General features: G+C 68.9%; 224 protein-coding genes and 1 tRNA gene (2 of these 225 running past the window's edge). 130 read left to right on the forward strand and 95 right to left on the reverse strand.

Translation table 11 applies throughout. The features are described 5' to 3' along the window. On the forward strand, window positions 1-1111 hold the 3' portion of the coding sequence (locus BN977_RS24045; protein ID WP_036402065.1) for a UDP-glucose dehydrogenase family protein. The gene continues 182 nt to the left of window position 1, outside the view; the window shows 1111 of its 1293 coding nt (coding positions 183-1293); its start codon lies off the left edge, out of view; its stop codon occupies window positions 1109-1111. Here BN977_RS24045 and BN977_RS24050 read toward each other — a convergent pair. After that, on the reverse strand, window positions 1100-1456 hold the full coding sequence (locus tag BN977_RS24050) for a low affinity iron permease family protein (protein ID WP_227456359.1): 357 nt from the start codon (window positions 1454-1456) through the stop codon (window positions 1100-1102). The two genes, BN977_RS24045 and BN977_RS24050, sit on opposite strands and share 12 nt — an antisense overlap. A gap of 107 nt (window positions 1457-1563) precedes the next feature. Next, the gene (locus tag BN977_RS33535) at window positions 1564-1695 is read right to left on the reverse strand and encodes a hypothetical protein (RefSeq protein ID WP_268817595.1); all 132 of its coding nucleotides are present in this window, start codon (window positions 1693-1695) and stop codon (window positions 1564-1566) included. Between the two features lie 115 nt (window positions 1696-1810). On the opposite strand from BN977_RS33535, the gene BN977_RS33150 reads away from it, so the two are divergent. Both BN977_RS33150 and BN977_RS24060 read left to right on the forward strand, forming a co-directional pair. Next, on the forward strand, window positions 1811-2248 hold the full coding sequence (locus BN977_RS33150; RefSeq protein WP_046873103.1) for an ATP-binding protein: 438 nt from the start codon (window positions 1811-1813) through the stop codon (window positions 2246-2248). Window positions 2249-2274: 26 nt separating this feature from the next. Continuing rightward, complete coding sequence (locus BN977_RS24060) at window positions 2275-2997, forward strand: SigB/SigF/SigG family RNA polymerase sigma factor (protein WP_234709719.1); 723 nt, start codon at window positions 2275-2277, stop codon at window positions 2995-2997. Here BN977_RS24060 and BN977_RS24065 read toward each other — a convergent pair. The 7 genes from BN977_RS24065 to BN977_RS24095 all read right to left on the reverse strand — a co-directional run bounded on the left by BN977_RS24065 (window position 2968) and on the right by BN977_RS24095 (window position 8264). Then, a complete protein-coding gene (locus BN977_RS24065) occupies window positions 2968-3345 on the reverse strand; it encodes an STAS domain-containing protein (protein ID WP_046873104.1) in 378 nt (125 codons plus the stop codon). The two genes, BN977_RS24060 and BN977_RS24065, sit on opposite strands and share 30 nt — an antisense overlap. A gap of 457 nt (window positions 3346-3802) precedes the next feature. After that, window positions 3803-4225: a ChaB family protein gene (locus BN977_RS24070; RefSeq protein WP_024454750.1), complete on the reverse strand. Its 423-nt coding sequence runs from the start codon at window positions 4223-4225 to the stop codon at window positions 3803-3805. Between the two features lie 37 nt (window positions 4226-4262). Beyond that, window positions 4263-4574: a hypothetical protein gene (locus BN977_RS24075; protein ID WP_036402070.1), complete on the reverse strand. Its 312-nt coding sequence runs from the start codon at window positions 4572-4574 to the stop codon at window positions 4263-4265. Between the two features lie 43 nt (window positions 4575-4617). Then, complete coding sequence (gene pucL, locus BN977_RS24080; protein WP_024454752.1) at window positions 4618-5517, reverse strand: factor-independent urate hydroxylase; 900 nt, start codon at window positions 5515-5517, stop codon at window positions 4618-4620. 2 nt (window positions 5518-5519) lie between these two features. Continuing rightward, window positions 5520-5837 carry a hydroxyisourate hydrolase gene (uraH, locus tag BN977_RS24085; RefSeq protein ID WP_024454753.1) on the reverse strand — a complete coding sequence of 106 codons (318 nt, stop codon included), beginning with the start codon at window positions 5835-5837 and terminating at the stop codon, window positions 5520-5522. Window positions 5838-5856: 19 nt separating this feature from the next. Continuing rightward, complete coding sequence (gene uraD, locus BN977_RS24090; RefSeq protein WP_024454754.1) at window positions 5857-6354, reverse strand: 2-oxo-4-hydroxy-4-carboxy-5-ureidoimidazoline decarboxylase; 498 nt, start codon at window positions 6352-6354, stop codon at window positions 5857-5859. Beyond that, on the reverse strand, window positions 6351-8264 hold the full coding sequence (locus BN977_RS24095; RefSeq protein WP_036402073.1) for a PbuX/PucJ/PucK family nucleobase permease: 1914 nt from the start codon (window positions 8262-8264) through the stop codon (window positions 6351-6353). Before BN977_RS24095 ends, uraD begins: the two co-directional genes overlap by 4 nt. A 33-nt stretch (window positions 8265-8297) precedes the next feature. Here BN977_RS24095 and BN977_RS24100 point away from each other — a divergent pair, with 33 nt between their 5' ends. Beyond that, window positions 8298-8867, forward strand: a complete 570-nt coding sequence (locus BN977_RS24100; protein WP_036402076.1) for a nucleotidyltransferase family protein — start codon at window positions 8298-8300, stop codon at window positions 8865-8867. Here BN977_RS24100 and BN977_RS24105 read toward each other — a convergent pair. From BN977_RS24105 to BN977_RS24145, 9 genes are all read right to left on the reverse strand, one after another. After that, window positions 8864-9844: a malate dehydrogenase gene (locus tag BN977_RS24105; RefSeq protein WP_036402079.1), complete on the reverse strand. Its 981-nt coding sequence runs from the start codon at window positions 9842-9844 to the stop codon at window positions 8864-8866. The two genes, BN977_RS24100 and BN977_RS24105, sit on opposite strands and share 4 nt — an antisense overlap. Beyond that, window positions 9841-10173, reverse strand: coding sequence for a hypothetical protein (locus BN977_RS24110; RefSeq protein ID WP_024454758.1), 333 nt, complete (start codon window positions 10171-10173; stop codon window positions 9841-9843). Before BN977_RS24110 ends, BN977_RS24105 begins: the two co-directional genes overlap by 4 nt. Window positions 10174-10257: 84 nt before the next feature. After that, window positions 10258-12057: an acetyl/propionyl/methylcrotonyl-CoA carboxylase subunit alpha gene (locus BN977_RS24115; protein ID WP_036402083.1), complete on the reverse strand. Its 1800-nt coding sequence runs from the start codon at window positions 12055-12057 to the stop codon at window positions 10258-10260. Window positions 12058-12304: 247 nt separating this feature from the next. Beyond that, on the reverse strand, window positions 12305-13732 hold the full coding sequence (locus BN977_RS24120; RefSeq protein ID WP_131590199.1) for a hypothetical protein: 1428 nt from the start codon (window positions 13730-13732) through the stop codon (window positions 12305-12307). Between the two features lie 224 nt (window positions 13733-13956). Next, complete coding sequence (locus BN977_RS24125) at window positions 13957-14367, reverse strand: SufE family protein (RefSeq protein ID WP_036402086.1); 411 nt, start codon at window positions 14365-14367, stop codon at window positions 13957-13959. A 14-nt stretch (window positions 14368-14381) separates the two neighbouring features. Beyond that, window positions 14382-15266, reverse strand: a complete 885-nt coding sequence (locus BN977_RS24130; RefSeq protein WP_024454762.1) for a sulfurtransferase — start codon at window positions 15264-15266, stop codon at window positions 14382-14384. Window positions 15267-15306: 40 nt separating this feature from the next. Beyond that, window positions 15307-15945, reverse strand: coding sequence for a Maf family protein (locus BN977_RS24135; RefSeq protein WP_036402088.1), 639 nt, complete (start codon window positions 15943-15945; stop codon window positions 15307-15309). A gap of 4 nt (window positions 15946-15949) precedes the next feature. Further along, window positions 15950-16210: an acyl-CoA carboxylase subunit epsilon gene (locus tag BN977_RS24140; protein ID WP_024454764.1), complete on the reverse strand. Its 261-nt coding sequence runs from the start codon at window positions 16208-16210 to the stop codon at window positions 15950-15952. Next, window positions 16207-17835: an acyl-CoA carboxylase subunit beta gene (locus BN977_RS24145; protein ID WP_024454765.1), complete on the reverse strand. Its 1629-nt coding sequence runs from the start codon at window positions 17833-17835 to the stop codon at window positions 16207-16209. Before BN977_RS24145 ends, BN977_RS24140 begins: the two co-directional genes overlap by 4 nt. A gap of 83 nt (window positions 17836-17918) precedes the next feature. Here BN977_RS24145 and BN977_RS24150 point away from each other — a divergent pair, with 83 nt between their 5' ends. Further along, on the forward strand, window positions 17919-19592 hold the full coding sequence (locus BN977_RS24150) for a steroid-22-oyl-CoA synthetase (RefSeq protein ID WP_036402090.1): 1674 nt from the start codon (window positions 17919-17921) through the stop codon (window positions 19590-19592). On the opposite strand, the gene BN977_RS24155 is transcribed toward BN977_RS24150, so the two are convergent. Further along, a complete protein-coding gene (locus tag BN977_RS24155; RefSeq protein WP_109790278.1) occupies window positions 19583-20353 on the reverse strand; it encodes a class I SAM-dependent methyltransferase in 771 nt (256 codons plus the stop codon). The genes BN977_RS24150 and BN977_RS24155 overlap by 10 nt on opposite strands. Window positions 20354-20930: 577 nt before the next feature. Here BN977_RS24155 and BN977_RS24160 point away from each other — a divergent pair. The 5 genes from BN977_RS24160 (at window position 20931) to BN977_RS24180 (ending at window position 26322) form a co-directional block, all read left to right on the forward strand. Then, a complete protein-coding gene (locus tag BN977_RS24160; protein WP_051562151.1) occupies window positions 20931-22106 on the forward strand; it encodes a glycosyltransferase in 1176 nt (391 codons plus the stop codon). A gap of 83 nt (window positions 22107-22189) precedes the next feature. Beyond that, window positions 22190-22867 carry an acyltransferase gene (locus tag BN977_RS24165; RefSeq protein WP_036402092.1) on the forward strand — a complete coding sequence of 226 codons (678 nt, stop codon included), beginning with the start codon at window positions 22190-22192 and terminating at the stop codon, window positions 22865-22867. Beyond that, a complete protein-coding gene (locus BN977_RS24170) occupies window positions 22867-23982 on the forward strand; it encodes a glycosyltransferase (protein ID WP_036402095.1) in 1116 nt (371 codons plus the stop codon). Before BN977_RS24165 ends, BN977_RS24170 begins: the two co-directional genes overlap by 1 nt. Continuing rightward, complete coding sequence (locus BN977_RS24175) at window positions 23975-25159, forward strand: polysaccharide biosynthesis protein (protein WP_051561859.1); 1185 nt, start codon at window positions 23975-23977, stop codon at window positions 25157-25159. The genes BN977_RS24170 and BN977_RS24175 overlap by 8 nt, the downstream gene beginning before the upstream one ends. Next, window positions 25156-26322 carry a glycosyltransferase gene (locus BN977_RS24180; protein ID WP_051561861.1) on the forward strand — a complete coding sequence of 389 codons (1167 nt, stop codon included), beginning with the start codon at window positions 25156-25158 and terminating at the stop codon, window positions 26320-26322. The genes BN977_RS24175 and BN977_RS24180 overlap by 4 nt, the downstream gene beginning before the upstream one ends. 6 nt (window positions 26323-26328) lie before the next feature. On the opposite strand, the gene BN977_RS24185 is transcribed toward BN977_RS24180, so the two are convergent. After that, window positions 26329-27798: an O-antigen ligase family protein gene (locus tag BN977_RS24185; protein ID WP_024454773.1), complete on the reverse strand. Its 1470-nt coding sequence runs from the start codon at window positions 27796-27798 to the stop codon at window positions 26329-26331. A 183-nt stretch (window positions 27799-27981) separates the two neighbouring features. Here BN977_RS24185 and BN977_RS24190 point away from each other — a divergent pair, with 183 nt between their 5' ends. The 10 genes from BN977_RS24190 (at window position 27982) to BN977_RS24235 (ending at window position 39853) form a co-directional block, all read left to right on the forward strand. After that, window positions 27982-29427 (forward strand): tyrosine-protein kinase domain-containing protein, encoded by a 1446-nt coding sequence (locus BN977_RS24190; RefSeq protein ID WP_051561863.1) that lies wholly within the window; start codon window positions 27982-27984, stop codon window positions 29425-29427. A gap of 4 nt (window positions 29428-29431) precedes the next feature. Beyond that, entirely contained in the window at window positions 29432-30688 is a 1257-nt protein-coding gene (locus BN977_RS24195; RefSeq protein ID WP_024454775.1) for a lipase family protein, read from the forward strand. Then, entirely contained in the window at window positions 30685-31419 is a 735-nt protein-coding gene (locus BN977_RS24200) for a YveK family protein (RefSeq protein ID WP_036402099.1), read from the forward strand. Before BN977_RS24195 ends, BN977_RS24200 begins: the two co-directional genes overlap by 4 nt. A gap of 13 nt (window positions 31420-31432) precedes the next feature. Then, on the forward strand, window positions 31433-32686 hold the full coding sequence (locus tag BN977_RS24205; RefSeq protein ID WP_024454777.1) for a lipase family protein: 1254 nt from the start codon (window positions 31433-31435) through the stop codon (window positions 32684-32686). 27 nt (window positions 32687-32713) lie between these two features. Beyond that, a complete protein-coding gene (locus BN977_RS24210) occupies window positions 32714-33988 on the forward strand; it encodes an acyltransferase family protein (RefSeq protein ID WP_024454778.1) in 1275 nt (424 codons plus the stop codon). Next, window positions 33988-35208: a lipase family protein gene (locus tag BN977_RS24215; RefSeq protein ID WP_024454779.1), complete on the forward strand. Its 1221-nt coding sequence runs from the start codon at window positions 33988-33990 to the stop codon at window positions 35206-35208. The genes BN977_RS24210 and BN977_RS24215 overlap by 1 nt, the downstream gene beginning before the upstream one ends. A 483-nt stretch (window positions 35209-35691) precedes the next feature. Further along, window positions 35692-37188 (forward strand): sugar transferase, encoded by a 1497-nt coding sequence (locus tag BN977_RS24220; RefSeq protein ID WP_081664539.1) that lies wholly within the window; start codon window positions 35692-35694, stop codon window positions 37186-37188. A 36-nt stretch (window positions 37189-37224) separates the two neighbouring features. Next, a complete protein-coding gene (locus BN977_RS24225; RefSeq protein WP_234709662.1) occupies window positions 37225-38514 on the forward strand; it encodes a lipase family protein in 1290 nt (429 codons plus the stop codon). Beyond that, window positions 38504-39325, forward strand: coding sequence for a biotin--[acetyl-CoA-carboxylase] ligase (locus BN977_RS24230; RefSeq protein ID WP_036402105.1), 822 nt, complete (start codon window positions 38504-38506; stop codon window positions 39323-39325). Before BN977_RS24225 ends, BN977_RS24230 begins: the two co-directional genes overlap by 11 nt. A 9-nt stretch (window positions 39326-39334) precedes the next feature. Further along, window positions 39335-39853, forward strand: a complete 519-nt coding sequence (locus BN977_RS24235) for a PH domain-containing protein (RefSeq protein ID WP_024454783.1) — start codon at window positions 39335-39337, stop codon at window positions 39851-39853. Here BN977_RS24235 and BN977_RS24240 read toward each other — a convergent pair. Further along, window positions 39808-40461, reverse strand: a complete 654-nt coding sequence (locus BN977_RS24240) for a GtrA family protein (protein ID WP_024454784.1) — start codon at window positions 40459-40461, stop codon at window positions 39808-39810. The genes BN977_RS24235 and BN977_RS24240 overlap by 46 nt on opposite strands. Window positions 40462-40568: 107 nt before the next feature. Between BN977_RS24240 and BN977_RS24245 the strand changes: the two genes are divergently transcribed. The 3 genes from BN977_RS24245 to BN977_RS24255 are packed head-to-tail and all read left to right on the forward strand — an operon-like array spanning window position 40569 to window position 43523. After that, entirely contained in the window at window positions 40569-41795 is a 1227-nt protein-coding gene (locus tag BN977_RS24245) for a 5-(carboxyamino)imidazole ribonucleotide synthase (protein WP_268817594.1), read from the forward strand. 3 nt (window positions 41796-41798) lie between these two features. Beyond that, window positions 41799-42311 (forward strand): 5-(carboxyamino)imidazole ribonucleotide mutase, encoded by a 513-nt coding sequence (gene purE / locus BN977_RS24250; RefSeq protein ID WP_264021010.1) that lies wholly within the window; start codon window positions 41799-41801, stop codon window positions 42309-42311. 51 nt (window positions 42312-42362) lie between these two features. Further along, on the forward strand, window positions 42363-43523 hold the full coding sequence (locus tag BN977_RS24255; protein WP_024454787.1) for an acyl-CoA dehydrogenase: 1161 nt from the start codon (window positions 42363-42365) through the stop codon (window positions 43521-43523). Between the two features lie 21 nt (window positions 43524-43544). Here the strand turns inward: BN977_RS24255 and BN977_RS31565 are convergent, their stop codons facing one another. The 3 genes from BN977_RS31565 to BN977_RS24270 form a co-directional block, all read right to left on the reverse strand. Then, window positions 43545-44345 carry a class I SAM-dependent methyltransferase gene (locus tag BN977_RS31565; protein ID WP_234709663.1) on the reverse strand — a complete coding sequence of 267 codons (801 nt, stop codon included), beginning with the start codon at window positions 44343-44345 and terminating at the stop codon, window positions 43545-43547. Between the two features lie 90 nt (window positions 44346-44435). Next, window positions 44436-45173 (reverse strand): TIGR03089 family protein, encoded by a 738-nt coding sequence (locus tag BN977_RS24265; RefSeq protein WP_036402111.1) that lies wholly within the window; start codon window positions 45171-45173, stop codon window positions 44436-44438. Between the two features lies 1 nt (window position 45174). Then, window positions 45175-46647 (reverse strand): LCP family protein, encoded by a 1473-nt coding sequence (locus BN977_RS24270; protein WP_046873118.1) that lies wholly within the window; start codon window positions 46645-46647, stop codon window positions 45175-45177. 170 nt (window positions 46648-46817) lie between these two features. Here BN977_RS24270 and BN977_RS24275 point away from each other — a divergent pair, with 170 nt between their 5' ends. From BN977_RS24275 to manB, 3 genes are all read left to right on the forward strand, one after another. Next, window positions 46818-47873, forward strand: a complete 1056-nt coding sequence (locus BN977_RS24275) for a cellulase family glycosylhydrolase (protein WP_036402114.1) — start codon at window positions 46818-46820, stop codon at window positions 47871-47873. 66 nt (window positions 47874-47939) lie between these two features. Beyond that, window positions 47940-48815 carry a glycosyltransferase family 2 protein gene (locus BN977_RS24280; protein WP_024454792.1) on the forward strand — a complete coding sequence of 292 codons (876 nt, stop codon included), beginning with the start codon at window positions 47940-47942 and terminating at the stop codon, window positions 48813-48815. Between the two features lie 2 nt (window positions 48816-48817). Beyond that, on the forward strand, window positions 48818-49897 hold the full coding sequence (gene manB / locus BN977_RS24285; protein WP_036402116.1) for a mannose-1-phosphate guanylyltransferase ManB: 1080 nt from the start codon (window positions 48818-48820) through the stop codon (window positions 49895-49897). Here manB and BN977_RS24290 read toward each other — a convergent pair. Genes BN977_RS24290 through cofD form a run of 3 tightly spaced genes read right to left on the reverse strand, consistent with a single transcriptional unit; the run spans window position 49879 to window position 52798 of the window. Beyond that, a complete protein-coding gene (locus tag BN977_RS24290) occupies window positions 49879-50427 on the reverse strand; it encodes an NUDIX hydrolase (protein ID WP_024454794.1) in 549 nt (182 codons plus the stop codon). The genes manB and BN977_RS24290 overlap by 19 nt on opposite strands. Beyond that, window positions 50424-51794: a coenzyme F420-0:L-glutamate ligase gene (locus BN977_RS24295; protein ID WP_036402119.1), complete on the reverse strand. Its 1371-nt coding sequence runs from the start codon at window positions 51792-51794 to the stop codon at window positions 50424-50426. Before BN977_RS24295 ends, BN977_RS24290 begins: the two co-directional genes overlap by 4 nt. Beyond that, window positions 51791-52798 (reverse strand): 2-phospho-L-lactate transferase, encoded by a 1008-nt coding sequence (cofD, locus tag BN977_RS24300; RefSeq protein ID WP_036402123.1) that lies wholly within the window; start codon window positions 52796-52798, stop codon window positions 51791-51793. The genes BN977_RS24295 and cofD overlap by 4 nt, the downstream gene beginning before the upstream one ends. A 480-nt stretch (window positions 52799-53278) precedes the next feature. Between cofD and BN977_RS33155 the strand changes: the two genes are divergently transcribed. Continuing rightward, window positions 53279-53530, forward strand: coding sequence for a WhiB family transcriptional regulator (locus BN977_RS33155; RefSeq protein WP_191262512.1), 252 nt, complete (start codon window positions 53279-53281; stop codon window positions 53528-53530). Window positions 53531-53587: 57 nt separating this feature from the next. Here the strand turns inward: BN977_RS33155 and BN977_RS24310 are convergent, their stop codons facing one another. Further along, window positions 53588-54583 carry an IS481 family transposase gene (locus BN977_RS24310; RefSeq protein ID WP_036402126.1) on the reverse strand — a complete coding sequence of 332 codons (996 nt, stop codon included), beginning with the start codon at window positions 54581-54583 and terminating at the stop codon, window positions 53588-53590. A gap of 106 nt (window positions 54584-54689) precedes the next feature. Then, window positions 54690-55112: a metallopeptidase family protein gene (locus BN977_RS24315; protein WP_024454319.1), complete on the reverse strand. Its 423-nt coding sequence runs from the start codon at window positions 55110-55112 to the stop codon at window positions 54690-54692. A gap of 131 nt (window positions 55113-55243) precedes the next feature. Here BN977_RS24315 and BN977_RS24320 point away from each other — a divergent pair, with 131 nt between their 5' ends. From BN977_RS24320 to BN977_RS24365, 10 genes are all read left to right on the forward strand, one after another. After that, complete coding sequence (locus BN977_RS24320) at window positions 55244-55678, forward strand: DUF3499 domain-containing protein (protein WP_024454320.1); 435 nt, start codon at window positions 55244-55246, stop codon at window positions 55676-55678. 99 nt (window positions 55679-55777) lie between these two features. After that, on the forward strand, window positions 55778-57172 hold the full coding sequence (locus tag BN977_RS24325) for a phosphomannomutase/phosphoglucomutase (RefSeq protein ID WP_024454321.1): 1395 nt from the start codon (window positions 55778-55780) through the stop codon (window positions 57170-57172). Further along, a complete protein-coding gene (locus tag BN977_RS24330) occupies window positions 57169-58239 on the forward strand; it encodes a TobH protein (protein ID WP_024454322.1) in 1071 nt (356 codons plus the stop codon). The genes BN977_RS24325 and BN977_RS24330 overlap by 4 nt, the downstream gene beginning before the upstream one ends. A gap of 4 nt (window positions 58240-58243) precedes the next feature. Next, a complete protein-coding gene (gene manA, locus BN977_RS24335) occupies window positions 58244-59482 on the forward strand; it encodes a mannose-6-phosphate isomerase, class I (RefSeq protein WP_024454323.1) in 1239 nt (412 codons plus the stop codon). Window positions 59483-59663: 181 nt separating this feature from the next. After that, window positions 59664-60935, forward strand: a complete 1272-nt coding sequence (gene mdo, locus BN977_RS24340; RefSeq protein ID WP_024454324.1) for an NDMA-dependent methanol dehydrogenase — start codon at window positions 59664-59666, stop codon at window positions 60933-60935. A gap of 72 nt (window positions 60936-61007) precedes the next feature. Then, window positions 61008-62033 (forward strand): MadB family AAA-type ATPase, encoded by a 1026-nt coding sequence (locus BN977_RS24345; protein WP_024454325.1) that lies wholly within the window; start codon window positions 61008-61010, stop codon window positions 62031-62033. Continuing rightward, window positions 62030-63523, forward strand: a complete 1494-nt coding sequence (madC, locus tag BN977_RS24350) for a MadC family VWA domain-containing protein (protein ID WP_024454326.1) — start codon at window positions 62030-62032, stop codon at window positions 63521-63523. The genes BN977_RS24345 and madC overlap by 4 nt, the downstream gene beginning before the upstream one ends. A gap of 150 nt (window positions 63524-63673) precedes the next feature. Beyond that, window positions 63674-64852, forward strand: a complete 1179-nt coding sequence (locus tag BN977_RS24355; protein WP_036404310.1) for an iron-containing alcohol dehydrogenase — start codon at window positions 63674-63676, stop codon at window positions 64850-64852. Then, window positions 64849-66204: a MadS family sensor histidine kinase gene (locus BN977_RS24360; RefSeq protein ID WP_407661208.1), complete on the forward strand. Its 1356-nt coding sequence runs from the start codon at window positions 64849-64851 to the stop codon at window positions 66202-66204. The genes BN977_RS24355 and BN977_RS24360 overlap by 4 nt, the downstream gene beginning before the upstream one ends. After that, complete coding sequence (locus tag BN977_RS24365; protein ID WP_024454329.1) at window positions 66201-66857, forward strand: MadR family response regulator transcription factor; 657 nt, start codon at window positions 66201-66203, stop codon at window positions 66855-66857. Before BN977_RS24360 ends, BN977_RS24365 begins: the two co-directional genes overlap by 4 nt. On the opposite strand, the gene BN977_RS24370 is transcribed toward BN977_RS24365, so the two are convergent. From BN977_RS24370 to BN977_RS24385, 4 genes are read right to left on the reverse strand one after another with little or no spacing between them, the layout of a single operon-like run. Beyond that, a complete protein-coding gene (locus BN977_RS24370) occupies window positions 66854-67330 on the reverse strand; it encodes a DinB family protein (protein WP_036402128.1) in 477 nt (158 codons plus the stop codon). The two genes, BN977_RS24365 and BN977_RS24370, sit on opposite strands and share 4 nt — an antisense overlap. After that, a complete protein-coding gene (locus tag BN977_RS24375; RefSeq protein WP_051561866.1) occupies window positions 67327-67890 on the reverse strand; it encodes a cytochrome b in 564 nt (187 codons plus the stop codon). Before BN977_RS24375 ends, BN977_RS24370 begins: the two co-directional genes overlap by 4 nt. Next, on the reverse strand, window positions 67877-68959 hold the full coding sequence (locus BN977_RS24380; protein ID WP_109790280.1) for a catalase family peroxidase: 1083 nt from the start codon (window positions 68957-68959) through the stop codon (window positions 67877-67879). Before BN977_RS24380 ends, BN977_RS24375 begins: the two co-directional genes overlap by 14 nt. A 45-nt stretch (window positions 68960-69004) precedes the next feature. Further along, a complete protein-coding gene (locus BN977_RS24385) occupies window positions 69005-69226 on the reverse strand; it encodes a hypothetical protein (RefSeq protein ID WP_051561868.1) in 222 nt (73 codons plus the stop codon). Window positions 69227-69326: 100 nt separating this feature from the next. On the opposite strand from BN977_RS24385, the gene BN977_RS24390 reads away from it, so the two are divergent. Together BN977_RS24390 and BN977_RS24395 are read left to right on the forward strand one after the other, a co-directional pair. Beyond that, window positions 69327-70049 carry a response regulator transcription factor gene (locus BN977_RS24390; protein WP_024454334.1) on the forward strand — a complete coding sequence of 241 codons (723 nt, stop codon included), beginning with the start codon at window positions 69327-69329 and terminating at the stop codon, window positions 70047-70049. A 2-nt stretch (window positions 70050-70051) separates the two neighbouring features. Continuing rightward, a complete protein-coding gene (locus BN977_RS24395; protein ID WP_024454335.1) occupies window positions 70052-71155 on the forward strand; it encodes a HAMP domain-containing sensor histidine kinase in 1104 nt (367 codons plus the stop codon). On the opposite strand, the gene BN977_RS24400 is transcribed toward BN977_RS24395, so the two are convergent. Further along, window positions 71136-71921 (reverse strand): IclR family transcriptional regulator, encoded by a 786-nt coding sequence (locus BN977_RS24400; RefSeq protein WP_024454336.1) that lies wholly within the window; start codon window positions 71919-71921, stop codon window positions 71136-71138. The genes BN977_RS24395 and BN977_RS24400 overlap by 20 nt on opposite strands. Before the next feature lie 167 nt (window positions 71922-72088). On the opposite strand from BN977_RS24400, the gene BN977_RS24405 reads away from it, so the two are divergent. The 6 genes from BN977_RS24405 to BN977_RS24430 are packed head-to-tail and all read left to right on the forward strand — an operon-like array spanning window position 72089 to window position 78882. Continuing rightward, window positions 72089-73579, forward strand: a complete 1491-nt coding sequence (locus BN977_RS24405) for a mannitol dehydrogenase family protein (protein ID WP_024454337.1) — start codon at window positions 72089-72091, stop codon at window positions 73577-73579. Further along, window positions 73579-74583: a zinc-binding dehydrogenase gene (locus BN977_RS24410; RefSeq protein WP_024454338.1), complete on the forward strand. Its 1005-nt coding sequence runs from the start codon at window positions 73579-73581 to the stop codon at window positions 74581-74583. The genes BN977_RS24405 and BN977_RS24410 overlap by 1 nt, the downstream gene beginning before the upstream one ends. Window positions 74584-74618: 35 nt before the next feature. Then, window positions 74619-76013 carry an MFS transporter gene (locus BN977_RS24415; protein ID WP_024454339.1) on the forward strand — a complete coding sequence of 465 codons (1395 nt, stop codon included), beginning with the start codon at window positions 74619-74621 and terminating at the stop codon, window positions 76011-76013. Between the two features lie 37 nt (window positions 76014-76050). Next, a complete protein-coding gene (manD, locus tag BN977_RS24420; protein ID WP_036402133.1) occupies window positions 76051-77292 on the forward strand; it encodes a D-mannonate dehydratase ManD in 1242 nt (413 codons plus the stop codon). Further along, window positions 77282-77938 carry a bifunctional 4-hydroxy-2-oxoglutarate aldolase/2-dehydro-3-deoxy-phosphogluconate aldolase gene (locus tag BN977_RS24425; protein ID WP_036402136.1) on the forward strand — a complete coding sequence of 219 codons (657 nt, stop codon included), beginning with the start codon at window positions 77282-77284 and terminating at the stop codon, window positions 77936-77938. Before manD ends, BN977_RS24425 begins: the two co-directional genes overlap by 11 nt. Beyond that, window positions 77935-78882 carry a sugar kinase gene (locus tag BN977_RS24430; RefSeq protein WP_036404316.1) on the forward strand — a complete coding sequence of 316 codons (948 nt, stop codon included), beginning with the start codon at window positions 77935-77937 and terminating at the stop codon, window positions 78880-78882. Before BN977_RS24425 ends, BN977_RS24430 begins: the two co-directional genes overlap by 4 nt. A 3-nt stretch (window positions 78883-78885) precedes the next feature. Here the strand turns inward: BN977_RS24430 and mftM are convergent, their stop codons facing one another. Continuing rightward, window positions 78886-79752, reverse strand: a complete 867-nt coding sequence (gene mftM / locus BN977_RS24435) for a mycofactocin oligosaccharide methyltransferase MftM (protein WP_036402139.1) — start codon at window positions 79750-79752, stop codon at window positions 78886-78888. Between the two features lie 159 nt (window positions 79753-79911). On the opposite strand from mftM, the gene mftA reads away from it, so the two are divergent. The 12 genes from mftA (at window position 79912) to BN977_RS24490 (ending at window position 90066) form a co-directional block, all read left to right on the forward strand. Continuing rightward, window positions 79912-80016: a mycofactocin precursor MftA gene (gene mftA / locus BN977_RS33160; protein ID WP_191262503.1), complete on the forward strand. Its 105-nt coding sequence runs from the start codon at window positions 79912-79914 to the stop codon at window positions 80014-80016. A gap of 1 nt (window position 80017) precedes the next feature. After that, window positions 80018-80278, forward strand: coding sequence for a mycofactocin biosynthesis chaperone MftB (mftB, locus tag BN977_RS24440; RefSeq protein ID WP_024454344.1), 261 nt, complete (start codon window positions 80018-80020; stop codon window positions 80276-80278). Beyond that, window positions 80275-81441, forward strand: coding sequence for a mycofactocin radical SAM maturase (gene mftC, locus BN977_RS24445; protein WP_024454345.1), 1167 nt, complete (start codon window positions 80275-80277; stop codon window positions 81439-81441). Before mftB ends, mftC begins: the two co-directional genes overlap by 4 nt. A gap of 11 nt (window positions 81442-81452) precedes the next feature. Beyond that, window positions 81453-82619, forward strand: a complete 1167-nt coding sequence (gene mftD / locus BN977_RS24450) for a pre-mycofactocin synthase MftD (protein WP_024454346.1) — start codon at window positions 81453-81455, stop codon at window positions 82617-82619. 105 nt (window positions 82620-82724) lie between these two features. Further along, complete coding sequence (locus BN977_RS24455; protein WP_051561870.1) at window positions 82725-84008, forward strand: alkane 1-monooxygenase; 1284 nt, start codon at window positions 82725-82727, stop codon at window positions 84006-84008. A 2-nt stretch (window positions 84009-84010) separates the two neighbouring features. Further along, complete coding sequence (locus BN977_RS24460) at window positions 84011-84184, forward strand: rubredoxin (protein ID WP_024454348.1); 174 nt, start codon at window positions 84011-84013, stop codon at window positions 84182-84184. Next, complete coding sequence (locus tag BN977_RS24465; RefSeq protein WP_024454349.1) at window positions 84181-84363, forward strand: rubredoxin; 183 nt, start codon at window positions 84181-84183, stop codon at window positions 84361-84363. Before BN977_RS24460 ends, BN977_RS24465 begins: the two co-directional genes overlap by 4 nt. 50 nt (window positions 84364-84413) lie before the next feature. After that, entirely contained in the window at window positions 84414-85034 is a 621-nt protein-coding gene (gene alkX, locus BN977_RS24470) for a TetR family transcriptional regulator AlkX (RefSeq protein WP_024454350.1), read from the forward strand. A 110-nt stretch (window positions 85035-85144) separates the two neighbouring features. Continuing rightward, on the forward strand, window positions 85145-86605 hold the full coding sequence (gene ahcY, locus BN977_RS24475; RefSeq protein WP_024454351.1) for an adenosylhomocysteinase: 1461 nt from the start codon (window positions 85145-85147) through the stop codon (window positions 86603-86605). 5 nt (window positions 86606-86610) lie between these two features. Then, the gene (locus BN977_RS24480; protein ID WP_131590202.1) at window positions 86611-87084 is read left to right on the forward strand and encodes a hypothetical protein; all 474 of its coding nucleotides are present in this window, start codon (window positions 86611-86613) and stop codon (window positions 87082-87084) included. A gap of 111 nt (window positions 87085-87195) precedes the next feature. Further along, window positions 87196-88215, forward strand: coding sequence for a tetratricopeptide repeat protein (locus BN977_RS24485; protein WP_024454353.1), 1020 nt, complete (start codon window positions 87196-87198; stop codon window positions 88213-88215). Between the two features lie 24 nt (window positions 88216-88239). Further along, entirely contained in the window at window positions 88240-90066 is a 1827-nt protein-coding gene (locus BN977_RS24490) for a CocE/NonD family hydrolase (protein WP_036402143.1), read from the forward strand. Window positions 90067-90136: 70 nt separating this feature from the next. Here the strand turns inward: BN977_RS24490 and BN977_RS24495 are convergent, their stop codons facing one another. The 7 genes from BN977_RS24495 to BN977_RS33390 form a co-directional block, all read right to left on the reverse strand. Continuing rightward, the gene (locus BN977_RS24495) at window positions 90137-90748 is read right to left on the reverse strand and encodes an FMN-binding negative transcriptional regulator (RefSeq protein WP_036402146.1); all 612 of its coding nucleotides are present in this window, start codon (window positions 90746-90748) and stop codon (window positions 90137-90139) included. A gap of 71 nt (window positions 90749-90819) precedes the next feature. Further along, window positions 90820-91230 (reverse strand): hypothetical protein, encoded by a 411-nt coding sequence (locus tag BN977_RS32695; RefSeq protein WP_131590204.1) that lies wholly within the window; start codon window positions 91228-91230, stop codon window positions 90820-90822. Continuing rightward, complete coding sequence (locus BN977_RS24500) at window positions 91227-91739, reverse strand: hypothetical protein (RefSeq protein WP_036402149.1); 513 nt, start codon at window positions 91737-91739, stop codon at window positions 91227-91229. The genes BN977_RS32695 and BN977_RS24500 overlap by 4 nt, the downstream gene beginning before the upstream one ends. Then, window positions 91736-92191 (reverse strand): UCP033725 family protein, encoded by a 456-nt coding sequence (locus BN977_RS31570; RefSeq protein ID WP_051561872.1) that lies wholly within the window; start codon window positions 92189-92191, stop codon window positions 91736-91738. The genes BN977_RS24500 and BN977_RS31570 overlap by 4 nt, the downstream gene beginning before the upstream one ends. Further along, window positions 92184-97427, reverse strand: coding sequence for a toxin glutamine deamidase domain-containing protein (locus BN977_RS32700; RefSeq protein ID WP_131590206.1), 5244 nt, complete (start codon window positions 97425-97427; stop codon window positions 92184-92186). Before BN977_RS32700 ends, BN977_RS31570 begins: the two co-directional genes overlap by 8 nt. Next, the gene (locus tag BN977_RS24535; RefSeq protein ID WP_109761916.1) at window positions 97418-97705 is read right to left on the reverse strand and encodes a WXG100 family type VII secretion target; all 288 of its coding nucleotides are present in this window, start codon (window positions 97703-97705) and stop codon (window positions 97418-97420) included. The genes BN977_RS32700 and BN977_RS24535 overlap by 10 nt, the downstream gene beginning before the upstream one ends. Beyond that, on the reverse strand, window positions 97702-98400 hold the full coding sequence (locus BN977_RS33390) for a WXG100 family type VII secretion target (RefSeq protein WP_051561874.1): 699 nt from the start codon (window positions 98398-98400) through the stop codon (window positions 97702-97704). Before BN977_RS33390 ends, BN977_RS24535 begins: the two co-directional genes overlap by 4 nt. 87 nt (window positions 98401-98487) lie before the next feature. Between BN977_RS33390 and BN977_RS24545 the strand changes: the two genes are divergently transcribed. The 7 genes from BN977_RS24545 to secA all read left to right on the forward strand — a co-directional run bounded on the left by BN977_RS24545 (window position 98488) and on the right by secA (window position 107893). Further along, window positions 98488-99117: a dTMP kinase gene (locus tag BN977_RS24545; protein ID WP_036402161.1), complete on the forward strand. Its 630-nt coding sequence runs from the start codon at window positions 98488-98490 to the stop codon at window positions 99115-99117. 63 nt (window positions 99118-99180) lie between these two features. After that, on the forward strand, window positions 99181-99858 hold the full coding sequence (gene mtrA, locus BN977_RS24550; protein ID WP_036402163.1) for a two-component system response regulator MtrA: 678 nt from the start codon (window positions 99181-99183) through the stop codon (window positions 99856-99858). Window positions 99859-99874: 16 nt separating this feature from the next. After that, window positions 99875-101524, forward strand: coding sequence for an MtrAB system histidine kinase MtrB (mtrB, locus tag BN977_RS24555; protein WP_024454363.1), 1650 nt, complete (start codon window positions 99875-99877; stop codon window positions 101522-101524). Beyond that, on the forward strand, window positions 101521-103284 hold the full coding sequence (lpqB, locus tag BN977_RS24560; protein WP_024454364.1) for an MtrAB system accessory lipoprotein LpqB: 1764 nt from the start codon (window positions 101521-101523) through the stop codon (window positions 103282-103284). Before mtrB ends, lpqB begins: the two co-directional genes overlap by 4 nt. Window positions 103285-103317: 33 nt before the next feature. Continuing rightward, window positions 103318-103947 (forward strand): ComF family protein, encoded by a 630-nt coding sequence (locus BN977_RS24565; RefSeq protein ID WP_036404329.1) that lies wholly within the window; start codon window positions 103318-103320, stop codon window positions 103945-103947. A gap of 302 nt (window positions 103948-104249) precedes the next feature. After that, entirely contained in the window at window positions 104250-104921 is a 672-nt protein-coding gene (gene hpf / locus BN977_RS24570) for a ribosome hibernation-promoting factor, HPF/YfiA family (RefSeq protein ID WP_024454366.1), read from the forward strand. Between the two features lie 167 nt (window positions 104922-105088). Then, window positions 105089-107893, forward strand: a complete 2805-nt coding sequence (gene secA, locus BN977_RS24575) for a preprotein translocase subunit SecA (protein ID WP_036402165.1) — start codon at window positions 105089-105091, stop codon at window positions 107891-107893. Here the strand turns inward: secA and BN977_RS24580 are convergent. Continuing rightward, complete coding sequence (locus tag BN977_RS24580) at window positions 107890-108351, reverse strand: Rv3235 family protein (RefSeq protein WP_227456339.1); 462 nt, start codon at window positions 108349-108351, stop codon at window positions 107890-107892. The two genes, secA and BN977_RS24580, sit on opposite strands and share 4 nt — an antisense overlap. Window positions 108352-108601: 250 nt before the next feature. On the opposite strand from BN977_RS24580, the gene BN977_RS24585 reads away from it, so the two are divergent. The 4 genes from BN977_RS24585 (at window position 108602) to BN977_RS24600 (ending at window position 113039) form a co-directional block, all read left to right on the forward strand. Continuing rightward, a complete protein-coding gene (locus tag BN977_RS24585; protein ID WP_036402166.1) occupies window positions 108602-110011 on the forward strand; it encodes a WS/DGAT/MGAT family O-acyltransferase in 1410 nt (469 codons plus the stop codon). Continuing rightward, on the forward strand, window positions 110011-110505 hold the full coding sequence (locus BN977_RS24590) for a DUF6912 family protein (protein WP_024454370.1): 495 nt from the start codon (window positions 110011-110013) through the stop codon (window positions 110503-110505). Before BN977_RS24585 ends, BN977_RS24590 begins: the two co-directional genes overlap by 1 nt. A gap of 78 nt (window positions 110506-110583) precedes the next feature. After that, window positions 110584-111720: a ferredoxin reductase gene (locus BN977_RS24595; protein ID WP_024454371.1), complete on the forward strand. Its 1137-nt coding sequence runs from the start codon at window positions 110584-110586 to the stop codon at window positions 111718-111720. Between the two features lie 71 nt (window positions 111721-111791). After that, window positions 111792-113039 (forward strand): fatty acid desaturase family protein, encoded by a 1248-nt coding sequence (locus tag BN977_RS24600; protein ID WP_024454372.1) that lies wholly within the window; start codon window positions 111792-111794, stop codon window positions 113037-113039. Here the strand turns inward: BN977_RS24600 and rsgA are convergent. Both rsgA and aroA read right to left on the reverse strand, forming a co-directional pair. Further along, window positions 113036-114022: a ribosome small subunit-dependent GTPase A gene (gene rsgA / locus BN977_RS24605; protein ID WP_036402168.1), complete on the reverse strand. Its 987-nt coding sequence runs from the start codon at window positions 114020-114022 to the stop codon at window positions 113036-113038. The genes BN977_RS24600 and rsgA overlap by 4 nt on opposite strands. A gap of 5 nt (window positions 114023-114027) precedes the next feature. Continuing rightward, complete coding sequence (gene aroA, locus BN977_RS24610) at window positions 114028-115305, reverse strand: 3-phosphoshikimate 1-carboxyvinyltransferase (RefSeq protein ID WP_407661209.1); 1278 nt, start codon at window positions 115303-115305, stop codon at window positions 114028-114030. 19 nt (window positions 115306-115324) lie between these two features. Between aroA and BN977_RS24615 the strand changes: the two genes are divergently transcribed. Both BN977_RS24615 and BN977_RS24620 read left to right on the forward strand, forming a co-directional pair. Continuing rightward, the gene (locus BN977_RS24615; RefSeq protein WP_024454375.1) at window positions 115325-116095 is read left to right on the forward strand and encodes an SOS response-associated peptidase; all 771 of its coding nucleotides are present in this window, start codon (window positions 115325-115327) and stop codon (window positions 116093-116095) included. Then, window positions 116092-117546, forward strand: a complete 1455-nt coding sequence (locus BN977_RS24620; RefSeq protein WP_036402171.1) for a DUF7782 domain-containing protein — start codon at window positions 116092-116094, stop codon at window positions 117544-117546. Before BN977_RS24615 ends, BN977_RS24620 begins: the two co-directional genes overlap by 4 nt. A gap of 14 nt (window positions 117547-117560) precedes the next feature. Here BN977_RS24620 and BN977_RS24625 read toward each other — a convergent pair whose 3' ends face one another. From BN977_RS24625 to BN977_RS24645, 5 genes are read right to left on the reverse strand one after another with little or no spacing between them, the layout of a single operon-like run. Then, complete coding sequence (locus BN977_RS24625; RefSeq protein WP_024454377.1) at window positions 117561-118340, reverse strand: class I SAM-dependent methyltransferase; 780 nt, start codon at window positions 118338-118340, stop codon at window positions 117561-117563. 14 nt (window positions 118341-118354) lie between these two features. Beyond that, on the reverse strand, window positions 118355-119506 hold the full coding sequence (gene chrA / locus BN977_RS24630) for a chromate efflux transporter (protein ID WP_024454378.1): 1152 nt from the start codon (window positions 119504-119506) through the stop codon (window positions 118355-118357). A gap of 15 nt (window positions 119507-119521) precedes the next feature. Next, window positions 119522-119848: a GNAT family N-acetyltransferase gene (locus tag BN977_RS24635; protein ID WP_024454379.1), complete on the reverse strand. Its 327-nt coding sequence runs from the start codon at window positions 119846-119848 to the stop codon at window positions 119522-119524. After that, entirely contained in the window at window positions 119845-120699 is an 855-nt protein-coding gene (locus tag BN977_RS24640; protein WP_024454380.1) for an SDR family oxidoreductase, read from the reverse strand. The genes BN977_RS24635 and BN977_RS24640 overlap by 4 nt, the downstream gene beginning before the upstream one ends. Before the next feature lie 9 nt (window positions 120700-120708). Beyond that, window positions 120709-121200, reverse strand: a complete 492-nt coding sequence (locus BN977_RS24645; protein ID WP_036402175.1) for an aminoacyl-tRNA deacylase — start codon at window positions 121198-121200, stop codon at window positions 120709-120711. 209 nt (window positions 121201-121409) lie between these two features. On the opposite strand from BN977_RS24645, the gene BN977_RS24650 reads away from it, so the two are divergent. Both BN977_RS24650 and rsrA read left to right on the forward strand, forming a co-directional pair. Then, complete coding sequence (locus BN977_RS24650) at window positions 121410-122045, forward strand: sigma-70 family RNA polymerase sigma factor (RefSeq protein ID WP_036402177.1); 636 nt, start codon at window positions 121410-121412, stop codon at window positions 122043-122045. Next, window positions 122042-122353 carry a mycothiol system anti-sigma-R factor gene (gene rsrA, locus BN977_RS24655; protein ID WP_036402180.1) on the forward strand — a complete coding sequence of 104 codons (312 nt, stop codon included), beginning with the start codon at window positions 122042-122044 and terminating at the stop codon, window positions 122351-122353. Before BN977_RS24650 ends, rsrA begins: the two co-directional genes overlap by 4 nt. 76 nt (window positions 122354-122429) lie before the next feature. On the opposite strand, the gene BN977_RS33685 is transcribed toward rsrA, so the two are convergent. Further along, window positions 122430-122522 (reverse strand): 50S ribosomal protein bL37, encoded by a 93-nt coding sequence (locus BN977_RS33685; protein ID WP_003882799.1) that lies wholly within the window; start codon window positions 122520-122522, stop codon window positions 122430-122432. Window positions 122523-122660: 138 nt separating this feature from the next. On the opposite strand from BN977_RS33685, the gene BN977_RS24660 reads away from it, so the two are divergent. Further along, complete coding sequence (locus tag BN977_RS24660; protein ID WP_024454384.1) at window positions 122661-122876, forward strand: biotin/lipoyl-binding carrier protein; 216 nt, start codon at window positions 122661-122663, stop codon at window positions 122874-122876. 6 nt (window positions 122877-122882) lie between these two features. After that, window positions 122883-124391, forward strand: coding sequence for a two-component system sensor histidine kinase PdtaS (locus BN977_RS24665; protein ID WP_024454385.1), 1509 nt, complete (start codon window positions 122883-122885; stop codon window positions 124389-124391). A gap of 72 nt (window positions 124392-124463) precedes the next feature. On the opposite strand, the gene whiB1 is transcribed toward BN977_RS24665, so the two are convergent. The 3 genes from whiB1 to BN977_RS24680 all read right to left on the reverse strand — a co-directional run bounded on the left by whiB1 (window position 124464) and on the right by BN977_RS24680 (window position 126827). Next, window positions 124464-124718: a transcriptional regulator WhiB1 gene (gene whiB1, locus BN977_RS24670; protein ID WP_036402183.1), complete on the reverse strand. Its 255-nt coding sequence runs from the start codon at window positions 124716-124718 to the stop codon at window positions 124464-124466. A gap of 248 nt (window positions 124719-124966) precedes the next feature. Next, a complete protein-coding gene (locus tag BN977_RS24675) occupies window positions 124967-125914 on the reverse strand; it encodes a diacylglycerol/lipid kinase family protein (RefSeq protein WP_036402187.1) in 948 nt (315 codons plus the stop codon). A 25-nt stretch (window positions 125915-125939) separates the two neighbouring features. Continuing rightward, complete coding sequence (locus tag BN977_RS24680; protein WP_036402190.1) at window positions 125940-126827, reverse strand: LysR family transcriptional regulator; 888 nt, start codon at window positions 126825-126827, stop codon at window positions 125940-125942. 77 nt (window positions 126828-126904) lie between these two features. Between BN977_RS24680 and BN977_RS24685 the strand changes: the two genes are divergently transcribed. Genes BN977_RS24685 through BN977_RS24700 form a run of 4 tightly spaced genes read left to right on the forward strand, consistent with a single transcriptional unit; the run spans window position 126905 to window position 130264 of the window. After that, window positions 126905-128098, forward strand: coding sequence for an acetyl-CoA C-acetyltransferase (locus BN977_RS24685; RefSeq protein WP_036402192.1), 1194 nt, complete (start codon window positions 126905-126907; stop codon window positions 128096-128098). After that, a complete protein-coding gene (gene pcaD, locus BN977_RS24690; protein WP_036402195.1) occupies window positions 128095-128847 on the forward strand; it encodes a 3-oxoadipate enol-lactonase in 753 nt (250 codons plus the stop codon). The genes BN977_RS24685 and pcaD overlap by 4 nt, the downstream gene beginning before the upstream one ends. Next, window positions 128844-129620: a CoA transferase subunit A gene (locus BN977_RS24695; RefSeq protein ID WP_024454391.1), complete on the forward strand. Its 777-nt coding sequence runs from the start codon at window positions 128844-128846 to the stop codon at window positions 129618-129620. The genes pcaD and BN977_RS24695 overlap by 4 nt, the downstream gene beginning before the upstream one ends. Continuing rightward, on the forward strand, window positions 129617-130264 hold the full coding sequence (locus BN977_RS24700) for a CoA transferase subunit B (RefSeq protein ID WP_036402198.1): 648 nt from the start codon (window positions 129617-129619) through the stop codon (window positions 130262-130264). Before BN977_RS24695 ends, BN977_RS24700 begins: the two co-directional genes overlap by 4 nt. Before the next feature lie 4 nt (window positions 130265-130268). Here BN977_RS24700 and BN977_RS24705 read toward each other — a convergent pair whose 3' ends face one another. The 15 genes from BN977_RS24705 to BN977_RS24775 all read right to left on the reverse strand — a co-directional run bounded on the left by BN977_RS24705 (window position 130269) and on the right by BN977_RS24775 (window position 144406). Continuing rightward, complete coding sequence (locus tag BN977_RS24705) at window positions 130269-131693, reverse strand: HNH endonuclease signature motif containing protein (protein WP_036402200.1); 1425 nt, start codon at window positions 131691-131693, stop codon at window positions 130269-130271. Between the two features lie 134 nt (window positions 131694-131827). Continuing rightward, complete coding sequence (locus BN977_RS24710; protein WP_024454394.1) at window positions 131828-132190, reverse strand: Rv1352/Rv1906c domain-containing protein; 363 nt, start codon at window positions 132188-132190, stop codon at window positions 131828-131830. A gap of 14 nt (window positions 132191-132204) precedes the next feature. After that, window positions 132205-132711 carry a M15 family metallopeptidase gene (locus BN977_RS24715; protein ID WP_036402203.1) on the reverse strand — a complete coding sequence of 169 codons (507 nt, stop codon included), beginning with the start codon at window positions 132709-132711 and terminating at the stop codon, window positions 132205-132207. 5 nt (window positions 132712-132716) lie between these two features. Next, on the reverse strand, window positions 132717-133121 hold the full coding sequence (locus BN977_RS24720) for a YchJ family protein (RefSeq protein WP_036404335.1): 405 nt from the start codon (window positions 133119-133121) through the stop codon (window positions 132717-132719). Beyond that, entirely contained in the window at window positions 133108-134025 is a 918-nt protein-coding gene (locus tag BN977_RS24725; RefSeq protein WP_036402205.1) for a LysR family transcriptional regulator, read from the reverse strand. The genes BN977_RS24720 and BN977_RS24725 overlap by 14 nt, the downstream gene beginning before the upstream one ends. A gap of 23 nt (window positions 134026-134048) precedes the next feature. Beyond that, window positions 134049-136283 carry a CaiB/BaiF CoA-transferase family protein gene (locus tag BN977_RS24730; protein WP_036402208.1) on the reverse strand — a complete coding sequence of 745 codons (2235 nt, stop codon included), beginning with the start codon at window positions 136281-136283 and terminating at the stop codon, window positions 134049-134051. Beyond that, entirely contained in the window at window positions 136283-137455 is a 1173-nt protein-coding gene (locus BN977_RS24735; protein WP_036402211.1) for an acyl-CoA dehydrogenase family protein, read from the reverse strand. The genes BN977_RS24730 and BN977_RS24735 overlap by 1 nt, the downstream gene beginning before the upstream one ends. Window position 137456: 1 nt before the next feature. Continuing rightward, window positions 137457-138509, reverse strand: coding sequence for an acyl-CoA dehydrogenase family protein (locus BN977_RS24740; protein ID WP_036404338.1), 1053 nt, complete (start codon window positions 138507-138509; stop codon window positions 137457-137459). A 79-nt stretch (window positions 138510-138588) separates the two neighbouring features. Continuing rightward, entirely contained in the window at window positions 138589-138963 is a 375-nt protein-coding gene (gene pcaC / locus BN977_RS24745) for a 4-carboxymuconolactone decarboxylase (protein WP_024454401.1), read from the reverse strand. Continuing rightward, on the reverse strand, window positions 138960-140156 hold the full coding sequence (locus BN977_RS24750) for a lyase family protein (RefSeq protein ID WP_036402214.1): 1197 nt from the start codon (window positions 140154-140156) through the stop codon (window positions 138960-138962). The genes pcaC and BN977_RS24750 overlap by 4 nt, the downstream gene beginning before the upstream one ends. Next, complete coding sequence (gene pcaG / locus BN977_RS24755) at window positions 140153-140692, reverse strand: protocatechuate 3,4-dioxygenase subunit alpha (protein ID WP_036402217.1); 540 nt, start codon at window positions 140690-140692, stop codon at window positions 140153-140155. The genes BN977_RS24750 and pcaG overlap by 4 nt, the downstream gene beginning before the upstream one ends. Continuing rightward, window positions 140693-141457: a protocatechuate 3,4-dioxygenase subunit beta gene (pcaH, locus tag BN977_RS24760; RefSeq protein ID WP_036402219.1), complete on the reverse strand. Its 765-nt coding sequence runs from the start codon at window positions 141455-141457 to the stop codon at window positions 140693-140695. Beyond that, complete coding sequence (locus tag BN977_RS24765) at window positions 141454-142764, reverse strand: MFS transporter (protein WP_036402221.1); 1311 nt, start codon at window positions 142762-142764, stop codon at window positions 141454-141456. The genes pcaH and BN977_RS24765 overlap by 4 nt, the downstream gene beginning before the upstream one ends. Window positions 142765-142802: 38 nt before the next feature. Next, on the reverse strand, window positions 142803-143663 hold the full coding sequence (locus BN977_RS24770) for a shikimate dehydrogenase (RefSeq protein WP_036402222.1): 861 nt from the start codon (window positions 143661-143663) through the stop codon (window positions 142803-142805). A 98-nt stretch (window positions 143664-143761) separates the two neighbouring features. Then, the gene (locus BN977_RS24775; RefSeq protein WP_024454406.1) at window positions 143762-144406 is read right to left on the reverse strand and encodes a TetR/AcrR family transcriptional regulator; all 645 of its coding nucleotides are present in this window, start codon (window positions 144404-144406) and stop codon (window positions 143762-143764) included. Window positions 144407-144513: 107 nt separating this feature from the next. On the opposite strand from BN977_RS24775, the gene BN977_RS24780 reads away from it, so the two are divergent. The 3 genes from BN977_RS24780 to BN977_RS24790 are packed head-to-tail and all read left to right on the forward strand — an operon-like array spanning window position 144514 to window position 147118. Then, window positions 144514-146298 carry a sugar phosphate isomerase/epimerase and 4-hydroxyphenylpyruvate domain-containing protein gene (locus BN977_RS24780; protein ID WP_036404340.1) on the forward strand — a complete coding sequence of 595 codons (1785 nt, stop codon included), beginning with the start codon at window positions 144514-144516 and terminating at the stop codon, window positions 146296-146298. Beyond that, on the forward strand, window positions 146295-146735 hold the full coding sequence (gene aroQ / locus BN977_RS24785) for a type II 3-dehydroquinate dehydratase (protein WP_024454408.1): 441 nt from the start codon (window positions 146295-146297) through the stop codon (window positions 146733-146735). The genes BN977_RS24780 and aroQ overlap by 4 nt, the downstream gene beginning before the upstream one ends. Next, window positions 146732-147118, forward strand: coding sequence for a hypothetical protein (locus tag BN977_RS24790; protein WP_036402224.1), 387 nt, complete (start codon window positions 146732-146734; stop codon window positions 147116-147118). The genes aroQ and BN977_RS24790 overlap by 4 nt, the downstream gene beginning before the upstream one ends. Here the strand turns inward: BN977_RS24790 and BN977_RS24795 are convergent. The 3 genes from BN977_RS24795 to BN977_RS24805 are packed head-to-tail and all read right to left on the reverse strand — an operon-like array spanning window position 147115 to window position 149268. Further along, a complete protein-coding gene (locus BN977_RS24795) occupies window positions 147115-147597 on the reverse strand; it encodes a GNAT family N-acetyltransferase (RefSeq protein ID WP_036402226.1) in 483 nt (160 codons plus the stop codon). The two genes, BN977_RS24790 and BN977_RS24795, sit on opposite strands and share 4 nt — an antisense overlap. Beyond that, entirely contained in the window at window positions 147590-148660 is a 1071-nt protein-coding gene (locus BN977_RS24800; protein WP_036402229.1) for an isochorismate synthase, read from the reverse strand. Before BN977_RS24800 ends, BN977_RS24795 begins: the two co-directional genes overlap by 8 nt. After that, a complete protein-coding gene (locus BN977_RS24805) occupies window positions 148657-149268 on the reverse strand; it encodes an acid phosphatase (protein WP_036404343.1) in 612 nt (203 codons plus the stop codon). The genes BN977_RS24800 and BN977_RS24805 overlap by 4 nt, the downstream gene beginning before the upstream one ends. Before the next feature lie 50 nt (window positions 149269-149318). Between BN977_RS24805 and BN977_RS24810 the strand changes: the two genes are divergently transcribed. Continuing rightward, window positions 149319-150122 carry a ParA family protein gene (locus BN977_RS24810; protein WP_024454413.1) on the forward strand — a complete coding sequence of 268 codons (804 nt, stop codon included), beginning with the start codon at window positions 149319-149321 and terminating at the stop codon, window positions 150120-150122. A 7-nt stretch (window positions 150123-150129) separates the two neighbouring features. On the opposite strand, the gene BN977_RS24815 is transcribed toward BN977_RS24810, so the two are convergent. Continuing rightward, on the reverse strand, window positions 150130-151347 hold the full coding sequence (locus BN977_RS24815; protein WP_036402232.1) for an Rv3212 family protein: 1218 nt from the start codon (window positions 151345-151347) through the stop codon (window positions 150130-150132). Further along, entirely contained in the window at window positions 151348-152841 is a 1494-nt protein-coding gene (locus BN977_RS24820; protein ID WP_036402235.1) for a DEAD/DEAH box helicase, read from the reverse strand. Window positions 152842-153147: 306 nt separating this feature from the next. Here BN977_RS24820 and BN977_RS24825 point away from each other — a divergent pair, with 306 nt between their 5' ends. Beyond that, a complete protein-coding gene (locus BN977_RS24825) occupies window positions 153148-153840 on the forward strand; it encodes a ferritin-like fold-containing protein (RefSeq protein ID WP_024454416.1) in 693 nt (230 codons plus the stop codon). On the opposite strand, the gene BN977_RS24830 is transcribed toward BN977_RS24825, so the two are convergent. Continuing rightward, window positions 153841-154611: a hypothetical protein gene (locus tag BN977_RS24830; RefSeq protein ID WP_036402238.1), complete on the reverse strand. Its 771-nt coding sequence runs from the start codon at window positions 154609-154611 to the stop codon at window positions 153841-153843. It lies immediately after the preceding gene. 248 nt (window positions 154612-154859) lie between these two features. On the opposite strand from BN977_RS24830, the gene BN977_RS24835 reads away from it, so the two are divergent. Further along, window positions 154860-155108 carry a DUF3107 domain-containing protein gene (locus BN977_RS24835; protein WP_024454418.1) on the forward strand — a complete coding sequence of 83 codons (249 nt, stop codon included), beginning with the start codon at window positions 154860-154862 and terminating at the stop codon, window positions 155106-155108. On the opposite strand, the gene BN977_RS24840 is transcribed toward BN977_RS24835, so the two are convergent. Continuing rightward, window positions 155095-155754 carry an HTH-type transcriptional activator FasR gene (locus tag BN977_RS24840; RefSeq protein WP_024454419.1) on the reverse strand — a complete coding sequence of 220 codons (660 nt, stop codon included), beginning with the start codon at window positions 155752-155754 and terminating at the stop codon, window positions 155095-155097. The two genes, BN977_RS24835 and BN977_RS24840, sit on opposite strands and share 14 nt — an antisense overlap. Before the next feature lie 127 nt (window positions 155755-155881). Between BN977_RS24840 and BN977_RS24845 the strand changes: the two genes are divergently transcribed. The 11 genes from BN977_RS24845 to BN977_RS24895 all read left to right on the forward strand — a co-directional run bounded on the left by BN977_RS24845 (window position 155882) and on the right by BN977_RS24895 (window position 166649). Continuing rightward, window positions 155882-156952, forward strand: a complete 1071-nt coding sequence (locus BN977_RS24845) for a DUF3152 domain-containing protein (protein WP_036402241.1) — start codon at window positions 155882-155884, stop codon at window positions 156950-156952. Between the two features lie 99 nt (window positions 156953-157051). Continuing rightward, the gene (gene moeZ / locus BN977_RS24850) at window positions 157052-158227 is read left to right on the forward strand and encodes an adenylyltransferase/sulfurtransferase MoeZ (RefSeq protein WP_036402243.1); all 1176 of its coding nucleotides are present in this window, start codon (window positions 157052-157054) and stop codon (window positions 158225-158227) included. Between the two features lie 37 nt (window positions 158228-158264). Next, window positions 158265-159119 (forward strand): TIGR02569 family protein, encoded by an 855-nt coding sequence (locus BN977_RS24855; RefSeq protein WP_024454422.1) that lies wholly within the window; start codon window positions 158265-158267, stop codon window positions 159117-159119. Between the two features lie 216 nt (window positions 159120-159335). After that, entirely contained in the window at window positions 159336-159857 is a 522-nt protein-coding gene (locus BN977_RS24860) for an MSMEG_0572/Sll0783 family nitrogen starvation response protein (RefSeq protein WP_024454423.1), read from the forward strand. A gap of 8 nt (window positions 159858-159865) precedes the next feature. Beyond that, entirely contained in the window at window positions 159866-160735 is an 870-nt protein-coding gene (locus BN977_RS24865) for a carbon-nitrogen hydrolase family protein (protein ID WP_024454424.1), read from the forward strand. Continuing rightward, window positions 160728-161012, forward strand: coding sequence for an MSMEG_0570 family nitrogen starvation response protein (locus BN977_RS24870; RefSeq protein WP_024454425.1), 285 nt, complete (start codon window positions 160728-160730; stop codon window positions 161010-161012). Before BN977_RS24865 ends, BN977_RS24870 begins: the two co-directional genes overlap by 8 nt. Beyond that, window positions 161009-162277 (forward strand): MSMEG_0569 family flavin-dependent oxidoreductase, encoded by a 1269-nt coding sequence (locus BN977_RS24875; protein ID WP_036402246.1) that lies wholly within the window; start codon window positions 161009-161011, stop codon window positions 162275-162277. Before BN977_RS24870 ends, BN977_RS24875 begins: the two co-directional genes overlap by 4 nt. A 10-nt stretch (window positions 162278-162287) precedes the next feature. Further along, window positions 162288-163343 (forward strand): MSMEG_0568 family radical SAM protein, encoded by a 1056-nt coding sequence (locus BN977_RS24880; RefSeq protein ID WP_036402249.1) that lies wholly within the window; start codon window positions 162288-162290, stop codon window positions 163341-163343. Next, complete coding sequence (locus BN977_RS24885; RefSeq protein WP_036402252.1) at window positions 163343-164722, forward strand: MSMEG_0567/sll0787 family protein; 1380 nt, start codon at window positions 163343-163345, stop codon at window positions 164720-164722. The genes BN977_RS24880 and BN977_RS24885 overlap by 1 nt, the downstream gene beginning before the upstream one ends. A gap of 8 nt (window positions 164723-164730) precedes the next feature. Next, window positions 164731-165576, forward strand: coding sequence for a carbon-nitrogen hydrolase family protein (locus tag BN977_RS24890; RefSeq protein ID WP_036402254.1), 846 nt, complete (start codon window positions 164731-164733; stop codon window positions 165574-165576). A 2-nt stretch (window positions 165577-165578) separates the two neighbouring features. Further along, entirely contained in the window at window positions 165579-166649 is a 1071-nt protein-coding gene (locus BN977_RS24895; protein WP_036402256.1) for an MSMEG_0565 family glycosyltransferase, read from the forward strand. On the opposite strand, the gene BN977_RS24900 is transcribed toward BN977_RS24895, so the two are convergent. Next, the gene (locus BN977_RS24900; protein WP_036402258.1) at window positions 166634-166933 is read right to left on the reverse strand and encodes an MGMT family protein; all 300 of its coding nucleotides are present in this window, start codon (window positions 166931-166933) and stop codon (window positions 166634-166636) included. The genes BN977_RS24895 and BN977_RS24900 overlap by 16 nt on opposite strands. 1 nt (window position 166934) lies before the next feature. Further along, window positions 166935-167708 (reverse strand): alpha/beta fold hydrolase, encoded by a 774-nt coding sequence (locus tag BN977_RS24905; RefSeq protein ID WP_036402260.1) that lies wholly within the window; start codon window positions 167706-167708, stop codon window positions 166935-166937. Between the two features lie 42 nt (window positions 167709-167750). Here BN977_RS24905 and BN977_RS24910 point away from each other — a divergent pair, with 42 nt between their 5' ends. Both BN977_RS24910 and BN977_RS24915 read left to right on the forward strand, forming a co-directional pair. Further along, window positions 167751-170840 carry an ATP-dependent DNA helicase gene (locus tag BN977_RS24910; RefSeq protein ID WP_036402263.1) on the forward strand — a complete coding sequence of 1030 codons (3090 nt, stop codon included), beginning with the start codon at window positions 167751-167753 and terminating at the stop codon, window positions 170838-170840. Next, entirely contained in the window at window positions 170780-174070 is a 3291-nt protein-coding gene (locus tag BN977_RS24915) for an ATP-dependent helicase (protein WP_084172668.1), read from the forward strand. Before BN977_RS24910 ends, BN977_RS24915 begins: the two co-directional genes overlap by 61 nt. On the opposite strand, the gene BN977_RS24920 is transcribed toward BN977_RS24915, so the two are convergent. After that, complete coding sequence (locus BN977_RS24920; protein ID WP_024454435.1) at window positions 174055-174456, reverse strand: DoxX family protein; 402 nt, start codon at window positions 174454-174456, stop codon at window positions 174055-174057. The genes BN977_RS24915 and BN977_RS24920 overlap by 16 nt on opposite strands. A 42-nt stretch (window positions 174457-174498) precedes the next feature. On the opposite strand from BN977_RS24920, the gene BN977_RS24925 reads away from it, so the two are divergent. Both BN977_RS24925 and nudC read left to right on the forward strand, forming a co-directional pair. After that, complete coding sequence (locus BN977_RS24925) at window positions 174499-175584, forward strand: potassium channel family protein (protein WP_036402266.1); 1086 nt, start codon at window positions 174499-174501, stop codon at window positions 175582-175584. A gap of 13 nt (window positions 175585-175597) precedes the next feature. After that, the gene (nudC, locus tag BN977_RS24930; protein ID WP_036402268.1) at window positions 175598-176524 is read left to right on the forward strand and encodes an NAD(+) diphosphatase; all 927 of its coding nucleotides are present in this window, start codon (window positions 175598-175600) and stop codon (window positions 176522-176524) included. A 12-nt stretch (window positions 176525-176536) separates the two neighbouring features. Here the strand turns inward: nudC and mrx1 are convergent, their stop codons facing one another. Next, entirely contained in the window at window positions 176537-176779 is a 243-nt protein-coding gene (gene mrx1 / locus BN977_RS24935; protein ID WP_036402270.1) for a mycoredoxin Mrx1, read from the reverse strand. Between the two features lie 86 nt (window positions 176780-176865). Here mrx1 and BN977_RS24940 point away from each other — a divergent pair, with 86 nt between their 5' ends. From BN977_RS24940 to BN977_RS24950, 3 genes are all read left to right on the forward strand, one after another. Next, on the forward strand, window positions 176866-177609 hold the full coding sequence (locus tag BN977_RS24940) for an SDR family oxidoreductase (protein WP_036402272.1): 744 nt from the start codon (window positions 176866-176868) through the stop codon (window positions 177607-177609). Window positions 177610-177645: 36 nt separating this feature from the next. Next, window positions 177646-179739 carry an ATP-dependent DNA helicase UvrD2 gene (locus BN977_RS24945; protein ID WP_170203547.1) on the forward strand — a complete coding sequence of 698 codons (2094 nt, stop codon included), beginning with the start codon at window positions 177646-177648 and terminating at the stop codon, window positions 179737-179739. Window positions 179740-180206: 467 nt separating this feature from the next. Beyond that, window positions 180207-180485 carry a WhiB family transcriptional regulator gene (locus tag BN977_RS24950; RefSeq protein ID WP_024454440.1) on the forward strand — a complete coding sequence of 93 codons (279 nt, stop codon included), beginning with the start codon at window positions 180207-180209 and terminating at the stop codon, window positions 180483-180485. A gap of 43 nt (window positions 180486-180528) precedes the next feature. Here the strand turns inward: BN977_RS24950 and BN977_RS24955 are convergent, their stop codons facing one another. Genes BN977_RS24955 through BN977_RS24965 form a run of 3 tightly spaced genes read right to left on the reverse strand, consistent with a single transcriptional unit; the run spans window position 180529 to window position 184116 of the window. Beyond that, a complete protein-coding gene (locus tag BN977_RS24955; protein WP_036402275.1) occupies window positions 180529-181866 on the reverse strand; it encodes a macrolide-binding ATPase MABP-1 in 1338 nt (445 codons plus the stop codon). 16 nt (window positions 181867-181882) lie between these two features. Beyond that, window positions 181883-182725 carry a bacteriocin biosynthesis cyclodehydratase domain-containing protein gene (locus BN977_RS24960; protein WP_036402278.1) on the reverse strand — a complete coding sequence of 281 codons (843 nt, stop codon included), beginning with the start codon at window positions 182723-182725 and terminating at the stop codon, window positions 181883-181885. A 35-nt stretch (window positions 182726-182760) separates the two neighbouring features. After that, a complete protein-coding gene (locus BN977_RS24965) occupies window positions 182761-184116 on the reverse strand; it encodes a zinc-dependent metalloprotease (protein ID WP_036402281.1) in 1356 nt (451 codons plus the stop codon). Between the two features lie 81 nt (window positions 184117-184197). On the opposite strand from BN977_RS24965, the gene BN977_RS24970 reads away from it, so the two are divergent. From BN977_RS24970 to BN977_RS25005, 8 genes are all read left to right on the forward strand, one after another. Beyond that, window positions 184198-185238 (forward strand): YlbL family protein, encoded by a 1041-nt coding sequence (locus BN977_RS24970; protein ID WP_036402284.1) that lies wholly within the window; start codon window positions 184198-184200, stop codon window positions 185236-185238. 87 nt (window positions 185239-185325) lie between these two features. Next, window positions 185326-188322 carry a UPF0182 family protein gene (locus tag BN977_RS24975; RefSeq protein WP_036402287.1) on the forward strand — a complete coding sequence of 999 codons (2997 nt, stop codon included), beginning with the start codon at window positions 185326-185328 and terminating at the stop codon, window positions 188320-188322. Window positions 188323-188478: 156 nt separating this feature from the next. Further along, on the forward strand, window positions 188479-189873 hold the full coding sequence (locus BN977_RS24980; RefSeq protein ID WP_036402290.1) for an FAD-binding oxidoreductase: 1395 nt from the start codon (window positions 188479-188481) through the stop codon (window positions 189871-189873). 51 nt (window positions 189874-189924) lie between these two features. Then, window positions 189925-189998: transfer RNA gene (locus tag BN977_RS24985), tRNA-Met, on the forward strand. Window positions 189999-190292: 294 nt separating this feature from the next. Continuing rightward, a complete protein-coding gene (locus BN977_RS24990) occupies window positions 190293-190913 on the forward strand; it encodes a GntR family transcriptional regulator (protein ID WP_084172669.1) in 621 nt (206 codons plus the stop codon). A gap of 188 nt (window positions 190914-191101) precedes the next feature. Continuing rightward, window positions 191102-192580, forward strand: coding sequence for an MFS transporter (locus BN977_RS24995; protein ID WP_207384146.1), 1479 nt, complete (start codon window positions 191102-191104; stop codon window positions 192578-192580). A gap of 27 nt (window positions 192581-192607) precedes the next feature. Further along, complete coding sequence (locus tag BN977_RS25000; RefSeq protein ID WP_036402292.1) at window positions 192608-193534, forward strand: ABC transporter substrate-binding protein; 927 nt, start codon at window positions 192608-192610, stop codon at window positions 193532-193534. Next, window positions 193531-194508 carry an ornithine cyclodeaminase family protein gene (locus tag BN977_RS25005; RefSeq protein ID WP_036402294.1) on the forward strand — a complete coding sequence of 326 codons (978 nt, stop codon included), beginning with the start codon at window positions 193531-193533 and terminating at the stop codon, window positions 194506-194508. Before BN977_RS25000 ends, BN977_RS25005 begins: the two co-directional genes overlap by 4 nt. Window positions 194509-194776: 268 nt before the next feature. On the opposite strand, the gene BN977_RS25010 is transcribed toward BN977_RS25005, so the two are convergent. Next, the gene (locus BN977_RS25010) at window positions 194777-196156 is read right to left on the reverse strand and encodes a H(+)/Cl(-) exchange transporter ClcA (protein ID WP_234709664.1); all 1380 of its coding nucleotides are present in this window, start codon (window positions 196154-196156) and stop codon (window positions 194777-194779) included. 124 nt (window positions 196157-196280) lie between these two features. Here BN977_RS25010 and BN977_RS25015 point away from each other — a divergent pair, with 124 nt between their 5' ends. Continuing rightward, window positions 196281-197171, forward strand: a complete 891-nt coding sequence (locus BN977_RS25015; RefSeq protein ID WP_407661218.1) for a DUF389 domain-containing protein — start codon at window positions 196281-196283, stop codon at window positions 197169-197171. Here the strand turns inward: BN977_RS25015 and BN977_RS25020 are convergent. From BN977_RS25020 to BN977_RS25040, 5 genes are read right to left on the reverse strand one after another with little or no spacing between them, the layout of a single operon-like run. After that, window positions 197095-198111 (reverse strand): amidohydrolase family protein, encoded by a 1017-nt coding sequence (locus tag BN977_RS25020; RefSeq protein WP_165576354.1) that lies wholly within the window; start codon window positions 198109-198111, stop codon window positions 197095-197097. The two genes, BN977_RS25015 and BN977_RS25020, sit on opposite strands and share 77 nt — an antisense overlap. Then, window positions 198108-199637: a bifunctional 3-(3-hydroxy-phenyl)propionate/3-hydroxycinnamic acid hydroxylase MhpA gene (gene mhpA / locus BN977_RS25025; protein ID WP_036402299.1), complete on the reverse strand. Its 1530-nt coding sequence runs from the start codon at window positions 199635-199637 to the stop codon at window positions 198108-198110. The genes BN977_RS25020 and mhpA overlap by 4 nt, the downstream gene beginning before the upstream one ends. After that, on the reverse strand, window positions 199634-201514 hold the full coding sequence (locus tag BN977_RS25030) for an acyl-CoA synthetase (protein ID WP_036402302.1): 1881 nt from the start codon (window positions 201512-201514) through the stop codon (window positions 199634-199636). Before BN977_RS25030 ends, mhpA begins: the two co-directional genes overlap by 4 nt. Then, window positions 201511-202455, reverse strand: coding sequence for a fumarylacetoacetate hydrolase family protein (locus BN977_RS25035; protein WP_036402304.1), 945 nt, complete (start codon window positions 202453-202455; stop codon window positions 201511-201513). The genes BN977_RS25030 and BN977_RS25035 overlap by 4 nt, the downstream gene beginning before the upstream one ends. Then, window positions 202452-203576 carry a VOC family protein gene (locus BN977_RS25040; RefSeq protein WP_036402306.1) on the reverse strand — a complete coding sequence of 375 codons (1125 nt, stop codon included), beginning with the start codon at window positions 203574-203576 and terminating at the stop codon, window positions 202452-202454. Before BN977_RS25040 ends, BN977_RS25035 begins: the two co-directional genes overlap by 4 nt. 132 nt (window positions 203577-203708) lie before the next feature. Between BN977_RS25040 and BN977_RS25045 the strand changes: the two genes are divergently transcribed. Continuing rightward, complete coding sequence (locus BN977_RS25045) at window positions 203709-204374, forward strand: TetR/AcrR family transcriptional regulator (protein ID WP_036402309.1); 666 nt, start codon at window positions 203709-203711, stop codon at window positions 204372-204374. Here BN977_RS25045 and BN977_RS25050 read toward each other — a convergent pair. Then, entirely contained in the window at window positions 204355-205545 is a 1191-nt protein-coding gene (locus BN977_RS25050) for a cytochrome P450 (protein WP_234709665.1), read from the reverse strand. The genes BN977_RS25045 and BN977_RS25050 overlap by 20 nt on opposite strands. Window positions 205546-205743: 198 nt before the next feature. Here BN977_RS25050 and BN977_RS25055 point away from each other — a divergent pair, with 198 nt between their 5' ends. Together BN977_RS25055 and BN977_RS25060 are read left to right on the forward strand one after the other, a co-directional pair. Then, window positions 205744-206367, forward strand: coding sequence for a PAS and ANTAR domain-containing protein (locus tag BN977_RS25055; protein ID WP_036404360.1), 624 nt, complete (start codon window positions 205744-205746; stop codon window positions 206365-206367). Window positions 206368-206590: 223 nt separating this feature from the next. Next, complete coding sequence (locus BN977_RS25060; protein WP_036402312.1) at window positions 206591-206953, forward strand: histone-like nucleoid-structuring protein Lsr2; 363 nt, start codon at window positions 206591-206593, stop codon at window positions 206951-206953. Between the two features lie 53 nt (window positions 206954-207006). Here BN977_RS25060 and BN977_RS31575 read toward each other — a convergent pair whose 3' ends face one another. Continuing rightward, window positions 207007-208863 carry a cellulase family glycosylhydrolase gene (locus tag BN977_RS31575; RefSeq protein ID WP_165576368.1) on the reverse strand — a complete coding sequence of 619 codons (1857 nt, stop codon included), beginning with the start codon at window positions 208861-208863 and terminating at the stop codon, window positions 207007-207009. Between the two features lie 49 nt (window positions 208864-208912). Here BN977_RS31575 and BN977_RS32960 point away from each other — a divergent pair, with 49 nt between their 5' ends. The 3 genes from BN977_RS32960 to BN977_RS25075 all read left to right on the forward strand — a co-directional run bounded on the left by BN977_RS32960 (window position 208913) and on the right by BN977_RS25075 (window position 211668). Beyond that, entirely contained in the window at window positions 208913-209158 is a 246-nt protein-coding gene (locus BN977_RS32960; protein ID WP_165576369.1) for a hypothetical protein, read from the forward strand. A 471-nt stretch (window positions 209159-209629) separates the two neighbouring features. After that, window positions 209630-211039 (forward strand): FAD-dependent oxidoreductase, encoded by a 1410-nt coding sequence (locus BN977_RS25070; RefSeq protein ID WP_234709666.1) that lies wholly within the window; start codon window positions 209630-209632, stop codon window positions 211037-211039. Window positions 211040-211092: 53 nt separating this feature from the next. Then, window positions 211093-211668: a hypothetical protein gene (locus BN977_RS25075; protein ID WP_051561886.1), complete on the forward strand. Its 576-nt coding sequence runs from the start codon at window positions 211093-211095 to the stop codon at window positions 211666-211668. 33 nt (window positions 211669-211701) lie between these two features. On the opposite strand, the gene BN977_RS25080 is transcribed toward BN977_RS25075, so the two are convergent. Continuing rightward, complete coding sequence (locus tag BN977_RS25080; protein WP_131590208.1) at window positions 211702-211896, reverse strand: hypothetical protein; 195 nt, start codon at window positions 211894-211896, stop codon at window positions 211702-211704. 324 nt (window positions 211897-212220) lie between these two features. Here BN977_RS25080 and BN977_RS25085 point away from each other — a divergent pair, with 324 nt between their 5' ends. The 8 genes from BN977_RS25085 (at window position 212221) to BN977_RS25120 (ending at window position 220343) form a co-directional block, all read left to right on the forward strand. Continuing rightward, window positions 212221-213006, forward strand: coding sequence for a DeoR/GlpR family DNA-binding transcription regulator (locus BN977_RS25085; protein WP_036402315.1), 786 nt, complete (start codon window positions 212221-212223; stop codon window positions 213004-213006). After that, the gene (locus BN977_RS25090; RefSeq protein ID WP_036402317.1) at window positions 213003-214484 is read left to right on the forward strand and encodes an FGGY-family carbohydrate kinase; all 1482 of its coding nucleotides are present in this window, start codon (window positions 213003-213005) and stop codon (window positions 214482-214484) included. Before BN977_RS25085 ends, BN977_RS25090 begins: the two co-directional genes overlap by 4 nt. A 22-nt stretch (window positions 214485-214506) precedes the next feature. Continuing rightward, window positions 214507-215832 carry an ABC transporter substrate-binding protein gene (locus BN977_RS25095; protein WP_036402319.1) on the forward strand — a complete coding sequence of 442 codons (1326 nt, stop codon included), beginning with the start codon at window positions 214507-214509 and terminating at the stop codon, window positions 215830-215832. 73 nt (window positions 215833-215905) lie between these two features. Next, window positions 215906-216772 carry a carbohydrate ABC transporter permease gene (locus BN977_RS25100; protein WP_036404370.1) on the forward strand — a complete coding sequence of 289 codons (867 nt, stop codon included), beginning with the start codon at window positions 215906-215908 and terminating at the stop codon, window positions 216770-216772. Next, window positions 216769-217584, forward strand: coding sequence for a carbohydrate ABC transporter permease (locus BN977_RS25105; protein ID WP_036402320.1), 816 nt, complete (start codon window positions 216769-216771; stop codon window positions 217582-217584). Before BN977_RS25100 ends, BN977_RS25105 begins: the two co-directional genes overlap by 4 nt. Before the next feature lie 20 nt (window positions 217585-217604). Further along, on the forward strand, window positions 217605-218672 hold the full coding sequence (locus BN977_RS25110; RefSeq protein ID WP_036402322.1) for an ABC transporter ATP-binding protein: 1068 nt from the start codon (window positions 217605-217607) through the stop codon (window positions 218670-218672). Window positions 218673-218702: 30 nt separating this feature from the next. Continuing rightward, window positions 218703-219473, forward strand: coding sequence for an SDR family NAD(P)-dependent oxidoreductase (locus BN977_RS25115; protein WP_036402324.1), 771 nt, complete (start codon window positions 218703-218705; stop codon window positions 219471-219473). A gap of 48 nt (window positions 219474-219521) precedes the next feature. Further along, window positions 219522-220343 carry a BtpA/SgcQ family protein gene (locus tag BN977_RS25120; protein WP_024454828.1) on the forward strand — a complete coding sequence of 274 codons (822 nt, stop codon included), beginning with the start codon at window positions 219522-219524 and terminating at the stop codon, window positions 220341-220343. Here BN977_RS25120 and BN977_RS33690 read toward each other — a convergent pair. Continuing rightward, window positions 220249-220539: a DEAD/DEAH box helicase gene (locus tag BN977_RS33690; protein WP_407661210.1), complete on the reverse strand. Its 291-nt coding sequence runs from the start codon at window positions 220537-220539 to the stop codon at window positions 220249-220251. The two genes, BN977_RS25120 and BN977_RS33690, sit on opposite strands and share 95 nt — an antisense overlap. Before the next feature lie 151 nt (window positions 220540-220690). Between BN977_RS33690 and BN977_RS25125 the strand changes: the two genes are divergently transcribed. The 3 genes from BN977_RS25125 (at window position 220691) to BN977_RS25135 (ending at window position 224247) form a co-directional block, all read left to right on the forward strand. Continuing rightward, window positions 220691-220981, forward strand: a complete 291-nt coding sequence (locus BN977_RS25125; RefSeq protein ID WP_024454825.1) for a WhiB family transcriptional regulator — start codon at window positions 220691-220693, stop codon at window positions 220979-220981. A gap of 121 nt (window positions 220982-221102) precedes the next feature. Beyond that, a complete protein-coding gene (mbtM, locus tag BN977_RS25130; RefSeq protein WP_036404373.1) occupies window positions 221103-222629 on the forward strand; it encodes a long-chain-fatty acid--ACP ligase MbtM in 1527 nt (508 codons plus the stop codon). 16 nt (window positions 222630-222645) lie between these two features. Beyond that, window positions 222646-224247: a CocE/NonD family hydrolase gene (locus BN977_RS25135; RefSeq protein WP_036402325.1), complete on the forward strand. Its 1602-nt coding sequence runs from the start codon at window positions 222646-222648 to the stop codon at window positions 224245-224247. On the opposite strand, the gene BN977_RS25140 is transcribed toward BN977_RS25135, so the two are convergent. Then, on the reverse strand, window positions 224244-225212 hold the full coding sequence (locus BN977_RS25140; RefSeq protein ID WP_036402326.1) for an NADPH:quinone oxidoreductase family protein: 969 nt from the start codon (window positions 225210-225212) through the stop codon (window positions 224244-224246). The two genes, BN977_RS25135 and BN977_RS25140, sit on opposite strands and share 4 nt — an antisense overlap. Before the next feature lie 23 nt (window positions 225213-225235). On the opposite strand from BN977_RS25140, the gene BN977_RS25145 reads away from it, so the two are divergent. Further along, window positions 225236-226318, forward strand: coding sequence for an NAD(P)-dependent alcohol dehydrogenase (locus tag BN977_RS25145; protein ID WP_036402327.1), 1083 nt, complete (start codon window positions 225236-225238; stop codon window positions 226316-226318). Window positions 226319-226363: 45 nt separating this feature from the next. After that, window positions 226364-227287, forward strand: coding sequence for an alpha/beta fold hydrolase (locus BN977_RS25150; RefSeq protein WP_036404376.1), 924 nt, complete (start codon window positions 226364-226366; stop codon window positions 227285-227287). Here BN977_RS25150 and BN977_RS25155 read toward each other — a convergent pair. Further along, window positions 227277-228298: the 3' portion of a flavin monoamine oxidase family protein gene (locus BN977_RS25155; protein WP_165576370.1), read on the reverse strand. It continues 307 nt past the right edge of the window; 1022 of the gene's 1329 nt are visible here — the last part of the coding sequence; its start codon lies beyond the right edge, outside the window; the stop codon is at window positions 227277-227279. The genes BN977_RS25150 and BN977_RS25155 overlap by 11 nt on opposite strands.

Raw genomic sequence — 228298 nt, forward strand, 5'->3', positions numbered from 1 at the left:
CGGGACACTGGAATTCAGCACCGACTACCGCACCCTGACCGGCTGCGACGTGGTGTTCGTGTGCGTGCCGACGCCCAGCGGTGCCGAGGGCGCCGCGGATCTCGGCGCGGTGCACACCTGCCTGGCCGAGCTGAAGCGCGTGCTGACCGCCGGGGCCATCGTGGTGATCAAGTCGACCGTACCGGTCGGAACAACCCGCGCCGCCGCGGAATTCTTGTCCGACCGCGCAATTCACGCGGTGTCCAATCCCGAGTTCCTGCGCGAGGGGCACGCGGTCACTGACGCGATGCATCCGGACCGCATCGTCATCGGGACACCCGACCGTGAGGTGGCCACCCGGCTGAGCGCCCTGTACGGCACGGAGTCGGGAGAGGTGCTGTGGATGAGCCGGGAGAGCGCCGAGCTGGCCAAGTACGCGAGCAACGCGTTCCTGGCGGTGAAGCTGTCCTACACCAACGCCTTGGCTCAGTTGTGCACCGAGGTCGGCGCCGACGTCCGCGACGTGACGGGCTGTATGGGCGCCGATGACCGGATCGGCCCGCATTTCCTGCAGCCGGGCCCGGGGTGGGGCGGCTCCTGCCTGCCCAAGGACACTGCGGCGCTGTTGCACACCGGCCGGCGGCACGGCGTGGAGCTGCCCGAAGTCGCCGCCGCGCGGGCCACCAACGCCGCGCAGACCGATCGCATCCTGACCACGCTGACCCGGCATACCGGCCAACCGCTGGCCTCGATGCGGGTCACCGCCCTGGGACTGACGTTCAAGGCCGGCACCGGCGACGTGCGGGCCTCGCCCGCGCTGACGATCTGTGCGGCGCTGACCGCGGCGGGCACCGAGGTGGCCGGGCACGACCCGCGGCTCGACGTCATCGACACCGCGACGCTGCGCCGCAGCGCGATCACGGCGGTCACCGACCCCTACCTCGCGACGAAGGGCTCCGATGCCATCGTGGTACTCACCGAATGGCCGGAGTTCCGCGACCTGGATTGGGCGCGGATCGCCGAGAACGCGCCCGGTGCGGTGGTGGTCGACACCCGCAACCTGCTGGACGGCGCCGCGCTGGCGGGTACCGGCTTGACCTATCTGGGCAATGGCACCCCGTCAGGTTTCTGAGCGCCCGTCCCCGCCGGTGTGGTGCAGCCGCTCGTGCACCTTCTCCTGGTCCTCGACCTCGTTCTCTTCGATGTCCATGACGTCCTCGGTGGCCGCGGAGGTCGCGCTGATCAACTCGTCCAGCTTGATCAGGATCGCCCGGGTCTCCCTGTTGGTGGTGTGCTGCAGGATGAACAACATCGGCAGCGTCACCAGCGCCGCCGCGGTGTGGACGGCGATTTGCCAGTCGTGGCCGAAGCCGGTCACCGCGCCGACGACCAGATGGACCACGACGGCCGCGGCGACGATCAGCGCCGTCCACCGCGATCCCGCGATCCGGGACATCTGGGTGAGCAGCCTGGTCATCGGGTGGGGCTGCGGGGTACTCACTTGCATATCAGCCGTCCCAGGTCAAATCCCGCAACTGCGTTTGAACCCTGGCAACAGCAGGGTATGACACCGCCATGGCATGGTCAGGCCATCATCGGGCCGAGGATGATGAATACGGCGGCGTACACGCCGGCAACGATCAACAGCAGAGCGCCCACCGCGATGGCCACCGCCACGAGGATGCGGCGACGCGTCCCGGGCTCGATCTTGAACATGTCATCCGAGTACCCGCAGGGCTTTCGGAACACACGCGTGTCGGGTGGCCCAGTGCAATCAATTGATACGGCAACGACGTGGGGTAGCCTCCGTGCAGATACCCCGGGAGGTCAGATGACTGGGATTAACGGCGACGACGGCGTGCCGGCCTCCGGCGACCGGTCTGTCGAGATTCGGGTGGCCGCGCGGCTGGAGAACCTGGCGGTGCTGCGCACGTTGGTCGCGGCGGCCGCGACGTTCGAGGATCTCGACATCGATTCCGTCGCCGACCTGCGCCTGGCCGTCGACGAGGCGTGTACCCGGTTGATCCGGTCGGCCGCGCCGGACTCCGTCCTGGTGGTCCAGATCGACCCCGGCGACGACGCCGTGAAGGTCCACGCGTCGACGACCTGCCAGGGCGACGACGCCATCGTCGCGCCGGACAGCTTCAGCTGGCACGTGCTGCGTTCGCTGGTCTCCGACGTCCGGACCTTCGGGGATGGTCAGCATGCCGGCGCCGGGCGCCTGGTCGGGATCTCGTTGACCGCGAAGCGAGTGGGCCTGCTGCAGTGACCTCGGAATACACGGACGTCATCGACATGTTCCGTGAACTCCGCGCGCTACCTGAGGACTCCACTCAGTTCGCACGGCAACGTGAACGCATCGTCGAGCGCTGTCTCCCCCTGGCCGACCACATCGCGCGCCGCTTCGGTGGCCGCGGTGAATCCCACGAGGACCTGGTCCAGGTCGCGCGGATGGGTCTGGTGAATGCCGTCAACCGCTTCGACGACACGGCGGGATCGGATTTCGCGTCCTTCGCGGTTCCCACCGTGATGGGCGAGGTCCGCCGGCACTTCCGTGACAACGGCTGGTCGGTCAAGGTGCCGCGGCGGCTCAAAGAACTGCACGTCCGGATCGGCAGTGTCACCGCCGACATGTCCCAACGGCTGGGCCGCGCCCCGAACGCCACCGAACTGGCCGCCGAGCTGGAGATCGACCGTGAGGAAGTGGTCGAGGCGCTGGTCGCCGGCAGTTCGTACAACACCTTGTCGATCGACAGCGGGACCGGCGGCGACGACGAGGCGCCGTCCATCGGCGACACGCTGGGCAGTGACGACCTCGCGCTCGAGCAGGTCGAGAACAGGGAGTCGCTCCGTCCGCTGTTGGACGCCCTGCCCGAGCGGGAACGCACCGTGCTGGTGCTGCGGTTCTTCGAGAACATGACGCAGACCCAGATCGCCGAGCGCATCGGGGTGTCGCAGATGCACGTGTCGCGGCTGTTGGCGAAGTCCCTAGCGCGCCTTCGCGACGATCTGAAGTAGGTCCGACGGATCGCGTTGCAGCCGCAGCAGCGCCGATGCCACGGACTCTTCGATCGGCAGCACCGCATCGGGGTCGCAGATCCGGAGCAGGCGGCTGACCGCGCGGCTGGGCACCACCGTCCAGTCGATTCCCTCGTCGGCGGCCCGCGTGCTCACGTCGTGCACCGCGGAAAACGCCGCGGTGCCGAAGAACTCCACGCCCGTGAGGTCGAGCACCAGTTCCCGCACGTGCGGCAGGTGCAGGTAGACGTAGTCGGAGAATTCGCGCCAGTTGGCGGCGTCGATCTCGCCGAACACCGACAGCACGGCGCTGGACGGGGCGAGCCACTTGGTGCAGTAGGCCGCCATCTCGCATTCGGTGATATTCGAGGCGGAATTTCGCCTCGATTGGGGAAGAGTGAGGTTGTGCATTTTGTGACTCCATCAGTCGTAATACGGGATTCGTACTGTGGTCACGCCAAATAGTTCAAGACCGGTCGAAGGGTCCCAATGGTGCAGGACCGTGCTAATTGTCCCCCACGTCAATGACGCTCGCATCAGGCTGTGAACTCAACCTTCGTCTGACACTACGCCACCTGTCGCGGCCGGACAATCGATTCGGCCGGCCGCCTTCACCGAAGACGATGGCGCCTGCGGAATCCGTAGCATGTTGGTCAACATTGTCGCTTCGGGACCCCGCACCGGCCGCCGCACCGTCGTCTCCGCGACGCGCGCGTGCCTGCCAATGATGTTGCTCGCTACCGCCTTTGGTGTGTGGCACCGGGGTTCGTCTGGCCGCCGGCCGTAGCCGTGCGGATCCAGTGGCTCAGGACCGGGCGCTGCGGGTCTCGCGCCGGTTGGCCTTCTTGATGGCCTCGACCAATTCGTCCTTGGACATCGTCGACCGGCCGGCGACGTCGAGCCGGCGCGCGATCTCCATCAGGTGCTTCTTGGTCGCATTCGCGTCCACGCCCTCGGCGGTCTCGCCGCGCGCATTCGGGCCGCCGCTGCGGGCCCGGTCGTCGGACGGGCCGGGCGCGTCCTTGGCCTCCCAGTGGTCGCCCACCTTCTCGTAGCTGTGTTTGAGCGCCGCATACGCCACCCGGTGGGCGCGTTCGCCCTCGCCGTACTCCTCGGCGGCCGCGTCGTGCGCCTTGGCGAAGGTGCGCTGCGCCTTGGCGTCGGACTTCTGCAGCGTGCTCGGCAGTTCGTCGCGGCGGGCCTTGCCGCTCTTCGTGGTCTTGGGCATGGCTTTCGCCTCTCTCTCGGGTGCCGTTCTCTCGCGCCTACCGCACCACCGGGAAGAACGACGACCCGTCCTCGGGGGTGTCGTCCTCGGGCAGCTTCACGTCCGGCTTCTCCTGCGCGTCGGGGTCGCGCGCCGGTTGCTCCGGGCTGGTGTCCGCAACCTCGGCGGCCAGCTTGTCGTCCAGGGATTCGCCCTGGGCGGCCTCCTCGCTGGACATGCCGAACTTGTCCGAGCCCTGCCAGTCCTCGGGCGGGTCGACGACCTCGTCGCCGTCGGCGTTGCGGACGTCGTCGGAGTCGGTTGCCTCGTCGGGTGGCAGCGTGCCGTATTCCTCTTCCTGTGCGGCCATGCGGTCAGGGTGCCCGGCGCGCCGGGCGGTCAAACACCGCAGCTCAGGCCAGCCAGCCCTGCTGCAGATCCCAGGCCGGGCCGGCGGGCGGGGCGTCGTCACGGGTCACCGTCGCCTGGATCAGTCCGTACGGCCGGTCGTCGGCGTGGAACACCTCGTTGTTGTTCTCCAGGCCGAAGGGGGACAGGTCGTAGACGAAGTGGTGCTTGTTGGGGGCGGACAGCCGGACCTCGGCGATGTCCGGGTGGTCCTCCAGCACCGCACGGCCCATCTGGAAGAGGGTCTGCTGCAGCGCCAGCGACTGCACCACCGCGAACTGTTCGACCAGGGCCGCTCTCACCCGGCCGTACACCGTCTCCCAGTCGACATCGGTGCTGGTGAACCGCCACTGGGCCACCAGCGAGGTGGCCATCACCCGGTCGTGGGTGGGTTCCAGCACGGTGTAGGGATCGGTGAGAAAGCCCGCGAACTCCGATCCCGTGGACTTCAGGATGACCAGATCCTTGAGCCCGCCCACGACGTACTCGCCGTCGCCCTCGACGGTGACGGCGGCCGTCCGGACCTCCTGTCCCTTGCGGATCCAGGTGTGGTCGTGCTCGGCCCCGTCGACCACCGCACGTTCCCAGGCGTACTCCTCGATCTCGATGCGGGCGGCCTGTACCGGGGCGACGTCGTGCACGAAATGCCGGGCCAGGGCCAGGCCGTAGTCCTCGATGGAGCCGACGCCCTTCTCCTTGGCGTAGGCGTAGGCGGTCTGCTTCTGTGTGTCGGTGGGCAGCACGTCGGACTGATCGCCGGCCAGGTGCGCCGCGGCGAAATCGCCACGCAGGCAGGTGGATACGTTCATATCGCGGATCTCGTGGCGCGGCGTGTCCCGGTAGATCCGCACCACCCGGTTCTCGGCCTTGCCGTACTGGTTCTTGCCCAGGATGATCTGCGACATGGTCAACTTCCTCGGTAGGTGGAGTACGCGAACGGTGAAAGTAGCAGCGGGACATGGTATTTCCCGGATCCGCCGGTCACTTCGAAGGTGATGGTGACCTCCGGGTAGAACGTCGGTGTGGTCGTGAAGTAGGAGCCGGTGTCGAAGGTCAACCGGTACACCCCGGGCGCCAGGCCGTCGGCCAGGGCTGCGACGCGGCCGTCGTCGTCCGTGGCCGCCGACGCGAGCACGGCACCCCCGCGGTCGGTCAGCGTGACGGTGATCCCGGCCGCGGGCCTACCGCTCACGGCGTCCAGGACATGGGTGCTCAGGTGTGTCATGCCCACGATCCTGGCGCGGTCATGCCGGATCGCTCAAGAGGCGCTCCAGTCGCAGCCGGTTGATCTTGGCCAGCTCGCTGCGCATCACCCGGCGTTCGGTGTCGGGATCGTTGTCCAGCCGCTCGGTCAGGATGTCGAGCAACTCCTGTGCCTGCCGTCCGCTGGCGCACACCAGGTAGACATAACCGAACTTGTCCTCGTAGGCCCGGTTGCCTTCGGCCAGGGCCACTTTCACCTCGTCGTCGGCCGAGGTCACGCCGGCCTGCTCGCGGGCCGAGGCCGCGTTGTCCACCTTGCCGCCGATGCGCGGGTGCCCGTCCAGGGCCGCGTCGATCTCGGTGTCGGGCAGTTCGGCGAGCACCCGGTCGGCCCGGTCGAGCAGCGCCTGCGTGTCGGGGAACGGCGCGCCGGCGAGCACCCGGCGGGCCCAGATGGTCGAGCTGCACACCTCGAACAGGGCGTGCATGCGTTGCCGGTCGGTGAGCGCGTTGAAGCCGTGCAGGCCGATCGCTTTCACGACAGTTCGTTGAAACGGCTGAACCGGGCGGCGGCGATCGGATTGGCATCGGCCACCAGGTCGGTGAACCGGTAATTGGCGATCTTGGCCACCTCGATCAACGCGAACGCCTTCTCCGCGGAGTCGGAGTTGTCCATCCGGGACCAGCCGTTGCGCAGTACCCGGTCGAAATGCTCGGTCTCCCTGGCGCAGATGATCAACGGGAAACCGAAGTGCTCGCGGTACGCGGTGGCCAATTCCACCACGTCATTGTGGTCGGACTCGTCCAGGTTGGACAGCGCCACGTGGTCGACGGCCAGGGCGTGCCCGGTCTCGTCCTCGGCGCCCAGATCGTTGAAGGCGTTGAGCAGCACCAGTTGTTGCTCGGACGAGCCGGTCAGCACCGCGTCCTGGAACGCCTCGCGCAGCGCCCTGGTGTCGGCGAACGGTCGTTGGGCGTAGGCGCGCTCGACGGCCCACGGCACGTCCTGCACCACATGGCCGAACACCTCGGTGAAGCGTTCGGCGGTCATCGCGTTCACCTCGGCCAGGGTGATCGACCCGCCGCCGGCGACCCGCGGGCCCCGCGAACCGGTATGGAAGAACACGATATTGAGCACGATGGCGGCCACCGCACCGATGCTGATACCGCTGCCGAAGATGAGGTTGAGCCCGGTGGGCATGGCCTTGGCGATATCGGGATAGGAGGTCACCCACAGCGCCAGCGCCAGGCTGGTGGTGACGATGATCAGATTGCGGTGATCGGTGAAGTCGACCTTGCCCAACGTCTGGATGCCGACCACGGCCACCGTCGCGAACAGGGTCAGCGCTGCGCCGCCCAGCACCGGGTTGGGAATCGAGGCCACCACCGCGGCGACCTTGGGCAGGAAGCCGAGCAGGATCATGATCGCCCCGGCGGCGGCCACCACCCAGCGGCTCTTGACGCCGGTCAGCCGGACCAGCCCGACGTTCTCCGAGAACGCCGTGTACGGGAACGAGTTGAAGATGCCGCCGATGGCGGTGGCCAACCCGTCGGCGCGCAGCACGTTGCCGATATCGGCGGCCTTGATCCGCTTGCCGACGATCTCACCGGTCGCGATGGTCGAGCCCGTCGACTCCACCGCCGTGATGAGCAGCACGATGATCATGGTCAGGCAGGCGACGAAGTCGAATTTGGGCAGGCCGAACAGGAACGGGGGAGTGAAGCCCACGGCGGCGGCCTGACCGACCTTGTCGAAGTTCATGTCGCCCAACGCGAACGCCACCGCGCATCCGATGACCAGGCCGAGCAGCACGGCGATGGTGGCCATGAAACCGCGGAACAGCCGCTGGATCGCGACGATGATGGCGATGGTGCCCAGCGCGTACAGGAACCACCGGATGTTGGTGGGTTCGGTTTCGTGGGTGTGCGGGTTGGTCACGGCGTCCAGTGCGCCCACCGGCACCAGACACAGCCCGATGATGGTGATCAGCGTGCCGGTGACCACCGGCGGGAAGAACTTCAGCAGTTTGATGAAGACCGGCGCGATGAGGAAGGTGAACACCCCGGCGACGATCACCGCGCCGTAGACGTAGAGCAGGCTGGGTGCGCCGCCGCCGTGGGCCAGTCCGATGGCGATGATGGGGGACACGCCGGCGAAGGTGACCCCTTGCAGCAGCGGCAGCCGGACCCCGATCTTCCAGAACCCGACGGCCTGGATGATCGAGGCGATGCCGCAGGTGAACAGGTCGGCGGTGATCAGCTTGACCAGGTCTTCGGGGGGCAGGTTGATCGCACCGGCGATGATGATGGGTACCAATACCGCGCCGGCGTAGAACGCCACCACGTGCTGGAAGCCGTAGGTGGCCAGCTTGCCGATCGGCAGCACCTCGTCGACCGGGTGCGTGCGTTTGGTCTGCGCCGGTTTGAGCGACTCAGGCGGGGCCGTCATCGTTCAAGAATCGTTCACGTTCACACTGTTCGCATGTCGAGTGGGCATAAAGCCGCCGGGGTGGTGCTGGCCGCGGGCGCGGGAACGCGCTACGGGATGCCCAAAGTGTTGGCCGACCAAGGGAGTTGGCTGCGCGCCGCGGTCGCGGCGCTGCACGGCGGCGGCTGTGACGACATCGTGGTGGTGCTCGGCGCGGCGCAGGTGGACGTGCCCGCACCGGCCCGCGCGGTGCCGGCCGAGGACTGGGCGCAGGGATTGTCGGCGTCGCTGCGGGCGGGGATCGCGGCGATCGACGCCGAGCTGGCCGTCATCAGCCTGGTGGACACCCCGGACGTCGGCGCCGACGCGGTGCGGCGAGTGCTGACGACGGCGGCGTCGGCGACCGGGCTGGCCCGCGCGGTGTACGACGGCAGGCCCGGGCATCCGGTGGCGATCGCCCGGCGGTTCTGGCCGGCGCTGCTGGCCGCGCTGCACGGCGACACCGGCGCGGCACCCTTCCTGCGGGGGCGCACCGACGTGGTCGAGGTCGAGTGTGGGGACCTGGCCACCGGGCTTGATGTCGATGAGCGCTTGCGCGAAGAGCGTGATACGGATGAGCGCTAGAGCAACCCGAGCCGTTCGACGGCGGCCCGCTCGTCGAGCAGTTCGGCGACCGAGGCGTCGATCCGGGCCCGGGAGAACTCGTTGACGTCCAGCCCCTCGACGATCTGCCAGGCGCCGTCGACCGCACGCACCGGAAGCGAGGCCACCACCGTCTCGGGGATGCCGTACACACCGGGGGAGGGCAGCGCCACCGACGTCCAGTCGGCGGGGTCGGTGCCGTCCACCCAGTCGCGGACGTGGTCGATGGCGGCGTTCGCGGCCGACGCCGCCGAGGAGGTGCCGCGGGCCTCGATGATCGCGGTGCCGCGCTTGGCCACCGTCGGGATGAAATCCGTTGCCAGCCACTCGGTATCGGCCGCGAAGTCGGCGCCGGGCCGGCCGCCCACCTGGGCGTGGAAGATGTCCGGGTACATCGTCGGCGAATGATTGCCCCACACCGTCACCCTGGACACGTCACCGACGTGCACGCCGGCATGGGCGGCCAGCGCGGCGACCGCCCGGTTGTGGTCCAGCCGGGTCAGCGCGGTGAACCGGTCGGCCGGGATGTCCGGGGCGTGTGCCGAGGCCACCAGGGCGTTGGTGTTGGCCGGGTTACCCACCACGACCACCCGCACGTCGCTGCCGGCACCGACGTTCAGGGCCTTGCCGGCGTCGGCGAAGATCGCGGCGTTGGCGGCCAGCAGGTCGGCGCGCTCCATGCCCTTGCTGCGCGGCTTGGCGCCCACCAGCAGCGCCACGTCGACGCCGTCGAAGGCGCGGACCGGGTCGTCGTGGATCTCGATGTCGACCAGCAGGTCGAACGCGCTGTCCACCAGTTCCATCACCACGCCCTCGGCGGCCTTGATCGCCGCGGGCAGTTCCAGCAGGCGCAGCGTGATCGGCACGTCCCGGCCGAGCAACGCCCCGGCCCCGATCCGGAACAGGGCGGCATAGCCGATCTGGCCGGCGGCGCCGGTGACGGTGACGACCTTGCTCACGTGTGCACCTCCAGGCCGAGCACCGCCTGCGCGTACCGCCGCACGGTGTCCTCGGAGATCGCGGCGGCGTCCTCGAAGCCGGGGCGGCCGCGGCTGCTCAGGAATCCGGTGACGGGGTCGAGGACGACCTCGGCCAGCAGTTCACCGGTGGTGGGCTCGCAGACCGCCCAGGTGTAGCGGGTGTCGTCGGCCCAGCCGTCCTCGGCGTCGTGCACGTAGTCCAGATCGGTCTCACCCAGGTCGGCCAGCGCGGGCCGGTCGTCGATGCGGTCGTCGCACCGCAACCCGCGCAGGTACCACTGGCCGTTGTTGATCTCTACGGGTTCCATCAGCCCTCCCAGAATGCCGAATGGCCACCTATTGCACAGGATTCGCGAGAATCCGTGCCATAAGTGGCCACTCGACGTGAAAAGTTACTTGATCTCGGCGATCACGGTGCCCTGGGTGATGGCGGCACCGGCCTCGACGGACAGCCCGGTGATGACGCCGTCCTTGTGCGCGGTGACCGGGTTCTCCATCTTCATGGCCTCCAACACCACGACCAGGTCACCGGCGGCGACGGTCTGGCCCTCTTCGACGGCCACCTTCACCACGGTGCCCTGCATCGGCGCGGTGACCGAGTCGCCGGACGCGGCGGCGGCGCCGGAGGCACCACGCTTGCGCGGCTTGGGCTTCTTGCGAATGACCCCGGCACCGGCCGCGGAACCGCCGCCACCGCCGAGGGCCAGGTCACCGGGCAGCGAGACCTCCAGGCGACGGCCGCCGACCTCGACGACCACCTTCTGGCGCGGCAGGTTGTCCTCTTCGTCCAGCGGCTCGCCACCGGTGAACGGTTCGACGGTGTTGTTCCACTCCGTCTCGATCCAGCGGGTGTGCACGTCGAACTTCTCGCCGTCCCCGATGAACGCCGGGTCGGCCGTCACGGCGCGGTGGAACGGGATGACGGTCGCCAGGCCCTCCACGTTGAACTCGGCCAGGGCGCGGCGCGACCGGGCCAGGGCCTCTTCCCGGGTGGCGCCGGTGACGATCAGCTTGGCCAGCATCGAGTCGAACTGGCCACCGATCACCGAGCCGCTCTCGACGCCGGAGTCCATCCGGACACCGGGGCCGGTCGGGGGCTCGAACTTGGTGACGGGGCCGGGGGCGGGCAGGAAGCCGCGGCCGGCGTCCTCGCCGTTGATGCGGAACTCGAACGCGTGGCCGCGCGGCGTCGGATCCTCGGTGATGTCCAGCGCCTCGCCGTTGGCGATCTTGAACTGCTGCAGCACCAGGTCGATGCCGGAGGTCTCCTCGGTGACCGGGTGTTCCACCTGCAGGCGGGTGTTGACTTCGAGGAAGGAAATCAGGCCGTCCTGGCCGACCAGGTACTCGACGGTGCCGGCACCGTAGTAGCCGGCCTCCTTGCAGATGCGCTTGGCCGACTCGTGGATCTCCTTGCGCTGCGCATCGGTCAGGAAGGGTGCCGGCGCTTCCTCGACGAGCTTCTGGAAGCGGCGCTGCAGCGAGCAGTCGCGGGTACCGGCGACGACGACGTTGCCGTGGGTGTCGGCGATGACCTGCGCCTCGACGTGGCGCGGCTTGTCCAGGTAGCGCTCGACGAAGCACTCGCCGCGGCCGAAGGCGGCGATGGCCTCACGGGTGGCCGACTCGAACAGCTCGGGGATTTCCTCGATGGTGCGGGCGACCTTCATGCCGCGCCCACCTCCACCGAAGGCCGCCTTGATGGCCACCGGCACGCCGTACTCCTTGGCGAACGCGACGACCTCGTCGGCGTTCTTGACCGGATCCGGGGTGCCCGGCACCAGCGGAGCCTGGGCGCGCGCCGCGATGTGGCGGGCGGTGACCTTGTCGCCGAGGTCGCGGATGGACTGCGGGCTGGGGCCGATCCAGATCAGCCCCGCGTCGAGCACCGCCTGGGCGAAGTCGGCGTTCTCGCTGAGGAACCCGTAACCGGGGTGGATCGCGTTGGCGCCGGACTTCTCGGCGGCGTCGAGCAGCTTCTCGAACACCAGATAGGACTCGGCAGAGGTCTGGCCGCCGAGCGCGAACGCCTCGTCGGCGAGCCGCACGTGCGGGGCATCGGCGTCCGGCTCGGCATAGACGGCCACGCTGGCGAGCCCGGCGTCCTTGGCGGCACGGATCACACGGACAGCGATCTCACCGCGGTTGGCTACGAGCACCTTGGAGATCTTCGAGCTGGCGTGACTGGGCACTGCGCCTCCTGATGGCAGGTATCTCTAAGAAACGTCTTAAACAATCTATCGGGCGAAGTGTATGTGTCCAATTCCGGGGGTGGCGAGTCGGCACCCCAAAATTGTCAAGTCACCGTTGCGATTTCGGTAAACACATGTAACTACTGACGAGTACGGCAGCGGCGGCGCGGCGGCCCGGCACCCCGAAACGCCGGACCGGCGGCGCCCGGGTGGGCGCCGCCGGTCCGGATTTCGGCGTGAGCGGTGATCAGGCAAACAACGTCGGGATGCCCTGCATCGACGGTGCCGGTTCGACACCGAGGACATTGGCCAGCAGCGACGGCGTCACGTCCAGCACGTCGACCTCCTTGCGGGACGGATCCGACGGCACACCCGCACCCGCGGCCAGCAGGATGCCCTCCTCGATGTGGTAACCGGTGTTCACCCCACCGATGCGGTACTGCACCTCCAGCCCGATATCGGCCGGGCTGCCGGTGACCGGATCGGAACCGATCGGCTGGAACTCCAGCGTGGTGGCGTCACTGCCCTGCGAATAGTCGATGCCGAAGGTGACCGTCTTGCCCTCCACCCGGACGCGGGCGAACAGCGGCCCCTTGCCGGGCACCGTCACCGACGTCAGCGGTGCGGTGGCGGCCTGCGCCTGCTCTTCGGTGTCGAACACCAGCGAGACCATCGGGTACATCGCCAGGCCCAGTTCGGCCGGGGCCAGATTCAGCGTCGAGACCAGCTTGGTGTGGTCCTCGAGCACGAAACGGTTGTCGTCGACCTTGACCACCTCGACCGGGCCCTGGCCCATGCTGGCCGCGACGACGAGCATCGCCTGCGGATTCTTGGCCAGGTACTTGCGGATCCGGCCCAACTGGCGGTCGGTGATGTCCATCGCCGCCACGATGAAGCTGCCGTACACCTCGTCGGCGGTGTACTCGTACTTCTCGGTGTAGCCGGGCATCCCGTCGCCCCAGAACCGGTGCATCATGCCTGCGACGTGGTTGGTGAAGAACGCGCTGAGCCGCGGCTTGTGTTTGCGCTGCAGCTTCCAGTACAGGTCGAAGCTCAGCGGTGCCTGCATGGCCGACCGGAACGCCTTGTAGCGCGGGTCGGTGCGTTCCTTGACCAGGTGCGTGCCCAGGGTGGCCACCGAGCGCGGGGTCAGGCCCAGCCGGACCAGGTCCACCGCGGTGGCCGCCAGGGTCTTCGGGTTCAGCAGGGCGTCCGGGGAGAAGCCGTTCGCGCCGGTCATCGCGAGGTTGAAGGCCTGGAAGCGCTCCAGCGCGGCCGGATACGTCTTGGCGTCCTGGCTGAAGGTGTCCGGCACATAGAAGCCGCCGTGCCGGAATTGGCGGGCCGGCCAGCTCTGCATGGGCCCGAACAGGCCGACCGAGAGGCCGGCGTTCTCCGCCACATCCCAGATCGGGTCGCCACGGAACGTGGTCGGGTCCTGACCGAGATCGAACGAATTGTGGTCGTAGGTCGACGTGTGCAGCGTGGGCCAGGTGCGCCAGGGCTGCAGACCCTGCAGGTCTTCCCGGTCCTCGTGCACCGTCGTCAGGGATTGGCCTTCGCGCAGCAACGCGGCGACATTGGACTGCGGACGATGCTTGACGTAGATGTCGATGACATCCCACGGCACCTCGTTCAGCTCGTAGAGGATCACATCCCTGCGCTGACGGTTCATCGAGGCGGAACCCTTTCGTATCGCTTGCACTTTGTTTGCCGGGCTAATCGCCGCGACTGGTGAGCGCGAACGCCGCACCGGGTTTCCCCCGTCCCGCCATTGTTGCATGCGCATAGACAAAGCGCCGGTGCTGACCGCTTTCCGGGACTCGTCTAGCAGTGATTTTGCCCATAACGGGCCGCACATCGGGCGCAGTTGCGCCGATGTGTTGACGGATGTGTTACTTAGCTCGAGACCAGCCGGCGCTTGATCCGGGTGAGCATCGCCGACATGCCGCGCAACCGCAGCGGGCTGATCAGCTTGGCCAGACCCAGGTCGGTATAGAAATCGTCGGGCACGGCCAGGATGTCCGCCGCGGACTGGCCGTCCAGGCCGGCCGCCAGGATCGCCGCGAAACCGCGGGTGGTCGGGGCCTCGGCCGGTGCGCTGAAGTACAGGTGCACATGGTCGCGATCGGTCGCGTCGACGTCGAGGAACAGCGGCGACTGGCACTCCGGGACGGGCTCCATGGCCGCCTCTTCCAGGTGCGCGGGCAGCGGCGGCAACTCGTTGGCGAACTCCAGCAGCAGCGCCAGCTTGTCCTGGCCTGTGACTTCACCGAACTCGGCGACCACCTCCGCGAGCGCGGCCGGCATCCCCGAGGGGGCGGTCATACGGTGCCCGGCTCTTCTCCGGTGACCACCGGGACGCGCACCGCGTTACCCCATTCCGTCCAGGAGCCGTCGTAGTTGCGCACGCCGGGCAGGCCGAGCAGATGGGTCAGCACGAACCAGGTGTGGCTGGAGCGTTCCCCGATCCGGCAGTACACGATCGTCTTCTGATCGGCACCCAGGTGTCCGTAGAGCTTCTCCAGTTCGGCCCGGCTGCGGAACCGGCCGCTCTCGTCGGCGGCCTTGGCCCACGGGATCGACACCGCCGTGGGGATGTGGCCGCCGCGCAGCGCGCCCTCCTCGGGGTAGTCGGGCATGTGGGTGCGCTCGCCGGTGTACTCCTGTGGTGACCGGACGTCGATCAGCGGCTGGCTGCCCAACGCGGCCAGCACGTCCTCGCGGTAGGCCCGGATCGGGGCGTCGTCGCGGTCGACGACGGGGTAGCCGGTGCTCTGCCGGGTGGGCACGTCCAGAGTGGTCTCCCGGCCGTGCGACACCCACAGGTCGCGGCCACCGTCGAGCAGCCGCACGTCGGGGTGGCCGAACAAGGTGAACACCCACAGCGCGTAGGCCGCCCACCAGTTGCTCTTGTCGCCGTAGATCACCACCGTGTCGTCGCGCGAGATGCCCTTGCGGTTCATCAACTCGGCGAACTGGGCGCCGTCGATGTAGTCGCGGACGGTCGCGTCGTTGAGGTCGGTGTGCCAGTCGATCTTCACCGCGCCGGGGATGTGGCCGGTGTCGTAGAGCAGCACGTCCTCGTCGGATTCGACGATGGCCAGCCCGGGGCGGCCGAGGTTGGCCGACAGCCAGTCGGCGGTGACCAGGCGCTCGGGGTGGGCGTACGCGGCGAGGGCGGGATCGGGATCGGCGGCAAGAGGCACGAGATGAGCCTACCTAGCCCCGCGGCGGCGTCGTACCCGGTCAGCCGATCGGATTCGCCCGCCAGACCGCGCTCAGGGTCACCCCGACAGCGGGCAGCAGCCTGCGCAGCAGCGGCAGACTCAGCCCGATCACATTGGACGGGTCGCCCTCGATGCCGTCCACGAACCAACCGCCGAGGCCGTCGAGGGTGAATCCGCCTGCGACCCAGAGCGGTTCGCCACTGGCCAGGTACGCCTCCAGGTCGGCAGGTTCCGGCGTGCCGAAATGCACCGTGGTGTGCGCCGTTTCGCCGACACGGGCGACGACGGCGCCGTCGCGCAGCCGCAGCACGGTGTGCCCGGTGTGCAGGACGCCGGGGCGCCCGGCCATGGCGTGCCACTGCGCGCGGGCGGCGTCGACACTGCCCGGTTTGCCGCACAGCCGGCCGTCCACCTCGAGCATCGAATCACAGCCGATGACAACGCAATCGGCGCCGATACCGGCCGGCAGCGATCCGGCGACCCGGTCGGCCTTGGCCGCCGAGAGCGCCAGCACCACCTCGGCCGGGACAGCCCCGGCCAGCGAGGCGACGACGGCATCCTCGTCGACGTCGGAGACCACCACCAGCGGCTCGACCCCGGCCTGGCGCAGCACCGACAGCCGGCCCGCCGAGGCGGACCCCAGGACCAGCCGGGTCAAGCGCTCAGTGCCTCATGTGGGTGCGCTCCAGCAGCGTGACCCGCTGCCAGCTGTGCACCTGGTAACGCAGCTTGTCCACCGGGTGGCCCCACAGGTCCCGGGCCGGCGGGGTGGTGTCGACCGGCCCGCCGCCGGCCGCGGACAGCACACCGATCAGGGCGGCCAGTTCCTCGGCGGTCGGGTTGCCCTTGACCACCTGGATGTGCGGCTCGTGCGCCGCGGTTTCGTTCTCGGACACCGTCGTTGACTCCTCGGCCCCGCTCACAGTGGAATGTTCCCGTGCTTCTTCGGCGGCACCGAGCTGATCTTGCGCTCCAGCAGCCGCAGCGCGGTGGCCACGTAACCGCGGGTGTGCGACGGCGGGATGACCGCGTCGACGTATCCGCGCTCGGCCGCGACGTACGGGTTCACCAGCGTGTCCTCGTAGTCCTGCTGCAGTTCCAGGCGCAGCGCGTCGACGTCCTCGCCCTTGGCGGCGGCGTCCTTGAGCTGCTGGCGGTACACGAAACCGACCGCGCCGGAGGCACCCATGACGGCGATCTGCGCCGTCGGCCAGGCCACCACCACGTCGGCGCCCATGTCCTTGGAGCCCATCACGCAGTACGCCCCGCCGTAGGACTTGCGGGTGATGACGGTGACCTTGGCGACCGTCGCCTCACCGTAGGCGTAGAGCAGCTTGGCGCCGCGCCGGATGATGCCGTTGTACTCCTGGTCGGTGCCGGGCAGGAAGCCGGGCACGTCGACCAGCAACACGATCGGGATGTTGAAGCAGTCGCAGGTGCGGATGAACCGCGCCGCCTTCTCCGAGGCGTTGATGTCCAGGCAGCCGGCGAACTGGGTGGGCTGGTTGGCCACGATGCCGACGGTGCGGCCGTCGACCCGGCCGTAGCCGACGATGATGTTGCCCGCGTAACCGGCCTGCACTTCGAGGAACTCGTCGTCGTCGAGGATGCGCGAGATGACCTCGTGCATGTCGTAGGGCTGGTTGGGCGAGTCCGGGATCAAGGTGTCGAGCTCGAGGTCCTCCTCGGTGAGGTTGTCCTCGATGGCGCCCGGGTGCGGCGGCGCCGCGAACCGCGGCGGGTCGGCGTAGTTGTTCGACGGCAGGTAGCTCAGCAGGTCCCGGACGTAGTCGAAGGCGTCCTGCTCACCCGAGGCGACATAGTGCGCGGTGCCCGACTTGGCCATGTGGGTGTGCGCGCCTCCCAGTTCCTCCATGGTGACGTTCTCGCCGGTGACGGTCTTGATGACATCCGGACCGGTGATGAACATCTGGCTGGTCTGGTCGACCATGATGATGAAGTCGGTCAGCGCGGGGGAGTAGACGTGCCCGCCGGCCGCGGCTCCCATGATCAGCGAGATCTGCGGGATGACACCCGAGGCCAGGATGTTGTTGCGGAAGATCCGGCTGTACAGGCCGAGCGAGACCACGCCCTCCTGGATGCGGGCGCCGGCGCCGTCGTTGATGCCGATGAGCGGGCGGCCGGTCTTGATGGCCAGCTCCTGGACCTTGACGATCTTCTCGCCGTAGACCTCGCCGAGGCTGCCGCCGAAGACGGTGGCGTCCTGGCTGAAGATGCACACGTCGCGGCCGTCGATGGTGCCGTAACCGGTGACCACGCCGTCGCCGACGGGGCGGTTGTGCTCCAGGCCGAAGTTCGTGCTGCGGTGCTTGGCCAGCGCGTCGAGTTCGACGAACGACCCCTCGTCGAGCAGCGCCAGCACGCGCTCGCGTGCGGTCAGCTTGCCCTTGGCGTGCACCTTCTCCACGGCCGCTTCACCGACCGGGTGCTGCGCCTCCTCGGCGCGCTTGCGCAGATCAGCCAGCTTGCCGGCGGTGGTGTGGATGTCGACTACGTGCTCTGCCGCCGGTTCAGTAACGCTCGTCATGGGTGTCGATGCTAGCGGCACTTCTAAGAACTGCATAAGAGAGGTGCGAGTTTTGTCACTGTGTCGCCCCCGGAGGTGAAGCTGTGTCGGTGCCGCCCGCCGTCCGCGACTCCATCGCCGCCCTGCTGCTCGACCGGGTCGGTGACCACCGGCTCGGCCTGCGCACCCGCGAGCGGGACTGGACGTGGGACGAGGTGGTCGCCGAGTCCGCCGCGCGCGGCGCGCTGGCGCGGGCGTTGCGCCGCGAGGAACCGTTCCACGTCGGGGTGCTGCTGGCCAACGTCCCGGATTTCGTGTTCTGGCTCGGCGGGGCCGCGCTGGCCGGGGCCACCGTGGTCGGGATCAACCCGACCCGGGGTGAGCGCGAACTGGCCGCCGAGATCCGGCACGCCGACTGCCGGCTGATCGTCACCGACCGCGCGGGGGCCGGCCGGCTGCACGGATTGGACCTCGGCCTGGGGCCCGACCGGATCCTGGTGGTCGACACGCCGGAATACGCCGCACTCGTCGAGGCCCATCGCGTTGCGCCGGCCGCCGCGCCGGGCGTGGATGCCGACAGCCTGCTGCTGTTGCTGTTCACCTCCGGCACCACCGGCGCCTCCAAGGCCGTCAAATGCAGCCAGGGCCGGTTGGCCCGGATCGCCTACACCGCCGTGCAGAAGTTCGGGCACCACCGCGACGACGTGGACTACTGCTGCATGCCGCTGTTCCACGGCAACGCGATCATGGCGTTGTGGGCACCGGCGTTGGCTGTCGGCGCGACGGTGTGCCTGACGCCGGCGTTCTCGGCGTCCGGGTTCCTGCCCGACGTGCGGTATTTCGGGGCGACGTTCTTCACCTATGTCGGCAAGGCGCTCGGCTACCTGATGGCCACCCCCGAACGCGCCGACGACGCGGACAATCCGCTGCAGCGCGGTTTCGGGACCGAGGCCTCGCCCGACGACCAGGCCGAATTCCGGCGCCGGTTCGGTGCCGAGTTGTTCGAGGGGTACGGCTCCAGCGAGGGCGGCGGCGCCGTGGTCCTGGCGCCCGACGCCCCGGCCGGGGCGCTCGGCAGGCCCGCCCACGACGGTGTGGTGATCGTCGACCCGCAGACGTTGATGGAGTGTGCGCCTGCGGTTCTGGACGAGCACGGCCGGGTGCGCAACCCCGACGACGCCGTCGGCGAGATCGTCGACAAGTTCGGCACCCGCACCTTCGAGGGCTACTACCGCAACGACGACGCCGACGCCGAGCGCATCCGCAACGGGTGGTACTGGACCGGTGATCTGGGCTACCGCGACGCGGCGGGCTTCCTCTATTTCGCGGGCCGGCGCGGTGACTGGATCCGGGTGGACGGCGAGAACATCTCCGCGCTGACCATCGAGCATGTGCTGCGCCGGCATCCACTGGTGGTGGCCGCCGGGGTGTACGCGGTGCCGGATCCGCGGTCGGGTGATCAGGTGATGGCCGCGATCGAGGTGGCCGATCCCGACGGCTTCGATGTCGCGGCATTCGCCGAATTCCTGTGCCGGCAACGTGATCTGGGTTCCAAAGGGCTGCCGCGCCTGCTGCGGGTGTCCGCGCAGCTGCCCGTCACCGGTTCCAACAAGGTTCTCAAACGGGAACTGCGACAACAACGTTGGCGCACCGATGAGGCGGTGTACCGGTGGGTGGGCCGCGCCGGTGCGGGGCCCCGGTACCGGCTGATGGACGAGGCCGACAAGCGGTCATTGGATGCCGAATTCGCCGCCCACGGCCGGCAGCGTCACGTCTGACCGGGTCGGGCGGGCTTGCGCAGCACGATCACCGAGAAACTGGCCAGTCTCGGGATCGGGTGCCTGCGCAGGAAATTGCTCTTGGCGTTCTCCAGGGCGTGCAGCGGCGGGATGACCGAGTAGTAGGTATGCCCGAAGCTTGACTTCCACTGCTCGACTTCGAACCCGAACTCCTCGAACTTCCGGAAGGCCGTCTTGGTCGGGCCGGTGGTGCCGCGGTAGTAGGCCGGGAACTTCTCCAGATTGGGCATGTCCAGACGCCCGGGCTGCACCTTGTCCAGGATCCTGCGCGCGGTGTGCTCCGGGATCATCTTGTTGACCAGGAACGGGAATGTCCCCAACGCGGGGAAGAAGTGCACCGACAGTCCGCCCGGCCGCAACAGGTTGTAGCAATTCTGATGGAACACAACGGGATCGGGCAGGTGCTCGCAGAGCATCTTGGAGAACACCAGGTCGTAGGTGCCCAACTCGTCCTCGATCGGCTGGCACAGGTCGGCAACCCGGGTCCGGACGTCGACGGCGGCCTTGCCGAGTTCGACCTCGGAGATGTCCACCACCACCCGGTGTTCGGCGAATCCCCACTTCTGCGCGTCGCCCACGACGGGGTTGGCGCCACCGCCCAGTTCGGCGACCGCGCGTACCCCCTCCCGTCGCGCCAGTGCCAGGACCGACTCGTCATAGCCCTGCCACAGTTCGGTGAAGTCGCAGTATTCGACGGCGCCCGGTGTCCCGGGCGTCTCGGTGAGGTAATCCAGCGTCATCGGCTTGCCCCCGCAAAGTCGTCAGATGAAATTCGGACGCTACCGCCGGCCGTCATGCGGTGGGTGAGATTGGACGAAAATCCTCTCGATCGGTGCCCAGGGGCCGCTGCGCGTCAACAGATTTCGTGTCCGCGTCAATTTCCGCCGGGATGATCTCCGCCCTCCGGATGCGGCATTTCCCGAGCATCCGCGCGCCCGGTATGTGACGGGTGAGCAAAACTGCGGCATTCGCGGACCGCGATGTATTTGCTCGTTCAAGTACATGCGTGGGTCCCGGGGCCGCGGGTGGCGGGCCGCGCCGGCGTCGCGAGCGCGGAACGCGTTTGCGTGGTCAACTATCAGCAACCCCGGGAGTGACCGATCCGATGCCGATGACGGAGGACAGTGCCGGTGAAGCCGCTGAGCAGCGATCGAACCTACGGCCCGTCGGCTTTGCTGTCGGATATTAACGGGGTTGGTAACATACCGCTCGACAGGCTCGTGTGGGCCGGCCCGGCCGGTCCGTCGTGGGGATCGCCGATCCAGTGTCGAGGACATATGCACCAGCCAATGGGAGGCAGGATCGCTCGTGGAACCGATGGCTGAGGTGCGGCGCAGATTCGACGGTGTCGACGGTCCCAAGGTGGCGATCGCGCACGACTACCTGACGCAGCGTGGCGGCGCCGAGAAGGTCGTGCTCTCCATGAGCCGGGCGTTCCCGGACGCGCCGATCTACACCTTGCTGTACGACCCGGAGCACACCTATCCCGAATTCGCCGACCGCGATGTGCGGGTGTCCGGCGTCAACCGGATACCGCTGTTCCGCCGCAATCACCGGCTGTCGCTGCCGGTGCTGCCGGTCGCGGCGTCGTCGATGTTCGTCGACGCCGACGTCGTCGTCACCAGCAGCAGCGGCTGGGCGCACGGCTTCCGCACCAACGGGCGCAAGCTGGTGCACTGCCACACCCCGGCGCACTGGCTGTACGCGGCGGACTACTACTTCAAGCCCGACGGGGACCGGCTCAAGCGCGCGGTGCTCAAGACCGGCGCACCCTACCTGCGGTCCTGGGACCGCCGCGCCGCCCGGACCGTGGACCGCTACCTGGCCGTCTCGACCACCATCCGGGACCGGATCAGGGATGCCTACGGCATCAGTGCCGACGTGCTGCCCTCCCCGGTGGCCATCAAGGAGACCTCCACGCTGGAGGCGGTGCCCGAGGTGGAGCACTGGGCCGGTGCCGACGGCGACTCCTTCTATCTGTGCGTGTCCCGGCTGCTGCCGTACAAGAACGTCGAGGCCGTGATCCGGGCGTTCGCCGGGTCGCAACGTCGCCTCGTGGTGGTGGGTCACGGCCCCGAGGCCGCGCACCTCGAACGGATCAAGACTCCCAATGTGGCCATGCTGTCCGCGCTGACCGACGCCCAGATGGCCTGGCTGTACCGCTCGTGCAACGCGCTGATCGCGGCCAGCTACGAGGACTTCGGCCTGACCCCCATCGAGGCGGCGGTGTGTGGCCGACCCAGCGTGGTGCTGCGCTGGGGCGGCTTCCTGGACACCGTCGTCGAGGGCCGCACCGGGGTCTATTTCGACCGGCCGGAACCCGACGCGATCGCCGGCGCGCTGGACCGATTCGAGGCGGCCGACTTCGATCCGGACACGCTGCGCGCCCACGCCGACCGGTTCACCGAGGCGCGCTACGCCGAATCGCTCTACGCCGCGGTCGACGAGCTGGCCGCCGAACGCGACGGCGCCGGCCGGGATGCCGATCGGTGAGCGGACTGTAACGACTCGACGGGCGGCGCCGCTGCCTGGATGGCTATGGTTGTGACGCAAATCCTCGAAGGAGTTAACCGCCCATGACCCGTGAACCCGCGTCGGCCGATCCCGCGGATGTCGCCCGCAAGCAGGCGGCGGCCCCCGGCTTACGGACCCCGCCCGCTCCCGTCTGGGTGCTCAACGACGAGGGCCGGGTCATCGACTACAAGATGCAGGGCATGACCCGCGGCCGCAAGATCCGGAACCGGCTGGGCGAGTTGATCTTCAACAGCTTCATCACCTTCATCCCGTCGCACACCATCCGGCAGGGCTTCCTGCGCCTGATGGGTGCCAAGATCGGCAAGAACTCGTCCATCCTGCGCGGCACCACCGTGCTGGACATCGAGTTCCTCACCATCGGCGACGGCGTGGCCATCGGTTTCCGCTGCCTGCTGGATTCGCGCGCCGGCCTGTACATCGGCAACAACGTCACCGTCGCCAGCGATGTGCACTTCATCGGCGGCGGGCACGACATCAATCACCCCGACTTCCTGCCGGTGCCGATCCCCACCGTCGTCTGCGACTACGTGTGGATCGCGTCGCGGGCGATGGTGCTGCCCTCGCTCATCGGGCGCGGCGCCGTGGTGGCCGCCCACGCCCTGGTGAACAAGGACGTGGGTGAGCTGGAGATCGTCGGCGGCGTCCCGGCCAAGGTCATCGGGAAGCGCGACGCGGACGCGCTGAAGTACGAAAACAAGCATCGGCCGCTGTTCTACTGATGACCGCGTTCGCCGATCACCGGCTCGTCTTCGTCGCGCCGGCCGAGGGCCAGACGGCGGTGGGCGACTATGCCGAGGACCTCGTCACCGCGCTGCGCCCGCATTTCGGGGAGATCGCCGAGCACCGGACCCTGGGACCGGGCGGCGACAGCCTGGCCGACCTGCGCCGGCACCGCGCGCAGGTGCGCAGGCTGATCGCCGAGGGCCCGCCGGGCCGGACCCTGGTGCACGCCGAACTGTCCACCGGGGTGCTGCCGACGTTCTGGTCGGTGGCGGGGATCGACGGCGTTCCGGTGACCGCGACCGTGCACGACCCGCCGCAGGGGCTGTGGTTCCTGGCCCGCACCCGTTTCATCGCGAAATCCCGGCTGCTCACCCACGGCATCCACTACCCGCTGCGGCCGGTGTCGCGCGCCATCGAGGGCGTGGTGCACGGCGAGCGGACCCTGGTCGCGCTCACCGAGACCGGCCGGCAGTCCATCGAGCGCACCTATCCGCGCACCCGCACCGCGTTCATCCCGCACCTGGTGCGCGACCGGCCGGCCATCACGCCGGCGCAGGATCGTCCCAAGGCGGTCGGATTCTTCGGATTCGTCTACCGCGGAAAGGGATTCGAGGAAATCGCCCGTATCCGCGCGGAGCTGCCCGACGACATCTTGATCCGGGTGGCCGGCCGCGGCACCGAGTCGCTGCCGCGGGCCGACGGTATCGAGATCCTGGGCGGGGTGGACGGCCCCGCCGAGGACGCCTTCTTCGCGTCGGTGCGGGCCATCGCGCTGCCGTACGGCAAGCGGCACTTCTACGCCGAGACCTACCCGGCCTCCGGCGTGGTCGCCCACTCCATGGCCTACAGCACCCCCGTGGTGTGCACCGGGTACGGTTCGCTGGCCGAACTCGGCACCGCCGACGGGGTGGTCACCGTGCCGCCCGTCGAGGGTGAGGTGGCCGCCGGCCTGGCCCGCGAGATCACCGCGCTGCTGAACGACCGCGACCGGCTCACCGAACTGGGCCGCAACGCCGATGCTGCCCGGCACGCCCGCTCGGCCGCGCGCACCGCCGAGGCGTTCGTGCAGTTGTGGTCGCGCACCCTGGCCGGACAGCCGGAAGATGCCTGAACCGGCGCCCGAGCAGGTCTCCCGAGGGACGGACGAGCACGCCGGCACCTCCCGGCACCTGATCCAGACCCTGTGGGCGGTGTTCTGGTTGTACGGCGGCCGCGGTGTCGGGCTGCTGTGGACGGTCCTGCTGATCGGGCACCTCGGCGTCGCCGACTACGGCCGCTACGGCATGGCCTATGCGTGCTTCTCGCTGATCGGGCCGCCGCTGGACAACCCGTTCGCGGTCCGGTCGGTGCGCGAGTCGCAGGAACGTTTCCTCGCCGAACGCACCACCCGCTATCTGCTCGGGGTGTCGCTGATGCTGGTCGGCGCCGCTCTGGTCGAGGTCAACTACATCGCCTGGTTCGGGTTGTTCGTGGCCGGCGGCGAGATCGCGCTGAAATCCTGGCAGAGCCAGGCCGCCAGGGACGGCCAGCCGCAACGTGTCGCACAGATCGACACCTTCCGTCAGGTGGCCAGCGTGGTGATGGCCGCCGGCTACCTCTTCATCGCCGACGAACCGACGCTGCAGGCGGCCAGCTTGTGGTTGGTGTCGCCGTACGCCGTGGCTGCGGTGGGCATCGCCTTCGTCGTGCCGCGGCACCGGCCGGGACTGCCGGGTTCGCCCAAACTGATCGCCATCCTGGTCGGTGAAACCCTCGGGCTGGCCGCCTATCTGCAGGGCGACGTGCTGCTGCTGGGCTGGCTCACCAACGACACCATCGTCGGCTATTACGCCATCACCACCACTGCCACCATCGCCGTGGTCGCCGTCGGGCAGTCCTTCGGGATGTCCTACAACCACACGCTGCGGGCGGGGGAGGGCGACCTGTCGGCCGGCCCGCCGCTGAAGAGCACGCTGATCCTCGGCGCGGCGGCGGGATTGTTGATCCTGCTCGCGGGCATCGGTCTGCTCATCTCGCCGGCCCCCGAGCAACTCGCGGTGGCGATGATGGTCATGTCACTGTTCTGCGCCATGCGCACCATCAGCTCGGTGTTCCAGGCGGTGCTCTACAACCAGCGCCGGGACGGGATCCGGCTGGCCGCCAACCTCGGTCTGGTCCCGGTGAAGTTGGGCCTGGTCGCGCTGCTGGTCGGTGCGGGCGCGGTGGGCGCGGCCATCGCCACCGTGATCACCGACGCGATCCTGCTGGCCATCTACGCCCGCGTGCTCTACCGGAAAGTGGATCGGTGACGAGAACCAACCCCAGAACCGAGGTGGCGTTCCTGCTGTCCAAGGATCCCGTCGCCGAGCACGGCGGCGACCTGGAGCTGTCCCGGCTGGTGATGGGCCTGGCCTCGGATTCGTATGCGGTGTCGGCGATCTGCCTGTCGCACCAGCCGCCCGGCCGGTTGGACGCCGATATCGTCCCCGGGGGCCTGCCGCTGACCCGGGTGCCCAAGTCGGGCGTGCGGCCGGCGCGACTGCTGATCGATGCCGCCCGCACCCGGCGCAGCCTGGTGCACGTCCGGTTCGACAACGACGCGCTGGTCCGTGCCATCGACGCCTCGGCGGCCGACATCTTCGTCGCGGAGCACAGCTACATGGCCGAATCCTTCTTGCGCAGCCGGCATTCCGGCTCCGCCCGGTTCGTGGTCAACACCCACGTCAGCGAGTCACTGGTGTGGCGGGCGAGCCGCGGCCTGCTGGGCCGGCTGCAGGTCGGTCAGCTGCTGCGCGACGAGGTCCGGGTGGCCCGCGCCGCCGACGCGGTCGGCACGTTCGACGCCGAGGAGGCCGAGTTCTACCGCGGGCGCGGGGTGCGCGACGCCCGCTGGCTGGACCTGACGCTGCAACCGCTGGATCAGGTCGACGTGGCCGCCACGCCGCCCCGGCTGGTGCTGATGGGCACCCGGGACTGGCCGCCGAACCAGGAGGCCTTCCTGGAAGCCCTGCGGCTGTGGCCGCGGATCTGTGCCGGTATCCCCGGCGCGGAGCTGTGCGTGATCGGCGCGAAACACTCCAGTGCGCCGGATCCACACTACCCCAGCGGAGTTCGCGATCTGGGGTTCGTCGACGACCTGCCGGCGTTCCTGGCCACCTGCCGGTCGATGATCGCGCCGATCCGCACGGGTGGCGGTGTGCGGGTCAAGATCCTGGACGCCGCCAGGATGGGGCTGCCGGTCGTCGGCAGCAGCCCGGCCGTCGGGTCACTCGGGCAGCTGCTCGAGCTCGGGGTCCACGACGACGACGAGGCGTTCATCGCCGAATGCCGGCGCTACCTGCTCGACGCCGGTGCCGCCGCGGACGCCGGCGACCGGCTGTACCGGCTGAACCGTCAATATTGGGAGCAGCGGCGCCCGCACCGCACCGTCGAGGGACTGTTGTCGGGGACGGCACCGGCACAGGCCGGCTGACCGCGACTAACCCGGAGCGCGGGCCGGGGCCGCGGTGGCCGGTATCCGCGCCGCGCCCGGCGCGGTCTCGACCACCTGGGCCGTTTGCCGGAGTTCGTCGGCGTACGCCAGGAAGGTCAGGAAGATCGTGTACAGGAACACGATCTGCGGGATGACCACCACGGGGTGATCCAGATTCAACGCGACGACCGAGAAACCGATAAAGACACCGCCATACAGAGCGCGGGGTAACGAGTTTGCTCGCAGCAGCCGGAATCCGATCACGCACCCGATGATCACCATCGCGATGAACGCGATGCCGACAAAGATGCCGGCGCGGTGGATGGCGATCAGCGGAGCATTGGAGACGAAATTCTGGATAAATGCGTAGGCGCCGTCTTTGAATTCGCGCTGCGACCAACCCCAGCCGAACAACCAATGCCCGCTCATGCGGCCGGGGAATTCGCGGATCGAGTCCATGCGGTCGGTGGCGCCGGCGTCATTCGAGCCCAGAGTGCCCAATAGTCGGGTGCGCACCGAGGGCACCAGCATGGCCGTCGTGAACGCCACGATGAGCGCACCCACCAGCAACTGGCGATCCCGCGAGCGCATCTTGTGGAACAGGAACACCAGGGCCACGCCCACCAGGGTGGTGACGATCGCCGACCGGCTCAGGGTCAGGGCGATGGCCAGGCCGAGGATGGTCACCGCGACGGCCCGCTGCCAGCCCACCAGCAGGATCATCGCGATGACGAAGGCGATCACCAGGCCGATTCCGGCGGCGTTGGGATCCAGCCACAGGCCGCCGAGGCGGGTGAAGCTCTGGCTGCCCATACCCACGGCGAACCGGTCCGTGCGCGGCAGATTCGAGACACCGCCGGTGAAATAGAACCGCTCGGTGTTGGCCACCGCATAGCCGAACAGCCGAAATGGCTGCAGCAGCATCTGATTGGAGCCAATTGCCACCGACGCGATACCGAATGCGGCATTGAATGTCGCCGCGTAGACGAAGATGCGGCCGAATTTGGCGAGATGTTCGGCGGGCAGCGCGAGCAGGGCGAAGAACGCGGATGTCGCGATGGCCCATTTCGTGTAGTCCATGACATTCACGATCGAGGTGTAGGTGCACACCATCGCGATGCCGGAGACGATGACCAGAATCAGCACCGCCTTGGCCAGCGTCGGCCACCGCTTGGTCGCGGTCGGGTGCACCCACGCGGCGAGCAAAGCCCCGGCGGCGAACGGAAGGTACAGCGGCACGTGCACACCGGGGAAGTAGCCGAACGGCAGCGCGCCGATGGCAATCGCCATGCCCCAGTACAGCCACAGCGGATGACGCAGCCCGATGTACACACCGACGGCGAGCGCCAGCAGCGCGGCGACGCCCAAGATCGCGATTTTCCCGCCGACCGCGGCGGCGGCGCCGACGCCGGCGGCCAACACAATGATTACGGCGCCGATGAGCACATCGCGCCGGGATATCGCGCCCAGATTCATTTCGGACCCGCCCTCATCCGGCAATGATGTCCACTGCATTGTTGCACCCGCCACGCATTTAACTATCCTTGCATTGGTTTCGCTGGACGTGCCACCAGGGTGCGGCCGGCATCCGGTGTGCAACCTTGTCGCGGACGCTATCGTTGCACTGTTGTCTCGACTGAGAGCGAATGGGAGTGCTTCTTGGCCATCGGTGATTACCTGCGCATTTTCCGCAGGCTGTGGTGGGTGGTTGTGGGGGCACTGGCGATCGGAGCCGTGGTGGGGTACCTGACCACCTTGTTTGCCACACCGCAGTACGCATCGACCGTCCGACTGTTCGTCACGACCCAGAGCGGTACCTCGGTCGGTGACGCCTACCAGAACAACTTGTTCTCGCAAGAACGTGTCTTCTCCTACGCCGGCCTGGCCACCAGTGAGCAGGTGGCCGTGCGCGCCGTCGACCAGCTGAAGGCGCCCATCACCACCGACGAGCTGCGCGCGAAGATCACCGCGGTGCCCATGCCGCAGACCGTGCTGCTCGACGTGACCGTCAAGGACGCCGACCCGGCCGCGGCGCAGCGGTACGCCAACGCCGTCGCCGATCAGCTGGTCAAGGTGACCGCCGAGCTGGAGACGTCGCGGCGCGGGGGCGAGGCCGCGGCGGGTGCGGTGATCGTCGACGAGGCCAGCTACGGCACCTTGGTGCCGTCCATGGGCCTGGCCACCCGGATCGCGGCCGGTGCCGTGGGCGGTTTGCTGGTCGGCGTGCTCATCGCCCTGGCCATCGGGGCGTCGGACACCAAGCTGCGCCGCCGCGAGCGCGTCGAGGAAGTGTCCGGCGTGGCGCTGCTCGGCACCCTGATCGAGGACGACAGCCGCGACGGTGTCATCGACATCGCCGCGGGCGGGCCCGCCGTCGAACGGTTGCGGGAACTGCGCACCAACGTGCAGTTCGCCCGCACCCCGGGCGGGCAGCAGCCCCGGGTCATCGCGGTCACCAGCCCGTCCCCGCAGGACGGGCGGTCCTCCACCGCGGTCGACCTGGCCGTGGCGTTCGCCGAGGCCGGCCACTCCGTGCTGCTGGTCGACGGGGACCTGGTGAACCCGTCGCTGCCGGCGCTGCTGAAACTGGCCCCCGAGGACACCGCCCGGGCAGCAGCCAACGGCTTCACCACCCTGGTCGCCGGCCAGCACGACATCTCCGAGACCGTCATCGACGTCGCCGACCGCGGCTTCTCGCTGCTCGCGGCCGGACCGGTGCCGACGGTGCGCGGTGAGCTGTGGGGCGACGAGGCGGTGCCGCGCGTGCTCGAGGTGCTGCGCAGGCATTTCGACTACGTGATCATCGACACCCCGCCGCTGACCAAGTACTCCGACGGCGCGGTGGCCGCGGCGCTCGGCGACGGGGCCCTGGTGCTCGGCCGGATCGGCCACACCAAGTCCTCGGCGCTGCGCAAGGCCCTCAAGGTGCTCGACACCGCCCACGCGGGAGTGCTCGGTGTGGTGGCCACCTGCGAACCGGGCCATCGCCGGGAACTGACCGGACACCGCAAGCAGCAGAACGCCGCCGGTGACCAGGGTGCGTCACAGGACGGTCCGGATGAGGACGGCGCACGCCACCTCGCCAGGTCGCAGACCACGGGTTAAGTCGGTGTCCACGCTGGTATCGCGGACGGCCGCCCTGCTGGTGGCCGCCGCATCGGTGGTGTTCCTGGTGTCGGCATGTGCGCCGGCAGCCGCACCGCCACCGCCGGACGAGACGCCGGCGATCAAGACCCTCACGCCGCCGTTCAACGGCAAGCCGCGACTGTCCCCGCCCGATATGACCGACGACGGTCCGGGCTCGCTGATCTCGGTGGAGCCGCTCAAGGGTGCGGACCTGCTCGACCAGGACGACGCCACCTACATGCGGGTGGTCTACCGGTCCACGTCCGGGGTCGACGGTTCGCCGACCCAGGTGTCCGGTGCGATCGCCATCCCGCCGGGCAACCCGCCCAAGGGCGGCTGGCCCATCCTGGCGTTCGGTCAGGGCACCAAGGGCGTGCTGAACAAATGCGCCAGCAGTCTGTACGGCAGCCTGCCGCTGAACCAGTGGACCATGTCGGTGTTCGTGCAGGCGGGTTTCGCCGTCGCCGTCACCGATTTCCAGGGCGCCGGGGTCGAGGGCTTCCAGCATCCGTTCCTGGACGCAAAAACCTACGGCTTCAACGTGATCGACTCGGTGCGCGCGGCACGCCGGGTCGGCGCGGACCTCAGCGACAAGTGGCTGGCCTACGGGCACTCGGCCGGTGGCCTGGCGGTCTGGGCGGCCGCCGAGCAGGCGCCCAGCTACGGCAAGGGCCTGAACCTGCTGGGTACGGTGTCGATGGCGCCGGCCGCGGACATGTCCGGGCTGGCCGACGCCGCCTGGAACGAGACGCTCACCCCGGACCAGCGGATCACCATGGTGTTCGCGCTGCAGTCGCTCAAGTGGTTCCACCCGGAGATGGACCTGGACGCCTACCGGCGCGGTGCCACCGCGCAGAACTGGGACGAGCTGCTGGACTGCATCCCGCCGAACTTCGACGACATCGCCCGGGTGCGCTCGCTGATGACCAACGCCGACCTCAAACCGGCCACCTACGAGGACGTGGTGTGGCTGCGGGATCGGCTGCAGGAATTGGCCGTGCCGCAGGCGCGCATCGAGACGCCGATCATCGTCGGCTACGGCACGCAGGACACCTTGGTCAACGAGAAATGGTTCGAGCGGGCCCTGGACCGGGCCTGTGCGATGGGCAGCCCGATGGAGATCAGGAAGGGGCCGGGGAAGGGGCACGCCGATCTGGACAGCGGGTACACCCTGCCCTGGCTGATGGACCGGCTGGCCGGTATCGCCCCACCGCCGGATGACTGCGCGGGCCGAAGTTGAGAGCCCCGGTCGACGTCCCGCGGTTCCGCGACTACCTGAAGATCATGGCCGGCGGGTGGCTGGTCATCCTGCTCGCCACGCTGGCCTCGGCGGGTGCGGCGTACGGGGCGCAGCAGCTGCTGCGCGACCGCGACTACGAGGCGTCGGTGTTGCTGATGGCGCAGGTGGCCGGTGACCCGGCCACCTTCTCGGCCTACGCGGGCGGGATGGGCGCCAACGCCCGCATCGCCACCTATGTGGGGCTGGCGCAGTCGGATCTGGTGGCCCGGCGCACCATCGATCAGATCCCGGGTCTGGGGATGACGCCGGAACAGTTGATCGCCGAGACCTCGGCCACCTGGGAGCCCGGCGGGGTGAACCGGTTCGGCCGGCCCAACTCGGCCCTGCTGCGGGTGAAGGTCACCGATCCGGATCCGCGCCGCGCGGTCGGATTGGTCAACGCGGTGGCGGCCAACCTGATGGCCATCTCGCGGGAGCTGGAATGGACGCAGTCCCAGCCCACCGACCCGATCCAGTACACCGGCCCGATCGCCGAACTGGTGCCGGTGGACGCCGCGACGACGGCCACCAGGGTGCCCGCGCCGATGCTCAAGGGTGTCGCGGTGGGCGCCGGCGTGGGTTTCGCGCTCAGCCTGATCCTGGTGCTCGCGGTGGGCATCACCCGGGACAAGGTGCTGACCCCGGCACAGCTGAATCACATCGCCAAGCAGGCGATGTCCGGTAATGCGTAGGAGAGAGTTGCGGATGCGACGTTGGAAGTCCGCGGCGGCGGTCCTGGCTTCGGTGGCGCTGGCCTCCGGCCTGATCGCGGGCTGCTCGCAGGCCAAGCCCGCGCAACCGCCGGCGGGCTCGGGGGAGCCGTCGATCCAGCTGCCCGCCGACTACTCGGGTTCCGGGCCGGGCACGCTGATCAGCGCCACCAAGTTCGACACCATCGACCGCCGCATGCTGCGGGTCTCCTCGGTCGCGGCCCGGTTCACCTACACGTCCACCTCGGGGATCGACGGCAGCCCCCAGGTGGTCTCCGGCAGCGTGTTCGCGCCCAACGGTGCACCGCCGGACGGCGGCTGGCCCGTCATCGTCTTCGGGCACGGCACCACCGGCGTCGAGCCCGACTGCGCACCCTCGCTGTCGCCGACCCTGTTCGGGTTCTCCGATGCGGTCCGCGCCCTCATCCAGCTCGGCTATGTCATGGTGGTGCCGGATTACCAGGGCCTGGGCACCCATGACACCTATCACCCGTACCTGGACGCCGCGACCGTCGGGCACAACATGATCGACGCGGCCCGTGCGGTCCGCAAGCTGGTCCCCGACACGTCGGACAAGTGGGTGGCCTTCGGCGTCTCCCAGGGTGGCCAAGCCTCTTGGGCCGCAAACGAATTGGTCAACACCTACGGTGCCGGGGATACTCGGCTGGTCGGCTCGGTGAGCGTGTCGCCGGCCGCCGACGTGACGGGCCTGGCCGACGTCGCCGCCGAGGGCAGGTTGACACCGCAGCAGGCCGTCGCGCTGGCGCTGTTCCTGCGCGCCCTGAAGAACCAGGTTCCCGACCTGAATCTCGACGATTTCCGCCGGGGACTGGTCAAGGAGAACTGGGATCTGCTGACCGGTTGTTCGGATGTGGACGCGCAGAAGCGCCTGGAGATCGCCAACCAGGTGCAGCCCGACGACCTGCGCCCGGCCACCCCGCAGGCCACCGACGAACTGCGCGGCTACCTGAACCGGATGAGCGGGCTGCCGCGGTTCCAGGCCAGCGCGCCGATGCTGATCGTGCACGGTGACGCCGACGAGACGGTTCCGGTGCAGTGGACCGAGGAGGCCGTCAAGCGGGCCTGCGATCTCGGGGACACCCTGGCGTCGTTCATCGCGGCCGGCCGCCATCACGGCGATTTCGACCCCATCGTGGCGCTGGACTGGGTGCAGAAGCGGTTCGCCGACGCCCCGGCCGACAACACGTGCACCGTCGAAGGTGGACCCTCGATCCTGAAGACCACCTGACCCGGACGCGACGACCCGGAGAACGCCATGACAGATACCAACGCCGCCCGCGAGGACGCCCAGCCCGTCATCGAATCGCAGGTGCTGGCGACGTCGCCGACGCACCGGCGCATCATCGGCCTGGACGGGGTGCGCGGGCTGGGCTGCCTGGCCGTGGTCGCCGGTCACGTCGGGATCGCGTATTCGCCGATCGTGCATCACAAGGCGAAGTTGGACATCCTGGGCCTGGCGCTCATCCTGTTCTTCGTTCTCAGCGGATTCCTGCTGTTCCTGCCCTATATCCGCAAGCTGACCAAGCCGGCGGACAAGGCCACCATGCCCGACACCCGGCAGTACGCGCTGCACCGCGTGTTCCGGGTGTTCCCCGGCTATCTGGTCATCTTCTTGATCTGCAACTTCGTGCTGCAGGTGGCCTACATCCAGAACTCGGCGACCCAGCAGCTGGGCACCGATCAGGGCACCGGCATGATCACCGATCCGTGGGAGCTGCTGGCCAACCTGACGCTCACCCAGACCTACGTCCCGGAGTACGTGCAGACCGGCATCAGCCCGTCCTGGTCGTTGACGCTGGAGATCGCGTTCTACGCGTCGCTGCCGCTGCTCGGCATGCTGTTGTTCGGACTGCGTAAGCGCACCGGTGTCGCGCCGCTGACGCTGGCCTGCCTGGCCCCGGCCATCCTGCTGGTGCTCGGCGTCATCGGCCGGTTGTTCGCGCCGCTGGTGTTCCAGGCCACCGGGGAGACCAGCGTGGCCATGCAGAACTGGGGTCCGAACTGGGCCGCGGTGTTCATGCGCAGCTTCTTGACCAATGCCGATCTGTTCGCGTATGGCATGTTCGCCGCCATCCTGTTCGTCGCCATCGAGCAGGGCGTCGTCGGCCCCCGCGCCGCCAAGCGGATCTGGCTGCTGTCCATCCCCGGACTGTTCGTCGCGATGGTGGCCGCGCTGGCGATCACCATGACCGGAAGCGCCTTCGCGACGGCCGGAATCGGTTTCGTCTCAGCCGTTTTCATCATCCTGATCGTGCTGCCGCTGGCGTGGGGCGGGAATTCGAAACTGGCCAGCTTCCTGGATTACAAGCCGTTCCACTTCGTCGGCGTCATCTCGCTGTCGGTGTACCTGTGGCACTACCCGATCCTGCTGCTGCTGGGCCGCTACGGGCTGGCCGCCGGGGACACCTGGGGTGGCATGTTCCGCAATATCGCCGTCGTGGCGGCGGTGACCATCCTGCTCTCCACCGCCACCTACTACCTGGTCGAGAAACCCGGCCTGGGCCTGGTCAAGCGATTCCGGAAGAGTTGATGCGCCACAAGCTGTGGTGGGGCGGTTCGGCCCTGGCCGTCGTCGTGGTGGTCGTGATCGGCATCGTGCTGGTGATCCGGCGCGACGACGCCAAGCCGGTGGGTCAGGGCGCCGAGACGGGGGCGCAGCCCGTGGCGGGCGCCCAGCTGGGCGGACAGGATCCGGGTGCGCTGGTGAGCGCCAGCACCATGCCCGAGTTCAACAAGCGGGCGCAGGGCGCGGCGATCAACGCGGCCCGGGTGGTCTACCACTCCACCGAGGGCGACACCGGCGCGCCCACCGAGGTGTCGGCGTCGGTGTTCGTGCCGCCGGGCGACGCGCCGGCCGGTGGGTGGCCGGTCATCGCGCTCGGCCACGGCACCGTCGGCATCGACGAGCCCTGCGCGCCGTCGCTGTCGGCCTCGCTGTTGAGCATGGCCGAGGTGGTCGACAAATTCATCGCCTCCGGCTATGCGGTCACGCTGGCGGACTTCCAGGGCCTGGGCGCGCCCGGGGTGCACCCGTACCTGGATTCGCGGACGGCGGGCCGCAACATCATCGATTCGGTGCGCGCCCTGCGCAAGACCTTTCCGAACGTGTCCGACCGATGGGCGGCCTGGGGCGGTTCGCAGGGCGGTGGGGCGGTGTGGGCCGCCAGTGAGCTGGCCGGCGGCTACGCCCCGGACCTGAACCTGATCGCGACGGTGGCGCTGGCGCCGGCCGCCGACGTGGCCGGCCTGGTCGACAAGGCCGTCGACGGCACCCTGAGCAAGGAACAGTCGGCGGCCCTGGTCCTGGTCATCGAGTCGATTGCGCGGCTGGACCCGGCGATCAACCGCGACGACTACCGGCGCGGCATCGTCGCGGACAAATGGGACGTGCTCATCGCATGCGCCGGTGATGCGGTGCGCGACCGCGAGGCCGTCATCGACAAGATCCGGCCCGGCGACGTCGCCCCGCACGACGCGGCGGCGGCCGACCGGCTGCGTGACCACCTGCGTGCGTGGGCGCTGCCCCAGCAGCGCGCCACCGGCCCGCTGTCGGTGACCTACGGCGGCGAGGACGAGTACATCGACCCGGCGTGGACCGCCCACGCGATCGAGGCCGCCTGCGCCATGGGCACGCAGCTGATCTCCGAATTCCAGCCCGAGCACGGCCACGGCGACCTGGACGTCGGCGAGCAGTTCGGCTGGCTGCTCGACCGGATGCACGGCACCCCCGCCTCCGGCGGCTGTGCCTGAGTCTCCGGCGGCTGTGCCTGAGTCTCCGGCGGCTGTGCCTGAGTCTCCGGCGGCTGCCTGAGCCGCAGGTCAGTGCCCACGAGGTGCCCCGTTGGCTGCCTGTTAGCTGCATCGTGGCGGTACGCCCGGGATCGCGTTTGCGATATCAACAAGAGTTGGTACAACGCAAACGTCGTCACCACAGTTGACAGGATTCGACGGCAACGTAAATATTGTCCTCGGTTTATCCGGCCGCCGGGCGTGGTTCGTGGTTAGATCGCACTGTTCGCACGGCGCGGAACCAACCCCTTGGTTGGCTGGCGCGCAAAGTCGTTCTCGGCGGCGGGCAACGGTCGGAAAAGGGTGGGTGCGACATCGCTCACACAGCGAAAAATACGCGCTGGATGTTGCAACTTACGCGAAAGAAAGCGATAGTTTAGGCGAGCCGCGATAGTCTGCGAGCAACAACGCTCGACTGGCGCAGCAAAGAAGGTGGACCTCCAGGTGACTCTTGTGAGAGAGACGGCAGCGCCAGTCGCCGTAGAACGTGCCGAACCTGCCGTTGCTCGTATCGGTGGGTTGCACTGGCAGCGTCGTTACGTTCTGGCCCTGACCATCACCGACGTCTTCGTGGTCGGTGCCGCGATGGCCTGCGCCCAAATGGTCCGCCTCGGCCGGCCAGTTACCGATTTCGATCCGCTGACCAAGTACTTCGGCCTGCTCTCGGTCATCTTCGGTTTCATGTGGCTTGGTTTGCTGACGGCGTACCGGTCCCGGTCGCCACGAGTCGTGGGCGCCGGCATGGAGGAATACCGCCGCGTCCTGTCGGCCACCCTGTCCACGATCGGCGTCGTCGCGGTCACCCTGATGATCTTCCGGCCCGAGTACGCGCGCGGCTATCTCGCGCTGGCCTTCCCGCTGGGCCTGGTGTTCCTGATGCTCGGGCGCAGCGGCTGCCGCCGCGTGCTGAACTTCTACCGGCGCCGCGGACGGTGCGTCACCTCGGTGCTGGCCGTCGGTAACCCGGTGGCCGTCAAGAGCCTGGTCCAGTCGCTGGACCGGACCTGGTGGTACGGCTACTCGGTGGTCGGCGTGTGCCTGACCGGCCGGCCCGGCGGCGGCACCCTGGAGGTGCCCGGCGTGGGCGCGCTGCCGGTGCTCGGTGACGAGGGCCAGGTCGAGGAGGCCATCGCCCAGGTCGGTGCCGACACTGTCGCGCTGACCGCCACCGAACACCTCGGACCCGAAGGCGTGCGCGAGCTGTCCTGGGAACTGGACCGACTCGGCGTGGACCTCGTCGTCTCGCCCGGCATGGTGGACGTCGCGGGCCCCCGCCTGACCATGCGCCCGGTGGCCGGCCTGCCGTTGATCCACGTGGAGAAGCCGCAGTACAGCGGCACCAAGAAGCTGCAGAAGCGGGCCTTCGACGTGTGTGTGGCGGTGACCGTGCTGCTGATGGCCTTCCCGCTGCTGCTCGCCAGCGCGCTGGCCATCAAGCTCACCAGCCGCGGCCCGGTGTTCTACCTGTCGGAGCGGATCGGCCTGGACGGCAAGCCCTTCCGGATGATCAAGCTGCGCACCATGGTTGCCGACGCCGACAAGATGGTCGCCAGCCTGGCCGACAAGAACGAGATGGACGGCGGCGTGCTGTTCAAGATCCGGCAGGACCCCCGGGTCACCCCGATCGGCCGGATCCTGCGCCGCTACAGCGTCGACGAGCTGCCCCAGTTCATCAACGTGCTGAAGAAGGAGATGAGCGTGGTGGGCCCGCGCCCGCCGCTGCCGAGCGAGGCCGACTCCTACACCGATCAGGTGCGCCGCCGGCTGCTGGTGCTGCCCGGTATCACCGGCCTCTGGCAGGTCAGCGGCCGGTCGGACCTGTCCTGGGACGACTCGGTCCGCCTGGACCTGTCCTACGTGGAGAACTGGTCCATCAGCGGTGACCTCGTCATCGCCTTCAAGACCGTGCGGACCGTGCTGGGCGGGGTGGGCGCGTACTGACCAGGGCCGCCGCCGCGGCTTCGGTAGCGTGGATTCGTGCCGCGGTCCGTGTCTGAAACCCCTGGAATCCCCTCCGACACGCGGCGGCCGCGCCGCATCAGGCGCGCAATCGTCGCCGTCGCACTGATCGCCGTCGTCGTCGCCGAAATCGCGGCGGCCGTGGCACTTCTGCCGTTCGCCGTGCCGGTCGGGCTGGCCTATCTCAACCTCTTCCCGTCCTCCGGCGGCGCGCCGGCCCCCATCCAGAGCGCCGACCGCAGCGGTTCCGGCCCCGGGACGCTGGTGTCGGCCACCACGATGCCCGGGGTGACCCGCAGGATCGAGGCGCGGGGGCTGCGGGCCGCGCGGGTGTTGTACCGGTCCACCAACGGGGACACCGGCGAGCAGACCGTCGTGTCGGGGTCGGTGTTCGTCCCGACGGGAACCCCGCCGCCCGGTGGTTGGCGGGTGGTCGCGGTCGGGCACGGCACGCTCGGCATCGACGGGCCCTGCGCACCGTCGTTGTCCGACAACATGATGGGCCTGCTGCCGTTCGTCACCGCGTTCACCGGCCGCGGTTTCGCCGTCGCGGTCGCCGACTATGAAGGCTTGGGCACCAAGGGAAACCACCCGTATCTCGATGCCCGCACCGCAGGCCTGAACATCATCGACAGCGTACGGGCGTTGCGGCACACCTTCGGTGACGTGTCTTCGGCCTGGATGGCGTTCGGCCACTCGCAGGGCGGCGCGGCGACCTGGGCCGCCGACGAGCAGGCCGGCCGGTACGCGGCCGAACTGACCCTGATGGGGGCGGTGGCCGCCGCACCGGCCGCCGACGTGTCCGGGTTCGTGGACAAGGCGCTGGCGCACACCCTGACCCCCGACCAGCTGCTGGCCATGCCGGTCATCGTGGAGTCCCTGGCCCGCAGGCATCCCGACCTCAACCGCGACGACTACCGGTCCGGTGCGGCCACCAAGTACTGGCAGGTGCTCACCGCCTGCCAGGCGCCGGAGATCTATCAGCGCGGCGACGCCGGCGCGCAGCTGCGCCCCGAATTCGTCGCGCCCCGCGACGCCGCCGCGGCCGACCGGCTGCGCCGGCTGCTGCGTGACTGGGCGCTGCCGCAGCGTCCGCTGTCGGCGCCGCTGTCGGTCTGGTACGGCGGGGCCGATACGCTGGTCGACTCGGCCTGGACGGCCGCAGCGATCGCGAAGGCATGCGCCATGGGAGGAACGGTGACGGTGCAGTTCGAACCGGGGAAGGGGCATGGAGACGTGGACCTGGCTTCCCAATTGGATTGGATGGCAAAACGTTTCGCCGACCAGCCGGTGCGCGATGACTGCTGAACCGCGGGCCCTGGACGCCGCGGCGCTGCGCGCCGCACTCGACACGGAGGACACCGCGGCGCGACCGTGGCGCCGCCTGGACATCGTCGAGGTCACCGGATCCACCAACGCCGACCTCATCGCACGCTCCCGCGACGGTGACGACATAGCCGGGGCGGTGCTGCTGGCCGAGCATCAGACCGCCGGTCGTGGGCGCGGCGGGCGGTCCTGGGCGGGTGTCCGGCATGGGCAGATCATCATGTCGGTGGGTATCGCCACCGACGGCGTCGACGAGCAGCGCTGGGGTCTGGTGCCGCTGCTGGCCGGCGTCGCGGTCGTCGACACGCTGTCCGCGTCGGGCATCGACGCCGGGCTCAAGTGGCCCAACGACGTGCTCATCGGCACCGCCAAGATCGCCGGGATCCTGGCCGAGGTGGCCTCCCCGAAACCCGTCATCGTGCTGGGGATCGGGCTCAACGTCGCCGTCCGGCCCGAGGAGATCGGCCAGCCGCAGGCCACCTCGGTGTATCAGCTCGGGGTCGAGGCGGATCGCACCGATATCGTGCGGACGTTGTTGGCGCGGCTGGGGGAGCGGATCGGGCAATGGCGGACCGGTGACACCGACGCGCTGCTCGACGATTACCGCGCCCGCAGCGCGACGTTGGGGGCCCGGGTGCGTGCCCAGTTGCCGGGAGGCCGGGACATCGTCGGCACGGCCGAGGCCATCGACGGGCAGGGCCGGCTGCGCATCGGTACCGAGAGCGGCAGTGAAGTGGTTTCGGCGGCCGATATTGTGCATTTGCGGCCCGCGGGCGACGGGGCGGTTGAGTAAAGTCACACCGTGGGCTACCCGGAGAACGTGCTGGCCAAGGATGAGCGGGTGGTGCTGCACCGGCATCCGCACTGGAAGCGGTTGATCGGCGCGGTACTGGTGCTGCTGGTCGCCACCGCGCTGGCGGCCTTCGGCGCGGGCTGGGTGAACCAGACCGATTGGGACGGCAACGCCAAACGGATCCTGTTCGCGGTCATCGGCGTGATCTGGCTGATCCTGGTGGGGTGGCTGACGGTGTGGCCGTTCCTGAATTGGTGGACAACGCATTTCGTCATCACCGACCGCCGGGTGATGTTCCGCCACGGGCTGCTCACCCGCAGTGGGATCGATATCCCGCTGGCCCGGATCAACAGTGTGGAATTCCGGCACGGCCTGCTGGACCGCATGCTGCGCACCGGAACGCTGGTCATCGAATCAGCGGCGCAGGATCCCCTGGAATTCCACGACATCCCGCGGGTGGAGCAGGTGCACTCCCTGCTGTATCACGAAGTCTTCGACACCCTGGGTTCCGAGGAATCACCCAGCTGAGCCGCGCGGCGGGACCGCCGCAACGGGGTGACGGTGCCGCTGGCCTGCTCGTGATGGTCCTCGAACGCCTCGGCGATACCGCCGGCGGTGAGCGTGGATTCCAGCGCCTTGTCGGGGTTGCGCGCGAACTCGTCGGGGAAGACGAAGCGGCGGAACGCCCAGAATCGGAAGGCCATCTGCAGCAGGTTGCCGATGACGTACGCCGAGACGAAGTCGGCGATGTTCTCGACCGTGAGTGACACCTCGGGCACGCGCAGCCCCAGCATGTAGCTGGACACCCACAGCGGGGCCATGCTCAGCAGCACCCCGACGCCGCTGACCACGAAGAACAGCAGCGCCTCGTGGTGGCGTTCGCGGCCGCCGCGGTCCTTGAAGCTCCACTCCCGGTTCAGGATGTAGGAGGCGATCACCGCGACGATGCCGGCGATGATCTTGGCGGTCACCGGCTTGGGTTCCAGCACGGTGAGCTTGAGGGTGTAGAAGATCGCCGAGTCGATGACGAAGGTGGTGGCACCGACCAGTGCGAATTTGATCAGTTCATGGTGCCGCTCGGCGAACGGCCGGATCGGGCGAGGCAGCCGCGCGATCGTGGCATCAGCAAAGGACACGAAGAGACAGTCTACGGAAACTCACTGGCCAACGTGAACCTGCGCAGGTCGCGGTGGGTGTGGGCGGCCCCGGTACGCCATGGGAACCGCCATGAAAACATGGTGCCGTGCCACGTACTCCCAAGAGCTCCGCCGCGCCCGTCGTCGCCATGATCGGTGGCGGACAGCTGGCCAGGATGACCCACCAAGCGGCCATCGCCCTCGGTCAGACGCTGCGGGTGCTGGCGGCGGCCGCCGACGAGCCCGCCGCTCAGGTCAGTCCCGACGTGGTGCTCGGCGCGCACACCGATCTGGAGGCGCTGCGCCGGGCGGCCGCCGGAGCCGACGCCCTGACCTTCGACCACGAGCATGTGCCGACCGCCCATCTGGAGCGGTTGGTCGCCGAGGGGGTCAACGTGGCGCCGCCGCCGCAGGCGCTGATCCATGCCCAGGACAAACTGGTGATGCGGCGCAGGCTGGAGGCGCTCGGTGCGCCGATCCCGCGGTTCTCGGCGGTGGCGAGCGTCGACGACGTCGACGTGTTCGCCGCCCGGATCGGCGGTCCGGTGGTGATCAAGACCATCCGCGGCGGTTACGACGGCCGCGGTGTGGTGCTTGCCCGCGACCTGGCGCATGCCAGGGAGGCGGTCGCCGGCTATCTGGCCGACGGTGTCGAGGTGCTGTTGGAGGAGCGCGTCGCCATGCGCCGGGAGCTGTCCGCCCTGGTGGCGCGCTCGCCGTTCGGGCAGGGCGCGGCGTGGCCGGTGGTGCAGACCGTGCAGCGCGACGGGATCTGCGTGGAGGTCATCGCGCCCGCGCCGGGCCTGCCCGGGGAGGTTGCCGCCGAGGCGGAGGCGCTGGGCCTGCGACTGGCCGACGAGCTCGGTGTGGTCGGGGTGCTGGCCGTGGAGCTGTTCGACACCACCGACGGCGCGATCCTGGTCAACGAATTGGCCATGCGCCCCCACAATTCCGGGCACTGGACCATGGACGGCGCCCGCACCAGTCAGTTCGAGCAGCATCTGCGCGCGGTGCTGGACTACCCGCTCGGTGACACCGCGGCGCTGGCCCCGGTGACGGTGATGGGCAATGTGCTGGGCGCGGCGCAGACCCCGCAGATGTCGATGGACGAGCGGGTGCACCACCTGATGGGCCGGATGCCCGACGCGAAGGTGCACCTGTACGGCAAGGGAGAGCGGCCGGGCCGCAAGATCGGCCACGTCAACATCGTCGGCGGCGGGGGCCAGGGGTCCAGCGATGACTCGGAATACGTTGCGGCACTGAGGGAACGAGCGCAGCGGGCGGCGCACTGGTTGTCGCACGCCGAGTGGACCGATGGATGGGACGGGCATTAGACAGTGAGTGACAAGCGCAGCCCCCGCGTCGGGGTCATCATGGGCAGCGACAGCGACTGGTCGGTGATGGAGGCCGCGGTCACCGCGCTGGCCGAGTTCGACATCCCGTTCGAGATCGGGGTGGTGTCCGCGCATCGCACTCCGGGCCGGATGCTGGACTACGCCCAGACCGCGGCGGGCCGGGGCATCGAGGTCATCATCGCCGGCGCCGGCGGGGCGGCGCACCTGCCGGGCATGGTCGCGGCGGCCACCCCGCTGCCGGTGATCGGTGTGCCGGTGCCGCTGGCGCGCCTGGACGGGCTGGACTCGCTGCTGTCGATCGTGCAGATGCCGGCCGGGGTGCCGGTGGCGACGGTGTCGATCGGCGGGGCGCGCAACGCGGGCCTGCTGGCGGTGCGGATTCTCGGCGCGAGCGACGCCGCACTGCGCTCCCGAATGGAGGACTTCCAGGCGGGTCTGGAGCAGATGGTGCTGGAGAAAGACGCGGCGTTGCGCAGCCGACTGCTCGGCGATTGAGTGAATCGGGATTAACCGGCTATGGTTACTGGCGAGTAGCGAGGAGATCCGATGGTTGCCAACCCGTCCTTTGACCTGTTCCAGCTGTCCGACGAGCACAACGAGCTGCGCACCGTGCTGCGCGCCCTGTGCGAGAAGGAGATCGCGCCGTACGCCGCCGAGGTCGACGCGCAGGCGCGCTACACCGACGAGGCGCTGGCGGCGCTGGACGGCTCGGGTTTCTCGGCGGTGTTCATCCCCGAGCAGTACGGCGGCCAGGGTGCCGACGCCGTCGCGGCGTGCATCGTCATCGAGGAGGTGGCGCGGGTGTGCGCATCGTCCTCGCTGATCCCGATCTGCAACAAGCTGGGCACCACGGGTCTGCTGATGCGTGGCTCCGAGGAACTCAAGCAGAAGGTGCTGCCCTCGATCGCCGCGGGCGAGGCCACCGCGTCGTATGCACTGTCGGAGCGCGAGGCCGGTAGCGACGCGGGCGCCATGCGCACCAAGGCCGTGGCCGACGGCGACGACTGGATCCTCAACGGCACCAAGTGCTGGATCTCCAACGGCGGCAAGTCCACCTGGTACACCGTCATGGCGGTGACCGACCCGGACAAGGGTGCCAACGGCATCTCGGCGTTCATCGTGCACAAGGACGACGAGGGTTTCTCGGCCGGCCCCAAGGAACACAAGATGGGCATCAAGGGGTCGCCCACCACCGAGCTGTACTTCGAGAACTGCCGCATTCCCGGTGACCGGATCATCGGTGAGCCGGGCACCGGGTTCAAGACCGCGCTGGCCACCCTGGACCACACCCGCCCGACCATCGGTGCGCAGGCCGTGGGCATCGCCCAAGGCGCGCTGGACGCCGCGATCGCCTACACCAAGGAGCGCAAGCAGTTCGGCCGCTCGATCGCCGATTTCCAGAACACCCAGTTCATGCTGGCCGATATGGCGATGAAGATCGAGGCCGCCCGGCTGATGGTCTACACCGCCGCTGCCCGCGCCGAGCGCGGTGAGCCGAACCTGCAGTTCCTGGCCTCGGCGTCGAAGTGCTTCGCCTCCGATGTGGCCATGGAGGTCACCACGAACGCCGTGCAGCTGTTCGGCGGCTACGGCTACACCGTGGACTTCCCGGTGGAGCGGTTCATGCGCGACGCCAAGATCACCCAGATCTACGAGGGCACCAACCAGATTCAGCGCCTGGTGATGTCCCGCCAGCTGCTGCGCTGAACGCGCGGTCGCGGGGTCGCGTCAGCTCCAGAGTGACGCGACCTTGCGGTAGGCGGCGCGGGCGGTCTCGCTGCGGCGGGCGATATGGGCCGGGTGCTTGGGCACCGGCACCAGCACGCTCACCGGGTGGTTGACGAACACCGACTCGAACACCGCGGTCATGGTGCGGTCGGCGTAGGCCCGGTCCAGCGCGTGGCGGTACCGGTCGGCGTGCTCGGGCTGGGTGAACAGCACCTTGTTGTAGCCGATGTAGAACGGCACCAGGGCGCCACCCTGCTCCAGGTAGTGCACGGTGCCGACGCACACCCCGGGCCACTGCTGGTTGAACACGTCGTCGGCGATCACGACCCCGCCGTCGATCAGGCTCTTCTCGGCCAGCCGCATATCGCTGAGCACGATCTCCTCGGTATGGCCGCCGTCGACCGAGAACAGCCGCACCCCCGACAGCGCCGGGATGTCACCGGGCACGATCTGGGTGGAATCCCCTTGGTGCACGACGAGGTCGGTGCGGTCGGCCCAGCGGTCCAGGTTGCGCAGGAACTCACTGCGGTCGCCTTCGCCGGACTTGTCGATGTTAGCCGCCTGGTTCTCGAACAGGTCGATCGCGATGGCCTGCTCGCCCGGTTGCTGGAGCAACTTCATGGCGATGAAGAGCTGGCCGTGATGGACGCCGATCTCGGCGATCGGCCCACGGATACCGGCCGCCCGCTGCTGCTCGTCAACGGCCTGCAGCAACCCGATGGCCGCCGACTCCGTATAGCCCTGCACACGTCGATGCCCGAAGTGCCGATATGCAGCGAATTTCATCGCGATGCTTCCCACCTGTCACAGGGTACTCATGAGGCACCCATCTGGCATATAGCATCACATTATTGACGCAAAGGATATTTGGTGCGAGCGCAACCGCCCTGCTCAGCCCGTGGTGACCTTCTCCATCGCGCGCCTGCGCTCCAGTGCGCCGCTGTCCGAGTTTGCCACGAGGACCAGCGAGGCGCCCGCCGACAGCACGGCCAGCAGCTCGGCGATCAGGTCTTCGGCGGTGTCCCAGCCCGCGGTGGACAGCACCCGGTCGCTGTCGGTGAGGCCGCGCGCGCCGGCCGCGTCCGCGGCGGCGGCCAGCACCTCGCCGACGGTCCGGCCGTTGAGGGCGGGGCCCGGCACGCGCTCGGGGATGATCTGGTCGCCGTGCACCCGCACCGCGGTGGCGTAGTCGGTGACACCGACGGGCAGGCCGGGCGCCGGTTTCCCGAACGGGTCCAGCGACAGCACCACCACCTCGCCGGCCGCCGCGGCGGCGTCGGCCTCGTCGAGCCGGTCCGCGGTGCACAGCGCGATATCGGAGGGGGCTGTTTCTAAGGCTGTTTCTGAGGCCGGCTCCGGTCCGAACACCGCTTCCGCGCCGATCCACCAGATGCCCAGCAGCACCGCCGCGGTCTGCCAATGCGCGGGCAACAACACCGCCACCCGGCTGCCCGGGCCAGCGCCGAGTTCGTCGCGCAACAGGTTCGCGGTCTTGGCGGCCCAGTTGGCCAGCGTCACCGTCGACAGCTCGATGCGCTCACCGGTGGCGTCGTCGTAGTAGGTGATCCGCGGCCCGACGGGGTCGCGCCGCATCAGCGGATCCAGCAGCGCCGCGCTGATCGTCGCCATGTCAGTTCACGCACGCCGGGTCGTCGGAACCCGCGGTGAGGATCGGCGACGGCGGCGGGGGCGGCTCGGCCGAATCGCCGGTACCGCCCGAACTCTGCTCGATGACGGCGGAATCACCGGACAGCCCGGTGGGGCCGTCCAGGCCCGAGCCGGGCCCGGTGTAGTCCGAGGACAGCACCACGCGCACCGTGCCGGGCGCCAGCGTGGCGTCCTCGACGACCGGCAGGTTGCCGAGTTCCTTCGAAATCGCTTGCGCCCCAAGGTCGTCAGATTTCGCGGCCTGCACCTGGCTGTTGGTGACGTGCCCGCCCTCGTTGTTGCCCACCGCGCCCGCGGTGAAACCCTTGCCGGTCAGCACCTGCGACACCGATGCCGCCAGCCCGTTGATATCGGTGTCGTTGACCACGTCGGCGGTGGTCTTCTCCGGCGAATAACTGAGCTGCTCGGTCTTGCCCGCGGCCTGGTCGTTGAGCAGGCTCTCCACCCAGTCGTGCACCTGCGTCGGGTCGACCCGCACGACGCTCTGCATCCCGTCGTCGCTCCAGCCGTCCTCCTGCAGGATCGGGATGGTCGCGAACGCCACCGACCCGGCGGCCAGCTTCTGCAGCTGCTGGATGAAATCCATGATGTCCCAGCCGTCGGAGAGCACCACCGAACGCTGGACCGCGTCCTGCAGCCGATTCAGGGTGGACGGGCTGGACAGGGTCTTGCTGGAGATGACCTCGTGCGCCAGGGAGGCCATCACCGACTGCTGGCGGGTCACCCGGTCCAGGTCGCCGCGCGGCAGGTCGTGGCGCTGGCGGACGAAGCTCAACGCCTGCGGCCCGTTCAGCTTCTGCCAGCCGGCCGGGAAGTCGGCACCCGAAAGGGGTTCGTACACCGCGTTTTTCAGGCACACGTTGACGCCGCCGAGCGCATCGGTGATCAGCGAGAACCCGAGCAGCCCGATCTCGGCGTAATGGTCGACGGTCACCCCGGTGAGTTTGGCGACGGTCTTGATCAGCGCTTCGCGCCCGGCCTCGGTCGCCTTGGGCTCGGCCGTGGCGGGGTCCTCGCCCTGAACCTCGACCAACTGCTTCATCTTGTCGAGCTTCACCTCGCCGAAGACGCCGTTGATCTTCATCTTGCCCAGCCCGGGGGCATCCACATAGGAGTCGCGGGGGATCGAGATGGCCGTCGCCGAGCGCCCGTTGTTGGGGATGCGGACCAGGATGATGGTGTCGGTGTTGGTCGACACGTCGTCACCGGCGCGTAGCGTGGCCAGTTCCTCGGCGGACAGTGGGTTGCCGTGCGCATCGGTGCGGCTGTCCAGCCCGACCAACAGGATGTCGATGGCGCCGTCGTCACCGCCGCCGCCGAGCGCCGCCGAGTTGACGTGGTTGATGCCGTCCTCGAACGAGCGCACGGTGCTCCAGGCCACGCCGGTGCACACCACGATGGCGGCAGCGGCGATGACGGCGATGGTCCGGGTCACCTTCACGCGTGCTCCGCCTCCCGGCCCGGTTTCTGCATTGGCTCAGGCTACTGGCGCTGCCGTCGAAGTTGCGGGAGCGCGCACCGGCGTGCCAGCCCGCACCGCGCCGCCCGAACGCTCAGCAGATCCGCAGGTCCGGCCATCTGCGCAGGTCCGGTACATTGGCGGGCATGCACACGCCTCTGAGCAGGGTTGTCGGCCGGTTCGTGATGTTGGTCGTGTTGGTCGCGTCGATGGTGTCGATATCACCGGTGACGGCGCACGCCGCCGTGGTCGCGCCCGCCGACGGCTACGGGTTCGCCCAGGGCTACACCTGGGCCACCGGCAGCCAGGCCGATGCCAGCCGAGAGATCGCCGCCGTCGGTAAGACCGGCGCCTCCTGGGTGCGGGTGCCGGTCGACTGGGGTGTCATCGAGGGCAGCCGGGGCCAGTACAACTGGGGCTACCTGGACAACCTGGTGAACTCGGCGGGCGCGAACAACCTGCGGGTGATGGGCATCATCTCCAACACCCCGCTGTGGGCCCGGCTGGAAGGCGCGCAGCTGCTCTTCCCGTCGTCGCCGCCGCGCAATCCGTCCGATTACGGAGCCTTCGCCGCGGCCGCGGCCAAGCGCTACGCCGGCCGGATCAACGCGTGGGAGGTCTGGAACGAGCCGAACCTGCCGCTGTTCATGGGCTTCGCCGACAACAAGGCGGGCCGCTACACCGACATGCTGAAGTCGGCATACGGCGCCATCAAGTCGGTGCAGCCGGGGGCTACCGTGATCGCGGCCGGGCTGAGCCCGCTCGACGGACCGGACTCACCGCCCGGATTCCTGCAGCAGCTCTACGACGCCGGTGCCGGTGGCTTCTTCGACGCCGCCGCCGCGCACCCGTACGTCTTCCCCGGCGGTCTGGCCGCCGACAGCAACCACGGCTGGTCGGATGTGCTGCGCATGCGGGACGTGATGAACGCCCACGGTGACGGCGGCAAGAAGATCTGGCTGACCGAGCTGGGCGCGTCCACCAGTGACATCCCCGGCGACGGCGTGAGCCAGCAAGAGCAGGCCAAGCAGATCACCGACGTGCTGGCCGCGGCCGCCGCGGTGGGCTGGACCGGTCCGGCGTTCATCCACGCGGTGCGCGATCTGGACACCGCCAACCGCAACGACCGGGAGGCGAACTTCGGCGCGCTGCTGACCTCGGATTGGCAGCCGAAGTACACCGCCGGAGTGCTTGCCCGTTAAGCGTTTCGTGTCGCGGCGCCGGTGAGGTGCAGGACACAGCGTGGCACGCCGCTACCCTCTACGACCGTGAGTGACCACCTCTTCATCGTGACGGTGACGTACTCGCCGGGCCCGCATCTGGACCGTTTCCTGGCTTCGCTGGCGCATGCCACCGAGCGACCGGTGACGGTGGTGATGGCCGACAACGGGTCCACCGACGGTGCCCCCGAGGAGGCCGTGCAGCGCTACCCCAATGTGCGGTTGTTCCACACGGGGTCGAATCTGGGGTACGGCACCGCGGTCAACCGCGCGGTGGCCGAGTTCGTCACCGACGGTGACTGGCTGGTGGTGGCCAATCCCGATGTGCAGTGGGGGCCCGACAGCATCGACGAGCTGCTGGCCGCCGCGCAGCGCTGGCCGGCCGCCGGCTCGCTGGGGCCGCTGATCCGGGATCCCGACGGCACGGTGTATCCGTCGGCGCGGCATCAGCCCAGCCTGATCCGCGGCGGCATGCACGCCGTCGTCGGCCCGGTGTGGAAGAACAATCCGTGGACGGCGGCCTACCGGCAGGAGCGGCTCGCGCCGAGCGAGCGCCCGGTGGGCTGGCTGTCCGGGTCGTGCCTGTTGCTGCGGCGGGCGGCGTTCGACCAGATCGGCGGATTCGACGAGCGTTATTTCATGTACATGGAGGACGTCGACCTGGGGGATCGGCTGACCGCCGCCGGGTGGCAGAACGTGTACGTGCCGTCCGCCGAGATCGTGCACGACAAGGGTCACGCGGCCGGGCGTGATCCCGCGAAGAACTTGGCCGCGCATCATCGCAGCACCTACACTTTCCTCGCCGATCGGCATCCCGGCTGGTGGCGGGCACCGTTGCGGTGGACTATTAGGGGGGCCCTGGCTGCCCGGGCTGGACTCGTCGTCGGGAGCTCCCGGCGCAGACAGGCGAAAGGACGGCTCTAGGCATGGTCGATCCGGCGAAAGTCGATGCCGTCATCCTGGTCGGTGGGCAGGGCACCAGGTTGCGTCCGCTGACCCTGTCGGCGCCAAAGCCGATGTTGCCGACGGCCGGGCTGCCGTTTCTGACGCACATGCTCTCCCGCATCGCCGCCGCCGGGATCGAGCATGTCGTGCTGGGCACGTCCTATAAGGCCGAGGTGTTCGAGGCGGAATTCGGCGACGGTTCCAAACTGGGCCTGCACATCGAATACGTGGTGGAGGAGCAGGCGCTCGGCACCGGCGGCGGGATCGCCAACGTCGCGCCGAAGCTGCGCCACGACACCGTGCTGGTCTTCAACGGTGACGTGCTCTCCGGAGCCGACCTCGGTGCGCTGCTCTCCTGCCACGAAGAGCACCAGGCCGATGTGACGCTGCATCTGGTCCGGGTCAGTGACCCCAGGGCGTTCGGCTGTGTGCCCACCGACGCCGACGGGCGGGTCACCGCGTTCCTGGAGAAGACCGAGGACCCGCCGACCGACCAGATCAACGCGGGCTGCTACGTGTTCCGCCGTGAGCTCATCGACGAACTGCCCAAGGGCCGGGCCCTCTCGGTGGAGCGCGAGGTGTTCCCCGCGTTGCTGGCGCAGGGCCGCAAGGTGTGCGGGTATGTCGACAACACGTACTGGCGGGACATGGGCACACCCGACGATTTCGTGCGCGGTTCGGCCGACCTGGTGCGCGGGATCGCGCCGTCGCCGGCCCTCAACGGCCAGGGCGGTGAGCGGCTGGTGCACGACGGGGCCGCGGTCGCGCCCGGTGCGCTGCTGATCGGCGGGACCGTGGTGGGCCGCGGTGCCGAGATCGGCGCGGGAGCGCGGCTGGACGGTGCGGTGATCTTCGACGGGGTCCGGGTGGCCGCCGGTGCGGTGATCGAACGCTCCATCATCGGCTTCGGCGCCAGGATCGGGCCGCGCGCGCTCATCCGGGACGGCGTGATCGGCGACGGCGCGGATATCGGCGCGCGCTGCGAACTGTTGCGCGGCGCCCGGGTGTGGCCCGGGGTGACCATTCCCGACGGCGGGATCCGCTACTCCACCGACGTCTGACGGTGCCGCGCCGCCGCACCGAGGGCGGCCAGGGCCGGGTCGTCGGCGGGCAGCGCGTCCAGCGGCCACCACCGCAGGTCGAGTGATTCGTCGCTGCGCACGATGGCCGCGTTGGCCGGTGCACGGACGATGAACTGCAGATCCAGATGCCGGGTGGGCAGGCCGAGCGAGCAGGTCAGCGGGTGCACGTGCACCCGTGCCAGCCCGGAATCCAGGCGCAGCCCGGCGATCCCGGATTCCTCTGTTGCCTCGCGCAGCGCGGCCGCGGTGATGTCGGCGTCCCCGTCCTCGCAGTGCCCGCCCAGCTGCAGCCAGCGCCCGATCCGGGGGTGCAGGGTCAGCAGTGCCTGGGTGCCGGTGTCGTCGAGCACCAATGCCGACGCGGTGATGTGGCCGGGTTCGCACGCCCGCCGGCAGGCGTCCGGGCGGGCCAGTACGAAGGCCAGCACCGCGTGCCGCAGCGCGTCCTGCTCGGGATCCGGTGCCTCCCAACGGGTCAGCGCGTCGACGACGGAGGCGTGCAGGCTCATCGCACCACCAGCAGACCGTCGGTGCCCGCCGGATCACGCGGCACCGGCGGTTCGGGTGGATGACCGATCGCGATGGCGCCCAAGGGCTCCCAGTCGTCGGGCAACTCGAGCTCCCGGCGCACGGTGTCGGCGGCGAAGATGGTCGACCCGATCCAGCAGCTGCCCACCTCCCGGGTGGCCAGGGCCACCAGCAGGCCCTGCACCGCGGCGCCGGCGGCCACGGTGAACATGGTGTGTTCGGCCGCCGTGCGCGCCGGGTCCGGATAGGTGTGCGCACCGTCGGGAACCATGAACGGGATCACGACTTCCGGGGCGTCGTAGAGGATCTGGCCCCGGCGCACCCGCCGGGCGACATCGTCGGGGGAGCGCCCGTCACCGGCGAGGTCGGTCTCCCAGCGTCGCTTCATCGCGTCCAGAAGCCTTGTGCGGCGCGCCGGTTCGCGCAGCCAGACGAACCGGACCGGACGGGTGTGGTGGGGCGCGGGCGCGGTCAGCGCCTCGGCCACCGCCGCCTCGATCAGTGCCGGGTCGACGGGGTCGGGCGCGAATCGGCGGATGGAGCGGCGCAGCAGCTGGGCTTGGCTGCGGCCCAACGCGATCGCCTCGGCGGTGCCCAGCCAGAACAGGTCGTCCTCGCCGTTGCGCACCAGGGTGCGGCCGCCGGAGCCGTCGTCGTGCAGGGTCAGGCCGCGCACCACGGCCACCGGGATGCCGGTCAGCTTGCCCTTCACCAGATCGGCGGCGGCGGCCAGTTCGTCGGCGACCGCGATCTCGGTGACGATCAGTTCGTTGCCGAAAGCGTCGTGCGAGCCGCCGTATCCGTGCAGCACCCGCAGGCCGGCCGCGCCGATCGCGACATCGGTCTGGCCGTTGCGCCAGGCCCGGCCCATGGTGTCGGTGACCACCACGCCGACCCGGACGCCGAGCCGGCGCACCAGCCCGTCGCGCACCGCCGCGGCGCTGCGGTCCGGATCCACCGGCAGGAGCGCGAGTTCGGCGGCGTCGACATTGGATCCGTCCACGCCGGCGGCGGCCTGGATCAGCCCGAACGCGTTCTCGGTGATCAGGGTGCGGCCCTTGCGGGCCAGCACGCGGACCGCCTCGTCGTCGATGAGTTTGCGGCGCAGAGCGTCCCGCTGCTCGGGGTCCGCCGGTGCGGCGACGATGCGCCCTTCGGCCTTGGACAGCACCTTGCTGGTGACCACGACGACGTCGTCATCGCGCAGCCAGTCGGCGGCGGCGGCGATGGCCGCCGAAACGTCGTCGCCAGGCCGGAATTCACCGAGGCCGTGGACGGGGATGATCTCGATCGCCGCTGAGGTGCCGTGGTCGGTGCCGTGGTCGTTGCCGGTGTGCGCCGATGTCACAGCGTCAAGCCTGCCAAACGGATGCCGGCGCGCACCATCTCGGCGGTGGCGGCCGGATCGGTCATCAGCAGCGGCGCCTGCTGCACCTGCACGCCGTCGATGTCGGCGGTGTCACCCCGGTCGATCAGCCAGCCGTCCAGGATGCCGGTGCCGCTGCGGGCGCCGAAGTGCTCACCGACGCCCTGCGACGAGGATTCGACGCCGATCACCCGCAGGCATTCGTCGGCCATCCCGCGCAACGGTTTTCCGGCGACGATGGGGGAGTACCCGATCACCGGGGCCGGGGTGGACCGTAGCGCCCCCCGGATACCGGGGACGGCCAGGATGGTCCCGATGCTCACCACCGGGTTGGACGGCGCCAGCAGCACGACATCGGCCCCGGCGATGGCGTCGAGCACACCCGGTGCCGCGGTTGCCTTGTCGGACCCCACGAAGGCGAAGCTCTGGGTGGGGATCTGCGCGCGGTAGCGCACCCACCACTCCTGGAAGTGGATGGCCCGGCGTTCGCCCTCTGGATCGGTGACCACGACATGCGTTTCGCTGCGATCGTCGGTGACGGGCAGCAACCTGGCGCCGGGTTGCCACCGGTCGCACAACGCCTCGGTCACCTGGGACAGCGGATAACCGGCGCGCAGCATCTGGGTGCGCACCAGGTGGGTGGCCAGATCGCGGTCGCCCAGGCCGAACCAGTCGGGCTGTACGCCGTAGGCTGCGAGTTCCTCCTTGGCGTGCCAGGTTTCGTCGCGGTGGCCCCAGCCGCGTTCGGGGTCGATTCCGCCACCCAGGGTGTACATGCAGGTATCCAGGTCCGGGCAGATCCGCACACCGAACATCCACGCGTCGTCGCCGACGTTGACCACGGCGGTCAGCTCGTGCTCGGGCGTCTCATGGCCGGCCGGGGACGGCCCGCCGTGGCTGGCAAACTGGCCCAACCCGAGCAGATGCTGCACGCCGAGAAGGAACCGGGCGCCACCCACGCCGCCGACCAAAACGGTGACTTTCACGCCTTCAGACCCTAGGCCAGCGGCCCTGTGTGGCCGACATCGCGGCGGGTGTGGCGAACACGCCGGTGCATGGACACGCCGGATCTATGTCACGAGATGGTATGAAAATGCCTTCCACCGCTTGACCCTGGCAGCTAACAAGTGTCTAATCACATCAGTGTCATTTCGCGGTTGACCCCGGTTCCGGTGTCGCAGACCGAGATTCGATCACTTGTTCGAAGGTGTTCGACAGTGAGCGTATCGGGGATGGCCTTACACCACAATAGTGATGGCGGGAGTGGAGCTCCGTAGAGCTCCAATATGGGGACTATTAATCAGGTGAGGAGGCGGAACATGTCTTTTGAGCAGGTCAATTTCGACCGCGTGCTCCGGTTCGACGACCGGCAGCTCGGTTCAGTGGACAACGAACCGCACACCACTACCGGTTCGGTGCCGTTCGAGGTGACCGGACGCCCGCAATTGAGTTTGGTACCGGAACGGATGGACTTCGACGCGGTCGCGGCCGACGAAGAGGACGATCAGTGGCAGGAGCGTGCCCTGTGCGCGCAGACCGACCCTGAGGCCTTCTTCCCCGAAAAGGGCGGCTCCACCCGCGAGGCGAAGCGCATCTGCCAGGGATGCGAGGTTCGTGATCGCTGCCTGGAGTACGCGCTGGCCAACGATGAGCGATTCGGTATCTGGGGTGGGTTGTCCGAGAGGGAGAGACGCCGCCTCAAGCGCGGCATCATCTGACGCAAGAACGGCTCGGCCTCCCGGCCGAGCCGTTCTGCGTAGGTGGCCAGTAGGTGGCTAGTTGTACTGACCTGAGAGGTTAGGTACGCGGGTGGCGGGTGGTTGGCCGCCGAGCGCGGTGTGGCCGCGATGGTGATTGTAGGTGTGGAGCCAGCGGGGGAACTCTTCGCAGCGTTCTGCGTCGGTGGTGTAGAGCCGGGCGTAGGCCCATTCGTCGGCCAGGGTGCGGTGAAAGCGCTCGACCTTGCCGTTGGTCTGGGGTCGGTAGGGGCGAGTTCTGCGGTGGCTGATGTTGGTGACGGCGAGTGCATCCCGGAAAGGATGCGAGCGGTAACAGGATCCGTTGTCTGTCAGCACATTCCTGACATTGATACCGCACTCCATGAACCAGGCGTTTGCGCGGATCCAGAACTCGGCAGCGGTATCTTTGCGCTCATCGGCGAGCAGTTCGCTGTAAGCCAGCCGGGAGTGAGCATCGATTGCGGTGTGCAGGAAGTGATAGCCCCGCGCCGGGCGCCGGTACTTGTCGAGCAGGCCGGTGCTGCGATCAGCCCGCGAGTTCTTCTTGCCTGTCGTCAAGCCGAGCTTGCGCCAGCCCCCGCCAGCGGGGATCTTGCCAAGTTTCTTGACATCGATGTGAACCAGGTCGCCGGGAAAAGCCGACTCCATCCGACGGATGACTCGGCCGGTCGGACGGTCCAGCCACCGGAGTTTGGACAACCCGTAGCGGGTCAGAACACGGTGCACTGTGGAGACATTCAGACCCAGCAGATACGCGATCCGCGCCGGCCCCCACCGCCGGATGACACGCACCTTGACGATGCGCCGTTCGGTACGTGTGGGTGTTTGCGTCGGGCTGCGATGCGGTCGTGAGCTGCGATCACTCATACCGGCCTCGCCGAACTCACGGTAGCGTCCGGCCCACCGACTGGCGGTGGTGACAGCCACCTGGAACCGTTCAGCAGCACGTCGAAGGGGCCAACCCTCCTCAACGACACAACGAGCCAGTCGCAGCCGTCCAGTTTCGGACAGGGGCGCATTACGGTGGGACATGAAGACCTCCGAGATCGGTGAGCGTTCCTAGACAGCTCGCACTCCACTCGGAGGTCTTCTTGTTGTCACCTCACCACGCCGTTACCAACCTCTGTGGTCAGTACAGCTAGTCGTCTTCGATCGACGGGTCGATGACCGACGGTTCGACACCCAGATAGGTGGCCACCTGCGCCACCAATACCTCATGCAAAAGATCCGACAGATCGTCGGCGTCCTTGGCGCGGCGTTCGATCGGCTTGCGGAACAACACAATTCGCGCACGGGTGGAATTCCCGCGGACATCCACGCCGGCCGGGATCAGCCGGGCCAGGGCGATCGGACCGTCGGCGACCACCTCCGGTGGCCACTGCACGCTGTCGGGATCCTTGGGGGCGATCCGCGGGATCTCGTCGACCGCGACGTCGAGGGTGGCCACCCGGTCATGCCAGCGGCGCTCGATCGGTTCGTAGGCCTCCAGCACCGCCATGTCGAAACGCTCGGCCCGACTGCGCCAGCCCGGCACCGTCGGCGGCAGCAGCGGCCCGCGCATGTCGCGGCCGCGGCGTGATCCGCGATGGTTGCGCTGCGCCACGGATGAGATGGTAACGGTTGGAGATCGGCGCTCGACGCACTGCGCGTGTCCGGGTGCCCGCGACGTTTCCGCACGATAATCTTCGCAGCGTGAATGTTCCCCGTCGCTGCTGCCGGCCCGGGTGCCCGCACTACGCCGTGGCGACGCTGACCTTCGTCTATTCGGACTCGACAGCCGTCGTCGGACCCCTGGCGACCGTGTCCGAGCCGCACTCGTGGGATCTGTGCGTCGTCCACGCCGGACGGATCACCGCGCCGCGCGGCTGGGAGTTGGTGCGTCATGCCGGGCCGTTGCCCGCGCATCCCGACGAGGACGATCTGGTCGCGCTCGCCGACGCCGTGCGGGAACGCAACGACGGCCTGCCCTCGATGGTGAACGGCGTCACCGCGGGCTTCTCCGACCCGTCGACAGGTGTTCCCGGCGGCGCGTTGATCGCGCCGCCGATCCGCCGCCCGGAAACCAACGGACGCCGTCGCGGTCACCTGCGGGTGCTGCCCGACCCGCCGGAGACCGGCGCCGAATAGGACAGCGGCGGGACCTGCGGCGGTGGAATACCGGAGCCACTAGGCTGGCTGCCAAGTCACCATTCCCCAGCCCGGTCGATCCAGAGAGCGAGGACAGCCATGCCTCGGCCCGCCGCCGCCGTGAATGCTGTGATCAAGGCCTACGACGTACGCGGCCTGGTCGGAGAGCAGATCGACGAGGCATTCGTGCGCGATGTCGGCGCCGCCTTCGCCCGGCTGGTGCGTGCGGACCAGTCCCGAGCGACCCAGGTGGTCATCGGTCACGACATGCGCAGCAGTTCGCCCGCGCTGTCCGAGGCGTTCGCCGAGGGCGTCACCGCGCAGGGGCTGGACGTGGTGCGGATCGGGCTGGCCTCGACCGACCAGCTGTACTTCGCCTCCGGGTTGCTGGACTGCCCGGGTGCCATGTTCACCGCCAGCCACAACCCGGCCGCCTACAACGGCATCAAGCTGTGCCGGGCCGGCGCCAAGCCGGTCGGTCGCGAGACAGGTTTGGCCACGATCGCCGACGAGGTGATCGCCGGGGTGCCGGCCTACGACGGAGCGCCGGGTGCGGTGCAGGACCGGGACGTGCTCGACGACTACGGCGCCTTCCTGCGTTCCCTGGTCGACCTGACCGATCTGCGCCCGCTGCGGGTGGCCGTCGACGCGGGCAACGGGATGGGTGGGCACACCACGCCCGCCGTGCTGGGCGCGATCCCCGGGCTCACCGTCCTGCCGTTGTATTTCGAACTCGACGGCACCTTCCCCAACCACGAAGCCAACCCGCTGGATCCGGCCAATCTGGTGGATCTGCAGGCGCACGTCATCACCACCGGGGCCGATATCGGCCTGGCCTTCGACGGCGACGCCGACCGTTGTTTCGTCGTCGACGAGAAGGGCATCCCCGTCTCGCCGTCGGCGGTCACCGCGCTGGTGGCCGGCCGGGAACTGGGACGCGAGATCGGGGCCACGGTCATCTACAACCTGATCACCTCCCGCGCCGTGCCAGAGCTGATCGTCGAGCGCGGCGGCACCGCGGTGCGCTCCCGGGTGGGCCACTCCTACATCAAGGCGCTGATGGCCGACAGTGGGGCCATCTTCGGCGGCGAGCATTCCGCGCATTACTACTTCCGCGATTTCTGGGGTGCCGACTCCGGCATGTTGGCGGCCCTGCACGTGCTGGCGGCCCTGGGTGAGCAGCAGCGCCCGCTGTCGGAACTGATGGCCGACTACCACCGCTACGAGGCATCCGGGGAGATCAACTTCACCGTCGGCGACGCCCCCGCGGTGGTCGACTCGGTGCTCACCGCCTTCGGCACCCGGATCCATTCCATCGACCACCTCGACGGGGTGACCGTCGATCTCGGTGACGGTCGGTGGTTCAACCTGCGCAGCTCCAACACCGAGCCGCTGCTGCGGCTCAACGTGGAGGCGCGCACCGGCGAAGAGGTCGACGAGATCGTGCACGAAGTGGGCGAACTCATTGCCGGGGCAAGCGAGTCGGTGCCGTGACGTCGCGGGCCGCCACGATCGATCTGGACGACGTCGAGGGGCTACTCGCCGCCGATCGGGATGGTCTGTTGCGTGCCGCTGCGATGTCCGGAGCCCAGGTGCGGGCCGTCGCGGCCGCCGTCGACGAAGGCGCCCTCGACCCGGTGCGCTCCGATCTGCCGCCCCGCACCCTGATCTGGGTTGCCACCGGCGGCCCGGCCCTGGCGGCGGGAACGTTGTTGTCGGCGGCGCTGGGCGCCTCGACATCGGTGCCGATGGTGCCGGCCGCCGAGGTGCCGCCGTGGATCGGCGCCCTCGACGTGCTGGTGGTGGCCGGGGCCGACGCAGGGGACCCGGTCCTGGTCGCGGCGGCCGCCACCGGCGTGCGCCGGGGCGCGAGGGTGATCGTCGTCGCGCCGCACGAGGGCCCGCTGCGTGACGTCACGGCCGGTCGCGCCGCGCTGTTGCCGCCCCGCTTGCCGGTGCCCGAGGAGTTCGCGCTGTGCCGCTACCTGGCCGCCGGTGCCGCGGTCCTGGCCGTTCTGGATGCGGGCATGCGCGTCGATGTCGGCGCGCTGGCCGACGAGTTGGATGCCGAGGCGTTGCGCAACAGCGCTTCCCGCGAGCTGTTCACCAATCCGGCCAAGACGATCGCCGAACAGTTGACGGGCCGCGAGGTGGTGTTCGCCGGTGACACCGCCGCCTCGGTCGCGCTCGCGCACCATGCCAGCGCGGTGCTGCTGCGCACCGGTCAGCAGGTGGTCGCCGCCGCGGGCCTGGCCGACGTGTTGGTCGCGGCGGGCGAATTGAATTCCGGGCCCGCCGATTACGAGACGGCGCTGTTCCACGACGAGGAGATCGACGGGCCGCTGCCCGCGCGGGTCCGGGTGGTGGTGCTGACCTCCGACGAACAACGGCCGGCGGTGGTCGCGCGAACCGAAAGCCTGGCCGACATCATGGTGCTCAGCGCCGACGACGTGCCCGACATGGCGACGCCGCGGGCGGCCGGACGCCCCGAACAACAATTGGCCATGCTGGCCGTACGGCTGGAGATGACGGCCGTATACCTGAGACTGGCGCGAGGGTGAGATCGTGAATCTGCTGCACGGAGCGGTGCGCAAGTATGCCTGGGGGTCGCGGACCGCAATCGCCGAGTTCACCGGGCGGCCCAGTCCCACAGTGCATCCCGAGGCGGAGCTGTGGCTGGGCGCGCATCCGGGGGATCCGGCGCAATGCGAGACCGCCGATGGCGTGCGCTCGCTGCTGGAGATGATCAACGACGACCCCGAAGGCCAGCTCGGCGAACCGATCAGGGCCAGGTTCGGCAACGCGTTGCCGTTCTTGGCCAAGGTGCTGGCCGCCGACGAGCCGTTGTCGCTGCAGGCTCACCCGAGCGCCCGCCAGGCCGAGCAGGGCTTCGAACGGGAAGAGCGGCTTGGCATTCCGGTGTCGGCGCCCAACCGCAACTATCGCGACCGCAGCCACAAGCCGGAGCTGATCGTCGCGCTCGGGCCGTTCGAGGCGCTCACCGGATTCCGCTCGGCGGCACGCACCGTCGAGTTCATGCGAGCGCTGGCGCAGGCCAACCCCGCCGCCGATCTGGACCCGTACATCACCCTGCTCAAGGACCAGCCCGATGCCGACGGTCTGCGGGCGCTGTTCACCACCTGGATCACCGCGCCGCAGCCCGACCTCGACGTCCTGGTGCCCGCGGTGCTCGACGGAGCGGTCGGTTACCTGCGTTCCGGTGAGACGGATTTCCAGGCCGAGGCCAAGACCTTGCTGGAACTCGGGGAGCGCTACCCGGGGGATGCCGGTGTGCTGGCGGCGATGCTGCTCAACCGGATCACGCTGCAGGCCGGGGAGGCGGTCTACCTGTCGGCCGGTAACCTGCACGCCTACCTGCACGGTGTGGGCTTCGAGGTGATGGCCAACTCCGACAACGTGTTACGCGGCGGTCTCACCCCCAAGCACGTCGACGTGCCCGAGTTGCTCCGGGTACTGGATTTCACCCCGACGGGGGACGCCAAGATCGTCCCGCGCCCCGTCCGGGACGGCCTGGAGTGGGTATATGACACCCCGGCGCCGGAGTTCGCGGTCTCTGTGTTGTCGATCGAGGGCGAGCACCTCGGGCACGAGGTCGATGCGCCCGCCGAGCACGACGGGCCGCAGATCCTGCTGTGCACGCAGGGCTCGGTGGAGGTGTTCGCGAAATCGGAGACGGTGACCCTGGCGGGCGGCGCCGCGGCCTGGGTGGCCGCCGACGACGGCCCCATCCGGCTGCGCGCCGCCGAGCCGTCGAAACTCTTCCGGGTCACCGTCAACTTCTGACACCTGGCTTGTCGGTGCGCCGTGCGGCCTGCCTGATCGGGTAGTTCGGCGGGTCCGGTCGGCCGGTACTGCCCGCTTTCCATTGTGACGCGGGCCACGCGGGTCCACGGTAGGTGAGGGTCCCATTGTCGGCCCCGCCGACGTGCACAAGCCCGTCGCCAACCGCGAGGAGTTGAATCCAATGGCCATTGAGCTGAACCAGATTTGGGACTTCCCGATCAAGGAGTTCCATCCGTTCCCCCGCGCGCTGCTCGGCGTCGGCGCGCACGACATCATCGGTGTGGAAGCCAAGAACCTCGGCTTCAAGCGCACCTTGCTGATGACCACCGGCCTGCGCGGCTCGGGCATCATCGAGGAGCTCACCGGCAAGATCGAATACCAGGGCGTCGAGGTGGTGCTCTACGACAAGGTGGAGTCCAACCCCAAGGACTACAACGTCATGGAGGCCGCCGCGCTGTACCAGCAAGAGAAGTGCGACAGCATCATCTCCATCGGCGGTGGCTCCAGCCACGACGCCGCCAAGGGCGCCCGCGTCGTCATCGCCCACGACGGCCGCAACATCAACGAGTTCGAGGGCTTCGCCAAGTCGACCAACAAGCAGAACCCGCCGCACATCGCGGTATCCACCACGGCCGGAACGGGTTCGGAGACGTCCTGGGCCTACGTCATCACCGACACCTCCGACATGGAGCACCCGCACAAGTGGGTGGGCTTCGACGAGGCCACCATCGTCACCCTGGCGATCGACGACCCGCTGCTGTACTACACCTGCCCGCAGCATTTCACCGCCTACTGCGGATTCGATGTGCTGGCCCACGGCAGCGAGCCGTACGTGTCGCGGCTCGATTTCGCTCCGTCGCTCGGAAACGCCTTGTACTCGGTGGAATTGGTCGCCAAGCACCTGCGTGAGGCGGTGTTCGAACCGCGTAACCTCAAGGCCCGCGAGGGCATGATGAACGCGCAGTACATCGCGGGGCAGGCGTTCAACTCCGGCGGCCTGGGCATCGTGCACTCGATCAGCCATGCCGTCTCGGCGTTCTTCGACAGCCATCACGGACTGAACAACGCCATCGCGCTGCCGCGGGTGTGGGAGTACAACCTGCCGTCGCGCTACGAGCGCTACGCGCAGCTGGCCACCGCCATGGGGGTGGACACCCGGAACATGACCACCGTGCAGGCCGCCGACGCCGCGGTCGAGGCCGCCATCCGGCTGGCCCAAGACGTCGGCATCCCGGACAACTTCTCCCAGGTGCGCACCGACTCGTACGCGAAGAACCGGATGAACACCGGGAAGTACGCCGGGCGGGGTGATGTCATCAAGGGTGACGACAAGACGGTGCTGGCGATCTCCGAGCACATCCAGGACGACTGGTGCACGCCCGGCAATCCCCGCGAGGTCACCGTCGAGTCGATGATTCCCGTTGTGGGGCACGCGATCAACGAGTCCTACTAGGCAGTGATGCGGACCCGTTCAGCGGCAGCACGAGCCGCTGAACGGGCCCCATCCACACACCAGGAGATCGAGATGACCGCTGAGACGGTCCGCACGCTGGACGACCCCATCACCTTCGGCAGCGCGGCCGAACTCTCCACCGCGCTGCGCCAACAGGACTACATCGCCGACGACGACTTGGCCACGGTCGTGCACCTGGCGACCGCGCTGGACCGCCCGTTGCTGTTGGAGGGACCGGCCGGGGTGGGCAAGACCGAACTGGCCAAGGCGCTGGCCGCGGCCGGCGGCAGACGCCTGATCCGCCTGCAGTGCTACGAGGGTCTGGACGACAACCGCGTGCTCTACGAGTGGGACTACGCCAAGCAGCTGCTGCACGTACAGCTGCTGCGCGACCGGATCACCGCCGCCACCAACGGCATCGACGATATCGAGGAGGCGTCCCGGTATCTGGCCGAGCGGGACTTCGGGCTCTACTCGGAGGCCTTCCTCTCGGTGCGGCCCTTGCTGGAGTCGGTGCTGTCCGAGCAGCCGGTGGTGCTGCTCGTCGACGAGGTCGACCGCACCGAGGAGGCGATGGAGGCCCTGCTGCTCGAGGTGCTGGCCGAGCGTCAGGTCACCATCCCCGAGATCGGGACGTTCGTCGCGCGCTCGGTGCCGTGGGTGGTGCTGACGTCCAATGACACCAGGGAGCTGTCCGCGGCGCTGAAACGCCGGTGCCTGCACTACCACCTGGATTTCCCCACCCCGCAACGGGAACGGGCGATCGTCGGGGTCCGCGCCCCGCATGTCGAGCCGGCGGTGGTGGCCGGTGTGGTGGAACTTGCGCGCATGCTGCGCGAGCTGCCGCTGCGCAAGAGCCCGTCGATCTCCGAGGTGATCGACGCGGCCCGGGCGGCCGCCATCCTGGGCGCCACCGATGACGGGGTGCTGCTGTCGGCGCTGGTGAAGTTCAGCAGTGACCGCGATATCGCGGTGCGGCACCTGACCTCCACGCCCGAGCAGCCGGCTCCGACCGTTCCCGCCGAGCGCGCGACCGTGGCGTCGCGGCCGGCGAACACCACCACCGCGGCCTTCCGTGGGCGCGGTGGCCGGCGATGACACCGTCGCAACTGCTGGACGCCGTCGCCGCGGCGTTCGGTCAGTTGCTGCGCCGCGCCGGGGTGGCCACCTCACCGGCCGAGGTGATCGAGGTGCGCCGGGTGCTGGGCCTGCTGGGCGCCGCCGACCGCGAGGCGCTGCGTGCCGCGCTGCGGGCCACCTGCGCGAAATACGGTCGTGAACAACGAGGTTTCGACCGCGCGTTCGAGGCCATGTTCGGTGACGCGGTACCGGCACACCACGAACACGAGGCGGGCCCGAGCCGTGCCCACACCGGCTCGGGCCTGCCCGACCAGCTCGACATCGACGAGGATGCCGAGGTCGGTCGGTACGCCGAGTACAACGAGCGGGCCGCCGAGGTGGGGGAGCACTTCGATACTCCGGAGGCCGACAAGGGTTTCAACCCGCACAAGGACGACGACGACTACAGCGTGACGGGGGCCGACGACCACCTGAGCGTGTCCGCGGAAGCCGATGAGGGCCGGCGCGGCATGCGCTACACCGTGGAAGTGGATCGGGCTGCCGCCGCCGTGGCCGGCGATCTCGCGGACTCGGTGGCCCCGGTGGTGGCCGGGTCGCTGAGCTTCGACGATCCCGATTCCATCCTGGCCTGGCTGGACGCCTACGACCCGAGCCGCACCTACGGCGGTGAGGCCGGTGAGCCGTTGACGGCCGAGCAGTTGAGCCAGCTGACGCAGGCCGTCGAGGGGTTCGTCGCGGCGCTGGCCGAGCGCAGCGGGCTCACCGCCACGGCCGACACCCCGGACACCGCCGCCGACACCGGGTTGGCCGCCGATATCGACCTGGCCTGCCATGAGGTGCTGCGCCGGATGCGGGGCGCACCGCGACCGCGCCCCCGCGAACGCGGCAGGGGGCGCCTCGACATGCGCCGCACCAGCCGGGCCGCCCTGCGCACCGACGGGGTGCCGTTCCACCTGGTCATGCGCACCCCGCTGCCGGACCGGCTCCGATTGCTGGTCATCGCCGACGTGTCCCTGTCGGTGCGCCCGGTGACCGCCTTCACCCTGCGGCTGGCCCAGGCCCTGCACCGCCGTGCGCACCGCTGCCGGGTGATGGCCTTCGTCGACCGGCCCGTCGACGTCACCGAGATCCTGCTGCGCGCCGGGGGTGACGACGCGCTGGCCGCCGTGCTGGCCGAGGGCCAACTGGACCTGCAGGCCAGCAGCGATTACGGGCAGGTGTTCGGCGAGATGCTGCGCGGCCAGGCCGATGCCCTGGATTCCCGCACCGCGGTGCTGATCGTCGGGGACGGCCGCAGCGGCGGGCTGCCGCCCGGCGTGGACCGGCTGCGGGCGCTGCGCCGGCGGGTGCACCGGCTGGCCTGGGTGACGCCCGAGCCGCACCGCTACTGGCGTCAGGCCACCTGTGCGATGCCGGACTATGCCCAGGTGTGCGACAAGGTGGTGGTGGCCGGTGACGCCGACGCGTTGTTGGCCCGCGCCGCCGAACTGGCACACGCTCTGTCTTGAGTTACCTACCCGATCGGGTAGGTCCCCACCCTGTCCACCTGCACGTTGGTCAGACCCACCGACCGACGTAGGGTAGGTGTGTTACGTGGATCACACAGCAGGGAGTGGGCGGGCGAGGTGATAGCGCAAGCGGAGGTGGCACCCCTCTCGGTGCCGACGACCCGGGGCGACGGCCTGCCGAGTCGACTGCTGAAGTTCCACGCACCGGAGATCGTGTTCGGGCTCGACTCGATGGCCGAGGCCGCCCACGCCGCGCTGCGCCTGGGCGGGCTGCGGCCGCTGCTGGTCACCGATCCGGGGCTGATCGAAGCCGGCTGGGTCGATGAACTCGTCAGGCATCTGCGGGACCAGGGCGTCGCGGTCAAGGTGTGGAGTGCGCTGACACCCAACCCGAAGGACCACGAGATTACCGCGGGCCACGATTTCTATCGAGCACACGGATGCGACGTGCTGATCGCCCTCGGCGGTGGTTCGGTGATCGACGCGGCCAAGGGCATCGCCATCCTGTCCGCCAACGGCGGCGACATCCTGGACTACGCCGGTGTCGACAAGGCGACCATGCCGATCCCGCCGCTGGTGGTGTTGCCGTCGACTTCGGGCACCGGGGCCGACGTGTCCCAGTTCTGCATCGTCACCGACACCACCCGCAACACCAAGATCACCATCCTGGGCCGGGCCCTGGTGCCCGATATCACCGTCATCGACCCGCGGTTGCTCACCACCATGCCCGAATGGCTCAATGCCGCAACGGGTTTGGATGCCCTGACGCACGGTATCGAGGCGTTCGTCTCGCTCGGGCACAATCAGCTCACCGACCACCACGCACTGCGCTCGGTGGTGATGGTCACCGAGAACCTGGTCACCACCATCGAACGGCCGCAGGACATGTCGGCCCGGGTGCTGATGGCGCAGGCGGCGCTGGAGGCCGGCCTGGCCTTCACCAACGCCATCCTGGGGGCCGCGCACGCGATGAGCCACCAGGTCGGCGGGCTGCTGGACCTTCCGCACGGTGTCATCAACGGCGTGCTGTTACCGCATGTGGTGCGGTTCAACGCCGAAGCCGATCCGGCGCCGTTCGCCACCATCGCCGCCTGCCTCGGGATCGCCGACCAGCGGGCGCCCCAGCTGGAATCGGCGCTGGCGCTGGCCGATCGGCTGCAGGATCTGGCGCGGCGGGTGGGGGTGCCCCGCGGGCTGGCCGAACTCGGGGTGCGCGACGAGGACGTGCCGGTGCTGGCGCACAACGCCATGGCCGACGCCTGCATCACCACCAATCCGCGGGCCGCCGACGAGGCGCAATTGCGGGCCTTGTTCCGGGCCGCGCTGTGACTTCCGGTTCGCTGCGGCGCCCGGCGCCGGACCTGGAGCGGCTCACCGGGGTGCGCTCCGGAAAGGGCACGTTCTACCCAGAGTTCCGGGTGGCGGCGCTGCGCACCGAACGGGTCATCGCCGCGCTGGACGCCATCTCGCGGGCCCTGGTGCAGACGGTCAACGGGCCGGAGAACCTGGTCCGGGCCGTGGCGGAGGCGGCCCGTACCCATCTCGGCGCGCAATGGGTGCTCATCGCGCTCGCCGACGGTGCCCTGCCCGAGGCCCGCCCGCGCCACCTCATCCTGGATGCCGAAGGGCACGCCTATTCGTTCGAAGGGCTCTCCGGTGCAAAGCATCCCGTGCCGCACCTGCCCGACGCCGTGCTCAATCGGCTCAACGACATCCTGCGCGGCCAGCTCGCCCAGTTCCGGTTGCCGGTCATCGAACCACACCACGCACACGTGCCGATCGAACTCGACGGCGGGGTGATCGGCGCGTTCGCGGCCTGGACGCCGAGTGATCGCATGCTGGACGGCACCGACGAAACCGTGATGCGGATCCTGTCCAGCCAGACCGCCGTCGCCCTGCACAACTGCGAGCTGTTCCAGCGCGCCCAGACGCTGCTGGCGCAGTCAGAGGCGCGGAACGCCGAGCTGCTGGCCACGCAGCGCGAACTCGGTGCGGCCCAGCAACATCAAGTCCTCGATTCCGAGCGCCACCGGATCGCCCGCGAACTGCACGACAGCGTCGCCCAGACGGTGTTGTCGGCCGGCATGCAGATCGAGGTGTGCCGCAGCGAGATTCAGGCCCGTGCGGGGGACCTGGCCGGATCCGCCGACCTCCTCGACCGGCTGCACACGGCCAAGACACTCACCCGGTCGGCCACCGAACAGCTGCGCTCGGCGATCTACGCTCTCAACCAGCCCGGTGACGCCGGCCGGTCCACGCTGCCCGAGCTGATGGAGCAGCTGGCCACCGTGCACATGCCCGAGGATCTGCGCGTCAGCCTGAAAGTCGAAGGGGCCGTTGCCGAGTTGCCCGGCGAGGTGGAGCATGCGCTGCTGCGGGTGGCGGGGGAGGCGCTGTTCAACACCGCCATGCACGGCCACGCGACCCGCGCGATCGTGCGATTGCGGTACCGGCCGGCCGCGGTGACACTGTCGGTCTCCGACGACGGCACCGGCGACCCGGACAAACTCCGGCTGATGTTGCGGATGGCCGAGGCCCCCGACGTCGACGGACATCACCGCGGCCTGGCCAACATGCTGGCCCGTTGCCGGGAGCACGGCGGCACGTTCGCGGTCCAGCGCTCCCGCATCGGCGGGGTCCGCGTCGTCGCGACCATACCCAGGAAGGGGATTCCCTCATGACGGTGCACACACAAACCAAGGCCATCCGGTTGGCGCTGGTCGATGACCACCCGATCCTGCGGCAGGGGTTGCGGTCGGTGTTGGAGCGCGAGGACGACCTGGTGGTGGTCGGTGAGGCGTCCAGCGAGAACGAGGCGGCGGCGATGGTCGCGGCGGTACGTCCCGACGTCGTGCTGCTCGACCTGAAACTGTCGGCCGGCTCCGACTTCGAGGGATTGTCCCTGTGCGCCAAGCTGTCCGCCGCGCATCCGCAGATCGGTCTGCTGGTGCTCACCACATTCCTCGACGAGGATCTGGTGGTGCGGGCCGTGCACGCGGGCGCCCGCGGCTACGTCGTCAAGGATGTCGACACCACCGAACTGGTCCGCGCCATCCGGGCGATCTCGGTGGGGGAGAGCGCGTTCGACTCGCGCAGCGCCGCCGCGGTGGTGCGCTCCCTGAGCGGCCGCACCGAACCGCGGGAGCAGCTCACCGACCGGGAGATCGAAGTCCTACGTCTGCTGGCAACGGGACTGTCCAACAACAAGATCGGCGAGAAGTTGTTCATCTCGGCGACCACCGCGAAATTCCATGTCAGCAACATCATGCGCAAGTTGCAGGTCAGCCGCCGGGCCGAGGCGGTGTACGCGGCCAGCAAGCGCGGCCTGATCTAGCCCGCGAGGATCTGCTCGCGCAGGATGTCGGCGTGCCCGCAATGATGGGCCAGCTCGCGCAGCACCTGCAGATAGACCCAGCGCAGCGTGCGCGGGCCGGCGGCGTGGCCGGTGGCAACGGTGTCCAGGGGCAGGTCGGCAACGATGGTTCTGGCTTTCGCACAGGCGCTTTGGTGAGCCGCGATGACCGAGGCGATGGTGTCGTCGTCACCGAGCTGGAAGGTCTCGTCCACGTTCTGCACGCCGAGCGCACTGCGGGGCGTACCGCCGACGCACTGCTCGAACCACACCCGCTGCATCCACGTCACGTGCTTGAGCAGGCCGAGCAACGTGGTCGCCGACGGGACGAGCCGCCGGCGCGCCTGTTCCTCGGTGAGACCGTCCAGCGTCCGTTCGATCGCAGTCCGGTAGTCCTCGATGAACGCTTCCAACTGAACACGTTCCGGTTCCAGGGTGGCGTCGAAGGCGCTCATCGGGACCTACTCGGCCACAAGGACATTCGTCTCAGTAGTCCGTCCCGCAACCCCACCGTGTGGAAGGTAACGGCGCAGATGTGGGCGGTGAACGCGGCGAAGAGCAGGTAGGCGAGCACGGTGTGGGTGGTCCGCAGCGCCGCGTACAAGGCGATTCCGTGCGGTGCGATGCCCGGCAGGTGCAGCCCGGGGAACAGCGTGACGGGCGAATCCGCTGCGGACAGCATGGCCCAGCCCACCAGCGGTTGTGCCAGCAGCAGCGCGTAGAGCAGGTACTCCGAATAGGTGGCGATCTTGCGTTCGGCCTTACCCATGGTCGCCAGGAACGGCGGCGGCCGGTGCGTGAGCCGGTTGATCAGGCGGACGACGGCGAACACCAGGATGAGGATTCCCAGCGGCCGGTGGATGGCCAGCAGCAGTGGGTAATACGTGAGCGCGGCGACCATGGTGACGCCGAGGAAGAACTGGCCGATCACCATGACCGCCATCGCCCAGTGCAGCAGCCGGGACAGCAGGGTGAACCTCGGCATCGTGGCGGGCGGGGAGTCAGTGCTCGTCATGGATCACCTCTTCGACGTCGACTTCGCTGGGCGACTTGGGTTCTCGAGCTCGCCGGTTGAACGATTGGGCGTACACGGCAGAGCGTGCCCGCGGTAACGGGTCGTCGGATGCGGCCAGCCCGTCGGGGAGCACCAACGGATCGAAATTGATGTCGCGGGCGTTGCCGGGGGCCTCGGTGGCCAGCCGGTCGATGGTGAGCACACCGGCCTCCACCGTCCGGCGGTCGGCGGGCCATCCGAGGGTGGCGTCGCGGGTGGGATCACCGGGCTGGCCCAACGTCAGCACCAGCCGCCAGGAAACCGGGCCGCGCTGCACCTGCTCGATGAGGGCGTCGAACAGGAAATCGTCGCCTTGCGCGCTGGTGGTTGCCTGCTGCGCCGGGATGAGCGACCACCGGATGGGTGTGGTGTGCCCGTTCTCGGCGGTGGCCAGGAACGCGTTCAGCCCCCAGAACGTGCTGTCGGCGAAGCCGGCACTCGGCGGCGCGGCCTTGATCACCTTCATCGCCGCCGCGGTCTCCGGATGGGCAGCCAGGAACGCCGACATCGCCGCGGGATCGGGTTTGCCGGTCTTGGGATCCGGCTTGGACGCCAGCATCCGGTCGTAGAACCCTCGCGGTGTGCTGTCCGGGAACACCGGGATGTTGACCATCGCGGTGCGCCACTGTTGGCCGTCCGACGTCTGGAAGAGCACCCCCAGCCCACGCACGGTGGCGGGTTGGTCATTCTGGTCGGGCAGGGTGCCCGACAGGGAGAAACGGGCGATCACCGGAACGGTCCCGCTGCGGAAGACGGATGCTCTCGAGACTTCGGTTGCCGCACCGGTGCTGGTGAACGTGCCGGTGGCGGCGACGCCCTTGGCATGGTTGCGGCGGAAGCCGTCGTGGCGGCCGTAGAGCTGTTCGAACCGGTCGGTGAACCGTGCAGCGGTCAGCCGGGGCGGACCCAGCCAGTCCGAGGCGACCGCAAGCCCGCCGGCGCCGGTCGCCACCACACCCGTGACGGCGGCCAGCCCGACCAGGGCATCACGACGATTGAGGCCGAAGCCCCGCTGGTTGTCCTGGGTCATGCTGTCCAGCTTGCCTTCTCCTTGCGTGCTCGTCCTGCGATGTCCTCAGAAAGGCAGGTCGAGCCGGCCGTTGGTGGTGTCCAGCTCGTCGTGGTTCGAACTGTGCAGCCCGATGGAGTAGGGCACCTGGGGGTTGGTGCCGTAGGGCACCAGCGGGTCGCTGTCGGCGGCGGCGACGGGCGCCAGGGCGATCGCAAGGCCGGCCCCGGCGGCCAGCACGCAGGCCAGGGTGCGGGTGAGGGCGTTGGTGAGCGTGGGAATCTTCATGACCCTGACCTTGCCGGGCCTCGGCGATGATTGATTGATCGAATTCTGAAGATTTGATGTAGGTCCGGGCCGGTGGCACCGGCCGGGGCATCATGGAGAAATGCCGGATACTGCGGGCGTGCCGACGCTGCGCGCCTTGATCGTCGACGACGAGGTGCCGTTGACGACGGTGGTGGCCAGCTACCTCGTCAAGAACGGCTTCGAGGTGCACACGGCCCACGACGGTCCCGCCGGGCTGGCGCAGGCCCGCACCGTCGACCCCGACGTGGTGGTGCTCGACGTCGGGCTTCCGGGAATGGACGGGTTCGAGGTGTGCCGCCGGCTACGGATGTTCTCGGACGCCTACCTGGTGATGCTCACCGCCCGGGACACCGAGGTGGACACCGTGGTCGGATTGTCGGTCGGCGCCGACGACTACGTCACCAAACCGTTCAGTCCGCGCGAACTGGTGGCCCGGATCCACGCGATGCTGCGCCGTCCGCGCCGCGCCACCAGCGATCACGATCCCGGTGCGCCGCACCCGCCGCGCTCGATCGGTGCGCTGCGGGTCGACGTCGGCGCCCGTGAGGTGCACCTCGACGAGCAGGAAATCCTTTTGACCAGAACGGAATTCGACATCCTCGCCGCGCTGTCGGCGCGGCCCGGCCAGGTGCTGGGACGCCGGCAACTGATCGAGGCGGTGTGGGGGGACAACTGGGTGGGCAACGACAACATCGTCGACGTGCACATCGGGCATCTACGCCGCAAGCTCGGTGACGATCCGGCGCAGCCCCGCTTCGTCACCACCGTGCGCGGGGTCGGCTACCGGATGGGCAGGGGATAGGGGTGAGGGGCGACGCCGCGCGGTTCGGTATTCGTACCCGGCTGCTCGCGGCCAATGCCGTTGTCGTCGTGGCCAGTATCGCGACGACGATCGTGGTCGCCATGCTGGTGGGTCCACCGATGTTCCAGCGGCTGATGGATGCGGCCGTGCAGCCGGGCAGTGCGACCGACCATCCCTATCAGCGGGCCTTCGAACGCGCGACGACGATGTCGGTGGGCACCGCACTCGCGGTGTCGGCGGTGGCGGCGCTGGGGCTCAGCTGGTACCTGAGTCGCCGGGTGTACCGATCGGCCTCCGAACTGGCATGCGCGGCAACGGCAATCGCCGAGGGTCGCTACGACGTCCGGGTGTCACCCACGGGGCTCGGCAAGGAGTTCGACGAGATCGCCGCGGCGTTCACCACGATGGCGCAGCGGCTCGGTGACGTCGACCGGACCCGGCGGCAGATGCTGGCGGATCTGGCCCACGAGATCCGCACGCCGGTGGCGGTCCTGGAGGCCTATTTCGAAGCGTTGGAGGACGGGGTGCAGACCCTGGACGCGGAGACGATCGGCGTGCTGCGGGATCAGACGCGCCGGCTCACCCGGTTCAGCGCCGACGTCGGCGCCCTGTTCAGCGCGGAGCAGCGCCCGGATGCGATCGAGGCGCGCCCCGTCGAGGTCGGCGACTTGATCACCACCGCGGTGGCCTCGTTCGAACCGCAGTATCGCGCAAAGGGTGTCGGGCTGGACTCCGAGATCCACCCCGGTCTCCCGTCGGTCGTCGGGGACCCGGAACGCATCGGGCAGGTATTGACCAACCTGCTCAACAATGCCTTACGGCACACCCACGGTGGTGATCGTGTCCGGATCGGTGCCCGTGCGGCGGGTGCTGCCGTCGAGGTCTCGGTGTCCGACACCGGCGATGGCATCTCGGCCGAACACCTCGGCCGGGTCTTCGAGCGGTTCTATCGCGTCGACACCGCGCGTGACCGTGGGCACGGCGGTGCCGGTATCGGCCTGGCGATCGCCAAGGCGTTCGTCGAGGCGCAGGGTGGTCGCATCGTCGCCACCAGTGCCGGGGCCGGCCGGGGAAGCACCTTCACGTTCACGATCCCGGTGCGCTAGCCGCGGTGCCACACGGCGCCAGTGAGAATCCCGGCGGAGCCGAGACACTCAACACGTCGCGCAGTTGGTTGCCCAGCGCTTCGAGGCGGTCGGCACCCATGCGATGGCTGGGCCCGGTGACGCTGACGGCCACCGGTCGGCCCGTGGGACGTCGCAAAGCCACACCCACACAGCAGATTCCGGCTTCGTTTTCTTCGCGCTCGGTGGCATAGCCGACCACCTTGGCTTCGGCGACCGATCGGGTGAAGCGTTCGGCGGCAATGGGATCGGCATCGCTGGTGTAGGCGGCCAACAGGGTGTCACCGCCACCTTCGGCGGCGATCATGGCCCGCCCCAGCGCGGTGGTCACGACGCTGACCTGTCGACCCACCCGTGACCACACCCGGATGGTGCGGTCCGGTTCCACCTTGTCCAGGTAGAGCACGTTGTGTCCGTCCAGGATGCCCAGGTGCACCAATTCCTGGGCCTGTTGGCAGATGGCCAACAGCGTGGGGCGGAAGAGCGCGGGCAAGTTCTCCTCCCGGAGGAACTGCTCGACCAACATCGCCGGCCGAGACCCGAGCCGGTAGCGCTGGTGGGCGTCCTGCTCGGCGAAACCCCGGTGCTGCAGCGCTTGCAGGGTGCGGTGGGCGGAGGCCTTGTTCAGGCCACTGGCCTCCACGACCTCCCGCAGGGCCAGCCCGTCCGGACCGGCAGCGGCGAGCAGCTCGATGAGCGCGAGTGCCTTGTCGACACTGCCGACCGGGGCCGCACCCTTGTCGTCCATGCTGCGTCTCCCTTCTGAGTCGCTGTATCCGAGAGCTTGGCACATTTGCCGTGGTGACCCTTGACACAGCTTGGCCCAGCATGTCACCGTAATTTCGCAATGCGATACGCACGGTTCATAATACGGAACGCACCGCGATGGTGTGAAACATCTGGGGGAGCGCAACGATGCGTCGGCTGACCCGCCCGACCACCCCCGACGGCGCCGTGATCGGCGCCTCGGCAAGCCCCGGTACGGGCATGGTGCACCTGGGACTGGGCAACTTCCACCGCGCCCACGCCGCGGTGTACACCGCCCAGGCGCTGGCGGCCGAGACCGGCGATTGGGGGATCTACGGGTTCGCCAACCGCTCACCCGAGGTGGTCGCGGCGATGCGCGCCCAAGACGGCCGATACGCCGTGCTCGAGTATTCCGATCACGGCCGGCGCGCGGGTGTTGTCGACGTGCATCGGGCCCTCGGGGTGCTGGCCGACGAGCCGGACTCTTTCGTCGCGGCCGTCGCGGATCCCCGGCACCGGATTCTCACCCTCACCGTCAGCGAGGTCGGGTACTGCCGGTCACCGCGGACCGGTGCCCTCGACGTCAACCTCGACGAGGTCCGCCACGATATCGCCGACCCCACCCATCCCCGCAGCACCATCGGGCTGATCGCCCGGGGCCTCGCGGTCCGGGCCGCCGGTGGCGCGCCGATCACCGTGCTGTCCTGTGACAACCTGCAGTCCAACGGACACGCCACCCGCGCCGTGGTGACCGAATTCCTGCATGCCAGTTCGGCGTCCGAGGATGTGCTGGCGTTCGTCGCCGACCACGTCAGCTTTCCGAACTCCATGGTGGACCGCATCGTGCCGGCGACCACCGACGAGACGAGAACGGCGGTGGCCGAGCTGCTCGGGGTCGACGATCGCTGTCCGGTGCCGGCCGAGGACTTCACCATGTGGGTATTGGAGGACGCGTTCACGGCCGGCAGGCCGGCCTGGGAACGGGCGGGCGCGGTGCTTAGCGACGAGGTACACGCCTACGAGCTCGTCAAGCTGCGGCTGCTCAACGGATCACATTCGCTGATCGCGTATCTCGGCCTGCTCGACGGTCGGGCCACCATCGCCGAGGCCTGGGCCCAGGACTTCGTCAAGGATGCGGTGCGGGCCTGCATCGCCGCCGACTATCTGCCGACCATCACGTTGCCGCGCGGATTCGACACGGACAGCTATCTGGAATCGCTGTCACACCGCTGGGCCAACGCCGAACTGGGACACCGCACCTCTCAGGTCGGCACCGACGGTTCGGTGAAATTGCTGCAGCGCATACCCGAGCCGGCGTTGTCCGCGCTGCGGGCCGGGCGGGTACCGCACCTGCTCGCACTCACGGTCGCCGGCTGGATCTGCACGGTCGCGCCCCCACCCGGTTTCGATCCCGGGCCGTACGCCGGTGAGGTCCGCGAACCCGCGCGGCACCGGCTCGCAGCGGTGACCCGGGGCGCAACCGGTCCACGCGAACACGCACTCGCGGTGCTGGACAACGGTTTTCTGCCCGACGACCTGACCGCGCAACCGGCCTTCGGCGAGCGGGTGGCCGAGCTGGTGGCGACCATCACCCGCAGCGGAATAACGGCGGCAGCGCGAGAGGCCACCGCGGCAACCGAGGACAGGACAACGCTGTGATGAAAGCCCTTGCCATCCACGGCAAAGAAGACATCCGCTGGGAAAACCGCAGCGAACCCGTCCCGGCCGCGGGACAGGTCCGGTTGCGGGTCAGCTACGTGGGTATCTGCGGTTCCGATCTGCACTACTACTTTCACGGCGCCAACGGCGAGAACGTGGTGCGTGAACCGTTCACACCCGGTCACGAGCTGTCGGCGGTGGTCGACCTCGACCCGTCGGGACGCCACCCGGCCGGTACGCCGGTGACGGTGCACCCCGCCCGGTACGGGCCGCCGGTGCCCGGTCTGTCCGACCGTCCACATCTGCACCCCGGTGGTGACTACCTCGGCAGTGCGGCCACGTTCCCGCACCGCCAAGGGGGTGCCGCCGAACTGCTGGTCGTCGAGGACCATATGCTCCGCCCGCTGCCGGCCGGGCTGCCGTTGCGCCGCGCGGCCCTGGCCGAGCCGTTGGCGGTGGCGCTGCACGCCGTCGCGCTGGCCGGCGACCTCACCGGCCGGCGGGTGCTGGTGATCGGCGCCGGCCCCATCGGCCTGCTCGTGGTGGCCGCCGCGGGGCATGCCGGCGCGACCGAGATCGGGGTGAGCGACCTGAGGCCCGAGCCGCTGTCCAGGGCACGCGCGCTGGGCGCCGTCGACACCGTTCTGGTCGGCCGGGACACCATCGCCGACGAGTCCTACGACGTCGTCTTCGAATGCTCCGGGGTGGGCGTCTCACTCACCCAGGCGGTGCGCGCCGCCCGGCGGGCCGGCACCGTCGTACAGGTCGGCACCCTGCCGAACGCCGAGATCTCGGTCAACCTGGCGCCGATGCTCGGTAAGGAGCTCACCTTGGTCGGTGCGTTCCGCTTCGCCGACGAAATCGACGACGCGGTGGCCATTCTCGCCGCCGACGATCACCTCGACGCGGTCATCTCCCATGCCGTCCCGGCGTCGCACGCCGTCGACGCCTTCACCCTGGCCCGCGACGCCTCGGCCTCGGCCAAGGTGCTCCTGCAGTTCTGATCGCAATCTGGACCCGACCCCGACGAGGAATGACGATGACGACCGCCCACGAACCGCAGGCTGCCGCCGAGCCTGTCACCCCCCAGCGCAGCATGGCAGACCTGGTGCGCGCCGCCGTGTCCGGATGGCTCGGCACGGCACTGGAATTCATGGACTTCCAGCTCTACTCGCTGGCCGCCGCGCTGGTGTTCAGTCAGCTGTTCTTCTCCGGCGAAAGTGCGGGAATGGCGGTCGTCCTGTCGATGGCGACCTACGGTGTCGGCTATATCGCCCGGCCGCTCGGAGCGGTCTTCTTCGGACGGCTGGGTGACCGGATCGGGCGGCGAAAGGTGTTGTTCTACACCATCGCCCTGATGGGTGCGGCCACCACCCTCATCGGGGTGCTGCCGACCTACCATCAGGTCGGCATGCTCGCGCCGATCCTGCTGGTGACCCTGCGGCTGCTGCAGGGCTTCGGCGCAGGCGCCGAAATCAGTGGTGCCGGAGTCATGCTCGCCGAGTACGCTCCCGCGCACCGGCGCGGCTTCGTGGCCTCACTCGTCGGGCTGGGAACCAATTGCGGCACGTTGTTCGCCTCGGCGATCTGGGCCATCCTGCTCGGTGTGCTGGTGGAAAGCGATGTCATCGCCTGGGGTTGGCGCATCCCGTTCATCGCCAGTGCCGTGGTGATGGTGTTCGCGGTGTGGATCCGACTGAATCTCAAGGAGAGCCCGGTATTCGAGGAGCGCGAGGACGTCGTCGACGGACGCGCCCTGTCGCGCGCCGAGATCGTCGAGCTGGCCACCCGTGGCTCCGACACCCGCACGTTGGAGGCCCTCGAGCGCAAGCCGATGAAGGCGCTGCTGGTGTCCTTCTTCCTGCGATTCGGGCAGGCGGGCAACTCGGGGCTCATCCAGACCTACCTCATCTCGTTCATGACACTGACCCTGGCCCTGCAGAAGAGCGTCAGCGCCAACGCGGTCATCGTGTCGTCCATCGTCGGCTTCCTCACCATTCCGACGATCGGCTGGCTGGGCGACCGATTCGGCCGCCGCCGCATGTACATCTTCGTGATGTCTGCCGCCCTGGTGGTGATCGTGCCGACCATGCTGGCCATCGACTCCAAGAACCTGGTGTGGGTGTTCGTCGGCTACGTGGTGCTGCACAATGTCGCGGTACTCAGTCCGGCATCCCTGGAGAACGTCTCCATTCCGGAGATCTTCGGCGCCCGTAACCGATACACGCTCACGGCCGTCGTCCGCGAGATCGCCGCGGTCATCGCGACCGGCATCGGCCCGGTCGTCGCGGCCGCCTGGGTGGCCGCCGCCACCGGCAGCCCGATCCCGATCATGGTGATGATGGGCCTGTACTCGCTGTCGGCACTGATCGTGGCCGTGTGGGCCAAGGATTGGACCGGTCGTGACCTGACCGACCCGCGCGCGGCGATGTGACCGAACCGAATCCGAACCGAAGCCACGAAAGTACGCAATGAGCATCGACAAGATCGACGTCAACGTCTGCAGCCCGGGACGCAACTTCGTCACCCTCAAGATCGTCACCGACGACGGCATCGTCGGCTGGGGCGACGCCACCTTGAACGGACGCGAATTGGCAGTCGCCGCTTATCTTTCCGAGCATCTGGCGTCCACCCTGATCGGTCGCGACGAGGATCGCATCGAGGACACCTGGCAGTACCTCTACCGGGGCGCCTACTGGCGTCGCGGCCCGGTCACCATGGCTGCCATCGCCGCCGTCGACATGGCCCTGTGGGATATCAAGGCCAAGAAGGCCGGCGTGCCGCTGTACCAGTTGCTCGGTGGGGCCAGCCGCGACCGCATCCGGGTCTACGGGCACGCATCAGGCCCGGACTATGCCGCGCTCAAGGACGCCATCACCGGCTACGTGGAGGCCGGTTACACCGCGGTGCGCGTGCAGACCGGCGTCCCCGGCCTCGGTCAGATCTACGGTGTGGCCACCAACAAGCCCGGCGCCCGCTATGACTATGAGCCGGCGCACCGCGCCGCCGACGGAGGCGCGGCGACCGCGCCGATCGAGGAAACCTGGGACACCCGCGCCTATCTGACCCACATGCCCGGCATTTTCGCCAAGATTCGCGAGGACTTCGGCAGCCAGTTACGAATCCTGCACGACGGGCACCACCGGATGACCCCGATCGAGGCGGCCAGATTCGCCAAAGACGTCGAACCCTACGACCTTTTCTGGTTGGAGGACTGCACGCCCGCCGAGGACCAGGCCGCATTGCGGTTGGTGCGCAGCCATTCCACCACCCCGCTGGCCATCGGCGAGGTGTTCAACTCGGTGTACGACTACCAGACCCTGATCACCGAACGGCTCATCGACTACGTGCGGTCGGCGGTCACCCACACCGGCGGCGTGACGGCCATGCGCAAACTATTGGACTTCGCCGGCATCTACGGGATCCGGTCGGGGATGCACGGACCGACCGACATCTCGCCGGTCGGGATGGCCGCGGCCCTGCACCTGGACCTGGCCATCCACAACTTCGGTATCCAGGAGTACATGCCGCACAGCGACACCACGCTCGAGGTGTTCCGGACGTCGTTCACCTTCGAGCGCGGCTTCCTGCACCCCGGTGACACACCGGGCCTCGGGGTCGAACTGGACGAGGATGCGGCCGCCGCCTTCACCTACACGACCGCCTACCTTCCGGTGAATCGATTGCAGGACGGAACGGTTCATGACTGGTGACACCTTGAGCCGCTTGCTGATTCCGGCCCGCACGACCGAGACCAAGCTGATCGTGGTGGTGCGCGCCCAGCACGCCACCGACTACGACCGCATCCTCGAGACTCTCGTCGACAGCGGCGTGGCCAGTGTCGAGCTGACCCTGACGACACCCGGCACGCTGGAGCGCCTGCCGCGGTTGCTGGCGGTCTACGGTGATGCCGCCGATATCGGGGTGGGCACGGTCACCGACGCCGGGCAGCTGATGACCGCCGTCGATGCCGGTGCACACTACGTGGTCACCCCGATCACCGACGTCGGTCTCGTCGAGGAGGCGCACCGGGCCGGTATGCCGATCGTTCCCGGTGGGCTGACGCCCACGGAACTGTTCTCGGCATGGCGGGCCGGGGCCGCGGCGGTGAAGATCTTCCCCGCCAACCAGGTGGGCGCCGGGTACGTCAAGGATCTGCGCGGCCCCTTCCCCGGAATCTCCGTCGTGCCCTCCGGGGGTATCGGCCTTGGTGAGGTCGGGCCGTGGTTGGCCGCCGGGGCGGCGGCTGTCAGCGTGGGCGGCCCGCTGCTGGGTGACGCCGTACGCGGCGGTGATCTCGGGGAACTGCGGCAGCGGGCAGCGGCCTTCGTCGCCGCGTGCCGGCGGGACGCGGCGTGACGCCGCGGGTCGCCACGCTCGGCGAGACCATGGCCCTGATGCGCACCAGGGAGATCGGTTCGCTGCGGCATGTGTCCGATCTGATCCTGGGCATCGGCGGCGCCGAGACCAATGTGGCAATCGGGTTGCAGCGCTTGGGTATCGACAGCCGCTGGCTCGGTCGGGTGGGCGATGACCCGCTGGGGGAGCGGGTCGCCAGGGAGGTCCGGGCTGAAGGGGTGGATGTGCACGGTGTCGTCGACCCCGACGCCCCGACCGGGTTGATGATCAAGGAACGCCCGACCACTCGCTCCACCGCCGTGCTGTACTACCGCGGCGGTTCGGCGGGATCACGGCTGCGACCCGAAGACCTGCCGCCCGGCTGGATCGAACAGGTGTCGGTATTGCACGTCTCGGGCATCACGGCGCTGTTGTCCGATAGTGCACGCGAATGCATGCAATCGGCACTCGACCGCGCCCGCGGTGCGGGGGTACCGGTCAGCTTCGACATCAACTACCGGTCGGCGCTGGCACCGGCCGACGTGGCCGGTCCGTTGCTGCGCAAGTTCGCCGAACAGGCCGACATCGTCTTCGGCGGCCCGGAGGAGCTGCAGTTGCTGTTCCCGGACTCCGACCCGGCCGAGGCGGCCGCACGACTCGTCCGTTCCGGCCGCAGCGAGGTGGTGCGCAAACAAGGTGCCGACGGCGCCACGGCGCATCTGCCCGGTGAACAGATCTACAGCGCCGGTTTCCCCGTCGACGTGGTCGACACCGTCGGCGCCGGTGATGCCTTCGTCGCCGGCTATCTCAGCGGATGGTTGCACGGGCTGTCGGTGGCCCAGCGGCTGCGGCGCGCCAACGCGTGTGGGGCGATCCTGTGCATGACCCCGGGTGACTGGGAGTCCAGCCCGACCCTGGCCGATGTGGAACGGTTCTGCCTCGGAGGCGATCCGGTCCTGCGCTAGCCGCTACCGCCGGTCGAGCACCAACCAGCCGCCGTGGTGTTCGAAGACGGTCACGCGCATGGATGGGTCTGCGGCACAGAGGCGTCCACCGATGCCCGTCAACGTGTCGATGTCGAATCGGCGGATATGCCCGTAGCAGGCCTGTGGGTGGTCCTCGAACGGTACCGCCACCACCACCCGGTGCCGGGCCAACCGCAATGCCTCGGCGAGCACCCGGTCTCCGGTCGGCACGTCCAGATGCTCGAGCAGATGCAGCGCGGTGACGGTGTCGGCCGCCCCGTCGGGCAAGGGCACCCGGCCGGCGTCGCAACGCAGGGTGCGCACCGGGCGCTGCAGGCGGCGGCTCACCGCGTCCAGCAGGTCCATCGTCGGCCCACTCAGGTCGGTGGCCAGGACGTCGATACTGCGGCGCTGCATGCGCAGTGGGAAGAAGCCGAAGCAGGATCCCAGGTCGATCAGCCGGGGGCCGGCGACCAGCTCGGCGGCCCGTTCGTGGATGGGGGCGAACGCCGCGCTGCCGTCTTCCAGCGCCGCCACGGAGTTGCGGTAGAACCGCAGCCACGCCGCCATGCCGCCGTTCACCGTCGAGCGCACCACGCCGGTGAACACCTGCTCGAACTCCGGCCGGCCCCGCAGCCAGGTACCCAGCTGCTCGGTCAGCAGCACCGCCAGTTCGTCGTTCAGCTCGTGCGGTGCGAGGTCGTGCTCCACCGTCAGGACGGCGCCGTCGCGGAACGCCGTGAATCGGGCCCCGCACCCCTGGCCGTGCGGACGGCGCCGCAGCACCCGCACCCCGTCACCGTGCCACACGCCAACTGCCGTCGGCGCGAGGGGATCGACCTCGGCGGGATCCAGGAGAGCAACGGTCATGCTGGACAACGCTATTGGCGATGATGGGGGATACGCCCGCACCAACTGGGTGCGATCTGCGCCTGACCGGGTGGGTGGCCAACTGCCCGTCCGGCCAGTGTTGCCCGACATCGGCGTGACTTAGCGTGAGTGGTGTCCATCACAGCCCTGGAGGTACCGATGCCCACTCATGACGCCACCGAAACCGGCACGACGGCAACGCCGCTGGTCGAGGAGACCTTGGTCGAGGAGGTCCTCATCGACGGTATGTGCGGGGTGTACTGACATGCCGTTCGATCCGAACGGCGCCTGGCGACTGCACCCGCAGGTCGCCGTCCGGCCCGAGCCGTTCGGCGCGCTGCTGTACCACTTCGGTACCCGCAAGCTGTCCTTCCTGAAGAACCGCACGGTGGTCGAGGTGGTGCAGTCCCTGCCTCAACACCCCAGCGCCGCGGCCGCCCTGGCCGCGGCCGGGGTGCGGGACTGCGAGCCCTACACCAAAGCACTTGCCACGCTGGCGCACTCCCAGATGCTGGTGCAGTCATGACGACGATGTCGCCGGCGGTCACCCTCAGCGACCAGTTCGAGCTGGGCCTGGATGCCCCGATCTGCCTGACCTGGGAGCTGACCTATGCGTGCAACCTGTCGTGCGTGCACTGCCTGTCGTCGTCGGGCCGCCGCGACCCGCGGGAGCTGACCACACAGCAGTGCAAGGACATCATCGACGAGCTGGAACGCATGCAGGTGTTCTACGTGAACATCGGCGGCGGTGAGCCGACGGTGCGCTCGGACTTCTGGGAGCTGGTCGACTACGCCACCGAACACCATGTGGGGGTGAAGTTCTCGACCAACGGGGTGCGCATCACCCCGGAGGTGGCCGCCAAACTGGCCGCCAGTGATTACGTCGACGTGCAGATCTCGCTGGACGGCGCGACCGCCGAGATCAACGACGCGGTGCGCGGTCCCGGCTCGTTCGACATGGCGGTGCGTGCCCTGACGAACCTCAAGGATGCGGGCTTCAAGGACGCCAAGATCTCGGTGGTCGTCACCCGGCACAATGTGGAGCAACTCGATGAATTCAAGGCGCTGGCGGATCGTTTCGGAGCGACGCTGCGGATCACCCGGCTGCGCCCCTCGGGCCGCGGCGCAGATGTCTGGGACGAGTTGCACCCCACCCCGGCACAACAGCGCCGGCTCTACGACTGGCTGGTCGCCCGCGGTGACGGTGTTCTTACCGGGGATTCGTTTTTCCATCTGTCGGCGTACGGCAGCGCCCTGCCCGGGCTGAACTTGTGTGGTGCCGGCCGGGTGGTGTGCCTGATCGATCCCGTCGGCGATGTGTATGCCTGCCCGTTCGCCATCCACGAGAAGTTCTTGGCCGGAAACATCCTCACCAGCAACGGATTCCAGGATGTCTGGCAGAACGCCCCGCTGTTCGCCGAACTGCGCAACCCGACCACCGGCGGTGCGTGCGCATCGTGTGCGCACTTCGACAGTTGTCGCGGGGGATGCATGGCGGCCAAGTTCTTCACCGGCCTGCCGATGGACGGCCCGGATCCCGAATGTGTGCAGGGCTACGGCGAATCGGCGCTGAGCGCCGAGCGTTCCATCCCGCGCCCGGCCGTGGACCATTCCCGTTCGCTGCCGCTGACGGTGCTCAAGAAGCCCAGGCGGGTGTGCGACGTCAACCCCGTCAGTGAATTGTTGTAAGGAGCGAGACGATGGCATGGTTCGAGACCGTGGCCGAGGCGCAACGCCGCGCCGCGAAACGGCTGCCGAAGAGTGTGTACAGCGCGCTGCTGGCCGGCTCGGAGAAGGGCAGCACCGTCGCGGACAACATCGCGGCGTTCGGCGAGCTCGGCTTCGCGCCGCACGTGGCCGGTCTGTCGAGCAAGCGCGATCTCGCCACGACCGTGATGGGCCAGTCGATTTCGTTGCCGGTCTTCATCTCGCCGACCGGTGTGCAGGCCGTGCATCCCGACGGTGAGGTGGCGGTGGCGCGTGCCGCGGCGGCCCGCGGGACCGCGATGAGCCTGTCGTCGTTCGCCAGCAAGGCCATCGAAGAGGTGACCGCGGCCAACCCGCAGACCTTCTTCCAGATGTACTGGACCGGGACCCGCGACCAACTCGAGGCCAGGATGGAACGGGCGCGTGCGGCCGGCGCCGTCGGCTTGATCCTCACCACCGACTGGTCCTTCTCGCACGGCCGGGATTGGGGCAGTCCCAAGATTCCGGAACGCATGGACCTCAAGGCGATGGCCCGGTTCGCGCCGGAGGGGCTGCGGCGGCCGCGCTGGCTGCTCGACTTCGCCCGCACCGGCCGGGTGCCGGATCTGACCGCACCCAATCTGGCCGAACCCGGGTCCGCCGCGCCGACCTTCTTCGGCGCCTACGGCGAGTGGATGCAGACGCCGCTGCCCACCTGGACAGATATCGCCTGGCTGCGGGAGCGCTGGGGTGGGCCGTTCATGCTCAAGGGCGTCATGCGCGTCGACGACGCCAAGCGCGCCGTCGATGCCGGTGTCACCGCCATCTCGGTCTCCAACCACGGCGGCAACAACCTGGACGGCACGCCCGCCTCGATCAGGGCGCTGCCCGCGATCGCCGCGGCCGTCGGCTCCGATATCGAGATCGTGCTGGACGGCGGCATCCGCCGCGGCAGCGACGTGGTCAAGGCGCTGGCCCTCGGGGCCCGCGCCGTGATGCTCGGCCGGGCCTACCTGTGGGGCCTGGCCGCCGGTGGCCAGGACGGGGTCGAGAACGTGCTGGACATTCTGCGCGGCGGTATCGATTCGGCCTTGTTGGGGCTCGGTTTGTCCTCGGTGCACGACCTCGGGCCGTCCGACCTGGTCATTCCGGACGGCTTCACCCGCACCCTGGGGGCCTGACCCAACTCGTTTTACAAATGATGGTTGTTTGTCTAGACGTCGGACAAACAGCGGTCTATAGTCAACTCCAATGGTGATGCCACTCACAGGAGGAGTTGACTGACGATGACGTCGCAAACCGATCTTCGAGCCCAGCCGGTCCCGGCTGCCGACTGGCGGGACCGCAAGCGTTACCTCTGGTTGCTCGGCCTGATCGCGCCAACGGCCCTGTTCGTGATGCTGCCGGTGGTGTGGGCGTTCAACCACGCCGGGTGGTCGGCCGCGGCCCAGGTCCCGTTCTGGATCGGGCCGCTGCTGGTGTACGTGCTGCTGCCCATCCTGGACCGGTTCTTCGGGCCGGACGGCCAGAACCCGCCCGACGAGGTGATGGAGCGGTTGGAGAACGACAAGTACTACCGCTACTGCACCTACATCTACATCCCGTTCCAGTACGCGAGCGTGATCATGGGCGCCTACCTGTTCACCGCATCTGACCTTGGCTGGCTCGGGTTCGACGGCGGGCTGGGCTGGCCGGCCAAGATCGGCCTGGCGCTGTCGGTCGGGGTGCTCGGCGGTGTCGGTATCAACACCGCCCACGAGATGGGCCACAAGAAGGACTCGCTGGAGCGCTGGCTGTCCAAGATCACCCTGGCCCAGACCTGCTACGGACACTTCTACATCGAGCACAACCGCGGGCATCACGTCCGCGTCGCGACCCCGGAAGACCCCGCCTCGGCGCGGTTCGGCGAGACGTTCTGGGAGTTCCTGCCGCGCAGCGTGTGGGGCAGCCTCAAGTCGTCCTGGGAGCTGGAGGCCAAGCGGCTGGAGCGGGCCGGGAAGTCGAAGTGGCACCCGTCCAACGACGTGCTCAATGCCTGGGCGATGTCGGTGGTGTTCTACGGTGCCCTGCTCGCGATCTTCGGTCTGGGGTTGATCCCGTACATCCTGATCTCGGCGATCTACGGTTTCGCCCTGCTGGAGACCGTCAACTACCTGGAGCATTACGGGCTGTTGCGGCAGAAGCTGGAGTCCGGCCGGTACGAGCGGTGCGCGCCCGTGCACAGCTGGAACTCCGACCACATCGTCACCAACTTGTTCCTCTATCACCTGCAGCGGCACAGCGATCATCACGCCAACCCGACGCGGCGCTACCAAACCCTGCGCAGCATGGACGGTGCGCCGAACCTGCCCAGCGGGTACGCCTCGATGATCGGGTTGACCTACTTCCCGCCGCTGTGGCGCAAGGTGATGGACCACCGGGTGCTCGCCCACTATGACGGCGATATCACCCGCGCCAACATCCATCCGCGGATGCGGGACAAGGTGCTGGCCAAGTACGGGGCTGGCGATGTGGGGGCACCTCCCGCGCGAAGCGCAGGGGGACGCTCGCGCGAAGAGCGGAGGGCTTGAGCATGAGCGCCTACCGCTGTCCCGGCTGCGACTACGTCTACGACGAGTCCAAAGGCGCTCCGCGCGAAGGGTTCCCGGCCGGAACGGCATGGGACGAGGTACCCGACGACTGGACCTGCCCGGACTGTGCGGTGCGGGAGAAGGTCGACTTCGAAGAGATCGGTGCGAAAGCATGAGTGACTACAAGCTCTACGTCTGCATCCAGTGCGGCTTCGAGTACGACGAGGCCAAGGGCTGGCCGGAGGACGGTATCGCCCCCGGCACCCGGTGGGACGACATTCCCGACGATTGGAGCTGCCCGGACTGCGGCGCGGCGAAATCGGACTTCGACATGGTGGAGGTCTCTCGTCCTTGACCGCCGATTGGGTGGGGTTAGGCGATAACCTCGGCCCTGTGAACACCTCGATGCCTCGGCGGACGGCGCCACGCGTGCCGTACGCCGAGGCATCGCGCGTGCTGCTGCGGGACTCGATCCTGGACGGCATGCGGGAGCTGCTGCTGGTGCGGGACTGGTCCTCGATCACCCTGACCGACGTGGCGCGGGCCGCCGGGATCAGCCGGCAGACCATCTACAACGAGTTCGGTTCCCGGCAGGGCCTGGCCGAGGGATATGCGCTGCGGCTGGCCGACCGCCTGGTCGACGCCGTCGCGCACGCCATCAACCACAACGTCGGGCAGGTGTACGAGGCGTTCCTGGAGGGCTTCCGGGCCTTCTTCGCCGACTCGGCGTCCGATCCGCTGGTCATCTCGCTGCTGACCGGTGCCGCCAAGCCTGACCTGCTGCAGATCATCACCATCGGCAGCGGGCCCATCATCACCCGCTGCTCGACGCGGCTGCAGGAAACCTTCCAGACCAGCTGGATCCGGTCCAGCGACGAGGACGCCGGAGTGCTGGCCCGCGCCATCGTCCGGCTGGCCATGAGTTATGTGTCCATGCCGCCGGAGGCCGACCACGATGTGGCCCGTGACCTGGCCCGGCTCATGTCACCGTTCGCCGAGCGATACGGTGTTATCGACACCCCTTAGCTGTCAGAGCGCCGAGCGCCTGTCCCGCGAGCCCGCAGGCTAGAGGTGTCTTCGGGGCACAGCTGTGCCGCCGACAGTCATTGACGGTTCAAAAAAAGAGGGGCTCTTACATGTCTGAGCTGAAGGTTGATGTCCGTAACGGCATCGACTACAAGGTCGCCGATCTGTCGCTGGCCGATTTCGGCCGCAAGGAAATTCGCCTGGCCGAGCACGAGATGCCGGGCCTGATGGCGCTGCGCCGCGAGTACCACGACGTCCAGCCGCTCAAGGGCGCGCGGATCTCGGGATCGCTGCACATGACCGTGCAGACCGCGGTGCTGATCGAGACGCTGACCGCGCTCGGCGCGCAGGTCCGCTGGGCCAGCTGCAACATCTTCTCCACCCAGGATCACGCCGCCGCTGCCGTGGTGGTCGGTCCGCACGGCACCCCGGAGGAGCCCAAGGGCACCCCGGTGTTCGCCTGGAAGGGCGAGACGCTGGAGGAGTACTGGTGGGCCGCCGAGCAGATGCTCACCTGGGAAGGCGAGCCGGCCAACATGATCCTGGACGACGGTGGGGATGCCACCATGCTGGTGCTGCGTGGCGCGCAGTACGAGAAGGCCGGCGTGGTCCCGCCCGCCGAGGAAGACGACTCGGCCGAGTGGAAGGTCTTCCTGGAACTGGTCCGCAAGGGCTTCGAGAAGGACAAAACCAAGTGGACGAAGATCGCCGAGTCGGTCAAGGGCGTCACCGAGGAGACCACCACCGGTGTGCTGCGCCTCTACCAGTTCGCCGCCGCCGGTGAGCTCGCGTTCCCGGCCATCAACGTCAACGACTCGGTCACCAAGAGCAAGTTCGACAACAAGTACGGCACCCGCCACTCGCTGATCGACGGCATCAACCGCGGCACCGACGTGCTGATCGGCGGCAAGAAGGTGTTGATCTGCGGCTACGGCGACGTCGGCAAGGGTTGCGCGGAGTCGCTGGCCGGCCAGGGCGCCCGCGTGCAGGTCACCGAGATCGACCCGATCAACGCGCTGCAGGCGCTGATGGACGGCTTCGACGTGGTGACCGTCGAGCAGGCCATCGGGGACGCCGACATCGTCGTCACCTCGACCGGCAACAAGGACATCATCACCCTCGAGCACATGAAGGCGATGAAGGACAAGGCCATCCTGGGCAACATCGGCCACTTCGACAACGAGATCGACATGGCCGCCCTGGAGCGCTCGGGCGCCAAGCGGATCAACATCAAGCCGCAGGTCGACGAGTGGATCTTCGGTGAGGACGGCAAGTCGATCATCGTGCTGTCCGAGGGCCGGCTGCTCAACCTGGGCAACGCGACGGGCCACCCGTCGTTCGTGATGAGCAACAGCTTCTCCAACCAGGTGATCGCCCAGATCGAGCTGTGGACCAAGAACGACGAGTACGACAACGAGGTCTACCGGCTGGCCAAGCACCTGGACGAGAAGGTGGCGCGCATCCACGTCGAGGCGCTCGGTGGCACGCTGACCAAGCTCACCAAGGATCAGGCCGAGTACATCGGCGTCGACGTCGAAGGCCCGTACAAGCCGGAGCACTACCGCTACTGAGCCCGGTGCCCAGAAGATTCACGCGGACGATCGCCGCGACGGCTGTGTGTGCCGTCGCGGCGATCGGCTGTTCGCACGGCAACGACAAATCTCAGCCGCCACCCGAGCCGCCGGTGCCGGTGCGTCACGACATCCCCGCCCTGGTGGCGGTTTTTCCCACCATCGGGGCGCCGGAAGCGGTCTCGTGGGTGCAGTGGACCGGCGATGCCGGTGCCCCCACCGCCGGAGTGCGGTGGACCGATGCCGTGGTGAAGCTGTCACCGGAGGTGACAGAAGCCATGATGAAGCTCTTCCAGCCCACCGACACCGGCCGCAAGCCCCGGGTGCGCGACGAACTCAGTGCCGACGTACCCCAAGGCCCGTTCCTCACCGGGGAACGGCTCGACAACGGCTTCTCCACACCGCCGGCGACGAGCACCTACGCGTTCCTGGATCGCGGCCACGCCACCTTGGTGTTGCAGGCGACGAGCCTGGATTAGTCCGGTCCCGCGCTGCGTAGAATTCTGCTCAGCGATCGAGGGGGGACCAATGATGGCCGGTGGCGCAGTGATTCGGCATGCTGCGGAGATGACGCGCCGAAGGGTTCGGTGATGTCGGCCGCCGCGAACGCGAATGATGCCGCCGCGGTCTACCTCGATGCGGGGGACTACCAACGCGCGACCGAGGTGTTGGGGGCGGCGTTGGCTCACGATCCGGGTAATGGTCCGTTGCTGGCGCGGTACGCGCAGGCGCGGTTGGGGCTCAGGGATTACGGGGGAGCCGCGTCGGCCGCCCATTCCGCGCTCGGCGCGATGCCGGGCAATGCGTACATCGAGCGGGTGTACGCCCTGGCGCTGCACGGTCTGGGCCGGCGCCAGGAAGCACTTCAATTGGCGTGGCGGTCCACCGCCGAGCACCCCGAGGACCCCTTGGCGTTCTCCATCTATGCGCGGCTGCTGCACCAGGCCGGTTTCGACCGCGAGGCGCTGCCGGTGGTCAACGAGGCGTTGCGGTTGAATCCCGGATCGGCGGACGCCCTGGTGCTGCGCGGCGACATCGCGCTGCGGACCGTGAATCGGTCGGCGGCCGAGTCCGATTACCACCAGGCGCTGCGCCTGGAACCGGGTCATGCGGCAGCCACGCACAACCTGGCCGTCACCAGGCTGCACTGGGGAACGCTGACCAAGGCGCTGCGCGGCTTCCTGGACGCCGGCCGGCTCGATCCGCAGTTGGGCCCGGCGGTGCGCGACGGTATCGGGGCCGTTCTGATCCGGGTGCTCAGGCCGGCGACGGCAGCGGTGGTATTCCTCGCGTCCGCTCTGGTATTCGTGGGCAATGTGCAGGAATTGCACCACTCCACCCTTGTGCCAAGGCTTTTCACTGCGGCGTTCAGCCTCGCCTTGGGTGCGGTGACCGTTTGGGTGGTGTGCAACGTGCCCGGACCGATGCTGGTCGCGGTGCTACGGGAGCGCCTCGTGCTGGCCCTGCGACTGCTGTTCTTGGTGGTGGCCACCGGCATCGGTGCGGTCATCGCCGTCGTCGGCGCCCCGTCGTCTGCAGCGGTTCTCGGGCCTGTGCTGTTGCTGGGCATGATCGGCTTGACCGTGTTGGGTTGGCTGGTCGGGCAGTAGGCTGCCACTGTGCGAGCCGCGGCGATGCTGGTGACCATTCTGCTCCTGGTCACCGGCTGCGGTCCGGGCCGGAACACGACGTCGGCGCCGTTCCCGTCGACCGCCGGGCGAGGGTCGTGTGCCGTCGACACCGAGCGCGACGTGCCGGCCACCATGCGTGACGGAGTGGTGTTGCGCGCCGACGTCTACCGGCCCAGGAACACCGGCCCCGTCCCGGTGATCCTGATGCGGACCCAGTACGGAAAGACCGGCGCGCAGGTGGCGCCCTCGCGGTATCAGTCACCGGATTGGTTTGCCTCGCACTGTTATCTGGTGGTGGTGCAGGATGTGCGCGGCCAGGGCACCTCCGGCGGCACGTTCAGCGAGTTCACCAACGACATGAACGACGGATACGACTCGGTGGAGTGGGCCGCCGCCCTGCCCGGCTCCGACGGCAAGGTCGGTATGTACGGCTCGTCCTATGTCGGTGCCACCCAGTGGCTTGCCGCGGTCACCGCACCGCCACACCTGGTGACCATCGTCCCGGCCAACACCGCATCGGATTACTACGACGGCTGGACCTATGAGGGTGGGGAGTTCCGGCTGGCGTTCGTGCAGCCGTGGGCCATCGACTCCATTGCCAGCACCGCGGCCCGCAACCGCAAGGACCAGGAGGCGCTGGCGCGTCTGGAGGCGGCGGCGGCCGAGCCGACACATTGGCTGAATTTCCGTCCCTTCAAGGATCTTCCGCCGCTGCAGCCGAACAATCCGGCCGTCGCACCGTGGTACTTCGACTGGATCCGGCACAGTTCCCGCGATGACTTCTGGCGCGCCGTCAGCATCCGGGACCGGTATCCCTCGGTGCGGATCCCGGTGCTGCATTTCGAGGGCTGGTATGACGCGTTCCTCGCCGGCGGCGTGCAGAACTTCACCGGGATGACGGCCCGCGGTGGTAGCGACGTTGCCCGCGCCAACCAGCGACTGGTCATCGGGCCGTGGGATCACGTGGCCTGGGGCCGGCCCGACTCGCGGCCGGCGCCAATGCTTTCCGATATCGGCCCGGTCGGCAACAGCCCTATCAACGACCTGATGCTCCAGTGGTACGACCACTTCCTCAAGGGTGCCGACAACGGCATCGGCGGCCAACCGCGCGTCGACTATTTCGTGATGGGCGCCAACGCCTGGCGCCAGGCCTCGGGTTGGCCGCTGCCGCAGACCCAATGGGTGAACTGGTATCTGTCCGGAAACGGTGGTTTGGTGCAGCGCAGGGGTTCATTGCAACCCGTGCTGCCGGCAGCGCAAGGGCCGGACACCTACACCTATGACCCGGCGTATCCGGCGCCGAGCCTGGGTGGGCATTCGTGTTGCGGTGCCCTGTCGGGGCCGCAAGGTCCCTATGACCAGACGCCGGTGGAGCAGCGCTCCGACGTGCTGGTGTACGACTCGGCCCCGCTGTCCCAGGACACGGAGATCACGGGGCCCGCGACGGTGACGCTGTGGGCGGCGTCGTCCGCGGTCGATACCGATTTCACGGCCAAACTCGTCGTGGTGAAGCCGGACGGGCAGGCGGTGAACCTGAACAACGGGATTCTGCGGACCGCGTTCCGGGACTCGTTGTCGCAGCCGGCGCCGATCGAGCCGGGCCGGCCGTACGAGTTGCGGATCGAAATCTGGCCGACCAGTTACGAATTCAGGTCAGGCGATCGGGTGAGGCTGGAGATCTCCAGCAGTGATTACCCGCAGTTCGCGCCGAATCCCAACACCGGGGCGCCGTTCGGCCAGGACACCAGGACACTGCCCGCCGTGCAGACGATCCTGCACGATCCGGCCCATCCGTCGTCGATCACGCTGCCGATCATCCCGGCCGGCTGACCGCGAACGTGACCGTGTGCGTCACCTGGTTCGCAGATTTCGTGCTCAAGCTCTCGTTCGTGCCGGGCGGTCAGGGCCGGAGCCGCTGGACCGCTTCAGCACCGGCGTCATCGCCGGATGCCTTGAGCCCGTTGATGACTCCGTCGATGTCGGCGGCGGGCCGGTTTTGGCTGAGCTTGAACTTGGCCTCGATCCGGGTGATGGCGAGCTCTATGCCCACGATGGCGCGCAGCTGGCCGGCGAGGTACTTCTGCGGGGCGTCGTCGACGCTCCATGGCTGTGGTCGGTTGGCTTCGTGCTTGTCGGTGAGCCGGCGCACCAGGCCGTCGAGCCAGGCCGGGTCATCATGCACGGTGACGGTGCCGTACACGTGGGCGGTCAGGTAGTTCCAGGTGGGCACGACACGGCCGTGCTCGGCCTTGGACGCGTACCAGCTGGGGGAGATGTAGGAGTCCGCGCCGCGGACGATCACCAGCGCCTCACCGAGGACCGGGAGTTGCCACTGCGGGTTGTTGCGGGCGACGTGGCCCTGCAACGTGCGCTGCTCGGCGTCGTAGACGAACGGCAGCATGGTGGCGACCAGGCCGTCGGGCGTGGCGGTGATCAGGTCGGCTGCGCCGTGGTGGGTGAGCAGGTCATCGACCGAGGCGTCGTCGGCGGCGAAGTGGGCGGGGACGTACATGGGTCAAGGGTCCGTGACGGGGTGGGTGGTGGGCAAGGGGTTTTGGGGCGTGGTGCTGAATTACATGTGCGCTACGGCGCCAATGGGTCGACAAATTCGTAGATGTCAGTGATCTCCGCGAACTGCAGGCGTCCGTGCGCTTCGAGCTTGCCCGTGCGGACGATGCCGGGTTGTTGGACGATCCACTCACCTCGGCTTCCGATGTAGAACACGTCGACGTACCCATCACCCACACCGACGACCATGAAGGGTTCCCCCTTCCAGCGGCATACTGTCCTGACGAATGACAGTTTCTCGAGCTCCGAGCGAGGAACGGTCCTGATGCCTTGCACAGCGGCGATGCGTGAGGGTACGAAGTCGAGGACTTCCGGCTCACCTCGGTACGACCTCAGGATCACATCGGAGTTCTTGACGGTGGCGTGGTACTCACGACCCTGGAACGTCGCGTAGTGTCCGGTTGCTCGTGGGTGGTTGCGACTCATACGGGTTGCCTGACGGCGGACCACTCGTTGGCGCCGGCTAGAACCGCAGCCAGAATCTCCTTGCCTTGAACGGGGACGTGCCACAACTCGCCTGCTGACAGGACACCGCCGACTATCCAATACTCCGGAATTGCGAAACCGGGTGCCGTGAAACCGTTCCCGGTATAGGGCGGCATATCGTAACCGAGGTCAACGCCTGTGTCCTTGCCGATCGAGCGGGCAAGCGGCCCATCGGTAGATTCGACAGACGCCGCGTAGGAAAGCTTGAACCGCAGGGAGAACAGCGGTTGGTCGGGTGCAAACAACGATCCCGCATAGTTGAGGCCGAGTGCCTGGTAATAGGCAGCTGCGCCCTCCAGATTCGCGATGTAGGCAGCAGGGACCGCCGATCCGTTGATGACATCAGGTAGTCCGCCCAGACGCGGATCGACGTCGTTGGCGATGAGTTTTTGGCCCTCGAAAGTAGACAAGGGCTTGTGCCAAATCGTCGTGGTCAGTGCCGACGTCACCGTGTGTGCCTTTTGTTCACCTGGCCGTGCAATCTGCAAGCTAGGTCGATATCTTCCACATGTTCCTCCACGTCGTTGAGTTCAGGCGCTGGTACCTCGCCGATGACCTCGAACTTGTCGGGTCGCTCCATACCGGGAAGACGGCACACTTGATCGAAATCCTTGCCAAGATAGGTGACGTACGCGATTTCACCCATAATGATTCCGACCTCAAACGGATGGCCATGCCATCTGCACGTGGTCCGCACCTTCCTCAGCTGCTGAATACTCCCGACGTCAACGATCCTCTCCCCGCGAATCCAGCTTTTCTTGGACTCCTGAAAACCCGGACGCAATGGCTCGTCGTCCGAGAGGAGGCGAACGCGATCACCCATGTCACGCGCGAAGTACTCTCTGCCCTCGAAGGTTGCATAGTCGCCGCTCGCACGGATTCCATACCGCTGGTTATCCATCGCTGACAACTCCGATCCATTCCTGATTCGGGCCCAGAACGGCAATGAGCTCTTCACTTCCGTCAGTGGCGATTCTGTACATCTCCGCACCTGGGTTCATTGTGGTCCCTGCGGGCAGGAAGTACTCAGGCACCGTGAAGCGTTCACTCGCAGTAAAGCCCGTGCCCGTGAATGGATACGGATATCCCGGATCAAAACTCGGGCCATTTCCCGTCAGCTGCGAAAGTTGCTCGTCTGGTAGGTGAATCGGAACGCCGTCATCGACTGTAAACCGCATCGCGACAACTGGTTTCTGCGGATGGAACGGCGTGTCCTCATATTCGAGGGCCAAGCCATCGTAGATCCGATCTGGTGTGTTGAGCTCATGGGTATCGCGGGCGACGCTGACCGATCCGCCGGTTGCATCCGGCGGGTAGCGTTTAGGTCCATCATCGAGTCGGCTGTCGGCTTGTCGGCTGTCGATCACCTTCTGGAGTGCTTCACCGCTCCCCACTTCGGAGAATTGATGGCGGAAGCTGTATACCAGTTCCCGTTGAGCGCTGTTCAGCCAATCGGCCGGTTGAACGAGCAGCGGTTGGATATCTGCCCGGCTCAGGCCACGTTCGGCCAGCCACGCGTCTGCGGCGGCGAAACGCGAATCCTGCGAACTGAGTTGCTCATTGGAGGCCCACACCCGGTGGTGCGAACCGTCGGCCAGTTCTACATAGCGCTCGCCGGATTGCCCGCCCTCTATGCGGAATTCATCCAGATTGTCGGGACGATGCTCGTTGTCGGGGTCAGTCGTCGTGTCAGGTGCATGGCCGTGGTCGGGCTGGTCCTCTTCAGCCGTCGAAGCAGGGTCTGACCTATTGTGCTCGTGATTGGACCCGACAGCATCGGCCGTTCCGGGCGAACCGTTGCCACCTACACCTCGGTCGTCGCCACCTCCGGCCACACCCCGTGGTTCTGTCGGCTCATCCACTCCGCGTGCGACGTCGCCACGCTCGCCAGCCACCCTTTCGGCTCGTGAGCCAGAGTCTGCTTCTCGATGGTCAAGGGATTCTGCTGGGTGGGTGTCGGGGGATCGGTCAGCGACTCCACCGTCATCTGATAGTCGATGGTCTGCGCGTCCTCCCGTACCCGCCGGATCGTGATCCGTGACTGACGCGGGTAGATCCGGCTCCCGCCCCGGTTGAATCCCGTCTCCTTGAACGTCGTGTACGCCTCGGCCACCATCGTCTCCGACCAACTCGGGTACTGATAGACGATCCCCGTCTCCGAATCGATCACCAGCCGCGCCAGGCCCAGTGCTTGACCCGAGGCCATCTGTTCCGGCATGAGCACCTTCGTCGCTACCCATCCCTTCTGGATCGGTTGCACTTGGAATGTCTCGGTTGGTGACATCTGCGTCAGGTATGCCAGTGCTTGCTGCCTGGTCTGCAACTCCGCCATCGTTGTGCTCGCCTACCGATAGGTGGTGTCCGTCTCCGGCCACACGCCCTGATTCTGACGGCTCATCCATCTCGCGTGTGAGGCCGCCACTTTCGACAGCGGATCCCTCGGATCGCACAGGCCCGTGGGCTTCTCGATCGTCAAGGGATGTTCCTGCGTCGGTTCGGGGGGATTGCTCAGCGACGTCGCCGTCAACCGATACTCGATCGTCACCGTGTCCTCCCGTGTGCGTCGAATCGTGATCTCCCACTGATGCGGATAGATCTGGTTCCCCGCCCGGTTGAACCCCGTCTCCTTGAACGTCGTGTACTCCTCGGCCACCATCGTCTCCGACCAGCTCGGGTACTGGTAGACGATCCCCGTCTCCGAATCGATCACCAGCCGCGCCAGGCCCACTGCCTGGCCCGAGGCCATCTGCTCCGTGGAAAGCACTTTCGTCGCTATCCACCCGTGTTGAAACGGTTGCACGTGATAGGTCTGGCTCGGAGACATCTCGGCCAGATACGCCAGCACCTGCTCCCTGGTCTCCAATTCCGGCATGGTGCGCTCCTTGACTGGGTTCGATCGGCGTGAAGTTCAGGTAGGTCGACTGGTTGACCATCCAGGCAGGAGGACGGTCGGAGGTCAGTCCTTGCTGCGGATCCCACCACACCGGGCCCCCGCCGCTTTCGGGATGCACGATGACCGTCGCATGTGACCCACTGGTGATGGGGTTTCCGTGGGCATCGAATAGATATTCGCCGCTGACCAGGTCGCGTGCATGCCAGCCGTTGACCACCAACGCGGCAGATCCTGGGCCAAGTTGGTCGATGTACTGGTGGAGCAGATCGAACTGGTCGACCAGCTTGTGGCCTGGGAACTCCAACAGCCCATTGCCGAGCCAATTCTGGGCTCGATTCAAGCCGTTGTGCTCACCGGATTGCCGGTCGATCGTCCCGTCCGGCAGCTCGTCCAGATACCGCGGTGCTGCCACGGTCGGTTCCCCGCGAAACGACGACAACGCCGAAAGAGAGCAGTCGAGGCAGTTGTTCGAGCGGCCGTCGACAGTCGGCCCGCCATCGTTGATCAAGTTGCCGTAGTCGTTCGTCCGGGGATCGGCATGCCGAACGTAGTCTCCCTGCGAGTCGCGCAGGGCGTCCTCCACCGCCCTCTGGTACGCGGGGTCCTCGACGTGGTCGAGCTGGTGCGGCCCGTAGATCCGGTCGTTCGCCGGATTACCGACCGGCCCCGAATGCTCCGGCTGTGCGGGTCCATTGCCGGTACCCGGATCATGGCTGGAGCCGGCGGGGTCGACGGGATGTTCCGCGGCGGCGCTGGGTGTTTGGTCCCGGGGAGGTATCGAATGGTCCTCCGACCGGGCGGCGGGCGATTCCGGTGTGGGACGCAGTGGTTCGCGCGCGGGTGCCGATTCGGGCGGGGCGGCGCTCGCCTTCACCGGCGCCGACGGCGAACGCTCGGCCGACGGTCCGGCGCCACTGTTGGACGGCGAATTGGTCTGCGGGGCGCGGGTTTCGGTCGACCGGGCCTCCGGTGACCGCGTTTCGGGAGCGCGCGCGGAAGCATCCGGGGTCGAGGTGCGGGCGGCGGGGGAGTGATCGGCCGCGGTGTGCACGGGCCCGGCGACGTGCGGACCCATCGGCATCCCGCCGACCATGGGCGCATGCGCAGCGGGGTGTTGTCCGGCGGGTGTCGACACCGGACTCGTCTCGACGGGTTCGGACGGCGTTGACTGGTGAGCAGCCGGCTCGTGCGCACGGGGCTGGTCGACGGTCGGCTGGTGCTCCACCGGCGGATGGCTCGCCGCCGGCGGCTCATGACCGCCGGGTGTGGAGGTTTCCCTGATTTCGGTGGTGTGCGAACCGGATTCGGCTGCGTGTGAACCCGTTTCGGGCGCGTGCGAACCCGCCTCGGGCGCATGCATACTCGGCTCTGGTGCGCGTGGCGTCTCGGGAGCCCCTGCCGTGCCGTGTGTTTCGGGCGGAGGCGAGGCGGCCGGTGGCGACGCCTCGGGAGCGCGCGGCGATGCTTCCGGCGCACTCGGTGACGGCTCCGGCGTATGCGGCGTCGGTCCCGGCGTATGTGGCGGTGGGCTCGGTGGTTGCGATGCTGGCCCGTCCACTCGGCCGGGCCCGGAATCCGCGGCAGACGGCGGAACCGAACGCCCCGGTGGATCCGGTGGCGGGTTGCCACCACCTCCTTGATGGCTGCCGCCGGGCGTGCTCTGTGGCCCCGGCGGATCGGGTGGGCCGGCCGGTCCCTGCGGGCTGTCGAGCCCGCGCGGCGTGGTGGGCGCGTCGATACCGTGCGGGGCCGTCGGCCCGATCAGGGAATCGGGCACCGCGCCGGGCCTGACCTCCGGCACATCGGGGATCCCTTGCCCGCCCGGGAGGTCTCCCACCCCGTCGAACTTCGGCGCGCCGCGGCTCCACTCGCCGATTTCACGGAGCTTGGGCAGGCGACCCTCTTCCAGTACCCGGCGGGTCATGTTCAGGCTCTTGGCCACGCTGCCGGTCTTCGAGAGCGCCCCGCCCGGCACGAACAACGACCCGATATTGAATGCCGCCTCACCCGCGCCCCGGCCAGGGTGGTCACCCTTCCATTGGTCCAGCGCGATGAACTGCTTGCCCATTTCGGCCAGCACACCGGGTGCTTTGCTGGGATCGTTCGCCACTTCCCAAGCCTTTTCGGCCATGCCCTTCCACATAGCCGGATCGGCCATCGACACGACACCGGACACGGTGTTGATCAGACCGTTGGCTACACCCACCTGGAAGTCGGTGTACAGGGTGACGGCGTCGGCCAGGAAATTGCCGACGTCGTCGCCGAACTGAGCGACCAGAACGGGCCGGATCCACTTCTGGAAGGCGTCAGCGGCATCGCTGATCACTTCCTTGAGTTCGTTGAGCAGGCCGACGATGCCCTCGACCTGGCGCTGGAAATTGCCCAGCACGGTACTGACGTCGCGAGCGACCTCGCGGAGCACCTTCATGCCATCGCCGGTGAAGAAGTCGGTCACCGTGTCCCACAGCCCCGACAGCGACAACCGGTCCAGTAGTCGGCGGATGGCATCCTGCACCTGTTGCACCTGCTTGGCGAAATCCGAGATCTTCTGGGCGGTTGTGGTGGCCGTATCCGTCAGGTACGACATGGCTGTGCCCAGGTTGTCGAACGCCTCGGCGATCTTGTCGCCTTCGGGAATGTGCTGCGCCGCGACGGCCGGCTTGAGGGCATTGAGCTCCGACTGGAAGATGGCAAACCCGGTGCTGAAATTTCGCCATTGCGCCGCAAGAACATTCATCATTGCCGAATGACCCGACGGCCAGCTCATCGCCGTGCCGGCAATCAACCCCAGCCCGGGCAGCACCTGCAGCAGCGGCTCGACCAGGTACCACTTGCCGGGCGGCGGAACCATAACCCCGTTCGGTCCGGTGGGCAGATCGGCGGCCACCTTCTCGGCCGGCGCAGGGCCGACGCCGCCGCTTGGGCCCTGGCCGCCGATGGTCGACGCCGCATCCGCATTACGGTAGTTGTAGCCGGTTGCCTGGAGCATGCGGCCCACGCCTAGGTACGAATTCGCCGCCATGGCAAGTGCTTTCGCGAAATCGTCCGCGATTCGGCCATACTGCAGTCCAAAGCTCAGGCCCGCGGTATCGGCACCGGAGGCGATACCACCGCCCAGCGCCGCACCCAGTGAGTCGGACAGCATCGCCAGCTGCGTTCCCAGCGACTCGACGCGCTTGCCCGCGTTGATCAGGACGTCCGGATCCACCTCGATCCGGCCGTGCGCCGAGGCGACTACCCCCACATCGCGCCGTTTCTGGTCACGGCTTCCGAGTAGTTCTTGTGTGCCGCCTGGGCGATCGACCGCAACTGCTTCAGCGCCGATTTCATCTGCTCGGCGCCGTCCTCCCACTGCTGCTGAGCCTGGGCCTGGGAATCCGAGCCCTCGCCATGCCAGGACGCCCGAAGCGCGGCCATGGTGTGGTCGATGTCCTCCAGGGACTCGGTGACCTCACGTTCGAACGCCTGCATGTGCTCGATCGCCGCCTGCAACTTGCCGAAATCGACCACCAGTTGCGTCATCGCGGCACCTCACCGCTCGGTGGCTGCGCATCGGACGGCGGCGGTTCGACGGGTGCCTGGTCGCCGCCTTTCTCCGCCTCGGCCGATTGCTGGACGGCCTGTTCGACGATCTGCTCGACGGCCTGGCCGACTTGTTGCGCCATCCCGGCCGCCGCTTGGGCGGCCTGGGCCAGCCCGGATGACACCTGACCGCCGAGCTGCCCCACCTGGGACACGGCATCGGACACTCCGGAGGCCGCCGCACCCGACGCCGAACCCGCCGAACCGGCCGCACCCGCTGGACTTGCCGAACCGGCCGCACTCGCTGGGCCCGTTGACGCCGCGGTGGGTACGGGCGCCCCGCTCGGCGCCTCCCCACCGGCAGCAGCCGGTGCCGGCCCGGCGCTCGGCTCCGGGGATGCCGACGCGATGGCGCCCGCGCCCTGCTCGTCGGCGCGGGCGTACTGATCGGCGGCGACCCGCAGCAGCTCGGACATGGTCTGTATGCCGCGAATGACCTGACCGGCGCCGTTGTGCCACTGGTCCCATGCACCCGAGAATGCGGACGCCGCGCCACCCTTCCAACCCGAGCCGAGCAGCTCGCGGGTTTCCAGGTCGACGCTGGACAGGCCGTCCTGCAGCCGCTGTCCCGCATCACGCAGCCGGCCCGACGCGAGGTGCAGGTCGGACACGACGACCTCGACCGGACGTTCCATCACACCCCCGTGTCCCTCGACGGTCCGCTCCACAGTGCAGCTTATTAGCCGCGATGGGGGTTCTCGTGCACCAGTTACGCTCGCCCGGTGCTGATCGTCATCGAAGGCCTGGACGGTGCGGGCAAACGCACCCTGACCGAAGGCCTCCGGGCCGGGTTCGAGGCGGGCGACAAGTCGGTGACCACGCTGGCCTTCCCGCGCTACGGCGAATCGGTGCACGCCGACCTGGCGGCCGAGGCGCTGCACGGCGGCCACGGCGACCTGGCCGACTCGGTGTACGCGATGGCGACGTTGTTCGCGCTCGACCGCGCCGGCGCCCGCGAGGAGATCCTGCGCCGCACCGACCGGTACGACGTCGTCATCCTGGACCGTTACGTCGCATCCAACGCCGCCTACAGCGCCGCCCGGCTGCATCAAGGCGCCGACGGTGACGTGGTGGCGTGGGTGCACGACCTCGAGTTCGGCCGCTTCGCGTTGCCCCGCCCGGATTGGCAGGTGCTGCTCGACGTTCCGGTCGAACTGGCCGAGCAACGCGCCGTGTCCCGCGCGGCGCAGGAGTCCGACCGGGCCCGCGACGCCTACGAACGCGACGGCGGCCTGCAGCGCCGCACCGGTGCGGTGTACCGCGCCCTGGCCGCTGCCGACTGGGCCGGCCGATGGGTGGTAGCCGCTCCCGACGTGGTTCCCGCGGAGCTGGCGGGCAACCTTCTGGCTTAGGTCCGAACCCGTCGCGGTGTGGCACCGGCGGTTTGTCACGGTTTGGTGACACCATGGTGTCCCATGAGGCAACGGATCCTGGTCGTGGACGACGACCCCTCCCTGGCCGAGATGCTCACCATCGTGCTGCGGGGGGAGGGTTTCGACACCGCCGTCATCGGTGACGGCACCCAGGCGCTCACCGCGGTGCGGGAGCTGCGCCCCGATCTGGTGCTGCTCGACCTGATGCTGCCGGGCATGAACGGCATCGACGTGTGCCGGGTGCTGCGCGCCGACTCCGGGGTGCCCATCGTCATGCTGACGGCCAAGACCGACACCGTCGACGTGGTGCTGGGCCTGGAGTCCGGTGCCGACGACTATGTGATGAAGCCGTTCAAGCCCAAGGAACTGGTGGCCCGCGTCCGGGCCCGGCTGCGCCGCAACGACGACGAGCCCGCCGAGATGCTGTCCATCGCCGATATCGACATCGACGTGCCCGCGCACAAGGTGACTCGTGCCGGGGAACAGATTTCGCTGACCCCGCTCGAGTTCGACCTGCTGGTGGCGTTGGCGCGCAAACCGCGGCAGGTGTTTACTCGTGATGTGCTGCTCGAACAGGTGTGGGGATACCGTCACCCCGCCGACACCCGTTTGGTGAACGTGCATGTCCAGCGGTTGCGGGCCAAGGTCGAAACCGACCCGGAGAACCCGCAGGTGGTGCTGACCGTTCGAGGAGTGGGATACAAGGCCGGACCGCCGTGACATGTAGGCAGTACCAGTGATCTTCGGCTCGCGGCGTCGAGTCCGCAGCCGCTTCCGCGGCTCCGGTCCGGTGGTACGCGGGCTGGGCGCCCTCGGCAGGGCAATCGGTTTCGCGTGGCGACGCTCCCTGCAGTTGCGCGTGGTGAGCCTGACCCTCGGGTTGTCCCTGGCCGTCATCATGGTGCTCGGTTTCGTGCTCACCAGCCAGATCACCGACCGCATCCTGGAAGTCAAGGTGCGGGCCGCCACCGAGCAGATCGAACGTGCCCGCAACACCGTCAGCGGCATCGTCGGCGGTGAGGAGACCCGCTCACTCGACTCCAGCCTGCAGCTGGCACGCAACACCCTGATCGACCGCAAGGTCGACACCGGTGCGGGGCTGGCCGGTGCCTTCGACGCGGTCCTCGTGGTGCCCGGCGACGGGCCGCGGGCGGCCACCGCGGCCGGTCCGGTGCAGCAGATCCCCAAGGAACTGCGCGATTTCGTCAAGGCCGGCCAGGTCAGCTATCAATACGCCACCGCGCACACCGACGGCTTCTCCGGGCCGGCGCTGATCGTCGGCAGCCCCACCTCGTCGTCGGTCCCCAATCTTGAGCTGTACCTGATCTTTCCGTTGACCAACGAGGAATCCACCATCGCGTTGGTGCGCGGCACCATGGCCACCGGTGGCATCGTGCTGCTCGGCCTGCTCGCGGCCATCGCCCTGTTGGTGGCCCGCCAGATCGTGCTGCCGGTGCGCTCGGCATCACGGATCGCCGAGCGGTTCGCCGAGGGGCACCTGTCCGAACGCATGCCGGTCCGCGGCGAGGACGACATGGCGCGACTGGCGGTGTCGTTCAACGACATGGCCGAAAGCCTGCAGCGCCAGATCACCAACCTCGAGGAGTTCGGTAATCTGCAGCGCCGCTTCACCTCCGACGTCAGCCACGAGCTGCGCACCCCGCTGACGACGGTGCGGATGGCGGCCGACCTGATCTACGACCACAGCGAGGACCTGGACCCCGCGCTGCGCCGCTCCACCGAGCTGATGGTCAACGAACTGGACCGCTTCGAGACTCTGCTGGCCGACCTGCTGGAGATCTCCCGGCACGACGCCGGTGTCGCCGAGCTGGCGGTGGAGGCGGTGGATCTGCGCTCGGTGGTGCAGAGCGCACTCGACAACGTGGGGCACCTGGCCGCCGACGCCGGCGTCGAGCTGGACGTCGACATGCCGTTGACCGGGGTGATCGCCGAGGTGGATCCCCGTCGGGTGGAACGCATCCTGCGCAACCTCATCGCCAACGCCATCGACCATGCCGAGCGCAAGCCGGTGCAGATCCGGATGGCCGCCGACGAGGACACCGTCGCCGTCACCGTCCGCGATTACGGTGTCGGCTTGCGCCCCGGCGAGGAGAAGCTGGTGTTCAGCCGATTCTGGCGGTCGGACCCGTCGCGGGTCCGCCGCTCCGGCGGCACCGGACTGGGCCTGGCCATCAGCATCGAGGACGCCCGGCTGCACCAGGGCCGGCTGGAGGCGTGGGGTGAGCCCGGCAAGGGTGCCTGCTTCCGGCTCACCCTGCCGCTGGTGCGTGGCCACAAGGTCACCACCAGCCCATTGCCCCTCAAGCCCGTCGATCAAGCGGGCGCACCGCGCCGGGAACGCGAACCGGCGGGGGAGGGCGTGTGACGCGCCGTCTGCTGGCCGTGCTCTGCGCCGCGGTGCTGGCCCTGTCCGGCTGCGCCGGTGTGCCGAGTTCGTCGTCGCCGCAAGCGATCGGCACCGTCGAGCGTGCCGCACCACCCAGCCTGCCCACCCCGACCCCGGGAATGGACCCCGACGTCCTGCTGCGTGAATTCCTCAAGGCCACCGCCGATCCCGCCAACCGGCACCTGGCGGCCCGGCAATTCCTCACCGAGTCGGCGTCGCGAGGCTGGGACGACGCCGGCAGCGCCCTGCTGATCGACCGGGTGGTATTCGTGGAAACCCGTGGCCCCGAACGGGTTTCGGTGAACATGCGGGCCGACATCCTGGGTTCGCTGTCCGATATCGGAGTCTTCGAGACCGCCGAGGGCGCGCTGCCCGACCCGGGGGCCATCGAACTGGTGAAGACCTCCGGCGGCTGGCGCATCGACAAGCTGCCCAACGGGGTGTTCCTGGACTGGCAGCAGTTCCAGCAGACCTACAAGCGCAGCACCCTGTACTTCTCCGATCCCACCGGTAAGACCGTGGTGCCCGACCCGCGCTACGTCGCGGTCGCCGACCCCGACCAGTTGGCCACCGAACTGGTCACCAAACTGATCACCGGACCGCGCCCCGAGATGGCCCGCACCGTGCGCAACCTGCTGGCCGCCCCGCTGCGTCTGCGCGGGCCGGTGACGCGTGCCGACGGCGGCAAGACGGGGGTGGGGCGTGGCTACGGCGGCGCCCGGATCGACCTGGAGAACCTGTCCACCACCGATCCGCACACCCGGCAACTGCTTGCCGCACAGATCATCTGGACGCTGAACCGGGCCGGGATCAACGGCCCGTACGTGATCAACGCCGACGGCGCGGCGCTGGACGACCGGTTCGCCGACGGCTGGGACACCGCCGACGTGGCGGCCAGCGACCCCGGCGCGGCCGACGGTGCGGCCGCCGGCCTGCACGCCCTGATCGGCGGGTCGATGGTGTCCCTGGACGGCCAGAACGCGCCGCGGGTGCCGGGTGCCTTCGGTCAGACGCCCGGACAGGTGTCGGCGGCGTTGTCGCGCAGCGGCCAGGAGGCCGCGACGGTGGTGGTGTTGCGGCCCGGCGCCCCCGACATGTCCTCGTCGCTGTGGATCGGGCCGCTCGGCGGCAACACCGGCCAGGCCATCGACGGCCGCACCCTGACCCGGCCCACCTGGTCACTCGACGACGCGATCTGGATCGTCGTCGACGGCAACAACGTGGTGCGCGTCCTGCAGGAGGCGGCCTCGGGTCAGCCGGCCCGGATCCCCGTGGACTCGACGGCGGTCGCGACGAAGTTCTCCGGGCCCATCTCCGAGCTGCAGCTGTCCCGCGACGGCACCCGCGCCGCCATGGTGATCAACGGCCAGGTGATCCTGGCCGGGGTCGAGCAGACCCCGGGTGGGCAGTACGCGCTGACCTATCCCCGCCGGCTGGGCTTCGGGCTCGGCGACACCGCGGTGTCGTTGTCCTGGCGCACCGGCGACGACATCGTCGTCACCCGTACCGATACCGCGCATCCGGTGTCCTATGTGAACCTCGACGGGGTGAACTCCGACGGGCCGGCGCAGAACCTGGTCGCGCCGGTGACCACCGTGGCGGCCAACCCGTCCACGGTGTACGTCGCCGACCAGCGCGGGGTGCTGCAGTTGTCGGGCTCGGCGGCCGAGAACGACCTGAACTGGTCCGAGGTGCGCCCGCTGATGGTGGCCGGCGCGCTGCCGGTGTTGCCCGGCTGACGTGTCGGTGCCCGCCGCCAGACTGAACGCATGCTGCTCGACCTGGTGCTGCCCGTCGAATGCGGTGGCTGCGCCGCGCCCGGCACCCGCTGGTGCCCGGTGTGCGACGCCGAGCTGCGCGCCAAGGCCGCCGAACCACGCGTCGTGACACCCCGGCTCGATCCGGGCGTCCCGGTGCTGTCCCTGGGGCGCTACGCCGCGGCGCGCCGGCGGGCCATCGTCGCGGCCAAGGAACACGGCCGGGCCGACCTGATCACGCCGTTGGCGCTCGCGGTGCGCACCGGACTCACGCAGCTGCTCACCTGGGGGCTGTTGGAGACGCCTCTGACCGTCGTGCCGGCACCCACCCGGTGGACCGCCGCGCGCCGGCGCGGGGGTGACCCAGTCGGCCGGGTGGCCCGGCTGGCGACCGCTGGGCTGCCCGGGGTCACCGTCACCCGGTCCCTGCGGCTGGCCGGCTTCGCCAAGGACTCGGTGGGCCTGTCCAGTGCGGACCGACAGCGCAATCTGGCCGGCCGGGTGCGCGTGCGCGTCGCGCCGACGGCCCCCGTGCTGCTGCTCGACGATGTGGTGACCACCGGGGCCACCGCGTGTGCGTCGGTCGCCGCGCTGCAAACCCGCGGCGTGTCGGTGCAGGCGGTGCTGGCGATCGCCAACGCGTGATGACCGGCGGTGACGGGGACGTCGATTGCCGCGAGATGAAGAACTCAAAACAGGTCTGCGAAATTGGTGGCACAGTCAGGTGAACACGGACTACGTTGGGGCCAACCACCCGTGAAGGTTTCACGGCGGCACCCTTCACGGGCGCCCATGCAACCGAGCGGCTGCCAAGAAGCGGTAGGAGGTGAGTAGTCGACACCTTGCGCCGGCGGGCGCCGCTTCTGCACTGCTCCGTCGACGCGTTTCTTTGACATTCCGGGCACGCCGTGCGCGTGCGACACCGCAGGAGAAACGAGTTGTCAAGTATGTCAACCCAATCCGTGCAAACCGATCGCAACACCATGGTTATGGACGAGGACGACGCACCGCGCGTCACCAATGCCGACGTCGTCGTCAAGGGCCGTAACGTCGAGGTTCCCGACCACTTCCGGATATATGTCTCCGAGAAGCTGGCTCGGTTGGAGCGCTTCGACAAAACCATCTACCTGTTCGATGTCGAACTCGACCACGAGAAGAACCGGCGCCAGCGCAAGAACTGTCAGCACGTCGAGATCACCGCGCGCGGTCGCGGGCCCGTGGTGCGCGGCGAGGCGTGCGCGGACAGCTTCTACGCCGCGCTGGAATCGGCGGTCTGCAAACTCGAGAACCGGTTACGCCGCAGCAAGGACCGGCGCAAGATCCACTACGGCGACAAGAGGCCCGTCTCGCTGCACGAGGCCACCGCGGTGATCCCGCAGGAGGAGCTGCCCAGCGAGCCCGAGCCGGCACCCAGTGAGGTGGCCGTCGACGATCATGAGCCCGGCCGGATCGTGCGCACCAAGGAGCATCAGGCCACGCCGATGACCGTCGACGACGCGCTCTACGAGATGGAGCTCGTCGGACACGATTTCTTCCTGTTCCACGACAAGGAGTCCGACCGGCCGTCGGTGGTGTATCGCAGGCACGCCTACGACTACGGCCTCATCAGGCTGGCCTGAGTCCCCATCCCGGCCATATCCGAGCGATATCCAGCACGAGCCCCCGGCGCGCAGCCGGGGGCTCGTTGCGTCATTCGGGTTGCATCTCGCGGGGCAGCCGACGGCGGTCACCTACGATGGACCGCAGTTACCAGCTGAGATTCCAATCCACCCGAAGAGGAAATAGCGTGCTCGAAAAGTTGCTCCGTCTCGGTGAAGGCCGCATGGTCAAGCGCCTGAAAAAGGTCGCTGACTATGTGAACACCTTGTCCGATGACGTGGAGAAGCTGACCGACGCCGAACTCCGTGCCAAAACCGACGAGTTCCGCAAGCGGGTCGCCGACGGAGCCGAGCTCGACGATCTGCTGCCCGAGGCCTTCGCCGTCGCCCGCGAGGCGGCCTGGCGGGTGCTCGGACAGCGCCACTTCGACGTCCAGGTGATGGGCGGCGCGGCATTGCACTTCGGCAACGTCGCCGAGATGAAGACCGGTGAGGGCAAGACCCTCACCGCCATCCTGCCCGCCTACCTGAACGCGCTCGCCGGCAAGGGCGTGCACATCGTCACCGTCAACGACTACCTGGCCAAACGCGATGCCGAGCAGATGGGCCGCGTGCACCGCTTCCTGGGGCTGGAGGTCGGGGTGATCCTGTCCGGCCTGACCCCCGACGAACGGCGGGCGGCGTACGCGGCCGACATCACCTACGGCACCAACAACGAGTTCGGGTTCGACTATCTGCGCGACAACATGGCGCATTCGGTCCCCGAGATGGTGCAGCGCGGCCACAACTTCGCCATCGTCGACGAGGTCGACTCGATCCTGATCGACGAGGCCAGGACCCCGCTGATCATCTCCGGCCCGGCCGACGGCGCCTCGCACTGGTACGCCGAGTTCGCCCGGCTGGCCCCGCTCATGAAGAAGGACGTCCACTACGAGGTCGATCTGAAGAAGCGCACCATCGGTGTGCACGAGATCGGCGTCGAGTTCGTCGAGGACCAGCTCGGCATCGACAACCTGTACGAGGCCGCCAACTCGCCGCTGGTGAGCTACCTGAACAACGCGCTCAAGGCCAAGGAGCTGTTCGAGCGCGACAAGGAGTACATCGTCCGCAACGGTGAAGTGCTCATCGTCGACGAGTTCACCGGCCGTGTGCTGATCGGCCGCCGCTACAACGAGGGCATGCACCAGGCGATCGAGGCCAAGGAGCATGTGGAGATCAAGGCCGAGAACCAGACCTTGGCCACCATCACCCTGCAGAACTACTTCCGGCTCTACGACAAGCTCTCCGGCATGACCGGTACGGCCGAGACCGAGGCCGCCGAGTTGCACGAGATCTACGGCCTGGGCGTGGTGGCCATCCCGACCAACCGGCCGATGATCCGGGTGGACGCCTCCGACCTGATCTACAAGACCGAAGAGGCCAAGTACATCGCCGTGGTCGACGACGTCGTCGAACGCTACGAGAAGGGCCAGCCCGTCCTGATCGGCACCACGTCGGTCGAGCGTTCCGAGTACCTGTCGCGGCAGTTCACCAAGCGGCGCATCCCGCACAACGTGCTCAACGCCAAGTACCACGAGCAGGAGGCGAACATCATCGCCGAGGCCGGCCGCCGTGGCGCCATCACGGTGGCCACCAACATGGCCGGCCGCGGTACCGACATCGTGCTGGGCGGCAACGTCGAGTTCCTCGCCGACAAGCGGCTGCGGGACCAGGGCCTCGACCCGGTCGAGACGCCGGAGGAGTACAACGCGGCCTGGGACGCCACCGTCAAGGCGATCAAGACCGAGGCCAAGGCCGAGGCCGAGGAAGTGATCGCCGTCGGCGGTCTGTACGTGCTGGGCACCGAGCGGCACGAGTCGCGGCGTATCGACAACCAGCTGCGCGGCCGCTCCGGCCGTCAGGGTGACCCGGGCGAGTCGCGGTTCTACCTGTCCCTCGGCGACGAGCTCATGCGCCGGTTCAACGGGGCGACCCTGGAAACCCTGCTGACCCGGCTGAACCTGCCCGACGACGTCCCCATCGAGGCGAAGATGGTGACCCGGGCGATCAAGAGCGCGCAGACCCAGGTCGAGCAGCAGAACTTCGAGGTCCGCAAGAACGTCCTCAAGTACGACGAGGTGATGAACCAGCAGCGCAAGGTCATCTACAAAGAGCGCCGGATGATCCTCGAGGGCGAGAACCTGCAGAAGCAGGCCCACGACATGATGGTCGACGTCATCACCGCCTATGTCGACGGCGCCACCGGCGAGGGCTACGCCGAGGACTGGGATCTGGAGAAGCTGTGGGAGGCGCTCAAGACCCTCTACCCGGTGGGTATCGATCATCACGATCTGCTGGATTCCGATGCCGTCGGCGAACCCGGCGAGCTGACCCGCGACGAACTGCTGGGTGCGCTGATCGAGGATGCCGAGCGGGCCTACGCCGAACGCGAGAAGCAGATCGACGCCATCGGTGGTGAGGGCGCGATGCGGCAGCTGGAACGCAACGTGCTGCTCAACGTGATCGACCGCAAGTGGCGCGAGCACCTCTACGAGATGGACTACCTCAAGGAGGGCATCGGCCTGCGCGCGATGGCCCAGCGCGACCCGTTGGTGGAATACCAGCGCGAGGGTTACGACATGTTCGTCGCCATGCTCGACGGGCTCAAAGAGGAGTCGGTCGGCTTCCTGTTCAACGTGGCGGTCGAGGCGGCTCCGCAGGCACCTGCCCCGCAGGCCACCCCGATGTCCCAGGGGCTGGCCGAGTTCGCGGCCGCGGCGGCGCAGCAGGCGCAGGGACAGGTGGCCACCCAGGAGCGGCCGGCCGGGGTGCAGGCCAAGGGCATCCAGGACGGCGACCGGGCCCCGGCGCTGACGTACTCCGGACCGGCCGAGGACGGCTCTGCCGAGGTGCAGCGGTCCTCCGGTGGCCGCCATGCCGCACCCGAGCCGGGCACCCGCAAGGAACGCCGCGAAGCGGCCCGCCAGCAGGCCCGCCAGTCCAAGCGGCGTTAGCCCACCTGCAGCGCCACCACCTGCCAGCGCCCGGCGACCAGTTCAATGCGGGCCGCGATGACGCGCACCCGCGCACCGCGGGTGTAGCTGGCGAACACCTCGGCGGCGTCGACGCGTTCGGGACCGCATCCGGCGGCCCGGCGCAGCCCCACCCGGCGCAGCACCGCGGCCCCGCCGGGTTGGGGAGTCCGGGCCAGCGCCACCGTCGCATCGACGAGGCCGGGCGCCAGCAGCCCGCGCAACTGCGTGGCCGGCCGCCTGCGGTCGATCACCTCGAGCACGCGGCGCAGCGCCGCGTCGGCGAACGCTCCCGCTGGTGCCGGCACCGGCTCGGCAGGCTCGCTGCGCGGGGCCAACCGCAGATGCGGTGCGGATCTCTTGCGCAGCACCAGGGCCGGGGGCGGGCAGGCGACCGGGCCCAGCGGCGGCGGCTCGCAGTCGATGATCGGCCTCGTCACACACGAGGGGCGAGGTTCGGCGGCGGGATGCGGAAGGGTGGTCACAGTGAGTCTCTCCAAGACGATTCCAGCGCTACGGCACGGACAGGACGCTGCTGGAGAGGCACAGGCATATTGATGATCGCACGGTTGCGGAGGGCTCCCACGCACCTGTGATGCGGCCCCGGGTGCATTGCCGCTAAGTTGACGGTCATTCGTGCGTTTACCTGAACGCCGGGCCGACGGACCAGGGGGGAGGGGCCACACCACGATGGTGACCAGGTTGTCGGCATCGGATGCGGCCTTCTTCCACATGGAGAACACGGCCACCCCGATGTACGTGGGGTCGTTGTCCATCGTGCGTAAACCGCGTGCCGGGCTGAGTTACGAGTCGGTGCTGGAAACCGTGGAGCGCCGGCTGCCGCAGATCCCGCGCTACCGGCAGAAGGTCCGCGAGGTCAGTTTCGGCCTGGCCCGGCCGGTGTGGATCGACGACCGCGACTTCGACATCACCTATCACATCCGGCGTTCGGCGCTGCCGTCCCCGGGCAGTGACGCCCAGCTGCACGACCTGGTCGCCAGGCTGGGTTCGCGGCCGTTGGATAAGACCCGGCCGCTGTGGGAGATGTACATCGTCGAGGGGCTGACGAACAACCGGATCGCCATCTACACCAAATCGCATCAGGCCCTGGTCAACGGGATGTCGGCGCTTGAGATCGGCCACGTGATCGCCGACCGCAGCCAGAAGCCGCCGGAGTTCGGCGAGGACATCTGGATCCCGGCCCGTGAACCGAGCGACACCGCGCTGCTGCTGGGCGCGCTGGGTGAGTGGATCACCCGGCCCACCGCCCAGCTGGCCGCGATGCGCTCGACGGTGACCGAGGTGGCCACCAACGCCGGCGCGCTCGTCGACGTCGGACGCCGGGTCGCCGAGGTGGCCAAGACGGTGGCCCGTGGCACCGCGCCGAACAGCCCGCTCAACACCACCGTCTCGCGCAACCGGCGCTTCACCGTCGCCGGGCACCGCCTGGACGACTACCGGGCGCTGCGGGCCCGCTACGACTGCGACGTCAACGACGTGGTGCTGGCCGTGGTGGCCGGTGCCTTGCGGAACTGGCTGCTGTCGCGGGGCGAGCCGGTGACGGCCACCTCGACGGTGCGCGCGATGGCGCCCAACTCGGTGTACCCGGACGCCGAGATCGACTCGACGGGGCCGGGCCAAGCCATCAGCGAGGTGTCCCCGTTCCTGGTCGACCTGCCGATCGGGGAGGGCAACGCGGTGGTCCGGCTGTCCCAGATCGCGCATGCCACCGAGTCGCATTCCACCGCGGTCAGTCTGGTCGACGCGCGCACCATCGTGACGCTGTCCGGTTTCGCGCCGCCCACCCTGCACGCCATGGGCATCCGGGTCGCCACCAGTTTCTCGGCCCGCCAGTTCAACCTGCTCATCACCAACGTGCCGGGCGCGCAGAAGCAGATGTACATCGCGGGCACCAAGCTCATCGAGACGTATGCGGTGCCCCCGCTGCTGACCAATCAGGTGCTGGCGATCGGCGTGACGTCCTACAACGGCATGCTGTATTTCGGCATCAACGCCGACCGCGACGCGATGAGCGACGTGGACGTCTTTCCGTCGTTGTTGCGAGAGTCCTTGGACGAGTTGTTGGAGGCGGCCCGTTGATGCGCGTGTATGTGCCGGCCACGTTGGCGATGCTGCAACAGTTGATCGCCGACCGGGTGATCCACGCCCGCAGCGGTACGGCGTTCGCGGTCACCCCGACCCTGCGCGAGGCGTACGCGCACGGGGACGACGAGGAACTGGCCGAGGTGGCCCTCGGGGAGGCGGCGTTGGCGTCGCTGAGATTGCTGGCCGGCGGCGTCGGTGACCTGCCGCCGCGCCGCGTCGTGGTGGTGGCCGACGCAGAGGGAGTGACCGTGCGCCCCGACCTCGATGACGCCGTGGTGCGGTTGGCGGGCCCGATCGACTACGACCACATCGTGGCGGTCTACGTCGACAACGCGGCCGCGGAGGAGGCGGTGCTGGCGGCCATCGAGGTGATCGACGCCGCTGACCTCGGCGACGAGGATGCCGAGCTCACCGTCGGGGATGCGCAGGACCACGATCTGGCCTGGTACGCGCCCCAGGAGTTGCCGTTCCTGCTCGAACTGCTGTGACGGTGTCGGGCCGATCACAGGAATAAGTTACCGCCGAGTACTAGATACGGCACCGTAGGTTACGGTACCGTAGGTTGCGTGGCCAAGAGCACCGTCAAGAACACGGCCAATGTTGCCGATACGGTCCGTCCCTCGATTCCGGGGCCGGCGCACTGGAAGACCCTGCGTGCCATCGCGGGCCGGATCACCACCCCGTTGCTGCCCGACGATTACCTGAAGCTGGCCAATCCGCTGTGGTCGGCCCGCGAGTTGCGCGGCAAGGTGGTCGAGGTCCGGCGTGAGACGTCGGATTCGGCGACCCTGGTGATCAAGCCGGGATGGGGCTTCACCTTCGACTACGAGCCCGGCCAGTACATCGGCATCGGGCTGCCGATCGACGGGCGTTGGCGGTGGCGGTCGTACTCGCTGACCTCGCCGCCGGTGACCGGCAGCGGGCGGCGCGCCACCATCAGCATCACCGTCAAGGCGATGCCCGAGGGCTTCCTGTCCACCCACCTGGTGGAGGGTGTCACGCCGGGCACCATCGTCCGGCTGGCGGCACCACAGGGCAATTTCGTGATGCCGGATCCGGCGCCGCCTCAGGTGCTGTTCATCACCGCAGGCTCCGGGATCACCCCGGTCATGTCGATGCTGCGCACCCTGGCCCGGCACGGCCAGATCACCGATGTCGTCCACGTGCACTCGGCCCCCACCGAAGCCGACGTGTTGTTCGCGGCCGAACTGGCCACCCTGCACGAGACGCATCCCAGCTACCGGCTGATCGTGCGGACCACTCGGACGCAGGGTCGGCTGGATCTGCTGCGGCTCGGCGAGGTGGTGCCCGATTGGCGGGACCGTCAGGTGTGGGCGTGTGGCCCGGAGGGCATGCTCGATGATGCCGAAAGGATCTGGACCGCAGCCGGATTGGGCGAGAAGCTGCACCTGGAGCGGTTCGCGGTCTCGCGGGCGGCGCCGCACGGCACCGGCGGCGCGGTGACCTTCGAGCGCAGCGGCAAGACCGTGCAGGCCGACGCGGCGACGTCGTTGATGGAGGCCGGCGAGGGCGCCGGTGTCCGGATGCCGTTCGGCTGCCGGATGGGCATCTGCCAGTCCTGCGTCGTCGGCTTGTTGGACGGACACGTGCGCGATCTGCGCACGGGCGTCGAACACGAACCGGGAACGCGTGTGCAGACGTGTGTCTCGGCGGCGTCCGGCGATTGTGTGCTGGACGCATAACTGTTTACCCGGAGCTAACCTACGGTAGCGTAGGTTACGCTAGAGTAGGAAACGGATAGGAGGGTTGACCAGTGGCTATTACCGATGTGCCGGCGTTCGCACACTTGACTGAAGCCGATATCGAGAGCCTGGCCGTCGAACTCGACGCGATCCGGCAGGACATCGAGGACTCCCGCGGCGAGCGCGACGCACGCTATATCCGCCGCACCATCGCCGCCCAGCGCGCGCTCGAGGTGGCGGGCCGGGTGATGCTGGCCGCGAGTTCGCGGCGCTCCGCCTGGTGGGCCGGTACGGCGACCCTGGGCGTGGCCAAGATCATCGAGAACATGGAGATCGGCCACAACGTCATGCACGGCCAGTGGGATTGGATGAACGATCCCGAGATTCACTCCTCGACGTGGGAGTGGGACATGAACAGTGCCTCCAAGCACTGGCGCTTCACCCACAACTTCATGCACCACAAGTACACCAACATCCTCGGCATGGACGACGATGTGGGCTACGGCCTGCTGCGCGTCACCCGCGATCAGCGGTGGAAGCCGTTCAACGCCTTCAACCTTCTCTACAACACCGCCCTGGCGATGTTGTTCGAGTGGGGCGTCGGACTGCAGCACCTGGAGCTCGGCAAGATCGCCAAGGGCCGTGACGACCGCAAGGCCACCATGGAGCGGCTCAAGGAGTTCGGCACCAAGTCCGCGCAGCAGCTGTTCAAGGACTATGTGGCCTACCCGGCGTTGACGTCGTTGTCGCCGGCCGCGACCTACAAGTCCACCGCGCGAGCCAACTTCTGGGCCAACGTGATTCGCAATGTCTGGGCCAACGCCGTGATCTTCTGCGGCCATTTCCCGGACGGTGCGGAGAAGTTCACCAAGACCGACATGGTCGGGGAGACCCGTGGTGAGTGGTACCTGCGCCAGATGCTGGGCAGCGCGAACTTCCGCAACGGTCCGGTGTTGCGCTTCATGAGCGGCAACCTGTGCCACCAGATCGAGCACCACATCTACCCGGACCTGCCCAGCAACCGGCTCTATGAGGTGTCGCTGCGGGTGCAGGCGGTGTGCGAGAAGTACGACCTGCCCTACACCACCGGTTCGTTCCTGGTGCAGTACGCCAAGACGTGGCGCACCATCGCGAAGCTGTCGTTGCCGAACAAGTATCTGCGCGACACCGCCGACAACGCCCCGGAGACCCGCAGTGAGCGGATGTTCGACGAGCTCGAAGGTTTCGGGGTCGAGGACCCGGCCACCGGCCGGCGTCGCGGCCTGAAGACCGCCATCGCGACCGTGCGAGGGTGGCGCCGGGACAAGCGCGCCGCCTAGTAGGCGGGCTCTTTGAGGGTGGCCAGCAGCCGCCGCGCCGCGGTCACCCGCGCCGCGGCGGCGCCGGTCAGCTCGTCCAGCGCGCATTCCGGGTCGGCGGGCGGGCCCATGTGGCCGCACCCGCGCGGGCAGTCCTGCACCGCCTCGGCCAGATCCGAGAAGGCCTGCACCACGTCGTCGGGCGCGATGTGCGCCAGCCCGAACGACCGCACGCCGGGCGTGTCGATCACCCAGCCGGACTCCCGCAGCGGCAGGGCGATCGACTGCGTCGACGTGTGCCGGCCCTTGCCCACCCCGGTCACCTCGCCGGTGGCCCGGTCTGCTTCGGGCACAAGGCGATTCACCAGTGTCGACTTCCCGACACCGGAATGCCCCAGCAGCACCGTCACCTTGCCGGCCAGCATCGGTGCCACCACGTCCAGTGGGTCGTCGCGTCCGGCGGTCACCACCGTCAGGTCCAGGTCGATGAACTGGGCGGCGAACGGTTCCGCCGGCGCGAGGTCCGATTTGGTGAGGCACAGGATCGGTTCCAGCCCACCGGCGTAGGCGGCGATCAAGGCCCGCTCCACGAACCCGGTGCGGGGCGGCGGGTCGGCCAGGGCCACCACGATGAGCAGCTGATCGGCGTTGGCGACCACCACCCGTTCGGTGGGGTCGGTGTCATCGGCCGTGCGGCGCAACACCGTTCGGCGCTCCGCACGGCGCACGATGCGTGCCAGCGTGTCGGCCCGTCCGGACAGGTCGCCCACGATCCCGACCTCGTCGCCGACCACGATCGGGGTGCGGCCCAGTTCCCTGGCCCGCATCGCGGTCACGTGGCGGTCCGGGTCGCCGTCGAGGGCACACCCCCACCGGCCGCGGTCCACCGTGACAACCATCGCCTCGGCGGCGTCGGCATGGTCGGGGCGATTCTTGGTGCGCGGCCGCGACCCCTTGCCCGGGCGCACCCGGACATCGGACTCGTCGTAGTCGGCCGCTCTCAAATCCGCTATCCCCGGTCGTCCAACAGCATTTCGGTCCACATGCCGGGAAAGTCCGGCAGGGTCTTGGCCGTCGTACCGATGTCCTCGACCGTCACGCCGGGCACCCGCAACCCGATGATCGCACCCGCGGTGGCCATCCGGTGGTCGGCGTAAGAATGCCAGGTGCCGCCGTGCAACGGGACGGCCGTGATGACCAGACCGTCGGACGTCTCGGCGCACTGCCCGCCCAGGCCGTTGATCTCGGCGCTCAGCGCGGCCAGCCGATCCGTCTCGTGGCCCCGCAGATGCGCGATGCCGCGCAGGGTGGACACCGATCCCTCGGTGGCCAGCGCGGCGAGCGCGGCGATGGACGGGGCCAATTCACCGACATCGTGCAGGTCCACGTCGATGCCACCGTAGGACGGCGCGCCTTGCACCTCCAGATGTGTTTCCTTCTGCACCGCAATGACACCGAGTCGGGCCAGCAGGCCGAGGATGACCTCGGCGGGCTGGATGCTCACCGCGGGCCACCGGTCGATCCGCACGGTCCCGCCGGTGACCGCCGCCGCCGCCAGGAACGGCACGGAGTTGGACAGGTCGGGCTCGATGTCCCAGTGCCGGGCCGCGACCGTGCCCGGCTCGACACGCCACCGGTTGGGCAGCGAATCATCCACGGTTACACCGGCATCGCGCAACATCGACACCGTCATCCCGATATGCGGGGCCGAGGGGACCGAGTCGCCGGTGTGCACCACGGTCAGCCCGTCCCGGAAGGTCGCGCCGGCCAGCAGCAGGCCCGAGACGAACTGCGACGACCCGGAGGCGTCGATATGCACTTCGCCACCGTCGGCACCGCCGTGCCCGAGCACCCGGAACGGCAGACCGTCACCGTCGATGCGCACGCCGACATCCCGCAACCCGTTCAGCAGCGGGGCGATCGGCCGGGCCCGCGCCTGCTCGTCGCCGTCGAAGGTCACCGTTTCGGCGCCCAGGGCGGCCACCGCGGGAACGAACCGCAGCACCGTGCCGGCCAGCCCGCAGTCGATCCGGGTGCCGGGTGCCGGGGCGATGGTCCCACCGATGGTCAGGTCGGTGTCGCCGGTGACGGTCAGGCCGAGGGCCTGCAGCGCGCCGATCATCAGGTCGGTGTCCCGGCTGCGCAGCGCGCCACCCACGGTCGACTCGCCCTGCGACGCGGCCAGCGCGGCCAGGATCAGTGCCCGGTTGGTCAGCGATTTGGACCCGGGCACCGTCACGGTGGCGTTCACGGGTTCGGAAGTCGACGGTGCCGGCCAGTCAGTCACGACCTCTATCCTGCCTGGTATGTGTGGGCGATTTGCGGTGACCACCGACCCGGCGCTGCTGGCCGAGAAAATCAAGGCGCTCGACGAGACCGTCGCGGCCGCCAAAGAGGGCGGTTCCGACTACACCCCCAACTACAACGTGGCACCCACCACGACCATCAGCACCGTGGTCAAACGACACACGCAACCCGACGACGAGTCCACCCGCCGCCTGCGCTCGATGCGCTGGGGACTGATCCCGCCGTGGGCCAAGACCACCGCCGAGGGCGGGCCCGAGACCAAGGGCCCGCTGCTGATCAACGCCCGCGCCGAGACGTTGACCACCTCGCCGGCGTTCCGCGGGTCGGCCAAGAGCAAGCGCTGCCTGGTGCCGATGGACGGCTGGTACGAATGGCGGCCCAACCCGGCCGCCGACGGTAAGAAGGCCACCAAGACGCCGTTCTACATGTACGCCGGTGACGGTGAACCGCTGTTCATGGCGGGGCTGTGGTCCACCTGGCGGCCCAAAGATGCCGCCAGGGACAGCGCGCCGCTGCTCAGCTGCACCATCATCACCACCGACGCCGCCGCCCAACTCGCCGACATCCACGACCGGATGCCGCTGACCATCAGCGAGGCCGACTGGGATCGCTGGCTGGACCCGGACGCGCCGATCGACGAGGGACTGCTGCGCGGGCACGGCGACCTGGACCGCATCGAGATCCGCGAGGTGTCCCGGCTGGTGAACAGCACCCGCAACAACGGTCCCGAGTTGATCGAGGCCGCCCAGCCCGAGCCGGGTCTGTTTTGAACGACGACGTCGTCGACGCCCTCGGCGCGGACCTGCGGGCGGCCGGCTACACCGTCGACGGGGTGGCCGAACTGCTCGGCCCCGACGCCCACGCCGCCCTCGGCCGGGGTGTGTGGTGGCCGGCCCTGCGTGCCTGCGACGCCGCCGGGGGACCGTTGGCCACCCTGGTGCGGTTGTTCCTCCTCGGCGCCGACGAGAGCCCGCAGCGGGCCGCCGAGGCGTTCCCGACGGCGGGCTTGGCCGCGTTGACGGCGGACGGCGTGCTGGAGGACACGGGCGAGACGGTGCGCGCGATCCTGGACATCCGGCCCTACAGCGACTTCCTCGTGGTCTCCGATCAGGATGCCGCCCTGCGCAGCGGCCCGCTGCACCGTGATCACGTGCTCGGCATCGGCGGCGCCTCGATCTCCCTGGCCCGTGCCGTGGTCCGTACGCCGGCGCGGCGTGCCCTGGACCTCGGCACCGGTTGCGGTGTGCAGGCCCTGCACCTGGATGCTCATTGCGAGCAGATCGTGGCCACCGACACCAACGAACGCGCGCTGGCGCTGGCCGCGGCCACCGCCCGGCTCAACGGCATGTCCTGGGATCTGCGCCACGGCAGTCTGTTCGAGCCGGTGGCGGGGGAGCGGTTCGACCTCATCGTGTCCAACCCGCCGTTCGTGGTGGGCGCCGGCGACATGGACTACATCTACCGCGACTCCGGGGTGGCCGGAGACGGCTTGTGCCGCAGCATCGTCGAACAGGTCGCCGACCACCTCAACCCCGGTGGCACCGCGCACATCATGGCCAACTGGATCGTGCGCGGGGACGATTGGCGCACCCGGGTGCGGGACTGGCTGGCGGGCACCGGTCTGCACGCCTGGGTGGTACAGCGTGAGCTCGCCGACCCGGTCAGCTACGTCGCGCTGTGGCTGGCCGACGCCGGCGAGCCGACGGAACAGGCCGCGCAGCGCGGCGGTGCGTGGCTGGACTGGTTCGCCGAGCAGGGCATCACGGGTATCGGCATGGGGTTGATCTCGTTGCGGGTGCCGGCTGCCGGTGAACGCCCGGAACATACGTGCGAGGAAATTCTCGACGAGCCGGTCACCGGGCCGGAGGTCGACGCCTTCTTCGCGCGCCGCGCGTTCCTGCGGCACACCACCGACGAGGAGCTGCTGGCCGCCCGATTGTCCACGGCCCCGGTGCTTTTGGAGGAGCAGTCGCTGCCCGGTGAGCACGGCTGGCAGCAGATCGGTGCGGCGGTGCGCCGCCCCGGCGGGCCTGCCGCGGTGATCGGCGTCGACGAGGTGCTGCGCGCCCTGCTGGCGGGCTGCCGCGGTGAGGTACCGCTGGGCGCGTTGATCGACCTGCTCGCCGCCCATCACGGGGTCGACGCCGGCGCGCTCGCTGAGGCCGCGCTGCCGGAGATCCGCACCGCCATCGGCCGCGGAATCCTCTATCAGGCCGACTGACGCCGCGCCGGTGTTCAATTGCTCCTCGCGTGCGCGGTGACGACCGCGTAGGGGGCGCCGAACTCGACCCCGCCCGGACCGGCGTACGCGGCGAAGGCCGCCTCGAAGGCGCCCACCAGCCGGGCGCGGGTCCCGTCGTCGAGCCGGGCCAGGATGTCCAGGTGCATGGGCGATTCCCGGGTGATGAGGTCCACCGCCTGTTCCACGGACGCGAATCGCCAAGGGTGCACACCGTTTTCGATGGTGACATCGGTGAAGTCGGCGGCCAGCCGGGACCGCGCGGTATCCGGGTCACCCCACTGATCCGGGCCGTACGGCGCCGGCGGCGGCGGGCCGAGCACCTCCAGGATCGGCGTGTAGAACGGGTTGTCGGCATCGCGCACCCAGGTGGAGAATCCGAGCACCCCGCCCGGGCGCAGCAACCGGGCCAGTTCGGCGACCATGGCGACGGGCTCCACGAAGATGATGCCCATATTCGACACGGCCGCATCGAAACTCGCATCGGCCAGGCCGGTGGCGCTGGCATCGGCGGCCACCCAGCGCACCGCGTCGCCACCGGGCTTCTCGGCGGCGATGGCCAGCAACTCCGGGGTGATGTCCACGCCGGTCACGCGGGCGCCGGCGGCCGCGGCGGCCAGCGCCGCGTTGCCGGTGCCGCAGGCCAGGTCCACCAACTCGGCCCCGGACAGTGGGAGCCGGGCACCGACCGCGGTGAGCACCTCGGCGGCGATGGGCGCGATACGTTCGGCGACGGATTCATACCGCCCCGCGGACCAGATCGACGAGTTGGGCACGGCCCCAGCCTAGGTCAGCCGACCGGCAGTCCGACCAGATACGCACCGATGCCCAGGGCCGCCGCGCCGATCAACGTGCTGACCACGCCGCGGCGGGCCACCAGCAGCGCCACCGCGGCCAGCGCCAGCACGCCGAACTGCCACAGGTGCTGGGCGGCCAGCGCCAACGGCACCGCCGAGCCGGTGATGGCACCGATGACGGCCGGCCCGGCGCCGGTCAGGAAGGCCTGCACGTACCGGTTCGCGCGCAGTGCGTCGAAATGCCTGCCGCCGCCGATCACCATGACGAACGACGGGCCGAACGCGACCAGAGCCGCCAGCAGGGCACCGCCGACGCCCGCGGCCGCGTAACCCACCACCGCCACGGTGTGCAGCACCGGCCCGGGGGTGATCTGGCCGAGGGCCACCGCGTTGAGGAACTCGGCGTCGGTCATCCAGTGATGCCGGTGCACGGCGTCGTCCTGCATCAGCGGGATGATGACGAACCCGCCGCCGTAGGACAGCGCACCCACCTTGAACGCCGTCCACACCAGGGCCGGTATCCCGGCCAGCGCCGGGGCCGCGGCCAGCAGCACCGGCCAGGCCTGCGCGCCGGCCCGTGACGGGGCGATGCGGGCCGCGATCTCCAGCACCCCGGCGGCGATCAGCACCAGCACCAGCCACGGGCCGGTCAGGGCCGCGGCGACCGCACCGGCGATGAAATAGCCGATCCAGCGGATCCTGGGCCAGGGCGTCGCACCGGCCCGTCGCCAGCTGGAGGGGATCAGCCCGACGGCGGCGTGCAGCGCGACGGCCGCCACCGCCGCGCCGGCCCCGGCGGCTGCGCCCCGCGCCCAGCCGGGCGCACCGCCGGACAGGAAGAACGCCGCCAGCGCCAGGATGACGACCAGCCCGGGCAGGATGAACGCCAGCCCGCCGACGAGTGCGCCGCGCACGCCGCGCAGACGCCAGGCGGTGTAGATGGCCAGCTGCGTCGACGCGGGACCGGGCAGCAGGTTCATGGCCGCGATGGCGTCCTCGAACTCGTCGGCGTCCAGCCACCGCCGCCGCTGCACACACAGTTCGCGCAGCATCGCGATATGGGTCGGTGGCCCACCGAAACCCAGACAGCCGATCCGGCCCCACTGTGCGGTGATCGTCGTCAGCGGCACCAGGCGCTCGGCCACAGGCGTCCCTTCGGGTCAGCGTTTGCGCACCAGCTCGACTGCCGCCTCGGTCACCGCGTCCACCGCAGCGGCGTAGGTTTCGTCGTCGGGGTGCTTCTTCACGAAGCTTTCCACAAACGGACACAGCGGCACGATGCGCAGTCCCGCGTCGGCGGTCTCACGCAGCGCTTGCCGAATCAGCGTGCTGGCCAAGCCTTTACCGCCGAACTGCTCGCCGATCTCGGTGTGGAAGAAGATCCGCTGCCCGCCATGATCCAGATATTCGGCGAAGCCGGCCAGCTCGTCGCCGTAGTACACCTCGAACCGCGACAACTGTTCAGCCAGAACCACCCTGGCGTTCATCCGCGGTATCCCGGCGGGTTCGGGGTGTCCACCCACAGGTCGACGCCGAGGTCCGAGCCGGGCACGCAGTCGTACACGGACAGGTCGGTGACCCCGGAGTCCAGCAGCACGTCCTCGCACAGCAGACTCTGCCCGGTGTACTCGCGGGCGGGTTTGGTGAAGATCGCGTACGCCGCATCCGCGTACACCTCGGGTTTGCGGGCCTTGGCCATCGCCTCGTCGCCGCCCAGCAGATTCTGCACCGCGGCGGTGGCGACCAGGGTGCGCGGCCACAAGGTGTTCGACGCAATCCCAGCCTCGCGCATCTCCTCGGCGATGCCCAGCGCACACAACGTCATGCCGAACTTCGCCATCATGTAGGCCGTCGGCTTGAGCCACTGCGATTCCAGCCGCAACGGTGGCGACAGGGTCAGGATGTGCGGGTTGGCGCGGCCCTTCATGTGCGGGATACAGGCCTGCGACACCGCGTACGTGCCGCGGATCTGGATGCCGTTCATCAGGTCGAACCGCTTGAGCGGCACTTCCTCGATGGAGCCCAGGTTGATCGCCGAGGCGTTGTTGACGCACAGGTCGATACCGCCGAACCGCTCGACGGTCTGGGCCACCGCCGCCGCCACCGAGTCGCCGTCGCGGACGTCACCGACGATGGGCAGCGCCTGCCCGCCGGCCTCCTCGATCTCCTTGGCCGCGGTGTAGACGGTGCCCTCGAGTTTGGGATGCGGTTCGGCGGTCTTGGCCAGCAGCGCGATATTGGCGCCGTCGGCGGCGGCCCGCTTGGCGATGGCCAGCCCGATACCGCGGCTGGCGCCGGAGATGAACATGGTCTTCCCGGATAGTGGCGCTTCAGTCATGGGTGCACCCTATGCCGCGCGGATATCGGCGATCACGGCGTTGGTGGCAGCGACCAGATCCTGCGGGGCCAGCGCCACGTCCCAGCCCCGCTTGCCCGCGCTGCACAGCACCCGGTCCCACTCCAGCGCCGAGGCGTCGACCACGGTCGGCAGCGCCCGCCGTTGCCCCAGCGGCGAGATGCCGCCCAGCACGTAGCCGGTGGAGCGTTCGGCCGCGGCCCGGTCGGCCATGGTCACCTTGGCGAAGCCCAGTGCCGCCGCGGCCGCCTTGAGCGACAGTTTCGACGGCACCGGCAGCACCGCCACCGCGAGATCGCGGCCGGCGGCCACCACCAGGGTCTTGAAGATCTGCGCCGGGTCCAGCCCGTGCGCGGCGGCCAGCTGGTCGACGGCCTCCGCGCCGAACGAGTCGGCGCGCGGGTCGTGCTCGTACCTCAGGATCTCGTGCTCGACGCCGGCGCCGACGAGGGCCGCGATCGCCGGGGTCGCTGCGCGTGTCACCGGGCCAGCCTAGTGCCGGGAATGACCAACCCAGGTACCGGCGTTACTGCAGGTGCGACGGGGCGCAACAGCCGCCGGCGAGATTTGTCGGCGTCAACCTCTAGGATCGTGGAAGGAGTTTCTCAGTGTCAACGGCATGCCTGGAACGTCCGGCGTACTTGCTGGAGCCGTTCGGCCGTGCCGAGAGGGAAGGGATGGGTCCAGTCACGATGACCGATATAGACGAGGCCGCACCCGCCCCGACCGAAGAGACCGACGCCGAACTCACCGCCCGCTTCGAACGCGACGCCATCCCGCTGCTGGACCAGCTCTACGGTGGCGCGCTGCGGATGACGCGTAACCCCGCCGATGCCGAGGACCTGGTGCAGGAAACCATGGTCAAGGCGTATGCCGGGTTCCGGTCGTTCCGTGAGGGCACGAATCTGAAGGCGTGGCTCTACCGCATCCTGACGAACACCTACATCAACAACTACCGCAAGAAGCAGCGTCAGCCGTCGGAGTATCCGACCGACGAGATCACCGACTGGCAGCTGGCGTCCAATGCCGAGCACAGCTCGACGGGTTTGCGGTCCGCGGAGGTGGAGGCGCTGGAAGCGCTGCCGGACAGCGAGATCAAGGATGCTCTGCAAGCATTACCTGAGGAATTCCGGATGGCGGTCTACTACGCCGATGTCGAGGGATTCCCGTACAAGGAGATCGCGGAAATCATGGAAACCCCGATCGGGACGGTGATGTCTCGACTGCACCGAGGCCGCAAGCAACTGCGTGACCTGCTGGCCGATGTCGCACGTGACCGCGGATTCATGCGCGGTGGGCAGCTCGCCAGCGAGGAGGTCTCGTCATGAATGACGAGTTCACCCGCAACGACGAGCACACGTTCGTCCCTCCCGTCGGCCCGGTCGACCCCGACCATCCCGAGTGCGCCGCGGTGATCGCCGAGGTGTGGACGCTGCTCGACGGCGAATGCACCCCGGAAACCAGGGACAAGCTGCGGCATCACCTCGACGAATGCCCGACCTGCCTGCGTCATTACGGGGTCGAGGAGCGGGTCAAGAAAATGATCGCCGCCAAATGCGGCGGCGAGAAGGCCCCGGACACCCTCCGCGCCCGGCTGCGGCTGGAGATCAGCCGCACCACCATCATCAGGGGCTGAGCCAACCCCTGTCACCAGACGCATACGAAACCGCCCGGACTCCTGTGAGTCCGGGCGGTTTCGTATGCGTATCTGCTCAGCGCACAGACTTCGAGCCGGCGTTGGGCCGCTTGCCGTGGTTGGCCTTGCTGTGCTTCCGATCGCGCTTCTTGCGGCCTCGCTTGGCCATGGCTTTACCTTCTTTCCAGATTGACTACCGTCGACGCTTGCCTAGATTGTCTCACGGCGCAGGCGGTGCTCTGTCCACCGCATGGTGTGGTTCGATAGAACCCTCAACAGCAGTGCTCGCCGGAGGAGTGGGGTGAAGATGGCCGAGGATGTGCGCGCCGAAATCGTGGCCAGTGTGCTCGAGGTCGTCGTGAAGAAGGGCGATCAGATCGGCGAAGGCGACACCCTGGTGCTGCTGGAGTCGATGAAGATGGAAATCCCGGTGCTGGCCGAGGTCGCGGGCACCGTCACCGAGGTCAGTGTGGCCGTCGGCGACGTCATACAGGCCGGCGACCTCATCGCAGTCATCAGCTAGCGGCTCATGTCGACCCTCGGCGATCTGCTTGCCGAGCACACCGTTCTGCCCGGCAACGCCGTCGACCATCTGCACGCGGTGGTCGGGGAGTGGCAACTGCTCGCGGACCTGTCCTTCGCCGACTACCTGATGTGGGTGCGCCGCGACGACGGGACACTGGTGTGCGTCGCACAGGTGCGGCCCAACACCGCACCCACCGTGCTGCTGGCCGACGCGGTCGGCACCGTGCAGGACGGCCCGGCCATGCCGGTGGTGGTCGGCGCGTTCAACTCGGGGGTCATCGGCCGGGAGAGCGACGCCGGCCAGACCGACGCCCACGACGGCAACTGGCTGAACGTGGAGGCGGTCCCGGTGCGCCACCGCGGCCAGGTGGTTGCGGTGCTGACGCACCAGACGGCGCTGGCCGACCGACGCAAGACCAGCCCGCTGGAACGGGCCTACCTGGACTGTGCGCGGGATCTGCTGCGGATGCTCAACGAGGGCACCTTCCCCAATGTCGGCGATGCCGCGATGTCGCGGTCGAGCCCCCGGGTCGGTGACGGGTTCATCCGCCTCGACGTCAACGGGGACGTGACGTTCGCCAGTCCCAACGCGCTGTCGGCGTATCACCGGATGGGCCTCAACGCCGAGCTGGAGGGCCACAATCTGATCGCGATCACCCGCCCCCTGATGACCGACCCGTTCGAGGCCCAGGAACTGGCCAAGCATGTCCGGATCTCGGTGGCCGGTGGGGCCAGCACCCGGATGGAACTCGATGCCGGTGGCGCGGCGGTGCTGCTGCGCACCATCCCGCTGCTGACCGGGGGCGAGGCGGCCGGGGCGGCCGTGCTGATCCGCGATGTCACCGAGATCAAGCGCCGCGACCGGGCGCTGCTGTCCAAGGACGCCACCATCCGCGAGATCCACCACCGGGTGAAGAACAACCTGCAGACGGTGGCCGCGCTGCTGCGGTTACAGGCCCGCCGCACCAACAACGCCGAGGGCCGCGAGGCGCTCAACGAGTCGGTGCGCCGGGTGGCCTCCATTGCGCTGGTGCACGACGCGCTGTCGATGTCGGTGGACGAAGAGGTCAACCTCGACGAGGTGGTGGACCGCATCGTGCCGATCATGAACGACGTCGCGTCCGTCGACAGTCCCATCCGGATCACCCGGGAAGGCGACCTGGGCGTGCTGGATGCGGACCGGGCGACCGCGTTGATCATGGTGATCACCGAGTTGGTCCAGAACGCGCTGGAGCACGCCTTCGACGGTCAGGCGCCGGGCGCCGTCACGATCCGTGCGGAGCGGTCCTCGCGGTGGCTGGACGTCGTCGTGCACGACGACGGCAAGGGCCTGCCGGAGGGCTTCAGCCTGGAGAAGTCGGACCGGTTGGGGCTGCAGATCGTCCGCACCCTGGTGTCGGCGGAACTGGACGGTTCGCTGGGCATGCACGATGTCGCCACCGGCGGCACCGACGTGGTGCTGCGGGTACCGATCGGGCGGCGCAGCAGATTCACCCTTGACAGCAAACTGTAAGCAAACTGTGCCCTGAAAAGCAGTGCGGCTCCGCCGAATTCGGCGGAGCCGCAAGACGTGCGGGCGCGACGATCAGACGCCGCTGCGCGCCTTCGTGCGAGCGTTGCGACGCTTGAGCGCGCGGCGCTCGTCCTCGCTCATGCCGCCCCACACACCCGCGTCCTGGCCCGACTCCAGCGCCCACGACAGGCACTCGGTGGTCACCGGGCAGCGGTTGCAGACCAGCTTCGCGTCAGCAATCTGCGCGATAGCCGGGCCGCTGTTCCCCACGGGGAAGAACAGTTCCGGATCCTCGTCGCGACAGACCGCCTTGTGGCGCCAATCCATGAGTCCAACTCCTTACCGTTTGCGCGCGAAAGCGCACGAGCTTTTTTCTTCGGCTGTTAACGCGTGCACATGAAATGTTTCTGCACTGTTGCATCCGATGCTTTCACAGGCTGAACAGATGTCAATAGCGGCGCGTTAACTCGTGGGCAATGTCACTACCCGGGCGGGTTACCTAACCCCTTACCCGTTTGTACTACACTCAACTCACTTGCGCTCAAAATTTTTTGAGGCTTCTCTAAAATCCCTGTTCAGAGCGTTTTCGGCGCGGGTGCGACGACCGCCAGAGCGTCCGGCACGGACGTGAACGTCATCGATTCGCGCTTTCCGATGTAATCGCCGTCGATCTGGCAGTCCACCGGTGTGTCACTGGTCACTCGCAGCCACGGCAGGTCGTCCTCGCGGATCAAATGGCGGGCCTTGATATCCGGTTTGGCCGACACCATGCGCCGCACCAGACCGAGGTTGGACCAGACGTTCATGCTCGTGGTCGCGAACACACCGAGCCCGGTGTCGAAGGTGGTGGTGGGGTTCGTCCAGACCGGTCGGGTGTTGGCGTAGGTCCACGGGCTGGAGTTGGACACGAAGGCGAAATGCACTCCGGTCACCGGTTCGCGGTCGGGCAGTTGCAGCGTCAACGTCGGTTCCTTGCGGGCGCTGGCGAGTACCTCGCGGATCGCCACCCGGATGTAGCGCGACGGGGTGACCTTGCGGCCCTTGGCGCGCTGGGCTTCCACCGCGGCCACCACGGCACCGTCGACGCCCATCCCGGCGGTGAACACCCCCCAGCGTTCGCCGCAGTCCATCAGCCCGATACGCCGCCATGGGGCACCGCCACGGTGCGCGCTGAGCAGGTCGACGAGTTGGTTGGTGGCCTCGATCGGATCCGGGCTGATGCCCAGGGACCGGGCGAACACGTTCGCCGACCCGCCCGGGACCACACCGACCGCCGGCGACTGCGGTCCGCGGTGCCGCAGGATCCCGTTGACCACCTCGTTCACGGTGCCGTCGCCGCCGTGCACGATCACGACGTCGATGCCCGTCGCGGCGGCCTCCTCGCCGATTTCGATGGCGTGCCCGCGGTGGTTGGTGTGCACGACGGTCAGATCGGTTCGGCTCTCCAGGGCGTGGGCCAACAGGTCACGGCCCGCCGCGGTGGTCGACGTAGCGTTCGGGTTCACGATCAGCACGGCACGCACGGGGTACGAGCCTAGCCCGATCCGGTTACGCGCCGGCCTCGCTGCGCAGCACGCGCAACACGTTCTCGATCAAGGGTGAGGGGCGCTCCGCGCGGTGCGCGGCCACCAGATCGACCCCCACGGTTTCCGGTGTCAGCGGCAGGTAGTGCACCCCGGCGAGGTCCAGCGCCGCGGTCGGGGCGGGCACGATCGCCACACCCAGCCCGGCGGCCACCAGGGTCACCAGGGTCGAGGTCTCCATCACCTCGTGCCGGACCCGCGGGACGAAGCCGGCATCGGCGCAGACGGCGAACACGATGCTGCTCATCACCGAACGGCCTTGGCCCACATGGGTGATGAAGTCCGCATCGCGCAGCTGGTCGACGGTCAGTGACCCCTGCCCGGCCAGCGGGTGCCGCGACGGCAGCGCCACCAGCAGGCGGTCACGCCGGATGGTCTCGGTGACGACGTCGTCCTGCTGGACCGGCGGGCGCAGCAGTGCCAGGTCGATATCCCCGGCGGCCAGGGCGGCCAATTGGGCGGGCGCCAACATCTCACCGCGGACCCGCACCTCGATACCGGGCAGGGATTCACCGAGCGCCCGCACCAGCCGGGGCAGCAGCGAGTAGGTGGCCGAGCCGACGCAGCCGATGGCCAGCTGGCCCTCGGTGCCGGCCTCGATCCGGCGGGCCTGACGGCCGGCGTCGTCGACCGCGTCGAGGATCTGCACCGCCCGGGTCAGGTAGGCCCGGCCGGCGGGCGTGAGCTCGACGCTGCGGGTGGTGCGGGTCAGTAGGGTGACGCCGAGCTCGGTCTCCAGCTGGCGGATCTGCTGGGACAGCGGCGGCTGTGCGATGTGCAGGCTGTCGGCGGCGCGGCCGAAGTGCAGGTGTTCGGCGACGGCGCGGAAGTACCGGAGGTGGCGCAGCTCCATTATTGAAACTTTACAGCTATCAATATGCGCTAAATAAGTATTTCAGAATATGACTGCGGCGACCTAGCGTCGAGAGCATGGACGTCGTGATCTGCAACCCGGTCCGTACGCCGGTCGGCCGGATGGGCGGTGCGCTGGCCGCCCTGACCGCCGCCGACCTGGCCACCGCGACCCTGCGCGAGCTGGTGCGGCGGACCGGCCTCGGCGAGGGCGATATCGACGACGTCATCCTCGGCAACGGTTACGCCAACGGCGAGGCGCCGGCCATCGGCCGGATCGCCGCGCTCGACGCCGGCCTGGGCACGGCGGTGCCCGGCCTGCAGATCGACCGCCGCTGCGGATCGGGCCTGCAGGCGGTGCTCTACGCCGCCGGCCAGGTTGCGACGGGGGCAGGCCGGGTCATCGTGGCAGGCGGTGCCGAGTCGATGTCCAATGTCGAGCATTACGCCCTCGGCTTGCGTACCGGGGTGCGCCAGGGCGGCGTGGTCCTGGCCGACCGGCTGGATCGGGCCCGCGAAACCGCCGGCGGCGCTTCCCATCCGGTTCCCGGCGGGATGATCGAGACCGCGGAGAACCTGCGCCGCGAATACGGCATCACCCGCGCCGAGCAGGATGAGCTGGCCGTCCGCTCACATCAGCGGGCCGTCGCCGCGCACGAATCAGGTTTGTTCGCCGAGGAACTCGTGCCGATCGAGGTTGCCGGCACCGTCGTCGATCGCGATGAGCATCCCCGGGCGGGCATCACCGTCGACAAGCTCGCCACCCTGCGCCCGATGCGGGCCAGGGTCGACGACGCGGCCACCGTCACCGCGGGCAATGCCTCCGGCCAGAACGACGGCGCGGCGATGTGCGTGGTGACCACCCGCGCCGACGCCGAAAAGCATGGCCTGACACCGATTTTGGCGCTGCGCTCCTGGGCGGTCACCGGCTGCGACCCGGCGACCATGGGTCTGGGGCCGGTGGCCGCCACCGCGGCCGCGCTGGACCGCGGCGGTCTCACCCTGGACGACATGGACCTGATCGAGCTCAACGAGGCCTTCGCCGCCCAGGTGCTCGCCGTGCTGGCCGAATGGAAGCTCGATGCCCTCGACGAGCGGCTCAATCCGTTGGGCTCGGGGATATCGCTCGGACATCCGATCGGCGCGACCGGTGCCCGCATCCTGGTCACCGCGGCTCACGAGGCGCGCCGCCGCAATGCGCGGTACGTGCTGGAGACCATGTGCATCGGCGGGGGACAGGGCTTGGCCGCGGTGTTCGAGGTGCTCCCGTGAGCGCCGTCGACGTGCACGCGGTGGTGACCGGATCCGGGCCGGCGGTGGTGCTGTCCAACTCGCTGGGCTCCGACCACCGGATGTGGGACGCCCAATTGGCCGATCTGGAACGCCATTTCACCGTGGTGCGGTATGACACCCGGGGGCACGGGCAGTCGCCGGTGCCGGCCGGGCCGTACTCGATCGACGACCTGACCGATGATCTGGTCGCCCTGCTGGACCGATTGCAGATCGAGCGGGCCCACGTGGTGGGACTGTCGCTCGGCGGGATGACCGCGATGCGGCTGGCGGCGCGCAATCCCGACCGCGTCGACCGCATGGTCCTGCTGTGCACCGCGGCGCAGCTGCCGCCGGCGCAGACCTGGAACGACCGGGCCGCCACTGTTCGGGCCGGCGGTGCCGCCGCGGTCGCGTCCGCCGTGGTGGCGCGCTGGTTCAGCAGCGGCTATACCGGCAACCGGGCGTATTGGGAGGCGATGGTGGCCGGCACGCCCGCCGAGGGATACGCCGGGTGCTGCGAGGTGATCGCGAAACTCGATCTGCGCGCGCAGCTTCCGTCGATCTCGGCACCGGTGCTGGCCATCGCCGGCAGCGACGACCCGTCGACCCCGCCCGCCACGTTGGCCGGCATCACCGATGCGGTGCCCGGAGCCCGCCTGCTGGTGGTCGACCGGGCCGCGCACCTGGCCAACGCCGAACAGCCCGGCGTCATCACCCCTGCCATCATCGAGCACCTGGAGCAGTCATGACACTGAACAAGGTCGTCGGATCGGCCGCCGACGCGGTGGCCGATATCCCACACGGCGCCAGTCTGGCCGTCGGCGGATTCGGATTGGCCGGCATCCCTTGGTATCTCATCGATGCGCTGTTGCAGCAGGGGGCCGGGGACCTGACCATCGTCAGCAACAACTGCGGGGTGGACGGTGCGGGCCTGGGCCTGCTGCTCGAGGCCCATCGCATCAGCCGGGTGATCGCGTCCTATGTCGGGGAGAACAAGGAGTTCGCCCGGCAGTACCTGGCCGGCGAACTGACGGTAGAGCTCACCCCGCAGGGCACGCTGGCCGAGCGGATGCGGGCCGGCGGCAGCGGTATCGGCGCGTTCTTCACCCCCACCGGGGTGGGCACCCTGGTGGCCGACGGTGGTCTGCCGTGGCGCTACCACACCGACGGATCCGTCGCGCTGGCATCGCCGGCCAAGGAGGTCCGCACCTTCGGCGGCAAGGAGATGGTGCTCGAGGAGTCCATCGTCACCGACTACGCACTGGTCCGTGCGGCCGTCGTCGACCGGGCCGGCAACTGCAAGTTCCACGCCGCCGCACGCAATTTCAACCCGCCCGCGGCGATGTCGGGGCGCATCACCGTGGTCGAGGCCGAACGCGTCGTCGAGGTGGGGGACCTGCATCCCGACGAGATCCATCTGCCCGGCATCTTCGTGCAGCGCGTGGTCGAACTGACCCCGGAACAGGCCGCGCACAAGGAGATCGAGAAGCGCACCATCCGCACCCGAGGAGCCGACCGATGAGCTGGGACCGCGATCAGATGGCCGCCCGCGCCGCCCGTGAACTGCGCGATGGTGACTACGTCAACCTCGGCATCGGGCTGCCCACGCTGATTCCCGACCACTTGCCCGAAGGCTCGGAGGTCACCCTGCACGCCGAGAACGGCATCCTGGGTGTCGGACCGTTCCCGTACGACGACGAGGTGGACCCCGACCTGATCAACGCCGGTAAGCAGACGGTGTCCGTGGTGCCGGGGGCTTCGTTTTTCGACTCCGCGACCAGCTTCGCGATGATCCGCGGCGGCCATGTCGACGTCGCGGTGCTCGGCGGCATGCAGGTCGCGGCCAATGGCGATCTGGCCAACTGGATGGTGCCCGGGTCGATGGTCAAGGGCATGGGTGGCGCGATGGATCTGGTCAGCGGGGCGGGACGGGTCATCGTGCTGATGGATCATGTCGCCAAATCGGGTGCACCAAAGCTGGTTTCGTCGTGTGACCTGCCGCTGACGGGTAAGGGCGTGGTGAGCCGGGTGATCACCGACCTCGGGGTGTTCGACGTGACCGGCGACGGATTCGCGGTGGTCGAACTCGCCCCCGGTGTGTCCTTCGACGATATCGTCGCCAAGACCGGTGCCCCGGTGTTCGACGCCCGCATCGCCGTCGCTTAGCGCGTCAAAATGGTGGTGGTTCGTCATGGGCGGCGATCCAGGCTTCGTGTTCTCGGCGTTGTTGTTCGAGGCGGTGGTGGTTGGCGGCGCGTTCGGCGTTGATGCGGCGGGTGTGTTCGTCGGTTCGGCTGCGTGATCGGCGGGGCATTTTGTGGCAGCGTCCCGGGGTGGCGGGGGTGGGTGTGGTCGCGGGTGTGCCGGTGGGGTTGGCCAGGGCGGGGAACCAGTGGGCGCCTTCTGGTTCGGTGAGGTAGGTGTGTCCCGTGGGGGTGGTCCAGATGACGGTGCCGTCGGGTAGTTGGTGGTCGTGCCAGCCGGTGTGGAAGGTCTTCAAGAGATGATGGAATCTGCACAGGCACTTTAGGTTTGACGGGTGTGTGGGCCCGGCGGGGTAGGGCACGGTGTGGTCGATATCGCAGTCCCAGGCCGGTGCATCGCAGCCGGGGAATCGGCAGGTCATGTCGCGGCAGCGGATGAAGTCGGCCAGTGCGGCCGCGGGGCGGTAGCCGGGTTGGGCCCCGGCAGGTATGCGCAGTTCGCGCCGGTTGGCGGTGGCGGCCAGGTCTTTGAGGATGTCGGCGGGCAGGGCGCCGTAGCCGGGCAGATACGCCGGGCGCTCTGATTCGCCGTCGAGGGTGGTGGTGTCGGCGATGACGTGGATCGTCACTCCGACGGTGGGGGGCGTCGCGGGCGCGGTGCGGGCCGGGCAGGTGGGGTTGTCGCAGTGGCAGGGTGGGTGTTGGCCGGTGGCGATGGCGGCGAACGCGTCGGCGCGGCGTTGGTCTTTGGTGCGGGTGTCGGCCGGGCATCGTTGTTCGGCGCGGGTGTCGAGCAGGGTGTCCCAGGCGGTGGCGGCCAGGGCGTCGATGTTGGCCCACACGCCGCCCATGCCGGGTTGGGTGGGGGTGATATCGACGTAGCGGTCGCGGCGGGGCCGGTCGGGATCACGCACGCCGATGGGGTCACAAGACGCGATGACCTGGTCGATGCGTTGCTCGATTTTCGGGCCGGACAGCCGTACCCAGCGGGCAGCCTTGCGGGCCAGCTGGGTGTCGATGCGGGCCATCAGGGTGGGGTCGGTGATCAGTTCGGTGCGGGCGACGATGGTGGCGATCATGCGGTGGTCGAGGACGCCGGTGGCGTAGACGGCGGCCACCTGGGGCAGGCGGGTGCGCAGGGTGATGGCCATTTTGACTTGGGCTTCGGCGCGTTTGCGGCTGATGGCCAGGGCGGTGGCGACTTCGGCGACCAGGCTGAGGTGTCCATCGATGGCCCAGCACAGTTTTTCGGTGTCGTCGTCGGGGGCCAGGGTTTCGTAGAGGTCGCCGATGGCGGCCAGCCGGCGGGCGCTGGCGGTGTTTTCGGCGCGGGCGGCAGCGCTCATCTGGTCCACCGCGGTGGCGGCCCGCTCGCGAGATTTATCGAACATGTGTTCGACACTACTCGTGCCCACCGACGCGTCGCCGCATCAAATCCGGCCCGCTGCCATCCTCGTCGCTTAGCGCGGCTAGCAGATAGCCGACCTAACCGACGGGAATGCCCCGCACCACTCGGTGGGCGACCTCAGGGCACCCGCGTCCACGGCTGACAGTTCTGCGACTCGAACGCTTTCACCCCGACAGGGATGTTCGCGAACATCGGGCCGATGGACGTATTCGTCTGGACGACATGGTCCTTGGCCGCATCGGGGGTGCTGTAGGTGAACCAGGCGCACATCGAATCCTGGGTTGGCACATCGTTGATCCACACGCCCCAGACCGATCCGGACCCGTCCGTGTGATAGAGCCCGGGTGCGATGTCGGTTCCGACCCGGAACACACCGTTGCCCGGAATCGGGTCCAGCGGCTCGGCGAAGGCCGGGGGCGCCCACGCAACGGCCGCCATGCTCACCACGAGCACCACCGAAACACCAGCAACCGCGGCCATAGCCGAGCGTATGCTCAGCCCGCGGCGTCCGGCAACAGCGCCGGGCAGTTCCCGTAGGCGTCGGCGGTCAGCTCGAAATGCCACAGCTCGTTGGCATACGTCCGGCACAACCCGAACCGCGCACCGTTGGCGATCAGCCACTGGTCCGCACCGGTCCCGCCGACGTCGACCGCCTCACCGACGACGTGCTTGGAGTGCTCGGGCGTCTGCACGAACTGCCGGGCCGCGGCGACGCTGCCGTAGGTGGCCACCGCGTCGTCGAGCAGCCGTTGCTGGAACTCGGGGGAGCGCCAGCCGGAGGTGACGGTCATCGTGATGCCGTCGGCCGCGGCCGCGGTGGTGGCGTTCTGGATGGCGCTCAGCAGCGCCGGTTCCAGCCGGCCGATGGCGGGATTCTGCACGTCGAAGGCGGTCAACACCTGATCGCCGGACAGCGACCCGTCCGCGGTGTCCGCGTGTGCGACCGGGGCCGCGCACAGGGCGCCCACGGCCAGCGCACCGACCGCCATCATCATCCGCATGGCCCTCAGCCTACGTCCGGCGACGGGAACACCCCGTCGACATAACGCCAGGCACCGTCCTTGCCGCGCCGGAAGCGGCTGCGCTCGTGCAGGATGCGCCGACGCCCGTCGGCGACGTACTGGGCACGGAACTCCACGATGCCGGACGCGTCGCCGGGGCCACCCGCCTCGGTGTCGACGATCTGTAGCCGCCGCCAGGTGATCGTGTCGTCCAGCTCGAGCGAGGCGGGTCGGGTGCCCCGGTCCCAACTGGACATCAAGTAGTCGGCCAATCCCAGCGCGTACGCGCTGAATCGGGACCGCATCAGGGCTTCGGCCGTCGGCGCCGTCTGCTCACCTCGGTGCAGCGGCCCGCAGCAGCGGTCGTAGTCGGTGCCCGACCCGCACGGGCACGGGTCACTGTCGCGCACGCGCCACCGCCACGCCGCCGGCGATCTCATCCACCAGGGCCTCCAGCTCCGGTCGGTCGGCCAGCCACGACAACGCGATTTTCGCGGGCGCCCAAGTGCTTTCGTCGATGGGGATGAGCTTGAATTCCGGCGGCGAGAAGATCCGCCCGATGAACGACGCCGGTGCATAACTCACCAGCGCCACCAGGTGACGGTTGAACACCTGGGTGGCCATCTCCAGCTCACCGCCGAGCTGGCCGGTGGTGCGCACGATCCTGGTGACGCCGCGGGCGTTGAGCCCGCGCGTCAATCCGGCCAGCACCACCGGATTCGGCCGGGCGAAATCGATCACCACATCACGGTCGCGCAGCTGTTCGATGCACACCACCTCGTGGGCGGCCAGCGGATCGTCGTGGCGCACCGCGATCGCCCCCTGATACCGCGCGACGACGCGGTGGCGCAGGCGCTGGTCCGGTGACGGCAGATGAATCAATCCCAGCTCGAGATGCCGGGCCACCAACTTGGCGGTCACCTCGGCCGCCGAACCCGGCACGCTGAACTCGGTCGGCACCGCCATGGTGGCGACGGTGCTCTCCAGCAGGGCAAGGAAATCCGACGGCGCGTAGGCGGTGGCACCGATGCGCACCGGAGTCGCGGCGCCGGTGATGCGCGCCGCCGTCGCCTTCAGATCGTCGACCCGGCGCAGGATGTCGCGCGCCGGTCCGAGCATCTGTGCGCCCAGCGCCGTGAGCCGCACGTCGTGGTAATTGCGTTCGAACAACGCCCCGCCGAGCTCGCGTTCGAGCAGTTTGATCTGCTTGCTCAGCGGGGGCGGGGTGATCATCAACCGGTCGGCGGCACGCTTGAAGTGCAGCTCGTCGGCGACCGCGACGAAGTACCGCAACCGGGTGACGTCGATACCCATGATCCCCGCATCGTACGAGGTGGTCAGTGCCCGGCCGTCTCCAGCACTCCGCGAGCGATCAGTTCGTCGATCTCGGTGTCGGTCAAACCCAGGAGATCACGCGCGATCTCGCGGGTCTGCTCGCCCAGCAGCGGGGCCTGGCGCAGCGGTGGATCGGCGATGCGCTCGGCATGCACCTGAACGTTTTCCAGGATGAACGGTTCGGCCCCGTGCGGATGCAGCTCCTCGCGGAAAGCACGGCGCGCCACGTAGTACTCCCAATCCGGGAGGTCGGCGGCGTGGAACACCGCGCCCGCGGGAACGCCCGCGGCCTGCAGCAGCTCCATGGCCGCCACGGGCGTGTGCCGGGCCGTCCAGGCCGCCAGGTCCTCGTCACCGATCACCGTGCGCAGCGCCGATTCGTCGGACGCATCCCGCGCCGTCACCGCGATCCAGGCGTCCTCGCCGGCGGCCGGGAACAGCCCCCACGACACGGTCGGTTCGGCCGGCACCTCGCCGGCGATCTCGGCGGCCAGGTGGCTCAGCATCACCTCCGACTGCGCCACGCTGACCGCGCCGCCGGTGCCGGTGCGTTCCCGGCGCACCAGCACGGCCATGGCGCTCAGTGCGCCGATGCGGGCGGCGACATGGTCGGGATAGACGGTGACGGTGTCGCAGAACGTGTCCTTAGCGCCCGGATACACCCACAGGTCGGTGACGCCGGCGGCCGCACGGACCAACGGGCCGTAGCCCATCCGTGCCGCCCAGGGGCCGGTGGGCCCGAACGCCGAACTGTCCACCACCACGATGCCCGGATTGATCGTGGCCAGGGTGGCATGGTCCATGCCGAGCGCCGCCGCCACCCCGGGTTTGAAGTTGGTCAGCACCACATCGGACATCTCGACGAGCCGGTGGGCCAGCGCACGCCCCTCGGCGCCCCGCAGGTCGATGCCGATGGACCGCTTGTTGCGATGCCCGGCCGCGTAGGTGTGGCTCACCGACGTCAGGCTGCCGCGCAGACCGTCGGGGAACGCCGAATTCTCGATCTTCACCACATCGGCGCCCAGGTCGCCCAGCAGCCGGCCGGTGTCGGCGCCCACCACGATCACCCCGAGGTCCAGCACCCGCAGCCCCTCGAGCGGAAGGCCTTCGTCGCGGCGCGGGCGCGCACCCAGAATCGGTGCACCAGAGGGTCGTTGCGCCACAAAAGCCGAGGCCGTCAGCGCGCTGGCCCGGTGGCCGTCGATCTCGACGATCCCGATCGGGACCGGCGCGCGACGTCCCGCCCCGAGGTCCACCTCGCGGAACAGGCCGCGTTGGGAGACCTGTTCGGTGCGCAACGCCTCGGGCAGCGTCAGCACCGCCGCGGTGGGCACGCCGTGCCGCTGGCCCTCGGCCTCCAGTTCGGTCCGGGTCCGGTCGGCGCAGAACCGGCCGATGGCGGCCAATAGGGCGGGTGAGCCCAGGCGCACCCGCAGGCTGTCGAAGGACGGATCGGTGAACTCCTCGGGCCGACCCATCCAGGTCAACATGCCGTGCCATTGCCGCTTGGCCAGCAGGCAGATCCGGATGTGGCCGTCCTTGCACGGGATGATCGGGTACCGCAGCTGCTCGGCGTTCCAGTCGCGGCGTTGCGCATTCAGCGCCACCCCGCCCGAGGCCGTCCCGGCCGTCCCGAACGGCGGGTCCAGGGTTTGCATCGCGCCGTCGAGCACCGCGAAGTCGATGAGATCACCCGTCCCGGTGCGTAATCGGTCCAGCAGCACGCTCATGGTCAGCACCGCGGCCTGTGCCGCGGCTACCTGGTAGGGCAGTTGGCTTCCCGGTGGCACCAGCGGTGCCCGCCCGGGGATGCCGGACCGGGACAGCTCGCTGGTCAGTGCGTGCAGCACCGGTGTGGTGGCCTGCCAGCCGCGGAACCGGTTGTCCCGGCCGAAATCGCTGATCGACAGGATCACCAGGGCGGGGTGATCGGCGCGAATCGTCTTGACCGACAACATTCTTTCGGCAACCGAACCGGGCGCGGTGTTCTCGATGAGAATGTCGGCCTCGGCGAGCAGGCGCCGCCAGTCCGCCGGGTCCACTGCCGCGGGTGTCATGCCGTGCCGGTTGATCGCCGTGGCCAACGGCGCCCGTTCGGCGACGGGTTCGGTGACCCCGGACAGCGCCACGGGGGTGACGCCGGCGCCGAGGTCGGCGAGCAGCCGGCCCACCGCGGTCATCGGCCCGGACGACAGGTCCAGCACCGTCACCCCGGACAGCGGCGGGTCGTAACCCATCAGGATCTCCGGGCCTGACGGAACGGGATGTCGCGGTCCACCTCGGGTTCCTTGGGCAGTCCGAGCACCCGCTCGCCGATGATGTTGCGCTGGATCTGGTCGGTGCCACCGCCGATCGAGGTGAAGAAGGCGTTGAGCGCCAGGAAGTTCACGTCATCGGCTTCGGCGTTGTCGGGGCCGGCCAGCAGCGCCTCGGCACCGATGATCTCCGTCTTCAGCGCTGCCTCGGCGTGCAGGATGCGCGACATCGCCAGCTTGCCCAGCGACATGACGGAGCTCGACGTGCCCTGGGCTGTCTCGGCTTTCGCGCGGGCGTTGTTGAGCGCGTTGAGTTCCCGAAGGGCCAGTACCTGGGCGAGGTCTCTGCGAATCACCGGGTCGTCGAGGCGGTCGTGGTCGCGGGCCAGTTCGATCAGGCTGTCGGCGCGGGTCCGGTTGCGGGATCCGCGGCCGGTGTCACCCATGATCGATCGCTCGTAGGCCAGCGCGGTCTGCAGCACCCGCCAGCCGTTGCCGGCACCGCCGAGCAGATGGCTGTCGGGCACGCGTGCGTCGGTGAGGAACACCTCGTTGAAGTGGGACTCGCCGGTGATCTGCACCAGCGGCCGCACCTCGATCCCGGGCTGGCGCATCGGGATCACGAAGAAGCTGATTCCCTTGTGCTTGGGTACATCCCAGTCGGTGCGCGCCACCAGCAGGCCGTATTCGGCGGTCAGCGCCCCCGAGGTCCACACCTTCTGGCCGTTGACCACCCAGTCATCGCGGTCGCGGACGGCCGTGGTGCTCACGGCGGCCAGATCCGAGCCGGCGCCCGGCTCGCTGTAGAGCAGGCACGTGCGGGAGCGTTCGGTCAGGAACCCGCGCAGCAGTGCGGTTTTGAGGGCGTCGCCGCCGAATTTCAGGATGGTGTTGGCCGCGATGTTGTACTTGTCCTGCCGGGCCCCGGGTGCCTTGACGGCCCGGAATTCCCGTTCGATGACGGCGGCCGACTCGTGCGGGTAGGCCCGGCCGAACCATTCGGTGGGGTAGGTGGGGACGGCGTAACCGGCGTCGAGCACCTTCTCCAGCCAGGCGATCTTCTCCGGTGAACTGGTCCACGGGTCAACGGTTTTCGGTAGTCCGGTCCAGTGCTCGGCCAGCCAGGCCCGGACCTCGGTGGTCAACTCGTCCATCTCAGCCTCCCTTGGCCACCAGGTAGCGTTCCCGGAACTGCGCGGGACTGCCGAACAACTGCATTCCGGTGCGGGCCCGGCGCAGGTATCGGTGCGCCGGGTGCTCCCAGGTGAACCCGATGCCCCCGTGCATCTGGATGGCCTGCATGGCCGTCGTGTGATAGGCCTGCGCACAAGTGAATCCGGCCAGGGCGACAGCTGCCTCGGCGTCCTCGGAGCCGAACCGGGCCGCCGCGTGCTGCGCGGCGGAGGTGGCCGATTCGACCTCGAGCAGCAAATCGGCGGCCATGTGCTTGAGCGCCTGGAAACTGCCGATGGGCCTGCCGAACTGGATCCGCGTCTTCAGATAGTCGACGGTCATCTCGAAGATGCGCCGGGCGCCGCCGGCCTGCTCACCGGCCAGCGCGGTCACGGCGAGGTCGAGCGCGTGCTGCACCGCGTCCCAACCCGCGGTGCCGATCCGGCGGGCGGGTACCCCGTCGAAGGTGAAGGTGGACAACGGGACCGAGGGGTCGAACACCGTCGCGGCCATCCGTTGCAGTCCGGGAGCGTCCGGCGCCACGTCGAAGATGCCGATCTCGTGGCCCACCCGGGCCGCCACCAGCAGCACGTCGGCGACCTGCCCGTGCAGCACGTAATGGGCGGTGCCGCGCAGCGTGTCGTCGTCGGCGCGTACCGCCACCCCGCCGGGGGACCAGGTGCCGGCGGCGCCGGTCAACGCGACGGTGCCGATGACCGAGCCGTCGGCCAGGCCCGGCAGCAAGCGACGGTGGTCCTGCTCGCTGCCGGCCGCCGTCACGAGCGCGACGGTCAGCACCGCGCTGGCCAGGAACGGTGCATCGAGCAGGGCCGCCCCGATCTCCTCGGCCACCGCCTCCACTTCCTGCGCACCCAGACCCACGCCGCCGTATGCGGGGTCCACGAGCAGGCCCGCCACCCCCTGGGCGGCCAGTTTCTGCCAGATGGCCGGGTCGGAGCCGTCCGTCGCCTGCCGGGACAGCAGCTCCCGCACCGCCGAGCGCAGCTCCGCGCGTTCGGCCACGCTGATCGTCATGGGTCCATGCAACGGGACCGGGGCCACGATGTACATCATGCTTTGCGACACCGATACGTTTCCGAAAGGGAACCGTGTGTCAGATGTCCCCGTCCTCGGCCAACACGCGGGACGCGATCCGGAACGCGGTGTTGGCATCGGGCACGCCGCAATAGATGGCCGTCTGCAGCAGCACCTCCTTGATCTCGCCGACGGTCAGACCGTTGCGCCGGGCGGCGCGCACGTGCATGGCCAGTTCGTCGTGGTGGCCGCGGGCCACCAGCGCCGTCAACGTGATCAAGGAGCGGCTGCGCCGGTCCAGCCCCGGCCGGGTCCAGATATCGCCCCAGGCGTACCGGGTGATCAGGTCCTGGAAGTCGGCGGTGAAATCGGTGGTCTGCGCGACCGCGCGGTCCACGTGCGCATCGCCGAGCACCTCGCGGCGCACCGTCATCCCGTCCTCGTAGCTGGTCATGGCTCCTCTTTCCGGCGGTCGCGGGCCCGGGTCAGCGCCGCGTCGATCAGTAGGTCCGAGGCGCCGAGGTAACCGGCCATGGGCGGTCTGCCCGCCAGCTGCGCCATGGTGTGTTGTTCGGCGCGGATCCCGGCGGCACCGTCGAGGTTGGCTCGGGCGCGGTCGGCCTGCACCCGCAGGCCGGCGAGCAGCTCCGCGGTCTGCGCACCGGCGACGACGGTGCGCCTGGTCAGCGTGGCCAGCGTCGCCCACTCGGCATGCCAGCCGCCGTCGGCGCGTTCGTCCACGCTCGCCGCCGCCGCGGTGTGCAGGGTGGCGCCGAGGGCGGGTGCGGTCAGTGCGGCGCGGCGTATCAAGACGGTCAGCACGGGATTGTTCTTGTGCGGCATGGTCGATGAGCCACCCCCGGAGCCCTCGGCCAGTTCCCCGGCGCGCACGCCGGCGGCGACGTCGTTGGCGATGTGGCCCCAGGCGTCGGAGCAGCCCACCAGCGCGTCGGCGGTGCGGGTGATGGGCGACCGGGTGGTGTGCCACGGTGGGGCCGGTGCCAGGCCGAGCGCGGTGGCCCAGCGTTCGGCCAGGGCGACGGCGGCCCGCGGTGACCCGGTGAGTTCGGTGGTGGCGGCCAGGGTGCCCGCGGCGCCGCCGGCCGAAACGGCCGGTGCGGCAGTGGCATCCAGGGCGTCCGCGGCGTCGAGGACGCCCGTCAGCCAGACGGCGAACTTGCGGCCGGCCGTTCCGGGCAGCGCGGCCTGGGTGAGCGTGCGGGTCAGCATCGGCGTGTGCCGGTGCGTTTCGACGAGGTCGACGAGCGTGCGGGTCTGCGTGCCGAGCCGATGCCGGATCTCGGTCAGAGCATCGCGCAGGCACAGCATCAGCGCGGTGTCGAGCACGTCCTGACTGGTCAGTCCGCGGTGCAGCCATCGGGCCGATTCGGCGCCGGTGCGCGACCGCAGCAGTTTCACCAGTCCGGTGACCGGATTGCCGTCGGCTTCCGCGCCGGCGGCGATACCGGCCAGATCGGCGTCACCGGCCAGCTCGTCGAGATCGGCGGCCGCGTTCGGCGGTGCGATGCCGGCCTCGACAAGGGTTGCCAGCCAGGCATTCTCGGCCATCACCAGCGCAGCGAGGAACGCCCGCTGACTCATCAGGGCCCCGGCGCGGTGATCACCGGGCCAGAACAGATCGCTCACTGGCCCGGGAAGCGCAGGAACACCGTCTCGTGCTCGCCCTGCAGGCTGATGTCGAACCGGAGCCCGGTGTCGTCCCGCCGTGCGATCAGAGTGTCGCGGCGCTCGGCGGGCAGACTGTCCAGCAGCGCGTCCGATCCCGGACCGGGGACGTAGGCGCGGGTGAAGAGCCGGTTGAGCAGTCCCCGTGCGAACACCGTCACGGCGATGAACGGCCGGCGGCCGGGATCGGTAGCGCCCGGCTCGACGGTGGTGAAGCTGTAATGCCCGTCGTCGCCGGTGGACACCCGTCCCCACCCGGTGAAGGTCCAGCCGTCGCGGTGCAGCGATCCGGTCTGCTGGGGTACCGCGCCCGCACCATCGGCCTGCCAGATCTCCAGCATGGCGTCGGGCACCGGCTTGCCGGCCCCGTCGGTGACCACGCCGTGGAACCGGATGGATCCCGGAACGCCCGGCGGCACAAGCTCATTACCGCGTTTGAAGGGCAGTGCGTAGCCGTAGAACGGGCCGATGGTCTGGCCGGGGGTGGCGGTGAGCATCTAGTTCTCCTCGAAATGGGTGCGCTGCGCACCGGTCAGCACGATGTCCCAGCGATACCCGGTGGACCACTCGTGCGTGGTGACATCGTGATCGTAGGTGGCGACGAGGCGGTCGCGGGCCTTCTGATCGGTGATCGACTGGTAGATCGGATCGAGCGCGAACAGCGGGTCCCCCGGGAAGTACATCTGGGTGATCATCCGCTGGGTGAAATCCGTTCCGAAGAGCGAGAAGTGGATGTGTGCGGGCCGCCACGCGTTGTGGTGGTTCTTCCACGGGTAGGGCCCGGGCTTGATGGTGGTGAAGCGGTAGGTGCCGTCGTCGTCGGTCAGGCAGCGGCCGACCCCGGTGAAATTGGGATCCAGCGGTGCGCGGTGCTGGTCGCGTTTGTGGATGTAACGGCCGGCCGAATTGGCCTGCCAGATTTCGACGAGCTGGCGGCGCACCGGGCGGCCGGCGCCGTCGACGATGCGTCCGGTCACCACGATGCGCTCGCCGATCGGATCGCCGTGATGCTGGATGGTCAGGTCGGCCTCCAGCGGGTGCACGTCGCGTTCCCCGAAGGCCGGTGACCACAATTCGACGGTCTCCGGGTCGGCGTGGTGCAGATCCTTGGTGGGATGGCGCAACACGCTGCTGCGGTAGGGGGCGTAGTCCAGCCGCGGCTGCGTCCGGCCGGCTCCGTCGCGTGCCAGGGCGGCCATCTCGGCGTTGATCTGGGTCTGGCTGCCCGTGCCGCTGTCGGGGTTGGTCTCGATCACCGTCACGACGCGCTCCCCAGCCGTTCGGTCGGCACGTCGCGGGTTTCCCGCGCGGTCAGCGCCGACGCCGCGGCGATTACGCAGACCACGCCGGTGAAGACGCTGATCACCACCCAGCCGCCTTCGCGCACACCGCCCAGCGCGGTGACGATGCTCGGTGCGAAACCGGCCACCAGGAAGCCCAATTGGGTGCCGATCGCCACTCCGGAGAAGCGCACCGGGGTGGCGAACATCTCGCCGTAGAAGGCCGGCCACACCGCATTGGCCGCGGCATAACCGAAGGAGAAGGTGGCCACCGCGAGTGCGAAGGTCAGCAGTTGGTTACCCGAACTCATCGACAACATGTAGAAGGGCATCAGCACCGCCGAGGACAGCGCGCCGTACACGAACACCGGCTTGCGGCCGATCCGGTCGGCCAGCTTGCCGAACAGCGGCTGGGTGGCCAGGGCGAACACGTTGGCCACCACCACCAGCCACAGCGTGATGTCGGCGGGCAGGCCGACCTTCTTGCCGTAGGCGATGGCCAGGTTGCTGAAGACGGTGGACACCGCGGCGATGAACGCGCAGAAGATGACCCGCAGCACGTCGGCCCAGTGGTTGCGCAGCAGCGGGATCAGTGGCATGCGGGCGATGGTGCCCGCGGCCTTGGCCTCGGTGAACTGCGGTGTCTCGTGCAGTCGGCGGCGGATGAAGTAGGCCACCACGACCACCACCGCGCTGAGCCAGAACGGCACCCGCCAGGCCCAGGTGTACTTCACCTCGTCGGGCAGCGACACGAACGGGATGAGCACCAGTGAGGCCAGGATCAGGCCGCCCTGGGTGCCGGTCAGCGTCCAGGACGTGTAGTACGCGCGCTGGTGGTCGGGGGAGTGTTCCAGGGTCAGCGAGCTGGCACCGGCCTGCTCGCCGGCCGCCGAAAAGCCTTGCATCAGACGGCAGATCACCAGCAGCGCCGGGGCGGCCCAGCCGATGGTGGCGAAGCCGGGCAGGCAGCCGATGAGGAAGGTGGAGACGCCCATGAGCACCAGGGTGAACATCAGCACGCGCTGGCGGCCGATGCGGTCACCGAAGTGGCCGAGGATGAGGGCACCCACCGGCCGCGCGACATAGGCGAAGCCGAAGGTGGCGAACGACATGACCAGCGCCGCTTCCTCGCCGGACGGGAAGAACACGTGCGGGAAGATCAGCGCCGCGGCCGAGCCGAACAGGAAGAAGTCGTAGTACTCGACGGCACTGCCCATGAAACTGGCCAGGGCGGCCCGTCGTGGGGTGCGGGCCGTGGCGGCCTCGGGTGGTTGCGTGGTGGTGGCCATGGTTCTCCTTTGAACGAATTATGTTGGGCTGCTCTGGCTTAGCCGACGAGTTTGCGGAAATGGGCCGACATCCGGCCGGCGTCCGGGCTGATCCCGGTGATCAGGGCGAAGGCGTCGACCGCCTGGTGCACGGCCATGTGGCCGCCGTCGAGGGTGCGGCAGCCGGCCTGCCGGGCCGCCCGCAGCAGCGCGGTGTCCAGTGGGCGGTAGACGATGTCGGCCACCCACATCCGCGGGTGCAGCAGCGCGGGATCGAAGGCGATGCCCGGGTGCTGGGCCATACCGGTGGGCGTGGCGTGCACGACGCCGTCGGCCTCGGGCAGCAGCACCGCCAGTTTGTCGAACGACGACGCGTCGATGTGGGCCAGCGGGTGCCGCGCCGCCAGGTCGGCGGCCAGTGCGGTGGCCCGGTCGGGATCAAGGTCCACCACGGTCAGGTGGCCGGCGCCGAGCCGCAACAGTGCGGCGGCCACCGCGGTGCCCGCGCCGCCGGCGCCGAGCAGCACCACCCGACCGGTGTCGGCGCCCGGCAGGCCCTCGCCGAACCCGTGGGCGAAACCGGTGATATCGGTGTTGTGCCCGAAGGCTTTTCCGTCGCGGAACAGCACGGTGTTCACCGCACCCAGTTCGCGGGCGGTGTCCTCGATGTCGTCGAGGTGCTCCAGGACGAGTTGTTTGCAGGGGTGGGTGATGTTGAGTGCGTCGTAGCCCAGCGTCCGGGCCCACTGCAGAAGGTCCCCGACGCGGCCGGGAGGTAGGCCCAGCGCGTCGAGGTCGAGGGTGCGGTAGACGTAGTCCAGGCCGTGGGCCCGGCCCTCGGCCATGTGCAGCGCCGGGGTCAGCGACGGGCCGACGCCGGTGCCGACCAGCCCGACGAGATAGGGGTGCGGTGAGGGCATCGGCCCGTGCTCCTTAATGTACGAACTAGTACGTACGCAAAGTAGAGCACTGTGGTGCGCGTCGCGTCAAGCAGTGAGTGTGAGGCGGGTCTCGTCGCTCAGGGGCGGCTGGTCAGCCAGCCGACGACGACATCGCCCAGCATCCGGCGCAGGTGTGCGCGCCGCGATGTCTCGGTCAGGTCGGTGTCGAAGAGGAAGCCGAACGTGTACTGGTTGGCGACCTGGAACACGCAATAGGAGCTGATCACCAGGTGTACGTCCAAGGCGTCGACGTCGTCGCGGAACGCGCCGGCGGCGCGGCCGTCGCGCAGGATCTCGTCCAGCAGGGAAGTGGCGGGCTGGGACAGATCTCGCAGGTCAGCGAGTTGTTTGATGAATTCGCCGCGGTGGATGTTCTCGATCGACACCAGTCTGATGAACGCATCGTGGGCGATGTGGTGGTCGAAGGTCACCTCGGCCAGCCGGCGAATGGCCTCCACGGGATTGGCGTGGTCGACCCGCAATTTCTGCTCGGCTTCCCGGATGCCGCGGTAGGCGTGCTCCAGAACGGCCAGGTAGAGCTGCTCTTTGCCGCCGAAGTAGTAGTAGATCATCCGTTTGGTGGTGCTGGTGCGTTCGGCGATCTCGTCCACCCGCGCGCCCGAGTAGCCGGACTCGGCGAACACCTCGGTGGCCACCGCCAGCAGTTCGGCGCGGGTGCGCTCGGCATCGCGCTGAAGTTCGGCTTTGGGCTTGGCGGCCATGACGGCTGAGCTTACCGAGGGTGCGCCCCGCGGCGGCGCACCGCTTCCGCGGCAATTAACTGTTTGGTACATTGACAGACGGAGTGGCCCCCGTCACAGGAGGAATGATGAAGACGTCGATCGCCACGGTCTCGCTGTCCGGCTCGCTCGTGGAGAAGCTGCACGCCTGCGCGGCCGCCGGCTTCGACGGGGTCGAGATCTTCGAGCCCGACCTAATCGCCGGTGATCACTCCCCGGAGGAGATCCGCCAGCTGGCCCGCCGGCTCGGCCTGTCACTGGACCTGTATCAGCCGTTACGCGATCTGGAGGGTGTCGACGAAACCGTCTTCGCCGACAACCTGCGCCGGGCCGGGGCCACCTTCGCCACCGCACGCCGGCTCGGCATCGACACCGTGCTGGTGTGTTCCAACGTGGCGACGGCGACCGTCGACTCCGACGAGGTGTCGGCAGCCCAGCTGCGCCGCATCGGTGAACTGGCCGCCGGTTACGGCATCCGGATCGCGTTCGAGGCGCTGGCGTGGGGTCGCTACATCGACGACTACCGCCGCGCGTGGCGGGTGGTCGAGCTGGCCGCGCACCCGAATGTCGGTGTGTGCCTTGACAGTTTCCATGTGCTCTCCCGCGGGCACGATCCATCGGAGATCGAACGGATCCCGGGCGAGAAGATCTTCTATCTGCAGCTGGCCGACGCACCGGCGCTCAGCATGGACGTGCTGTCCTGGAGCCGGCACCACCGGTTGTTCCCCGGCGAGGGCTCCTTCGATCTGGCCGGGTTCGTGCGGCACACCCTGGCCGCCGGCTACACCGGGCCGCTGTCCCTGGAGGTCTTCAACGACACGTTCCGCCAGACCGATCCCGGGCACACGGCGGTGCACGCGCTGCGCTCGCTGGTGTGGCTGCACGATCAGGTGTCGCACACCCTGACCGATGCGAAACCGCCGACCGGCTTCGACTTCGTCGAGATCAAGGCCGAGGACACCAGCGAGGTCGAGGTGCTGCTGCAGCGGCTGGGCTTCACCCCGCGCGGCCGGCACCGCAGCAAGCCGGTCTCGTTGTGGTCGGCCGGCGCCGCCCGGGTGGTGCTCAACGAGCAGCAGGCTCGCGATCAGCTGCCCCACGTGGCGGCGATCGGGCTGCAGGTACCCGACACCGAGGCCACCTCCCGGCGGGCGGCCGAACTGATGGCGCCCGCCGCGTACCGGCGCACCTACGCCGCCGAGCAACCGTTCGGTGCCACCGTCGCGCCCGACGGCACCCAGTTCTTCTGGGCGTCCTCGGCAGCGGCCGAGCCGGCCTGGGTCACCGAGTTCGAGGGCGGCCTGCCCGACGCCGGCCCGCACCTGGTGATCGACCACGTCAACCTCACCCAGCCCTGGCAGACCGCGGAGGACGCGGTGCTCTTCCTGACCAGTGTCTTCGGTCTGAGCGCCGGCGAGCCCGCCGAGGTGCCCGGCCCCAAGGGGTTGGTGCGCAGCCAGGTCATGCACAACGCCGACAAGTCGGTCCGGCTGCCGCTGAACGTCGCGCCGCACATCATGGACGACGCCGGCCTGCCCCAGCACATCGCCTTCGCCTGCGCCGACGTCCGCGCGCTGGCTCGCACCGCCCGAGCGGCCGGCCTGCAGTTCCTGGCCATCCCGGACAACTATTACGACTATTTGTCCGGCCGGTTCGGCTTGGCCGACGACGCCGTCGCCGAACTGCGGGAGCTCAACCTGCTCTACGACCGGGCGTCCAGCGGTGCCGAGTTCGTCCACTTCTACACCAGCACCGTCGGCACGGTGTTCCTGGAGTTCGTGCAGCGTGTCGGTGGCTACGACGGCTACGGCACCGACAATGCCCCGGTGCGCCTTGCCGCCCAGCGGGGGCGTCTCGGTACCGTACGGTCGTGACCGAACGCGTAGTGCTGCTCGTCAACGGGCCCAACCTCAACCTGCTGGGCACCCGCCAGCCCGAGGTGTACGGCGCCACCACGCTGGCCGAGATCGAGGCCGCCGTGACCGCGCTCGCCGCCGAGTTCGGCCTGGCCGTGCGCGCCGTGCAGAGCAATCACGAGGGCGTGCTGATCGACGCCATCCACGCCGCCCGCGGCGAATGCGCCGGCATCATCATCAATCCCGGTGCCTACAGCCACACCTCGATCGCCATCCGCGACGCGCTGTCCTCGGTCGATCTGCCGGTGGTGGAGGTGCACCTGAGCAACATCCACGCCCGCGAGGAGTTCCGGCATCACTCGTTCGTCTCCGCTGTCGCCGACGCGGTGATCGCCGGGGCCGGCCCGGCCGGCTACGAGTACGCGGTGCGCCACCTGGCGGCGAAGTTCGCATGAGCCTGCAACCCCCGATCGTCCGCTACGCCGGATTCCTGGTGGCCGCCGAGGCCGTGGCCGCCCTCGCGGTGGCCGTCGTGCTCGCGGTGCTGGCGACCGGCGGGACCGACAAGCACACCCAGGGTTTCAACGCCTACGGCACCGCGGGCTGGTTCGCCATCATGGGGTGCGGTCTGCTCGCGGGCGGGTGGGCTCTGATCACCGGCAGGCGGTGGGGCCGCGGTATCGGTGTCTTCGCCAACCTGCTGCTGCTCGGGGTGGCGTGGTACCTGTTCACCTCACACCAGGCGGCCTACGGGATCGCCGTCGTGCTGCTGGCCGTGCTCACGCTGGGCATGCTGCTCAGCCCGTCGGCCGTGCACTGGACCACCGAACGGGACTAGACCTCGCCCGCCAGCGCGCTCAGCTCGGACCCGGACACCCGGTAGGTGGTCCACTCCGTCTGCGGCTTCCCGCCCACCGCGTCGTACAGCGCGATCGCGTTGACGTTCCAGTTCAGCACCGCCCAGGACAACCGGGTTCCGCCGCGCCGCACGCACTCGGCGGCCAAGGTGGCCAACAACTTCCGGGCCAGGCCGCGGCGCCGGAACGCCGGGCGGACGAACAGGTCCTCCAGGTAGATCCCCGTCACCCCGTCCCAGGTGGAGAAGTTCAGGAACCACACCGCGGTCGCCGCGGCCTGCCCGTCGACCTCGACGACATGCGCATACGCTACCGGTTCGGGGCCGAAAAGCGCTTGGTGCAGCTGAGTTTCGGTGACGGTGCATTCGTCGAGCGCGTTCTCGAACTCGGCGAGTTCGCGGATCATCGACACGATGTCGGGTTCGTCACCCGGTCGGGCCCAACGGATCACCTCAGTCATTTTCTGCTCCCAGTCCTGTCAGGATCGTCCGGAACTTGGTCGTGGTCTCGTCCACCTCGTCATCGGGATCGGATTCGGCGACGATCCCACCGCCGGCATGGGCCAGCGCCGTCCGCCGGTCCGGGCTGAGTACCGCACACCGGATCGACACCACCCAGCGGCCGTCACCGCGGGCGTCGCACCAGCCGACCGCGCCGGCGTAGAAACCGCGGTCGCCCTCGAGCTCGGCGATCAGGGCGGCGGCCGCGGCGGCCGGCACCCCGCCGACGGCCGGGGTCGGGTGCAGGGCCAGCGCGAGATCCAATGCGCTGGTGCCACTTTCGCGCAGCCGGCCGCGGATCGGGGTGCTCAGGTGCCAGAGCGCGTCGGTGCCGTGCAGCTCGGGTTCGTCGGCGATCTGCAGATCCGTGCACAGCGGTTCCAGTGCCGTGCGCATGACGTCGACGACGAACGCGTGCTCACGCCGGTTCTTGCCGGAGGCCGCCAGCGCGGCGGCATTGGCCGCATCGGTCTGCGGGTCCGGCGACCGCGGCGCCGACCCGGCGAACGGCCGGCAGATCACCGTGTCGCCCGTGCGCGCCACCAACAGTTCCGGGCTGGCGCCCACCAACGTGCCGGCCGCGCCCAATTCGGCCAGGTACACGGTGGCGGCCGGGTCGGCGGCGGCCAACCGGCGCAGCACCGAGCGCGGATCCCAGGCGGCGTCGGCGTTCAGCTTCAGTGCGCGGGCCAGCACCACCTTGTCCAGGTCCGAGTTGCGCAGCCGCGCCACCGCCTCGGCCACCCGGGCCCGGTGCTCCGAGCCGGCCGGCAGCGTCTCGCGGGTGAGCACCGCCGGTGCGGCGCGCACCGGCCAGTCCGGCAGGGCCTGCGGGAACTCGATCCGCTCGGGGGCGAACAGCGCGGGCCGGGTGCGCAGGTCAAACGGCAACGCTCCCACCACGATCGGGACGGCACCGGAACGCAGTGCCCGTTGGGCATCCGGAATCGTGGAGAACTCCTGGCGCTCGCCGTCGGCCAGCACGGTGCCGTCCGGCCCGGACAGCACGAACGACGGTGTCACGCCGGCAGGCAGGGGTTGACGTGACCGGTCAGGCCCAACGCGGAAATCTGGCGCACACCATGCTCGAACCCGCACACCGCGATCGAGGCCGCCGCCATCGACAACCGGATGCCGTCGGACACCGGCAGCTCGATCCAGCGGGTCAGCATCGAGCGGGAGAAGTGGCCGTGCCCGACGAACACCACATCGCGCTCGGCCATGTTGTCCAGGGCCAGCGCGAGCGCCGCGTCGGCGCGCGCGGTGACGTCGGCCATGCTCTCGCCGCCCGGGCAGGGATGCGTCCACACCGTCCAGTCCGGCACGGTCTGGCGGATCTCCACGGTGGTCAGGCCCTCGTAGTCGCCGTAATCCCATTCGGCCAGCAGGGGAGTGACCTCGTCGACGGTCAACCCGGCCAGTTCGGCGGTGAGCAGCGCCCGCCGGCGCGGGCTGCTGACCACCAGCGGGTCGCGCAACTGCAGGTCGCCCAACGCCTCCGCGGCGAGCTTGGCCTGGTATCTGCCGGTATCGGTGAGATCGAGATCGGTGCGGCCGGTGTGCTTGCCGCTCTTGGACCATTCGGTCTCGCCGTGCCGGAGCAGGAACAGCCGGTGCTGCTGGACGGTCACCCACACGATTCTGCCCCACGGCAGGCCGAGGGGACCGCTCGCGTGCTTGGATGGGCGGTGTGACGCGAGTATTAGCGGTCGCCAATCAAAAGGGTGGGGTCGCCAAGACGACGACGGTGGCGTCGTTGGGTGCCGCCTTCGTCGAGCACAAGCAGCGGGTGCTGCTGGTGGACCTGGACCCGCAGGGCTGTCTGACGTTCTCGCTGGGCCAGGATCCGGACAACCTCGCGGTCTCGGTGCACGAGGTGCTGCTCGGGGACGTGGAGCCCGATGCGGCGCTGCTGTCCACCGCGGAGGGCATGACGGTGCTGCCGGCCAATATAGACCTGGCCGGTGCCGAGGCGATGCTGCTGATGCGGGCCGGCCGCGAGTACGCGCTCAAACGCGCGTTGACCAAGCTGGCCGACCGATTCGATGTCGTCATCGTCGACTGCCCGCCCTCGTTGGGTGTGCTCACCCTCAACGGGCTCACCGCCGCCGACGAGGTGATCGTGCCGTTGCAGTGCGAGACGCTCGCGCATCGCGGCGTGGGTCAGTTCCTGCGCACCATCGGCGACGTCCAGCAGATCACCAACCCGGAGCTGAAACTGCTCGGTGCGCTGCCCACCCTGTACGACTCGCGCACCACCCACAGCCGGGACGTGCTCTTCGACGTCGTCGACCGCTACAACCTGCCGGTGCTCGCGCCGCCGATTCCCCGCACGGTCCGCTTCGCGGAGGCCAGCGCCTCCGGCGCCTCGGTGCTCACGGGCCGGAAGAACAAGGGCGCCAACGCCTATCGCGATCTGGCCGGGGCGCTGCTGCGGCACTGGAAATCGGGCAAGGCGCTGCCGACGTTCACCCCGGACCTGTAGCCCGCCCTCAGCCCAGCGCCACCACGGTGCCGCCGCGCTGCTCCAGCAGCGTCGATCCGGCCACCGCGGGGATCACCGGATCCCGCGACGGCGGGCGCTTGAGGTCGATATGGCGCACACCGGCCCCGGTTTCGGGGTTGAAGACGTCGTAGCCGGAGGTTACCGGCACCAGCAGGGAACCGGCCATGATGGTGGCCGGCCCCACCGGCGCGTTGTCCCCCGACGGCGCCACGGTGTACTTGTAGCGCAGCTGGTTGGCGTCGAACACCAGCACCGAATCACCCGTCCACCAGGTGATCAGGTCGCCGGGATGCGACATCGCCGCGTTCGCCGACACCGCCTTGGGCAGCAGCGTGCTGGCCGTCACCGTGCCGGTGTCGTCGACGACGTTGACCGCCGGTTTCGGGGTCGGCACGTAGACGGCGGTGGTGGTGTCGGTCACCGCGACCACCCGTGCGTCGGAGTCCACCGAGACGCCGGGCTGCTGCTGGAATTTCGTCGTCGGGGTGTCCTCCTCGTCCGACGGCGTCAGCAGGGTCAGCCGCATGTCGGCCTGGTTGGGGCAGGCCTCCAACACCGACACCTGCGATGAGCTGGCCGCGGCGGACACCAGCCGGCACAGCGGGTCCTGCGGGACATCGGGTTTGATCCGGGCGTCCAGCGTGCCCCAGCTGAGCATGCGCACCATGTCCGAGCGCCACAGCTCCAGCCGGCTGTCACCGGCCGAGAGCACCGTGCTGCCGTCGGAGGACAGCGCGACCTCGGGGTCGGCGTACGCCGTGCGGGTCGGGCCGCGCCGCCCGGTCTGGGCGTCGATGGTGCTGACCTGGCCGCAGCCGCGGCTGTCCGGGTAGACCGCGACGGCGTACTGGTACACCCAGGTCACCCCGCACAGCTCGAGATCGCGGGTGTACGACCACAGCGGTGCCCCGCCGGCCGGATCGCGCCCGGTGACCTCACGGCCGTCGCCGGTCACGACGGCGCCGCCCACCACCAGGGGCTGGGTGGTCTTACCGCTGGGTGCCGACCACAGTTCGTGGAGGGTGTCGGGGACCTTGGCGGCCGGCTTGAGGGCCGGCACGGCAGCGGCGGCCGGCGTGCTGATGGTGGCCCGGGCATCGCTGGTCCACCAGATCAGCGCGGCCACCACGGCCACCACCACCGCGATGGCCGCGGCCGCCATCATGTCGCCGCGGGTGCGGCGTTCCGGGGGGATACCGGGCATTTAGCCGGCTGCGGGCGCGGCGGCCTTGCGCGGGCGGCGGCGGCGCCGGCGCTTGGGGGCGGTGCCGGCCTCGGCTGTGCCGTCCGGGCCGTCCGAACTGTCCGAGCCGGTCGGGTCGGCAGGCTCGGAGTCGGCGACCTGCTCGGGATGACCGGTGGCGGGCTGGCCGCCGCGGGTGCGCCGGCGGGTGCGGGTGCGGGCCGGTCGTTCGGTCCGCTCGGCGCGTTCCCCTTCGGTTCGGGTCTTCGGCTTGCGCGGCGCGGCGATCGAACCGGTGGCCTCGGCCGGGATGTTCAGCTCGGTGTACAGATGCGGCGAGCTGGAGTACGTCTCGGCCGGGTCCGGGGTGTCCAGACCGAGGGCCTTGTCGATCATGGTCCAGCGCGGCAGCTCGTCCCAGTCCACCAGGGTCACCGCGATGCCGGTCTTGCCGGCGCGGCCGGTGCGGCCGATGCGGTGCACGTACGCCTGCTCGTCATCGGGGATCTGATAGTTGATGACGTGGGTGATGTCGTCGATGTCGATACCGCGGGCCGCGACGTCGGTGGCCACCAGCACGTCGACATCACCGTTGCGGAACGCCTTGAGCGCCTTCTCCCGGGCGATCTGGCCCAGGTCGCCGTGCACGGCGCCGACCTTGAAGCCGCGCTCGCCGAGCTCGTCGGCGACCTTCTGCGCGGTGCGCTTGGTGCGGGTGAAGATCATCGTCGCGCCACGGCCCTCCGCCTGCAGGATGCGGCTGACCATCTCCACCTTGTCCAGCGCGTGCGCGCGGTAGACGAACTGCTCGGTGGTGTCGTGGGTGGCCGCCGAGTGCGGCGCCTCGGCCCGGATGTGGGTCGGCTGGTTCATGAAGGTGCGCGCCAGCGTGATGATCGGGTCGGGCATGGTGGCCGAGAACAGCATGGCCTGCCTGCTGTCCGGGGTGAGCCGCAGGATCCGCTCGATATCGGGCAGGAAGCCCAGGTCCAGCATCTCGTCGGCCTCGTCGAGCACCAGCACCGACAGCCCGCCCAGCTGGAGGTGGCCCTGCTGGGCCAGGTCCAGCAACCGGCCCGGGGTGCCGACGACGACGTCGACGCCATTGCGCAGGGCCTCGATCTGCGGCTCGTAGGGCCGGCCGCCGTAGATGGACGTGACGGTGAACTTGCGGTCGCCGGCGCGCAGGTGCTTGGCGGCGCTGGTCAGGTCGTCGAACACCTGCAGGCACAGCTCACGGGTGGGTACCACGACCAGGGCGCGCGGGGCGCCGGTCAGCGGCCGCGTCTCGTCGGTGGACACCCGGTGCAGCAGCGGGACGCCGAACGCCAGGGTCTTGCCCATACCGGTGCGGGCCTGGCCGATCAGGTCGTCGCCGGCCAGGGCGAGCGGCAGGGTGAGTTCCTGGATGGCGAAGGGATGTTCCTTACCGGACTCGGCGAGGGCGCGCACGATCTCGTCGCGCACGCCGAGATCGGCGAAGGTGGTTTCGGTTTTGCTGTTGAGTTCGGTCATATGGTGGTGGTCGGCATCATTGTCGATGCCTTACTGCCTTTCGTTGTCATTCCTCGTCGCGTATGTCGTCACGCGCGCACGAAGATGACGAGAAAGGGGCCGCTTCTCCCCGGCTGGGGTGATGTCAGCCCGCTGGGCCCTGCCCCGTCCGAAAGGGGCCGGCCGAACCACGTGCACGCACATTTCCTGGGCGGCGGCGCCACGATGGGCCTTGAAAAAGCCCTCCAAAAAGCCACTGCCTATGCCCATGATAGCTGGCTTCTTTGCCGGTCGGTCGCTGTGGCACTCGGCGTCTAGAGTTGGGCCATGCCACAGACGTCCTCAGCACAGCCGGGCACCGGGCCGAAGCCGGCGGTCAGGGCCGATCATCCCGGCGTCACCGAATTGTTCGCGTTGCTGGCCTACGGCGAGGTGGCGGCCTTCTACCGGCTGACCGAGGAGGCGCGGATGGCGCCCAATCTGGCCGGCCGGATCAGCATGGCCAGCATGGCCGCGGCCGAGATGCGGCACTACGAGCTGTTGCGCGACGCATTGGCCGAACGCAATGTCGACGTGGTGCCCGCGATGACGAAATATGCTTCCGCCCTTGAGAATTACCATCGGCTGACGACGCCGAGCACCTGGCTGGAGGCTTTGGTCAAGACCTATATCGGCGATGCGCTGGCCGCCGATTTCTACCTTGAGATCGCCGATGTATTGCCCGAGGAAGCCGCCGGGGTGGTGCGGTCGGTGCTCTCCGAGACGGGCCACTCCCAGTTCGTCGTCGCCGAGGTGCGCGCCGCGGTGACCGCCAGCGACCGGCAGCGCCACCGGCTGGCGCTGTGGTCGCGCCGGCTCCTCGGCGAGGCCATCACCCAGGCCCAGTACGTGATGGCCGATCACGACGAACTCGTCGACCTGGTGATCAGCAGCGGCGACGGGCTGCTGCAGATGTCGGAGTTCTTCGACCGTCTGCAGCGCACCCACGCCAGCCGCATGCAGGAGCTGGGCCTGGCCTAGTTACCGGGTGCAGGTCGCGATCATCGTGTTGTTGGCCTGCGCCACCAGCGGCGCGCCGGCCGCATCGGTGATCGAGCAGTTCAGCCGGCTGGTCACGCTGGTCGCGGTCACCGAACTCAACTGCACGCCCGGGTCCAGGGTGATGGTCTTGCGCCACGGCAGCGCGGCGTTGACCTCGGTCTGCAGGGCGCCCTGCGCGTCGGTGTAGATGACGGTGACCAGATCCAGCAGCGATTTGTCGCCGTACACGGTGTAGGTGATGGTGCGCGCGGCGGCCGCCGGATCGGGCGCGGCTGCGGGTGGCGCCGCGGGCGGGACCTGCGCCTCGGTGGTGGGAACCGGCGTCGCGGTGGCCGTCGCCGAGGGGGTGGGCGTCACCGTGGTGACGGTCTCCGGTGCCAGCGCCGGGTTCTGCGCGATGACCGGCGGCGGGGCCGGTGCGGCCGTCGTCGACGGCGCGGCGGGGGTGGTCGCCGCGGCGGAGGTGGTGGAGGCCTGCGTGGCCGACACCGAGCCGCTGTCGCCGCCGCCGAGGATGATGCCGGTGCAGATCACCGCGACCATCAGGATGACGCCCGCAACCCCTGCGACCCAGATCCAGCGCCGGTCCAACTCGTCGTGGTAGTCGGCGGGATATTCGTACTCGTATGCGGGCCCGGCGCCGGTGTCGGCATCTTCATAGCCGAGGTGGTCGTAGTCGTCGGCATACGGGTAGCGCGTCCGGTAACCGGCGTCGCGCGTCGCGGAGTTACGTGAATAAGACCTGGTCATTGCGCTTCCAAAGTGGTTTCGATGCGTACCGGGCCGATGCTAACGGGGCTGCAGTGACGGATGAGGCCGACGCGACGAGGCCCCGTGTCACGGTCCGGCCTCGGTGTGGTGACCGTCGGGTCGCGACCTGATCGGCTACCTCATTGGCGGTGGGCTTCGCTATCGGCGTAGCGCCCTTGGCGTGGCCGCCCGTGGCGCGTCCACTAGCCTGATGGCGAGCACTGCCCACCAACGAAAGAGGCCACAGCGTGGACATCAAGATCGGGGTCACGGACAGCCCGCGGGAGCTGGTCATCAGCAGCGCGCAGACCCCCGGCGAGGTCGAAGAACTCATCACCAAGGCGCTGGGTTCCGACGGTGTGCTCGCGCTGACCGACGAGAAGGGCCGCCGGTTCCTCGTGCAGTCGGCGAAGATCGCCTATGTGGAGATCGGCGCGGCGGACGTGCGCCGGGTCGGCTTCGGGACCGTGGGAGCCGAGGCCGTCAAGAACGGGTGAGCGGCACGTGTGACAGGCCGCCCCAGGCGAACTGCACCGTGCCCTCCACGGCCGCCTCTTTGGAGATGGGGCGGTCGTTGTCGAGCCAGTAGCGGGCACAGTCCACGCTGGTGGACACCAGACCCACCGCGATCATCCTGGCTCGATGCGCTTCCAGGCCGGAGTCCCGGCTGATCAGGTCGAACACCGCATCGGTACACGATTCGGTGGCGACCTTCACCTGCGCGGACACCTGCGGTTCGGTCACGTAGTCGTTCTCGAAGATCAGCCGGTACCCCTGGCTGTCGTGCTCGACGAAATCGAAGAAGGCCTGCACCGCGGCCCGCAGCCGCTGCCGGTTGTCGGTGGTGGTGCGCAGCGCTTGGCGCACGCCGGAGACCAGGTTGTCCACGTGGCGCTGCAGTACCGCGAGATACAGCTCCAGCTTGGACGAAAAGTGTTGGTACAGAACCGGTTTGCTGACGCCGGCGCGGTCGGCGATCTCGTCCATGCCTGCGGCGTGGTAGCCGCGGTCGACGAAGACCTCGCTGGCGGCGATCAGCAGCTGCCCGCGGCGTTCGTCACGGGGCAGCCGGTTACCGCGCCGGGTGCCGCCGGTGCCCGCCTTGGCGCCTCGTCGATCGGCGGCATTGGCGAGATCGCTCATCAGGTCCTCAATCTTGTGTGGATCGTCACGACATTACTACCGCACCTTGGGGGAGGCGCTGCTGCTGGCACTTGTGTCGGTGGCGTGCCGGACCGGCGCACGTAGCGGTTTGTGCAATCCTGGTGCGGTGACCTACGACCCGGGGCGTCGCGGGGGCGACCGTATGCCCGGCGGGCAGGAGCGCAGCGACCGGGGAAATGTTCCCGTTCTACGCAGTGAATGGCGCGAGCCGCTGCGCGCCCAGCGTGATCCGTTGGCCGAGGATCACGGCCGACCCCGTGCCAACCGCGACGACCGTCAGCATCTGCGCAAGCAGACCTGGCTCGGTCGGTTCGTGTCCACCTACGGCTGGCGGGCCTATGCGCTGCCGGTGCTGGCCATCCTGACCGTGGTGGTGCTGTACCAGACCGTGACAGGCACCAGCGCGCCCAAGCCGGCCAACGCCGAGGGCCCGGTCCAGGGTCCGCCGACCATCGAGGCGCCCGGTACCGCGATCATCGGGGCGCCGCCGAAGGGCCTGTCCCAGTTCGACGTCAACCTGCCGACCGGGATCCTGCCCAACGGCGGCCCGTTCACCGAGACCGGCGCGCGCACCTGGCATGTGGTGCCCGGCGCCGCGCCCAAGGTCGGGGCGGGGGACACCAAGACGTTCCGCTACACCGTCGAGGTCGAGGACGGCGTGGACACCGCGTCGTTCGGGGGCGACGAGGGCTTCGCGCGGATGGTCAGCGAAACCCTGGCCAACCCGAAGAGTTGGACGCACAACACCCAGTTCGCCTTCGAACGGGTCGACAGCGATGCCGGTGGCCCGCCCGACTTCCGGGTGTCGCTCACCTCGCCGATGACGGTGCGCGACGGCTGCGGCTACGACATCCCGCTGGAATCGTCCTGCTACAACCCCGCCTTCGACGGCAACCAGCCGCGGGTGTTCATCAACGAGGCGCGCTGGGTGCGCGGCGCGGTCCCGTTCCAGGGCGATATCGGTTCCTACCGGCAGTACCTGATCAACCACGAGGTGGGTCACGCGATCGGCTACCCGAAGCACGAACCGTGCCCGGAGAACGGCGCATTGGCGCCGGTGATGATGCAGCAGACCTTCTCCACCGACAACGACGACGCCGCCAAGTTCGACCCGGAATCGGTGAAGCCCGACGGCCGCACCTGCCGGTTCAATCCGTGGCCGTATCCGATCGCCTGACGCTCGCGGGCCGGGGAAGGTTTACCCCTGGATTACCGTTGAAGCTGTGGGCCTGGTGAGATTGACGCCAGGATTGCGATCGACTCAAGGAGGGCGACGGTGACGTCGTTACCACCGCTGGTGGAACCAGCCGCCGAACTGACCCGTGACGAGGTCTCTCGGTACAGCCGTCACCTGATCATCCCGGATCTCGGGGTGGACGGGCAGAAGCGCCTGAAGAACGCCAAGGTGCTGGTCATCGGTGCCGGCGGCCTGGGGTCCCCGACACTGCTGTACCTGGCCGCCGCCGGCGTCGGCACCATCGGCATCGTCGAGTTCGACGTGGTCGACGAGTCGAACCTGCAGCGGCAGATCATCCACGGCCAGTCCGATATCGGCCGGTCCAAGGCGCAGAGCGCACGCGACTCGGTGCTCGAGGTCAATCCGTACGTCAACGTGGTGCTGCACGAGCTGCGCCTGGAACCGGACAACGCGGTCGACCTGTTCGCCCAGTACGACCTCATCCTGGACGGCACCGACAACTTCGCGACCCGCTACCTGGTGAACGACGCCGCCGTGCTGGCGCACAAGCCGTACGTGTGGGGCTCGATCTACCGGTTCGAGGGTCAGGTGTCGGTGTTCTGGGAGGACGCCCCCGACGATCTGGGCCTGAACTACCGCGACCTGTACCCCGAGCCGCCGCCACCGGGCATGGTGCCGTCCTGCGCCGAAGGCGGTGTGCTGGGCATCCTGTGCGCGTCCATCGCCTCGGTGATGGGGACCGAGGCCATCAAACTGATCACCGGCATCGGCGAAACCCTGCTGGGCCGGCTGATGGTGTACGACGCGCTGGACATGAGCTACCGGACCATCAAGATCCGCAAGGACCCCGCCCGGGAGAAGATCACCGGGCTGATCGACTACGAGGCCTTCTGCGGGGTCATCACCGACGAGGCCGCGGCCGCGTCGGTCGGCTCCACGGTGACCCCGCTGGAACTGCGTGAGCTGCTGGACTCCGGCAAGCCGGTGGCCCTGATCGACGTGCGCGAACCCGTCGAGTGGGAGATCAACCACATCGAGGGTGCCGAGCTCATCCCGAAGTCGGCGCTGGAGGCCGGCAGCGGCCTGGCGCAGTTGCCGCAGGACCGGGTGCCGGTGCTGTACTGCAAGACCGGTGTGCGGTCGGCGGAGGCGCTGGCCGCCGTCAAGAAGGCCGGATTCGCGGACGCACTGCACCTGCAGGGCGGCATCGTGGCGTGGGCGAAACAACTCGAGCCCGACATGGTGATGTACTGAGCGCTCTGGGACGCAGGCACCGCTTAGGCTGACGTGCGTGACTGACGAACTGCCACCTGACCACGTGTTGGCGGCATTCGGTCTGGCCGGGTTGCGTCCGGTCCCGCTGGGTTCCAGTTGGGAGGGCGGCTGGCGCTGCGGCGAAGTGGTGCTGTCCATGGTCGCCGACCATGCGCGCGCGGCCTGGTCGGCCAAGGTGCGGGAGACCCTCTTCGCCGACGGCATCCGGTTGGCCCGGCCGGTGCGTTCCACCGACGGCCGCTACGTCGTCGCCGGCTGGCGCGCCGACACCTTCGTCGCCGGCACCCCGGAACCGCGGCACGACGAGGTGGTGTCGGCATCGGTGCGCTTGCACGAAGCCACGGCCAACCTGGAGCGGCCCCGGTTCCTCACCCAGCCGCCGGTGGCGCCGTGGTCGGATGTCGACGTGTTCATCGCCGCCGACCGGGCGGCCTGGGAGGACCGGCCGCTGCACGCGCTGCCGGCCGGCGCGCGGGTCTCGCCCGGCTCGGCCGACGGACAGAAGTCGGTGGAGCTGATCAATCAGCTGGCCACCCTGCGCAAGCCCACCCGCAGCCCCAGTCAGCTGGTGCACGGTGACCTGTACGGCACCGTGCTCTTCGCGGGCGCCGCGGCACCGGGCATCACCGACATCACCCCCTACTGGCGGCCCGCGGCGTGGGCGGCCGGCGTCGTCGTCGTGGACGCGCTGGCCTGGGGCGACGCCGACGACGGTCTGCTCGAGCGCTGGAGCCCGCTGCCGGAGTGGCCGCAGATGGTGTTGCGCGCGTTGATGTTCCGCCTCGCCGTGCACGCACTGCACCCGCGGGCCACCGCGGCCGCCTTCCCGGGCTTGGCGCGCACCGCGGCGCTGGTTCGCCTGGCGCTGTAGCTCGCGTGCCCGTTCGCGCGTTCACTCGGCGCTCAGGGCGCTGATCACTCGCACTTTTGCGCCATGGTCGCCATGTCGACGGTCCGCGCCGGTGTTACGGCTTCATTTCGGCGGTGAGCCCCCCGCAATGCAGATGTATTCCATCCCTAACCACCCGGTAATGGTGGCGGCCTGTAATTGGAGACATCCAAAACCACCCCAAACTTGGAGTCCTCCATGGCATTTGATGCATCCATCGCCGAGAACATCGCCACCTCACTGGCCGAGATCCCACATCCGTCGCTGCCCAAGGGCTCGAACATCTACGGCGGCACCAAGATCTTCCCCGACTACCAGGCCGAGGAAGGGGAAAGCTACTTCACCCTGGTGCACGGCATCGCCCACGAGTCCTCGGTCTCCTTCGTCGCGGTGCTGCAGGCCACCCGCGCGCTGCGCAAGGGCTTCGAGTCGGCCATCTACTTCTACGGGCCGGGCGCCATCAATTGCCTTGCCACCCGCGGATTTCCGAAGACCGGTGACTCCGGCTTCCCCGGCGAACAGAACATCAACGACGCGCTGGCAACCTTCATCTCCGAGGGCGGCACCGTGTTCGCCTGCCGATTCGGCCTGGCCCTGCACGGCGGACGCGAAGAGGACCTCATCGAAGGCGTCATCCCGGCACATCCGCTCGACGTGCAGGACGCGCTCATCTACTACGCCCGCAAGGGCGCCATCATCAACTCGACGTACATGGTCTAGGGCGCGTCATGACCACACTTGCCGCGGTCTCGGCCAACTTCACCCGGGATCTGGAACAGAACTACGCGCTGATCGAGGCGCTCACCGAGGAGGCCCGCGCCAAGGGCGTCGACTTCCTGGTGTTCCCCGAGGCCGCCATCGGCGGCTACCTGTCCTCACTGGGCAACCACGGCGATACCGTGAAGACCACCAAACGCTCACTGCCGCCGGCCATCCGGCTCGACGGCCCGGAGATCGCCCGAGTACAGCGGATCGTGGGCGACCTGGTGATCGCCATCGGGTTCTGCGAACTGGCCGACGACGGCGAGACCCGCTACAACGCCGCCGCGGTGCTGGACGGCAACACCGTCTACGGCAGCTACCGCAAGGTGCACCAGCCGCTCGGGGAGGGCATGTCGTATTCGGCGGGTTCCGGTTACGGCGTCTTCGACACCCCGGTCGGCCGGGTCGGTCTGCAGATCTGCTACGACAAGGCATTTCCCGAAGCCGCCCGCGTGATGGCGCTCGACGGCGCCCAGATCATCGCCAGCCTGTCGGCGTGGCCGGCGGCACGCACCGCCACCGCCGAGAATCTGCAGGACGACCGCTGGACCTATCGTTTCAACCTGTTCGACACCGCCCGCGCCCTGGACAACCAGGTCTTCTGGATCGCCTCCAACCAGAGCGGGACCTTCGGTTCGCTGCGCTACGTGGGCAACGCCAAGGTCGTCGACCCCGGCGGGAACGTCCTGGCGACAACGCTTCTCGGTAGCGGCATCGCCGTCGCCGAGGTCGATATCGACGCCACCTTCCGCACCATGCGGGCCGGCATGTTCCACTTGCGCGACCGCAGGCCCGACGTCTACGGCCCGCTCACCGAAGAGTTCGCCCATGCCTGAGATGACCTTCGAGGTGCGCTGGCCCGACGGCAGCACCCAGCGCTGCTATTCGCCGAGCCTGGTCATGCACGACTATCTGAGCGCCGGGACGCAGTACACCGTAGGCGATTTCGTCGACCGCTCCACCCGCGCCCTGGGTGAGGCCAGCGAGCGGGTACGTGCCAAGTTCGGGTTCGCCTGCACCTCGGCCGCCGACACCGCCGAACGCATCACCGTCGCCGCCGCCCGCTTCCCGCAGCAGGCACTCGTCCAGGTCACCCAGATGGAGCAACCATGACCACCAACCACATTCCGGTCGCCATCATCGGCGGCGGGCAGGCCGGGCTCTCGGTCAGCTGGTATCTGGGCCGGATGGGCGTCGAGCACGTCGTGCTGGAAGCCCAGACCCCGGTGCACGCCTGGGCCGACACCCGTTGGGACAACTTCACTCTGGTGACACCCAACTGGCACTGCAAACTGCCCGGCTACGCCTACACCGGACCCGACCCGGACGGCTTCATGACCCGCGACGAGGTGGTGGCCTGGCTGGCCGGCTGGCTGGACACCTTCACCCCGCCACTGCGCACCCACACCCGGGTGACCCGGCTGGCTCAGGGGCCCGACGGCGGGTTCGAACTCACCCTCGACGGCCGGGAGACGCTGCACTGCGACCACGCCGTCATCGCCACCGGCGGCTACCCGCTTCCCGTGATCCCCAGTTACGCAAACACCCTCGACGCCGGCATCACCCAGATCCACTCCGAGCTGTACCGCAACGCCGCCCAGTTGCCCGACGGTGCGGTGCTGGTGGTCGGCACCGGACAATCGGGTGCCCAGATCGCCGAGGACCTGCACCTGGCCGGCCGGCGGGTGCACCTGGCCGTCGGCAACGCGCCCCGGGTGGCGCGCTTCTACCGCGGCCGGGACTGCATGACCTGGCTGGCCGACATGGGCCTGTACGACAAACCAGCCCAACAGTATCCGGGTGGTAAGGCCGCGATCGAGAAGACCAACCACTACGTCACCGGGCGCGACGGCGGCCGCGATGTCGACCTGCGCCAGTTCGCCGCCGAGGGCATGAAACTCTACGGCGCCCTGGCCGACGGCAAGGACACGGTGCTGCGGTTCGAGCCGACCCTGGCCAAGGCACTGGACCACGCCGACGCGGTGTACAACTCGATCTGCTCGGATATCGACCGTCACATCGATGCCGCGGGGATCGACGCGCCACCGCCCTCAAGGTACGAACCGGTCTGGTCGCCCGAACGCGAGACCACCACACTGGATCTGGCCGAGGCCGGCGTCACCAGCATCGTGTGGGCCATCGGCTACCGGCCCGACTACCGCTGGATCGAGGCCAGCGCCTTCGACGGAGCCGGCCGGCCCATGCAGACCCGCGGCATCACCAACGTCGACGGGCTGAGCTTCATCGGCCTACCCTGGATGCACACCTGGGGCTCGGGCCGATTCCTGGGCATCGACCGCGACGCCAAACACGTCGCCGACACCATCAATGGCAAGGTTCGCCGTCGCACCTTCCACACCGACGCCGTCGCCATCTAGGGGAGTCCCGATGTCAGTATCCACGCGTGTCGACCTCGCCCTGCTGGGCTTCCGCGGCCGGCCACCGGTCAGCCGCACCGCCGGCGCCGGGCCGAGCGCCGACGGCCACCTCGTCATCGACGGCCTCAACGCCGCCATCCCGCGGAACCCGCAGAGCCCGTTCGTGTTCGACGGCACCCGGGTTCTGCTGGACGGCGAGGACACCGGCCTGGACGTCGAGGTCGTCGACCGGCCCCGGTTCTACGACCTGAGCACCGCCGACGGGGTGCCGTACGAAAAGCTCGCCCGGCTACACGGCCGCAACGTGCTGGCCACCACCGCGGTGCAGACCTGTATCCGTTACGCCGAAGACCAGCGGTGCCGGTTCTGCACCATCGAGGAGTCCCTGCGCACCGGCGCCACCACCGCGGTGAAGCGCCCGGCCGAGCTCGCCGAGGTGGCCGCGGCGGCGGTCCGCCTCGACGGCGTCACCCAGATGGTGATGACCACCGGCACGTCCGCCGGAACCGACCGCGGCGCACGGCATCTGGCGCGGTGCGTACGCGCGGTCAAGGCGGCCGTGCCGGAGCTGCCCATCCAGGTGCAGTGCGAGCCACCGGCCGATCTGGCCGTGCTGACCGAGCTGCGCGACGCGGGTGCCGACGCCATCGGCATCCACGTCGAATCGCTCGACGACGAGGTGCGGCGACGCTGGATGCCGGGTAAGGCCACCGTGCCGATGGACGGTTACCGGGCCGCCTGGCGCGAGGCGGTGCGGGTGTTCGGCCGCAACCAGGTGTCGACCTACCTGCTGGTCGGGCTCGGCGAAGATCCCGACGAATTGGTCAGCGGCGCCGCCGAATTGATCGAGATGGGGGTCTACCCCTTCGTGGTGCCCTACCGGCCGCAGCCCGGGTCGCTGGCCGTCGAGGTCGACGGCGCCGCGGCACCGGATGCCGCACTGGTGGAGAAGGTGTCCCGTGAGGTCGCCGCCCGGCTGGTCATGGCGGGAATGGCAGGGACCGACCAGCGGGCCGGGTGCGCGGCGTGCGGGGCCTGCTCGGTACTGCAGAACCTGGGGGCATGATGACCGAGCTGTCCATTCTGGCCGGAACCCGCCGGGCCACAGCGCTTCTCATCCACCGCGCCGAGGGTGCCGAGCTCGATGCCTACCACCGGCTGCGCCGGGAAGCCTTCGTCGGCGAACAGGGCCTGTTCACCGGCACGGACCGCGACGACATCGACGACGATCCGCGCACCGTGGTGTTGGTCGCCACCGCACCGGACGGTGGGGTCCTCGGCGGGGTGCGGCTGGCGCCCGTCGGCGCGGTCGACGTGGGGTGGTGGACCGGGAGCCGGCTGGTGGCCCAGGCCGGCGCGCCCAGCGGCATCGGCCCGGCCTTGATCCGGGCCGCGTGCGCGCACGCCGAATCGGCCGGGGTGCTGCGTTTCGAGGCCACCGTGCAACGGCGCTACCTCCCGATGTTCACCGCGCTCGGCTGGCAGACCCTGCGGCACACCGAATTCGCCGGCCGGCCGCACACCGCGATCCGCTGGCCGCTGCACCCGTTCCGTGCGCTCACCGCGGCCACCAAGACGTTCCTCGGCCCGGCCCTGGCGCCGCTGCGGGCGACGCCGGGAGCGCTCGGCCCGGCCGGGTTCGTCGGCGACGACGGCGCGCCGGTGCCGGGCAGCGATCTGATCGCCGCGTGCGACGCCATCATCCCGTCCATGGTCGAGCGCGACCCGGAGTGGGCGGGCTGGTGTTCGGTGCTGGTCAACCTCAACGACCTGACCGCGATGGGGGCCGCACCGCTGGGACTGCTGGACGCGGTCGGCGCCCCCACCCGGGCATTGCTGGATCGGATCATCCGCGGTGTGGCGGCGGCCTCGCGGGCATGGGAGGTACCGGTGCTGGGCGGGCACAGCCAACTCGGTGTCCCGGCGGCGCTGGCCGTCACCGCCCTGGGCCGGACCGCCACTCCGGTGCCCGGCGGCGGCGGGCGGGCCGGTGACCCGGTGGCGCTCACCGCCGACCTCACCGGCGACTGGCGGCCCGGATACACGGGCCGGCAATGGGATTCGACGAGTGGCCGCGCCGCCGCCGAGCTCCGGGAGATGACCGGCCTGGTCGCCAGGATGGGGCCGCGGGCCGCCAAGGATGTCAGCATGGCCGGCATCGTCGGAACCCTGGGCATGCTGGCCGAAGCCGGCGGCACCGGCGCCGAGCTCGACGTCGCGGCCGTCCCGCGCCCGGCGGGCGCGGGGATGGGTTCGTGGCTGACCTGTTTCCCCGGTTACGCCATGCTCACCGCGGGCGGCGACGCGCCGGCCGGCGCGCCCCCCGGCGTCACGACCGCTGTCTGCGGGTCGCTCACCGCGGCACCCGGTGTGCGCCTACGCTGGCCTGACGGGGTGACGACGACGGCGCTCACGTCGCCGGTCACCGGTCTCGGAGCGGCCTGAGGGGAGCCATGGCACCAGTCACGCTGGCAGCGGTCGCCGCCCATTTCGGCCGCGATATGGACCGCGGGGTGTCCAAGGTCGTCGGGATCATCGAGTCGGCGGCGCGCGACGGCGTCGACCTGCTGGTGCTGCCCGACGCCTGCCTCGGCGGCTATATCGGCGATTTCGCCGCACCCGACCCCGACGATCCGCCACCCGCCCTGGATCCCGACGGCCCGGAGATCGCCGCCGTGATCGCCGCGGCCGGAAAGATGACCGTCTGCGTCGGCTACGCCGAGTCGGCCCCCGGGGGCGCCCGGTACAACGCAGCCGTCTGCGTGTCCGGCGACGGCGTGTTGGGCACCTACCGCAAGGTGCACCAACCGGCCGGGGAAGCGCTGACCTATCTGGCCGGCGACGCGTTCGGCGCCTTCGACACACCGGTCGGCCGGGTCGGCATGCTCATCGACTACGACAAGACCTTTCCCGAGGCGGCGCGGGCGCTGGCCGTCGACGGTGCCCACATCATCGCCGCACTCTCGGCGTGGCCGGCCAGCATCACCGACCGCGCGTCCCGGTTGCCCGCCGACCGGCAATCACGGTTGTTCGACCTGTACGACTGCGCCCGCGCCGCGGAGAACCAGGTGGTCCTGGTGTCCTCCAACCAGACCGGCGTGATGGGCAAGCTGCGCTTCCTCGGGCAGGCCAAGGTGGTCGGGCCGGGCGGGGACATCCTGGCCACCACCCGCTCCAAGGGCGGCATGGCCAAGGCCGAGATCGACGTCGAGGCCGAGATCGCCCGCGCCAGAAAGGTGCTCAACCACCTCGCCGAGTTGCGTCCGGACACTTATCGCGCCAAGTCGGTGCGGGGCTGACCGTGCGGATCGCGCTGCTCACCTATTCCACCAAACCCCGTGGGGGCGTGGTGCACACGCTCTACCTTGCCGAGGCGCTGGCCCGGTCGGGCGCCGACGTGACGGTGTGGTCGCTGGCCCGCGCGGGCGACCGGGGCTTCTTCCGGGATGTCGACCCGGCCGTGGCCGTGCGGTTGGTGGAGTTCACCGACCACCCTGCAGACACCGTCACCGACCGCATCGTCCGGTCGATCGAGGTGCTGCGCCGCGCGTTCACCCCCGATGACTACGACATCGTGCACGCCCAGGACTGCATCAGCGCCAACGCCGTCGGACGCTGCATCCGCACCATCCATCATCTCGACCGATTCACCACGCCGGTGCTGGCCGAATGCCACGAGAAGGCGATCGTCGAACCCTACGGCCGCATCTGCGTATCCTCGGCCGTCGCAGCCGAGGTGCGCGCGGGCTGGGGTTTCGAACCCACAGTGATCCCCAATGGGGTTGACGCGCAACGCTTCACCGCCGCCGCCGCCGATCTCGACGGGCAGGCCCGCTGGCGCGCCCAGCTGGGACGCTACGTGTTGACGGTCGGCGGTATCGAACCACGCAAGGGCACCCTCGACCTCGTCGCGGCATATCACCTTCTGCGGCAACGTCATCCGGAGCTTGCGTTGGTCATCGCGGGTGGTGAGACGCTGTTCGACTACCGCGACTACCGGGCCGAGTTCGAGGCACGGTGCGCCGAACTCGGCGTCGACCCCGTCATCCTCGGCGCCGTCGCCGATGCCGAGTTGCCGACGCTGGTGGCCGGCTGCGACGTGTTCGCTTTCCCGTCGACCAAGGAAGGATTCGGCTTGGCGGCGATGGAGGCACTGGCCGCGGGCCGGCCCGTCGTCACCAGGGACCTGCCGGTCCTGCGCGAGGTGTTCGGGGAGACGGTGCGGTTCGCCGCCGACGTCCCCCGATTCGCCGCCGAAATGGCTGCGGCGCTCGATGATCCGGCCGACCCGACGCCGGGACGGGAGCTCGCCGCGTCGATGACGTGGGAGTCGGCGGCGCGGGCGCACCTGGAGTTCTATTCGAACTGGTGACGGTATTCGCGCAGCGGTACCCGGCCGTCGGCGGCCAATACGCCTTCGGCGCGCAGCCGTTCCAACTGCCGGGTGGCCAGGTGCGCGGCGGGCCGCCCGGAAGCGGGAATCACCCGGTGCCACGGCAGATCCGACGAGTCGGTGCGCATCACCCAGCCCACGATCCGCGGGCTGGACAGCCCCGCCGCGTCGGCGATGTCACCGTAGGTGCTCACCCGGCCCGCCGGTATCGCGGCCACCAGCGCGCGGACCGACTCGACCTGCTCCTCGGTGACGCGCGCCATGTCAGCTCAGCTGGTCGCGGATGAGGGCCGCGGTCTCGGCGGGACGGGCCTGTCCCACCATGTGATCACAGTCCAGATCGACCGACGTGAACCGGTCGCCCAGCGCCGCACGCAGGGTGCCGATCAGCTCGTCGGTGACATACGGCGGGCTGGTGCGGGTCGCCCGGACCAGGGTCACCGGAATCCTGTTGGCCGGCACGGCAATAGGGCGGGTCAGCTCACTCCAGTACGACATCGTCGCGGGAATGCTGATCCGCCAGCCCAGCCGCCCGTTGGGCAGCGCGATCAGATGCTCGTCGAGCTCACGTTCCAGTTCGTCGGGCGCCACCTCACCCCAGGAACCCGACAACTTGTCCGCGCGGGCCTCGTCGCGGTCCGGGTAATCGGGGGAGGACAGCATGGCGTCGGCGATCTCGCGCATCCAGTCACCGTCCAGCGCCACCGCCGGGTCCAGCAGCACCAGCCCGGACACCAGATCGGGCCGGGCGGCGGCCAGGGCCAACGCCACCGCGCCCCCGAACGAGTGCCCGGCCACCAGCACCGGTCCGGTGGCCTCGGCATCCAGCAGGTCGGCCAGTGCCGCCACATTGGCCTCGATGGTCCACGGGGCGGCCCATGTCGAACGGCCGTGCCCGATGAGGTCGGGCGCCAAGATGGATACGTCCGGCAGGTGGCCGGACGCCAGGGTCGCCCACCGCTTGCCGTGTCCGGTCAGGCCGTGGATGGCCAGCACCTGGACGGGGGAGTCGGGACCGTACCGGTAGGTGTGCAGCACGGTGCGAGGTTACTTGTCGGACCTCCGTGGTGACATGTCGGCATGACCGCATCGACCACCGTGCTGGAGCCCGCCGCACTGGCCGACCCCGGTCTGCGGGGCACGGTGCGGGTGCTCGGCGGGCCGGGCACCGGAAAGACCCGCCTGCTCACCGACACCGCCGCCGCACATATCGCCGCCGGCGTGCCGACCGAATCGGTGTTGCTGCTCACCGGTTCGGCACGGCTGGGTGCCGCGGCCAGAGCCCAGATCACCGCCGGCCTGCTGCGCAGCGGGTCGGGCGTGGTCCGGGAACCCCTGGTGCGCACCGTGCACTCCTACGCCTTCGCGGTGCTGCGGCTGGCCGCCCAGCGGGGCGGTGACCCGCCGCCTCGGCTGATCACCGGAGCCGAGCAGGACGGCATCATCCGGGAACTGCTCGCCGGGGATCTCGAAGACGGCGCGGCCACCTGGCCGGCGACGCTGCACCCGGCGCTCGGCACCGCCGGCTTCGCCTCCGAACTACGCGATCTGATGGCGCGCTGCGCCGAACGCGGGGTCGACCCGGTGGCGCTGCAACGCCTGGGCCGGTTGTCGGGCCGCCCGGAATGGGTGGCGGCGGGTCGCTTCGCCCAGGTCTACGAGCAGGTGATGCTGCTGCGCGCGGCGGTCGGGATGGCCGCACCGCAGGCCACCGTGCCGGCCCTGGGGGCTGCCGAACTGGTCGGTGCGGCGCTGGACGCGTTGGCCACCGACCCCGACCTGCTCGCCGCCGAACGGGCCCGCATCAAGCTCTTGCTCGTCGACGACGCGCAACACCTGGACCCGCAGGCCGCACTGCTGGTGCGGGTGCTCGCCGCCGGTGCGGGTCTCACCGTCATCGCCGGTGATCCCAACCAATCGGTGTTCGGATACCGCGGCGCCGATCCCGCGCTGTTGCGCACCGACACACCGGCCATCACGCTGACCGCCTCGCATCGATGCTCGGCCGCGGTGGCCGCCGCCGTCTCGGGTATTGCCCGCCGGCTGCCCGCCGCCGAAGGATTCGGCGAATTCACCAGCGCCACCGGCGATCCCGGCCAGGTATCGGTGCGCATCGCCGCCACCGCGCACGCCGAGGCCATGGTGGTCGCCGACGCACTGCGCCGCGCCCACCTCGTCGACGGGGTGCCGTGGTCGCAGATGGCGGTGGTGGTCCGGTCGGTGCCGCGTGCCGGCGCCGCACTGGGGCGCGCGCTGGCCGCCGCCGGTGTCCCCGTCGACCTGCCGGCCGCCGAGCCGGTGCTCGCCCGCCAGCCGGCCGTGCGCGCCTTGCTCACCGTGCTCGGCGCCACCGCCGACGGGTTGACCGGCGCGGCGGCAGTGGATCTGGTCACGGGGCCGATCGGCCGGGTCGATCCGGTCTCCCTGCGGCAGTTGCGCCGGGCGTTGCGCCGCCTCGACGACCGGCAGCGCGACTTCCCGGACCTGCTCGCCGGCGCCGTGCGCGAGGTGCCGCACGGACTGGCGCCCGAGCACGGCCGCAGCCTGCAACGGGTCGCCGCGGTATTGGCGGCCGCGCAGCGCAGTCACCGGGCGGGGGAGGACCCGCGTTCCACACTGTGGCAGGCGTGGCAGCGCAGCGGACTGCAGCGCCGGTGGGTGGCCGCGGCCGAGCGGGGCGGTGCCGCGGGGGCGGCGGCCGAGCGCGACCTGGACGCCGTCACCGCGCTGTTCGACGTGGCCGAGCAGTACGTCACCCGCACCACCGGGGCGACGCTGAGGGGCCTGCTCGACCACGTCGAGGGGCTGAGCCTGCCGGTCACCGCCGACCGCACACCCCGCGGTGAGGTGGTCGCGGTGTGCAGCGCGCACGCGGTGCTGGACCGGGACTGGGAGTTCGTGGTGATCGCGGGCGTACAGGAGGGCTTGTGGCCCAACACCATTCCGCGCGGCGGGGTGCTGGGCACCCAGCATCTGGTCGACATCCTGGACGGGGTGACCGAACCCGGCCGGCCGGTCTCGGTGCGGGCACCGCTGGTGGCCGAGGAACGGCGCCTGCTGATCGCCGCGATGGGCCGGGCCCGCGGCCGGCTGCTGGTGACAGCCGTCGACGGTGGTGCCGGTGATGACGACGCCATGCTGCCCTCGCCGTTCTGCGCCGAGCTCGCCGAGCTGGCCACCGACGGCGGCCAGGCCGACCTCACGCCGGTCGCCGCGCCGCGGGTACTGGCTCCCGCGGCGCTGGTGGGCCGCCTGCGCGCGGTGGTGTGTGCCCCCGACGGTGAGGTGAGCGACCAGGTCCGCACCTGTGCCGCAACGCAATTGGCCCGGCTCGCCGAGGCAGGGGTGGCCGGGGCCGATCCGGGCTCCTGGTACGGGTGCACCGAACCGTCCACCAGTGAACCGCTGTGGTCGGATCCCGAGCAGGCGGTCACGCTGTCCCCGTCGACGGTGCAGACCCTGTCGGATTGCCCGTTGCGCTGGATGCTGGAACGCCATGGCGGCAGCGACAGCCGCGACGTCCGGTCGGCGGTGGGGACGTTGGTGCACGCCCTGCTCGCCGATTCCGCCAAGACCGAGCGGCAGCTGCTGGCCGAACTGGAAAACGTCTGGGCCGGGCTGCCGTACGAATCCCAGTGGTACGCCGACAACGAGCTGACCCGGCACGGGGCCATGCTGTCGGCGTTCGCGCAGTGGCGTGAGCTGACCCGCCGCCAGCTGACCGAGGTGGGCACCGAGGTAGCCGTGGACGGGATGGTCGCACCGGGTGTGCGGGTGCGCGGCCGCATCGACCGGCTGGAACGGGACAACGCCGGCCGGCTGGTGATCGTCGACGTCAAGACCGGGAAGAGTCCGGTCACCAAGGACGACGCGCAACGGCACGCCCAGTTGGCGATGTACCAACTGGCCGTCGCCGAAGGCGTGCTGCCGCACGGGGATGAGCCCGGCGGCGGGGTACTGGTGTATCCCGGCAAGCCCAGTGCCGGTGGCGCCACCGAACGCACGCAGGACGCCCTGACGCCCGACGCCGCCGCCCGGTGGCGCGACCAGGTGATGGCCGCGGCGGCAGCCACCCAGGGCCCGACGTTCGTCGCCCGAGTCAACGACAATTGCGGGCACTGCCCGGTGCGCGCGATGTGCCCGGCGCATCAGCAGGGAGAGGGCCAGTGATCGCCACCAGGTACAGCCCGGCCGAACTGGCCGACGCGCTCGGCCTTTTCACGCCCACCGATGAGCAGGCGGCGGTCATCGCCGCGCCGCCGGGACCGTTGGTGGTGATCGCCGGCGCCGGTGCCGGCAAGACCGAGACGATGGCGGCGCGGGTGGTGTGGCTGGTCGCCAACGGCTACGCCGCACCGGCGGAGGTGCTCGGGCTGACGTTCACCCGCAAGGCCGCCGGCCAACTGCTGCGCCGGGTGCGGGCCCGGCTGGCCCGACTCGCCGGTGCCGGGCTGTGCCCGCAGCTGCGGTCCGAGGACCCGCCCACCATCAGCACCTACCACGCCTTCGCCGGAACGTTGTTGCGCGAGCACGGATTGCTGCTGCCGGTGGAACCCGACACCCGGCTCATCGGCGAGACGGAACTGTGGCAGTTGGCCTTCCGGGTGGTGTGCGAACACCCGCGGGTGCTGGACACCGACAAGACCCCGGCCGCCGTCACCGGCCAGGTACTGCGCCTGGCCGGCGCGCTGTCGGAGCACCTGGTGGACACCGCCGCGCTGACCGACACCCATGTCGAGCTCGAGCGGTTGATCCTGAACCTGCCGCCCGGCCCGAACCAGCGGGACACGGGCCCGGCCCAGTGGCTGCTCAAACTGCTGGACACCCAGGCCGAACGCACCCGGCTGGTGCCGCTCATCGACGAACTGCACCGCCGGATGCGGGCGGCCAAGGTGATGGACTTCGGCGCCCAGATGTCGGCGGCCGCCCGGTTGGCGGTGGCCGCGCCCCAGGTGGGCGAACAACTGCGACAACGGTATCGGGTGGTGCTGCTGGACGAGTACCAGGACACCGGGCATGCGCAACGCATCGCGTTGTCGGCGTTGTTCGGTGGCGGGGTCGACGACGGCCTGGCGCTCACCGCCGTCGGGGATCCGGTCCAGTCCATCTACGGCTGGCGCGGGGCGTCGGCCACCAACCTGCCGCGGTTCGCCACCGACTTCCCGCTCTCCGACGGCACCCCGGCGCCCACCCTGGAGTTGCGGACCAGTTGGCGCAACCCGCCGCAGGCGCTGCACTTGGCCAACGAGGTGTCCGCGCAGGCCCGCCGCCGGTCGGTCAGCGTCCGTGAGCTGCTGCCGCGCCCCGGTGCCGAACCCGGTGACATCCGCTGCGCCCTGCTGAATGACGTGGTCGCCGAACGCCATTGGGTGGCCGACGAGGTCGCGCGGCGATTCTTGGCCGGCCCGACACCCCCGACCACGGCGGTGTTGGTGCGCCGCAACGCCGACGCCGCGCCGATGGCCGAGGCGCTCACGGCGCGTGGCGTGCCCGTCGAAGTCGTCGGCCTGGCCGGCCTGCTGTCGGTTCCCGAGGTGGCCGATGTGGTCGCCATGCTGCGGTTGATGGCGGACCCGACCGGTGGGCCCGCGGCGATGCGGGTGCTCACCGGTCCGCGGTGGCGCCTCGGCGCGCGCGATATCGCGGCGCTGTGGCAGCGGGCGGTCGAGCTGGACGGGCCCGCCGCGGCGGCCACCACCGCGCAGATCGTCGCGCATGCCGCGCCGGACGCCGATGCCGCCTGCCTGGCCGATGCCATCTGCGATCCCGGACCCGAGTCCCGCTACTCGACGCAGGGTTACGCCCGCATTGTCGCGCTCGGTCGCGAATTGACCGCGCTGCGAGCGCATCTGGCCCACCCACTGCCAGAACTGGTCGCCGAGATCCGCCGCGTGCTGGGTGTCGACGCCGAGGCCAGGGCGGCCCGCCCGGTGGCCGCCGGGTGGGGCGGCGCCGAACACCTGGACGCCTTTGCCGACGTGGTGGCCGATTTCGCCGACCGCGCCGACGCCACCCCGGACGGACTGCTGGCCTACCTCGAGGTGGCCGCGGTGGTCGAGAACGGGTTGGCCCCGGCCGAGACCACGGTCGCCACCGACCGGGTGCAGATCCTCACCGTGCACGCCGCCAAGGGACTGGAATGGCAGGTGGTGGCGGTTCCGCACCTGAGCGCCCGGGTGTTCCCGTCCACCGCCATGGCGCGCACCTGGCTGACCGACGCCGGTGACCTGCCGCCACTGCTGCGCGGCGACCGGGCCACCGACTCCGAACACGGGGTGCCGGTGCTCGACACCTCCGATGTCTTCGACCGAAAAGCCTTGGCCGACAAGATCGGCGCCCACAAGGATCGCCTGGCCCAACGCCGCGTGGACGAGGAACGGCGGCTGCTGTACGTCGCCTTGACCCGATGCGAGCACACCCTGCTGGTGTCGGGTCATCATTGGGGCCCCACCGAGTCGAAACCGCGCGGACCGTCGGAATTCCTGCTCGAGCTGCGGGCCATCGTGGAAGCGTCGGCAGAAACCGGCGAGCCGTGCGGTGTCATCGACCACTGGGCGCCCGAGCCCGCCGACGGTGATCCGAACCCGTTGCGCGACACCGTCGTCGAGGCGGTGTGGCCGGCCGTGCCGACGGGCGGGCGGCGCGCCGCGCTGGATCGCGGCGCAGAGCTGGTGCGCCGCGCCGACACCTCGACGGACCTGGCCGCCGCGGACGCGGAGAACTGGGCGGCCGACGTCGACGCGTTGCTGGCCGAACGCGCCAGGGCCGGCGAACCGGAACCCGTGCCGCTGCCGGGCCAGCTGTCGGTCAGCATGCTGGTCGAGCTGGGCAAGGACCGGGCGGCGGCGATGCAGCGGTTGCGCCGCCGCCTGCCGGTCCGGCCGGACCCGAACGCCTTGCTGGGCACCGCTTTCCACGACTGGGTGCAGCGCTTCTTCCACGCCGAACGGCTCTTCGACCTCGACGATCTGCCCGGTGCGGTCGACGGGGACGCCGGCCGGGCGCACGCCGAGGAGCTGGCCGAGCTGCAGGCCGCGTTCGCCGCATCGGTGTGGGCGGCCCGCACCCCGGTCGACGTGGAGGTGCCGTTCGACATGATGGTCGGCGCCACGGTGGTGCGCGGCCGGGTCGACGCGGTCTTCGACGACGGCGACGGCGGGCAGGTGGTGGTCGACTGGAAGACCGGCGACCCGCCGGGCACCCCGGAAGCCCAGCGGCACGCCGCGGTGCAGCTGGCGGTGTACCGGCTGGCCTGGGCCGGGATGACCGGCCGGCCGCTGGATTCGGTGCGGGCGGCGTTCCACTACGTGCGCAGCGGGGTCACCGTCCGGCCCGACGACCTGCCCGGGCCGGAGGAACTGGCGGCGCTGCTGGCGGAGGCGGACTACGAGTTGCGGTAGATCTTGTAGGCCTGGGTGATCATCGGGATCTGCAGGGGCAGGCGCGCGATGGCGCCGATTCGCATCGGCAGCGGCTTGGCGGGGTCTTTGAACCACAGCCGGACCATGTTGACGTTGGCCGGAAACACGCCGAGGTACAACGCGATCGCGGCCAGCGCGCCCAGCTTGCGGGTCCGCGGTGCCAGCAGCAGCGCACCGGTGGCGACCTCGGCGACACCGGAGGCGTGGGTGTAGAACCGGGCGCTGCCCGGCAGCTCCGCCGGGACGATGGAGTCGAACGGCTTCGGCGCGACGAAATGCAGGATGCCCATTCCCACCAGTGAGCCGCCCATGAACCGGGCGCGGGACGGATTGGACTGCTGAACGACGGGCGAAGGGGATGTCATGGTTTCATTGTGGCGTGCTCACCTCCCCCCGATCGGTGAATCGTGGCCAAAGGTAGGTTGCGCCGGCGCCTGGAGGCGATCGACCAGAATCTGACGTCGCGCCCCGACGCCGACCTGGTCGACATCCTGAACATCCCGGAGAAGTTCGTCAGCCCCGGCCGCAAGATCTTCATGCGGGTGCTGTGGGCGCTGAGCGCGCTGGTCGCCGCCGTCTTCATCGTCTACATCGATCGGCACGGCTACCGCGACGTCGCGTCCACGCCGGAGGAAAGCGATCCGCTGTCACTGCTGGATTGCATCTACTACGCCACCGTGTCGCTGTCCACCACCGGCTACGGCGACATCACGCCCTACACCGAATCAGCCCGCCTGGTGAACGTCCTGGTGATCACGCCGCTGCGGGTGGCGTTCCTGATCGTGCTCATCGGGACCACGGTCGAGACCCTGACCACCCAGTCGCGCCAGGCACTGAAGATCCAGCGATGGAGGAAATCCGTGCGCAACCACACCATCGTCGTCGGCTACGGGACGAAGGGCAGGACCGCGGTCTCGGCGATGATCGGCGACGACGTGGCGCCGGCCGACATCGTCGTGGTCGACGACGACCCGGCCGCCCTGGAACGCGCCAAGAGCGCGGGGCTGGTCACCGTTCGGGGCAGTGCCACCGACTCCGAGGTGCTCAGGCTCGCGAGTGCCCAGCACGCGAAGTCGATCATCGTCGCGGCCAACCGGGACGACACCGCGGTGCTGGTCACCCTCACCGCCCGCGAACTGGCCCCCAACGCGAACATCATCGCCGCGGTCCGGGAGGCCGAGAACCAGCACCTGTTGCGTCAGTCCGGCGCCAACACCACCGTCGTCACCTCGGAGACCGCGGGCCGGCTGCTGGGCATCGCCACGCAGACCCCGAGCGTCGTCGAGATGATGGAGGACCTGCTCACCCCGGACGCCGGATTCGCCATCGCCGAGCGACCGGTCGAGACCAAGGAGGAGGGCGGCTCGCCGCGCCACCTCACGGATATCGTGCTGGGGGTGGTGCGCGGCGGGGAGTTGCTGCGCGTCGACGACGAGCGCGTGGACGCGCTCGAACTCAGCGACCGATTGCTGTACATCCGATCCAAAGATTGAGCAGAGACACTCGATGAGCGGCTTCACCCTGCGCAACGTCCCACTGCTGTCCCGGATCGGCGCCGACCGCGACGACCAGGTGCGCACCGATATCGACGCCGCCATCGCCGGCTGGCCGGACGCGGCGGTGCTGTACGTCGACCGGCGCAACCAGGTGCTGATCTCCGGCGGAAGTGTGGTGCTCAGCACGACGACCGCGCTCGGCGCCACCCCGCCCGCGGACGCGGTGTTCCTCGGCACCGTGGCGGGCGGCCGGCACGTCTGGGCGGTCCGTGGTGCCCTGGAGGCTCCGCAGGGCGACACCGCCGAGGCGGAGGTGCTCGACCTGCGCCGCGCCGGACCGATCTTCGACGACGCCAGCGCCCAACTGGTCGCCACCGCGACCGCGCTGCTGAACTGGCATGACGCCGCCCGGTTCAGCCCGGTCGACGGCGCACCGACCAAGACCGCCAAGGCCGGCTGGGCCCGGATCAACCCGGTCAACGGCCACGAGGAATTCCCCCGCATCGACCCGGCGATCATCTGCCTGGTGCACGACGGCCACGACCGCGCGGTGCTGGCCCGCCAGACCCTCTGGCCGGAACGGCTGTTCTCACTGCTGGCCGGATTCGTGGAGGCGGGGGAATCCTTCGAGTCGTGCGTGCAGCGGGAGATCGCCGAGGAGATCGGGCTGACCGTCCGCGACATCCACTACCTGGGCAGTCAGCCCTGGCCGTTCCCGCGCTCGCTGATGGTCGGGTTCCACGCCATCGGTGACCCGGAGCAGCCGTTCGCATTCAACGACGGCGAGATCGCCGAGGCCGAGTGGTTCACCCGCGCACAGGTGCGCGAGGCGCTGGAGCATGGTGACTGGAACAGCGATTCGTCGTCGCGGCTGCTGTTGCCGGGATCGATCTCGATCGCCAGGGAGATCATCGAGTCCTGGGCGTTCGCCGGCTGACTCGGGGGCGGCTCAGCCCAGTTTCGCCTTGACCTGCTTGATGCTCGGGTTGGTCAGCGTCGAGCCGTCGGCGAACTTCACCGTCGGCACCACGTGGTTGCCGCCGTTGACCGAGCCGACGAATTCCGCCGCGGCCGGGTCGCCCTCGATGTCGACCTCGTCCCACGAGATGCCCTCGGCCTTCAGGGCCATCTTCAGTCGCGAGCAATAGCCGCACCACGACGTGGTGTACATGGTCAGCGCAGCGGTAGTCATAGCGGCAACAACCTAACCGACGGCGCCGGTAATTCCCAACAGCCCGGGAGCGCCATGCCCATAATCGGTCGAAAGGAGTCACAACCATGCGGATCGCGGTCGCCGGTGCCACCGGCAATATCGGGAGACTGACCGTCGAGGCACTCGAACGGTCCGGGCATCAGGTGGTGCCGATCAGCCGGTCCCTCGGCGTGGACCTGTCCACCGGGGCCGGCTTGGACGCCGCGCTGGCCGGGGTGCAGGCCGTCGTCGACGTCACCAACGCCCCGGTGGGTGACCGGGCGGCCACCGAGGACTACCTCGGCACCGCCACCGCCAACCTGCTGGCCGCCGAGCAGCGCGCCGGCGTCGGGCACCACGTGCTGCTGTCGATCGTCGGCATCCACGACATCGAGGGCAACCCGCACTACGCGGGCAAGCGCCGGCAGGAGGGGCTGGTCGAGGCGGGACCGGTGCCGTGGACGATCGTGCCGGCCACCCAGTTCCACGATTTCGCCGAGATGGTCGTCGGCTGGACCGAACACGACGGTGTCGCCGAGATCGCCCCGCTGCTGGTGCAGCCGATCGCGCCGGCCGATATCGCCGCGATTCTGGCCGAGATCGTGACCGGCGACCCGCAGGGCCCGTACGTCGACGTCGCCGGACCGGACACCCAGGACCTGGTGGACATGGCGCGCCGCACGCTGGCCGCCCGGGGCCGGACCGTGCGGCTGGTGCCGACGTGGTCGTCGATGTTGGGCCTCCAGATGGCCGGCAACGCGCTGCTGCCCGGCGACGGTGCCCGACTGGCGCCCACCACGTTCGAGGACTGGCTGGCGCAGATCCGATAACTGCCGTTGTCGGGGTGTGCTGCCATGATGGACGCCATGCCGTCCGTCGACAGCCTGCTCGTCGACCTCGACGACGAACAGCGCGAGGCCGTGCTGGCGCCCCGTGGCCCGGTGTGTGTGCTGGCCGGTGCCGGCACCGGCAAGACCCGCACCATCACCCGCCGCATCGCGCACCTGGTGGCGGCCGGCCACGTCGCGCCGGGCCAGGTGCTGGCCGTGACGTTCACCGCGCGGGCGGCCGGCGAGATGCGCGGCCGGCTGCGCACCCTCGGCGAGCAGTCCGGGGTGGCCACCTCGGCGGTGCAAGCGGTCACCTTTCACGCCGCCGCACGCCGGCAGCTGCAGTACTTCTGGCCCCGCGTCGTCGGCAACACCGACTGGCAACTGCTGGACAGCAAGTTCGCCGTGGTGGCCCAGGCCGCCAATCGCGCTGCGCTGCAAGCCAGTACCGACGATGTGCGGGATCTGGCCGGCGAGATCGAGTGGGCCAAGGCGTCGCTGATCACCCCGGAGGGGTACGCGGCCGCGGTGGCCAAGGCGGCCCGTGACATCCCGATGGACGCCGCCACCGTGGCCAAGGTGTACGACAACTACGAACGCCTCAAGACCCACCGCGACGGCACCGCGCTGCTGGACTTCGACGATCTGCTGCTGCACACCGCGGCGGCGATCGAGAACGACGCCGCGGTGGCGAGCGAATTCCGGGACCGGTACCGGTGTTTCGTCGTCGACGAGTACCAGGACGTCACCCCGCTGCAGCAGCGGGTGCTCGACGCCTGGCTCGGCGAGCGCGACGACCTGACGGTGGTCGGCGACGCCAACCAGACCATCTACTCGTTCACCGGGGCGACCCCGCGGTTCCTGCTGGACTTCTCGCGGCGGTTCCCGGAGGCCACGGTGGTGCGGCTGGAGCGGGACTACCGGTCCACCCCGCAGGTGGTGTCGCTGGCCAACCGGGTGATCGCGGCGGCCCGGGGCCGGATGGCCGGCAGCAAGCTGCATCTGGTCGGCCAGCGCGATCCCGGGCCGAAGCCGTCGTTCAGTGAGCACTCCGACGAGGCGGCCGAGGCCGCCGCGGTGGCCAAACGGGTCGGCAGGTTGATCGAATCCGGAACGCCCGCATCGGAGATCGCGGTGCTGTACCGGATCAACGCACAGTCCGAGGTGTACGAGGAGGCGCTCACCGAGGCCGGTATCGCGTTCCAGGTGCGGGGCGGGGAAGGATTCTTCAGCCGCCAGGAGGTGCGCCAGGCGCTGCTCGCCATGCAGCGCGCCGCCGGCGCCGAGCACGAGGGCGACCTACCGCAGGTGGTGCGCGCGCTGTTGGAGCCGCTCGGGCTGACCGCGCAACCGCCGGCCGGTACCAAGGCCAGGGAGCGGTGGGAGGCGCTGGCCGCGCTGGCCGAGCTGGTGGACGACGAAGTGGCCCAACGGCCTTCGCTGGATCTGCGAGCCCTGCTGGCCGAGTTACGGCAACGTGCCGAGTCCCGGCATCCACCGGTGGTGCAGGGCGTCACGCTGGCGTCGCTGCACGCTGCCAAGGGCCTGGAATGGGACGCGGTCTTCCTGGTCGGCCTGACCGACGGCACCCTGCCCATCTCGCACGCGCTGGCGCACGGTGCCGACAGCGAGGCCGTGGAAGAGGAACGTCGCCTGCTGTATGTCGGAATCACCAGGGCCAGAGTGCATCTGAACCTCAGTTGGGCGCTGGCCCGGGCCGCGGGCGGCAGGCAGGGACGCCGGCCGTCCCGCTTCCTCAACGGGGTGGCGCCGCAGACCCCGGCCGACGCCCCCGTGGGCCGGTCGCGCAGGCCCCGCGGTCCGGCGCCGCGCTGCCGGGTATGCAACAAGGTGCTCGACACCGCGGCGGCGATCACGCTGCGACGCTGTGAGAGTTGCCCGTCCGATCTGGACGAGACGTTGCTGGCCGAGCTCAAGGAATGGCGGCTGCGCACCTCCAAGGAGCTGAACGTGCCGGCCTATGTGGTGTTCACCGACAACACCCTGATCGCCATCGCCGAGACCATGCCGACCGACGAGGCGGCGTTGGTGTCCATCCCGGGCATCGGCGCGCGCAAGCTGGAGCAGTACGGGCCCGATGTGCTGGAGCTGGTCAAGAATCGGTCATGACACCCACAGATCCTGCCAAAACCGCAGGTCAGAAAATCGCTTGTGGGTTTGTGCTGTTAGGCTCTAGTCTCAAGATCACCAATTCTGTGCGGCTCGGCGAAAGGAGGGGAGCGACATCATGATCAGCATTCACGCAATGTCCGGCGTACGCGTCGATGGCATGTCCGCGTTCACCCGGGTGCCCGTGCACCCCGCTGCGCCCGCCGTCGCCTCCGTCCATCGAGCTGGTTGGGCGCCCGCTGCCGTCAACCCGCAGCTCAAGCGCCGCACCGCCGCCGCGACATCCAGGTCCGTGAAACGGGGCACCACCTAGGTAGCCCCCACAACGCCGAAACGGCCACGGACCCGAAGTCAAAACGGATCCGTGGCCATTGTTTTCGGGAAATCCGATCTGGAACCCCGAACACCTGGTCACCGGTCCGAATCAAGACCGACACCGACACAACGACCAGGAAGTAGGGAAAGACATGTCGGACCTGACATGCCAAGAACTCGAACTGCCCGCGGTGCCGTGCCATGGGGGGAATCCCGACCTGTGGTTCGCCGAGAGCCCGGTCGAACTGGAGCAGGCCAAGGCGCTGTGCGCCGACTGCCCCATTCGCAGCCTGTGCCTGTCCGAGGCATTGGAGCGCCAGGAGCCGTGGGGCGTCTGGGGCGGCGAGATCATCGAGCGCGGCGCCATCGTGGCGCGCAAGCGGCCGCGGGGCCGTCCGCGCAAGGACGCCAGGGAAGGCCAGGCGGCCTAGCTTCGGCTAGGCCGTCGGGCCCGGCCTAGCTTCGGCTAGGTCGTCAGGCCGCCGCGTCGTCGGCGAAACCCGGAACCAGTTCTGTGGCAATCGCTTTCACCGGAACATGAGCGTCGAGCTGACAGCAGATGGCGATCGTCGACGCGATCACCCGCAGCGGGATGGCCAGCTGCGCCGGTAGGTCGAGCTGGCGGGCCATCTTGATCTGGGCCACCGAGTTGTCCATCTGACCGGCGGCCATCTTCTGCAGCCAGCGACGGTTGTAGTGGAAGACGTCGACCTCGATGGGCTGGACGTACTGGCGCAGCATGTCGTCGACCTCCTGGGCCGAGACCTGTTGGCCCTTCTGGATGAAACCGGCCGCTTCCATGGCCGGCAGCGCCTCGTCGTAGTTCTTGTCCCGCGCCAGCCGGATCGTGGTGCCCAGCGCCACCGGGAAACCACCCGGCAGCGGTGCCACCGCGCCGAAGTCGATGACGCCCATCCGGCCGTCGGGCAGCAGCATGAAATTTCCGGGATGCGCGTCGCCGTGCATCATCTCCAGCCGCTTGGGCGCACCGAAGGTCAGTTCGGTCAGCCGGGTGCCCATCAGGTCGCGCTGCTCGGGTGTGCCCTCGCGGATGATCACCGACATCGGGATGCCGTCCATCCATTCGGCGATCACCACCTTCGGCGCGCTGGCCACGATGTGCGGCACCGCGAAATGCGGGTCGTTCTCGTAGGCCTTGGCGAAGGCGCGCTGGTTGTCGGCCTCGAGCCGGTAATCCAGTTCCATCTCGGTGCGCTGGATCAGCTCGTCCACCACGCCCTGCACGTCGGCGCCGGGGGCCAACTGCTTGAACACGCCGACCAGCCGCTGGATGGTCTTGAGGTCGGCGCGCAGGGCCTCGTCGGCGCCCGGGTACTGGATCTTGACCGCAACCTCGCGGCCGTCGGACCAGATCGCCTTGTGCACCTGCCCGATGCTGGCCGAGGCCACCGGGGTGTCGTCGAACGAGGCGAACCGGTCCCGCCACTTGGTGCCCAGCTGCGCGTCCAGGACGCGGTGCACCTTGGCCGCCGGCAACGGGGGCGCCTCGCGCTGCAGCTTGGTCAGCGCCTCGCGGTAGGGCTTGCCGTACTGCTCGGGGATGGCGGCTTCCATCACCGACAGCGCCTGGCCGACCTTCATCGCGCCGCCCTTGAGCTCACCGAGCACGGTGAACAACTGCTGGGCCGCCTTGTCCATCAGCTCGGCGGTGACCTCGTCCTTGGACTTGCCGGTCAGGCGCTTACCGATCCCGAGCGCCGCCCGGCCGGCGAATCCGACCGGCAGGGTCGCGAGCTTGGCGTTGCGCGCGACGCTTCCACGCTTGATATCAGCCACGTGTCCATCATCCACGACGTTGCTGAGTAGGTCAGCAGGGACAACCCGGATGCCGGGACCAGCGCCGCGCCAGCACCGAGCCGCTGCCGACGTCGAACTCCAGGGTGGTGTCCAGCGTCATCGGCGGTTCCGGGGCGTCCAGTGCGTCGCTCTCGCCGGAGCGCATGGCACTGACCACCCGGTCCACCTGATTCAGCGCCAGCGCGGCCGTGCCCATCAGGGTGGCGCGATCGGCGGCGCCGACGGTGTGCCGCAACTGGGCGGCGACCGCCGGCCAGGCGGCGTCCCGGTCCCGGCGGTGCCGGTCGGCGCAGGCCAGGCACGACGTCACACCGGGGATCACCAGCGGTCCCACCAGCCCCGTACCGTCGCGGATCCGCACCGGCAGGTGCGGCAGCGCGGCCGCATGCAGATCGCGCACCACCCGCGGATCGGCGACCAGGGCATCGGTGAGCAGCACCAGGTCGGCGTGATCGGTGCTCACGACGGCATGCGGCCGGCTGCTCTGGGTGACGCGGTTGCCCGAGCATCTCAGCGCACCGGTCAGCAGGTCCGACAGCGGCCCACGACCGTGGATGCGGATGGTCACCGTCCGTGCCGCGGGGCGGCCGGCGGTCAGCACGCCCGCCTGGCGCAGCGCATCGAGCAGATCGCTCAGGGCGGACTCCGGCACTCCCAGCCTGGCGGCCCGCTCCGACAGTTCGGCCCTGGTGACCGCGGCCTGCATACCGCGCAGCAGGGTGGCCAGCGCAGCGGCGCCGATACCGGCCGGGGGATGCACCACCACGGCGCGGCGCGGATCCCAGCCCACCTGCACGGTGTCATCCGGGCGCAGCAGCACCGGCATCGACGGGTTGAGCAGATAGCGCCTCATGCACCGACTGTGCCACGGTCGGGCGGGCGCCCGTTTCAGTTATCCACAGGCCCGTCGGAGCCGGGCTCCCCGTCGTCTTCGAGCTCGGCCAGCGCCTGGTCGATGCCGGAGGTGTCGCCGCCGATGGCCCGGTCGATGAACGCGGCCGGCTCGTCGAGGTCGTCCGCGCCGGGCAAGAGGTCGGGATGCTGCCAGACGGCGTCGCGGGCGTCGGCGCCGACGGCATCGGTCAGCTTCTCCCACAGCACCGCGGCCTCCCGCAGCTTGCGCGGCCGCAACTCCAGGCCCACCAGCGTGGCGAAGGTCTGCTCGGCCGGGCCGCCGGTGGCCCGGCGCCGGCGCAGCATCTCCGACAGCGCCGCGGTACCGGGGATCCGGTCACCCAGCGCGGCGGTCACCACGGTCTGCACCCAGCCCTCGATGAGGGCGAGCAGGGTTTCCAGCCGCTCCAGCGCGGCGACCTGTTCGGGGGTGGCCTTCGGTTCGAAGATGCCCTGGTTCAGCAGTTGTTCCATGGCGGCCGGGTCGGCCAGCGCGGCCGGGTTGATACCGCTGGCCAGATCCTCGATCCCGCTCATGTCGATCTTCATGCCCTTGGCGAACGCCTCGACGGCGCTGAGCAACTGGCTCGACAGCCACGGGACGTGGCTGAACAGCCGGTGGTGGGCGGCCTCGCGGGCGGCCAGGAAGGTCAGCACCTCGCTGCGCGGCTGCTCCAGGCCTTCCGACAGGCTCTCGACGGCTTCGGGCAGCAGCGCCGCCACGCCCTTGGGCCCCAACGGCAGGCCGATGTCGGTGGAGGTCAGCACCTCCTTGGACAGCTTGCCCAGCGCCTGGCCGAGCTGGCTGCCGAAGGCCATGCCGCCCATCTGCGACATCATCGCCAGCAGCGGGCCGGCCATGGTCTTGGCTTCCTCGGGCAGCGCCGAGGCCCACACCGTGGAGATCTGCTCGGCGACCGGGTCACACAACCGCTTCCAGGTGCCCAGCGTGTTGTCGATCCAGTCGGTGGGGGTCCACGCCACCGCCTTGGTGGTGCCGGCCGGCAGCGCCGTCACCCCGTCGAGCCAGGTCTCGGCCAGGTGCACGGCGTCGGCGATCGCGGTGCCGGTCTTCTCCGAGACCGGGGCGACGAATCCGATCGAGCTGGACGCCAGCTGACGGGCCAGGTCGTAGTTGACCGGACCGGCCTGCTGGCCGGTGTTCATCACATTGCCTGCGCCGCTGAACATTTCGCCGAGCTTGGTGAAGATCTGGCCCAGATCGGCCATATCGAAGCCCGCACCGCCCAGCCCGAACGGGTCCGAGCCCGATCCCGGGCCGGGGTTTTCTTTGCGCTTGTCACGCTCGGGGTCGTCCCCGCTGGAGAAGCCGAAGGGCAGGTCAGCCATGACTTCAACGGTACTCACCCCCGGCGGCGCGGGTGGGGCCGCGGGTCACGCTGTGGGTGAACGCGCTCTACTGTGGGCGGCGTGAACAGGCGGATTATGACGCTGGTGGTGGCGCTGGTGCCGATCGTGGCGTTCGGTGTGCTGCTGTCGTTGGTGACGGTCCCATACGTGTCGCTGGGCCCCGGGCCGACGTTCAACACCCTCGGTGAGGTGGACGGCAAGCAGGTCGTCGACATCAAGAGCACCGATGGCACCGGCGGCTCGATCGTCCACCCCACCTCGGGCCACCTGAACATGACCACGGTGTCCCAGCGCGACGGCCTGACCCTGGGCGAGGCCTTGGCGCTCTGGATGTCCGGACGCGACCAGCTGGTGCCGCGCGATCTGGTGTATCCGCCGGACAAGTCCAAGGACGAGATCGATAAGGCCAACACCAACGAGTTCAAGTCCTCGGAGGACAACGCCGAATACGCCGCGCTGTCCTTCCTGAAATACCCCAAGGCGGTGACCGTGGAGTCGGTGACCGACCCCGGCCCGTCGGCGGGCAAGCTGCAGGACGGCGACGCCATCGACATGGTCAACAACGTCGCGGTACCCGATATGGCGGCCTTCCAGGCGATCGTCAAGGCCACCAAGCCCGGCGAACAGATGGTCATCGACTACCGCCGGAAGAACCAGCCCGCCGGCACCGTCACCATCACACTGGGTTCCAATCCCGACCGCCCGCACGGGTTCCTCGGCATCGGGGTGCTGGACGCGCCGTGGGCGCCGTTCGACATCGAGTTCAACCTCGCCAATATCGGCGGCCCCTCGGCCGGGCTGATGTTCAGTCTCGCCGTCGTCGACAAGCTCACCACCGGCGACCTCAACGGTGGCAAGTTCGTCGCCGGCACCGGCACCATCAGCGCCGACGGCGCGGTCGGCCCGATCGGTGGCATCACGCACAAGATGATGGCCGCCCAGGACGCCGGTGCCACCGTGTTCCTGGTGCCCGCCGACAACTGCGACGAGGCGTTGACGGCCCGCGATGATCGGCTGCAGCTGGTCAAGGTGGACACCCTGACCGCTGCTGTGGACGCCCTGCACACCATTTCTGCCGGCGGCGAACCACCCCGATGCTGAGAATGCGCTTGGCAGGCCATGCGTAGAGTTGGTGCAGTTGAGGCCCCAGACGTGCCGGCGGCCACGGACCAGGAGTGGAGTTGACGAGTGGGTATGCGGCCCGCGGCGCGAATGCCGAAGCTGACACGACGTAGCCGGATCCTCATCGCGGTGGCCCTGGCCGTCGTCTTACTGCTGTTGGTGGGGCCACGGCTGATCGACACCTACGTCGACTGGCTCTGGTTCGGCGAACTGGGCTACCGGTCGGTGTTCACCACCCGGCTGTTCACCGAGATCGTGCTGGCCCTGGTGGCCGCGGTGGTCATCGGTGCCCTGGTGTTCGCCGGGATGACGCTGGCCTACCGGACGCGGCCGGTGTTCGTACCCACCAACGGGCCCAACGACCCGATCGCGCGGTACCGCACCACGGTGATGAGCCGGCTGCGACTGTTCGGTATCGGCATCCCGGTGCTCATCGGTCTGGCCGCGGGCGCGTTCGCCTGGAACTCCTGGACCACGGTGCAGTTGTTCCTGCACGGCGGCGATTTCGGGGTCACCGATCCGCAGTTCGGCCGCGACCTCGGTTTCTACGCCTTCGACCTGCCGTTCTACCGGTGGGTGCTGAGCTTCCTGTTCTTCGGCGTGTTCTTGGCCTTTCTGGCAAACCTGGTGGGGCACTACCTGTTCGGCGGGATCCGGCTGTCCGGACGCACCGGTGCACTCAGCCGGGCGGCGCGCATCCAGCTGGTGTCGCTGGCCGGCACCCTGGTGTTGTTCAAGGCGGCGGCCTACTGGCTGGACCGTTATGAGCTGCTGAGCAATACCCGCGGCGGCAAACCGTTCACCGGCGCCGGCTACACCGATATCAACGCGGTGCTGCCGGCCAAGCTGATCCTGCTCGCCATCGCGTTGATCTGCGCGGCCGCGGTGTTCTCCGCGCTGGTATTGCGCGACCTGCGGATCCCCGCCATCGGCCTGGTGCTGCTGCTGCTGTCCTCGTTGATCGTCGGCGCGGGCTGGCCCATGATCGTCGAGCAGTTCAGCGTCAAACCCAATGCGGCGCAGAAGGAAAGCGAATACATCAGCCGCAGCATCACGGCCACCAGGCAGGCGTACGGGCTGACCGATGCGACGGTCACCTACCGCGATTACAGCGGCAACTCGCAGGCCACCGCCCAGCAGGTGGCCGCCGACCGCGCCACCACGTCGAACATCCGGCTGCTGGACCCGACCATCGTCAGCCCGGCCTTCACCCAGTTCCAGCAGGGCAAGAACTTCTACAGTTTCCCCGAGCAGCTGTCCATGGACCGCTATGTCGGACCGGACGGCAACCTGCGCGACTTCGTCGTCGCCGCCCGCGAACTCAACCCGGAACGGCTGATCGACAACCAGCGCGACTGGATCAACCGGCACACCGTCTACACGCACGGCAACGGTTTCATCGCCTCGCCGGCCAACACGGTGCGCGGTATCGCCAACGACCCCAACCAGAACGGCGGCTACCCGGAGTTCCTGGCCAGCGTGGTCGGCGCCAACGGCGGCGTGGTGTCGCCCGGGCCCGCGCCGCTGGATCAGCCGCGCATCTACTTCGGCCCGGTGATCGCCAGCGCCCCCGGTGATTACGCGATCGTCGGCCGCAACGGCGGTGACCGCGAGTACGACTACGAGACCAACACCGAGACCAAGAACTACACCTACACCGGTGCCGGTGGGGTGCCGATCGGCAACTGGCTGGCCCGCAGCCTGTTCGCGGCCAAGTTCGCCGAGCGCAACTTCTTGTTCTCCAACGTGATCGGCTCCAACAGCAAGATCCTGTTCAACCGCGACCCGTCCGAGCGCGTCGAGGCGGTGGCACCGTGGCTGACCACCGACAACGGGGTGTACCCGGCCATCGTGAACAAGCGACTGGTGTGGATCGTCGACGGTTACACCACGCTGGACAACTACCCGTACTCGGAGCTGACGTCGCTGTCGAGTGCCACCATCGACTCCAACGAGGTGGCCGTGAACCGGCTGCTGCCGGACAAGCAGGTGTCCTACATCCGCAACTCGGTGAAGGCCACCGTCGACGCCTACGACGGCACCGTGACGCTGTACGCACAGGACGAGAACGATCCGGTGCTCAAGGCGTGGATGGCCGTGTTCCCGGGCACCGTCAAGCCCAAGAGCGACATCTCCCCGGAACTGCAGGCCCACCTGCGTTACCCCGAGGACCTGTTCAAGGTGCAGCGCCAGCTGTTGGCCCGCTACCACGTCAACGACCCGGTGACGTTCTTCTCCACCTCGGACTTCTGGGACGTGCCGCTGGATCCCAACCCGACCGCCAGCAGCTACCAGCCGCCGTACTACATCGTCGCCAAAGACATTGCCAAGAACGACAATTCGTCGTCGTTCCAGCTGACCAGCGCGATGAACCGGTTCCGGCGGGACTTCCTGGCCGCCTACATCAGCGCCAGCTCTGATCCGGCCACGTACGGCAAGATCACCGTGCTGACCATCCCGGGTCAGGTCAACGGGCCCAAGTTGGCGTTCAACGCGATCAGCACCGATACCGCGGTCAGCCAGGACCTCGGTGTCATCGGCCGGGACAACCAGAACCGGATCCGCTGGGGCAACCTGTTGACCCTGCCGGTCAGCGACGGTGGCCTGCTCTACGTGGCGCCGGTGTACGCCTCGCCGGGCGCCAGCGATGCCGCCTCGTCGTACCCGCGGCTGATCCGGGTGGCGATGATGTACAACGACAAGGTCGGCTACGGCCCGACCGTCGGGGACGCGCTCACCGAGATCTTCGGCCAGGGTGCGGCGGCCACGGCCACCGGGCCGGCGCCCGCCGACGCGAAACCACCCACGGCACCGCCGGCAGCGGGCCAGCAGCCCCCGGCCGCGCCGCCGCGGCAGGGCCAGGCACCCGAGGTGCCCGTCCCGGTGGCGGCCGTCCCCGGTGGCGGCGTCCAGCTGTCGCCCGCCAAAGCCGCAGCGCTGCAGGACGTCAACAATGCGCTCGACGCGGTGCAGCAGGCGCAGCGCGACGGCAATTTCGCGGACTACGGTAGCGCCCTGCAGAAGCTCGACGACGCGATGAACAAGTACCGCGACACCAAGTAGGCCGCAACCGCCGGTTTGTGCGGTTTCCTGCGCAACGCGCCGCCGCGCGCGTATGGAACCGCACAAACCGCGGCCCACTTGAACTGCATTCCAAGAACTTCCCAAGTGGGGTTGTGGATCCTTTCGCCGTCATACGCGCACGGTGAAAGGACTCCGATGACCCTGGCCGACACTCTCGGCGACCCCCTGTCGACTCTGCCCGACCACTTCAGCGCGTTGGTCGCGCTGCCCGGCGAACCGGGCTACGAGCGCTGCGCCCCATGGAATCTCGCGGCGACGGTGCAGCCGGCGGCGGTGGTGTTGGCCACGGCGCCGCACCACGTCGCCGAGGCGGTCCGGTTCGCCGCCGGACACGGCCTGCGGGTCACGGTCCAGGCGACCGGGCACGGGGCCACCGCGATCGACGACGACACCATCCTGGTGCTCACCTCGGCGATGACCGAATGCATGGTCGACGTCACCGACCGCACCGCGCGGGTGGCCGCGGGCGCCACCTGGCAGCAGGTGATCGACGCCGCGGCCCCGCACGGCCTTGCGCCGCTGTGCGGCTCGGCGCCGAGCGTGGGCGTGGTGGGCTTCCTCACCGGCGCGGGTGTCGGCCCGCTGGCGCGCAGCGTCGGGGTGTCCTCGGATTACGTGCGGTCCTTCGACGTGGTCACCGGGGCGGGGGAGTTGCTGCACGTGACACCGGATCAGCATGCCGAGCTGTTCTGGGGGCTGCGCGGCGGTAAGGCGACGCTGGGCATCGTCACCGCGGTGGAGATCGAGCTGCTGCCGATCCCGGAATTCTACGGTGGCGCCTTGTATTTCGACGGCGCCGACGCACCGGCGGTGCTGCGCGCCTGGTACGGCTGGTGCGCCGGGTTGCCCGAGAACGTCAACACCTCGATCGCACTGCAACACCTGCCGCCGCTGCCCGGGGTGCCCGAGCCGCTGGCCGGCCGGCTGACGGTCGCCGTCCGGTATGCCGCGCTCGACGACTTCGACGAGGCCGCAACGCTTTTGGAGCCACTGCGGGGCGCGAGAACGCCGGTGCTGGACACCGTCGGGGTGCTGCCGTACGCGGCGATCGGCGCCGTGCACGCCGATCCGGTCGATCCGATGCCGGTGTACGAGGATCAGACGTTGCTGCGCGAGCTGACGTCCGAGGTGATCGACATCCTGCTGGCGGCGGCCGGGCCGGGATCGGCCTCGGTGCAGACCATCGTGGAGGTTCGGATGCTCGGCGGTGCCTATGCGCGGCAGGCCCAGCACAGCAGTGCGTTCTGCCACCGCAATGCCGCCTACGCGGTCACCACGATCGGGGTGCCGGCCGGCGCGACGGCGGAGCTGGTGCCGGCCCAGGCGCGTGCCCTGATGCGGGCGCTGGCGCCGTGGTCGACGGGAGGCCTGCTGCCCAATTTCGCGCCGTCGGCCGATCCGCAACGGCTCGCGCGGGTGTACGACGAACAGACCCGGGACTGGCTGGCCGCCCTGGCCGACCGGTACGACCCCGAGCGGGTGTTCCGCACCGGTCAGGTGGTGCGTTCGGAGCCCCAAAACCACCTCTGATCACACGATTTGGAGCTGCGCGCACCCCTTCGGTAACGTTGTGTTCACCGACGCGGGGTGGAGCAGCTCGGTAGCTCGCTGGGCTCATAACCCAGAGGTCGCAGGTTCGAATCCTGTCCCCGCTACTAGTGGAAACGGCCCCCGGAGATTTTTCCGGGGGCCGTTTTCGTGCCCGCTGAGAACGTCCTCGCTTGGACACTGACCATCGCGGGACCATCCCGCGTGGCGCAGCTCGGTCACGGTCCATGAGGACTGCCTGGCAGCAGCCCGCCAGTCGGGCCACGCGCAGCCGGGGCCGCAGCGGGCTTGATGCGTTGGTCGCATCAGCTAGCCGGACGACGTTTACTCCAAGCTGCCCCACGGCACCGGTTCCGCTTGCGTGAGCGGTCTTTCGCGATGTCCCGGTCTAGGCTTGCGCCGTGGTTGAACCTTTGTCTCCCGTCGAATCGACCGGTGATTCGATCGCGCATGCGCTACGCGAAGACATCCTTGCCGGGCGACTGAGCGGTGGTGACCGCCTGGTTGAGGAGGCGTTGGCCAAGCAGTTCGGTGTATCCAGGATCCCGGTTCGCGAAGCCTTGACGCGGTTGCAGTCCGAGGGTTTCGTACGCATCGTGCGGCACAAGGGCGCCACGGTGTCGGAGACGATGCTCACCGACAGTCGTGAGCTACTGCAGATTCGACGTGGTCTGGAGATCTTGGCCGCGCAGCTGGCCGCGCAGAACCGCGGTGGCACCGTGGCCGCCGAACTCGCCGAGGTTGCCGACGACGAGGCGACGACCGACGATCACTCGCCGTTCCACGAATTGGTGGCGGCGGCGTCCGGTAATCGGCAACTGATGGAGCTGCTGGCGTCGGTGAACCGTCGGGTGCAGTGGGGTCTCGGGCACAATCCGGTCGCATCCATCGGGGATCACCGCATCCTGGCGATGGCCATCCTGAGCGGATCAGCTGTTCAGGCTGGGTACCTCATGGATGAGCATCTGCAGCGCGACGAGCGCTACTTCGCGGAGAAGTTCGAACACGACACTGACGAGTGACACGGCTCGATTGTTTAACAATCTGACGGTAGTTTTCACGTATGTAACGTAAAATCCCTGCTGGGAAATCGGCTCGTTACAGATTTCGTATACAAATTGGTGCAGCACGGTTGGAGTCAGGGACGACTTGCGATCGGCTCACCGACAGGCCCTCTGCCGGTGTCATCGCGATCACCCGGAGAACTGTCATGTCCCTCATTCGCTCCAAGACCACCCGCACGGCCACCACCCCACCAGTCCCCGCAGCCGAGGATGTCGATCCGGCCGCCACGCCCGGCTTGACCGCGGCGCTCGACCGCATCGGTTTCGGGCGCGTCCAGGCGGCGCTGATCCTGCTCCTCATGGCCGGCCTGTTCTTCGACTCCCTGGAACAGAACTCCACCGGGGCGATGGGGCCCCTGCTGAAGGAGTCGTTCGGTATCGGTAATGCAGAACTGACCATGATCAACACCGTCACTGTGATCGGCGGCCTCGTCGGCCGGATCGTCGGCGGCTACATCGCCGACCGGTGGGGTCGGCGCGCGGCACTCAGTCTCAATCTCCTCGTCTACACCCTGGGTGGGTTGGTCAGCGCCGTCGCAGTCAACTACGAGATGCTTCTGACCAGTCGATTCGTCGTCGGCATCGGACTGGGCGGAGAGTTCACGGTCGGGCTCGCGATTCTGGCCGAGATCGTAGCCACCCGGCATCGCGGCTCATTGCTGGCAACGCTGAACATCTCGTCGGGCGGCATCGGCAACATCGCCTCGTTCGGCTTCTTCTGGCTGGTCCTCGGCCCGCTCAACGGCGTGCTGGGAGGTAACGACACCTCGTGGCGCTGGACCTATGTCATCCTTGCCGCCCCCGCGGTGCTGGTGGTGTTCTTCCGGCGCTATCTGCCAGAATCGCCCCGCTTCCTGCTGTCCAAGGGGCGTGTCGCCGATGCCAACGCCAGCCTGACCCGGCTCGCCAGTAGCAGCATCTCCGGCCTGCGTAGGGCGGGCCCGACCCGCCAGTTCGTCACTGTCGCAGACATTCCGGCGCACACCAAGAGCAGCTACGCCGAAGTGTTCAAGGGCGAGAACCTGCGCCGGACCGCCGTCGTCGGGGCCGCGTCGTGGATGTCGTTCGGCGCCCAGGTCACCCTGCTGTTCCTGATGCCGATCCTGCTGGTGTCGCGCGGCTACTCATTGTCGGATTCGTTGGCGTTCACCATGATCATGAACATCGGCTCGTTGTTCGGAGCCTGCGCCGCGTCCTATCTCGCAGGTAAGGCGCCGCGCCGGCTGACTGTCGGCGTCGCCGCCGTACTCGGCTGCATCTCGGCCATCTGCTTCGCGGCATTCGCCAACTCGACCGCGCTGATCCTGCTGCTGGGAGCCATCTTCCAGTTCTTCACGATGATGCTCAACACCATGCTCTCGGTGTGGTCGCCGGAGCTCTTCCCGACTTCCGTGCGAGCCATGGGCACTTCGGTGGTCAACGGCATCGGTAACGTCGCCGGGGCGGTCATGCCGTTCGCGGCCCTGTTCTTCTTCGATCGGTTCGGCGTCCCTGGCGTCTTCGCGATGATCGCCGTCATGTACGCGCTGCTTGTGGTCGCCTCCCGCTTCGGCCCCGAGACGTTCAACCGGCCGCTGGAGGCCGTCACCGAAGAGACACCGGTCCTGGCCGCCGCAGCGACCTGATGTCAACACCGAAGAGGAAAGTGAAAAATGTTGCAGCTCAATATATCCGCCACCGCACACGCGCTGAACTATCTGCCGCAGTACCATGCCGACCGGGAAGGCCTGTTCGCCGCCCGAGGCCTCACGGTCAGGGCTACCGCGCGTGACCCGTGGACCGGAGTGCTCGACGACCTGGACAGCGGCGCTGCCGATGTCGCCCTTGGCGGCCTGTGGGTCCCGGCGATGTACGCCCGCGGCCCCCGCGATCTGGTCGTGTTCGCCCAGGTCAATCACCAGTTCCCGAAGGCACTGGTGACACGCGATCCACGCGCCGACTTCGCATGGTCGGACCTCGTCGGGAAAACCGTGCTCGCGCCCGGAATTGGTGGCAGCGCACCATACGCGTTCACCGCCGGACTGATCCGCGAAGCCGGGGTGGACCCCTCCTCGATCACCTTCCTGCGTGACCTGTCGACCCCGATGTTCGTCGAGATGTTCGAATCAGGTCTAGGTGAGGCCGTCGTCACCGATCTCGTCACCGCAGAAGTCATGCAGCGCAAGGGAACCGGGTGCATCGTCAGTGACTACACTGTCACCGGCGGCTTGGGGCCCAACAGTGTGTACTACTGCCGGGCAGACCGCTATGCCGAGCTGACCGACCGCCTGGTCCGCTTCTGCTCCGCGTTGCAGGAATCGATGCTCCTGCTCACGTCGGTGACGACGGCGGATCTGGCGCCGCTGCTCGCCCTGCACTGGCCTGCCACGTTGCCGCAGCCGCTTCACGCCGCCTGCGACCGGATGCTGCGGTCACACACGTGGGAGACGGTGCGCATCGACGCCGAGGCCACCGGCCGTTGGATGCGAATCCTCGCTGAGGAGAAGATGGTGCGCAGCGCTCCGCTTTTCGCGGATCTGGTCGACACCGCCGTTGTCGACAGCCTGAGCATCGAAGGCGTCGCGGCGAGTCTGCGATGACGCTGATCCTGACGCACTCCGACATCGCATCGGTGCTCGACCGCGACGAGGTTCGCAAAGCCGTCGAACGTGCACACCTGGGACTTGCTCTCGGGGACTGCCAGAATCCCGCGCCTCGGTCGCTCGCACTGCCCGAGGCCGGTACGGCGCTGCCCATGGCGGCAAGCGGGCAGGGGCTGGCCACCGTCAAACTGCTGTGCGACGTACCCGTCAACCGCGAGCGCGGCCTGCCGGCCCAGCGTTCGACGGTCATGGTGTCCTGCGCGGTAACGGGGGAGTGCCTGGCCATTCTCGACGGGCGGGCAGTGACCGCCGTCCGCACGGCAGCGGCCAGCGCTGTGGCAACCGACCACCTGGCGCGGCCATCGGCGTCGGTGTTGGGACTGGTCGGGGCGGGCAACCTGGCGGCCGAACACGCCCGCGCCATCGCCGCCGTCCGGGATGTCGAGCGCATCGTCGTCACGTCACGTACCACGGCAACCGTCGAATCATTTCGAAGCGCGGTGTCAGATCTCGGGATTCCCGTGATCCGCGCCGACACTGCGGAAGAGGTGTTCGCCGACGCCGACATCATCTGTACCCTCACCCCGGCACGAGAACCAGTGGTACAGGGCCGCTGGTTCCGGCCCGGCCAACACATCAACGCTGTCGGAGCTCCGCCACGGCCCGACCACCGCGAGATCGACTCGGTCGGCATGTCGAATGCCCGCCTGGTGGTCGACAGCATTCCCACCGTGCTGGCCAAGTCCGGCGGTGTGCTGGTAGCCATCGCCGAAGGGGCCTTGACAGACACCGAGATCCACACCGAACTCGGACACATCATCGCCGGGCTGGCCCCAGGCAGGATCTCGGACGACGACATCACCCTGTTCGAATCGGTCGGCATCGGCCTGCAAGACCTTGCCACCGCCGGCGTCGTCGTAGAACACGCCATCGAGCGGGGTATCGGGACGGTCATCGATCTCGGATCGTGAGCGCGACAACTGATCGCGATTCTCACCTCGTTCGGCCGTCCTTGCCGCACGGACTCCGGAATCCATGTCTTCGACGACGTAGCTGTTCGCGGTGTCCCCGGCGTAGGGCTCGGCAGGGCCGCTCTGGCCGGCGCACCCGGCGGCGATCGCCGCGACGACGACTGGGACGAAAGCTCTTACGTTTTTGCACGTCTGGTAGGTCTCGATGAGAATCAATTCGGATACCGGCGGTGAACCGGCTGCCGATGCTGATTTTTGAGGTCTTTGGCTAGCTCGCCTTCCCACGGGCCACCGCCAAGGCGGCGGCACGGTCGGTGAGCAGGTCATAGATCGGACGCGAGCGCAGTGCGACGGCCACCAGGAGCGCACTCGCACAGGCGCCCAGCATGGGCGGAAGTTGGTTGGTCGTGCCGGTGAGTTCGGTGGCGAGAATCAGGCCCGTGACGGGCGCCTGCACGGTCGCGCTGAAGAAGGCGGCCATACCGATCAGGGCAAGCGCCGCAGATTCGGGAGGGGTCGCGTCGAGGTGCTCGGCGACCAAGCCGATCAGCAGTCCGGTGTAGGCGCCGAGTACGAGCATCGGGGCGAACAGCCCGCCGGGGGTGCCCGCGGCATAGGACACGGCGCCGAGGACAAAGCGCAATGCCAATATCCCGAGGACGGCCCCGGCCGCTCCGTGCCCCAAAAGGGCGTCCTGGGTGAGGTTGTCGCCGCCGCCGGCGAGGTCGGGAGCGCACCAAACGAGAACCCCTACGGCGGCACCGATCGCGGCGGCCCGCGCTTCGGCCGGCCATCGGCTGGTGTCGGCAACGTGCAGCCCGAACATCAGTGCCTTGTTGTACAGCACACCGAGCAGGCCGGCGGTGACCCCGACGGCCAACACCCAGCCGGCGTTGCTCATATGCGGGTTCTGCAGATCCGGCATCCGAAAGTCGCTGCCCGAGTGCACGAATGGGTATGCGGCGGCGAACCCCGATGCCGACGCGACCAGGGTGGCGATGGTGGTGCGCGGGTCGAATCGCTTGACGAGTTCTTCCAATACGAACACGCCACCGGCGATCGGGGCGTTGAACGCCGTCGCCAACCCGGCGGCGGCACCACCGGCCGCGAGGACCCGAAGATCGGACATCGGGCGACGAGTCACCGAGGCGACAATGACGGCGATCGAGCCGCCCATCTGAACCGAAGGGCCTTCCCGGCCGAGCGCCAGGCCGCCGCCCATCGACAACAATCCACCGACGTACTTGATCGGCAAGATCCGAAACCGGCCCGGCTCGGCCCGACCCGCCACCACGGCCTCGACGTGCGGGATCCCGCTACCCTCGGCCTGCGGTTCGAGCCGGCGCACCAGTGCCGCCGCCGCCGTGACCGCAGCCATGCAGCCGAGCACGACGACGAAAAACCCCCACGCGCTGCCCTGCCCCCAACCGCTGAGCCCCGTGCGCCATTCCGAAAGATAGGTCAGCGCGACCCTGAAACTGGCGGCGGCCAGCCCGGTCAACGCGCCGACCACCGCCGCGGCAAGGACGAAACCGATCAGGCTCTCGGCGCCCTCGCCCTCGGTGTCGACCGGGCGTGGGGTCGGCATCCGCCACCCGGTGAAGATACTGCGCAGCCAGCGCGCCGGCGTCGGTGTGCGGTCATTCACCCCTCTATCTCTATCTGGTCGGTGAACGGCGGACAATCGGTCTGCATCGGATCACCCTCGGGGCGGATAGGCTCGCGCTGTGCTGCACCTGCGTGTCATCGCACCCGAGCATCTGCGCGAGCCGATCCTGGACGTGCTGCGCGGCGAACCGGGTGTGGGCAATCTGCTGCTGTTCCCCGGCGCGGCGCTGGCGCCGGCCGGCGACGAGATCACCGCCGATATCGCCCGCGAATCGGTCAACGACGTGATACGCCAGCTCAAACAGCTCGACGTGCAACACCAGGGCGCCATCACGCTGCACGCCCTGGACACGGTGCTGTCCACCCAAGCCCACCGTGCCGAGGATGCCGCCGACGGCGACGCCGCCGACGCGCTGGTCTGGGATGAACTGATCACCCGGACGCGTGAAGACTCCGCGCTGACGATGACGTTCCTGCTGTTCCTCATCCTGGCGTGTCTGCTCGCCGCCGTCGGTGTGGCAACGGATTCGTCGGTCACCGTGGTGGGTGCCATGGTGGTCGGCCCGGAATTCGGGCCGCTGGCCGCCCTGTCAGTGGCGCTGGTCCAGCGCCGCGCCGGGCTGGCCCTGCGAGCGCTGCTTGCCCTCACGGTGGGATTTCCGGTGGCGATGGGAATCACGGCCGTGGCGACACTGGGCGCCGAAGCCGTCGGTTGGATCACACTGGACGCCGTCGCCAACGTCCACGAAGTCGACTTCATCTATCAGGTGGGCCCGGTTTCGCTGATCGTCGCGCTGCTGGCCGGCGCGGCCGGCATGCTGTCCCTGGTGTCCGCCAAATCGAGCGCGCTGGTCGGCGTGTTCATCTCGGTCACCACGGTGCCCGCAGCGGGTTTCGCGGTGGTGGCCGCGGTGCTGGGGGACTGGTCGGTGGCCGGCCGGTCGGCGCTTCAGCTCATGGTCAACCTGGTCGGCATCGTCATCGCGGGCGTTCTGGTGCTGGTGCTGCGGCCGACCCGTTCGATGATCCCGCGGTCGGCACAGAACATGTCGTAAGCAACCGCTGCGCGTTGGCCGTGGTCACTGCCCGCCAGTCGATCTCGGGATCGGCGTCCAGGGCGGCGATTTGCTGACCCACCGCGAATGCCGGGGTCCAGCAGGAGTCACTGCCGTAGAGGATGCGTTCGGTCCCGACCATATTGCGCAGGACGGCGGCCTGGGTCGGCAGCGGTTTGCCTGCCGTGTCGAACCACATGCGGCGCAGCTGCGCATCGGTGCTCAGGGGTCCGGGCGCCCCACCGTCGGGTGCGGGCCACAGACTGCGGAACATCTCGATGCGCTCGGCGAGCAGCGGCAGGGCGGCACCGCAGTGCGGGATCAGGAAGCGGATACGGGGATAGCGGGTGACCACGCTCGCGAAGATCAGATCGGTGATGGTGCGCGTCGTTTCGAACATGAACTCGACCATCGGCGCCGGACGCCCCAGCGCGACAGCAGCGACATCCGGCGGCGAGGTGGGGTGCACGAACACGATGGCCTGCCGCGCATCGAGGCACTCCCACAACGGGTTCAGCGACGGGTCGCCGAGATAGCGCCCGCCGCTGTTGCTCATCAGCACCACCCCCGTCGCCCCGTGCCGATCCGTCGCACGCACGGCCTCGGTGACGGCGGCGTCGACGTCAGGCAGGGGAAGCGAGGCGAGAAATGAGAACCGCTCGGGGTGCGCGGTGACCGTCCGAGCCGCGAAGTCGTTGACGTGGCGGGCCAGTGCGGCGGCATCGGCCGTGAACGACACACCGGGGGAGGACACCGACAGCATCGCGTGCCGGATCCCGTTGTCCGCCATCAAGGCAAGCTGCTGTTCGACGGTCCACGACGGCCATTGGGGCATACCGTCGGGATGCTCGATACCCGCGGCGATCGCCGCGCTGACGTAGTCGTCGGTGACGAAGTGCGCATGGACGTCGACCAATTCGGGTGTGTTCGGTCGGGTCACCGGGGCTCCTGCGGCCGGAACGTGGGGAGTTTGGGTAGGACGGTGTCGAGGTGAGGTCCGGCCGTCATGACGGTGCCGTCCGGGCGCACGACGGCGGCCTCGGCTCGCCCCCGCGACAGCCATGCCGCCAACTCAGTGCCCGGATCGGCGATGACCAACCGTGCACCCCGGGCGTCGATGACGGCGCGTTGGTCGCTGCTCGGCGGCCTCCCGGTGATCACGGCGAAGCCGCCGCCTTGGACATCATCGAGGCGCCGACCATTGGCCGACAGTACATTTGGGGCGAGGCGACCCGCCAGGCCGGGCCGCAGCCGCCGCCGAGCATCGACGCACGCGGAGCGCCGCAGTGCCGGGGTGGCACCGTCGACGAGTTTGCCGCGTAGGCCGGGGATCAGGTGAATCCGCGGGGCGATCACCTGGCGCAGCGCATCACCGAGGCGCCCACCGGCCGTCATCGCCTTACCCATGCCCAACGCCGTGGCGATCATGTAGCGCGCGTGCGGTTTACGTTCGGCCTCATAGGAATCCAGCGCGGCCTCTGGTAGGTCGCCGTGCAACACGCCGGCGAGTTTCCACGCCAGGTTCATCGCGTCGCGCAGCCCGGCACACAGTCCCTGGCCGATGAACGGGGGAGTGAGGTGCGCGGCGTCGCCGAGCAGGAAGATCGGCCCGCTGCGCCACCGGTCGGCGATGCGGGCACGGAAGGTGTACTCGGCGACCCGGATCACCTCAAGGTCGCGGTCGTCGACGCCGCCGGTCCACGGGCCGATCAGCGGTGCCAACGCCGGCAACCCGGCGAAGTCGTCCGCGCTCTCGGTGGGAAGCAGCCGGAATTCCCACCGGTAGCGGGTCGGCCCGATGCGCATGTAGGTGGCCGCGCGTACCGGATCACACACTTGGTGCACGCCCTCCCACTGCGCTAGTTCGGCGCTCGTGGCGATGTCGACGACCAGCCAGCGCTGATCGAAGCGCCAGTCGGTCATCGTGGTGCCGATAGTCTTGCGCACCAGGCTGTTTGCCCCGTCGCAACCCAGCACGTAGTCGGCGTCGACGACGTGGTCGGTGCCGGTACCGCGGTCGGTGTAGGTGACGCGCACCCGCCCGCGGCGGTCATCGGTGACGTCGGTGACCTCGACATTGCCCCGCAGCACGGCGTGCGGGTAGTTCTTCAGGTTGGTCCGCAGCAGGTGCTCCAGGTCGGGTTGGTCGTACATGTTGGCCTGCGGGTAGCCGTGGACGCCGACATCGGTGGTGCGGCCGAACTCGGCGAGCACACGATGCGTCTTGTCGAGCAGGCGCAGTCCCAGCGCGGGTCGCGAGATCGCGGCGAACTCGTCGGCGATGCCGAGCCGGGCCAGGATGCGCATCGACTCGTCGTCCATGTGCACGGCGCGGGGCTGGGGGTAGACGCCCTCCCACCGGTCGAGAACCAGCACGTCGACGCCGTAGCCCGCGAGCAGGCTCGCGGCCGTGATACCGGTCGGCCCGGCCCCGACGATGACGACGGGCACCGAGGTGGCGTTCATGTCCGGACCATCCGGTAGCCCAGCGAGTACCGGCCGAGCGTGTGTTCGACATCGGCGCACTGCACCGTATCCGGCACGGACACCGTCAGCACCGGGCTGCCGTCCTCGACCTCGGCATTGACGGTGACGCCCGGCAACCCGGCCAAGGCCTCGCCGACGACACGGCGCGCGGCGTCGGCGCGCAGTGTGGGCTTGTAGGGCTTGCCGATCGCGGTGACCGGCAGCGCGTCGATGATCGACACGTCCTTGGGCGCTGCGGCGCGTTCGGTGACCCGCGCGATCGCCCAGTCCCGCAACTGTGTTGGGGTCGCCGCCGAACCGGGTGCCAGGGTGACGTAGGCGACGGGCACTTCCCCGGCATGCGCGTCGGGCGCACCGACTGCGGCGGCCGCGGTCACCTCGGGGTGCGCCAGCAGCGCATCTTCGATGACGGCCGGGTCGATGTTGTGACCGCCGCGGATGATGAGATCCTTGGCCCGACCGGTCAGGTGGACGAAACCGTCGGTGTCGATCCTGGCCAGGTCACCGGTGTCGAGCCAGCCGTCGACGAGTTTTCCCCTGCCGTCGAGGACGAAGGTGCCGTCGACCGCTCGGTGGTCGACGTATCCGGCGAACACGGTGGGGCCGTTGACGATCAGTGTTCCGGCCTGCCCGGCCGGGACGTCACGCCAACCGCCGGGGGCATCCAGGTCGACGACCCGGACCCCCACGTACGGCAAACGCTGCCCGACGGTCCCGGGCCGGGGATGGTCGGGGAAGCTGCGGGCGCTGGCGCACGTGGCCTCGGTGAGACCGTAACCTTCCACGAGCGTGATGCCGGTGTGCTGCTCGAAGTCGTTGCGCACCGCGGACGGCAAGGCCGAGGCACCGACCACGGCGAAGCGCATGCTGGAGATGTCCGCATCGACGGGGCACTGCGCCAGCACGGCATAAACGGTTGGGACGGCGCTCATTGCGGCGATGCGGTGGTGTTCGACGATCTTCCAGAAGACGCCGTACAGGTGCGGGTCGCGGTATCCCAGCGGTCCGGCCCAGACGACGTGTTGCCCGCGCATCAGCGGCGCCAGCACCGTCACGATGAGCGCATTGACGTGGAACAGGGGCAGGGCGGCGAAGATCACGCCGTCCTCGTCGAGCGTCGAATTGGCGGCAACCATCCAGGCGTTGGCGACCTCGTTGGCGTGGGTGTGGGCCGCCAGCTTCGGGGCGCCGGTGGTTCCGCCGGTGTGGAACAACGCCGCCAGGTCGCCCGCCTGCGGGGGTGCCCCGTCGAAGCCCTCGCGGCGGTGCGCCCGGGCGCACCGACTCGCGTAGTCGACGGTGACGCCCGCCAGGGACGGTGCCGGGCCGGCCGGCTGGTTCGTCGGCGACAGCAGGAAGACGGTGTCGACGACACCGGCCGCGGCCAGCCCGCTGGCGAGATCCCAGGTGGCCGAGTCGAGTTCGGGAGCGGCGGTGATGAGCACGCGGGCGCCGGCACGGTCGATCAATTCACCGACGTGGTCGGCGGACAGTCCGGCGTTGATGGGGGCGGCGATACCGGCCAGCTGCGCGGCCAGGGTGGCGATGAGCAGTTCGTCGCAATTGGGGGCCAGCAGCGCGACGGCGTCGTGGCGGCTGACGCCGCAGGCGCGCAACAGGTTAGCGAACTGGTGGACGTCGCCGAGCAGTTCGGCGAACGAGCGGGTGCGGGACTCACGCCAGCGCTGCGCGTCGGGGATGACCGTCAGCGCGCGACGGTCGGGGTACAGTGCGGCGCCGCGGCACAGGATTTCGTAGGTGCTCGACGGTAGCCCGCGCTCGGACAGCGGAACCGCTTCGATGTCCGTGATGTCGGCAGGCGTCCGGTACTCGGGCCAGAGTGGGTCGGCACTCATCCGTACACGACCGGCGTGCGCTGGGTACCGAGATCGATCACGCCGTCGTCGGTGGCCACCCGGGCCTCCACGACGTCACCGTGCTGCAGGTATTTCTTGTTGCTCGCCTGGCGTTTGAAGAACGCCTTCCACTTCACCGCCGGCGGCAGCAGGGCCCCGATGATCTCGATCGGCTTGGGCGGCGCGCTCAGCGCCGTGCCGGCGGGCGTACCGGTGAGCACCAGGTCACCTGCGGCGAGGTCCTGGAACCGGGTCAGGGACTGCAGCGCCCGCAGCGGTCGATACAGCATGTCGCCTTCGACGAGCGTGTTCTGCCGCTGTTCACCGTTGACCGACAGCTGCAGCCGCAGGTCCCCGAAGCGCGCGAGTTCCTCGGGGCTGAGTAGCACCAGCGCCGGCCCGACGGGCGTGAACGTCGGGTAGGACTTGGCCTCGTAGAACTGCGTTTGGGGCAGTTGGATGTCGCGCGCGGAGACGTCGTTGGTGATAACCAGCCCGGCGACGACCTCGGCCAGGTTGGCCTCGGTGATCGACGTTCCGACCGGCACGTCGCGGCCGATCACGAGCCCGATCTCCACCTCGTAGTCGAGGAAGCGGACGTGGGCGGGTTTGACGATTTCGGCGAAGGGACCGCTGACGGAGGCCGAGGACTTGCGGAAGAACGTCAGCGGAATGGTCTTCGGGTCCATGCCCGAGTCCACGACGTGCGACTCGAAGTTGGTCATCTGGGCGATGACCCGGCACGGCGCCGTGACCGGAGACCGCAGCTGCAGGCTGGCGACGTCGACGGTGTCGGCGCCCGCCCCGTTCGCCGCGGCCTCGATGGCCGCACGGTCGGCCAGAAGCTCACCCGTGGTGGTGGCGTCGGTGTGGATCAGGGTGGCGCCGTTGGGGTGCTGGACATACCAGGCGTCGGCGGTGCGCAGGACGGAGATGGTCACGAGGTGGCTACTTTCAACAGGCCGATGAGGCGGTGGACGTCGAATTCGTTGTCACGGCGGAGGGCGCTGATCATCGACAGCGCTTCGGTGCGGGCGGATCTGGGGCTGGTGCCCAGGAAGTCTTTGGAGGCGGGCGGACCCCACTGCGCGAGTCCGGTGGCGGTGAACGGTGCCCATCCCGGTTCCAGTGTGTTGTCGAACATGTCGCCGTCGGCGAAATGCTCGACCAGGAAACCGTCCGGGTCGCGCCAGTAGTCGAACAGCTGGCTGCCCTGGATGTGCCGGCCGATGCCCCACGACCGGAAGTAGCCGCGCTCGGCCAGGTACTCGCCGCCGGCCGCCAGCGCGTCCAGGTCGGCGACCTGGTAGGCCGAATGCACGTAGCGATTCGCCGGTCCCAGCGCCATCGCCAGGGTGTGGTGGTCGGCCGGCGTCGCGCCGCGGTCGCAGCGGATGAAGCTCATGGCGGGTCCGCGGTCGCGCTGACCGGGGAAGTACAGGAAGTCGCTGACGATCATGCCGAGGTTGTCCAGATACCACTGGAGCGCCTGCTGATACCGGGTGGATTGCAGCACCACGTGTCCGAGCCGTTGTACCCGGGCGGGCACCCGCAGCGGCCGTTGTGTCGCGTTGATCCGCGGGACGCGGTGGCCGGCGTTGACCACCAGCGGCCGCTGGGCCGGCAGCGCGGGCAGGTCCCGCATCCCGGCCACCACCCGCACGGGTATGCCACTGGGATCGACCAGCTCGGCCACCAGACCGCCGGTGGTTTCGGGTAGCGGCCGGGTGGGGACGCCGGCCGCCTCGGCGAGCTTGACGACGTCGAGCTCATCGTGGGCGGCGAAGGCGACGCCGGTGAACCGGCTTCGCACGCCCCGCCGGACGATCACGCACGCGGCGCCGGAATCGGTTCCACGCAGCTGCAATTCGTCCGGTGTGCTGATCGACACCTGGAAGCCGAAGGCCCGCGCGAATGCTTCCGCGCGCACCAGATCGGGCTTCTCGAACTCCAGCCACGCGATATCGCGGACCTTGATCACCGGATTGCGGGACCGGCCGGGATGTTCGCCACGGCGTGCCCCCTGCTCACTGTGGAGGTCCTTGTGGACGTCGACGCTCAATTCGTGGCTCCTTCGTGCCGCCTGACGAAATCGTCACACACGACGACACGCTCAGTCAAGGGTTGCTGACGAATTCCTCAGGTCTGAGGAACGGGCTTATGATGTGGGGACCCGATACGGGCAAGGAGCCTCATGACAGTCGACGACACGCCGTCCGCCAACCGAGTCGAGCGGCGCAAACAGCGCACCCGTGCCGCCCTGATCAAAGCGGCTCAGGCGTTCATCGCCGAGGGGAAGCTGAACGTCCCGATTCTGGAGATCACCCAAGCGGCCGACGTGGGGATGGGCTCGTTCTACAACCACTTCACCAGCAAGGAGGAGCTGTTCGACGCCGCGGTCATCGAGACCCTCGACGCGCACGGAGCGCTGCTCGACGAGTTGACCGCCGCGATCGACGATCCCGCCGAAACCTTCGCGTGCAGCTTCCGGCTGACCGGCCGACTGTTCCGCACACGCCCGCAGGAGGCTCAGATCCTGCTGAACAATGGTCCGTCGATGATCAATTCCGACCGCGGCGTCGCGCCGCGGGCCCGCCGCGATCTCATCGCCGGCATCGAGGCCGGCCGCTTCACCATCGAGGATCCCGAGCTTGCCTTGGCCATCGCCGGTGGCGTCCTGATGGGTGTCGGCATCCTCGTCAGGGATCATCCCGATCGCGACGACGGCGCCACCGCCGACCAGGCCACCGAAAACCTGTTGCGGCTCTTGGGGTTGTCCGCCGACGAGGCTCGTGCCATGTGCCGCAAACCCCTTCCGGACCTGGGATCCCTGCCGGGCGTCAGGCCGGAATCAGCCTGACGGGCAGCCGTTCGAGCCGCCGGATGATGTTGTTGACGGCCCACTCCGGCGTCCCGTCGGCCTCGATGCGTTCGACGCGCTCGAGCAGTGCGGACAGGATCGTCGCGGTCTCCATCCTGGCCAGGCCCTGTCCGGCACAGGCGTGCGCGCCGTTGCCGAAGCCGATGTGCCGTCCCGCGTCCCTGCGGATATCGAATACCTCGGGGTCGTCCCATTCGCGTTCGTCGCGGTTGGCCGAGGCGTACAGCACCACCAGTCGCGTTCCGGCGGGAACATCCGTCCCGGCGATCGAGGTGTCACGAGCGACTTTCCGGGTGAACGCCCGCACCGGTGACTCGTAGCGCACCACCTCGTTGATCGCGTTCGGCAGCAATCCCGGTTCGGCCCTGAGCATTTCCCACTGTTCGGGATGCGCGGCGAACAGCTGGATCGCACTGGAGATGGCGCTGATGGTGGTGTCCAACGAGGGTGCGATGTAGTCGATGATCAGCGGCGGCACGTCGTCGGGAGCCAGGGTGCCTTCGTCGACGGCACTCAGCAGCTCGTCAGCCATGCTGTCGGGCAAGACATTTCGGTTGCGCACCACCGCACGCGCGAAGCGCAACATCTGGACGCTGCGCGGGACGGCTCGCAGCGCCTGCCGGTTGACGGGCCCGAGCATGTCGAAGGTGGCTGCGGCCCAGGGCAGCAGGTCCGCGCGCCGCTCGTGCGGCCAGCCGACCAGATCCGGGACGACGGCCAGCGGCAGCGCGGTCGCCAGGTCGGCGACGCCGTCGACGCGGCCTTTGGTCAGCGCGGCGTCGACGATGGTGCGCGCGGCGTCCTCCACGGAGGCGGTGAGTCCACGAAGCGCCCTGGGCATCAGGCGATGAGCGACGAGCTTGCGGCGGCGGTCGTGATCCGTTCCGTCGCTGTTGAGGGTGGTGCCGCGCGACATTCCGTTGGCCACCGCGTTGGCCGCCACGCCGTGCCCGGACAGGTAGAGATCGTCGGCGCGCAGGGTGGCTTTGCACTCGGCGTAGTGGGGTAGGGCAACCATCCGGTGCCGGGGAAGCCAGACGAGCGGGCCGAGCCGCCGCAGGGCGCGGTAGTGCGGATAAGGGCTGAGGATGGCCGATGTGCTGTAGATGTCGGGCCGGTACGACGGAATGTGGCGGGGTCGGTGCAGCACGGGTCGCCTTCCTGTTGAGGCCGCGCCGGGGGCGCGACTCCCTTAGTTGACGAAATCGTCACATACGACCATATCCTCAGTCAATGACGACTTTGTGGAGTCGACACGTGGAAAAGCCGGAATGCGAAACATCTGCACCGTCTCGACGAGCGGTCCACGCGGGGCGCAACGACGTGGTAGGTCAAGCATGTGGAAGAGATGGTGGGGCCGGTCGACAAGGCCGTCGTCGGCGGACCGGTGCAACGCATCGGCGGCTTCGAGTACTGCTACGACACCGACACCTGGACATGGTCGGATGCCGTGGCGGAGATGCATGGCTATGCCGCCGGGCAGGTCATGCCGACGACTGCGCTCGTGCTCAGCCACAAGCATCCCGATGACGTCGAACGGGTGAAGACGCGCCTGCAACGCTCGTCGGCGCCATTCGCCAGCCGGCACCGTATCGTGACCACCACCGGCGCGGTGCGCACCGTTGTCGTGGTCGGCGAGGCGCTACGGCGAGCCGGCCGCGTCGTCGGCACGCGCGGGTTCTACGTCGATGTCACCAACGCGCTCAATCATGATGTGCAGGAATCGATCTCGGACAGTTTGGACGGAATTCTGGTCGACCGGGCCGCGATCGAACAGGTCAAGGGCATGCTGATGGTGGCGTACGACATCGACGCCGATGCTGCCTTCGAGATCCTGAGGTGGCGATCGCAGGAACTGAACGTCAAGATCTCGGCACTGGCGCGGCATTTGGCCAAGGAGCTGCCGCGCCGACTGACCGTCGATGCCGGCCGCAGGGCGTCGGTCGATCACCTGCTGATGAGACCTTTCTGAGCCGGTGGCTCAGTGGTCGATATAAGCGTCATATTCGGATTCCGATATACCTACCGAAACCGGATTCAGATATCGGCTTGCGTCAATTTTGACAATCGATGTGTCTGTAGCCGGAAAACACTATGTGTTCGCCGTGAATCATGACCTTGCGGTAGTTGACATGTGAAGCAGTGTGTACCCGCTGGTAGCCTGCAATGGCAATCCAACAGATAGGGTATTTCCAATGGCCGAACGTGTCGTCCGCCAACTAATTGACGACTTGGATGGTTCCGAGATTCCAAATGGCGGCGGGGAGCGTATCGAGTTCTCACTGCGCGGAGTCGAGTACCAGATCGACCTGGCTGCCGGCAACATCGCCAAGCTGGACAAAGCACTGAAGCCGTTTATCGAGGCGGCGGCAAAGGTTCGTGGCGGGCGTTCGCGCCGGTCGGTGAAATCTATTTCCACCAACGGTAACGCCGGCGCGAGCGGGTCGAAGGAACAGCTCGCGGCCATCCGTAAGTGGGCAAGGAAGAACGGATACGAGGTGTCCGATCGGGGCCGTATCAAGGCCGAGGTCCTCGAGGCTTTCGAGGCCGCTCACTAGACTTTCGCCCCCGAATGCCGTGGCATTCGGGGGCGAAAGGTCATCCGGTCGGGTTATTCCGAGGTTGCGGTGCCCGTTGACGCACTCGCACCGGTGCTCGACCGGCTGTCCGATGTGGTAGCCGGAGTGCCGGATGCCGTCTCGGGCGCGTGCGGCTTGGTGTCGCGCTTGCCCTTGACGCCCACCTTCGGCTTCACCGGCTTGACGCCGCTCTGGCTGGTCCCGAACTTCGCACCGGGCCGGGTCACCTTGTCACCGGTGGTGGTGTTGTCCGTTTTCGGAGTCGAAGCATCGGAGCTCTCGGAGGCGGGCTTCGAATCTGCCTTCGAATCTGCCTTGGAATCTGACTTGGTATCCGGTTTCGGTGTCGTGCCCGAATCGGACACGGTGTCGGTCTTCGAATCGGACGTGGTGTCGGTCTTCGGCTCGGACACGGTGTCGGCCTTCGGCTCGGTTGTCGTGTCGGCCTCGGGCTCGGACACGGTGGTCGGCGTCGGAGCGGTGGTCGGTTCGGTGGCCGCCGGTTCTGTTGTGGCAACAGGTTCCGTCACGGTGACCTCGGTGCCGGCCGTCTCGTCGGCCGCCGGCACGGTGGTCACCGCCTCGTCCTGGGCGCCGGTAACCTCGGAACCTTCGGAAGCCTTTGTCTCCGTGGTGCTTTCACTGTGCTTGCCGGCCTGCAGTGTGGCGTCGGCAGCGGTGGTGTCCTTCGCGGTGACCGAATCCGCTGTGACGGCGGCGGTGGTCACCGCGTCGTCGGTGGCGGCCGCGGCGACCTTTGCGGTCGCCAGGCTCGACGTGGTCTTGACCCCGAAGAGTCCGCCGAGAAGGTTCTTGACCACGTTCACCACTGTCGACAGCGCCATCGGCACGAAGTTGACGATATTGCTGACCACGCTGGCCACGGCGGTGAAGAGCTGTTGCACCAGGCCGCCCAGACCGGTCGCCGGGGTACCGGGCGGGTTGGTCGGGGGTGTGGTCCCGGTCAACTCCAGGATCAGTTGCCGGATCGCGTCGGCGGCCGCCTTGGCATTCCAGTTGTAGTCGAACAGACCCAGGTGGTCTTCCTTGGTGGTGCTGTTCTGCGGTCCGGTGTCCTTGAGGTTGTAGATGAAGATCGGGCCACCGTTGAGGAACTTCTGCCAGGACCGGACCATGTCCTCCAGATATTTGACCTGCTTCTGCTGGTCCTCCGGGGTGCCGGTGAGCGTCGGCTGCCCGTATTCGCTGATCCAGATCTTCAGATCGGCGTCGCCCTTGACGTCCATCAGGGCGCGAATGGCTTGCAGCTGGGCCAGTGCCGAGGTGCCGGGCCAGGTATTGGCCGGGCCCTGGCTGAATGGCAGCGTGTAGTTGTACGGGTGGAACGAGAGGGCGTCGAAGTAACCCTTGGCGCCGTTGGCGTACATCTGCGTGATGAAGCTGACCGGGTCCAGGGACAGATTGCCGATGGTCAGGCCGGCACCGACGACACCACCGATGACCTTGATGTCCTGATTGGTCGTCGTGGCCACCGCCTTGATGGCGGTGTAAGCCTTCTTCAGCATCTCCGTGTAGGACGCGGCGTCGACCGGGTTCCATTCGAAGATGGCGTTGGGCTCGTTCCAGATCTCGTATGCCGAGATCTTGCCCGCGTAGCGCTGCGCGACGGCGGCGGCGAATTTGGCGTACGCGTCGGGATCAGGGTGGCCGTTGGCGATGTTGCCGGCCCAGGCGGGCGTCTGGTTGAGCACGCCGAGGATGCCCATCCCGCGATCGGCGGCGGCCTTGACGATGTAGTCGGTCTTGGCCCAGTCATAGCTGGTGGAGTTGAGCGGCTGGACGGTGCGCCAGAAGACGCCGATGCGGACGTTGGTGACCCCGAGGGACAGCATCTTGTCCAGCGCCTTGTCCACATCGGCATTGCTCATGCTGTAGAGGTTGGACTCCGCAACGCCGATCGTGGTCGGGGACTCTTCGATGGTCGCCGTGTTGATCACCTCGTACGAGGCGTGGCGCATGGTGGGGAGCAGGAACTGGCTTGTGGTTGCTGCGAAGAGCGATATCGCAATCACCGCAATCGTGGACCGGACGGCGATGCGCCGGATCGGTCTGCGGGCATGGTTCATCGCGGCGACTCCCGTTCTGATTCTGAGTGGTTCGAGCACCTGGCTGAAGACTGCTCCAGAATTTACGGCCCTGCTAGCAAATCAGCAAAATTTATGAAAACCCGCTTTGAGCTGGGAATTGCTACCCAAGAGTAAGCACTTCTAGCAAATGGTCTAACTGGCGCACCAATTAACGAAACGTGAGCCATAAGCCGTGTTATGGCAAGCGGTGAGGCGACACGCCGAAGCGTTCCCGGCGGCAGCCGGGCATGCTCGGACATTCGCCGTAATGGTCACGCGCACAATCGGTTTCGCGCTCGAATCGAGTCCGGGTCGGGCCCAAGGGGTATGGAACGCTTCCGTACCTTGCATATTGGCAAATTTTGGTGCAGCGTCCGCCGTTTGGCGGACAGGCGCGATATTTACATTCTGGACAATTTTTGCCGGGCGCGCCCACGGGCCGCTATCCGGGGTGACTCTGCCCATCACCCCGGCAATCCGCAGGTCAAGTGGCGTTCCCGGGGGCGAACTCTCAGAGCTGCCTTAACAAACCCTTACTTTTCTTAATCTTTGCGGTACTGTCCGAGGAGTGACTGGCCCGATCGAAATGGTGGTGAGCCGCATGGATGAGGCGGGGGAACATGCCGTGGTCATGGGGGCGGGTCCGGCCGGCCTGCTCGCCGCCCGGGTGCTGTCCGAGTTCTACAGGAGCGTGACGCTCGTCGAACGGGATCGGCTGGGCGAACAACCAGCTCAGCGCAGGGGTGTCCCGCAGGGGCGGCATCTGCACAGCCTGCTCAGTCGCGGCTCGGCCGCATTGGAGGAATTGTTCCCGGGACTGCTGGCCGAGCTTGCCGACGCCGGGGCCATCGTCCTCGACGAAGGGGACCTCTCGCGGGTGGACTTCAGATTTGGCTCCTACGGGTTCAACCGCCGGGCGAAGTTCGCCGAGCCCGCGGCGTTGGTGCAATATCTGGCCAGCCGGCCGCTCGTCGAATTCCACCTCCGCCGCCGGGTGCGCGCCCTGAGCAACGTGCGGTTGTTGGACGGCCATGAGGTGATCGAGCCGATCGCCGCGAACAAGGGTCGTGTCGTCGGCGTCGGGGTGGCGAACCGGCGCAGCGGTGTGCGGACTTTGCTTGAGGCAGATCTGGTGGTGGACGCGATGGGGCGGGCGGCCCGCACGCCGGCGTTTCTGGAGGCGCTGGGGTATGCGCGCCCGGAGCAGCACCGGTCGGCCACTCGCGCCACCTACTTCAGCCAATTGATCTGTATGCCGGCCGACGCGATCCGCGAGCGGCTGGTGCTGGTCCGCGCGGCGGAGGCCGCCGGCGGTCTGGTGGCGTACGAGAACGGCACGTGGATGCTGACCGTCACCCGCACCGACGGCCCCGTCGACCCTCCGGCCGACCTGGCGCAGCTGCGGGCCCTGGCCGCCCCGCTGCTGACGCCGTCGGTGTCCGCCGCGCTGCGCGCCGCCGAGCCGCGCGGCGAGGTTGCGGTGTTCCGGAACGCCGTTGGGACGTGGCGACGCTACGACGAGCTGGAGACCTTCCCCGAAGGTCTCCTCGTCGTCGGAGACGCGCTCTGTGCGCTCAACCCCATCTGGGGACAGGGGATGACACTGACGGCCATCCAGGCACTGCTGCTGCGGGATTGTCTGCGCCAGGGCGGTGCGCAGCTGGCGCCGCGCTTCTTCGCCGCCGCCGCCGCCACCATCGGACCGATCTGGGCCATGAACCAGGCGCGCGAGCTCCCGGCGCCGGAAGCCGGTTCGGTGTCCCGGCGCGTGGCCGGGTGGCTCACCGCGCAGGCCTTCCGGGCGGCTCGCCACGACATCGTGCTCACCGAGCGGTTCGTCCGCACCGCCAACCTCATCGACCCCCCGCGGCGCGCGCTGCGACCGGCGCTGCTGGCCCGGGTACTGACGCAGTGCCTCAAGCGCACCGCGATCGTCCGCGTCAGGCACACGCGCCGGCTGGTGCGCCGCGCCGCGTGACCGGCCGGGTTGACCACCCGGCTCCGGCGGCGCCGATTGTTACCCTTGCTCACGTGTCCGATGAGAACGAGCCCGAAGGCGAGAACGTATCCGAGGATGCCGCGCCGGAGGCCGAGGAGGCCAAGTCCGGTTCGAATTTCGGCCCAGGCGTGCTGGCCACGATCGCGATGCTCGTCGCCATCGCCACGCTCGGCGCGTCCGCGTGGATGTGGCGCAATCCCACGCAGGCCGACGCCCCGGCTCCGGCCGAGGCTGCGACTCCGACGTTCTCCGATACCGAGAAGAGCGACGCCAAGACCAAACTGTGTGCCGCGTTCGAACTCGTCCGGGCCGGTGTGGCCAACAGCAGCGCGTTGCAGGCGCCCGGTGGTGACGAGGACGTCTCCGGCGCACTGGCGGTGGCGGCCAACGCCCGACTGGCGCTGTACGGGGGCGGTCAGTATCTGCTGGCCCGCATCGAGCCCGCGGCGCCGCCGGAGATCGCCGACGCGGCCCGCAAGTTCGGTAACACCCTGATGGACATCGGCGCCGCCGCCATGGCACAGGTTCCCAAGAGCGACCCCGGTCAGGATGCCCGGCTCAAGGATGCCGACGCCCAGAACGCCGCGGTCGAGGAACTCTGCAAGTAGCGGCAACCACCCGGATGGGACCGCGGTAGCAGTTCACAGCCGGAACATCTCGCGGGCCATGGCCGCATCCTCGACGAAAGCCGGCCGACGTGGCGGGTGGCGCGCGTCGTTCGTCGGCCGGTGGGTGTGGCGCGCCGCCGCCCGCACGGCGGTGAGAACGGCGATCAACCGGTCGCGCGGAGAGCCCCTTCGCGCATACGGGATGAGCGTGATCGCGTTGTCAGCCATGATCTTCGGCGCCTGTCGGGTGCATAGCTCGACGCTAGGAAGCCCGGGGTCGCGGCACATCGTGCCGAAGGCGGGTTTCCGCGCCGGGGCGAGCGCAGCGACGGGGGGAAAGGGCCGGGGCGAGCGCAGCGACGGGGGGAAAGGGCACTGCGCCCGTGGTAGGAGATCGGCGACCCGAGGGCGGAAGTGCCCGTGAGAAAAAATCTCACGGTTGTGTGGACAAGTCACAATATGTGTCATAGATTCACACGCGATGAACGATTCAGCCGCCGATTGGCCAACGCTGGCCACCGTAAATGTGAATTTTACACATCGGTGTGCGGGGTGACGGTGGACGCGAAAACCCGTCGTGACCGCATCGAGCAGCGACTCAGAAGCGATTTCGAGGTCGGCTACGCCGAACTGGCGGCCGAATTCGACGTGTCCGAGATGACCATCCGGCGCGACGTGGAGGCCCTGGAAGCGCTCGGCGTGTTGCGCCGGGTGGTGGGCGGCGCCATCGCCGTCAAAGGCAAGGACGCCGAGCCGTCGTTCGCGACGCGGGTGGCCGACGCGGCGGAGGAGAAGCGGCATATCGCCGACGCCGTCGCCGATCTGGTGAGCCATGGCGAGACGCTGATCCTGGACTCCGGCAGCACCGCGCTGGCGGTGGCCCGGTCGCTGCGTGGCCGCCGGCTCGGCCTGACCATCGTCACACCGAGCATCCTGGTGGCCCTGGAACTCGTCGACGAGCCCGACACCACCGTCGTGCTGACCGGAGGGGAAGTGCGCCCCGGTGAACTGAGTCTGATCGGGCCCACCGCCGAGGACACGCTGGCCAACTACAACTGCGACACCTTCGTCATGGGTGTCGCCGGGATCGACGTCGACCGCGGGATCTCGGATTACCACCACGGCGAGAGCCGGGTGAAGCGCTCGGCCAGTCGCCGCGCCGACCGGGTCATCGTGGCCGCCGATAAGAGCAAGCTGGGCCGGGTCACCTTCGTCAGCATCGCCGCACTGGCCGATATCGGCGTCATCGTCACCGACGGTGAGCCCGACCATCCCGCCCTCGTCGCCGCAAGGGGAGCTGGCGTCGAGGTCATCTGTGTGACAGGCGGTACGGCATGAGCGACTACACCATCGGCGTCGACATCGGCACCACCGGCACCAAGACGGTGCTGCTGCACACCGGCCGCGGCATCGTCGCCACCGCGTCCCGCGAAACGGCCCTGCATTCCACCGGGCCGGGCATCGCCGAGGCCGACACCGCGCAGTGGCAGCGCAACGTCGTCGAGTCCATCCGCGAAGTCCTCGCGTCCGCCGACATTCCGGCCGCCGCCGTCGGGGCGGTCGCGACATCGGGCATGGTGCCCGCCGTCGTCCCGGTGGACCGGGCCGGAAAACCGTTGCGCCGGGCCATCCTTCAGAACGACGCCAGGGCACACCGCGAGGTGGCCGCGCTGGCGGCGGAGTTGTCCGGGGTGGACCTGGTCACGCTGACCGGATCGGCGCTCACCCAGCAGTCGGTGGCCCCCACCACGGTGTGGCTGCGCGAGCACGAACCCGACGTGTACGCCCGCACCGCGCACTGGGTCGGGTCCTATGACTGGGTGCTCACCGCCCTCGGGGCGCCGTGCCACGTCGAGCAGAACTGGGCGCTGGAATCCGGGCTGTTCAGCATCGACGGACCGGTGGCCGGCGCCGTGCTGGCCGCCGCCGGCCTCGACCCGGGCACCCTCGCGCCCGTGCACCGCCCCGGGACCCGCGTCGGTGAACTCAGCCCGCAGGCCGCCGAACTCACCGGCCTGCGGGCGGGCACACCGTTGATCGTCGGCGGCGCCGATCACGTGCTCTCGGCATACGCGGCCGGCGTCAACCGGCCCGGCGACGCGTTGGTGAAACTCGGTGGGGCCGGGGACATCCTGGTCGCCAGCGACACCCAGGTGGTCGACGAACGCCTGTACCTGGACGCGCACCCGGTGCCAGGGCACTGGCTGCCCAACGGATGCATGGCCACCAGCGGCAGCCTGATCCGCTGGTTCCAGGCACTGGTCGGTGGCGCCGAAGTCACCACGCTCGACGACGAGGCCGCGCAGCGGGCACCGGCCGAAATCCTGTGCCTGCCCTACTTCCTCGGCGAGAAGAGCCCGTTGCACGACCCCGACCTGCGCGGCACGTTCGCCGGCCTGCACCTCGGACACACCAGGGCCGACATGTACCGGTCGGTGCTCGAGGCGATCGCCTTCGGCTTCCGCCACCACGTCGATGTCTTCACCGACATCGGGATCCCGCTGAGCCGGGTGATGATCACCAACGGCGGCTCGAAATCGACCCTGTGGAAGCAGATTCACGCCGATGTGCTGGGTTTGGAGATGCTGCCGGTGCACGGGCATCCGGGTGCCTCACTCGGCGCGGCGGTGATCGCGGCCATCGGGATCGGGGCACTCGACGATTGGTCCGACGCCGCCCGGTTCATCACCCTGGACGCCCCATACGTACCCGATCCGGCTCGTGCGGCGGCGTACGACACCGCCTACGCGACCTGGCGCGAACTCGGCGCCGCGATGGCACCGATATCGCACCGATTGGCCCGTACCCCCCGATGATCACGAAAGGAACCGTGCCGCAATGAAAATCACCACCACCCCGACACCAGGGCGGAGGCGGCCGTTCGTCCTGGCCGCCCTCGCCGCCCTGGTGTCCGTGGTCGCACTGCTGCTGAGCGCCTGTGCCGGCAGTGGCGGCCCCGAGCAAGCCCAGGCCACCGGCACCGGCGAGGTCCCCAAGAACACCTCGGGCACCGTACGCATCCTGATGGAGAACGTCCCCGACAGCGACATCGTGAAATCGATGGTGGCCGACTTCAACAAGGACTACCCGGACATCAAGATCGACATCGAGCAGCTGACGTATGACCAGATGCGCGACAAGCTGGTGTCCTCCTTCCAGTCCAGCACCCCGAACTATGACCTGATCGTGGTGGACAACCCGTGGATGGTTGACTTCGCCAAGGCGAAGTTCCTGCAGCCACTGGACGCCCGTATCGACAGCACCCCCGACTACGACGCGGCCGACTTCTTCAAGCCGCTCACCGACATCACCACCGTCGACGGCGTGCGCTACGCGGTGCCGTTCTACAACTACGCGCTCGGATACCTGTACAACACCGACGATTTGGCCCAGGCCAAGCAGCAGGTGCCGACCACGCTGGACCAGCTGGTGAGCACGTCGAAGGCGCTCAAGTCCGGTGACCGCGCCGGCATCGCGATGCAGCCGCAGCGCGGGTACAAGATCTTCGAGGAATGGGGCAACTGGCTGTTCGCCGCGGGCGGCTCCATCTACGGTCCCGACGGCAAGCCCACGCTCAACACGCCGGAGGCCAAGCGGGCGCTGGCGGCCTACATCGACACCTACAAGAACGCGGCACCGCCCAACAGCCTGAACTGGAGCATGGATGAGGCGCTGCGGTCGGTGTCGGCCGGGCAGTCGGCGTCGATGATCAACTACAACTGGAACCTGCCTGCGCTCAACGAGCCCGGTTCCGGTCCGTCGGCAGGCAAGTTCAAGCTGGCCCCGATCCCGGGTGGCAAGCAGGTGCTCGGTTCCTGGAGCTGGGCCATCCCGGCCAACTCGGGTGCTTCGGATGCCGCCTGGGCGTTCGCCTCCTGGATCACCGCCAAGCCGCACGATGTGACCCGCACCGAGAAGGGCGGCGCCGCCATCCGGCAAAGCACCCTGAAGGACCCGGCCGTCCTGAACGGCAAGTTCGGCGCGGACTACTACCAGACCGTGGAGAAGCTACTGGCCAACGCGGCACCGCTGAGCCAGGGTCCCAGCGGCGAAGAGATGATCCAGGCCGTCGGCACCGAACTCAACGAGGCGGTGGCGGGCACCAAGAGCGTCGACGACGCACTGGCCGCCGCGCAAGCCGCCGCCGAGAAGATCCAAGGCTGAGGCCCCGCCCCTCGGGAAAAACACAGCTGCCCTCCCCGAAACCGACCACCCCGCGAAAGGAGCGATGACCATGATGGGTTTCAAGCACGGCATGGTCGCCCCCCTGATTGCCCTTTTCGTCGGGGTGGTCGGTTTCCCCCTGGCCTACGCCTTCTACCTGAGCATCACCGATTACAAGCTCACCGATCACGGGACGCCGAAACTGGTGGGCGCCGACAACTACGCCGCCACGTTCGGTGACGCCGAATTCTGGCACGCCTTCGGCACCACCGCGCTGTACGTGCTGGTCGCCGTCGGGCTGGAACTGATCATCGGGCTGGCGATCGCGCTCGCCCTGCAAAAGCAGCGCTGGGCACGCGATCTCACCCGCTCCATGCTGCTCGCACCGATGTTCATCACCCCCATCGCGGTCGGCCTGATCTTCCGCTTCCTGCTCAACGACCAACTCGGCGCCATCCCGCACCTGCTGCGCGGCATCGGCATCGACTACGACTTCTTCGGGCCCGGCCGCGCCCTGTTCACCATGGCGTTCATCGACGTCTGGCAGTGGACGCCGTTCATGGTGCTGCTCCTGCTGGCCGGGCTGGAATCCATTCCGCGCCAGCCCCTGGAGGCGGCCCGGGTGGACGGCGCCGGCGGCTGGTACGTGCTGCGCCGGGTGACCCTGCCGCTGCTGGCGCCGGTCCTGGTGGTGGCCATCATGCTGCGGTCACTGGATGCCATGAAGGTGTTCGAATACGTCTTCGCCACCACCCGCGGGGGACCGGGCACCGAAACCGAGACGCTGCAGTACTTCATCTACCAGACCGGCATCCAGTTCTTCCGGCTCGGCTCGGCCTCGTCGATGGCGTTCGTGGTGCTGGCGCTGGTGCTCACGGTCATCGTGATCGCCTTCCGCCGGATGGAGAAGGCGCGAACGGAACAGGCGGGGCAGTCATGAAGAACTCTCGCGCGCTGACGATCTGCCGGGTGGCCCTGCTGTGGGCGGCCGCCATCACGGTGCTGTTCCCGGTGCTGTGGATCGCGCTGGCGAGTGTGAAAACACCGCAGCAGCTCAACGATCCGTTCCTGCTGAGCTTCACCCCGGTGCTGGACAGCTGGCGCACCGTGCTGTCCTCGGACATCCTCGGCGCCGCCGGCCGCAGCGCCATGGTCGCGCTCGTCACCGTGGGCATCAGCGTGGTGGTCGGCAGTATGGGCGCCTACGCCATCGCGCGGTTCCGCGCCGGCGGCACCGCCACCCGGTTCGGCATGCTGGCCGCCCAGGTGCTGCCGCCCGCGGTGCTGGTGTTCCCGTTCCTCACCATGGCGTATGCGTTGCGCCTCAACGACACCGTGGTGCCGGTCATCTTCGCGCACCTGAGTTTCGTGCTGCCCGTGGTGACCTGGTTCCTCATCGGCTTCTTCGAGGCGGTGCCGCGGTCCCTGGAGGAGCAGGCCCAGGTCGACGGATTCACCCGCTTCCAAGCCTTCCGGATGGTGGTACTGCCCCAGGTGTATCCCGGCATCGGCGCCGCCGCCATCTTCGGTTTCACCCTGTCGTGGAACGACCTGTTCTACGGCCTCATCCTGGCACCGGGCAAGGCCGCCATCCTGCCGGTGGCCATCGCCGGATTCAACACCTTCCGCGGGGTGCAGATCGGCTCGATGAGCGCGGCGATCCTCATCGCGGTGGTACCCGTCGTCATCGCCAGCTTCTTCATCCAGCGCCGGCTCGTGCAGGGCATCAGCGGCGGCGCGGTCAAGTTCTAGAGATTGGTGAGCACAGCGTCATGGCTACAATTCGATTCTCCGGAGTCAACAAGTCCTACGGGTCCACCACCATCGTCGAGGACCTGAATCTCGAACTGCCCGACGGTTCTTTCACCGTGCTGGTCGGACCCTCCGGCTGCGGCAAGTCCACCTCCCTGCGCATGCTCGCCGGGCTGGAATCCGTCACCTCGGGCACCATCACCATCGGCGATCGTGACGTCACGCAGTTGCAACCCCGCGACCGCGACGTGGCGATGGTGTTCCAGAACTACGCGCTGTACCCGCACCTGACCGTGCGGGAGAACATCGCCTTCCCGCTACGGGCGTCCAAGACACCGCGGGCCGAGGCGCTGCGCCGCGCCGACCAGGTGGCCGAGTCACTCGGGCTGGGAAAACTGGTGGGCCGCAAGCCCAAAGACCTCAGCGGCGGGCAACAGCAGCGGGTGGCCATCGGGCGGGCCATCGTGCGGGAGCCGTCGGTGTTCCTGTTCGACGAGCCGCTGTCCAACCTGGACGCCAAACTGCGCGTCGAGACCCGTACCGAACTGCTGCAGATCCAGCGCAGGCTCGGCATCACCTCGGTGTACGTCACGCACGACCAGGAGGAGGCGATGACGCTGTCCGACCGCATGGTGGTGCTGCGGGACGGCCGTATCGCGCAGCAGGGCACCCCGCTCGAGGTCTACAACACGCCGGCCGACACCTTCGTGGCGTCGTTCGTCGGCAGCCCCAAGATGAACCTGCTCGACGGCGAGCTGGCGGGCCGAACCTTCACCCTGGCCAACGGATTGACCCTCGACATCGACGGGATCACCGCGCGCGGCCCGATCACGCTCGGCGTGCGCCCCGACGACCTGGTCCCCACCGCGGCGCAGGACGGTGTTGCCACCGTGACGCTGATCGAACTGCTGGGGCCACGGGCCATCGTCACCATCTCGGCCCGCGGCGCCGAGCTGACCAGCGTGGTGGAGACCTCCCGGCTCACCGGCATCACCGAAGGCGCCGCGGTCGCGCTGTCGATCCGTCCCGGTGGCGCACACGCTTTCGACGCACAAACCCATCTGCGCCTCACCGGCGCAACTCGGTGACGAAGTAACGGAAGAGGAACAAGCACAGATATGACCAAGACAGTCGTGGTGACCGGCGCCGGATCGGGCATCGGTCGGGCCATCGCCACCACACTCGCCGCCCGGGACTGGCGCGTCGTCGTCACCGACATCAACGGTGACGCCGCGCGCGACGTCGCCGCCGGCCTGCCCAACCCCGATGTCGGGCACGAATCGGCGGTGCTCAACGTCAGCGCGCCCGAGGACGCCGCCACCGTGGCCTACGGCATCGCCGACCGGCTCGGCCTGGACGCGTGGGTGAGCAACGCCGGGATCTCGTTCATGCACAAGTTCCTCGACGCGCCGGTGGCCCGCTACGACCAGACCATGGACGTCAACCTCAAGGGCGTGTTCGTGTGCGGACAGGCCGCGGCCCGGGCCATGGTGCGCAGCGGCACCGCGGGCAGCATCGTCAACACCGCGTCGATGGCGGGCAAGCAGGGCCGGGTGCCGTTCCTGTCGGACTACGTGGCGTCCAAGTTCGGGGTCGTCGGTCTCACCCAGGCGATGGCCTACGAGCTCGGCGAGCACGGCATCACCGTCAACTGCGTGTGCCCCGGCTACGTCGAAACCCCCATGCAGACCAGGGAACTGGAGTGGGAGGCGCAGTTGCGCGGCAGCACCCCCGACGGGGTGCGCGCCATGATGATCGAGGACACGCCGTTGGGCCGCCTCGAGCAGCCCGACGATGTCGCGCGGGTGGTGGCGTTCCTGCTGTCCGAGGACGCGCGCTTCGTCACCGGCGAGGCGCTGGCCGTCAACGGCGGCGCCTACATGGACTGACGGTCCCCCAGAAGACTTGGCATTCAACGCAACAAGAAAGGCACTTCAGTGACCACCACCTGGCTCGACGAGGTTTTCGGGGTTCGCAAGCCCGTCATCGCCATGCTGCACCTCAGCGCGCTGCCCGGAGACCCCGGTTATGACACCGCGGGCGGTATCGCCGCCGTCGTGGACCGGGCCCGCGCCGAACTCGACGCCCTGCAGTCCGGAGGCGTGGACGGCGTCATGATCAGCAACGAGTTCAGCCTGCCGTACCTGACCAAGACCGAGCCGATCACCGCGATCACCATGGCCCGCATCATCGGCGAACTGCTGCCGGATCTGTTCGTACCCTACGGCGTCAACGTGCTGTGGGACGGCCGTGCCTCGATCGATCTGGCCGTGGCCACCGGCGCGAAATTCGTCAGGGAGATCTTCACCGGGGTGTACGCCAGCGATTTCGGGCTGTGGGACACCAACGTCGGCGAGGTGGCCCGGCACCGCAGCCGGGTGGGCGGGTCGGCGGTGAAGCTGCTGTTCAACATCGTGCCGGAGTCGGCCACCTACCTCGCCGCGCGGGATCTCGCGTCCATCACCCGCACCACCGTGTTCGCCACGCTGCCCGACGCGATCTGCGTCTCCGGCGCCACCGCGGGTGCGCCGACCGATACCGAGGCGCTGCGCGTGGTGAAGTCGGCGGCCGGCAACGTGCCGGTGTTCGTCAACACCGGGGTACGGGCCGAGAACGTCGCAACGCAGCTCGACATCGCCGACGGTGCCGTGGTGGGAACGTATTTCAAGCAGGACGGGGTGTTCGAGAACCGGGCCGACCAGAAGCGGGTCGAGGAATTGATGCTGGCCGCCAGGGCCTTCCGCGACCAGCTGGTGTGAGCCCGCACGGGGCGCCGGGAGCGTTTGAACCCGGCGCCACCGGGTAGATCGCCGACTTACCCGAGCCGGTCGGCATCACCGCCAGCACGTCACGACCCGACAGGGCCGCTTCCATCGCGTCCAGCTGCTCGGGCCTCACGTGTTGTAGACCGAAGAACCGTCGTGCCGCCGATCCGAGTTCGCGACGTGTGTCCATCGCGCACTATTACCCGCCGCCCGCCGCGATACACGACAGTCGCCATACGCGGACCGGCCTGCGCTCACGGCGAGTCGATCTCTGGTCACCTGCCGCGGCTGCGGTGACACTGGCAGCAAACAGGTGACCGGGACGGAGGTGTTGTCGGCAGATGACCGTACCGAGCGACAGGGCGTGGCGCACCGTGCGACCACTGGCCGAGGACTGGACCTGGCAAACGCTGGGCACGTGCCGGCAGCTGGCCCCCGAGGTGTTCTTCCCGGAGGATCGCGGCCGGTCCGGGCTGCGGGCCCGGGAGGAGCGGGCCAAGCAGATCTGCCGGGCCTGCCCGGTGCTCACCGCCTGCCGCGAACACGCGCTGGCCACCGGCGAGACCCACGGGGTGTGGGGCGCGATGTCGGCGCGTGACCGGGCGAAGCTGCTGACCTCGCACGGGCAGTGACGCCGGCACACCACGATTGACGCCGTCGTCAACGTGCGCGCCCGCGCGGCGTTCCTTTGCTGTACTTTCCACCCATGATGTTCGGCGGGCTGGTCACCATTGCCAGAATTGCATGCACATGGTGAGTTTGCTGGCCGCCGCGCTGCGTGACCGGTTGTCGGGCAGCGCGAATCACCTGGTGCTGCTGGAGGACGGTGTCTGGGTCCGGCATCCGTGGCCGGAGGTCTACGCCCGCGCCGAGAACGTCGCCGCGTGGGCGTCCGATACCGGATCAGCCGCCCTGGGATTGGTGGGTGAGCCGACCGCGGAATTCGTCGCGGCGATCATCGGCGCCCAGCTGGCCGGTGCGGCGGTCGCGATCCTGCCCGGACCGATCCGTGGCGCGGACCAGGCCGACTGGGCGCGGATCACGCTGGCCCGCTTCGCCGGCATCGCCGTCCAGCGGGTGCTGAGCCAGGGCGGCCATCTGCAGCGCCTGGCCGCGGAGTCACCGGCGGTCGTCGATCTCACCGGCATCGCCCACCCGCGGCGTTCGGCGACCTTCGCGCTGCCCGACGGACCCGCTCCGGTCGCGGTGCTGCAGGGCACCGCGGGGTCCACCGGAACCCCGCGCACCGTCGCGCTGTCACCCGAGGCCGTGCTGGCCAACCTGCGCGGCCTCAACGACCGTATCGGCGTCCAGACCACCGACACCGGTTGCTCCTGGCTGCCGCTGTATCACGACATGGGCCTGAGTTTCCTGCTTTCGGGCGCCCTCGGCGGCACCGACGTGTGGCAGGCACCGACGTCGGCGTTCCAGGCGTCCCCGTTCCGGTGGCTGCACTGGCTCAGTGAGAGCCGGGCCACCATCACCGCCGCGCCCAACATGGCGTACGGCATGATCGGCAAATATGCGCGCCGGGTGACCGACGTCGACCTGTCCGCGCTGCGGTTCGCGCTCAACGGCGGTGAACCCGTCGACTGCGCCCTCACCGGGCGGTTCGGCACCGAGATGGCGCGCTTCGGATTCGCCGCCGAGGCGTTGTCCCCGTCCTACGGAATGGCCGAATCCAATTGTGCGGTCACGGTTCCGGAACCGGGCCTGGGATTGCGGGCCGTCGAGACGGCCACCGGCACACACGCGGTGCTCGGGGCGCCGATCGCCGGTATGGAGGTGCGGATCGACCCGTTCGACGGGGCGCACGGTGACGCGGGGGAGATCGTCATCCGCGGCACGTCCATGATGACGGGCTACCTCGGCGACGAGCCGCTGGCCGGCGGATCCTGGTTCCACACCGGCGATCTCGGCTTCTTCACCGACGGCGGGCTGGTGGTCTGCGGCCGGGCGAAGGAGATCATCACCGTCGCCGGGCGCAATATCTTCCCGACCGAGGTCGAGCAGTTGGCCGCCCAGGTCCCCGGTGTGCGCGAGGGCGCGGTGGTGGCCGTCGGCGTCGGGGAGGGATCGGTGCGGCCCGCCCTGCTGATCACCGCCGAGTTCCGCGGGCCCGACGAGGCCGGGGCCCGGGCGCAACTGATCCAGCATGTCGCGTCGGGATGCGGGGTGGTGCCCGCCGACGTCATCTTCGTCAAACCCGGCACCCTGCCCAGGACGTCCTCGGGCAAGCTGCGCCGGCTGCAGGTCAAGCGCGATCTGGAGTACCGGTAGCTACAGTCGAGACACCATGGCCAGACGTACTCACAACCGCGGTCCGCTGACCGCACTGGCGGTGCGGGTGTCCGCCGCCAAGGCCGGTCTCGGTCCGCCCACGACGCGCTACACCGTCAGCCGCGATATCGACGTCGTCACCCGTGACGGCGAACGGCTGCGCACCGACCTGTACACGCCGTCGGACCCGTCGGGCACCGTCCTCATGCGCACCCCGTACGGCCGTGCGAACCTGCCGGCAACCGTCACCGCCGGGCTCTACGCCGAGCGTGGCTATCGGGTCGTCTTGCAAAGCGTGCGTGGCACTTTCGGCTCCACCGGCACCTTCGAGCCCGGGGTCAGCGAGGCGGCCGACGCTGCGGACACCGTGGCCTGGATGCGCACCCAACCGTGGTTCGACGGCCGGTTCGCCACCGTCGGGGCGTCCTATCTCGGCTTCACCCAGTGGGCGCTGCTGTCCGACCCGCCACCGGAGCTGACCACCTCGATCATCGCCATGGCGCCGCATAATTTCGCCGAATCCGGTTGGAGCACCGGATCGTTCGCCCTCGCCGATTTCCTGACCTGGAGCTACCAGGTGGCTCATCAGGAGAACGGCGGGACGCTGCGCACCGTGGCGCGGGCGCTCACCACGTCGCGCCGGTTGCGCGCCCCGCTGCGCACCGTGCCGCTGCGCGACGCCGCGCGGCGCATCCTCAAGGGACGGGCCGGCTGGCACGAATCGTGGCTGCGCACCCCCGATACGGCGCACCCGTACTGGCAGCCCAGCCGGCTCGGCGGCGCGCTGCAGCGCGCGGGGGTGCCGGTGCTGCTGCTCACCGGTTGGCAGGATGTCTTCCTGACCCAGACCCTGGAGCAGTACCGCCGCCTCGTCGACCGCGGTGCCGAGCCGGCCCTGATCGTCGGCCCGTGGACCCACGGCGAGGGCGGCGGTGACCTCATCCGGGAATCGCTGAGCTGGCTGGCCGGGCCCCGATGGTCCGGGGCACGGATTCACGTCACCGGTAGCCGGGAGTGGCGGGATACGCCCGAATGGCCGCCCGCCACCGCGGATTCCGTGCTGTACCTGCGACCGAGAGCCGCGCTGGGGGACCGGCGCCCCGACGGTGACGGCGCACTGGCCCGGTTCGTGTTCGACCCGACCGATCCGACCCCGACCGTCGGTGGCCGGCTGCTGTTCACGCCGAGCGGTTACCGCGAGGACGGCGCCTTGGCCGCGCGCGCCGACGTGGTGACCTTCAGCACCGCGCCGTTGCGACACGCGCTGGAGGTGCTCGGCACGCCGCGGATCGAACTCGTGCACCGCACCGACACCGGGTTCGCCGACGTGTGGGTGCGGATCAGCGAGGTCGGCGCCGACGGGCGTTCCCGCAATGTGAGCGACGGTTATGTGCGCCGGGAGGCCGGGGCGCCGCCGGTGCTGCAGCTGGATCTCGACCCGATCGCGCACCGGTTCGCGCGTGGATCCCGGCTCCGGCTGATGATCGCGGGCGGATCGCATCCGCGCTATGCCCGCAACCACGGCACCGGCGAACCGGCGTGGACCGCGAAGCGGATGGTGCCCACGGCCCACGAGATCGGTGCCGGGTCGCGGCTGCTGCTGCCGGTGCCGCGTTAACGCAGCTTCAACACCACTTTGCCGGTGGCACTGCGGTTTTCCAGCGAGGCGATGGCCTCGGCGGCCCGCTCGAACGGGTACACCACCGGCTCCGGTGCGGGCACCGCGCCGGAGGCCAGCAGCGGGGCCAGCTCCGCCCACTGCTGCGCCAGATAACCCGGGTGGGTCATGGTCCAGGCGCCCCAGCCGACGCCGATCGCGTCGACGTTGTTGAGCAGCAACCGATTCACCTTCACCGTGGGGATCTCGCCGCCGGTGAAGCCGACCACCAGCAGCCGCCCGCCCGCGGCCAGGGAGCGCAGCGAATCGGTGAACCGGTCCCCGCCGACCGGGTCCAACACGATGTCCACCCCGCGCCCGCCGGTCAGCTCGGTCACCGCGTCCTTGAACCCGTCGGCCAGCACCACGTCGGATGCTCCTGCGGCCCGGGCGATCTCACCCTTGGCCTCGGTGCTCACCACCGCGATCACCCGGGCGGCCCCCAGCGCCGGGGCCAGCCGCAGCGTCGAGGTGCCGATCCCGCCGGCCGCACCGTGCACCAGCACCGTCTCGCCGGCGGCCAGCCTGCCGCGGGTGCGCAACGCGAAGTGCACGGTCAGATCGTTGAACAGCACGCCGGCGCCGGCCTCGAAGGACACCGAGTCGGGCAGCGCGAACACCCGCTCCGGCGGCAGCGTCACCACCTCGGCCATCCCGCCGGTCAGCAGGGTCAACCCGGCCACCCGGTCCCCGGCCGCCACCGGCGCACCCTGCGGTGCGCTGCGCACCACCCCGGCGATCTCCGCGCCGGGGACGTAGGGCAGCGGCGCCTTGTACTGGTACAGGCCACGGGTCTGCAGGGCATCGGGGAATGCGACGCCGGCCGCGTGCACCTCGATGACCACCCCGTCGGAGTCCGGTTCGGGGATGTCCACCAGCTCCGCCGCCGACGGGCCGTCCAACCGGGGGATGTGTATGGCGCGCATGAGGCACCATTTAACATCCCGGCGTGATCAAGGCACGTGCCGCGGTGCTCCGCGAACCAGGTCAGGACCCGCAGCTCGCCGATATCGAACTGCGTGACCCGGTGGCCGACGAGGTGCTGGTCCACATCGACGCGGTCGGCATCTGCCACACCGATATCAGCGTCGCCTCCTGGTTCACCAAGGTGCCCGTGGTGTTCGGGCACGAGGGCACCGGCACCGTGGTCGCCGCCGGGCCGCAGGCCCGCGACCGTATCGGGGCCCGGGTCGTGCTCACCTTCGCCAGCTGCGGTGCCTGCCCGAACTGCGGTGCCGACCGGCCCGCCTACTGCGATCAGTCGGCCCAGCTCAACATGCGGGGCAGCCGCCGCGACGAAACCAGCGCGCTGAGGCTGGACGGCGAACCCATCACCGGCGGTTTCTTCGGCCAGTCCAGCTTCGCCACCTACGCCATCACCCGGTCGCGCAACGCGGTCACGGTGCCCGACGCGATCGCACCTGCGTTGGCCGCCCCGCTGGGCTGCAGCGTGCAGACCGGGGCCGGCGCGGTGCTCAATGTCGTCGCCCCGACGGCCGACGACCCGGTGGTGGTGTTCGGTGCCGGTGCGGTCGGCCTGTCGGCGGTGATGGCGGCGCGCATCGCCGGCTGCCGCACCATCATCGCCGTCGACCCGATCACCGCCCGCCGGGACCTGGCCACCGACCTGGGCGCGACCCACACCTTCGACCCCGGTGCCGATGTCGCGGCCGCGGTGGGCGAACTCACCGGTGGCGCCGCCGCTGTCATCGACACCACGGCCCGCCCGGACGTCGTCGCTGCGGCGGTCGGGCTGCTGCGTTCCCGTGGCACCCTGGCGCTGCTCGGGCTGGGCGCCCCGACGGCCGAGTTGCCGGTGGCGCTCATCATGGCCAAGGGCATCACGGTGCGCGGGGTGGTCGAAGGCGACAGCGACCCGCACACCTTCCTGCCGCGGCTGGCCGATCTGCATCTGCGTGGCGAACTACCGCTGGACAAGTTGGTGGCCGCCTTCCCGTTCGACGACTTCGGACGCGCCTGGGCCGCCGCGAAGGCCGCCGAGGTGATCAAGCCCGTCCTGGTCACCGCGTAGACTGACGGCCCCGGCAATGTGGCCGGGGACGATTGGAGCACGCAGATGACGCTTCCACCGCTGCCTCCCGGCCGCACCGTGGCGGTCCGCTCGAATGACGGCACCCGGCTGCATGCCCAGGTCTTCGGGCCGGACCACGGTTACCCGATCGTGCTGGCCCACGGCATCACGTGCGCCATCGGGGTGTGGGCGCATCAGATCGCCGAATTGGCCGGCGAGTACCGCGTCATCGCCTACGACCACCGCGGGCACGGCCGCAGCGAGGCCCCGCGCCAGCGCCGCCGGTACAGCCTCAATCATTTGGCCAGCGATTTGGACGCGGTCCTCGATGCGACATTGGCGCCGGGGGAGCGCGCTGTCATCGCCGGGCACTCCATGGGCGGTATCGCGATCACGTCGTGGTCGCAGCGCTACCCGCGGCGGGTGCTGCACTGCGCCGACGCCGTGGCGTTGATCAACACCACCACCGGAGACCTGCTGCGAGACGTGCAACTGGCCCCGGTGCCCGCGCCGCTGTCACAGGCCCGGATCCGCACCGCAGGCACCTTCCTGAAGACGTTCGGGGCCACCCCGATCCCCAAACTGGCAGGCGGACCCAACAAGCGGTTCGTCGAGTACCTGGCCGTCGGGCGGGACGCGGACCCGGAGGTGGGTGACCTGGTGTACCGGCTGTTCGCCGCCACCCCGCCGGCCGGCCGCGGCGGCTGGGCCCGCGTGCTGGTGGACAGCCTTGGTGCCACCCATATTTCGCTGCTCAACCTGACGGTGCCGACGCTGGTGATCGGCAGCAGCAAGGACCGGCTGCTGCCGATCAACGCCTCCCGTCACATCGCCGAGCACCTGCCGAACCTGGCGGCATTTGTCGAGCTGTCCGGCGGGCACTGCGCCATCCTGGAACGGCCCGCCGAGGTGTCACAGCAGCTGCGGGCGCTGGCCGAATCGGTTGCCCGCCAACAGCTCAGCTCGTGAGGTAGCCGGTCACCTCGGTGGCCGCGCGCTGACCTGAGCGCACCGCGCCGTCCAGGAACCCGGTCCATTCGTCGGCCGTCTCGGTGCACGCCCAGAACACGCCGTCGACGGGGGCGCGCAGCGCATGCCCGTAATCGGTCCAGGCGCCGGGCGGTACCGCCGCCGTCGGGCCGCCGGGCGCGAATTCCTCCGTACCCCAACAATGATCGAGATAGTCGATGGGTGTCGCGGCGGCTTCACCGAACAGCGCGGCGAAATTGCGCAGCGCTCGGTCGCGACGCTGCTGAGGGGGCAGCGGGTCGAAGCTGCGTGAGTCGGCGAATCCCAACAGCACGCCGGGCCCGTCGTCACCGGGGCTGACGTCGAAGGTGATGAACACCGGTCCCTCATCCGACAGGGCCTCGCCCGAGCAGCCGTCGGCCCGCCAGAACGGCTTGTCGTAGGCGGCATAAGCCTTGCTCAGATTGCCCTGCGGCCAATGGGCTATCAGGGCTCGATGGTCGTCGGGCAGCGCCGGTTCGAAGGTGATCGCGCCGCGGTGCGCCGGCGGGATCGCCACGATCACGGCCCGTGCCTCCCAGGACTCGGTGTCGGATTCGACGCGATACCCCGTGCCGTCCCCGATGATGCGGCGCACCACGGTGTTCAGCCGCACCGTCAGGTCCTCGGCCATCCGGACGGCGATCTGCTGGGTGCCGGCCGGGAAGCGGTCCTGTTGGGCACCGCCCTCGACGTCGAGCATGGGGCCCAGGCCGCCCGCCGCCTTGACGTAGCGCACCGCGTGCAGCATCGACACCGCGTCCGGTTCACAACCCCACGTCACCCGCGACATGATCGCCATCAGATTCCGCGTCGACGCGTTGGCGTGCACCGAGCGCAGCCAACTGTCCAGGCTGCGCCGGTCCAGGCGCTCGGCCGCGGGCGCCGCCCACGGGTCGGTCACCGGGATCAGCTTGGCCAGCCGCTCGAACCGCCACTGGATCCGGGACACGTCGAACAGTTCGATCAGCG

This window comes from Mycolicibacterium cosmeticum (assembly GCF_000613185.1).
Lineage (GTDB): Bacteria > Actinomycetota > Actinomycetes > Mycobacteriales > Mycobacteriaceae > Mycobacterium > Mycobacterium cosmeticum.

What these genes read in the sequence shown, in the direction of transcription:
- BN977_RS24050 (WP_227456359.1), bottom strand. Translation starts at nt 1,456, where the DNA reads ATGACCAGGCTGCTCACCCAGATGTCCCGGATCGCGGGATCGCGGTGG.
- BN977_RS33535 (WP_268817595.1), bottom strand. Translation starts at nt 1,695, where the DNA reads ATGTTCAAGATCGAGCCCGGGACGCGTCGCCGCATCCTCGTGGCGGTG.
- BN977_RS33150 (WP_046873103.1), top strand. Translation starts at nt 1,811, where the DNA reads ATGACTGGGATTAACGGCGACGACGGCGTGCCGGCCTCCGGCGACCGG.
- BN977_RS24060 (WP_234709719.1), top strand. Translation starts at nt 2,275, where the DNA reads ATGTTCCGTGAACTCCGCGCGCTACCTGAGGACTCCACTCAGTTCGCA.
- BN977_RS24065 (WP_046873104.1), bottom strand. Translation starts at nt 3,345, where the DNA reads ATGGCGGCCTACTGCACCAAGTGGCTCGCCCCGTCCAGCGCCGTGCTG.
- BN977_RS24070 (WP_024454750.1), bottom strand. Translation starts at nt 4,225, where the DNA reads ATGCCCAAGACCACGAAGAGCGGCAAGGCCCGCCGCGACGAACTGCCG.
- BN977_RS24075 (WP_036402070.1), bottom strand. Translation starts at nt 4,574, where the DNA reads ATGGCCGCACAGGAAGAGGAATACGGCACGCTGCCACCCGACGAGGCA.
- pucL (WP_024454752.1), bottom strand. Translation starts at nt 5,517, where the DNA reads ATGTCGCAGATCATCCTGGGCAAGAACCAGTACGGCAAGGCCGAGAAC.
- uraH (WP_024454753.1), bottom strand. Translation starts at nt 5,837, where the DNA reads ATGACACACCTGAGCACCCATGTCCTGGACGCCGTGAGCGGTAGGCCC.
- BN977_RS24095 (WP_036402073.1), bottom strand. Translation starts at nt 8,264, where the DNA reads ATGACGGCCCCGCCTGAGTCGCTCAAACCGGCGCAGACCAAACGCACG.
- BN977_RS24100 (WP_036402076.1), top strand. Translation starts at nt 8,298, where the DNA reads ATGTCGAGTGGGCATAAAGCCGCCGGGGTGGTGCTGGCCGCGGGCGCG.
- BN977_RS24110 (WP_024454758.1), bottom strand. Translation starts at nt 10,173, where the DNA reads ATGGAACCCGTAGAGATCAACAACGGCCAGTGGTACCTGCGCGGGTTG.
- BN977_RS24120 (WP_131590199.1), bottom strand. Translation starts at nt 13,732, where the DNA reads ATGAACCGTCAGCGCAGGGATGTGATCCTCTACGAGCTGAACGAGGTG.
- BN977_RS24125 (WP_036402086.1), bottom strand. Translation starts at nt 14,367, where the DNA reads ATGCCGGCCGCGCTCGCGGAGGTGGTCGCCGAGTTCGGTGAAGTCACA.
- BN977_RS24145 (WP_024454765.1), bottom strand. Translation starts at nt 17,835, where the DNA reads ATGACGAGCGTTACTGAACCGGCGGCAGAGCACGTAGTCGACATCCAC.
- BN977_RS24155 (WP_109790278.1), bottom strand. Translation starts at nt 20,353, where the DNA reads ATGACGCTGGATTACCTCACCGAGACGCCCGGGACACCGGGCGCCGTC.
- BN977_RS24160 (WP_051562151.1), top strand. Translation starts at nt 20,931, where the DNA reads ATGGCTGAGGTGCGGCGCAGATTCGACGGTGTCGACGGTCCCAAGGTG.
- BN977_RS24165 (WP_036402092.1), top strand. Translation starts at nt 22,190, where the DNA reads ATGACCCGTGAACCCGCGTCGGCCGATCCCGCGGATGTCGCCCGCAAG.
- BN977_RS24170 (WP_036402095.1), top strand. Translation starts at nt 22,867, where the DNA reads ATGACCGCGTTCGCCGATCACCGGCTCGTCTTCGTCGCGCCGGCCGAG.
- BN977_RS24175 (WP_051561859.1), top strand. Translation starts at nt 23,975, where the DNA reads ATGCCTGAACCGGCGCCCGAGCAGGTCTCCCGAGGGACGGACGAGCAC.
- BN977_RS24185 (WP_024454773.1), bottom strand. Translation starts at nt 27,798, where the DNA reads ATGAATCTGGGCGCGATATCCCGGCGCGATGTGCTCATCGGCGCCGTA.
- BN977_RS24205 (WP_024454777.1), top strand. Translation starts at nt 31,433, where the DNA reads ATGCGACGTTGGAAGTCCGCGGCGGCGGTCCTGGCTTCGGTGGCGCTG.
- BN977_RS24210 (WP_024454778.1), top strand. Translation starts at nt 32,714, where the DNA reads ATGACAGATACCAACGCCGCCCGCGAGGACGCCCAGCCCGTCATCGAA.
- BN977_RS24215 (WP_024454779.1), top strand. Translation starts at nt 33,988, where the DNA reads ATGCGCCACAAGCTGTGGTGGGGCGGTTCGGCCCTGGCCGTCGTCGTG.
- BN977_RS24230 (WP_036402105.1), top strand. Translation starts at nt 38,504, where the DNA reads ATGACTGCTGAACCGCGGGCCCTGGACGCCGCGGCGCTGCGCGCCGCA.
- BN977_RS24255 (WP_024454787.1), top strand. Translation starts at nt 42,363, where the DNA reads ATGGTTGCCAACCCGTCCTTTGACCTGTTCCAGCTGTCCGACGAGCAC.
- BN977_RS24265 (WP_036402111.1), bottom strand. Translation starts at nt 45,173, where the DNA reads ATGGCGACGATCAGCGCGGCGCTGCTGGATCCGCTGATGCGGCGCGAC.
- BN977_RS24275 (WP_036402114.1), top strand. Translation starts at nt 46,818, where the DNA reads ATGCACACGCCTCTGAGCAGGGTTGTCGGCCGGTTCGTGATGTTGGTC.
- manB (WP_036402116.1), top strand. Translation starts at nt 48,818, where the DNA reads ATGGTCGATCCGGCGAAAGTCGATGCCGTCATCCTGGTCGGTGGGCAG.
- BN977_RS24290 (WP_024454794.1), bottom strand. Translation starts at nt 50,427, where the DNA reads ATGAGCCTGCACGCCTCCGTCGTCGACGCGCTGACCCGTTGGGAGGCA.
- BN977_RS33155 (WP_191262512.1), top strand. Translation starts at nt 53,279, where the DNA reads ATGGACTTCGACGCGGTCGCGGCCGACGAAGAGGACGATCAGTGGCAG.
- BN977_RS24310 (WP_036402126.1), bottom strand. Translation starts at nt 54,583, where the DNA reads ATGTCCCACCGTAATGCGCCCCTGTCCGAAACTGGACGGCTGCGACTG.
- BN977_RS24315 (WP_024454319.1), bottom strand. Translation starts at nt 55,112, where the DNA reads ATGCGCGGGCCGCTGCTGCCGCCGACGGTGCCGGGCTGGCGCAGTCGG.
- BN977_RS24325 (WP_024454321.1), top strand. Translation starts at nt 55,778, where the DNA reads ATGCCTCGGCCCGCCGCCGCCGTGAATGCTGTGATCAAGGCCTACGAC.
- mdo (WP_024454324.1), top strand. Translation starts at nt 59,664, where the DNA reads ATGGCCATTGAGCTGAACCAGATTTGGGACTTCCCGATCAAGGAGTTC.
- BN977_RS24345 (WP_024454325.1), top strand. Translation starts at nt 61,008, where the DNA reads ATGACCGCTGAGACGGTCCGCACGCTGGACGACCCCATCACCTTCGGC.
- madC (WP_024454326.1), top strand. Translation starts at nt 62,030, where the DNA reads ATGACACCGTCGCAACTGCTGGACGCCGTCGCCGCGGCGTTCGGTCAG.
- BN977_RS24365 (WP_024454329.1), top strand. Translation starts at nt 66,201, where the DNA reads ATGACGGTGCACACACAAACCAAGGCCATCCGGTTGGCGCTGGTCGAT.
- BN977_RS24370 (WP_036402128.1), bottom strand. Translation starts at nt 67,330, where the DNA reads ATGAGCGCCTTCGACGCCACCCTGGAACCGGAACGTGTTCAGTTGGAA.
- BN977_RS24375 (WP_051561866.1), bottom strand. Translation starts at nt 67,890, where the DNA reads ATGACGAGCACTGACTCCCCGCCCGCCACGATGCCGAGGTTCACCCTG.
- BN977_RS24380 (WP_109790280.1), bottom strand. Translation starts at nt 68,959, where the DNA reads ATGACCCAGGACAACCAGCGGGGCTTCGGCCTCAATCGTCGTGATGCC.
- BN977_RS24385 (WP_051561868.1), bottom strand. Translation starts at nt 69,226, where the DNA reads ATGAAGATTCCCACGCTCACCAACGCCCTCACCCGCACCCTGGCCTGC.
- BN977_RS24390 (WP_024454334.1), top strand. Translation starts at nt 69,327, where the DNA reads ATGCCGGATACTGCGGGCGTGCCGACGCTGCGCGCCTTGATCGTCGAC.
- BN977_RS24400 (WP_024454336.1), bottom strand. Translation starts at nt 71,921, where the DNA reads ATGGACGACAAGGGTGCGGCCCCGGTCGGCAGTGTCGACAAGGCACTC.
- BN977_RS24405 (WP_024454337.1), top strand. Translation starts at nt 72,089, where the DNA reads ATGCGTCGGCTGACCCGCCCGACCACCCCCGACGGCGCCGTGATCGGC.
- BN977_RS24410 (WP_024454338.1), top strand. Translation starts at nt 73,579, where the DNA reads ATGAAAGCCCTTGCCATCCACGGCAAAGAAGACATCCGCTGGGAAAAC.
- BN977_RS24415 (WP_024454339.1), top strand. Translation starts at nt 74,619, where the DNA reads ATGACGACCGCCCACGAACCGCAGGCTGCCGCCGAGCCTGTCACCCCC.
- manD (WP_036402133.1), top strand. Translation starts at nt 76,051, where the DNA reads ATGAGCATCGACAAGATCGACGTCAACGTCTGCAGCCCGGGACGCAAC.
- BN977_RS24425 (WP_036402136.1), top strand. Translation starts at nt 77,282, where the DNA reads ATGACTGGTGACACCTTGAGCCGCTTGCTGATTCCGGCCCGCACGACC.
- mftM (WP_036402139.1), bottom strand. Translation starts at nt 79,752, where the DNA reads ATGACCGTTGCTCTCCTGGATCCCGCCGAGGTCGATCCCCTCGCGCCG.
- mftA (WP_191262503.1), top strand. Translation starts at nt 79,912, where the DNA reads ATGCCCACTCATGACGCCACCGAAACCGGCACGACGGCAACGCCGCTG.
- mftB (WP_024454344.1), top strand. Translation starts at nt 80,018, where the DNA reads ATGCCGTTCGATCCGAACGGCGCCTGGCGACTGCACCCGCAGGTCGCC.
- mftC (WP_024454345.1), top strand. Translation starts at nt 80,275, where the DNA reads ATGACGACGATGTCGCCGGCGGTCACCCTCAGCGACCAGTTCGAGCTG.
- mftD (WP_024454346.1), top strand. Translation starts at nt 81,453, where the DNA reads ATGGCATGGTTCGAGACCGTGGCCGAGGCGCAACGCCGCGCCGCGAAA.
- BN977_RS24455 (WP_051561870.1), top strand. Translation starts at nt 82,725, where the DNA reads ATGACGTCGCAAACCGATCTTCGAGCCCAGCCGGTCCCGGCTGCCGAC.
- BN977_RS24460 (WP_024454348.1), top strand. Translation starts at nt 84,011, where the DNA reads ATGAGCGCCTACCGCTGTCCCGGCTGCGACTACGTCTACGACGAGTCC.
- BN977_RS24465 (WP_024454349.1), top strand. Translation starts at nt 84,181, where the DNA reads ATGAGTGACTACAAGCTCTACGTCTGCATCCAGTGCGGCTTCGAGTAC.
- alkX (WP_024454350.1), top strand. Translation starts at nt 84,414, where the DNA reads ATGCCTCGGCGGACGGCGCCACGCGTGCCGTACGCCGAGGCATCGCGC.
- ahcY (WP_024454351.1), top strand. Translation starts at nt 85,145, where the DNA reads ATGTCTGAGCTGAAGGTTGATGTCCGTAACGGCATCGACTACAAGGTC.
- BN977_RS24485 (WP_024454353.1), top strand. Translation starts at nt 87,196, where the DNA reads ATGTCGGCCGCCGCGAACGCGAATGATGCCGCCGCGGTCTACCTCGAT.
- BN977_RS24490 (WP_036402143.1), top strand. Translation starts at nt 88,240, where the DNA reads ATGCTGGTGACCATTCTGCTCCTGGTCACCGGCTGCGGTCCGGGCCGG.
- BN977_RS24495 (WP_036402146.1), bottom strand. Translation starts at nt 90,748, where the DNA reads ATGTACGTCCCCGCCCACTTCGCCGCCGACGACGCCTCGGTCGATGAC.
- BN977_RS32695 (WP_131590204.1), bottom strand. Translation starts at nt 91,230, where the DNA reads ATGAGTCGCAACCACCCACGAGCAACCGGACACTACGCGACGTTCCAG.
- BN977_RS31570 (WP_051561872.1), bottom strand. Translation starts at nt 92,191, where the DNA reads ATGGATAACCAGCGGTATGGAATCCGTGCGAGCGGCGACTATGCAACC.
- BN977_RS24535 (WP_109761916.1), bottom strand. Translation starts at nt 97,705, where the DNA reads ATGACGCAACTGGTGGTCGATTTCGGCAAGTTGCAGGCGGCGATCGAG.
- BN977_RS33390 (WP_051561874.1), bottom strand. Translation starts at nt 98,400, where the DNA reads ATGGAACGTCCGGTCGAGGTCGTCGTGTCCGACCTGCACCTCGCGTCG.
- mtrA (WP_036402163.1), top strand. Translation starts at nt 99,181, where the DNA reads ATGAGGCAACGGATCCTGGTCGTGGACGACGACCCCTCCCTGGCCGAG.
- hpf (WP_024454366.1), top strand. Translation starts at nt 104,250, where the DNA reads ATGTCAACCCAATCCGTGCAAACCGATCGCAACACCATGGTTATGGAC.
- BN977_RS24585 (WP_036402166.1), top strand. Translation starts at nt 108,602, where the DNA reads ATGGTGACCAGGTTGTCGGCATCGGATGCGGCCTTCTTCCACATGGAG.
- BN977_RS24590 (WP_024454370.1), top strand. Translation starts at nt 110,011, where the DNA reads ATGCGCGTGTATGTGCCGGCCACGTTGGCGATGCTGCAACAGTTGATC.
- BN977_RS24615 (WP_024454375.1), top strand. Translation starts at nt 115,325, where the DNA reads ATGTGTGGGCGATTTGCGGTGACCACCGACCCGGCGCTGCTGGCCGAG.
- BN977_RS24635 (WP_024454379.1), bottom strand. Translation starts at nt 119,848, where the DNA reads ATGAACGCCAGGGTGGTTCTGGCTGAACAGTTGTCGCGGTTCGAGGTG.
- BN977_RS24640 (WP_024454380.1), bottom strand. Translation starts at nt 120,699, where the DNA reads ATGACTGAAGCGCCACTATCCGGGAAGACCATGTTCATCTCCGGCGCC.
- BN977_RS24650 (WP_036402177.1), top strand. Translation starts at nt 121,410, where the DNA reads ATGACCGATATAGACGAGGCCGCACCCGCCCCGACCGAAGAGACCGAC.
- rsrA (WP_036402180.1), top strand. Translation starts at nt 122,042, where the DNA reads ATGAATGACGAGTTCACCCGCAACGACGAGCACACGTTCGTCCCTCCC.
- BN977_RS33685 (WP_003882799.1), bottom strand. Translation starts at nt 122,522, where the DNA reads ATGGCCAAGCGAGGCCGCAAGAAGCGCGATCGGAAGCACAGCAAGGCC.
- BN977_RS24660 (WP_024454384.1), top strand. Translation starts at nt 122,661, where the DNA reads ATGGCCGAGGATGTGCGCGCCGAAATCGTGGCCAGTGTGCTCGAGGTC.
- BN977_RS24665 (WP_024454385.1), top strand. Translation starts at nt 122,883, where the DNA reads ATGTCGACCCTCGGCGATCTGCTTGCCGAGCACACCGTTCTGCCCGGC.
- whiB1 (WP_036402183.1), bottom strand. Translation starts at nt 124,718, where the DNA reads ATGGATTGGCGCCACAAGGCGGTCTGTCGCGACGAGGATCCGGAACTG.
- BN977_RS24680 (WP_036402190.1), bottom strand. Translation starts at nt 126,827, where the DNA reads ATGGAGCTGCGCCACCTCCGGTACTTCCGCGCCGTCGCCGAACACCTG.
- BN977_RS24685 (WP_036402192.1), top strand. Translation starts at nt 126,905, where the DNA reads ATGGACGTCGTGATCTGCAACCCGGTCCGTACGCCGGTCGGCCGGATG.
- BN977_RS24695 (WP_024454391.1), top strand. Translation starts at nt 128,844, where the DNA reads ATGACACTGAACAAGGTCGTCGGATCGGCCGCCGACGCGGTGGCCGAT.
- BN977_RS24700 (WP_036402198.1), top strand. Translation starts at nt 129,617, where the DNA reads ATGAGCTGGGACCGCGATCAGATGGCCGCCCGCGCCGCCCGTGAACTG.
- BN977_RS24705 (WP_036402200.1), bottom strand. Translation starts at nt 131,693, where the DNA reads ATGTTCGATAAATCTCGCGAGCGGGCCGCCACCGCGGTGGACCAGATG.
- BN977_RS24710 (WP_024454394.1), bottom strand. Translation starts at nt 132,190, where the DNA reads ATGGCCGCGGTTGCTGGTGTTTCGGTGGTGCTCGTGGTGAGCATGGCG.
- BN977_RS24715 (WP_036402203.1), bottom strand. Translation starts at nt 132,711, where the DNA reads ATGCGGATGATGATGGCGGTCGGTGCGCTGGCCGTGGGCGCCCTGTGC.
- BN977_RS24725 (WP_036402205.1), bottom strand. Translation starts at nt 134,025, where the DNA reads ATGGGTATCGACGTCACCCGGTTGCGGTACTTCGTCGCGGTCGCCGAC.
- BN977_RS24730 (WP_036402208.1), bottom strand. Translation starts at nt 136,283, where the DNA reads ATGGGTTACGACCCGCCGCTGTCCGGGGTGACGGTGCTGGACCTGTCG.
- BN977_RS24735 (WP_036402211.1), bottom strand. Translation starts at nt 137,455, where the DNA reads ATGGACGAGTTGACCACCGAGGTCCGGGCCTGGCTGGCCGAGCACTGG.
- BN977_RS24740 (WP_036404338.1), bottom strand. Translation starts at nt 138,509, where the DNA reads ATGACGATCAGCGTGGCCGAACGCGCGGAGCTGCGCTCGGCGGTGCGG.
- pcaC (WP_024454401.1), bottom strand. Translation starts at nt 138,963, where the DNA reads ATGACCAGCTACGAGGACGGGATGACGGTGCGCCGCGAGGTGCTCGGC.
- pcaG (WP_036402217.1), bottom strand. Translation starts at nt 140,692, where the DNA reads ATGCTCACCGCCACCCCCGGCCAGACCATCGGCCCGTTCTACGGCTAC.
- BN977_RS24765 (WP_036402221.1), bottom strand. Translation starts at nt 142,764, where the DNA reads ATGGCCACCACCACGCAACCACCCGAGGCCGCCACGGCCCGCACCCCA.
- BN977_RS24770 (WP_036402222.1), bottom strand. Translation starts at nt 143,663, where the DNA reads ATGCCCTCACCGCACCCCTATCTCGTCGGGCTGGTCGGCACCGGCGTC.
- BN977_RS24775 (WP_024454406.1), bottom strand. Translation starts at nt 144,406, where the DNA reads ATGGCCGCCAAGCCCAAAGCCGAACTTCAGCGCGATGCCGAGCGCACC.
- BN977_RS24780 (WP_036404340.1), top strand. Translation starts at nt 144,514, where the DNA reads ATGAAGACGTCGATCGCCACGGTCTCGCTGTCCGGCTCGCTCGTGGAG.
- BN977_RS24790 (WP_036402224.1), top strand. Translation starts at nt 146,732, where the DNA reads ATGAGCCTGCAACCCCCGATCGTCCGCTACGCCGGATTCCTGGTGGCC.
- BN977_RS24795 (WP_036402226.1), bottom strand. Translation starts at nt 147,597, where the DNA reads ATGACTGAGGTGATCCGTTGGGCCCGACCGGGTGACGAACCCGACATC.
- BN977_RS24810 (WP_024454413.1), top strand. Translation starts at nt 149,319, where the DNA reads ATGGGCGGTGTGACGCGAGTATTAGCGGTCGCCAATCAAAAGGGTGGG.
- BN977_RS24815 (WP_036402232.1), bottom strand. Translation starts at nt 151,347, where the DNA reads ATGCCCGGTATCCCCCCGGAACGCCGCACCCGCGGCGACATGATGGCG.
- BN977_RS24820 (WP_036402235.1), bottom strand. Translation starts at nt 152,841, where the DNA reads ATGACCGAACTCAACAGCAAAACCGAAACCACCTTCGCCGATCTCGGC.
- BN977_RS24825 (WP_024454416.1), top strand. Translation starts at nt 153,148, where the DNA reads ATGCCACAGACGTCCTCAGCACAGCCGGGCACCGGGCCGAAGCCGGCG.
- BN977_RS24830 (WP_036402238.1), bottom strand. Translation starts at nt 154,611, where the DNA reads ATGACCAGGTCTTATTCACGTAACTCCGCGACGCGCGACGCCGGTTAC.
- BN977_RS24840 (WP_024454419.1), bottom strand. Translation starts at nt 155,754, where the DNA reads ATGAGCGATCTCGCCAATGCCGCCGATCGACGAGGCGCCAAGGCGGGC.
- BN977_RS24860 (WP_024454423.1), top strand. Translation starts at nt 159,336, where the DNA reads ATGGCATTTGATGCATCCATCGCCGAGAACATCGCCACCTCACTGGCC.
- BN977_RS24865 (WP_024454424.1), top strand. Translation starts at nt 159,866, where the DNA reads ATGACCACACTTGCCGCGGTCTCGGCCAACTTCACCCGGGATCTGGAA.
- BN977_RS24870 (WP_024454425.1), top strand. Translation starts at nt 160,728, where the DNA reads ATGCCTGAGATGACCTTCGAGGTGCGCTGGCCCGACGGCAGCACCCAG.
- BN977_RS24875 (WP_036402246.1), top strand. Translation starts at nt 161,009, where the DNA reads ATGACCACCAACCACATTCCGGTCGCCATCATCGGCGGCGGGCAGGCC.
- BN977_RS24880 (WP_036402249.1), top strand. Translation starts at nt 162,288, where the DNA reads ATGTCAGTATCCACGCGTGTCGACCTCGCCCTGCTGGGCTTCCGCGGC.
- BN977_RS24885 (WP_036402252.1), top strand. Translation starts at nt 163,343, where the DNA reads ATGACCGAGCTGTCCATTCTGGCCGGAACCCGCCGGGCCACAGCGCTT.
- BN977_RS24890 (WP_036402254.1), top strand. Translation starts at nt 164,731, where the DNA reads ATGGCACCAGTCACGCTGGCAGCGGTCGCCGCCCATTTCGGCCGCGAT.
- BN977_RS24900 (WP_036402258.1), bottom strand. Translation starts at nt 166,933, where the DNA reads ATGGCGCGCGTCACCGAGGAGCAGGTCGAGTCGGTCCGCGCGCTGGTG.
- BN977_RS24910 (WP_036402263.1), top strand. Translation starts at nt 167,751, where the DNA reads ATGACCGCATCGACCACCGTGCTGGAGCCCGCCGCACTGGCCGACCCC.
- BN977_RS24920 (WP_024454435.1), bottom strand. Translation starts at nt 174,456, where the DNA reads ATGACATCCCCTTCGCCCGTCGTTCAGCAGTCCAATCCGTCCCGCGCC.
- nudC (WP_036402268.1), top strand. Translation starts at nt 175,598, where the DNA reads ATGAGCGGCTTCACCCTGCGCAACGTCCCACTGCTGTCCCGGATCGGC.
- mrx1 (WP_036402270.1), bottom strand. Translation starts at nt 176,779, where the DNA reads ATGACTACCGCTGCGCTGACCATGTACACCACGTCGTGGTGCGGCTAT.
- BN977_RS24940 (WP_036402272.1), top strand. Translation starts at nt 176,866, where the DNA reads ATGCGGATCGCGGTCGCCGGTGCCACCGGCAATATCGGGAGACTGACC.
- BN977_RS24945 (WP_170203547.1), top strand. Translation starts at nt 177,646, where the DNA reads ATGCCGTCCGTCGACAGCCTGCTCGTCGACCTCGACGACGAACAGCGC.
- BN977_RS24950 (WP_024454440.1), top strand. Translation starts at nt 180,207, where the DNA reads ATGTCGGACCTGACATGCCAAGAACTCGAACTGCCCGCGGTGCCGTGC.
- BN977_RS24960 (WP_036402278.1), bottom strand. Translation starts at nt 182,725, where the DNA reads ATGAGGCGCTATCTGCTCAACCCGTCGATGCCGGTGCTGCTGCGCCCG.
- BN977_RS24965 (WP_036402281.1), bottom strand. Translation starts at nt 184,116, where the DNA reads ATGGCTGACCTGCCCTTCGGCTTCTCCAGCGGGGACGACCCCGAGCGT.
- BN977_RS24980 (WP_036402290.1), top strand. Translation starts at nt 188,479, where the DNA reads ATGACCCTGGCCGACACTCTCGGCGACCCCCTGTCGACTCTGCCCGAC.
- BN977_RS24995 (WP_207384146.1), top strand. Translation starts at nt 191,102, where the DNA reads ATGTCCCTCATTCGCTCCAAGACCACCCGCACGGCCACCACCCCACCA.
- BN977_RS25000 (WP_036402292.1), top strand. Translation starts at nt 192,608, where the DNA reads ATGTTGCAGCTCAATATATCCGCCACCGCACACGCGCTGAACTATCTG.
- BN977_RS25005 (WP_036402294.1), top strand. Translation starts at nt 193,531, where the DNA reads ATGACGCTGATCCTGACGCACTCCGACATCGCATCGGTGCTCGACCGC.
- mhpA (WP_036402299.1), bottom strand. Translation starts at nt 199,637, where the DNA reads ATGAACGCCACCTCGGTGCCCGTCGTCATCGTCGGGGCCGGGCCGACC.
- BN977_RS25030 (WP_036402302.1), bottom strand. Translation starts at nt 201,514, where the DNA reads ATGAGTGCCGACCCACTCTGGCCCGAGTACCGGACGCCTGCCGACATC.
- BN977_RS25045 (WP_036402309.1), top strand. Translation starts at nt 203,709, where the DNA reads ATGACAGTCGACGACACGCCGTCCGCCAACCGAGTCGAGCGGCGCAAA.
- BN977_RS25055 (WP_036404360.1), top strand. Translation starts at nt 205,744, where the DNA reads ATGGTGGGGCCGGTCGACAAGGCCGTCGTCGGCGGACCGGTGCAACGC.
- BN977_RS25060 (WP_036402312.1), top strand. Translation starts at nt 206,591, where the DNA reads ATGGCCGAACGTGTCGTCCGCCAACTAATTGACGACTTGGATGGTTCC.
- BN977_RS31575 (WP_165576368.1), bottom strand. Translation starts at nt 208,863, where the DNA reads ATGAGCAATGCCGATGTGGACAAGGCGCTGGACAAGATGCTGTCCCTC.
- BN977_RS32960 (WP_165576369.1), top strand. Translation starts at nt 208,913, where the DNA reads ATGGTCGCCGTGTTGATCACCTCGTACGAGGCGTGGCGCATGGTGGGG.
- BN977_RS25080 (WP_131590208.1), bottom strand. Translation starts at nt 211,896, where the DNA reads ATGGCTGACAACGCGATCACGCTCATCCCGTATGCGCGAAGGGGCTCT.
- BN977_RS25090 (WP_036402317.1), top strand. Translation starts at nt 213,003, where the DNA reads ATGAGCGACTACACCATCGGCGTCGACATCGGCACCACCGGCACCAAG.
- BN977_RS25095 (WP_036402319.1), top strand. Translation starts at nt 214,507, where the DNA reads ATGAAAATCACCACCACCCCGACACCAGGGCGGAGGCGGCCGTTCGTC.
- BN977_RS25100 (WP_036404370.1), top strand. Translation starts at nt 215,906, where the DNA reads ATGGGTTTCAAGCACGGCATGGTCGCCCCCCTGATTGCCCTTTTCGTC.
- BN977_RS25105 (WP_036402320.1), top strand. Translation starts at nt 216,769, where the DNA reads ATGAAGAACTCTCGCGCGCTGACGATCTGCCGGGTGGCCCTGCTGTGG.
- BN977_RS25110 (WP_036402322.1), top strand. Translation starts at nt 217,605, where the DNA reads ATGGCTACAATTCGATTCTCCGGAGTCAACAAGTCCTACGGGTCCACC.
- BN977_RS25115 (WP_036402324.1), top strand. Translation starts at nt 218,703, where the DNA reads ATGACCAAGACAGTCGTGGTGACCGGCGCCGGATCGGGCATCGGTCGG.
- BN977_RS33690 (WP_407661210.1), bottom strand. Translation starts at nt 220,539, where the DNA reads ATGGACACACGTCGCGAACTCGGATCGGCGGCACGACGGTTCTTCGGT.
- BN977_RS25125 (WP_024454825.1), top strand. Translation starts at nt 220,691, where the DNA reads ATGACCGTACCGAGCGACAGGGCGTGGCGCACCGTGCGACCACTGGCC.
- BN977_RS25135 (WP_036402325.1), top strand. Translation starts at nt 222,646, where the DNA reads ATGGCCAGACGTACTCACAACCGCGGTCCGCTGACCGCACTGGCGGTG.
- BN977_RS25140 (WP_036402326.1), bottom strand. Translation starts at nt 225,212, where the DNA reads ATGCGCGCCATACACATCCCCCGGTTGGACGGCCCGTCGGCGGCGGAG.
- BN977_RS25150 (WP_036404376.1), top strand. Translation starts at nt 226,364, where the DNA reads ATGACGCTTCCACCGCTGCCTCCCGGCCGCACCGTGGCGGTCCGCTCG.